The following is a 224,515-nucleotide window of genomic DNA, read 5'->3' as shown; positions in this document are numbered from 1 at the left end:
CCTGCCCGCCGACCACAACTACCTTTCGGGGGCGCCATGACGTCGCTGACCTCATGGCGGGTCGGTGTCGGCGTTCGGTGGCCAGGCTCCGACCCGATCCGTCCGCCCGCGGCAAGGGTTCGGCCCGACCAGCCCGCCCCCGATCCGGGCGGCCCGGTGCCGGCCGATCCGCGGCCGTTGACCGGAGTCGGGGTGCGGCGACGATGCCGTCGCCCGGCCGGCGTCACGCTTGCGGGTGGTGCGGTCGCCGGCACTGCTCCGCACTCGGAAATTAGGTTAGCCTTTCCAAATCAGCCTGTGCCGTCATGGGCCCGCGGTCCGATCCACTGTGGGCGGCCATGACTCCGGCCACCCGGCGCCCGCCCGACGTACGAACGCGGCGCCCCGCCGGCCGGGCACCCGCTCCGGTGGCGGTCGCGGACCGCCCGGGTGACGTGAGGAGAGTCCCGATGTTCCAGCGGATGCGCCGCATCAGCGCGGCGGCCGTGGCGGTCGGCGCCGTCATTGCCGGTACGGCGGTGGTCGCCGCCCCGGCGGAGGCCCGCGCGTGCCACCCCCGCCGCGGCATGACGCTCGCCGGCGGGCAGTTGGGGGCCTACCACTACCTGGTCTGCGGTACCCAGTCGACGCCGCAGCCGATCCAGATCCGGCGGTACGACGGGCCCCTGCCGGTGAACCCGACCGGCACCTGGACGACCGTCGCCACCGGCACCGGCGGGGCCAACTACCAGTGCACGAGCAGCGCGACCAAGTACTGGTCCATCGAGGGCGGGTACAACTCCCGCCAGTTCGCCTGCACCTGACCCACGTCGACCGGGCGCCGACCGGCCGGTGACCGGCGTGGGCGCGCCGGCCCCGATCGAAGGGGCCGGCGCGCCCACGCCTCGGCCTCCCACGAACGGGCCGATCGCGGGGTCCGGGACCTCAGAACCGCGTCCCCGGCTTGATGCCGGTCGTGTCGGCGATCCACTTCGCGGTGCCCTGGTGGGCCAGGGAGAGGTGGGCGCAGATCCCGTTCATGGTGCCGTTGCCGTTGCTCCACGACGTGACGCCGACGACGGCGCCGGTCCGGTCCAGCAGCGGGCCGCCGGAGTCGCCCAGCCAGCAGAGGCCGTCCACCGGCTTGAAGATGAGGTCGACGCCCTCGGTCAGGTCGATGGGGCTGGTGACCGGGCTCTGCGAGTAGCGCGCGACGGTACCCTCGGCGACCTTCAGCACCGGGCTCGGGTTGTCCGGGTCGACCCGGCCCCAGCCGTAGTTGAGGACCGACGAACCGATGGCCGGGCCCTTGTCGCTGTACGGCAGGATCTTGCCGGGGGCGTTCGCGTCGTCGATCTCGACCAGCGCCAGGTCGATCTTCTTCGGGTGCTTGATGACCCGGACGATGTTGGGCCGCGGGCCCTCGCTGCGCTTGATGGTGTTGGTGGACACCTGGGTGTAGGTGTACTTGTCCATGATGCAGTGTTTCGCGGTCAGCACCCAGGTCGGGCCGATGCGCATGGAGCCGCAGATGAAGCCGCCGTTGCCGGGGATGTCCGTCTTCACGTGCAGGCCGGTGGCGCCGGGGTTCTGCTCCAGCGACGTCAGCTCCTTGCCGCCGACGATGCGGGTGGACGGCGTCGGGTCGGCGGCGCGGTGCGCGGCGGCGACGCCGGTCGCCGGGAGCAGCGCGGTGATCGCGAGCGGGGCGCAGAGGGTCCAGAGGATTCGGTTCACGGCAAGTCCTTATCGGGTGGGGGTGGGTGTCGGCGGTTTCGGGAGCCGGCAGGTGGGGGTGGTCGGGTCGATCTCCCGGCGCTCGTTGAGGCACTCGGTGAACAGGTACGTCTGCGTGCCGTAGCCCGCCTTCGGGGTGACCGTGACCCGGCCGTCCTCGTCCACCTCGCACGGGTTGTTGAACTGGCAGTTGCCGCCGCCCATCGGCGTGGTGTTGTTGACGCCGACGACGAGGCCGGTGGCCGGGTCCACGATCGGGGAGCCGGAGGTGCCGGGGATCACGGGGCACTCCGGGTAGCGGATCGCGTCCCGCCAGACCCAGGTGCCCTCCTTGAGCCGGTGGACCTGCTTGTCGTACGTGCAGCGGTAGATCTTCTTCTTCGCGCCGGAGGTGACCACGATCCGGATGCCGGGCGCGGGCGGGCGGGCGGCGAGGGTCAGCGCGGAGATCCCGGTGCGCTCGCGGACCTCGGCGTACGTGGCGGCGAGGCGGTAGATCAGCGCGTCGGTGTCGCGCATGGTGCCGTACTCGATCCGGTCGGCCGGGAAGCCGGTGCCGGTGCCGTCGCCGTCCGGCGGGAGGACGAGCGCCGTGCGCTTGCTGGGCTCCCGGTAGATCACCTGGTCGGCCGTGGGGAAGCCCTTCTCCCAGCAGTGGCCGTTGGTCAGGACGAGCGCCCGGTCGGTGTCGGCGGACTGCGTGAACCGGACCAGCGAGCCCGAGCACGTCCAGAGGTTGACGATGCCGGCGTACTCCCCGGCGGGCGGCGGGCCCGCGGCGGCCGGCGCGGCGGTGCCGGCCAGGATCGCGGCCGCGGCGGCGGCGAGCAGACTCTTCGGACGCACGGCACACCCCTTCGTTCGGCGAGGTACGAGCGGTCACCGTAACGATCGACGCAGGGCGATGGGAGGGGTTCGTGCAAGTGTGGAACCGCGCCGGAAACGCGAGGTCAGAGCGGGTCGTCGCCGCGCAGGGCCGCGGCCAGCGCCGCCGGGTTCGGGTGGTCGAACAGCAGGGTGGCCGGCAGCTCCCGGCCCGTCCGGCGGGCCAGGTCGTCGCGCAGGGCGACCGCCATCCGCGAGTCCAGGCCGAGGTCGGTGAACGCCCGCTGCGGGTCGACCGGGGTGCCGTCCGGCCAGCCGAGGGCGACCCGGGTGCGGTCCAGAACCAGGGTGGCCGGGTCCGCGGCGGCCGGGCCGGCGGTGGTGGGGCCACCGGTGGTGGGGCCGCCGGCAGCGGGACCGCCGGTGGTCGGGCCGGCGGCGGGCGGGGCAGCGGCGATCGGGCCGTCCGTCCACGCGGTCGGGGTCGGCAGCGGGCGGGCGAAGGGGTAGCGCGGCAGGTCCACGAGCCGGGCCGGGCCGGCCGCCGCGCGCCAGTCGACCGGTACCCCGGCCAGGCTCGCGGCGGCCACCAGGCGGGCCACGCCGGCGGGCTCGTCGGGGTCGCCCAGCGGGGCGGCCCGGGTGGCGTCGGGGACGGTCTCCGCCGCCGCCGTGGTCAGCGCGTGCCCCGGGCCGGCCTCGACGAGGAGGCGGGCGCCGAGGTCGTGCGCCCGGCGGACCGCCGCCGCGAAGCGCACCGGCGCGCGCAGGTGCCGGGCCCAGTGGTCGGGGGTGACCGCGGCGAGCGCGTCGCCGGTCAGGGCGGAGACCAGGGTCGGGCCGGACGGGGTGCGCCAGTCGACCGCCGCGGCCGCGGCGCGCAGGTCCGCGGCGGCCGGGTCCATCAGCGCGGAGTGGTTGGCGCCGGACACCCGCAGGCGGCGGGTGCGGCGGCCCAGGCCGGCGAAGTGGTCGGCGGCGGCCCCGACGGCGGCGGCGGTACCGGAGAGGACGACCGAGCGGGGGCCGTTGACGGCGGCGATGCTCAGGTGGGTGCGCGCCGCGGCGGCCGCGCGGTGGGCCTCCTCCTCCGTCGCCTGGACGGCGACCATCGCGCCGCCGGGCGGCAGGGCGCCCATCAGGCGGCCGCGGGCGACGACGAGGCGGCAGGCGTCGGCCAGCGGGAGCGCGCCGGCCAGGTACGCGGCGGTCAGCTCGCCGAGGGAGTGGCCGACCAGCAGGTCCGGGACGATGCCGAGGGTGCGGAGCAGGTCGCAGGTCGCGACGGTCACCGCGAAGACGGCCGGCTGGGTGTGGGCGGTGTTGTCCAGCAGGTCGGGGCGGTGCCAGAGCAGGTCGGTCAGCGGTACGCCGAGCGGCTCGGACAGGTGCCCGGCGAGCCGGTCGAGGCTGCGGGCGAACGCCGGGTACGCCCCGTAGAGGAGCCGGCCCATGCCGGGGCGCTGTGCGCCCTGGCCGGGCAGGAGGAAGGCGATCCGGCCGTACGGGCGGGCGCCGGTCACGACGGCCGGGTCGGGGGCGTCGGCGGCGAGGGCGCGCAGGGCGCGGGCGGCGGCGGGGCGGTCGGCGGCGACGACGGCCGCGCGGGCGGGCAGGGCGGCGCGGGTGTCCGCGAGGGACAGCGCCACGTCGGCCAGCGAACCGGCCGGGGCGGGGGTGGCCAGGTGGTCGGCGAGGTCGGCGGCGCGGCGGCGCACGGCCGCCGCGTCGTGGCCGCCCAGCAGGAGCGCCACGGGCCGGGCGGCCGCCGCGGGGCGGGTCGCGGGCGCCGGGTCGGGCGGGGACGCCAGGATCACGTGGCAGTTGCTGCCGCCCATGCCGAACGACGACACCCCGGCGACGGCCGGGGTCCCGGCCGGCCAGTCCCGCAGCTCGGCGCAGACGCGCAGCCCCAGCGCCGCCAGGTCCACCGCCGGCCGGTGGAAGTGCAGGCTCGGCGGGATCCGGCGGTGCCGCACCGCGAGCGCGGCCTTCAGGAAGCCGGCGATCCCCGCCGCCCCCTCCAGGTGCCCGATGTTCGTCTTGATCGAGCCGACCAGCAGCGGCGCGTCCGGCGGGCGGTGGCGGCCCAGGGCCGCGCCGAGGGCGGCGGCCTCGACCGGGTCGCCGACGGGGGTGCCGGTGCCGTGCAGTTCGACGTAGCCGACGGCGGCGGGGGCGAGGCCGGCGCGGGCGTACGCCTCGGTGAGGAGGCGGTGCTGGGCCTCCGCGCTGGGCGTGGTCGGGCCGGCGGCGCGGCCGCCGTGGTTGGCGGCGGTGGCGAGGATGCGGCAGTGGATCCGGTCGCCGTCGGCCAGCGCGCGGCGCAGCGGCTTGAGGACGGCGACGGCGCCGCCCTCGCCGCGGACGTAGCCGTCGGCGGCCGCGTCGAACGTCCGGCAGCGGGCGTGCGGGGACAGGGCGCCGATGGCCTCGACCGTACGGTCGGCGCCGGCGCGCAGGTTGAGCTGGACGCCGCCGGCCAGGGCTAGGCCGCACTCGCCGTGCTGGATGCTGCGGACCGCCTGGTGCACCGCGGTCAGCGACGAGGACTGTCCGGTGTCGACGGTCAGGCTCGGGCCGCGCAGGTCGAGGGCGTACGAGACGCGGTTGGCCAGGAAGGCGCGGGCGGTGCCGGTCAGGGTGTACACGCCGGGCGGGGCGGCGGCGCTGCGCACCGCGTGGTCGTCGGCGCTGGCGCCGATGTAGACGGCGGTGTCGGTGCCGGCCAGGCGGTCGGCGGGGAGGCGGGCGTCCTCGATCGCGTGCCAGGCCAGTTCGAGCAGCAGGCGCTGCTGCGGGTCCAGCGCGGCGGCCTCGGCGGGCGGGATGCCGAAGAACGCCGCGTCGAAGCCGTCGGCGTCGGCCAGGTAGCCGCCGGGGCGGCGGTTGTCGCGGCCGGGCGGGGGCGGGCCGACCGCGTCGCCGCCGCGGGCGAGCAGGTCCCAGAGGGCGGCGGGGTCGTCGGCGCCGGGCAGCCGGCAGGCCAGCCCGACGACCGCGACCGGCTCGGCGGTCACCGCCCCGCCGCCGGCGCAGCCGGGCGGGCCGGGGGTGCCGCCGGGCCGGGTGGCGGCTCGGCGACCGGGCGCGCCGGGGTACGGACGGCCGCGCCGGGCCGCGCCGGGGTCGGCGGGGTCGGCGGGCGCAGGCGGGCCAGGGTGGTCGCGAACGTCGCGCGGTCCGCCGCGTCGCCGCGCGGGCCGTCGGGCAGCAGCGGCAGCGCCGGGCGGCCCGCCCGGCGGGCCAGGGCGCTGAGGCTGCCGCCCGGGCCGGCCTCGACGAACACCCCGTCGTACGCGGCCAGGACCGTCCGCAGGGCGGCGTCGAACCGGACCGTCCGCTCGGCCTGGCGGGCCCAGAACCCCGGGTCGGTGGCCTCGGCCGCGGTCAGCGGCGCGCCGGTGTATCCGGAGTAGACCGGCAGGGCCGGCGGGCGCAGGCGGACCCGCTCCCAGTCCGGCAGCGACGCGGTGACCGCTGCGGCCACCAGCGGGCTGTGGAACGCCTGCCGGGCCCGGGCCCGGCGGTGGGTGAGGCCGCGGGCGGCGCAGGCGGCGGCCACCCGGTCCAGGGCCGGGTCGGTGCCGGCGAGCAGCAGTTGCCGGGCGGCGTTGACCGCCGCCAGGTGGACGTCGGCGCCGAGCAGGTCGGCGACCTCGGCGACGGCGGCGGCGACCGCGAGCATCCCGCCGGGCGGGGTGTCGGCGAACTGCCGCATCCGGGCGCGCATGACCCGCATGCCGTCGGCGAGGTCGAGGACGCCGGCCAGGGTCGCGGCCGCCAGCTCGCCGACGCTGTGGCCGAGCAGGGCCGCGGGGCGGGCGCCGCGGGCGAGGACCGCGCGGCCGAGGGCGTGGTCGACGGCGTACAGCAGGGGTTGGGCGACGGTCACGTCGTCGTACGCCGGCGACGGGCGCGCGGCCAGCCATTCGGCGCGCAGGCCGGCGGCGGCGTCGCCGAGGTGGTCGAACGCCTCGTCCATCGCGCGGCTGAACGCCGGGTCGTGGCCGTACAGGCCGGCGGCCATCCGCGGGTACTGGGCGCCCTGGCCCGGCAGGAGCAGGGCGACCCGGTCGGGGTCGATCGTCGGTTCGCTCACCGGACCTGGATACGGGCCGCGGTTCGAGGCGCGCCGGAGGCGCGTTGGACCGGCGCTGCTCCGCCGCCGCTCCAGCCGCCCCCGAACAACGCCGCCGACGCTGCCGGGGCGAGGGACCCGCCCGGGGTACCCGGGAGGGGGTGCCGTGACCGCGCTGCACGTCGCCGGCGTCGGCCTGTACGTGCCGGAGCCGACGCCCGTGGCCGAGGTCGCGGCCAGCGGCGCGGCCGACTGGCGGACCATCCGGCGGACGGGGCTGCGGTCGGTGGCGGTGGCGGCGGAGTCCGGCCCGGACCTCGCGGTGCGCGCCGCCCGGGCGGCGCTGGCGGCGGCCGGGCGCGGCCCCGGCGACGTGGACCTGGTGCTGCACGCGAGCACGTACTTCCAGGGCCACGACCTGTGGGCGCCGGCCTCGTACGTGCAGCGGCGCGCCCTCGGCAACGCCTGCCCGTCGGTCGGCGTCGGGCAGCTCTCCAACGGCGGGATGGCCGCGCTGGAACTGGCCGCCTCGCACCTGCGCGCCGAGCCGGCGCGGCACAGCGTGCTGATCACCACGGGCGACCGGTTCTGCCCGCCCGGCTTCGACCGGTGGCACACCGACCCGGGCACGGTGTGCGGGGACGGCGGCACGGCGGCGGTGCTGTCCCGGCGGGGCGGGTTCGCGCGGCTGCTCGGGCTGGTCACGGTGTCCGATCCGGAGCTGGAGGAGCTGGGGCGGGGGGCGGACCCGTTCGCCGCCGCCGCGCTCGCCGCCCGGCGGCCGATCGACCTGGACGCGCACCGGCCGGGGCTGCTGCGCCGGTACGGGATGACCGCGCTGCTGGACCGGATCCGGGCCGGGCAGCGGCGGGCGTACGACGGGGCGCTCGCGGCGGCCGGGGTCGGGGCGCGGGAGATCGACCGGTTCGTGCTGCCCAACCTGGGGCTGCCCCGGGTCCGGCACCAGTTCCTCGAACCGCTGGACGTGCCGCTGGAACGCACCGCCTGGGAGTGGGGCCGGACGGTCGGCCACCTGGGCGCCGGCGACCAGTTCGGCGGGCTGGCCCACCTGCGCCGGGCGGGGGCGCTGCGGCCGGGGCAGCTCTGCGCGCTGGTCGGCGCCGGGGCGGGCTTCGCCTGGTCGACGGCGATCCTGCGGATCGAGGAGGCCGCCGCGGCCGGGGAGGACTGACCGGGCGGCCCGGCGGGCGGGTGGCCCGGGTAGGGTCGAGCTGTCATGGACGCCCTGCCGCCGGCCCTGCTGGGCCGGAGCCACCCGACCGCGGTCCTGCGCGCGCGCCTCGCCGCCGCGGTCGCCGGCCGCGGCGGCCTCGTCCTGGTGACCGGCGAGCCCGGCATCGGCAAGACCTCGCTCCTGACGCACGTGGCCGACGAGGCCCGGGCCGGCGGGGCGCTGGTGCTCACCGGCTGGTGCTCGAACGTCGACCGCGCCCCCGGCTACTGGCCGTGGGTGCAGGTCCTGCGCGGGCTGCGCCGCGGCGTCGGCGCCGGCGAGTGGGCCGGGCTGGCCGCCGCGGGCGGGCCGCGGCTGGCCGCGCTGCTCGGCGAGGCGCCGGCCGCCGACGCCGCCGCGGAGCCGTTCGCGCTGTCCGACGCGGTGACGTCCGTCCTGGTCGAGGCCGCGCAGCGGCGGCCGGTCGCGGTGATCCTGGACGACCTGCAGTGGGCCGACCCGGCGTCGCTGCGGCTGCTCCGGTTCGCCATGCGCGAGTCGTGGTTGCAGCCGCTGCTGCTGGTCGGCGCGTACCGGGACGTCGAGGTGGCCGAGCAGCACGCGCCGGGCGCGCTGTTCGCCCCGCTGACCGAGAAGGCCACCAGCGTCACGCTGACCGGCCTCGGCCGGGACGAGGTCGGCCGGCTCATCGCCCGGACCGCCGGCCGCGAGCCGGCGGCGGACCTGGTGGACACCGTCCTCGGCCGGACCGGCGGGAACCCGTTCCTGGTCGAGCAGGTCGCCCGGCTGTGGGCCTCGGTCGGCTCCGCGACCGCGATGGCGGCGCCGATCAGCGACGCCGTCCGGGCCCGGCTGGACCTGCTCGCCGCGCCGGTGGCCGAGCTGCTGACCGCGGCGGCCGTCCTGGGGCGGCGGTTCCACCACCGGGTGCTGGCCGCGGCCGCGGGGCAGCCGGTGGACGCGGTGGACGCGCTGCTCGAGGACGCCGTCGCCGCGCGGCTGGTGCTGGTCGAGGGCGACGGGCGGTTCGGCTTCACCCACGACCTCGTCCGGGAGGCGCTGTACGACGGGCTGCCCGCGGACCGGCGGCAGCGCGCCCACGCCGCGGCGGTCCGGGCGCTGGACCGGCCCGGCGCGGCCGACCGCAGCCGGGCCGCCGAGCTGGCCCACCACGCCCACCTGGCCGGCGCCGCGCTGGACCGGGACCGGCGGGTCGCGCTGCTGCTTGCCGCCGGCCGGGAGGCCGGCACCTGGCTGGCCGCCGAGGAGGCCGTCGGGCACTACCGCCGGGCGCTGGCGCTGCTGACCGGCCACGACCCCCGCCGGCACGCGATCGTCTCGCTGGACCTCGCCCGCGAGCTGCACCGGCTCGGCGAGCGGGACGCCGCCCGGCGGATCTTCCGCGAGGTGGCCGCCGCCGCGCGCCGGGCGCCGGACCCGGACGTGCTGGCCCGGGCGGCGCTGGTCCTGCACGGCCTCGGCGACGACGACGCGCTGACCGCGGCGCTGCTGGCCGAGGCGCACGGCCGGCCCGCGGGCGGCCCGGCGCCGGACTCGGTCGACGACCTGGCCGAGAGCCTGACCCGGCGGGTGGCGACGGCGGCCCGCCGGGGCGACGACGACGAGGCGCTGGCGTTCAGCCTGTGGGCCCGGCTGGACGCGCTGCGCGGCCCCGGCGCGGCCGGCGAGCGGCTGGCGCTGATCGACGAGCTGGCCGCGGTCGGGCACCGGCGGGGCGACCGGGAGCTGGAGTACTTCGCGGCGTCGCTGCGCTGGGTCGCGCACCTGGAGCGCGGGGACCCGGCCTACCTGGACCACTTCCGCGCGTTCGTGGCACTGGCCGACCGGGAGGCGCTGGCCCGGTACGCCAACGCCGCGTACATCGACCGGTGCGTGGTCAGCGCGCACACCGGCCGGTTCGCCGAGGCCGAGGCGCACCTGGGGCGGGCGCTGGCGCTGACCGAGGCGCGGGAGAACCTGGACGTCCAGTACGTCGACGAGCACCTGCGCTGGACCCTGTGGCTGCTCCAGGGCCGGTTCGACGCGCTGGACGGCCTGCACCGCAGCCTGGCCGGCACCGGCCACCCGCACCCGGACCTGCTCGCGGCGATCACCGCCGTGGAGCGCGGCGACCCGCGGCCGGGGCTGCGCTACCTCGCCGAGCCCGCCGCGCTCCCCCGGGCCGTGCAGCCGCTGCGGCTGCGGCTGCTCGCGCACACCGCCGCCGCGGCCGGGGACGCGGACCTGTGCCGGGCGGCGACGGAGGCGCTGACGCCGGTGCGGGGGCAGTGGCTGGTCTCGCTGTACGGCGCGGACATCAGCGGCCCGGTGGACCTGTGGCTGGGCCTCGTGCACGCGGCCGCGGGGCGGTGGCCGGTGGCGGCCGAGGCGCTGGCCGCCGCCCGCGAGTCGGCCGACCGGCTGCAGGCGGCGCCGTGGTCGGTGCTCGCCCGGGCCCACCTGGCCCGGCTGCTGGCCGACCGGGGCGACCCGGCCGCCGCCGGCGCGGCCGCCGAGGCCCGGGCGGCCGCGGCGGCGCTGGGCATGGCGCACGTGGTCGCGCTGCTGGCCGCCCCGGCCGCGGCGCCGGCCGGGGCGGAGTTCCGGCGCAGCGGGTCGACGTGGACGCTGGCCTTCGCCGGCCGGACCGTGCGCATCGGCGACGCCAAGGGCCTGCGCGACCTGCACGCGCTGCTCGGGCAGCCGGGCGTGGACGTGCCGGCCGTCCGGCTGCTCAGCCCCGAGGGCGGCGACACCGTGGTCGCGGCGCGCGGGCTGGGCGGCGACCCGGTCCTGGACGAGACCGCGAAGGCGCAGTACAAGCGCCGGCTCGGCGACCTGGACGAGCAGATCGAGCGGGCGCTGGGCCGCGGCGACGACGGCCGGGCGGCCCGGCTGGACGCCGAGCGGCAGGCGCTGCTGCGGCAGCTCCGCGACGCGGTCGGGCTGGGCGGGCGCAGCCGCCGGCTCGGCGACGAGGCCGAGCGGGCGCGCAAGGCGGTGACGGCCCGGATCCACGACGTCCTGCGGAAGCTGGACGAGCGGCACCCGGAGCTGGCGGCCCACCTGCGCGCGGCGGTCACCACCGGCGCGACCTGCCGGTACCTGCCGGAGTCCGAGGTGCGCTGGACCCGCTGACGCCGGGTATGCCGCCCTCGATGCGTCGAGGGGGGTGAGGGCGGATGACGCTGCCGGGGGCAATAGTGATGCTACTGCTGTTCGAGCCACATAAGGGAGATAATTGTTGCCGTTTTTCTGTAAAGCAGCTTTGCGGCTTGACGGTTTAGCGGTACAGGCGCACGCTGGGGGCATGAGTGCGATCCCGGTACCCCCGCACCGCGGCACCCCGGCCGCCGCAGAACTGTTCCACGACTTCGTCTCCGTACAGGGCCGCGGGACGGTGGCCCTCCCGGCGGTGCTGCGCAAGCGGTACGGACTCGACAAGCCCGGCGCCCAGGTCGAGATCACCGAGCGCGCCGACGGCGTCCTGGAGCTACGCCCCAACGTGGCCGTGCCCGCCCGCGAGGCGTGGTTCTGGGATGAGCGCTGGCAGGCCGGGGAGCGCGAGGTCGACGCACTGGTCGCCGCCGGCAGGACCGCCACCCACGACACGGTGGACGACTTCGCCGCGCACCTGCGCAAGCTCGACGCCGACGCGTCGTGAAGTTCCAGACCACCGACCGATTCGATCGCGACTACAAGAACCTCCCGGCCGAGCACCGTCGGAGGTTCGCTTCCCTGATGGCCGACTTCAGCGCCGCCTGCGACGACTACGCCGCGGCGCCGGGCACCTTCACCCGGCCGGCGCGGCTGCGGGTCTCCCCGATGCGCAGCGTGTCCGGCATCTGGGAGATGACCTGGTCGTTCACCGGCCCGGACGGCCGGGCGACGTTCGAGTTCTTCCCGCTCGACGGGCAGACCGCGGTCCGCTGGCGCCGCATCGGCCGCCACGATATCTACACCGACCCCTGACCCTGCCGCACCACCGTGACAGCGGCGCCCGTGCGAAACGCCACGGGCGCCGCTGTCGCGTCAACCACTCGTCGCGGTCGTGGTTCCATTCGCGGACGCCGCGGAACGGCTGGCGCGGGGCGCCGGGGGATCTAGCGGGGTTCTGGCGGGGTTCTGGCGCCTCATGGGTGTGGCCGGAGCGGCCGACCGCCGCCGGGTCACACCCGTTGAGAGCCGAATGGAGACGAGCATGGGCGACTCCACAGCCCACCCCGCGATCGAGACAGCCGGACTGGTCAAGGTCTTCGGCAAGGCCAGGGCCGTGGACGGCCTGGACCTGCGGGTGCCCGCGGGCACCGTGTACGGGGTCCTCGGCCCGAACGGCGCGGGCAAGACCACCACCGTCCGGATGCTGGCCACGCTGCTGCGCCCCGACGGCGGGCAGGCCCGGGTGTTCGGCCACGACGTCGTGCGCGAGGCGGCCGCGGTGCGCGGCCGGATCAGCCTGACCGGCCAGTACTCGTCGGTGGACGACGACCTGACCGGCCGGGAGAACCTGATCCTGCTGTCCCGGCTGCTCGGCCACCGGTCGGCCGCCGCGGGCGAGCGGGCCGCCGAGCTGCTCGACGCGTTCGGGCTGACCGCGGCCGCCGACCGGCAGGTGAAGAACTACTCGGGCGGGATGCGCCGCCGGCTGGACATCGCCGCCAGCATCCTGAACACCCCGGACCTGCTGTTCCTGGACGAGCCGACCACCGGCCTGGACCCGCGCAGCCGGAACCAGGTGTGGGACATCGTCCGCGCGGTCGTCGCGCACCGGACCACGGTCCTGCTGACCACGCAGTACCTGGACGAGGCCGACCGGCTCGCCGAGCGGATCGCGGTCATCGACACCGGCCGGGTCATCGCCGAGGGCACGCCCGGCGAGCTGAAGTCGTCGATCGGGGCGGGCACGGTGCACGTCCGGCTGCGCGACGCGCACCAGCGGGACGCGGCGAGCAAGCTGCTGACGCAGGCGCTCGGCAGCGCCGAGCCGGTCGAGGGCGACCCGGCGGCGCTGGCCGCGCGGGTGGACGCGCCCGGCGGCGAGGCGGCCGCGGAGCGGGCGGCGGCGGCGCTGCGCGACCTGGCGCACGCGGGGATCACGGTGGACGACTTCTCGCTGGGGCAGCCGAGCCTGGACGAGGTGTTCCTGGCGCTGACCGACCGGCGCGGCGACGTCCGGGAAGGGGTGCCGGCATGACCAGCGCGACGGCGGGTGCGGACACGTTCGACCCGGTACCGGAGACCATGGGGCGGCTGCTGAACCGGCGGCAGCGGCCGAAGCCGCCGAGTGCGTTCGCGGCGTCGGCGGCGTTCGGCTGGCGGGCCATGCTCAAGATCAAGCACGTGCCCGAGCAGCTCTTCGACGTGACGGTGTTCCCGATCATCATCACGCTGATGTTCACGTACCTGTTCGGCGGCGCGCTGGCCGGCTCCACGACCGAGTACCTCCAGTACCTGCTGCCCGGCATCGCGGTGACCAGCGTCCTGCTGATCACCATGTACAGCGGCATGGGCATCAACACCGACGTCGCCAAGGGCATCTTCGACCGGTTCCGCACGCTGCCGATCTGGCGGCCGGCGGCCCTGGTCGGCGCGCTGCTCGGGGACGTGCTGCGGTACGTGCTCGCCGCCACCGTCATCACCTGCGTCGGCCTGGTCCTCGGCTACCGGCCCGCCGGCGGGGTGCCGGGCGTGGCCGCGGCGATCGCGCTGATCGTGCTGTTCGCGTTCGCGTTCTCCTGGATCTGGATCATGTTCGGCCTGCTGCTGCGGTCGGAGAAGTCGGTGATGGGGATCAGCATGCCGGTGATCTTCCCGCTGACCTTCCTCAGCAACGTGTTCGTCGAGCCGCGGACGATGCCCGGCTGGCTCCAGGCGTTCGTCGAGCTGAACCCGATCACCCACCTCGTCACCACCGCCCGCGGCCTGATGGCCGGGACGGTGCACGCCGGCGGCCTGACGTACGTGCTGGTCTCCTGCGCCGTCCTGCTGGCCGTGTTCGGCACCCTCTCGATGCGCCTCTACAACCGCAAGTGATCCGGGGCCGGCGCGGCGTGCGCCGGCCCCGCCCCGCCCGGCGGCCGCCGGGCCCGATCGAAGGAGATCCCATGACGATCCTGGTGACCGGCGCGACCGGCAACGTGGGCCGCCCGCTGGTCGAGCTGCTGCTCGCCGCCGGGCAGCAGGTACGCGCGCTGACCAGGAACCCGGCCAGGGCCGGGCTGCCGGCCGGCGTCGAGGTGGCCGCGGGCGACCTGACCGACACCTCGACGCTCGCCGAGGCGTTCGCCGGCGTCCGGGCCGTACACCTGATCAGCTTCAACGGCGCCGACTTCTCGCCGCTGGCCAACGGCGCCGAGATCGCCGAGCTGGTGGCCAAGGCCGGCGTCGAGCGGGTGACGATCCTCAAGGGCGACGTGGACAAGAGCCCGCTGGAGCAGGCCGTCGAGGCCAGCGGCGTGCAGTGGACCCACCTCGCACCGGTCGAGTTCATGTCCAACGCGCTCGAGTGGGCCGCCTCGATCCGCGATGAGGGCGTGGTCCGGGAGGCGTTCCCCGAGGCCCGGAGCGCGATGGTGCACGAGGCGGACATCGCCGCCGTCGCCGCGACCGCGCTGACCGCCGACGGGCACGCCGGGCAGGAGTACTGGCTGACCGGGCCGCAGGCGCTGACCGCGCCGGGCAAGGTCGCGATCCTCGCCGAGGTGCTGGGCCGCCCGATCCGGTACGTCGAGCTGAGCCGGGACGAGATCGTCGCGCAGTGGCGGGGCGAGGGCTACTCGGACAGCGACATCGAGTTCTTCCTCACGATGCGGACCAACCCGCCGGAGGCGGGCTACACCGTCCTGCCCACCGTCGAGGAGGTGACCGGCAAGCCCGCACGGACCTTCACCCAATGGGTGCGCGAGCACGCCGACACCTTCGGGGGCTAGGCCCGGCCCCGGGCCGGGGGTCGCCGCGCGTCCCGGTGCGGCGGCCCCCGCGCTTCCAGTACCGCTCCGGCCACCGTCCACCCGCGACCGCGAGCATGCGGCGCGGGGGCGCGGCGGCGCGCCGGACTTCGAGGAGGCAGCGGATGGAGCAGCAGCGGGTGGCGTTCGTGACGGGGGCGAGCAGCGGGATCGGGGCGGCAGTGGCCGCGCTGCTCGCCGGGCGCGGCATCGCGGTGTTCGCCGCGGCCCGCACCGGCGCCGACGTGGACGCCCTGGTCGAGCGGCTGCGCGCGGCCGGCGGCGAGGTCGCCGGGACCGCCTGCGACGTGCGCTCCGGCGCCGCCGTGGCCGCGGCGGTCGGCGCGGCGGTGCAGCGGTACGGGGCGATCGACATCCTGGTCAACAGCGCCGGCCGCAGCGGCGGCGGGGAGACGGCGACGCTCGCCGACGAGCTGTGGCAGGACGTGATCGAGACGAACCTCAACGGGGTCTTCCGGGTGACCCGGGAGGTGCTGCGGTCCGGCGGCATCGGCCGGGGGAACTGGGGGCGGATCATCAACATCGCGTCGACCGCGGGCAAGCAGGGGATCATGTACGCGGCGCCGTACTGCGCGTCCAAGCACGGCGTGGTCGGCTTCACCAAGGCGGTCGGGTTCGAGCTGGCCGGGCGCGGGGTGACGGTCAACGCGGTCTGCCCCGGCTACGTGGAGACGCCGATGGCGGTCCGGGTGCGGCAGGGGTACGCCGCGCACTGGGGCGTCACCGAGCAGGAGGTGCTGAAGAAGTTCAACGCCAAGATCCCGCTCGGCCGGTACTCGACCGCGGACGAGGTGGCCGGGCTGGTCGGGTACCTGGTCACACCGGCCGCCGACGCCATCACCGCCCAGGCGCTCAACGTCTGCGGCGGGCTGGGGAACTTCTGACGGCGGTGGACACACACGCGCTGGTCGAGCGGGCCGAGGCCCGGCGGGGGCTGCACGCGGCCCTGAGCGGGTCGGCGCGCGGCGGCCGGGTCGCGGTGCTCACCGGCGGCGCGGGCGTCGGGAAGACGGCCCTGCTGGACCGGTTCGCGGCCGAGCTGCGCGCCCGCGGCTTCCGCCACCTGCGGGTGCGCACGTCGCCGCTGGGCGCGGCGGACCCGCTGAGCGGCGTCCGCCACCTCCTGCCACCCGGTCCGGCCGGGGCCGAGCCGGGGGTGCCGGGGCGGGCCGGCGCGGCGCTGGCCGCGCTGGTCGGCGGCGGGCCGGCGCTGGTCACCGTCGACGACGTGCACCTGGCCGACGCCGCGTCGCTGCGGCTGGTCGAGGAGCTGCTGTGCCGGCCGGGGGCCGCGCCGCTGCTGGTCGTGGCCACCGAGCCGGCCGGGTACGTGGGCGCGCTCGCCGGGGTGCGGGTGCCGCTGCGCCCGCTCGGCCCGGCCGGGGTGCGGGCGGTGCTGCGCGGGTACCCGGCCCCCCGACCCGCGGCGGCGCACCGGCTGACCGGCGGCAACCCGCGGCTCGTCCACGCGCTCGGCCGGGCCGGCGGGCCGGGCCCGGCGCTCGACCGGGCGGTCGGCCGCTGCCTGCCGGCGGGCCCGGCGCGGCGGGCGGCGCACGCCGCGGCGGCGCTGCGGGTGGGGCACCCCGTCGCCGTACCGGCGGCGGCGCTGGTCGGCGACGTCCTCGGCGTCGAGGCCGCGGTGCTGGCCGACCTGCTGCCGCCGCTGCTCGCCGCCGGGCTGGTCGACGCGGCCTGGCGGGTCGGCGACCCCGCGCTGGCGGCCGCGATGCTGGCCGGGCTGGCGGCCGGCGAGCGGGCCGGGCTGCACGCCCGGATCGCCCGGGCGCTGCACCTGCGCGGCCTGCCCGCGCCCGCGGTCGCCGCGCACCTGGTCCGCGTGGCGGACCCCGACGGCGCGGCGGCCGGCGACCCGCCGCGGGGGCACCGCCCGGCCGGCGCGGGTCCCGGCTGCCGGCGGACCGACGTGCTGCTCGCCGCCGCCGCCGCGGCGCTCGACGCCGCCGACCCCCGCACGGCCCCGCGGTACCCGGGCAACGTCGGCTCCGGGGGCGCGGGCTGCTGCGGCGAGCCGGCGCACCGCGACCGGGTGGCGGGGGCGGTGGCCCGGGCCGAGCGGCGGCTGCGGACGGCCGCCGCGGCCGGGCGGCCGCCCCCGGTCACCGCCGCGCCGGCGGCGCCGGAGCGCACGGGCACGGTGCCGGTCGCGGCCGCCGGGGCGCGGGTCGCCGGGCTCAGTCGGGCCGAGCGGCGGGTGGCCGACCTGGCCGCGGCCGGGTTCACCAACCGGCAGATCGCGCACCGGCTGGTGGTGACCGTGAGCACGGTCGAGCAGCACCTGACCCGGGTGTACCGGAAACTGGGCGTCGCGCGCCCCGGCCTGCGCGCGCTGCTGCCGGCGGAGCCGCGGCAGTGGGCGAGCTGACAGCCGCCCCGGCGGGGGCGCGCGGCGAGGCGGGGTCAGGCCGCCCACTCGGCGGCGACGTCCATCACGTACCGGCCGTACTCGGTGTGGGCGAGGGCGGCGCCGAGGTCGTGGCAGGCCCGGGCGTCGATGTACCCCATCCGCAGCGCGATCTCCTCCAGGCAGGCGATCCGGATGCCCTGCCGGTGCTCGAGCGTCTGGAGGTACTGGCTGGCCTGCAGCAGCGCGTCGTGGGTACCGGTGTCCAACCAGGCCAGCCCGCGGCCGAGGTCGACCAGCGTGGCCTTGCCGCGGGCCAGGTACACCTGGTTCACGGCGGTGATCTCGATCTCGTTGCGGGCGGACGGGCGGACGTTCTTGGCGATGTCGATGACCTGGTTGTCGTAGAAGTACAGGCCGGTGATCGCCCGGTTCGAGCGCGGGTTCCGGGGCTTCTCCTCGATCGAGACCAGCCGGCCGGCGGCGTCGGTCTCGCCCACGCCGTACCGGTGCGGGTCGGTGACCGGGTAGCCGAACAGGACGCACCCGTCGACGTTCCGGCTGTGCTGCTGGAGCAGCTCGGAGAAGGCGTACCCGTGGAAGATGTTGTCGCCGAGGATCAGCGCGACCGGGTCGCCGCCGATGTGCTCGGCCCCGATCAGGAACGCGTCCGCGAGCCCCCGCGGCACCGGCTGCTCGGCATAGGTCAGGCGCAGGCCGAGGGCGGCGCCGTCGCCCAGCAGCCGTTCGAACATGGGCACGTCGCGGGGGGTGGAGATGATCAGGATCTCCCGGATCCCGGCCAGCATGAGGACCGAGAGGGGATAGTAGATCATGGGCTTGTTGTACACCGGCAGAAGCTGCTTGGACAGCGACAGCGTGACCGGGTGCAGCCGCGTCCCGGAGCCGCCGGCCAGCACGATGCCCTTCATCGCTCGCCTCCCGTCGGGGGTGGGTCGGCCCGACCGTAGTCGCGCCCGGCGGCGGCGGGTACCCCAGAAAACCGGGCGGTCGAGCGGCCCGGCACCCCTACTCCGCGGCCGGCGGCGGCCCGTCCGAGGGCGGCGCGAGTCCGGTCCCTCCGGAATTCGAGCGGGGCGGGCCAGCCTGGCGGGCATGACGCGCATGCTGGTCACGGGGGGCGCCGGCTTCATCGGCGCGAACTTCGTCCATCGCACGCTGCGCCGGCACCCGCGGTACGAGATCACGGTGCTGGACGCGCTCACCTACGCCAGCAACGAGGCGAGCCTGGCGGCGGTGCGGCCGGACATCCGGTTCGTCCGCGGCGACGTCCGCGACGACGGGGTGGTCGACCGGCTGGTCCGCGAGGCGGACGTGGTGGTGCACTTCGCGGCGGAGTCGCACGTGGACAACTCGCTGCTCGACCCGGACCCGTTCGTCCGGACGAACGTGGTCGGCACGCACGTGCTGCTGGAGGCCGTGCGCCGGTACGACCGGCGGCTGCACCACATCTCGACCGACGAGGTGTTCGGCGAGCTGCCGCTGGCCGGCGGCGGGCGGTTCACCGAGCGGACGGCGTACAACCCGTCCAGCCCGTACTCGGCGACGAAGGCCGGGGCGGACCTGCTGGTCCGGGCGTGGGCCCGGTCGTTCGGGGTGGCGGCAACGATCTCGCACGGGGCGAACAACTACGGGCCGTACCAGCACGTGGAGAAGTTCATCCCGCGGCAGGTGACCAACGTGCTGACCGGCCGGCGGCCGCGGCTGTACGGGACCGGGGCGAACGTGCGGGAGTGGACGCACGTGGACGACCACAACGACGGCGTGCACCTGATCCTGGACCGGGGCCGGATCGGCGAGGCGTACCTGCTCGGCTCGGGGGTGCAGTCGAGCAACCTGGACCTGCTGCGCTGCCTGCTGGAGCTGATGCACCAGCCGGCGGACGCGTTCGACCACGTGCCGGACCGGCCGGGCCACGACCTGCGGTACGCGATGGACACCGGCAAGGTCCGCGCCGAGCTGGGCTGGCGCCCGCGGTACGCGGGGCTGCGCGCGGGCCTGGCAGCGACGGTCGACTGGTACCGGGACAACGACTGGTGGTGGCAGCCGCACAAGGCGACGGCCGAGGCGCGGTACCGGCTGAGCGGGCGGTGACGCCGGCGGTGGTCGGGCATCCAGTGGCCGTCAAGCTCTGTTCGAGCAAATGCCAATACCGTGACATTCATGACTACTTGCCGTATTTGCCGCGGCCCCGTACGGGAGTTCTTCGACTTCGGCTCGCAGCCGCTGTCCGACGCCTTCGTCGCGCCGCCGGCCACCGGCCCGGAGTACCGCTACCGGCTGGCCGTCGGCGCCTGCGGCGAGTGCGGCATGGTCCAGTTGCTGGAGGAGGTGCCGCGGGAGCGGATGTTCCACGCCGGGTACCCGTACCACTCGTCCGGCTCGGCGGTGATGCGCGCGCACTTCGCCGCGGCCGCCCGGCGGCTGCGCGAGGCGGAGTGCCGGCGGCCGGACCCGTTCGTCGTGGAGATCGGCTGCAACGACGGGATCATGCTCCGGACGCTGGCCGCCGACGGCGTCCGGCACCTGGGGATCGACCCGTCCCGCGGGGTGGCCGACCTGGCGGCGGCCGCGGGCGTGCGGGTGCGGGTGGACTTCTTCGAGCAGTCGACCGCGCTGGCCGTCCGGGCCGAGGAGGGCCCGGCCGACGTGATCTTCGCCGCGAACACGATCTGCCACATCCCGTACCTCGACTCGGTGCTGCGCGGGGTCGACGCGCTGCTGGCGCCGGACGGGGTCTTCGTCTTCGAGGACCCGTACCTCGGCGACGTCCTCGACCGGAGCAGCTTCGACCAGATCTACGACGAGCACTTCTACCTGTTCTCGGCGACGTCGGTGCGGGCCGTCGCGGAGCGCGCCGGCCTGGCGCTGGTCGACGTCGAGCGGCTCCCGGTGCACGGCGGCGAAGTGCGGTACACGCTCGCCCGGGCCGGGCGCCGGCAGCCGCGCCCGGCGGTCGCCGCGCTGATCGGCGATGAGCGCCGCCGGGAACTGACCGGACCGGCCGCGCTCGACCGGTTCGCCGCCAACGTGAAACACAACTGCGCCGAACTCACGACGCTGCTGCACAAGCTGCGCGACGACGGCGCGCACGTCGTCGGATACGGCGCGACGGCCAAGAGCGCCACGGTGACGAACTACTGCGGCATCGGGCCGGGGCTGCTCGACGCGGTATTCGATTCCACGCCGGCCAAACAGGGCCGGTTGACCCCGGGTGTTCACCTCCCGGTGCGGCCGCTGGCCGAATTCCGCGACCCATTCCCGGACTACGCGGTGCTGTTCGCGTGGAATCACGCCGACGAGATCATCGCCAATGAGCGCGAGTTCCGCGAGCGCGGCGGGCGCTGGATCATGTACGTGCCCGAGGTGCGGGTCATCTGACCGGACCCCGAATCCGGCGCCGCCCCGGGCCGGATTCGGGGCGGTGTGCCGGCCGGCGGGGCGGACTGTACCGCTCCCGCGGGTCGGAGTATGCTGCCCAGCGCGCATCCGCGCCGCCGCCGCGAACAGGGCCGCCGCACATTCCCGGCCGCCGGCGGGCGGTTTCCCGGTCCGGATCGGCGCCCGCCTTTCGCCACGTGCAGCTAGTCGCTTTTCCGACAATCCTGACTTGTCCGGGTGCAGGCCGCGGCGAGTCGCGCCGTGTTGACGCTGCGTCGCAGCCATTCGGTACCTCAGTACCTTGTTGGTGGCTGTCGGATACATGACAGCGACCTTGCGCGACCACCGTCCATTGACTATTCGCCGATTGCCGCGTCACCGGCCGCCCCGGTCCGCAGCCGCGGACCCGCCGCACCCCCGCCCACCACCGCGGCGTGCGCGGACTGATTCTCGCTCAAGCCGCGCCGGCGAGCCGGTAACCGCCGCATCACCTGTCGTATACGGACGGCTTTACCGCGAAGTGTTTCACGACGCAGATAATCGGCCTATGGAAGCGCCCGGGTATATGACGCTGAGTGCCGGGATTGGATCATTGCGTCAGGTCCCGCGTTCTGACATGCTCGTTACCCACGCGCCCGCAAACCGAACCGTAGTCCGCCTGCTCTGCCGCGGCGAAACTCGTCGGTCCGTGCGTGGCGGTTGCAGCAGCCGGTGCCCTTCGTCGCACGACGGGGCGAGCAATGATGAGGGACGATGCAGATCAAGATTCTGGGTGAGTTCGAGGCCACACTCAACAACAAGTCATTGACCCCCACCGCCGCCAAGCCGCGGCAAGTTCTCGCACTTCTCGCGCTACACGCACAACGAATTGTGTCCGTGCCGACATTGATCGAAGAGTTATGGAGCGATCGACCCCCACCGAGTGTGCGCACGACGTTGCAGACCTACATCCTGCAGGTCCGCCGGCTCATCGACTCGGCCCTGCCGCCCGGCGCCCGGGGCAAGGCCAAGGAGATCCTGGCGACCCGGTTCGACGGGTACGTCCTGGACATCCCGCCGGAGTCGGTGGACGTGCGCTGCTACGAGAAGCTGGTCCGGTCCGGCAACAAGGCGATGGAGGCGGGCGACTTCGCCGCCGCGTCCCGGCTGCTCGGGATGGCGCTCACCCAGTGGCGCGGGCAGGCGCTGGTCGACGTGCGGACGGGGATGCCGCTGAGCATCGAGGTGGCTCGCCTGGAGGAGGGGCGGCTCAACGCGCTGGAGAGCCGGATCGCCGCCGACATCCACCTGGGCCGGCACAACGCCGTCCTCAGTGAACTCACCGTGCTGACCGCGCAGCACCCGATGCACGAGAACCTCTGCGCGTACTACATGGTCGCGCTGTACCGGTCCGGGCGGCAGTGGCAGGCGTTGCAGGCGTTCAAGACGCTGCGCAACACGCTCAACAACGAGCTGGGCGTGGAGCCGTCGGCGCGGCTGCGCGAGCTGCAACAGGCGGTCCTGCGCTCGGACGACGAGCTGGACTCGCCGCAGCGGCTCAACCCCGCCCACGGCCGGGCGGCCCTGCGCCCGACCGGCTCCGGCATGTAGCCCGCCGCCCGGCCGCCGCGGAGGACGGCCGAGCGGGCCGGCCGCCGCGGGCGGCCGGCGCTGGCCGCCGGCGGCGTCGGGAGGGGCCTCCCGGCGCCGCCGGCCCGAACCGAGAGGATCGCCATGCGCGCACGCGCGCTCCCGGTCGCCGGGGCGTTCGCGTTCACCCCGGACGTCTTCCCCGACCGGCGCGGCCACTTCGCGTCGCCGTACCAGGAGCCCGGCTACGCCGCGGCCGTCGGGCACCCGCTGTTCCCGGTCGCGCAGGCCAGCGTCAGCCGGTCCCGGCGCGGCGTGGTCCGCGGGCTGCACTTCACCGCGGCGCCGCCGGGGCTGGCCCAGTACGCGTACTGCGTGCGCGGCCGCGCCCGGTACGTCGGCGTCGACCTGCGGGTGGGCTCGCCGACGTTCGGCCGGTGGGCCGCGGTCGCGCTGGACGGGGAGGGCCACGCGGCGGTGTACTTCCCGACCGGGTTCGGCCACGCGTTCGTCGCGCTGTCCGACGACACGGTGATGGCGTACCTGCTCTCCGGCTCGTACGACGCCCGGCACGAGCACGCGCTGTCCGCCTTCGACCCCGCGCTCGGGCTGCCGGTGCCCGCGGCCGCGGGCCCGGTGCTGTCCGACCGGGACCGGGTCGCCCCGACGCTCGCGCAGGCGCGGGAGCGCGGCCTGCTGCCGGCGTACGACGACTGCCTGGAACTGGACGCGGCCCGCCGCCGGGGCTGAGCCGCGGCCCGAGCGCGGGACCAGCCGGAGTCGAGTTGCGTTCCGGCCCCGGCCGGCAGGGTCGGCGCATGAGGATTCTGCTGACCACCGGGCCAGCCCATCCGTTGTACTTCCCGCTCGTCCCACTCGGCTGGGCGCTGCGCGCCGCCGGCCACGACGTGCTGGTCGGCGCGCCGGCCAGCTTCGACGAGCCGGTCCGGCAGTCCGGCCTGCCGCTGGCCGCGGTCAGCGGGCCGGTGGAGATGGCCGACGTGATGAGCCGGGACCGCGCCGGGCAGCCGGTCGCGGTACCGCGGACCGACGCCGAGATGACCGCCGGCGTCGGCACCGGGTTCGGCCGGCTCGCCGCCCGGACGCTCGCCGGCACCAGCGAGCTGGTCCGGGGCTGGGGGCCGGACGTCATCGTCACCGAGTCGTACTCCTTCGCCCCCGCCGCCGTCGCCGCCGCGCTGCACGGCGTCCCCTGGGTGCTGCACACCGTCGGGCCGGGCGACCTGCCGATCCGGGACGGGGTGGCCCGCGAGCTGGCGCCGGAGCTGGCCGAGCTGGGCCTGGCCGGCATCGGCGACCCCGACCTCGTCCTGGACAACTGCCCGCCGCTGCTCGGCGAGCCGGCCGCGCCGGCGGCGGAGCGGGTGCGGTACGTGCCGTACGGCGAGCCGGGGATCGTGCCCGACTGGTGCGCGCGGCGCGCGACCCGCCCGCGGATCCTCGTCACGCTCGGCTCGGTGCAGCCGGCGATCGGCGGGCTGCCGCTGCTCGCCGAGCTGGTCCGCGCGGTGGCGACGCTGCCGGTGGAGCTGGTGGTGGCCGTCGCCGACTACCTGGTGGACCGGCTCGGCCCGCTGCCGGCGAACGTGCTCGCCGCCGGCTGGCAGTCGCTGACCTCCGTCCTGCCCGGCTGCTCCGCGGTCGTCCACCACGGCGGGCCGGGGACGATGATGGCCTGCGTGCACGCCGGGCTGCCGCAGGTGATCATCCCCGGCCGGGGCAAGCCGCACGACGCGATCCGCCGGCTGGTGGAGTTCGGCGCGGCCCGGGCGCTGCCGCCGGAGCAGGTCACGCCCGGGGCCGTCCGCGACGCGTGCGCCGCGCTGCTGGACGCGCCGGCGTACGGGCAGCGGGCCCGGGCCGCGCGCGACCTGCTCGGGCAGCTCCGCTCCCCCGTCGACGCGGTGCCGCTGGTCACCGCCCTGGCCGACGGGCACCGCCGCCCGCCCCGGACCCGATGACCGACCGGGCGGCGGGCGGGGAGCCGCGGCCGGCGGACGGGGCAGGGCCGGCCGGGCGGGTGGCCGTGCTCGGCGGGACCGGCTGGCTCGGGCGGCACGTGTGCGCGGCGTTCACCGGGCGGGGGCGCGGGGTGCTCGCCGTCGCCCGGCACCCGCTGCCCGGCCTGGCCTGCGCGGAGTTCGCGGCGCTGGACCTCGGCACGGCGCCCGCGGACCGGCTGCGCGCGCTGCTCCGCCGGTCCGGCGTGGACACCGTGGTCAACGCCACCGACGCCGCCAACGCCACCGACGGCTGGTCCCGGTCGCCGGCCGAGTACGCCCGCGGCAACGTCGACCTCGTGCACCGGGTGATCGCCGCCGCCCGCGCGCTGCCCTGGCGGGTCCGGCTGATCCACCTCGGCACGGTGCTGGAGTACGGCGAGGTCCCCGCCGGCACGGTCCTGCACGAGTCCCGGCCGCCGGACCCGCGCACGGCGTACACCCGGACCAAGCTCGCCGGCACCGACGCGGTGCTGGCCGCGCTCGCCGCGGGCGACCTGGACGGCCTGGTCCTGCGCTCGACCAACATCTGCGGGCCGCACCCGTCGCCGGCGAGCTTCGCCGGCAAGCTGGTCGCGCTGCTCCGGGCGGCGCTGGCCGGGGGCCGGCGGATGCCGGTCCGGATCAGCCCGGCCGCGCGCGACTACCTGGACGTCCGGGACGTCGCCGGGGCGGTGGTGCGTGCCGCCGACGCGGCGGCCAGCGGGCGGATCCTGAACGTGGGCAGCGGGGCGGCGGTCGACATGCGCGCGTTCGTCCGGCTGTTCGTCACCGCCGCGGGGTACCCGGCGTCGCTGGTCGACGAGCGGCCCGGGCCGAACCTCGGGCTGGGCGGGCCGTGGACCAGGGTGGACATCGGGCTCGCCCGGCGGCTGCTGGGGTGGTCGCCGCGGGTGCCGCTGGCGGTGTCCCTGCGCGACATGTGGACCACGGCGAACCGCCCCTGACCGGCCGGGCGCGCGGCGGGCCCGGCCGGTCAGGGGCGTCAGTCGCGGACGCCGACGTACAGGCCGCAGGGGAAGCGGTCCGACGGGACGTACGCCACCGCGCAGCCCGCGCGGCCGAACGCCGCCCGGTACTCCGCGTCGGTGAACAGGGTCATCGGGTGCACGTCGGTGAAGTGGTGCACGCCGTGCGCCCGGTCGGCGACCAGGTAGTGGGCGATGATCGGCACGTGGACGCCGTCCCGGGTCGAGTGGGACAGCCGGACCACCGTGCGCTCGTCGGTCCGGACCAGGTCGCTGGCGACGTAGCCGGGCAGGAAGCGGTCGGGGGTGTACCAGGGCTCGATCACGATCACCCCGCCCGGCTCCAGGTGCCGGGCGAACGCGGCCAGCGCGCCGTCCAGGTCGGCGGCCGACGGCAGGTACCCGATCGAGCTGAACATGCAGGTCACCGCCGAGTAGGCGCGGCCGAGCGCGAAGTCCCGCATGTCCCCGTGGTGCACCCGCAGGTCCGGGGCCCGGTGCCGGGCCCGGTCGATCATGTACGCGGACAGCTCCAGCCCCTCGGCGGCGCCGAGCGCCGCGGCGAAGTGGCCGAGGTGGCCGCCGCTGCCGCAGGCGACGTCCAGCAGCGACCGGGCGGCCGGGCGGCGGGCCCGGATCAGCGCGACGACCTCGGCGGCCTCGGCGGCGTAGTCCTTGCCGCGGCCGGCGTAGACCAGGTCGTACACGTCGGCCAGGTCGGGCCCGTACCCGGCGGCCGACGCCGACGGGCCGGATGAACCGGCGGCCGGTGGGCCGGCGGTGCCGGGCGCGGGCGAGTGCGCCGGGGTCATGCCGCACCGCCCCACGTGACCGGCAGTTCCCACACGCCGTACACGATCGCGCCCTCCTTGCGCGGCACCCGGCTGAGCGGGGCCGCCAGGCGCAGGTCCGGGAACCGGCGCAGCAGCGCCGACCAGGCGATCTGCAACTCCAACCGGGCCAGCTCGGCGCCGATGCAGTGGTGCGGACCGTGGCCGAAGGCCAGGTGCCGGCGGCTGCCGCGGCTGATGTCGAGCCGGTCCGGCTCGGCGAACGCGCGCGGATCGCGGTTGGCGGCCAGCAGCAGGCAGAGCACGCCCTCGCCGGCCCGGATCACGCCGTCGCCCAGCGGGATGTCGGCCAGCGCGACCCGGGGTACCGCGGCGTCGCCGATGCTGACCACCCGCAGCAGCTCCTCCGTGGCCGGCTCGATCAGGCCGGCCGGGTCGGCCCGCAGCAGCGCGAGCTGGTCCGGGTTCTCCAGCAGGCAGGCCAGGCCGAGGGAGATCATGCTGGCGGTGGTCTCGTGGCCGCCGTTCATCAGCATCCGGATCATGTTGACCACGTCCCGGCGGGTGTGCTCCTCGCCGGCCCGGCGGTACTCGTCCAGCACCGAGCTGATCAGGTCGTCGCCGGGGTTGCGCTCGCGGGCGGCGACGAGGCGGTCCAGGTACCCGTTGACCGCGACGATCGCGTCCCGGCGCTCGGCCGGCGTGCTGTGCCCGCCGAACATGTGGGAGCTGTGCATGATGAGGAAGTCGTGGTCGTCCTGCGGCACGCCGAGCATCCCGCAGATGACCGTGGTCGGGATGGCCAGCGAGAACAGCCGGTGCAGGTCCACCGGCGGGGTCAGCGCGGCGAGCCGGTCCAGGTGCGCCGCCACGACCGCCTCGATCCGCGGGCGCAGCAGCCGGACCCGGTGCAGGGTGAACGCCGCCGCCACCTTGCGCCGGGAGGCGGTGTGCGCGGGCGGGTCGTAGCCGATGAACGACGTCTCGGTCCGGGCCTGCGGCGGCGCGACGAAGTAGAACGGGAAGTTCTCGTGCCGCCGGGACGCGCTCAGCCGCGGGTCGCTCAGCAGCCGCCGGACCGCGTCGTGGCCGGTCACCGCCCACACCCGCAGGCCGGTGTTCGCCAGGGTCACCCGGCCGCCGTCGCCGGCCGTCAGCGCGGCGTACTCGGCGGGCGGGGTGAACGGCGCCGGCCGGTGGTACGGGAACGCGGTCTCCACCTCCACGCCGGTCACCGCGCGGCCTCCGCGACCGGCCGGGCCGCCGCGTCGGCCGGCACGTCCGGCCGGGCGACGGTGCCGGGCAGGGCCGGGTCGCGCTCCGGCAGGACGCCGTCGAGCAGGTACCGCTCCACCACCGCATCCACCGCCGCGTTGCCGGCGAACCGGTAGATCTCGTGCTGCCCCGAGTCGGTGACGGTGACGAGCCGGTGGCCGAGCCGCTGCGCCATCACCGGGGCGCCGTCGTAGTGGTCGATCGGGTCGCCGTCGGCGTGCACGATCAGCCCGGCCGGGTACCGGCGGCGGACCAGCTCGGTCGGCGCCTCCGGCGCGGCGAAGCTGCGGAACGCGCCCACCCACGGCTGGGCCCGGTGCACGCCGTAGCCGTACGGGTAGTGCTCGCGGAAGTGCCGCATGTCGGCGAAGTACACCTCGGGGTCGCTCGGCCACTCCTTCTCCAGCGAGACCGCGTCCAGCACCCCGCAGCGGACGCTGCCGTCGGCGTCGGCCGGCGGCCACACCCGCTCGTCGGCCAGCCCCCTGCGGGCCGCCGGGTGGCCGTGCGCGCGGATGTCCAGCAGCAGCTCGGCCAGGTCCGCCCAGCGGGCCCGGTCGGCCGAGCGGGAGCCCAGCGCGCCGTCGAGCTTGCTGCGCAGGGTGCGCGAGTCCGGCTCGCCGACCAGCCCCTCCAGCACCGCGTCGGCCGCCGCCCGGACCAGCGGGGCCGCCCGGCCCAGCCCGTACCGGTCGTGCCGGTCCGCGACCCAGGCCGCCCAGCGGTCCACGTTGGCCCGGCTGGCCCGGGCCTGCGCCATGAACTGCTGCCGCCAGGTCCAGTCCGGGTGCACGCAGGAGTCGAGCACGCTGCGGTCGAGGCGGCGGGGGAACATGCTGCCGTACACCGCGCCCAGGTACGTGCCGTACGTGTAGCCGAGGAAGTTGATCCGCTCCTCGCCGAGGGCGCGGCGGACCACGTCCAGATCGCGGGCGACGTTGCGGGTGGAGAAGTGCGGGCGGCGGTCGCCGCCGGCCCGGCGGTTGCCCTCCTCCCGGCGGCGGAAGTCCTCGGCGATCGTGGCGAAGTCGCCGTCCGGCGGGCGGGAGTCGAACGGGGCGGCCGTCCCGGTCACCTCGCCCAGCAGCGGGGTGGAGTCGCCGGTGCCGCGCGGGTCGAAGCCGATGATGTCGTACCGGTCGGCCAGCGGCGAGCCGGACAGCGCCGAGGCGAACCGCCGGCCCAGTCCGAAGTACCCGCCCGGCCCGCCGTTGACGGCGAGCAGCACGCCGCGGCGGCGGCCCGGGTCGCGGGCGCGGAACCGGCTCAGGGCGAGGGTCAGCCGCTCGCCCCGCGGGTCGGCGTAGTCCAGCGGCACCGCCACGGTGCCGTGCTCGACCTCGCCGGGCCCGGCCGCGGACCAGGCGAGCTGCTGGGTGAGGAGTTCCCGCAGCACGTGGCGCGGGCGTGCGGTTGGTGTCATGGCGACCTGTCCCGCCCCTTCCGGTTCGACTGGCTCAGGCCGCCGAGGCTCCCGGCGCCGGGTCGAGTCCGCGTGGACGCCCGCTGGAAGCCCGGCGCTCGAACGATCCTCCGGCGGCGCTCGAAGCCGCGCCGGCAGCGTCGCCGCCGGGCCGCCCGCGCGGGCGGCCCGGCGCGACCGCGGGAGGTCCGGTGACGGGAAGCGACGAGTGGGAGCGCGACGACGCGGTCGCCGTCGTGGCGATGGACTGCCGGTACCCCGGCGGGGTGCGCTCGCCGGCGGACCTGTGGCGGCTGGTCGCGCAGGAACGGGACGCGACGTCGGCGTTCCCGGACAACCGCGGCTGGCCGGCCGGGGCCGCCGGGCGGGGCGGGTTCCTGCCGGACGCCGACCTGTTCGACGCCGCGTTCTTCGGCATCTCCCCGCGCGAGGCCGCCGGTATGGACCCGCAGCAGCGGCTCGTGCTGGAGGTGGCCTGGGGCGCGGTCGAGCGGGCCGGGCTGGACCGGGCGGCGCTGGCCGGCAGCAACACCGGCGTGTACCTGGGCGCGATGGCGCAGGAGTACGGCCCGCGGCTGGACGACCCGGACGACGGCGGCGCCGGGTACCGGCTCACCGGCTGCTCGCCGAGCGTCGCGTCCGGCCGGGTGGCGTACGTGCTCGGGCTGCGCGGGCCGGCGCTGACCGTCGACACGGCGTGCTCGGGGTCGCTGGTGGCGATCCACCTCGCGGCGGGCGCGCTGCGCCGGGGCGAGTGCGACCTGGCGCTGGCCGGCGGCGTCGCCGTACTGGCCGGTCCGGGGATGTTCCTGGACTTCGCCCGGCAGGGCGGGCTGGCCGCGGACGGCCGGTGCAAGGCGTTCGCCGACGCCGCCGACGGCACCGCCTGGGCCGAGGGCGTCGGGCTGCTGCTGCTCGAACGGGCCCGGGACGCGCGCGCCGCCGGGCGGCGGGTGCTGGCGCTGATCCGCGGTACGGCCACCAACCAGGACGGGGCCAGCAACGGCCTCACCGCGCCCAGCCGGGCCGCGCAGGAGGACGTGATCCGGCGCGCCCTGCGCGCGGCCGGCCTGCGCCCGGACGACGTGGACGCGGTGGAGGCGCACGGCACCGGGACCGCGCTCGGCGACCCGATCGAGGCCCGCGCGCTGGCCGCGGTGTACGGCCGGGGCCGGGCGGCGGACCGCCCGCTGTGGCTGGGCTCGCTCAAGTCCAACATCGGCCACGCCCAGGCCGCGGCCGGCGTCGGCGGGGTGATCAAGATGGTCCGGGCGATGGCGGCCGGGACGCTGCCCGCGACCCTGCACGCGGCCACCCCGACCCGGCACGTCGACTGGCCGCGCAGCGGCCTGGCGCTGCTCACCGCCGCCCGCCCCTGGCCGGCGCCGCCGGGGCGGCCGCGCCGGGCGGCGGTCTCGTCGTTCGGGATCAGCGGCACCAACGCCCACGTGATCCTGGAGGCCGGGCCGCCCACCCCGGCGGTTGGGCCGGCCAGCGGCGCGCCGGTCGCCTGGCTGCTGTCCGCGCCGACCGCCGACGGGCTGCGCCGGCAGGCCCGGGCGCTGCGCCCGGCCGTCGCGGGCCGGCGCCCCGAGGACGTCGCCCGGACGCTGCGCGAGCGCACCCGGTTCGCCCACCGGGCCGCGGTGGTCGCCGCCGACCCGGCGGACCTGGCCGCCGGCCTGGACCGGCTGGCCGGCGGCCCGGCGGTGCCCGCGGTGCCCGGCCCGTACCGGGCGCCGGTGCTGCTGCGCGCCGAGGCGCCGGCACCGCGCGGGGCGGTGCTGGTCTTCCCCGGCCAGGGGTCGCAGTGGCGCGGCATGGGCGTGGAGCTGAGCGCCGGGTCGGCCGTGTTCCGGGACAGCCTGCGGGACTGCGCCGACGCGCTCGCCCCGCACTGGGCGCACGACCTGGCCGCCGTCCTGCGCGGCGAGGACCTCGACCGGGTCGACGTGGTGCAGCCGGCGCTGTTCGCGGTGATGGTGTCGCTGGCGGCGCTGTGGCGGTCCGCCGGGGTGCGGCCCGCGGCGGTGGTCGGGCACTCGCAGGGCGAGATCGCCGCGGCGCACGTCGCGGGCGTGCTCGACCTGGCCGACGCCGCCCGGGTCGTCGCCGTGCGCAGCGCCGCGCTGCGCACGGTCGCCGGCACGGGCGGGATGGTCGCCGTACCGCTGGACGGGGACGCGACGCTCGCGCTGCTCGCCGACGTGCTCGGGGCGCGGGCCGACCTGGTCCGGCCCGCGGCGCTGAACGGGCCGACCGACACCGTCGTCGCCGGCCCGCCGGAGCCGCTGGCCGCGCTGCTGGCGGGCTGCGCCGCGCGGGGCGTCGACGCCCGGCGGATCGACGTCGACTACGCCTCGCACACCCCGGCGATGGCGGCGCTGCGGCCGGCGCTGCTGGACCGGCTGGCCGGCATCGCGCCGCGGGCGGGGGCGGTGCCGCTGTACTCGACGCTCACCGGGGACCGGATCGACCCGGCCACGATGGACGCCGGGTACTGGTGCGCGAACCTGGCCGAGCCGGTGCGGTTTGCCCCGGCGGTCCGGCAGCTCGTCGCCGCCGGGCAGCGGACGTTCGTCGAGGCCGGCCCGCACCCGGTACTGGCCCGGGCGATCCAGGGGACGCTGGACGCGCTGGACGTGCCGGGGACGGTGGTCGGGTCGCTGCGGCGGGACACCCCCGGCGCCGGGCAGTTCCTGGCCGCGGTGGCGGCGGTGCACGCGGCGGGCACGCCGGTGGACCTGGCGGCGGTCCAGCCGCCGGGCGAGCGGGTGGGGCTGCCGACGTACGCGTTCGACCGGCGGCGGTACTGGGCGGACCGGGGCGCGGCCCGCGACGCGGCGCCGGCCGGGCGGTTCGTGGCCGGGCGGCTCGACCTGCCGGGCGGGACGGCGTTCCCGGCGCGGCTCGACCCGGGGCGGGACCCGTGGCTGGCCGAGCACGTGATCGGCGGCGCGGCGATCGTGCCGGCGACGGCGCTGCTGACCCTGCTCGCCGAGGTCGGCGCCGCGGTCGGGGCGGGGTCCGTCGCGGAGCTGACGATCGGGGCGCCGATCCCGGTGGCGGCCGGCGCGGCGGACGTCCGGGTGATGTGCGAGCCGGCCGACGGGGGCGGGCGGGTGGCGTTCACGGTGCACGCCCGCGGGCCGGGCGGCGACCGCTGGCGCCGGCACGCCGAGGGGGCGCTCGCCGGTACTCCCGCCCCCGCCGGGCCGGCGGAGTGGGCGGTGGCGTGGCCGCCGGCGGCCGACGAAGTGGACCTCGCGGACGCGTACGGCGGGCTCGCCCGGCGCGGGTACGGCTACGGGCCCGGCTTCACCGGGCTGCGGCGGGCCTGGCGGCGCGGTACCGAGACGTTCGCCGAGGTCTCGCTGCCCGCGGCCGCGGGCGGCGGGCCGACCGTGCACCCCGCGCTGCTCGACGCGGCGCTGCACGCGGCGCTGCTCGGGGGCGGGGCGACCCGGGTGCCGTTCGCCTGGCGGGGGGTCGTGCTCGCGCCCGGTACGGCGGCGGCGCTGCGGGTGCGGCTGGCCGCCGACGGCGACCGCCTCACGGTGACCTGCGCCGACGAGCGCGGCCGGGTGCTGGCCGCGGTCGCCGCCCTGGACCTGCGCCCCCTCCCGACCGCGGCGACACCGGACGCGGCGGGGGCACCGGCCGACCTCGGCGTGCCGAGCGCAACCGCCGCGCCGGGCGCGGCGACCGCACCGACGGCGGCTGCGGTCAACCTGCGGCTGGACTGGGAGCCGGTGGGCGCGCGCGGCGGCGGTGTGCCGGATGTCGCCGTCGGCGACGGTGTGCCGGGTGTCGGTGGCGCCGTCGGCGGCGACGCGGCCGCGGCCGCCCAGACGTGGGTCCGGCTGGTTCCCGGTGCCCCGATCGACCTCCCGGACCCGCCGCCCGCGGCCGTCGTGGCGCAACTGGACACCCTCGTCCCCCCGACCCCGGACAGGGACCCGGTCGCCGGGACCGCGGCCGCCGTGGAGGCCGTGGCCGGGCTGCTGCGGGAGTGGCTCGGGGCGGCGCGGCCGGCCGGGACCCGGCTGATCCTGCTGACCCGGCACGGGGCCGTGCTGCCCGGCGACGGGCTGGCCACCGACCTGCCGGCCGCGGCGGCGATCGGCCTGGTGCGCGCGGCGCAGACCGAGCACCCGGGCGCGTTCGTGCTGCTGGACACCGACGACCCGGCCGCCGTACCGGCGCTGCTGCCCGCCGCGCTGGCCGCCGGGGAGCCGGAGCTGGCCGTCCGGTACGGCGTCCTGCACCGCCCCCGGCTGCGCGGCCGGGCCGACGCGCTCGCCGCGCCCGCCGGCGGCGCCTGGCGGCTGGACGTCGCCCGCCGCGGCGCGTTCGACAGCCTGGCCCTGCTGCCGCACCCGGCGGCGGAGCCGGGGCCGCGGGAGGTGCGGGTGGCGGTCCGGGCGGCCGGGCTGAACTTCCGGGACGTCGTCGTCGGGCTGGGCCTGGTGCCGACCGAGCGGACGATGGGCTGCGAGGGCGCCGGCGTGGTGACGGCGGTCGGGCCGGCGGTGACCCGGCACGCGGTCGGGGACCGGGTCTACGGGGTGTTCGGCCGGGCGCTCGGGCCGGCGGCGGTCGCGGACGAGCGGCTGCTGCGGCCGCCGCCGGCGGGCTGGTCGTTCGGGGCCGCGGCCGGCGTGCCGATCGCGTTCGTCACCGCGCGGCAGGCGCTGTACGACGTGGCGGGGCTGCGGCCGGGCGAGTCGGTGCTGGTCCACGCCGCCACCGGCGGGGTCGGCCGGGCCGCCCTCCAGCTCGCCCGGGCCCGCGGCGCCGAGGTGTACGCCACGGCGGGCCCGGCCAAGCACGACCTGCTGCGCGCGTGGGGCGTGCCGGACGAGCGGATCGCCTCGTCCCGGTCGGCGGCGTTCGCCGACCGGTTCCGGGCGGCCACCGGCGGCCGCGGCATGGACGTCGTGCTCAACTGCCTGACCGGCGCCGCGGTCGACGCGGGCCTGGGCCTGCTCGCCCCCGGCGGCCGCTTCGTCGAGCTGGGCAAGACCGACGTCCGGGACGCCGCGGCGGTCGCCGCCGCCCACCCCGGCACGCGGTACGCGGTGTACGACATCCTGCGCGCCGACCCCGACGGCGTCGGCGCCGCGCTGGACGCCCTGGGCGCGCAGTTCGCCGCCGGTGCGCTGGACCCGGTGCCCACCCGCGCCTGGGACGTCCGGCTGGCCCGGCAGCCGCTGGACCTGCTGCGCCGCGCCGTGCACCGCGGCAAGCTCGTCGTCACGATGCCCCGGTCGCTGGACCCGGACCGGCCGGTGCTGGTCACCGGCGGCACCGGCGGCCTCGGCGCGGTACTGGCCCGGCACCTGGTCGAGCGGCACGGCGTGCGCCGGCTGGTCCTGGCCAGCCGGCGCGGCGAGCGGGCGGCGGGCGCGGCCGCGCTGCGGTCCGCGCTGCGTGACCGCGGCGCCGACGCGGTCGTCGAGGCGTGCGACGTCGGCGACCGGGCGGCGCTCGCCGACCTGCTGGCCCGCCGCGAGCCGGGCGCCGTCGTGCACGCCGCGGGGGTGCTGCGCGACGGCGTGCTGACCCGGCTCACCCCGGCGGCGCTGGCGGCGGTCCTGCGGCCGAAGGCGTACGGCGCCTGGTACCTGCACGAGCTGACCGCCGACCTTGACCTCTCGGCGTTCGTCACCTTCTCCTCCGCCGTCGGCGTGCTCGGCGGCGCCGGGCAGGCCAACTACGCGGCGGCCAGCGCCTTCCTGGACGCCCTCGCCCACTACCGGCGCGGCCGCGGGCTGCCGGCGCTGTCGCTGGCCTGGGGGCTGTGGGAGCTGCCCACCGGGATGACCGGCGGCCTGACCCCGGCGGAGGTCCGGGCGCTGGGCGGGATCGGGCTGGCGCCGCTGCCGACGGCGGCGGGGCTGGCCCTGTTCGACGCGGCGCTGGACGCGCCGGAGCCGCTGCTCGTCCCGGTCCGGCCCGACCCCGCCCGGGTGCCGCCGGACAGCCGCGCCGGCCGCCTGTGGAGCGCGACCCCACCGCCGGCACCCGGCGGGCCGACGAACGGCACCCCGACGAACGGCGGGCCGGCGCACAGCACCCCGGCGGACGGCGGGCCCACGGACGGCGGGGCGGACGACGGCGGGGCGGACGACGAGGCCCGGGCGCACGCCGAACCGGCGGGCGGCGGGGGGCGGCGCGGGCTGCTCGCGCTCGTGCGGGCGCACGCCGCCGAGGTCCTCGGCCACGACGACCAGTCCGCCATCGCGCCCGGCGACTCGTTCCGCGACCTCGGCTTCGACTCGCTGCTCAGCGTCGACCTGCGCAACCGGCTGAACGCCGAGACCGGGCTGCGGCTGCCCGCCGAGGCCGTCCTGGACAACCCGACGCCGGCGGCGCTGGTGGCGTTCATCAGCGGCGAGCTGGCCGGGCGGGCCGATGCTGCACCGCCGCTGTAGGGGCGCTCGACGCCCCGCTGCCAGATTGGCGCCGCGGTGGCAGACCAGCGGCAGGAGGCCCGCATGACCAGTACCCGAGTGTCCCATCGGATCGACGTGGCGGCACCGGCCGACGCGGTGTACCGGATCGTCGGCGACGTGCGCCTGTGGCCGCTGTACTTCCCGCCCACCGTGCACGCCGAGCGGACCGGCGGCGACGACCGCGCCGAGGACGTCCGCATCTGGGCGATGGCCAACGGCGCCCTGCGCACCTGGGCGTCCCGCCGCGAGCTGGACCCGCGCCGCCGGACGGTCGCGTTCGCCCAGACCGAGCCGGCCGCGCCGGTCGCCGAGATGAGCGGGGAGTGGCGGATCGAGGAGCGCGGCCCGGCGGCCTGCCGGGTGGTGCTGGACCACCGGTACCGGGCGGCCGGCGACGACCCGGCCGCGCTGGACCTGATCGCCGCCGCGGTGGACCGCAACAGCGGCACCGAGCTGGCCCACCTGCGGCACGCCGCCGAGCACGCCGGCACCGAGGCCGACGTGCTGCTGGACTTCGCCGACAGCGAGCGGATCGCCGGGCCGGCCGGCGCGGTGTACGAGTTCATCAACGACGCCGCCCGCTGGCCCGAGCGGCTGCCGCACGTCGTCGGCGTGGACGTCCGCGAGGACCAGCCGGGCCTGCAGTACCTGCGGATGGACACCCGGTCGCCGGACGGCTCGGTGCACACCACCGTCTCCGGCCGGGTCTGCACCCGGCCGGACCGGATCGTGTTCAAGCAGGTCGAGCTGCCGACCGGGCTGCGCGCCCACCACGGCGACTGGACGCTGTCCCCGGCGGCGGACGGCACGGTCACCGCCACCGCCCGGCACCGGGTGATCCTCGACCCGGCCGGCCTGGCCGCCCTGCCCCGGCCGCCGGCCGACGCCGCCGCGGCCCGGGCGGCGGTCCGCCGGGCGCTGGGCGCCAACAGCCGGGCGACGCTGGCCCGGGCCCGGGCGTTCGCCGAGCGGTACCGCACCCCGTGACCGAGCACCGCACCCCGACCGAGCACCGCACCCCGCGGCCGGGCGGTACCGGCCCCCGCGGCGGGCGACACCGCAACCCGGAGGAGAGGACCAACCCCATGGCGACCCTGACGCTCGACGCGCTCCGCGACTTCCTGCTGCGCTCCGTCGGCGACGACGAATCCATCGACGTGTCCGGCGACATCCGCGACACCGGCCTGGCCGACCTGGGGTTCGACTCGCTGGCCGTGATCGACACGGTCAGCCGGGTGGAGCGGCACTTCGGGATCAAGCTGCCGGAGTCCGCGACCGCCGACGTGACCACCCCGGGCGACATCCTGGCCGTGGTCAACGCCCACCTCCCCGCCTGACCCGCCCCCGGTCGGGCCCGCGACACCATCGGGCCCGACCGGCAACCCCCGGCGGTCAGGGGGCGGTGACCACCGCCGCCGAGGCGAAGCCGCCGTGCCCGCGGGACAGCACCAGCGCCGCGCCGACCCCGCCGGCCCGCGGCTCGCCCACCACCAGGTCCACCCGCGGGTCCACCGCGGCCGGGTCCACCCCCGGCACGGCGGGGATCAGCCCGTCCCGGATGGCCAGCAGCGCGCACACCACGTCCAGCGCGGACCCGCCCGAGCCCAGCCGCCCGACCAGCGCCTTCGGCGCGCTGACCGGTACCCCGCGCGGGCCGAAGAGGTCCGCGAGCAGCCCGGCCTCGCTGCCGTCGGCGGCCGGGCTGCCCGCGGAGTCGGCGAAGACCACGTCCACGTCGGACGGGTCGAGTCCGGCGTCGGCGAGCGCGGCACGGGCGGCCCGGGCCAGCGCGTCGCCCGTACCGCCGGGCGGGTCGAAGGCGGCGGCGTGCCCGCGCAGCACGCCGTACACCGTCGGGGCGCCGCGCTCGGCGGCCCCCGCGCGGGATTCGAGGATCAGCACGGCGCCGCCCTCGCCGGGCACGAAGCCCGTCGACCCGGCGCAGAACGGCAGGTACGCCGTCGCCGGGTCGGTCGCCCGGCTGGCGCCGGCCGCGACCGCCATCGCGGCCATGCCGTACGGGCAGAGCAGGCTGTCGAACCCGCCCGCGGCCATCGCGCTGGCGCCCCGGCGCACCCGGCGACGGGCGAACGCCAGCGAGTCCAGCCCGCCGGCCTGCTCGGCGACGACCACGCCGCCGGGGCCGCGCAGGCCGTTGCCGATCGAGATCTGGCCGGTGTTCACGGCGTAGTACCAGGCGAACGACATGTACGGGCTGACCGCCTCCCAGCCCGTCCCCCACAGCAACTGGAGCTGCCGCTGGCCGAATTCGAGGCCGCCGGTGCTGCTGGACACGGCGACGCCCACGCCGTACTCGGGCAGCCGGGCGGCGTCCAGGCGGGCGTCGGCCAGCGCCTCCGCGGCGGCGACCAGGGCGAGCCGGGTGAGCCGGTCGGTCTGCGGCACGAGCCGGCCGGGCACGCCGACCCCGGTGTCGGGGACGGCGGCGGCGAGCCGGACCGGGTAGCGGTCGGCGGCGAACCGGTCCAGCGGCCGGATCGCGCCGACGCCCTTCAGCGTGGCCGCCCAGTACTCCTGCGCGCCGACGCCGGTGGGGGCGGCGACGCCGATGCCGGTGACGACGGTGTCCTGATTCATCGCGGGGACCGCTCCAAACTGGTCAGCACCATGGCGCTCTGGAATCCGCCGAACCCGCTGCCGACCGTCAGCACGGCGTCCAGCCGGCGCTCGCGCGGCGTGTGCGGTACGTAGTCGAGGTCGCACTCGGGATCGCGCTCGCGCAGGTTGGCCGTCGGCACGACCACGCCGTGCCGGATGGACAGCGCGCACGCCGCGATCTCGATCGCGCCGATCGCGCCGAGCGAGTGGCCGACGGCGGCCTTGATGCCGCTCATCGGCGTCCGGTGGGCGTGCGCGCCGAGGCTGCGCTTCACGGCGGCGGTCTCGTGCCGGTCGTTCTGCTTGGTACCCGAGCCGTGCGCGTTGACGTAGTCGATCGCGGTGGGGTCCAGCCGGGCCTCGGCGAGCGCGTCGCCGATCGCCGCGGCCATCTCCCGACCGTCCGGCTTGAGGCCGGTCATGTGGAAGGCGTTGCACCGGGTGGCGAAGCCGCTGACCTCGGCGTAGATGGCGGCGCCGCGGCGCCGGGCGCGCTCGTACTCCTCCAGCACCAGCACCGCCGCCCCCTCGCCGAGGATCAGGCCGGTGCGGGTGCGGTCGAACGGCCGGCAGGCCGTGGCCGGGTCGTCGTTGCGGGCGGACGTCGCCTTGATCACGTCGAAGCAGGTGAGCGTGATCGGCGAGATCGGCGCGTCGGTCGCCCCGGTGACCATCACGTCGGCGGTGCCGTCGCGGACCAGGTCGGCGGCGTACCCGACGGCGTCGATGCCGGACGTGCAGCCGGTGGAGATCACCGCCGCCGGCCCGCGGGCGCCGGTGACGCCGGCCACCTCGGCGGCGATCGAGCCGGGCAGGAAGCAGTCGTACAGGTGCGGGACGGCGTAGTCGGGGTCGAGCACCCAGTCCCGGCCGCCGTTGGACAGCACGGTGTACTCGCGCTCCATGGTCAGCGTGGCGCCGACCGCGCTGCCGATCGCCACCCCGGTCCGGGTGGCCAGCTCGCCGCCGAGGTCCAGGCCGCTGTCGGCCAGCGCCTCGCCGGCCGCGGACATCGCGAGCTGCGACACCCGGTCGGTCCGCCGGACCTGCTGCGGGTCCAGCCCGGCGCGTACCGGGTCGTAGTCGCACTCGGCCGCCACGCGGCAGCGGTGCGCGCTCGCGTCGAACCGGGTGATCGTGCGGGTCGCCGTCCGGCCGCTGAGCAGCAGCTCCCAGAACGGCTCGCGGCCGATGCCGCCCGGCGCGATCACGCCGATGCCGGTGATGACTGCCCTGCGGGCCATGGGGCTCCTCCGGGGGTCGCGGTCACGGGGTGCCCGCCGCGGCGGGTACGGCCCGAGGCTCGCCGCCGGTGCTCGACTCGCGGTCCAGGCCCGTTGGAATCGCCGCGCGCGCCGGTCGAGCGGTGCTCCGCGGCCGGTCGAGTCGGCCCGGCCACCGTGGGCCGGCGCGCGCCCGACCGCCGGGCGCGGCGAGAGGGGAGCCCGATGGGACCGGAGCCGTTCCCGGACGTACGCAAGACCGTCGAGGTGGCGGCGGACCCGCAGCGGTGCTTCGACGCCTTCACCCGGCGGCTGGCCGACTGGTGGCCGCCGTCGCACGTCCTGCTCGACCGGCCGCGGGTCGGGCTGGCGATGGAGCCGCGGGTCGGCGGCCGGTACTACGAGTGGGACGCCGACGGCCGGCAGGTCGACTGGGGGCGGGTGCTGGCCTGGGAGCCGCCGCACCGGCTGCGGCTCACCTGGCGGGTGGACGGCCGGTTCCGGTCCATCCCGGACGATGCCCGGGCGAGCGAGATCGAGGTGACGTTCCGGCCCGCCGGCACCGGTGGGACGCGGGTGGAGCTGGCGCACGTCCGGCTGGACAGGCACGGCCCGGACGCCGCCGCCATCCACCGGGCGATCGACGGGCCGAGCCCCGGCGAGACGCTCCAGCGCTTCGCCGCGGTGGTGTGACGGTGCTGCGCGAGCTGGCCGCCGGGGTGTACGCGTACGAGCAACTCCCCGGCGGCTGGTGCCTGAACAATGCCGGCCTGGTCCGGGCCGGCGACCGGACCGTGCTCATCGACACGGCGGCGACGGTGGCCCGGGCGCGGCGGCTGCGCGCGGCGGTCCGCGCGGTCGCCCCGGCCGGGCCGGACCTCGTGGTGAACACCCACTTCCACGGCGACCACACGTTCGGCAACGCCGTCTTCGCCCCGGCCCTGGTCGTCGCCCACGCGGGCACCCGCCGGGACATGGCCGAGGCCGGGCTGGGCCTGTGCGCGCTGTGGCCGGCGGTGGACTGGGGGGACGTGACGCTGCGCCTGCCCGACGTCACGTTCACCGACACGATGGCCGTCGGCGACGGGCCGGCGGCGGTGGAGCTGATCCACGTCGGCGCCGCGCACACCGCCGCGGACGTGGTCGCCTGGCTGCCCGGGCCGCGGGTGCTGTTCGCCGGGGACGTGGCCTGGTCCGGGGTGACGCCGTTCGTGCTGATGGGCTCGGTGTCCGGGTCGCTGCGGGTGCTGCGCCGGCTGGCCGCGCTGGACCCCGCCGTCGTCGTCTGCGGCCACGGCCCGGTCGCCGGACCGGAGGTGCTCGACGCCACCGCCGGGTACCTGCACTGGGTCGGCCGGGTCGCCGAGCGGGGCCTGGGGGCGGGCCGGACGCCGCTGGCCGCCGCGCGCGCGGCGGGCCCCGGGCCGTACCGGGGGCTGGTCGACCCCGAGCGGCTGGCCGGCAACCTGCACCGCGCGTACGCCGAGCTGGCCGGCCTGGCGCCCGGCGCGCGGCTCGACGTGGCCGCCGCGTTCGCCGACATGGTCGCGCTGCACGGCGGCCTGCCGCCCTGCGCCGCGTGACCGGCCCGACCCGGGCCGCGTGACCGGCCCGGCCCGGGCCGCGTGGCCGGCCCGACCCGGCGGGGGCCGCGGGCGCCGGCCGCCCCGCCCCCGCCGGGTCGGCGCCCTCAGCAGTTGGCGCTGTTGCTGGTCCGCTTCATGTCGCTGGCGACGTCGCCCGACCCCAGCTCGTGCCCGGACGCGTCGTAGAACGTCGCCGTACCGGTGCTGGTGAACTTGCTGCCCCGCTGGTTGGCGTTGTGCGTGGCCCGCAGCGAGCCGGTCAGCTTCTTGCCGGGCCCGTAGTACCGCTCGGTGAGCTGGAACCGGAACTTGTTCTTGCCGGTCGACTTCCAGGTGCCGCTGCCCTCGGTCCCGCCGTTCGGGCCGGGCGGCGGCGCGATCAGGCACAGCTTGCCGTTGCCGGTCAGCCCCATCTTCACGGCGATCTGCCCGTCGCCGGTGCTGACGGTGCCCGACCACGTGCCCACGGGCTTGTCGTCCGGCGCGGCGGCGCCGGCCGGCGCCGCCGACGGCACGAGCAGGGCGACCCCCATGATCCCGGCGGCCAGCCGGGCCCTCGTCCTCATGCTTCCCTCACCACTCCCCCCGGTCCGACCCGGACCGTGTCGTTGCCGGCGGCGGGCCGACTGCGGCCCCGGCGGGCCCGGACGACCGCGGCCGCCCCCGGTGCCGCCCACCGTGGCGATGCCCGCTAGCGGCGGTCTGGAGGCCGCCTCGACCGGCCGGTCCGGCGGCGTTCGACCGCGCGTCCAGCCGCGGCCCGCACGCTGGCCCGCGGCGGTCGCCCGTCCGCGGGCGCCCGCGCCCCGAGGGATGAGGAGAACGTCGTGCGATTCCTGTTCGTCGCCGGTGGCGGCGCCGCGACCATCCACGCCAGCGCCCCGCTCGCCTGGGCCGCCCGGGCGGCCGGGCACGAGGTGATCGTGGGCTGCCCGGCCGAGAACACCGCGCTCGTCGCCGGCCTCGGCCTGCCCGCGGCGGCGGTGGGCGAGCTGGGCATCTTCGACGCCATGACCAAGGACCGGCGCGGGCAGCCGCTGCCCCGCCCGGACACCGTGGACGGCGAGCTGGACTTCGTCGGCCGCGGCTTCGCCCGGCTGTCGGCCGGCAGCCTGCCCGGCCTGGTCCGGCTCGGCGAGAGCTGGCGGCCGGACGTGATCGTCGGCGGCGAGTACAACCACGCCGCCGCACTGCTGTCGCACCGGCTGTCGGTGCCGCACGTCCGGCACGTCTGGGGCCCGTACGACCGGTCCGAGGTGGACTGGCGGGGCGCGGTCGACGAGCTGGGCCCCGAGCTGGCCGCCGCCGGGCTGGCCGACCTGCCGCCCGCGGCGCTGTTCCTGGACATCACCCCGCCGTCGATCCGGCCGGCGGACGCCGAGCCGGCCGCGCCGATGCGCTGGGCGCCGGGCAACCAGCAGTTCCCGTTGGAGCCCTGGATGTACGCGCGCGGGAAACGCCCGCGGGTGGTGCTGACGTCCGGCTCGCGCAGCTCGGTCGTCGCCGGGCTCGGGGCCGACTTCTTCCGGCCGCTGCTGGCCACCCCCGCGCTGGCCGACAGCGAGGTGGAGGTCGTGGTGGCCACCGCCGAGCCGGTGGCCACCGAGGTGCGGGCGATCCGGCCGGGCGTGCGGGCCGGCTGGGTACCGCTGGACGTCCTCGCCCCCACCGCCGACCTGGTCCTGCACCACGGCGGCGGGGTGACCGCGATGACGCTGATCGCCGCCGGTACGCCGCAGCTCTGCGTGCCCGAGATGCTCGCCTCGGCGGCCTCCATGCAGCGGGTCGACGCCCAGGGCGCGTCGCTGACCCTGGCCCCGCACACCACCGACCCGGGCGAGATCGGCGCGGCCATCGGCCGGGTCCTGGCCGACGACCGGTACCGCAAGGCCGCCGCCGCCCTGGCCGCCGAGGTCGCGGCGATGCCGCCGGCCGGGCGGGTGGTCGAGGACATCGCGGCCCTGGTCCACGCCTGACGCCCCGCGGGTCCGGGGGCCGGCGTCCCCCGGACCCGCGGCCGGTCAGCCCTTCGCGACGGCCGTCCGCAGCGCCTCGATCACCCGCTCCTGCACCGGCACCGGCAGCGACGGGTACATCGGCAGCGAGAAGATCTCGCCGGCCAGCCGCTCGGTCACCGGCAGCGAGCCCGGCGCGTACCCGAGGTGGGCGAAGCCGGACATCGTGTGCACCGGCCACGGGTAGCTGATGTTCAGGGCGATGTCGTGCTCCTTCAGCGCCGCCATGATCCGGTCCCGGTCCGGGTGCCGGACCACGTACACGTAGTACACGTGGGTGTTGCCCGGGTTCGTCGCCGGCAGCAGCAGGCCGTCGGCGGCGAGGTCGCCGAGCCCCGCCCGGTACCGGTCGGCCACCGCCCGCCGCCCGGCCAGGTACCCGTCCAGCCGGCGCAGCTTGCGCCGCAGGATCTCCGCCTGCACCTCGTCCAGCCGGCTGTTGTGGCCCGGCGTGCGGACGACGTAGTACGTCTTCTCCATCCCGTAGTAGCGCAGCCGGCGCAGGTTCGCGTCGACGCCCGCGTCGGCGGTCAGCACCGCCCCGCCGTCGCCGTACGCGCCGAGCACCTTGGTCGGGTAGAAGGAGAACGCCGCGGCGTCGCCCATCGTCCCGGCGAGCCGCCCGTGCTGCCGGGCGCCGTGCGCCTGCGCGCAGTCCTCCAGCATCCGCAGCCCGTGCCGCTCGGCCAGCAGCCGCAGCGGCGCCATGTCGACGCACTGCCCGTACAGGTGGACGGGCAGCAGCGCCCGGGTCCGCGGGGTGATCGCCGCGGCGACCCGGTCGACGTCGATCAGGAAGTCCTCCTCCCGGACGTCCACGAAGACCGGGGTGGCCCCGGCGGCGTCGATGGCGACGACCGTCGGCGCCGCCGTGTTGGACACCGTGATCACCTCGTCGCCGGGCCCGATGCCGAGGGCGCGCAGCCCCAGCAGGACGGCGTTGGTCCCGTTGTCGACGCCGGCGCAGTGCGGCAGCCCGTGGTACGCCGCGAACTCGGCCTCGAAGCCGCTGACGCTGCGGCCGAGGATCAGCCGACCGGAGCGGAACACGGTGTCGACGGCGTCGAGCAGGTCGTCCCGCTCGGCGCGGTACTCGGGCAGGTAGTCCCAAACGTGGGTGGTCATCCGGTGGGCTCTCCGTTCTCGTGGCTGCGTACGTACTCGGTCCAGAAGTCCGCGACCGCGCCGGCCAGCGGCCGGGCCGGGCGCCAGCCCAGCAGCCGCGCGGCCGGCGCGATGTCCACCCGGAGCCGGTCCTCGGTGGAGTGCCGGATGCCGAGCCCGGTGCGCTCCACCACCACGACCGGCCGCCCGCTGCACGCGATCAGCCGGTCGACCAGGCTGCGCACCCGGACGGTCTCGCCCCGCCCGATGTTGATCAGCTCGCCGGAGACCGGGGCGCCGGCCGCGGCGACCACCGCGTCGGCCACGTCCCGGACGTCGACGTAGTCCCGGTACGCCAGCAGCGGGTCCAGCTCGACCACCGCCCGGCGGCCGCGCGCGGCGAGGATCCGGCTGGCCACCCGGCCGAGCAGGCTCACCTCCGGGCTGCCCGGCCCGGCCAGGTTGACGATGCGCAGGACCACGCCGGGCTGCTCCCCCGCCCGGGCCCGGGCCAGCACCGCCTCGGTGGCAGCCAGCTTCGCCCGCCCGTACGCGCTGGTGGGCCGGGCCGGGGTGGCCGCGTCGAGGAGCGCGCCGGGGCGGCCCTGGCCGTACTCCAGCACCGAGCCGATGTGCACCAGCCGCGGCCGGCGGGCGGCCAGCGCCAGCCCGTCCAGCAGCCGCAGGGTCGGCGCCGCCGCGGCGGCCCACATCTGCGCGTCGGTCCGGCCCCAGATGCTGCCGACGGCGTTGACGACGACGTCCGGGCCCAGCTCGTCGACCGCGGCGGCGAGCCCGGCCGGCGGCAGGGCGCCGAGGTCCAGGGTGCGGAACGGGTGGCCGAAGCCGGCGCCGGGCGGGTGCCGGGCGACGGCGAGGACGGCGTACCCGGCCGCGCGCAGCGCGGCGCACGCGTGCCGCCCCAGGAACCCGGTCCCGCCGAGCACGACGGCGGTCCCGCCTCCGGACGTGCGTCCCTTCCCGTTCCCCGACCGAGTCGTCATGGCTCCAGCGTGGACCGCCGTGATCGGGGTTCGCTCAAGCCCGCCGCCGGCTCCACCGCCGCTCGACGCGGGCGCGCGACGCTCGCGCCGAGCACGCCCGACCGAGGGGAGAGCGCATGTACGGGCAGGACTCCGCCCGGATCTACTCCGCCCAGCACACCGCCCGCGGCAAGGACTACCCCGGCGAGGCCGCCGCCGTGGCCGGGTGGATCCGCCGCCGGCGCCCGGACGCCGCGTCGCTGCTGGACGTCGCCTGCGGCACCGGCGGCCACCTGCGGCCGTTCGCCGGGATGTTCGCCCGGGTGGAGGGCCTGGACTCGGCCGAGGCCATGCTGGAGATCGCCCGGGCCGAGCTGCCCGGCGTACCGCTGCACCGCGGCGACATGCGCGACTTCCGGCTGGGCCGCACGTTCGACGCGGTCACCTGCCTGTTCGCCTCGATCGCGTACGTCGGCTCGCTGGCCGAGCTGCACGCGGCGGTGGCCAGCCTGGCCGCGCACGCCGCCCCCGGCGGGGTCGTCGCGGTCGAGCCGTGGTGGTTCCCGGACACGTACGTGGACCGCTGGGTCTCCGGCGACGTCGTCCGCACCGACGGCGTGACGATCGCCCGGGTGGCGCACACGGTCCGGGACGGCGGCGCCTCCCGGATGGCGGTGCACTACCTGCGGGCCACGCCCGAGCACGGGGTGGAGCACATCAGCGAGGTGCACCGGGCGATGCTGTTCGACCGGTCCGAGTACGAGGCGGCGTTCCGCGCCGCGGGCCTGGACCCCGAGTACGTGCCGGACGTGCAGTCCGGCCGCGGCCTGTTCGTCGGCGTCCGCACCCCCGACCCGGCCGGCCCCGCCGCGCCGCCGTCGGCGGCCGCCCCGGGCACCGGCCGCGGCAGCGGCGGCGGGGGCAGCGGCGGGGGCGGCCGAGTGGCGCTCTGACCGCGTTCGAGTGGCGGCCGCCAGCGTGGGGGCGCCGGCGGCCGGCGCGCGCCGCGCCCGCCGGCGGCCACCGTCCCCGGGAGAAGGGCACGCCGTGAACCGCCTGCTGCACATCGACTGCTCGCCGTCCCCACAATCGGTGTCCCGGAGCCTCGCCGGGATCTTCCGGACCGCGCTGGCGGACGAGCTGCCCGACCTCGCGGTGGCGCACCGCGACCTGGTCCGCACCCCGGTGCCGCACCCGGACCCGGCCGCGGTGCACACCCTGATCGCCGAGCCGGCCGACGCCGCCGGCCGGGCCGCCGCGGCCCTGCACGACGAGCTGGCCGCCGAGCTGCTCGCCGCGGACGCGCTGCTGATCAGCGCGCCGATGCACAACTGGACCATCCCGTCGAACCTCAAGGCGTGGCTGGACCAGGCGCTCGTCCCGAACCGGACCCTGCCGTACGCCCCCGGCACCAGCGCGCTGGCCGACCGCCCGGCGACGGTGCTGCTGGCGTACGGCGGCGACTACGGCGCCGGCTCCGCCGACGCCGACATGGACCACTGCGCGCCGTACCTGCGCACGGTCCTCGGCCGTGTCCTCGGCTACGACCTGGAGATCATCACCGCCGCGCACACGGTCGCCCCGTACCTCTCCCGCGACCCGGCGGAGCTGGCCCGGTCGGCTTCCGCGCGCGGCGCGGCGGAGGCCGCGGCGGCGCGCCGGGCCCGGGCCGTGGCCCGCGGAACGGTCGCGGCCCGATGACGGCGGGCGCGGCCCCGGACGGGGGCGTCACGTTCGTCAACACGTTCAGCCTGAACTGCCCGCCGGCGGAGTTCGAGCGGGTGTTCGCCGAGGTCGCCGTGTTCATGAGCGGGCGGCCGGGCTGCCTCGGCTACACGCTGAGCCGGGCCACCGACGCCGAGGACCGGTACGTCAACATCGCCCGCTGGACCGACGCCGCCGCGCTGCGCGCCGCCGTGGCGCACCCGGACTTCGCCGGCCACGTCGGCGCGCTGCGGGCCGTCGCGGTCAGCGAGTCCCGGCTGTACGCCGACCGGCTGCGCTTCCGCGGCCACGGCGCGGCCGAGGGGGGCGGGCCGGCATGACCGCCGTGGACGCCGCGCTGCACAGCGAGGTCCTCCAGTTCTACGCCCATCAGATGCGCCTGCTCGACGCCCTGGACCTGCCGGCGTACGCGGCGACGTTCACCGCCGACGGGGTGACCCGGCACGTGCACCGCGGGCAGGAGCTGCGCGGCCGGGAGGCGCTGCTGGCGCACGCCCGGCAGGCCCTCCCCCGGTACGCGACGGTGGCCGTCCGGCACTGGAACGACCACTACGCGATCGCGGCCCGGGCCGACGGGGTGCTCGACGTGCGGTACTGCTCGCTGGTCACGCTCACCGACGCCGAGGGGCGGGTGCGGATCGAGTCGACGTTCACCGTGGTCGACGAGCTGGTCCGGGTGGGCGGCCGCCTGCACACCCGGTCCCGGACGATCGACCGCGACCGCCCGGCGCCGCCGCCGGACTCCTGACCGCCGGATCCCGGCCGGGCGCCCGCGGGCCCCGGCCGGGCCCGTCGCCGCTCGGGCCGGTGATCAGGCCGTACCGGTGATCAGGCTGTGCAGGCAGGCGACCAGGCTGCGGGCCTGGATGTTGACGTAGTAGCTGTGCCGCAGCAGCGCGGAGAGCTGCCCCAGCGTCAGCCACCGGTACCGCGGGTGCCGCGGCTCGAACCCCTCGCCCACCTCGACCACCGCGTACCGGTTCCGGGCGTGGTGGAACCGCCCGCCCTCCTCCGACAGGATCACGTCGTACCGGATCCGCTCCGGCCCGGCCCCCAGCACATCGTCGAGGAACTCCGGCGCCGCCGCGTCCGGCAGCCCCGCGTAGTTGGACGGCGTGCACTGCACGGTCGGGCCCAGCTCCACCCCGTCCACGAAGCCGGGCTCGGCCCGGGCCTGGACGAGCAGGTGCAGCACTCCGTTGATCCGCTTGGCCAGGAACGCGATCAGCCCCTCGTCGCACGGCTCGATCATCGGCTGGGTCCACGACCGGACCTCCCGCCCGGCCGCGGTCACGCTCACCCCGACCACGTTGAAGAACCGGCCGCTCTCGTGCGTGATCCGCCCCCCGGCGCACTGCCAGCCGGCGACCTCGCGCAGCGCGATCCGCTCGGCCGTACCCCGGTGCTCCGCGCGCAGGTCGGTCAGCCAGCTCAGCACCTCGTCCAGCGCCCACAGCGCCTCGTCGTCGCCGCCGCACGAGCGGACCAGCGCCGCGGTGAACGGCCCCAGCTCCGCCCCGTACGCCCGCAGCAGCCCCGGCCCGGCGAACGGCAGGCAGGCCAGGACGGTCCGGGCGTCCATGTTCACCGCGTCGTCCAGCCCGAGGAGCTGGTGCACCTGGCCGAGCGTCAGCCAGCAGAAGCCGTCCAGCACGTCGACCTCGCCGTCGACCTCGACGACCATGTTCCGGTTCCGCTTCCGGAAGAACCAGGAGCCCTGCTCGGACTGCCGCGAGTCGGCGAGCACCCGGGCCGCCGCGCCGGCGCGGAAGTAGTCCAGGTACGGCACGGCCGCGCCGCGGTGCACCCGGCTGAAGTTGCTCCGGGTCGCCTGCACGGTCGGCGACACCTGCAGGCCGTTGCAGTTGCCGGGCTCGGCCTTGGCCTGCATGAGCAGGTGCAGCACCCCGTCGAACTCCCGGGCGACGATCCCGAGCAGCCCGGTCTCGGCCTGGTGGATGATCGGCTGCTGCCACCGGTCCACCACGCCGTCCGCGGCGTGCACGTCCACCCCCTCGACCGAGAAGTACCGGCCGGTCCGGTGCCGGATGTTGCCGGTGCCGCCCTCGGCGTACCAGTCCTGGAGGCTCTCCAGCGGGACCTGGCGGACGTCCATGTAGGCCCGCCGGCGGTACGCGCACAACCAGTGGTGGAAGTCCTCCAATCCCGCGATCGGCCCGGTCCGGGCGGCGACCGAGCGGGCGATGCGGAGCGCGGCCGGTCCGACGTCGGACCGGCGGGCGCGGGGCGGGGCGAAGGACTGGGGCGGCAAGGGGTGGCCTCCCGGTTCGGGACGAGCGGCGGCGATCTCGATACGCCATACGGTATTCCCGCGCGGTCAAACACCGCTCGAATCCGCGCCCCGCCCCGGCACCCCGCCGGGAGCTACGCCGCCCGGGCCGGGAGGCGGGAGTTCAGCGCCCGGACGGCCGGGTTGGCGTCCAGCCACTCGACCAGCTTGTCCACCGGTACCGCGCTGTCCCCGAAGTGGCTGACCACCATCGAGATCAGCGCCCAGTCCTCCATCGAGTCGATGGCCAGCCGCAGGTGCGACCGGTCCGGCGGCAGGGTCAGCCCCATCACCCGGAACTGGTCCAGGTGCGCCGCCACGTACGCCGTCACCGACGCCCGCTCCCCATCCAGCGCCAGCGCGTCGACCCGGGCCAGCGTGTCCGCGGCGACCACCTCGACGTCCAGCCCGATCGGCAGGGTCTGGGTGAAGGCGGTGCTGACGTAGTCCAGGTTCGGCACCGTCCGGAACACGCGCGCCGCCAGCGCGATCAGCTCCGGGTCGAGCAGCGGGCAGTCCGCGTCCAGCGGGACGACGGCGTCCGCCGGGTACGCCGCCAGGGCGTCGAGGTGCCCGCGGAGGAGGTCGCCGTCGGGGTTGCGGTGGGCGGCGATGCCGAGGCGGTGGCACTCGTCGACGATCGCGTCGTCGGCCTCGTCCGCGCCGGTGAGGACGAGCAGCTCGTCGAGCGCGCCGCTGTCGTGCGCGGCGTGGACCATGCGGTCCAGGACGGTGCGGCCGCTGAGGGTCTGGAGGACCTGGCCGGGCAGCCCGTTGGCGGCCATCCGGGCCTGAATGATGCCGACGACGCGCACCATCGCTCCTTACTGTCGTGGTGGAGGGGATCGGCGCGCCGCAGGCGGTACCGTCGATTGTGGACTGTGGGTCGACACTGCGGTTACCGCTTGTGGTTGCCGGGGCGGGTACGCGGGGGTGCGACCCGCGGCGCGGCGCTGCCGAGCCGTTACCGTAGCGAACGCGACTTTCGGGCGATCGGGCACGGGACGTGCAGGTTTTTCCCCAATCTAGGGACATTGTCTGATTTACGCGCAATCGAGCAACCAGCCCGCGGCACGGGGTGGTTGCTGAAAGGTGCGCGGCGGCCCATGGCAGGCTGGGGGGCGTGACTATCGACGGCACCCGCCCGGACACCCCCGCCGCCGCCCTCGCCGAGCTGCTCGCCGGCAACGCGCGCTTCGTCGCCGGCGGGCGCGAGCACCCGAACCAGGACGCCGAGCACCGCACCGCCATCGCCGCCGAGCAGCAGCCGTTCGCGGTGCTGTTCGGCTGCTCCGACTCGCGGCTGGCCGCCGAGATCATCTTCGATCGGGGGCTGGGCGACCTGTTCGTCGTCCGGACCGCCGGGCACGTCATCGGGCCCGAGGTGCGGGCCAGCATCGACTTCGGCGTCGCGGTGCTCGGGGCGCCGCTGGTCGTCGTCCTCGGGCACGACCACTGCGGCGCGGTCGGTGCCGCCGAGGCCGCGCTCGCCGGCACCGCGCCGCCGCCCGGCCTGCGGCCGATCGTCGACCGGGTCCTGCCCAGCGTCCAGCGGGCCCGGCAGGAGGGGATCACCGACGGCGCCGGCCTGTCCGCCGCGCACGTGCGCCGGACGGTCGAGCTGGTCGCCGGCGACGGCGCCGTCGCGGCCGCCCGGCGGGCCGGGCGTTGCGCGGTCGTCGGCATGTCGTACCGGCTCGCCGAGGGCCGGGTCACGCTGGTCACGCCGCCGCCGGACTGAGCGCGCGACGCGCCGGGGACGGACGGGGCGGCTGGTACCGTTGCGCCCCATGGAGGCGCTGGCCGGGCGGGCACCGACGCTGTCGGTGGTCGTGCCGATGTACAACGAGGAGGACGTCCTCGTCCCGCTGATCGCCCGCCTCCGGCCGCTGCTCGACTCCCTCGGCGAGCCGTACGAGGTGCTCGCGGTCGACGACGGCAGCCGGGACAGCACGCTCGCGATGCTGCACGGCGCCCGGGCGCTGTGGCCGCAGCTCCGGATCGTCCGGCTGCGCCGCAACGCCGGCCACCAGGCGGCCCTGACCGCCGGCCTGCACCGGGCCCGCGGCGCGTACGTCGTCAGCCTCGACGCCGACCTGCAGGACCCGCCGGAGAAGATCGGCGAGATGCTCGCGCTGGCCCGCCGCGACGGCCTCGACGTCGTGTACGGGGTGCGCACCGACCGGGCCACCGACACCGGCTTCAAGCGCGGTACCGCCGGCGCCTACTACTGGCTGATGCGCCGGCTCGCCGGCACCTGGGTACCCCGGCAGGCCGGCGACTTCCGCCTGCTCAGCCGGGCCGCGGTGGACGTGCTGCGGGCGCTGCCGGAGCAGCAGCCGGTGTACCGGCTGCTCGTGCCCTCGCTGGGCTTCCGCGGCGGCGAGGTGCCGTACGCGCGGGCCGCCCGGGCGGCGGGCGAGACGAAGTACCCGCTGCGCCGGATGGTCCGGCTGGCGCTGGACAGCGTCACCAACTTCTCCGCCGCGCCGCTGCGCCTGGCCACCTGGCTGGGGCTGGCCAGCTTCGTGTTCTGCCTGTTCATGATGGGCTTCGGCGTCGTCGCGTACCTGACCGACGTGACAGTGCCGGGCTGGGCCTCGCTGTTCGTGGCGGTGCTGCTGCTGGGCGGCGTACAGCTCATCTGCCTGGGCCTGCTCGGCGAGTACATCGGGCGGATCTACACCGCGGTCCAGGGGCGGCCGACGTACCTGGTCGCGGAGGACACCGCCGACGCCGCCCCGCCGGGGACGGCCGGCGGCGTACCGAACGCCGCGACGCCGGCCGACGAACCGGCCCCGGCCGCCTGATTCCGCCGCGCGTCGGTGCGGATGCCGGCGACACCGGCCCGGGTGCGGATGTCCCGCCACTGCCGATCGACCTCGGCCAGTTCGACGCCGCGGTTCCCGGCAAACCGGGCGAGCGGGTCGGCGGCCGCGCCCAGCGCCCGGTCGCGCAACCCGCCCCGACAGGTGGCATCGGCGGCTGCCGCGCTCTTCTCCGCCTCGACCGCGCTGGTCCAAGCGGGGTCGGCGGCGACCCGGGCCCACGACCGGTCGGCGTCCGGGAACCGATCCTCGACCGCCCGGTTCGGCTCCTCCCACGTACCGACCGGCCACCCGGCGTCGTTCAGGCACGCCCGGTACCTGTCCAGGGCCGCCTCGATGTCGTCGCGGCGCTCGACGCGGGCTAGGACATCCTCCAGCGCCGCTGCCAGCGCGCCCTGCCCGGCCGGGTTGGCCGAGCCGGGGTCGCTGCTGTCGGCTTTCAGGCACGCGGCCAGGTTCGCGTCGTACGCCGCCCGCTGCGCCGTGGTACGGAGCCGGGTCCAGCCCGGGTTGGTGCGGGCGTCGCGCGCCCTGGCGACGTTCGCCTTCTGCTCAGCGATCCAGAATGTGCCGGCGACCGGCGCGAACGCGCTGAGCCCGCCCGGGGCCGGGTCGGCGACAGCCTGGCGCTCGGACCCGGCCAGGGTGTAGTCGCTGCCCTTGGCGTGCATGCACTCGGCGATCGGAGCCTGGACCCTGCGGGCGAGTAGCGCCTCGGCGGCGAGCCGGTCGCCGCGGCTGCCGTAGATCTGGCCGACGACCTGCTCGTACGTCGCGCGGCCGCGGTTGACGTCCGCCGCGGTTGGGGGCCGGGACTCGGCGGAGGCCGCTCGCCAGCCACCCGCCGCCGCTACCCCGGCGCCGACCAGCACCGCCGCGATCGTGGTCCTACGGTTCATCTGCGGCATTCGGTACTCACTCCCCCAGCGTGATAGATCGGCATGCGGGCAGCGGCGTCGACCCGCCACGACCGCGTGCACTGGTTGGGCAGCGCGGCGTTCGTCCGCCCGTTGGTGATCGTGATTGTGTGGCCGCGGGCGTTGTTGCAGTTGCCCTCCCGCGCCGTGGTCCGGCCCTTCGGCCCGTAGCAGGTGCCGGCCTTCTGCATCCCGCGCAGATCACGGCCGCCGGTGTGGTCGACGAAGGATTTACCGTAGCCGAGGTGAGAGTTGCAGGTCCGGACGACGCGGCCATCGAAGTGGTAGCGGCCGCCCTCCGGGCCGGGGCGTTCCTGCGTGGTCCAATCGAACCACGGATCCAGACACCAGCCGGACCGAAAGTTGCGGTCCGGATCCACCTTCAGCAGCCGCAACCGATCGTTGCCCTGGTCCCATGCCTGAAAGCCGATCCCGGCGACCTGGCGCTGATTCCGACTGCCCGACGGCACGTTGGCTGCCGCTGGCGCCCCGGTTACCGCACCCATCACTGCCCCGGCACAGACGACCACGACCACTCGAACGGATGTTGTCAGACGCATGGGTTCGTCCCCCGACCATGTGCGGTTGATGCGGCGCCCGAGTCGGGGTCATGCAAAGGGGGATCGTCCAGGGAGGCCGACCGCCACCGAGCCGCCGACAGGTGGGCCGTCATGCGCGCGCCCGGCCGGGGATCGACTGACCCATACAGAACGTGCAGGTCAAACCGTGCCCACAGTGGGGACACCACCAGGTGGCCCGGCGGACGTACCAACCGACGGTAAGCCCCAGAGCCACCAGCAGCGCGGCCGCAGCCAGGGCATACGGCCAGTACAGAGTGACGTTCACAGTGCTCTCCCGCCAGCGTTCCATAAGTGATCTCATTTCAAGATCATGAAATGTGAATAACTGGAGGTCGTGACAGCTTCCCACTGTGGAACGTCGATGGCAAGGCAGAACGTGACCGCGCCACTACAGCGCGATCAACAGGACGCGGCGGCCGCCCCGATCGGGGTGGCCGCCGCGTGAACGTGCGCGAGCAGCGTCTACATGAACGCGTGACTAGGGCGCAGAAGGCGCGTCGAACTCGTTGTCCTTCACGCCGCCGACGAACGCTCCCCACTCCGCCGCCGTGAAGTCGAGAACGGCCCCGTCGCGATTCTTGCTGTCCCGGACGCCCACACTGCCGTCGGGCGCGAACGCCACCTCGACGCAGTTGTCGTTGGCGCCGCCAGAGCGTGAGGACTTTCGCCAAGCGGTGTACTTTTCCACGGGCCTCAATCTCCTCGCTGGCTGGTGGCCGCGGCACGCAGCAGCGCCGCGCTGTCGGTGACGGACAATGCCGCCTCATCCACCCGGTCCCACAGCTCGACGTATGGCTTGACCTCATCGGCGGTGGTGTAGACCAGATCGACGGTCTCATTGTCCACCGCGACGGCTGTGGGGTCGCCGTTGCGGTACCGGTAGACACTGAACGGCGACCGCGGCAACCAGTAGTCCCGCAACTCGGCGTCTTGTCGAAGGACCCGCACCCCCGTGCGGCCGTCGCCCTCGGCCAGGTCAGCCAGGTGGAGCAACTGCTCCCGCATCACCGGAGCGGCGGCGGCCGGACGTCGCACGGCGACCTCATCGACCACGGCCAGGTACGAAGGGCCGCCGGGGCGCGACAGCATCCGCTGGCGCATCTGCCGAGCATCGACGGACCTGGCCGCCTCGGCCTCGGACACGCCCCCTTGTATCCGCGTCAGCTCCGCGCGGGCGCGCGTGTACGCGGCGGTCTGGAGAAGTCCGGGAATGACGAATAGCTGGTACTCCTGCACGGTGGCGGCGCCGTACTCCAGGTCTGCGTAAACTGCTGTCGCGCGCCCATCCCCGGACCGAACGACTCCCACCACCCGCGCTCCCCGGCATCGCTGGCCATCTGCACCAGCTCGTGCCAACGGGCGTCGTCCACCGCCACGCCGGCGGTACCGAGTGCTCTGAGCAGATCGCTGACGTCCGCCACGGTCGGCACCCGATCCGCCGTCTCGAAGCGCGACAGCATGGATCGGCTCTTGCCGGCCTCCCTGGCGAGCTGCTCCGCGGTTAAGCCGGCCCGCTCGCGCAACGACCGCAGCTCCCCCGCGAGACGCCGCCTGCGGATCATCGGACTCACCGCTGTCGGGTGGGCCGCCTTCGTCGCTCGCGCCACCACACCTCCCGGGTCAGCACCAGCAATGTGCTGGCCGATGAACGCGAAGCCAGGCTACCCGCACGAACGAACGCCGGAAACGTCCCTTGTAGCAGGGCCTCGCCGCCCACGTGGAGTGGCGCGTCAGTGGGCGCGTCGGCTGCGCACCACGTCGACCCCGAGCAGGACCACCGAGTCCGCCGTCAGCAGCCCGAACACCACCGCCGCCAGCGGCGGCGCCACCGCGCTGACCGCCACCGCCACCACCCGGGTCGGCCAGGGCAGCTCCCACCGCGCCCGCGGCGCCGCCGGCGCCTGCTTCTCCATCCGGGTCTGCTGGTCGTAGTGCCGCAGTGCCAGCGCCAGCAGCGCGGCGAAGACCAGCGGCCACGGCACCCCGCCGGCCCGGCCCGCGGCGATGAGCAGCAGGTACTCGGTCCCGCGCAGCGCCGCCGGCACCAGCCAGTCCAGCGGGCCGTCGTGCGGGCGGGCGCGCGAGCACACGGCCAGGCCGATCGCCGCCGACACCAGGAGCAGCAGCACCCAGATCGGGACGCGAGGCACCTCGTACACCGCCGCCGCCGCGACCAGCAGCGCCGCCGCCGTCGCCGGCAGCGGGGGCGGGCGCCAGCCGCGGGCCGCCCGCCGGGTCGGCGGGTCCTCGTCCCGGACCGCCGGCAGGTCCACCCCGGCCAGCACCGGCACCCGCATCACCCGGGCGCGCAGCGAGCGCAGCGTCAGCGTGTACGCCGCCGCGAACGCCCCGCAGGTCAGCACCGCCAGCAGCGCCACCCGCCCGTCGAACAGCGCCGCCGCCAGCGCGATCAGCGCCCACCGCTCGCCGATCGGGAAGACCAGGATGCGCTTGAGCCAGTACCCGGCCGACCCGGCGTCCGCCTGCACCCGCTCGGACATCCGCCCGAGCGCCCCGCCGGGGCCGCCGCGCGGCCGGCGGACCGCGGCGTCGTGCAGCGCGCCGTACCAGAAGTCGGTCTGGTGCCGGACGGTCTGGAGCACCATCGCCGCGATCGCCAGGGGCCACACGTCGCCGAGCCCGGACCGCTGCGCGCCCCAGGCCAGGGCGCCGTAGACGACGTACTCCTTGAACCGGTCGGCCATCGTGTCCAGCCAGCCGCCGAACCGGCTGAACCGGCGGGTGTACCGGGCGACCTGGCCGTCGACGCAGTCCAGCACGAAGCTGAGGTACAGCAGCACCCCGCCCGCGACCAGGTCCAGCCGGGTGGCCCGGACGAAGGCGGCGGCGGCGAGCAGCGCGAGCAGCACGGAGACGGCGGTGACCGCGCTCGGCCCGAGGCCGACCCGGGCGGCGAGCCGGGTGACGTGCGGCGACCAGGTGGAGATCGCGAACGTGGTGAAGAAGTCGTCCCGCTCCTTGACCGACAGCCGCAGCGCGGCCGCGTCCTCGTCGATCCCGGCGCGCTGCCGGGCCAGCCCGGCCGCGGCGGCGTCGTCCCGGGCCCGGCCCGCGACCAGCAGCCGGACGCCATGGGCGGCGACCGGGAGGTCGGCGGCGAGCAGGTCGCCGAGCAGCGTCTCCGGGGTGGCGGCCGGCTGCGCCGGGGCGACGGCGCGGGCCGCGGCGGGGTTCAGCCGCAGCGCGCCGAGGAAGCTGGCCGGGCCGTCGAGGCCGACGACCTGCCCGCGCTCGACCCGCAGCCCCGGCCCGGCGCCCGGGCCGCCGGTGAGGGCGACGGCGCCGCCGCCGGGTGCGGTGAGCAGGTGCCGCAGTACCGTACGGCTGGCGACCAGCTCGCCGCTGACCACCAGGGCGCCGTCGAACCCGACCGTGTCGACCAGTGCCCGCGGCAGCTCGGCCGGCGCCAGCACCGCGACGTCCACGGCGCCGGCGGCGCGCAGGTTGCCGACGAGGTCGGGGTCGCGCGGCTCGCCGACCACCAGTGCCCGTATCAAGCCGCCACCCCACTCGCGTCGCTTTCGTCCGTCCGGGGTCATTCTTCCCGGTCGGCCCGCGGTCCGGTGGCGGCGCCCCTCAGCACTCGATGACGTTGACGGCCAGGCCGCCGCGCGCGGTCTCCTTGTACTTGACCTTCATGTCCGCGCCGGTCTCCCGCATCGTCTTGATCACCTTGTCCAGCGAGACGTGGTGCTGGCCGTCGCCGCGCAGCGCCATCCGGGCGGCGGTGATCGCCTTGATCGCGGCGACGGCGTTGCGCTCGATGCACGGGATCTGCACCAGCCCGCCGACCGGGTCGCAGGTCAGGCCGAGGTTGTGCTCCATGGCGATCTCGGCGGCGTTCTCCACCTGCAACGGGGTGCCGCCGAGCACCTCGGCCAGCCCGGCGGCGGCCATCGAGCAGGCCGAGCCGACCTCGCCCTGGCAGCCGACCTCGGCGCCGGAGATCGAGGCGTTCTCCTTGAACAGCACGCCGACGGCCGCGGCGGCGAGCAGGAAGCGGACGATGCCGTCCTCGCTCGCGGCCGGGACGAACCGGGAGTAGTAGTGCATGACAGCCGGAACGATGCCGGCGGCGCCGTTGGTGGGGGCGGTGACGACCCGGCCGCCGGCGGCGTTCTCCTCGTTGACCGCGAGCGCGAACAGCGTCACCCAGTCCATGACCCGCAGCGGGTCGGTGTCGAAGTGGGTCGACTCCAGGCCGCGCCGGACCTCGGCGGCGCGGCGGCGTACCTTGAGCCCGCCGGGCAGCACGCCCTCGGTGGCGCAGCCGGCGGTCACGCACTCCTGCATGACCCGCCAGATCTCCAGCAGCCCGGACCGCACGTCGGCCTCGGGCCGGCGGGCGACCTCGTTGGCCAGCATGATCTCGCTGATCGACTGCCCGGTGCGCGCGGCCAGCGCGAGCAGCTCGGTACCGGTGGTGAACGGGTACGGCACGACCGTCGGGTCGGTGACGATCCGGTCGGCGCCCGCGGCGGCCTCGTCGACCACGAACCCGCCGCCGACGCTGTAGTACGTGCGCGCCCGCAGCGGCTCGCCGGCCGCGTCGTACGCGACGAAGGTCATCCCGTTCGGGTGGTACGGCAGCGCCTTGCGCCGGTGCATGATCAGGTGCTTGTCCGCGTCGAAGTCGATCTCCTGGGTGCCCAGCAGCGCGATCCGCTTGCGCTCCCTGATCTCCGCCACCCGCCCCGGCACCGACCGGGTGTCGACCCGCTCCGGCTCCTCGCCGGCCAGCCCGAGCAGCACGGCGACGTCGCTGCCGTGGCCGTGGCCGGTCGCCCCGAGCGAGCCGAACAGCTCCGCCCGGATCGCCCGTACCGCACTGAGCTGGCCGTCGGCCTTGAGGCCGCCGACGAACGTCCGCGCGGCCCGCATCGGCCCCACGGTGTGCGAGCTGGATGGCCCGATCCCGACGCTGAAGAGATCAAAGACGCTGATCATCCGATCCTCCCTGGATCCGGCCACGCGGCGGGGCGCCCGCGCCCGTGGGCCGTCTGGCGAGCGTACGGCACTCGCCGGCGGACCGCCCGGTCCCGGCGGGGCCGGGGGTCCGCTCCGATCATCACCCCGGCCGGCGCATCCGGTCCAGTACGTTGCGGGTGGCCCGCTGGATCCGCGCGTCCCGGAGGCCGGACCGGGCCAGGGCCGCCGGCCAGCTCAGCGTCGCGGCGACGAAGACGATGCCGCCGTGGGACAGCTCGCGCAGCGAGGTGTTCTGTACCCGGATCGACCGGTCCGCCCGGGACCGGTACCGGGAGTGGGACAGCAGCGTGTGCTCGCCGTCCAGCGGCCGGGCGGCGGCCCGGTGCAGGCCGTCGGCCTCGCCGCCGACCACGTGCGGGACGGCGTCGCCGTCGCGCACGCCGGTGTCCGCCCAGAACCAGTGGTCGCTGTTGCGGACGATCAGCGGCCGCGGGGCCAGCACGATCCCGTTGTACATGACGCCCAGCAGCTCCTGCTCGGGCCGCTTGGGCCCGCGGAACCGGCCGAGCCGCCACTGGTTCGTGCCGATGCCGCCGGCGGCCGCGTGCGGGTCGGGGGAGTTCTTGTAGCAGGTCAGGGTGCGGTCCGGGATGCCGTCGGGGGACGCCTCGAAGCGGACGTTCCAGTACACGTTGTTCGCCGTCAGGTACGCCAGGCTCACGCCCTCGTCGAGCGCCTTGGTCGCCCGCCGGCGCATCTCCGCCGACCAGTACTCGTCGTGGCCGAGGAAGACCAGGCCCCGGTACTGCCGCGGGTCGACGGTGCCGTTGTGCAGGTCGTGGCTGGCCGCGTACGTGACGTCGTAGCCGCTGCGCTCCAGGAAGGCGATCGCGTGCCGGTCGTTGTCGAACCGGCTGGGCAGGCCCTGCTCGTGGTACGGCCGGTCGAACGAGACCTTCCGGGCGCGCAGGTCGACGGCGAGCCTCCCGTGCTTGTCGTACCCGTGGTACAGGCTCTTGCCGCGGTGCAGGTCGCGCGGCCACTGGTTGTACGCCTGCCACGTCGTCGTCGGCAGGACCACGCAGAACTCGGCCCGCCGCTGGTCGTCGCGGACGATGAACGGGTGGTAGGAGTGCCAGCCGCTGCGGGTCCGGAACCGGGCCAGGTAGGTGCCCGAGGTCCAGGAGCGCGGCACGTCCAGCACCCAGGAGACGGGCCAGTCGCAGCGCAGCGTGCCGGTCGGCGTGGCCACCGGGATCGGCCGGCGGAAGCCGGGCAGCTCCTCGGAGCGGCGCAGCCGGCGGCCGCCCTTGCCGCCGTAGTCGCCGAGCCGGATGACCTCGACGACGTACCGCTCGCGGGACGGCACGCTGACGTGGAAGGCGATGCTCTCGCCGACGTTCACGCTGGTCCGGGACGCGTAGCCCTGGATCTGCCGGTGCCGGTCGGTCACCCGCAGCGCGCCCTGCCGGGGTACCCAGCCGTCGGTGCCGGGCAGGGCGTTCTCGCTGGCGGTACGGTTGACCACCAGCCTGTCGCCGACCCCGGCGCCGGTGCCGGACTGCGGACCGCCCGGCCCGATCGGCTCGGCGGGCTCCGGGCGCTGGCGCGGCACCGCCCGGGCGACGGCGCGGGTGCGGACCGCCGGCGCGGACTCGGCGACCCCGGCGGTGATTCCGGCCGCGGCCCCCAGTCCGATCAGCCCGAGGGCGGACCGGCGCGCGATTCCACTCAAGCGCCCCTCCAAGATCACAGGACTCCGTCGCCGGACGGATCCTACCGATCGAGTGACGACAATGGCCGCCCGCTCCGATAACGATCACCGCATTGCGCGATGGCATTTCCGGAATAAGTGGCAGAACCGTTATTACGGAATTAAACCTATTAGTCGGTGTCCTCCTCAGGACGCACCGAACGACACCGTCACCGAGGTATAGCCCAGCGACCGCAGCAGGCTCTCGACCGTGCGCTGCGCGCTCGTCCGGGCCCGCTCGACCAGCCCGCTCGCCCCGGCCGCCTCGGTGATCCGCCGCTCGCCGAGCGCGAACACCTCGCGCTGCCGGTCCGGATTGCCGCCGAACACCTCGTTGAGCCGGTTCAGCACGCCCCGCTGCTCGGCGAAGACGTAGCTGCGGGACAGGTCCAGCCGGGCCGGCGCGAGCTGCGGCTCGGGCAGCCGGACCGTGGCGCTGCGCCGGTCCGCGCCGACCGCCACCGCGCCGCCGGACAGGGCGCCCAGCTCGACGTACGCGTCGACCGTGCCCGCGCCGACGAACAGCGTGCGCTCGCGGAGCAGGAAGTCCGGCACGTACTTGCGGTTGCGCTGGAGGTCGACGACCACCTGGAAGCTGCCCTCGGCGGCGACCAGCCGGCTCAGGTCGCGGACGCTGCGCAGCAGCACCGGCTGGCTGCGGTCCACGGTCTGCACGCCCAGCCAGTCGCCGAGCCGCGGGAAGCGGCTCAGCGCCAGCGCCCCCAGGCCGGCGCCGACCGCGATCAGGACGACGATCAGCGCCGCCGGGAGGAAACCGCGCCAATGGGCGATTCGCGGCCGGGCGCTGTCGGCCGCCGGGGGGAGAGGGTCGGGCCGCGAGTCGGGAAGCGCATCGTGACCAGTCATGTCCGCACTGTACGTTCCGGGTCCGACAGAACCGAGCGGCTGATCGAATTCAATACATTGGCTGGTCAATTCGGGTTAACACATCGGTAACCTGTAGTGTCCGACCGACCTCCCCTCACCCCGAACGAGGTCCGACATGAACCACCGGCCGGCCATCACCGAGGTCCGCGCCCGGACGTACAAGCCGCGCGACGCGTGGTGGACCGTCCTCCTCGTGGACCCGCTGGCGTCCCGCCTCGTCCAGTGGGCCGCCCCCTACCGCTGGTTCACCCCGAACAGGCTCACCCTCGTCGCGTTCCTGCTCGGCCTCGGCGCCGCCGGCTGCTTCCTCGACGGCGCGTACCCGGCCCTGCTCGCCGGCGCGCTGCTGTTCCACCTCAGCTTCGTCGTCGACTGCATGGACGGGAAGGTCGCGCGGCTCAACGGCACCGGCTCGGAGTTCGGCGCCTGGCTCGACTACATCCTCGACCGGCTGCGGGTCCTGGTCTGCGCCGCGGCGCTGATGGGCGGCCAGTACGCCCGCACCGGCGACCTGACCTACCTGGCACTGGGCGGGCTGGTCGTCTTCCTGGACATGTTCCGGTACCTCAACGCGCTGATGATGCAGCGGATCAACGGCAAGCTGCGCCGGGAGGCCCGCCGGCTCGGCCCCGGCGGCGACGGCGCCGACGAGGACGCGTACGCCGCCGCCGGCACCGAGGACGCCACCGCGAGCGCCGTCGACATCTACCGCCCGTTCCGGGACCGGCTGTCGATGCTGCTCTGGGGCCGGGACCTGCTGCTGCGCAACCGCATCCGGACGCACCTGGTGAGCGGCATCGAGTTCCAGATGGCGGTGTTCATCATCGGGCCGGCGATCGGCGCGATCATCGCCACCACGGTGGCGGCGTCGGTGCTGCTGGTGGCGTTCGAGGTGTTCCTGATCGTCAAGCTGTACGCGGCGACCCGGGTGCTGGACGCCCAGCGGGCGGCGAACCCGCCGGACTACACGATCCCCCAGCAGCGCGCCGCCGCGGACCCGCTGTCCCACCGCGCCTCCCCGGCCTGACGCCGGCGGCAGCGCCGGCCGGCGCGGTTTCCGCGGGCGGGCGCGGCGGGTGCGACTGTCAGGCGAAGGCGGCGTGGCCGGTCAGGGCCTGGCCGATGATGAGCTGGTGGATCTCCGAGGTGCCCTCGTAGGTCAGCACGCTCTCCAGGTTGTTCGCGTGCCGCAGCGGCGGGTACTCCCCCGCCACCCCGTTCGCCCCCAGGATCGTCCGGCACTGCCGGGCGATGGCCAGCGCCGCCCGGACGTTGTTCAGCTTGCCCACGCTGACCTGCTCCGGCCGCAGCGTCCCCGCGTCCGCCAACCGGCCCAGGTGCAGCGCGAGCAGGAAGCCCTTCTGCAGCTCGACCGCCATGTCGGCGAGCTTCGCCTGGGTGAGCTGGAAGGCCGCGATCGGCTTGCCGAACTGCTCCCGGTCGCCCGCGTACCGCAGCGTCGTGGTGAGACAGTCGTACGCCGCGCCCAGCGCCCCCCACACGATCCCGTACCGCGCCTCGGTCAGGCAGGACAGCGGCGCCTTCAGCCCGCGCGCCCCCGGCAGCAGCGCGTCCGCGCCGAGGCGCACCTCGTCGAACGTCAGCTCGCCGGTCGCGCTGGCCCGCAGCGACAGCTTGCCGGTGATCTCCCGGACGCCGACGCCGGGCCGGTCCAGCGGCACGACGAAGCCGTTGACGCCCGCGGGCGTGCGGGCCCAGACCACGGCCAGGTCGGCGACCGGCGCGTTGGTGATCCACATCTTGCCGCCGGTGAGCACCCAGCCGTCGGCGCCGTCCGGGGTGGCCCGGGTGCGCATGGACGCCGGGTCGGAGCCGTGGTCGGCCTCGGTCAGGCCGAAGCAGCCGATCCACTCGCCGGCGGCCATGCCCGGCAGCCAGCGCTGCTTCTGCTCCTCGCTGCCGTACCGGGCGATGGCGAACATCGCCAGCGACCCCTGCACGCTGACCAGCGACCGCACGCCCGAGTCGCCGGACTCCAGCTCGAAGCAGGCCAGCCCGTACGCCACCGCCGAGCCGCCGGGGCAGCCGTACCCGGACAGGTGCATGCCCAGCAGCCCCAGCCCGCCGAAGCCCAGGGCCAGCTCGCGGACCGGCGCGGAGCCGGCCTCGTACCAGCCGGCGACGTGCGGCCGGACCCGGTCGGCGACGACCCGGCGGACCAGGTCGCGGGTGGCGCGCTCCTCGGTGGAGAGCAGCGAGTCGAGGTCGAGCAGGGCGAGCGGATCGGTGCGCATCGGCCCAGCGTAGTCAGATGGCGTGCACCCGGGCGTGGATGGAGTTGCGCTGCTGGAGGGCGGCGCGCAGGGCGCGGTGCAGGCCGTCCTCCAGGTACAGCACGCCGTTCCACTGGACGACGTGCGGGAACAGGTCGCCGTAGAAGGTCGAGTCCTCGGCGAGCAGCTTGTCGAGCGCCAGCTCGCGCTTGGTGGTGACGAGCTGGTCCAGCCGGACCGGCCGCGGGGGGATGGTCGCCCACTCCTTGAGGGTCAGTTCGTGCTTCGGGTACGGCCGGTCGTCCCGCACGCCCTTGAAGATCACGGCAGCATCGCCCCTCCCCCACCCTGCCCGAGCGGCTTCCCTGCCCCGAGCGGTTGCCCTGCCCGAGCGGATGCCGCCCCAGCCTATCGGGCCGCCGGGAAAAGGCGATCCATCACCGGTGTCTGTTCTTTCCGTACAGTGTCTGATTCCTACCCCGGAGTCCCGGAAGTCGGGGTGTCGGATTCCCGACACCACCGCCCGTGGTGCACGACCTCGTCCCGCGGCCGGTGCCCGCGGCGCAGCGACGGCGACCGCCGGTCGGCCGCCGGGTAGCCGACGGTGATCGCGCCGACCGGGTCGAACCGGTCCGGCACGCCGAACGCCGCGCGCAGCGCCGGCCACCGCTCCCGCGGCACGCCGAAGAAGCAGGCGCCCAGCCCCTCGTCCACGGCCCCGAGCAGGACCAGCAGCGCGCCGAAGCCGGCGTCCACGTACCAGTACGGCACCGGCCAGCGGTCCGGGTCGCGGTCGGTCCAGCCCTTGTCGGCCTCGGCGTACCGGTCCAGGTAGGCCGACTCGTTGGCGAACGCCACCACGACCAGCGGCGCCCGGCCCATGCCGTCCCGCCACGGGTCCTTGCGGGTGGCGGGGTCGGTCGGGCTGGCCGCGTCCCAGAACGCCGCCCGGTCGGGCGCCGCGGCCAGCGCGAGGAAGCCCCACCCCTGGGTGAACCCGGCCGACGGCGCGCGGACGGCGAGGTCCAGCAGCCTGTCGACCGTCGCCGGCGGGACCGGGCGGTCGGGGTCGTAGTTGCGGACCATCCGCCGACGCCGGACGACTTGCGCGAATTCCATGACACTAGCCCCCAAATACATGAGATGTCCGTATTAGACCTAGAATGCTCCGGTGTGGACGTGATCGCGTCCCGTCATCCGTACCCTGCCCTCAGGAGCCCCACGATGCGCCGCATCCTCACCGGCGTCCTCACGGCGCTGGTCGCCGCCACCATCGCCGCGGTGGTCGCCGCCGCGATCACCCCGTCGGCGGCCGCGCCGCAGTTCCGCCCGCCGCTCGCCCCGTCGCCGTCGACCGGCCGCTCGCTGCCCGCCGGCACCGCCGCGCCGCTGCCCGACCCGCGGGCCACCCCGGCCCGGCTCGCCGCCCAGCTCGACCGGGTGCGGGCCGCCACCGCCCGGTACGCCAACCCCAAGACCGCGGTCCGGGACGGGTACCTGCCCGCGCCGACCTGCGTGGAGCTGCCGGGCAGCGGCGGGGTCGGGTACCAGTACGTCAAGCCCGCGCACATCGCCGACGGCAAGGTCGACCCGCTGCGGCCGGAGTCGCTGGTGTACGTGCCGACGGCGGAGGGGCGCCGGCTGGGCGCGGTGGCGTACCTCAAGACCGACCGCGACCAGGACCTCGCCACGGACGGGGACCGGCCGGCGCTGTTCGGTCGCGCCTTCGACGGGCCGACGCCGGGGCGGGACGCGTCGATGCCGGTCCACTACCACCTCCACGTCTGGGCGTACACGCAGAACCCGGTGGGGATCTTCGCCCCGTTCAACCCCCGGGTGAGCTGCACCATCCACTTCTGACCCGACATCCGCAACCGCCGCCACCTGTCCGACCCGGCCGCGCGGGGGCGGGGCGGGCGGGTGGCACTTGCACATTGTTGTCATTGACGCCGTCCGTGGCCGCCGGTCACCATTGTGGGCAGCGAGACAGCCAACGGGAGGGCATCATGCGGCTCGAGTTCGTGGGTTTCGTGGGTAAGGATCCGGCATCCAACTACGACAACTCACCGACGGTGTATCGCTGCCCGGAGCGGCAGAGCTGGGTGATCCAGGGGTTCAAGCTCGACCCGGCAACGCGCGCGACGCTCGCGCTGCCCGCACACGAGGATGCCATCGAGGTGCCATACCGCATGCTTCCCTTCCTGACCACCGGCGAGTGACGTGCGGCCGATCGACGCCGACGAGTTCCGGGCCCGCTACCGCGGCATCGCCCGGTCGTGGGACCACCTCGAGCTGCGTGACATGTACGGCACCGAACGGGAGATCGCACCGTTCGCGCAGTGGGCCGCGGGCGAGCCCGTCGACCCCGCCGGCCTGGACTGGTGGTGCGGGATCGTACGTGAGCTGGCCGGCGCGGGCCGGGCCCTCCGGCGGGTGAAGGTGGTCTCCGAGCCCGTCAGCCGCTACCACCGCTGGGTACACAGCACCCAGCAGCACATTGTGGCTGCCGGCGAGCCGACCCGCTGGTGTCCCCGGCGGCTGCTCTCCGGCCTACCGCTGCCGGGCAACGACTTCTACCTGCTCGACGACGCGACCCGCGATGTTCCTGCACTTCAGCGGCGACGGGGCGGCAACCGGCTATGCCGTGTCGGAGGACCGCGCGGTGGTCGACCTTTGCCGTACCGCGTTCGCCGCCTGCTGGCGCCTCGCGACCCCGCATGACGCGTTTCGACTCACCGGCGGCTGAGGCCCGCCGCGCCCTCGGCGCCCGGCTCCGGCGACTCCGCCGCCGCGCGGCCGGGCTCACCGGGCGCGCCCTCGGTGAACTGATCGACATCCACTTCACCCGCGTGTCGAAGTTCGAGAACGGCGCACTCCTGCCGAACGACCGCCGGGTCCGGGCGTGGTGCGCCGCTTGCGACGCCGAGGGCGAGGCCGACCTGCTCGCCACGCTGCACGCGGTGGACTCGGCCTACGTCGAGTGGCACACGCGGGTTGTCGGCGGCATGAAGGGGATCGGCGGCCCGGCCGCCGCGACCGCCTACGACGGCTTCACACGGTTCCTACTCACGAGCTGAATATCATTCCCGGCCTGTTCCAGACCCGCGCCTACGCCAGCGCCGTCACCGCGTTCTGGCGGCAGTTCCTGAATGCCCCGGACGACGTGGCGGACGCTGTCGAGCTCAAGCTCGCCAGGGCCGCGCGGACGCTCGTACCGACCAACCGAATCGCCGTCGTCCTCGGCGCGGAGGCGCTGCAATACCGGTACACCGGCTCCCCGGCGGACCACGCCGAGCAGCTCGCGCACCTGCTTCGGGTGTCCCGCCTGCCCTTCGTCTCGCTGGGCATCGTGCCGCTGTCGTCCGCGGTACGGACCGGGTCGGCGACCACCGGGTTCTGGATTTTCGACGAGGCCGTGGTACGGATCGAGACGCCGACCGCAGCGATCAAGGTCACTCGCCCCACCGAGATCCAGCTCCATCTCCGCCTGTTCGCTCATCAGCAGGGTCGCGCCGTCCACGGCGCCGCGGCCCGCCGCATGATCGCCGCGGCCCTGGCGGACGCCTGACGGGGGAACGGCACCGGCCGGCCGCCGGGTGACGAAACTCAGCGGCGGCGGGTCAGGGGGCCAGGCGGGTGAGGTGGAAGTCGGGGGTGTCCGGGGTGCGGTCGTAGCGGAGGCGGTCGTGCAGGCGGTCGCGCTGGCCCTGCCAGAACTCGACCGAGTCCGGGACCAGGCGGAAGCCGCCCCAGTGCTCCGGCCGCGGCACCTCCGCGCCCGCAAAGCGGTCCGCCGCCGCCGCGTACGCCGCCGTCAGCGCCCCCCGGTCCGGCAGCGCCGTCGACTGCGGGCTCGCCCACGCGCCGAGTTGGGAGCCGCGCGGGCGGCTGACGAAGTACGCCGTGCTCTCCGCCGCCGGCAGCCGCTCCACCGCGCCGCACGCGATGACCTGCCGGTGCAGCCGCAGCCAGGGGAACAGCAGGCTGGCGAAGGGGTTCGCGGCCAGCTCGGCGCCCTTGCGCGAGCGGTAGTTGGTGAAGAAGACGAAGCCGGCCCGGTCGTACGACTTCAGGAGTACGGTACGGGTACTCGGCCGCCCCCGCTCGTCCGCTGTGGCCAGCACCATCGCGTTGGGCTCGGGGAGGCCGGCGGCCAGCGCCTCGGTCAGCCAGGCGGCGAACTGGTCCGGCCACTCGGCGGCCAGGTCGGCCTCGACCAGCGGCGCGGCCGGCTCGTACTCGGCCCGCAGCGTGGCCACCTCCGGTGTGTTCACCGTCACGCCACTCCCTCTCCACACCACGTTTTGCCTGCTGAGAACGGGTTCAGGTTCGGACATGCGACGCAGCTCACGCCGCTGATCAGGCCCGTGAGCAGCAATGATGGTCCAATCGTGCCCCGCTTCCGCCGCCGGGGCACCCGGTGCACGGCGCAGGAGGCCTGCATGTCGGATTTCAAGCCCGGTCTGGAGGGCGTGGTCGCGTTCGAGACGCAGATCGCCGAGCCGGACAAGGAGGGCGGCAGCCTGCGGTACCGCGGCGTCGACATCGAGGATCTGATCGGCCGGGTGTCGTTCGGGCAGGTGTGGGCGCTGCTGGTGGACGGGGCGTTCGGGCCGGGCCTGCCGCCGGCCGAGCCGTTCCCCGTACCGGTGCACACCGGTGACATCCGGGTCGACGTGCAGTCCGCGGTCGCCATGCTCGCCCCGCACTGGGGGCTGCGCCAGCTCCTCGACATCAGCGACGAGCAGGCCCGCGCCGACCTCGCCCGCACCTCGGTGACCGCGCTGAGCTTCATCGCGCAGGCCGCCCGCGGCCCGGGCGTGCCGCCGGTACCGCAGAAGGAGATCGACAAGGCCGCCACGGTGACCGAGCGGTTCATGCGCCGGTGGCGCGGCGAGCCGGACCCGCGGCACGTGCGGGCCGTGGACGCGTACTTCATCTCCGCCGCGGAGCACGGCCTCAACGCCTCGACGTTCACCGCGCGGATCGTCGCCTCCACCGGCGCCGACGTCGCGGCCTGCCTGTCGTCCGGGATCGGCGCCCTGTCCGGGCCGCTGCACGGCGGCGCGCCCACCCGGGTGCTGCACATGATCGAGGCGGTCGAGCAGAGCGGGGACGCCGAGGGGTACGTCCGGCAGGCGCTGGACCGCGGCGAGCGGCTGATGGGCTTCGGCCACCGGGTGTACCGGGCCGAGGACCCGCGGGCCAGGGTGCTGCGGACGGCCGCCCGCGAGCTGGGCGCGCCCCGGTACGAGGTGGCCGAGGCGCTGGAGCGGGCCGCGCTGGCCGAGCTGCGCGCCCGCAAGCCGGACCGGGTGCTGGAGACCAACGTGGAGTTCTGGTCCGCGGTGGTGCTGGACTTCGCGCAGGTGCCGGCGGAGATGTTCACCGCGATGTTCACCTGTGCCCGGGTGGCCGGGTGGAGCGCGCACGTGCTGGAGCAGAAGCAGCTCGGCCGGATCGTCCGGCCGGCCGCCCGGTACGTCGGGCCCGCCGCCCGCCACCCCGAGGACGTCCCCGGCTGGCCGACGATCGCCCCGAGCGCCGCCGCCGCGTAACCGACCGACTCTCCGCGTCGCCGGCCGACTCTCCGCGGCCGGCCTCCGGGTCACCGCCGGTGCTCCGGTCGCCGGTCGGAGCCGGCTAGTACTCCAGGTCGCCGGCGAGGCGTTGCGCCTCGTCGGCGGTCTCGTACAGCGTGCCCATCAGGTCGCGCAGCGCCGCCACCGCCGCGTACCGCGGGTCCGCCGCCGGGTCGATCCCGCGCCGCCCGGCGTCGTCCCAGATCCGCTCGACGAACATCCACAGGTCCCACCGGGCGGCGAGCTGGCCCGCGCGCAGGTGCGGGTTCACGCCGGCGAGGGTGGCCCGGTCGAGCGCCGCGAACGCGTCCGCGATGTCGAGCATGTGGAGCTGGTGGTTGACGGTGACCGCCGGCTCGGCGGCGGGCGCCGGGGCGGCCGGGCGGGGGCGGAACAGCGACGCGAGCATGGGTGCTCCCTCCAGGCGGAGAGTCGACCGTACGCAGCCGGGTTGCGCGAACGGCGTTCGTGATCCCCGCGCGCCGGCCGACCCGGGGCCGCCCGACCGCCGCGGGTTACGCCCCGACCGGCCCTACCCACCCGGCTGCCGGGGTAACCGGTCACCCACCCGCGCCGGGGCCGGCCGGCCGTGCGATGTGAGCAACATCATGCGCCGGCCCCGGCCGGGGCATTGTCGACGGACCGTGCCGGGACGCTCGACCGTCCGTACCCGCCCGCGCGGGCGGCGAACGCGGTGATCGCCTGCGCGGTCACCGGGGGCGCCCGAATCCGCCCGCGCGGGATCGGCCGTCCGGGCCGGGGACACGCGCCGGTGACAGGGGTGCGGTGTCGGCGGGGCGGTGCGAGGATGGCGCCGTGGGCGAGGACAGGGTGATCGAGATCCCGGCCGCGCTGCGGCCGTCCGACGGGCGGTTCGGCTGCGGGCCGGCCCGGGTGCGCCCCGAGGCCGTCGCCCGGCTGGCCGAACTCGGTACGGCGTACCTCGGCACCTCGCACCGGCAGGCACCGGTCCGGGCGCAGGTGGCCCGGCTGCGCCGCGGCCTGGCCGCGCTCTTCGACCTGCCGGACGGGTACGAGGTCGTGCTCGGCAACGGCGGCGCCACCGCCTTCTGGGAGGTGGCCGCGTTCGGGCTGATCCGGCAGCGGGCGCAGCTCGCGGCGTTCGGCGAGTTCGGCGGGAGGTTCGCCCGGGCCGTCGACGACGCGCCGTTCCTCGACGCGCCGCGCGTGCGCACCGCCGAGCCCGGCTCGGCGCCGACGCTGGTCGCGGAGCCGGGCGCGGACACGTACGGCATCCCGCACAACGAGACCTCCACCGGCGTGGCCGTGCCGGTCCGCCGGGTGGCCGGCGCCGACCCGACCGCGCTGATGCTGCACGACGGCACGTCGGCGGCCGGCGCGCTCGAGGTCGACCTGCGGGAGACCGACGCCTACTACTTCGCCCCGCAGAAGGCGCTCGGCGCCGACGGCGGGCTGTGGCTGGCGCTGCTCTCCCCGGCGGCGCTGGAGCGGGCGGCGCGGATCAAGGGGTCCGGCCGGTACATCCCCGCGTTCCTCGACCTGACCACCGCGATCGAGAACTCGCGGCGGGACCAGACGTACAACACGCCCGCGCTCGCGACGATCCTGCTCGCGGCCGAGCAGGTGGACTGGCTCAACGCGCAGGGCGGCCTCGCCTGGGCCGCGAAGCGCAGCGCGGAGAGCGCCGCGGCGCTGTACGGCTGGGCGGAGCGGTCGGGCGTGGCAACACCCTTCGTGACGGACCCCGGCCTGCGCTCGCCGGTGGTCGCGACGATCGACTTCGCCGCCGGGGTGGACGCGGCGGCGCTCGCCGCGGCGCTGCGGGCCAACGGCATCGTCGACGTCGAGCCGTACCGCAAGCTGGGGCGCAACCAGATCCGGGTGGGCCTGTTCCCCGCCGTCGATCCCGCCGATGTGGAGGCGCTGACCCGGTGCCTGGACTACCTCATCGCCAGGATGTGACGGAGGACCTCGGCGTGTGCTCACCCCAATGAGTGACGTATGTCGTACGGTGGGGGCGCGGGGGGCATGCTCAACCGCGGCCGTTGCCGGCGCAGCGGCGGACACGCTACAGCGGGAGGGGAGGCGGCACGATGCGACCCGTACGCTTCGTTGCCCTCTCTGAGGACGGTCAGGCCCTGGTGCTCGCCGACGAGGTGGGGCGCCTGCTGGCGCTGCCCCTCGACGACCGCGTCAGCACCGTGATGCACGGCGGCAGCGGCGCCGCGGCGGTCCCACCGCCCGCGCCCGACCCGTCGCGCACCCTCGCGCCGCGGGACATCCAGGCCCGCATCCGGGCCGGCGAGACCGCCGACGACGTCGCCCGGGTGGCCGGCGTGCCGGTCGACCGGGTGCTCCGGTACGCGGGCCCGGTGCTCCAGGAGCGGGCCATGCTCGCCCAGCACGCGCGCCGCACCCGGCTGCGCGGCTCGGACAAGGGCGCCACGCTCGCCGAGGTGGTCGACGGCAAGCTCACCCAGCACGGCGTGGACTCCGACAAGATCTCCTGGGACGCGTACCGGCGCGACGACGGCACCTGGCGCATCGTCGCCACCTGGCCGTCCGGCAAGGCCACCGCGCAGGCGGTGTGGGAGCTGGACAAGGCCCGGCAGCACGTCAGCGCGTACGACGACATGGCCCAGTACCTGTGCACCGAGCGCCCCGCGCCGCTGCTCGGCCAGGAGCCGGCGCCGGGGCTGCCCGGCCGCGGCGAGCCGGCCCGCGGGCACGGCCTGCCGGTCGCCAGCGAGCCGCGGCCGGAGTCGGCGCGCGACCCGCGGACGGCCGAGTCGGGGCGCGGGCGGGGGCTGCCGGCCGCGCTGGCCGAGCCGGTGCGGCGGCCGGACCCGATCCGCTCGGGCCGCGACGCGCTGCTGGCCAGCCTCGACCGGCCGCTGGACTCGCCCGCCGGCGGCGGGCTGGCCGCGCGGCCGGCCAGGCCGGTGAGCGGCGGGGCGGCGGCGCTGCTGGGCGGCGGGCCGGGGTCGGCGTTCGAGGAGGACGCGGACGCGCCGAAGGAGGTGCCGGCCGTACCGTCGCTCGCGGTGCTGCGGCCGCGCCGGACGGCGGCCGAGTCCGAGACGCCGACGAAGTCGCGGAAGCGGCTGCCGAGCTGGGACGACGTGCTGTTCGGCGGGGCGCCGGGGGCGGCCCGCGAGTCGAGCTGATCCGTTTCTTCGCACCATCTGTTTCTTCGGCGCTATCCGTTCCGCCGCTGCTTGAGGTGGTCGCTGCCGCATGGGTGGTCGCTGCCGCATGACGTGGTCGGCGCCGCGTGGGGTGGTCGGTGCCGTTGGTGTGGTCGTGGGTTGCGCGGGAGGGGGCGGGTGCCCCGGCAGGGGCGGTCAGGCTTGATCCCTGCCGGGGCACCCGCCCCCTCCGGCTCCGCGTTGCTGCCCTGCCTTGCGGGGGTGGGCCGTGGTCGATCGTTGCCTGCCGAGCCGGGTTGTGCGGTTGCCCGACCTGTGCGCGCGGGCTGGGCTGCGTTGCCGGGGCTCGTGCCGCTCATCGAGCCGCTCTTGCCGCGCGAGCCGCGCTCGTGCCGTTCAAGCCGCTCGTGCTGCCCAAGCCTCGCTCGTGATGTTCGAGCCGCTCGTGGGGTTCGAGCCGCTCGTGGGGTTCGAGCCGTCCGTCCCGTTCGGGCCGCGCTCTTGGCGTTCAGGGCGGGGGGTGCAGGTCGGTGGTGGACAGGCGGGTGTAGTGGGGGTCGGGGCCCGGGGTGCTGCGGTACAGGTGGACCGCCGCGGGCGTCCACGGTGGGCCCGCGTAGGCGGCCAGGGCGGCGACGTCGGGGGCGGGGTCCAGGCGGGTGCCGGGGCGGGCCAGGGTGAGGTGGGGGCGGAACGGCTTGCCGTCGAACGGCAGCCGGCGCCGGCGCAGGGCCACCCGGAGCTGCCGGGCCAGGTGGGCGAGTTCGCCGGCCGCGCCGCCGACGCCCGCCCACAGGATCGTCGACGGGCCGCGGCCGAAGGTGCCGCCGCCGGCCAGGTGCAGGACCAGCGGGTCGCGGGCGCGGGAGCGCCAGGCCGCCGCGCCGACCCAGAGCGCCTCCTCGACGGCGGGGCGGTCGGCGGGCGGTACGTCGCCGAGGAAGGCCAGGGTGAGGTGCCAGCGCTCCGGCGGCACCGGGCGGGCGTTGACGCCGCGGGCGGCGGCGCGGCCGACGTCCAGGTCGGCGACCGCGGCGGCGAGGTGGGCGGCGGCGGGCGGCGTGGGGTCCACCGCGACGAACAGCCGCTCGACCCCGCCGGATGCCTCGCGGCCGGGACCGCTACCGACCGCGTCGGCGTGCTCGGCCGCCCCGGGCTGCGCCATCGGCCGCCTCCGCTCCGCTGTGCCCCGGCGGGCGCCGGGTCGGGTGGCTACTGGGTGGCCGTGCCGAGGAGGGCCTCCAGCCGGTCGGTCAGCGCCGCGTCGCCGCCGCGCTCCGGGGCGCCGCCGCGCCGCCACAGCCAGCGCAGCACATCGTACGGCTCGCCGCTGAGCGTGGCGCCGGCCGCGGTGTCCGCGTCGGCCTCGGTGACGGCGACGCCGGTCGGCGTGAGCCGGACGGCCCAGCCGCGGCCGGCGGTCTGCACGAGGACGGTCCGGCCGTCGGCCTCGGTGAGTTCGGGGCCGAACATGCGGCCGTACTCCTGGGTGCCGAACTGGAGGAACACCCGCAGCACCTCGTCGATGCCGTCCACGGCGAGCGGCGTCGGTACCGGCGGCAGCGGCGCCCCGGCGGCCAGCGCGGCGTCGAGCCGGTGGATGACGGTCTCGTGGGCCATCCGGCGGATCCAGAAGCCGACGGTGGGGTCCCGCGGGTACCAGCTCGCGGCCGGGTCGTGCAGGCCGCGGGCGTCGAACTCGGCGCACAGCTCGGCGTACGCCCGGTCGAGCAGCTCGACGGCCGGCGCCGGCTCGGGGCCGGGCCCGGGCGGGTCGGGCTCGGGTCCGGCGCCGGCGCGGATGCAGGCGGCCTTGTGCAGGTACACCTCGGCGACGTGGCTCACCAGGTCGGCCAGGCTCCACTGCGGACAGGTCGGTACGGGCGTGTCCGGCGGCGCCGCCTCGGCGGCGGCGCGCAGGCGCGCGTACTCCATGCCCAGTCCGCCCCGCAGCGCCCCGGCCCCAATCAGTGCCTCCATGCCCCTACCTCAGCACAACCCGCCGACACCCACCGACCTTTACGGGCCTCCACTGGTCGGAATGGGACGAAATGCCGAGCTGGGCCGGTCAGATGTGTGGCGAGGGGACTACCGAGAGCCGCGGGATGGGTGCCCACCGAAAGGCCAGCCGCTCCCCGGTCCGGTGCAGCTTCCAGGTCAGGGCGACGACCGCGACGGCCAGCGAGCACACCCCGCCGACCCAGATCGCCGTACCGGGGCCGGCGTGCTCGGCGACCCAGCCGGCCAGCGGGGCGCCGATCGGGGTGGTGCCGAGGAACACGAGGACGTACAGGGCCATGACCCGCCCCCGGTACGCGGGGTCGGTGCCCATCTGCACCCGCTGGTTGGCCGCCTGGGCGAACAGCACCATGAAGAACCCGGTCGGCACGAGCAGCGCGGCGGCGGTGCCGAAGCTCGGGGCGAGCCCGACGGTGATCTCCGCCAGGCCGAAGGCGGCGGCCGCGCCGGCCACCACGTACACCGACGGGCGGGCCCGGCGGCTGCCGCTGACCAGCGCGCCGAGCAGCGCGCCGCCGGCCAGGGCGGTGGTGAGCAGGCCGAACGCGGCGGGGCCGGTGTGGAAGGTGGTCTTGGCGAGGGCGGCGAGGGTGACGGGGAAGTTGAGGCCGAGCAGCCCCACCACGCTCATCAGCGCGATCGGGACCAGCAGGTCGGGGCGGCGCACGACGTACCGCAGGCCGTCCCGGATCCGCGCGTCGGCGGCCGCCCGGGGGGCGTCGCGGTGCAGGTCGGCGGTCCGCATCCGGAGGAAGGTGAGCACCGGCGCGACCGCGAACACCGTACTCAGCAGGAACGTCGGACCGATGTCGATGGTGGCCAGCGCCACGCCGGCCAGGGCCGGGCCGAGGATGCGGGCGGAGTTGAAGGTGGCGGCGGACAGCGACAGCGCGTTCGGCAGCAGGGTCGGGCCGACCAGCTCGGAGACGAACGACTGCCGCACCGGGGTCTCGATGGCGGCGCTGACGCCCATCGCGGCGGCGAAGACGTACACGTGCCAGAGGGTCACGACGCCGCTGGCGGCCAGCACGGCGAAGGCGACGGCGAGGGCGGCCCAGGCGGCGTTCGCGGCGATCAGCAGCCGCCGCTTGTCGTACCGGTCGGCGAGCCGGCCGCCGTACAGCGTGAGCAGCAGGACCGGGATGAACTGGAGCGCGGTCACCATCCCCAGCGCGGTGGCCGAGTCCCCGGAGAGTTGCAGGACGAGCCAGTCCTGCGCCGTGAACATGGACCACACGCCGAGCAGCTTGATCAATTGTCCGGTGGCGAAGAGTCGGTAGTTCCTGACCGTGAGTGATTGGACCGCGCTGGCCAGCTTCGTGCGCACTCGTATGCGCCCCCTCGGTGACGTCCGTTGCGGCGGATGCGGTCCGCCGGCCGGACGGGGCGCGGGGTGCGGCTAGTCGCGGGCCAGCCGGCGCAGGATCGCGGCGGCGGCCACCAGGGTCGTCCGCTCGGCGTCGGTCAGCTCGCGCAGGCGGCGGGTCAGCCACTCGTCCCGGACCCGGGCGAACCGCGCGTACACCGCGCGGCCCTCGGCGGTCGCGGCGATGATCGCCTGCCGGCCGTCGGTCGGGTGCGGCCGGCGCTCGACCAGGCCGCGCTCCGCCAACTTGGCGATGATCCTCGTCATCGTCGGCGGGCGGACCCGTTCGGCGTCGGCCAGCTCGCCCGGGGTCAGGTCGCCGGCCAGTTCGAGGCTGGTCAGCGCGGACAACTGCGCGACGGTGAGGTCGCCGACCGGGCGGGCCTGGCGGACCCGCCGGTTGAGCCGGGTGATCGCGTCGCGCAGCGTGATCGCCAGATCGCGCGGCTCGACGGTACTCGGTGCCATTCCCTGAACGCTCCGTCTCTCTCCACCATCGTAGTAGTTCGCTTGGCTAACGACCAGCCGGTTATGACACCGGTCACTATGCAGTCGATCACCCCGGGGGCGTGCCGGGGACCGCCGCGATGGTCGTACGCTGGGCGAATGGCCGCACACGACGACGAGCCGCGCCGACTCCGGGCGCTCGATCCGCCGATGGTCCCGGTCGTCGTCGCGGGGCTCGCCGCGTTCGCGGTCGCCGGGCTCACGCTACTGGCCGCCCGCGGCTGGCTGGAAGCCCGCGGCCACACCGACTGGCTGTGGATCTGCCTCGCCGGCTTCCTGCTGGGGCTGCCGGGGCTCGCCACGATGCTCCGGCACGACGCGCACCGCCGGCGCCGGCGCGCCGCGGACCCCGCCGACCACTGAGGTCGGACGCGGTCAGCCGTGGCCGTACGGCTCGGGCTGCTCCCCGTCGGCGACCGAGCCGGCCGCGCGGCTCACCTCGACCGACTCCAGTTCGGTGTCGTCGTACACCGTCGGCAGCTCCTCCACCGGCGCCGGCTGCTCCACCAGCACCTCGGAGTGCGCGCCGCAGCCGTGGTCCACGCTGACCACCCGGCCGTCGTCCGGCGCGTACAGGTTGCCGCACGCCCCGAACGTCGCCCGCAGCGCGCCGGCCAGCGGCAGGTAGAAGCCGCAGCCGCCGCAGCGCGCGGTCTTCGGCGCCGCCGCCGCGATCGGGGCGCTCGGGCCGTGGTCGCCGTCGTACCAGCGCTGCGCCGCCTCGCCGCGCCCGAGCCGGGACATCACCCGGACCCGGCCGAGGCCCAGCTCCCACTTGATGTCCTCGACCGCCGGGTCCTCGGAGAGCTGGTACGCGGGCGCGAGCCGATCGTCCTCGGCGGACGTCGGCAGCAGGTCGCCCACGCCCAGGTCGCCCGGCTGGAGCCGCTCCCGCCACGGCACCCAGGCCGGCGCGCGCAGCGCCGCGTCGCCCGGCAGCAGGACCGTCTCGCAGACCGTCACCGTCCGGCTGCGCGGGGCCCGGGCGATGGTGACCGCCCAGCGCCAGCCGACGTACCCCGGCAGCTCGCACGCGAAGTAGTGGGTGACCACCCGCTCGGCCTCGGCCACCACGCCGAGATGGGCACCGATATCTCCCTCGCCGACCTCCGTGATCCCGGCGCGGGCCGGCTCGACGGCGCTCGCGCAGGCGGAGTCGAGACGGGGTCGGGCGGCGGTAGTCCTGGTCACGTCGGCCATTCTTCCGCATCCCACCCGGTTCCCGCTGGCGGACTCCCCGTGCGGCGGCGTGGCCGGTACGGCGGGGCGGGTCCCGGTGCGCCAGGATGGGCCCATGCCGGTCATCCGCGCGGTCTCGTACCTGCTCGGCGGGATCGTCCGCCTCCTGTTCGGCGCCGCCGCGCGCACCGGCCGCGCCGCCGGCCGCGCCATGCCGCCGCCGGCCACCGACGCGCTGCGGCACGTCCGGCGTGTGCACGCCGCGTCCTGCGCCGCGGACACCCTCGTCGTGCTGGGCGTCCTGCGCGCGCTGCTCGCGCCGCCGGTGCCGGGGCTGCGGCCGTACGCGTCGCTCACCGCGCTCGCCGCCGCGGCGCTGCTCGCCGGCGCGGCCGTCGGGGTGCTGCGGGCCGGCCCGCGGCTGGCCCCCGCCGCCCGGTACGTGCCGCTGCTGACGCTGGCCGGCCGGGCCGTGCTGGCCTGGTGGCTCGCCGGCGCCGCGGTGACCGGGGCGTGGTGGGCCGCGGCCGGGGGGCTGCTCGCGCTGGCCCTGCTGTACCGGGTGGGGCTGGCGGCGCTGCTGTCCACGGTGGCCGGAGCCGCCCGGGACCGCGCCCGGGCCCGGGTGCGGGTGCACGGGGTGGTGGCGGGGATCTTCGCCGCGCCGCTCGGGCTGGTCGCGCTCGCGATGGGGCCGAGCCGGCCGGCGCAGCTCGCGTTCGTCCTGCTGATCCTCGGCCTCGTACCGGCCCTGCGGCTGCCGGCCCCGGACGACGCCGCGGCCGCGGCGTGGGCGGTGGGCGGCGGCCGGGCGGCCGGTGCCGCGAGGACCGGCGGCGGCGCGCCGGGTGCCGGCGAGCACCGTCCGGGATGGTGGTGGGCCCGGGGCGGCGGGTCGCCGTGGCCGGTATGGGCCGCGGCCGGCGGGTGGCTGGCGCTGACCGTGACGCTGCTCGTACCGCTGCTGCTGCGCGGGTTCCGCGGCAGCGGCGGGCTCGGCAACGGGCCGCTGATCGCCGGCGGCGCCGCCGTCGCCGCGGGCGTCCTCGTCGGGGCGGTGACCGGGCGATGGGTACGGGTGCCGCGCTGGGCCGGACCGGCGGCGCTGCTCGGCACGGGCGCGCTCGCCGCGGGGGCGCTGCTGGAGCCGGCGCTGCTCGCGCTGGTCTGCCTCGCGGCGGCCGGTACCGCGGGCGTGCTCACCACCGCGGCCGACCGGGCCGGCGGCGCGGCCGCGGCGGTGGGGACCGCGCTGCGCGCGGCGGCCGTGCCGGCGGGGCTGGCCGCGGGCGTGTGGGCGGTACCGGCGGCGGCGATCGCGGCGGCGGCGGTCGGGGCGCTCGCCGGCGCGGTCCTGCTCTGGCCGCACCGCGCGCCGCGCGACCGGCCGACCGGCGACCCCGCCGACCGATCCGGGCCGGACGCGACCGCGGGCCCCGACGCCGCCGACCGGTCCGGGCCGGACGCACGCGGTGCCGCCGCGGGCCCGGCCGGCCCCACAGTGGCCGAACCCGGCGCGGGCGAACCCGGCGCGGGTGGCCGCGGCGCGGGCCGCCGGCCGGGCGCCGAACCGGGCCGCGCCGGGACCGAACGCCGACCGGTCCGACGCGACGACCGCAGCACCGAGCGCGGGGACGACCGGCGCGGGTCCGCCGACCGGGCGGCCGGCGGCGGCGCGGCGGGGGGCGGCGACACCGACTGGTGGCGGGAGGCCGACGACGTCCCCGAGCGGCGGCCCGGGCCGCCGCGCGCCCGCCCCGCGCCCGGGACCCCGCCCGGCGCGCCCGCCCCGCCCGGCTTCCACGTCTACCGGCCGTCGGCCGGCCCGCCCCCCGGAGGAGACGAGTGACCGTACTGATCATCACCGCCGTCGAGCCGGAGGCCGACGCCGTCCGGGCGGGGCTGCCGGCCGGCGCCGACGTCGCCGTGCACGCCGTGGGCATCGGGCCCGCCGCCGCGGCCGCCGGCACCGCGCGGCTGCTCGCGCTCGCCGAGGGGCGGGGCACGCCGTACGCCGCGGTGGTCAACGCCGGCATCGCCGGCGGCGTCGTCGGGGTCGCGCCGCTCGGCGCGACCGTGCTCGGTACGCGCGCGGTGGCCGCGTGGCTCGGCGCGGAGACGCCGGACGGGTTCCAGCCGATCGAGGAGATCGGGTTCGGCGCGACCACGGTGGTCGAGGCGGCCGGCGCGCTGCTGCGCCCGCTCGCCGCGGCGCTGCCCGCGGCGCTGGTCGGCGAGATCGTCACCGTGACCACGGTGACCGGCACGGCGGCGTCGACCGGCGTGCTGCGGGCGGCGTACCCGGCGATGGTCGCCGAGGCGATGGAGGGCTTCGGCGTGGCGGTGGCCGCCGCCGGGGCCGGGCTGCCGTTCGCGGAGCTGCGGACGGTGTCCAACGGGATCGGCCCGCTGGACCGGTCCGCGTGGCGGCTGCCGGCGGCGTTCGCCGCGCTCACCGCCGCCGCCCCGGCCGTGGCGGCGCTCGCCGGGGCGGCGCCGCGCGGGTGAACCGTGGCGGCGGCTTGGTACCGTCCGGTCGATCGCCGACCGGAAACCATCGACCGGGGAGGGAACGTGCTGGTCAGCCTCGACACCGCCTACGCGGACACCGCGGCCGGGGACCTGAGCTTCACGCTGTCCCTGCCGCGGCTGCCGGCGCTGTACTCGCTCGCGCTGCCCGACCCCGGCGTCAGCCTGCACCTGCTCGGGGCGTCCCACCAGGTCGTCCTGGACGACCGGATCGAGACCGTCGCCTGCCTGCCGGACGGCCCGGCGCACCTGCCGGAGCGGGCCGAGGTGGACGGGCTGCGGTTCGCCGCCGAGGTACGCCGGCCGGGCGCCGCGGCGCTGAGCGCGGAGGTGGCGATCGTCCGGCGGATGGTGGCCGCGGACCCGTACGGGCTGGTCGGCGCCTTCCCCGGCCACCCCGACGCGATCACCGCGCTCCAGGTGACCCGCCGGGCCGGGCGGGTGGGCTGGCGGACGTGGCACGCGTACCCGCAGACCGGCGAGCTGGTGCTGACCCGCACCGAGATCGGCTGACGCCGGGCCCGCGGACCGGGGCCCGTACGGTGGGGCGGTGAGTCTGTCGCTGGCGATCTCCCCCTGCCCGAACGACACGTTCGTCTTCCACGCGCTCGTGCACGGCGCGGTGCCCGGCGCCCCGCCGGTCGACGTCACGTACGCCGACGTGGACGTCACCAACACCGCCGCGGCCGGCGGCGCGTTCGACCTGGTGAAGGTCAGCTTCGCGGCGCTGCCCTGGCTGCTCGGCGACTACCACCTGCTGCCCTGCGGCGGGGCGCTCGGCCGCGGCTGCGGCCCGCTGCTGCTCGCCCGCACCCCCGACCTCGACGTCGCCGGGGCGACCGTGGCGGTGCCGGGCGACCGGACGACGGCGTACCTGCTGATGCGGCTGTGGGCCGCCGGCCGGCCGCCGGGCCGGATCGAGGTGGCGCCGTTCCACGAGATCATGCCGGGGGTGGCCGCCGGCCGGTACGACGCCGGGCTGGTGATCCACGAGGCCCGGTTCACCTACCCCCGGTACGGGCTGACGGCGCTGGTCGACCTCGGGCAGTGGTGGGAGGCGGACACCGGGCTGCCGATCCCGCTCGGCGCGATCCTCGCCCGCCGCGGCGCGGTGGACCCGGCCGCGGCGGCGGCGTGGGTGGGCGACTCGGTACGGCGGGCATGGGCCGACCCGGCGGCGTCCCGCGACTACGTGCTGGCGCACGCGCAGGAGCTGGAGCCGGACGTGGTGGACGCGCACATCGCCCTGTACGTCAACAACTTCACCGCGGCCCTCGGCGACGAGGGGTACGCCGCCGCCGGGGCGCTGCTGGGCCGCGCCGCGGCGGCCGGCCTGACCCCGGCCGCCCCGCCCCTGCGCTGAACCACGCCGCCCCTGCGCTGAACCACGCCCGGCCCCTGCGCTGCACGGCGGCGCTATTGCGTCGTCCGCGCCCCGCCCGGCGCGCGCCGCCGTCCCCCGACCGGCGACGCCCGCGCGGCGGCGCGGCTCAGGTCTCCAGTTCGCGGGCGACGTGGTGCACGACCTCGGCGATCTTCTGCGACGTCTTGCGGTCCGGGAAGCGGCCCCGGCGCAGGTCCGGCTGGATCTTCGCCTCCAGCACCTTGATCATGTCCTCGATGACCCCGTGCAGCTCCTCCGCCGGCCGGCGGCGCAGCTCGGTCACCGACGGCGGCGCGTCCAGCAGCGTCACGCCGAGCGCCTGGTTGCCGCGGCGGCTCTCCACCACGCCGAACTCCACCTTCTGCCCGCTCTTGAGCTCGGTCACCCCGCTGGGCAGCGAACCCTTGGGCAGGAACACGTCCCCGCCCTCGTCGCTGGTGACGAACCCGTAGCCCTTCTCCGCGTCGTACCACTTGACTCGACCCGTCGGCACCGCTGACCTCGACTTCGGCTTGGGGGAATTGCTGGCACGTGCAGGTCCGGCGGGCGGCCCGGTCGCCGTCCGCGCCCCCGCTGGGCCGCGGCGCGCCGGCGTCGGTACGCGACACGCCAACCGGACATCAAGGCTAGCTCTGCCGCAACCACCCCGGCAGCCCGCCCAGCCCATCGAGGACGGCGACCGCGCCGGCCGCGGTCAGCGCCGCCGCGTCGTGCGGGCCGGTGGTCACGCCGACGCCCGGCACCCCGGCCGCGACGGCGCTGGCCATGTCGGCGGTGTGGTCGCCGACGAAGACGGTCACGCCGTGCGCGCGCATCGCCGCGGTCTTGCCGGGGCCGAAGCAGTCGCCGGCCACCGCGTCGACGGCCAGCCCGAGGTGGTCCAGGTGCAGCGCGGCGAGCCGGCCGAGCTTGGCGGTGATGACGACGGCCCGGCCGCCGGCCGCGCGGATCGCGGCGAGCGCGTCGGCCGCGCCGGGCAGCGCGGGGCTGGGGTCGATGGCGTACGCCGGGTACAGCTCCCGGTACCGGGCCACCGCGGCCGGCACCCGGTCGGCGGGCACCCAGTTGGCCATCTCGGCGGCCAGCGGCGGGCCGAGCCGGGCGCAGACCAGGTCGACGTCGACCGGCGTACCGGTCTCGGCGGCGAACCGGCGCCACACCGCCGCGATGCCGGGCCGGGAGTCCACCAGGGTCAGGTCCAGGTCGAAGCCCACCACCGCGCGCATGTACCCACCGTAGTCACGGGCGGGGCGCGGCGAGCGGGCCGGGTCGGGTCGGGCCTCGCGGCGGGTAGCGTTGGTGGGCGATGTCTCTGAGTGACGTACTGCGCGGGCTCGACGACGGGGAGCTGGCGGCACTGCTGCGCCGGCGCCCCGACCTCGTCGTGCCCGTGCCCAGCGACCTGACCGCCCTGGCCGCCCGGGCCCAGACCCGGCACAGCGCCGCCCGGGTGCTGGACGGGCTGGACGAGTTCACGCTGCGCGTCCTGGACGGCGTGCGGCTGGCCCGCGACGAGGAGGGCCGGGCCACCGCGGCGGCCATCGCCGGGTACACCGGCGGCACGCCCGCGGCGGCCACGGCGCTGGCGGCGCTGCGGGCGGCGTACCTGGTCGTCGGCCCGGACGACGCGGTCGAGGTGGCCGGCGGCGTGGACGAGGTGTGCGGGCCGTACCCGGCCGGGCTGGGGCGGCCGGCGATCCAGCTCGGGGCGGCCGTGGCCGCGCTCGCCGCGGACCCGGCCCGGCTGCGCCGGGCGGTGCTGGCGGCGCCGCCGGCCGCCCGCGCGGTGCTGGACCGGCTCGCCGCCGGCCCGCCGGTCGGCACGGTGGCCGCCGAGTCGGTCGAGCGCCGCTCGGGCGCCCGCCGCGGCCGGGAGAGCGCCGCCGAGCCGGACAGCCCGGTGGTGTGGCTGGTCGGCGAGCGGCTGCTCGCCCCCACCGGCGTGCCGGGCGGGGCGGTCGAGCCGGACCGGTACGAGACGGTCGAGCTGCCCCGCGAGGTCGGCCTGCTGCTGCGCCGCGACACCGGCCCGCTCGGGCCGCTGCGCCCGGAGCCGCCGGCGGTGGCCGCCGTGCGCGAGCCGGCCGCGGCCGACGCGGCCGGGGCCGGGCAGGCGATGGAGGCGGTCCGGCAGGCGGAGGCGCTGCTGGCGGTCCTGGCCGCCGAGCCGGTGCCGCTGCTGCGGGCCGGCGGGGTGGGCGTGCAGCAGCTCCGCCGGCTGGCCCGCGACGCCGGGGTGGACGAGGCGACGGCGGCGCTGCTGCTGGAGGTGTGCGCCGCCGCCGCGCTGGTGGCCGGGTCCGAGGGCGCGCCGAACCCGGGCCTGCTGCCGACCCCGCGGTACGACACGTGGCGGGTGCTGCCGCTGGCCGCGCGCTGGGCGGCGCTGGCCGACGCCTGGTGGACGATGCCCCGCCAGCCCGGCCTGGTCGGCAGCCGGGACGACCGGGACAAGCCGGTGACCGCGCTGGCCGGCGAGGTCGAGCGGTCCGGCACGCCGCTGCTGCGCCGGTCGGTGCTCGGGGCGCTGGCCGCGCTGCCGCCGGGCGCCGCGCCGCCGGCGGAGGAGCTGCTGGGGCTGGTCGCGTGGCGCTGGCCGCGGCGGGTCACCGGCCGCGAGGAGGCCACCCGCCAGGCCGCGGCCGAGGCCGCCCGGCTGGGGGTGACCGGCCGGGACGCGCTGACCTCGTACGGCCGGCTGCTGCTCGACGACGGCGAGGGGGCGGCCGACGACGACCCGCTGGGCGTCCGCGACCCCGGCCCGGCGCTCGGCCCGCTGGCGGCGGCGCTGGACCCGCTGCTGCCGGCGCCGGTGGACCACTTCCTCGTCCAGGCGGACCTGACCGTCGTCGTACCGGGGCCGCCGGAGCCGGCGCTGGCCGCCGAGCTGGAACTGGCCGCCGAGCACGAGTCCGGCGGCGGGGCGAACGTGTACCGGGTGACCGAGGCGAGCGTCCGCCGCGCGCTGGACGCCGGGAACACCACCGACGACCTGCACGGGCTGTTCCGCCGCCGGTCCCGCACGCCGGTGCCGCAGGCGCTGACGTACCTGGTCGACGACCTGGGCCGGCGGCACGGCGGGCTGCGCGCGGGCGCCGCCGGCGGGTACCTGCGCAGCGACGACCAGGCGCTGCTGGCCCAGGTGCTCACCGACCGCAAGCTGGCGCCGCTGGGGCTGCGCCGGCTGGCGCCGACGGTGCTGGTCTCGCCGTACCAGAGCGCCCGGCTGGTGGCGGCGCTGCGCGACGCCGGCTACGCGCCGGTGCCGGAGGACGCGGCCGGGTCCGCGCTGCTGGCCACCCCGCGCACCCAGCGGGCGGCCGGCGCCGCGGCGCCGCGCCGGCCGGTGCTGCCGGCCGCGCCGGCGCTGACCGACGTGCGGCTGGCCGGGATCATCGAGGCGCTGCGCCGGGGCGAGGCGCGGGCGTCGGCCGCCCGCCGGGCGCCGGCGGCGCTGCGCGCGGCGCAGGGGCACCCGGACGCCGGGCCGGCGCCGGTCCAGTCGCACACCGAGGCGCTGGCGGTGCTCCAGCAGGCGGTCCGGGACCGGCAGCCGGTCTGGGTCGGGTACGTGGACGCGCACGGCTCGACCCTGTCCCGGCTGGTGCTGCCGGTGTCGCTGGCGGCCGGCTACCTGCGGGCGGAGGACGAGCGGACGGAGACCCTGCACACGTTCGCCCTGCACCGGATCACGGCGGCGGTCCCGGACTGACCCGGCCGCGGGGTGCCGCCGCGGGGCGGCGCGCGCGACCCCTGGCGGTTCCGGGACGGCGTGGGACACTGGAGCATTGGGATCTTCGCGGCAGGGTGCGGCGTCGGGTTCCTCGCGGGGAGGTGCGGTGACCGGCGGACCGCTGATCGTGCAGTCGGACAAGACGCTGCTGCTGGAGGTCGACCACCCGGACGCGGCGGCGTGCCGGGGCGCCATCGCGCCCTTCGCCGAGCTGGAGCGGTCGCCGGAGCACGTGCACACGTACCGGCTGACCCCGCTCGGCCTGTGGAACGCCCGGGCCGCCGGGCACGACGCCGAGGCGGTGGTGGACGCGCTGCTGCGCTGGTCCCGGTACCCGGTGCCGCACGGCCTGCTGGTCGACGTGGCCGAGACGATGGACCGGTACGGCCGGCTGACCCTGCGCAACGACCCCGCGCACGGCCTGGTCCTGCACGGCACCGACCTGGCCGTGCTGACCGAGGTGGCGCGGGCGAAGAAGCTGGCCGGGATGCTCGGCGCCCGGCTCGCCGACGACACGTACGCGGTGCACCCGAGCGAGCGCGGCCGGCTCAAGCAGGCGCTGCTGAAGCTGGGCTGGCCGGCGGAGGACGAGGCCGGGTACGTCGACGGCGAGGCGCACGCGATCGCGCTGGACCCGCACGGCTGGGAGCTGCGCCGGTACCAGGACGAGGCGGTCGAGCACTTCCTGGCCGGCGGCTCGGGCGTGGTGGTGCTGCCGTGCGGGGCGGGCAAGACGCTGGTCGGCGCGGCGGCGATGGCCCGGGTGGGGGCGACGACGCTGATCCTGGTGACGAACACCGTCGCCGGCCGGCAGTGGAAGCGGGAGCTGGTCGCCCGGACCACGCTGACCGAGGAGGAGGTCGGCGAGTACAGCGGCGAGCGCAAGGAGATCCGGCCGGTCACGATCGCCACGTACCAGGTACTCACCGCCCGGCGCGGCGGCGTCTTCACCCACCTGGACCTGTTCGGCGCGCGCGACTGGGGCCTGGTCATCTACGACGAGGTGCACCTGCTGCCGGCGCCGATCTTCCGGTTCACTGCCGACCTGCAGGCCCGCCGCCGGCTCGGCCTGACCGCGACGCTGGTGCGCGAGGACGGGCGGGAGGGCGACGTGTTCTCGCTGATCGGCCCGAAGCGGTACGACGCGCCGTGGAAGGACGTGGAGGCGCAGGGCTGGATCGCCCCGGCCGACTGCACCGAGGTGCGGGTGACGCTGACCGACGCGGAGCGGATGGCGTACGCGACGGCGGAGACCGAGGACAAGTACCGGCTGGCCGCCACGGCCCGGACGAAGCTGCCGGTGGTGGAGGCGCTGATCCGCCGGCACCCGACCGAGCAGGTGCTGGTGATCGGCGCGTACCTGGAGCAGCTCGGCCAGCTCGGCGAGTTCCTGGACGCGCCGGTGGTGCAGGGCTCGACGACGAACCGGGAGCGGGAGCGGCTGTTCGACGCGTTCCGCGCGGGCGAGCTGCGGACGCTGGTGATCTCCCGGGTGGGCAACTTCTCGATCGACCTGCCGGAGGCGGCGGTGGCGGTCCAGGTGTCCGGGACGTTCGGCTCCCGGCAGGAGGAGGCGCAGCGGCTGGGCCGGGTGCTGCGGCCGAAGGCCGACGGCCGGCAGGCCCACTTCTACAGCGTGGTGGCCCGGGACACGATCGACGTGGAGTACGCCGCGCACCGGCAGCGGTTCCTGGCCGAGCAGGGGTACGCGTACACGATCATCGACGGCGACGACGTGCTCGGCCCACCCCTGCCGACCAGCGACCAGTAGCGCTCAGCGGGTGTTGCTGCTCAGCAGTCGTTGAGCTGGTACTTCAGGGCCAGGTCCTCGACCTTCACGCTGTCGGCGCCCCTGGCCGGGTCCAGCTTCAGCGCGAGGTCGAGGGTGTAGCGGCCGGCCTTGCCGCAGCCGGCGCCCTTCTGCCCGGCGGTGTCGATGCCCTTGAACCAGGCGCCCTCGCCCTTGATCATCGGCTCGGTGACGTCCTTGGCGTCCTTGCCGTGGCCGACGATCGCGCGCACGCTGCCGGTCGACCCGGCCTCGATGGTCCGCTGGCCGGCGACGGTCGCGTCGGTGATCGCGTACGTCTGCTTGGCCGGCGCGGTGAGGTCCAGGGTCAGCACGCAGGTGGCGCCGGGCTTGGCGGCGTCCACCCGCAGGTCCCTGACCGCGAACCGGACCTGCTGGTAGTCGTGCGTGACGGTGATGCCGTCCTTGACACAGCCGGTCCCGGTCACGCTGACGATGTCGACCTTCAACGCGGCGTCCGCCGCCCGTGCCGGTACGGCCACCGCGCCGGCGGCCAGCACCGCGGCCGCCGGGACGGCGAGGCGCGCCGCCGTCGCTGCACTCACTCGCATCAGTGGGTACCCTCCCAATGTCGTGAACGGAAAGTCACGCCATCCTTCACGAAACGCGAGGGCATTGTCGATCACCGATGCGCCTTTGCGCGCGATGCGCATCGCCGCCGGCGCCGTTCGCCGGATAAATCCGCCCTATCCCAGACCTATTAGTCGGCCGAATACGTACATCCGTGATATCCGGTTTTCCGGCCGGCCGGCGGTTATCGGCAGTGGCGCCAGCGCAGCCCGAACGTCGTCGCCGCCGCGTCGGCGTCCGTGGTGTCGATGGCGAGGAACGACGTGGCCGCGTCCGAGCCCCGCCCCCACAGCTCGATCGACGAGTCGAGGTGCAGCGGCCGGTCCTCGCCGCACCGCGAGTACCGCAGGTCGGACGCGGTGTCCTGCCAGATGTCGGTGACCGGCGGGGCGAAGTTCCTGGCGGTCCGGTACACGGTCCGGCCGCGGGCGTAGTGGTAGTCGGCGGTGAACCGGCCGCGGACCGGCCCGGCCAGGTCGGCGAAGCCGCGCTGGTCGACCGAGGAGATCGCGTACTGGGTGCCGCGCGGCGAACGGACCCGCAGCGAGATGTGGCAGTCCTTGCGCGCCCGGCGCTGCCCGGCGGCCAGCTCGACGGAGTAGTCGCCGTAGACCACGGTCAGCGCCAGGTTGTCGTTGGACAGCGACACCGTCGCGGTGTCGTCGGCGCAGCCCGAGCCGCGCAGGTCGAGGACCTCGATGCCGTACGGGCGCGGGGTCCGGTCCGGTCCCCGGCGGTCCGGGCCGGCGGCGGCGGGCGCGGCGACGGCGACGACCGCGGCCGTCGCGGCGCAGACCGCGGCGGCGCGGGTGGCGAGCTGCATGTGTTCTCCCTCGGTAATCGCGGAAGAACACTTCGTAACATGATCGCGGGCGGGCGCGGATCAGCCCCGGCTGCCCCGCCCGGGCGACAGCGGGCCGACCCCGGCTGTGGCGTATCGGACGAAGGGGCCCGGCCGGTGACCGATCGACCACCCGATCAGCGGCACTTCTCCCAGCGCAGGCTGAACCGGGTGGCCACGTCGGCGTCGCTGGAGTCCAGCGTCAGCGAGCTGTCCTTGGCCTCGGCGCCCTTGCCCTTGAGGTCCAGGTCGGTGTCGATGAGGAACACCTTTTTCTCCTCGCACGGCGACCAGTCCAGGTCGGCCGGCGTGTTGTCCTGCCAGACGGCGGCCGGCTGCGGGGTGAACCGGCGGGTGTTGGCGTAGACGGGCTTGCTGTTCGGGTGCCCGTACGCGGCGGTGAACGTCCCCGCGGCGCCGGTCGCGATGTCGGCGAAGCCGCGCTGGTACACCCCGGTGACCGAGTACCGGCTGCCCTTGGGCGCCCGCAGCTTCAGCTTGATCCGGCACTCCTTGTGCGCGGCCTTGGCCTTCTTGCCGAGCTGGGTGGCGTACCCGGAGTACATGACCGTCATCGCCATGTTGTCGTTCGACAGCACGATCACGGTGTCCTTCTGCCGGCAGCCGGTGCCGCCGACCTTCTGCACGTCGATCCCGTACGTCGGGTCGTCCCGGCGGGGCGCGGCGGCCGCGGGGCCGGCGAGCCCGGCGAGGAGGGCGGCGGTGATGGTGGTGGCCAGCAGGATGCGCATGCGGGTGCTCGTCTCTCCGGTGCGGGTGCCGCCGACATGATCATCGGGACGCCACATTCAAGCACGGGCATCGAGGCTGCTGAATGGCCCATCGGCCCGCTGACCGGCCCGAACGGCTGGTCAGATCGGCACCGGCGGCCCTGGTTCCAGCAGCGCCGCCCACAGGTCGCCGCCCGCCGCCCGGTCCAGCGCCTCCCCCGGCCCGACCGGCCGCGGCGGCGCGCTGCCGTCGGCCAGCGCGGCCAGCTCGGCCGCGGTCAGCGGCGCCGAGACCGCCGGCGCCGGCCCGGCCCGCAGCGAGTACGGCGCCACTGTCGTCTTGGCGGCGTTGTTCTGGCTCCAGTCCAGGAACACCCGCCCGCCGCGCACCCGCTTGGCCATCGCGGCGGTCACCTCACCCGGCCGCCGCCGGGCCAGCTCCTCGGCGACACCCCTCACGTACGCCGAGACCACGTCCGCCGGCTGCGTGCCGGAGACGGCGGCGGCGAGCTGCATGCCCTTGCGGCCGGACAGCTTCGGCAGCGCGGCCAGCCCGTCCGCGGCCAGCCGCTCGGTGACCGCCAGCGCGACCCGGGCGCACTCGGGCAGCCCGGCCGGCGCGCCGGGGTCCAGGTCGATGACCAGCAGGTCCGGGTCGCCGCCGACCCGCCACTGCGGGGTGTGCAGCTCGATCGCGGCGAGGTTGGCCAGCCAGACCAGCGTCGGCAGGTCGTCGGCGACCACGTAGTCCACGGTGGCCCGGCCCAGCGTCGAGCCGGGCGCGGGCAGGGTCTCGGTGCGGACCCAGTCCGGGGTGGCGGCCGGGGCGTTCTTCTCGAAGAACGAGTTCGCGTCCACGCCGTCGGGGTAGCGGATGCGGGTGAGCGCGCGGTCGCGCAGGTGCGGCAGCAGGACGGGGGCCACCGCGGTGTAGTAGTGGATCACCTCGCCCTTGGTGAAGCCGGTCGCCGGGTACAGCACCTTGTCGAGGTTGGACAGCTCCAGCTCCCGGTCCTCGACCCGCACCCGGACCCGCGCCGGCTCGGCCGCGGGACTCACGACCCCGCGCCCGACTCGGCGGCGGGCGGGGTGAGGTCGGGGCGGCGGCGCAGGTAGCGGGGGAAGCGGAGGCGGCCGTCCGGGGTGCGGTGGGCGTACCGGACCTCGACCACGACCGCCGGCCGGGTCCAGACCGCGCCGCGGGCGTCCGGCGCCGGCACGTCCAGGAACGGGCTCGCCGCCTGGCGCAGCGGCTCCAGGACCGCGAGCAGGTCCCGCTCGGCCGCGGCGCTGATCCCGCCGCCGCACCGCCCCCGGTACCGCAGCCCGCCCGGCCCGGGATCGCCGAGCAGCAGGGCGCCGATGGCCCGGGCGCCGGGGCGCCAGCCGCCGACGACGAAGTCGTCGGTGGCCTCCCACTTGAGCTTCACCCAGTCGCCGGTGCGCAGGCCGGGCCGGTACGGGGCGGTCCGGCGCTTGGCCACGATGCCCTCCAGCCCGTGCTCGCGGGCGGCCGCCGCGGTGGCCTCCCCGTCGGCGAAGGACGGCGGCGCGACCCAGTGCGACCCGGCCGGGGCGAGCGCGTCCAGCAGGGCCCGCCGCTCGTCGTACGGCCGCCCGGTCGCGTCCGCGCCGCCGAGCCGCAGCACGTCGAAGATCATGTACGTCACGGGCCGGGTCGCCGCGAGCGCGGCGGCGCGGGCGGGGTCGCGGACGTGCATCCGCTCGGCCAGCGCCACGAAGCTCGGCGCGCCGGCGGCGTCCAGCGTGATGATCTCCCCGTCCAGCACGGTGTCGTCCGGCAGCGCGCCCGCCAGCGGCGCCAGCTCGGGGTACGCGACGCTGATCTCCGCCCCGCTGCGCGCCCACAGCCGCAGCCGCCCGCCGGCCGCGACGGCGACCGCGCGGACCCCGTCCCACTTGAACTCGTACGCCCACTGCGCCCCTACCGGCATCACACCGGTAGCGGCCAGCATCGGACGAATCGGACCGGCGGACACCCTGGTCATGCTAGACATCGGGGGCGGCCGTCGGTGATCGGCCGCGATCTTCGGGTAGGGAGTACGGCATGCGCGCGATCTGGAAGGGCGCGGTCTCGTTCGGGCTGGTCTCGATCGGGGTGAAGCTGTACTCGGCCACCGAGGAAAAGGACATCCGCTTCCACCAGGTGCACGCCGCCGACGGCGGCCGGATCCGGTACAAACGGACCTGCCAGACCTGCGGCGCCGAGGTCACGTACGACGAGATCGCCAAGGGCTACGACGCCGGCGGCGGCGAGATGGTCATCCTCACCGACGACGACTTCGCCGACCTGCCGCTGTCCACCTCGCGGGCGATCGACGTGCTCCGGTTCGTGCCGGCCGACCAGGTCGACCCGATCCTGTACGCCAAGGCGTACTACCTCGAACCCGAGGGCAGCGCCGCCAAGCCGTACGTGCTGCTGCGCGAGGCGCTCGCCGACGCCGAGCGGGTGGCGATCGTCAAGGTGGCGCTGCGCCAGCGCGAGCAGCTCGCCACGCTGCGGGTGCGCGACGGCGTCCTCGTCCTGAACACGATGCTCTGGCCGGACGAGGTCCGCGCGCCGTCGTTCGGCTTCCTCGACGACGACATCCGGGTCCGGCCGCAGGAGCTGGCGATGGCGTCCTCGCTGGTCGACTCGATGGACGGCGAGTTCCGCCCCGACGAGTACACCGACGACTACCGGGCCGCGCTCCAGGAGGTCATCGACGCCAAGCTCGCCGGCCGGGAGGTCGGCCGGGCCGAGGAGCCCGAGGCAGCGCCGGCGCCGGCGATCGACCTGATGGCCGCGCTCAAGGCGTCGGTGGAGCGGGCGAAGGCGGCCCGCGGCGAGGAGCCGGCGGAGCGGCCGGCGCGCAAGCGGGCGCCGGCGAAGAAGGCGGCGGGCGGCGACCGGTCGCACCTGCGGGTGGCCGACGAGCCCGCGGCGGAGAAGCCGGCGAAGGCGGCGAAGAAGGCGCCCGCCAAGAAGCCGGCGAAGAAGACCACCCGCCCCCGCAAGACCGCCTGACCGCTACCCGCGCCGGTCCGGCGTGGGTAGCGTCGCGTCGTGTCGGCTAGATCATCGTTTGGGTCTTCGCCTCCATGTCGGCGGCGGCGTCCTCCGGCCCCTCCGCCGCCGGCTCGGGTGCCGGCCCGCGCAGCTCGACGTCCGGCATCAGCAGGGTCAGCACGAACGCGGCGATCGTGATCACTGCTGTCACCGTGAACACCGTCTGGAGCGCCGAGACGAAGCTGGCCTGGATCAGCTCCCGGACCGGTACCGGCAGCGCCCGGATGCTGGCCGGGTCGTTGATCGAGATGTCCCGCAGCCCGCCCATCGCGCCCGCGGCCTGCGGCAGCTTCGCCAGCAGGGCGGCCTTGTTCGCGGCCATCTCCACGCCCAGCCGGGCGGCCAGGACCGCGCCGAGGATCGCCACGCCGAACGAGCCGCCCATCGTCCGGAAGAACGTGGCGGCCGAGGTGGCGGCGCCGAGGTCGCGCTTCTCCACCGCGTTCTGCACGGCCAGGATCAGCGCCTGCATGCACAGGCCCATCCCGACGCCGACGACGATCATGCCGATGGACGCCTCGACCAGCGTCGAGCCGACCTCCAGTCGGCTGAGGATCAGCATCCCGACGATCATGATCGCCGAGCCGGCCACCGGGAACCACTTGTACCGGCCCAGCTTGCTGATCAGCCGCCCGGACAGCACCGAGGTGGCGATGATGCCGGCCATCATCGGCAGCATCAGCAGGCCGCTGCGCGCGGGCGTGGCCCCCTTGACGATCTGGAGGTACAGCGGCACGAAGATGATCGACCCGAACATCGCCAGGCCGAACACGAACCCGGCCGCGTTGGCCAGCGCGAACGTCCGGTGCCGGAACAGCCGCAGCGGCAGGATCGGCTCGTCGACCCGCCGCTCCTGGCGCAGGAACAGCACGGTCAGCACCGCCCCGGCGGCGAGCAGGCCGAGGATCGTCGGCGAGCCCCAGGCGTACTCGTTGCCGCCCCAGGACAGCCCCAGCAGCACGCAGCTCACCCCGGCCACCAGCAGCCCGGCGCCCCACCAGTCGATCGTGTGCGGGCGCTTGGTGAACGGGATCAGCCGCATGACCTTGTAGCAGACGACGATCGCGAGCAGGCCCAGCGGGACGTTCAGGTAGAAGATCCAGCGCCAGTCGTGCTCGGCGAAGTACCCGCCGGCCAGCGGCCCGGCCACCGAGGCGATGCCGAACACCGCCCCGAACAGGCCCTGGTACCGGCCGCGCTCGCGCGGCGCCACCACGTCCGAGATGATCGTGAAGGCGAGCGTCATGAGCCCGCCCGCGCCGACCCCCTGGATGCCCCGAGTGATGATCAACTGGGTCATGTCCTGCGCCGCGCCGGCCAGCGCCGAGCCGACCAGGAACGTCACGATGGCGAACAGGAAGACCGGGCGGCGGCCGTACAGGTCGGAGATCTTGCCGTACAGCGGCGTCGACGCCGTCGAGGCCAGCAGGTACGCCGTCACCACCCACGAGTAGTGCTCGATGCCGCCGAGCTGGCCCACGATGGTCGGCAGGGCGGTGCCGACGATGGTCTGGTCCAGCGCGGCGAGCAGCATGCCCATCATCAGGCCGGACATCAGCAGCAGGATCTGCCGGTGGCTGAGCGAGCTGCGCTGCCCGTGCGCTGCGGCGACCGCGGTCATGGCACTCCGTTCGTCGGGCCGACCGGAGGCACGCGGATAAACGTCTCGACGGCGCGCGCTCCGTCCAGCAAACTCACCGTACGTGACCTCTTCCCGCTGGCGACGCCTGGCCCTGGACGTTCGTCCGCTGCGTCACATCCCGCAGTTCCGGTTCCTGTACGCCGCGTCGGCGATCTCGGGCGTGGGGTCGTTCATCACCTATGTGACGGTCCCGTACCAGGTGGCCACGATCACGAAGGATCCCCTGCTCGTCGGCCTGCTGGGCGTCTGCGAGCTGGTCCCCATCCTGATCATGGACCTGGTCGGCGGGGCGCTGGCCGACTACTTCGACCGGCGCCGGCTGGTGCTGGTCGGCGAGTTGGCGCTCACCCTGCTGACCGGCGTCCTGCTGGTCAACGCGCTGTCCGACCGGCCGAGCCTGTGGCTGCTGTACGTCGTGGCCGCGCTCGGCGCCGCGGTGGACGGCGTCCAGCGGCCGGCGCTGGAGGGCATGGTCCCCCGGATCGTCGGCCCCGATCTCATACCCGCGGCGAGCGCCCTCAACTCCCTCCGGATGCAGATCGCCTCGCTGGCCGGGCCCGGCCTGGCCGGCATCCTCATCGCCTCGCTGGACCTGGCCTGGGTGTTCGCCGTCGACCTGGGCACGTTCGCGGTGTCCCTGGTGCTGCTGGCGCTGATGCGCGGCGTCCCGCCGCCGCCGCACGCCGACCGCCCGTCGCTGCGCACGGTCGTGGAGGGCCTGCGGTACGCCCGCAGCCGCCCCGAGCTGCTCGGCTCGTACCTGGTGGACATCAACGCGATGTTCTTCGGGATGCCCTCGGCGCTGTACCCGTTCCTGGCCGACAAGATGGGCGGCCCCAAGGTGCTCGGCCTGCTGTACGCCGCGCCCGCGGTCGGCTCGCTGCTGGCCACGCTGACCTCGGGCTGGACCGGCCGGATCCGCCGGCACGGGCTGATGGTGCTGGTCGCCGCCGGCGCCTGGGGGCTGGGCATCGTCGGCGCCGGGCTGACCTCGCTGCTCTGGGTCACGGTCGGCTGCCTGGCGTTCGCCGGCGCCGCCGACATGGTCTCCGGCCTGTTCCGGATGAGCATCTGGAACCAGACCATCCCCGACCACCTGCGCGGCCGGCTGGCCGGGATCGAAATGATCTCGTACACGTCCGGCCCGCTGCTCGGCCACGTCCGCGCGGGCCTGATGGCGAAGTGGACGGGGATCAGCGGCTCGATCGTCTGGGGCGGCGTGCTCTGCGTCGCCGGTACGGCCGCGCTGGCCGCGGCGCTGCCGCGCTTCCTGCGGTACGACTCCCGGACGGGCCTGGCGCACAAGGCCGAGGCCGAGGCCGCGCGCGCGGCCGGACCCCCCTGACCCGCCGGTGGCCCGGGGGCGCCGGCCGCGGTGGGAGCGGTCGGCGCCCCCGGGCCATCGGGGCTTCGGCGTCAGGCGCTGACGCGCTGCTTGGCGTGCGGGCCCTCGGCGATCTCCTCGACCAGCTTCGCGCAGAACGCCGGGAGGTCGTCCGGCTTCCGGCTGGTCACCAGGCCCGAGTCGGTGTGCACCTCCTCGTCGACCCAGGTGGCGCCGGCGTTGCGCAGGTCCGTGCGCAGGCTCGGCCACGAGGTGACGGTCCGGCCGCGGACGGCGTCCGCCTCGATCAGCGTCCACGGGCCGTGGCAGATCGCCGCGACCGGCTTGCCGGCGGCGAAGAACGCCCGGACGAACGCGACCGCCTTCTCGTCGGTGCGCAGCCGGTCCGGGTTGGCCACGCCGCCGGGCAGCACCAGCGCGTCGTACGCCGCCGGGTCCGCGTCGGCGACGGCCAGGTCCGCCTGGAAGACCTCGCCCTTCTCGGTGTGCCGCATCCCCTGTACCGGGCCCTGCTTCAGCGAGATCAGCTCGGGCTTGCCGCCGGCCGCGGCGACGGCGTCGCGGGGGGCGACGTACTCGCTCTCCTCCACGCCGTCGGTGAACAGGAAGGCGACCCGCTTGCCGCCGATGTTCGGTGTCTGGCCTGTCATGCCGTTCTCCTCTCGTCCCTGTCTGCCGTACCCGACGGGGCGAATGGCAAACGACCGCCCGCCGCACGCTGCGGCGGGCGGTCGGCGCTCCCGGGAGTGGGTGGTCGGGGTGGTGTGGGCTGCGGCGGGTCAGCCGCCGGTCGGGGGGCCGGTGGGTGACGGCTGGGGGCGGGTGGTGGCGGTCGGGCGCGGCGTCGGCGGGCGGTCGGACGGCCGCGGCCGGGCCGTCGCGCGCGGCGGCCCGCCGGCCGGGTCCCCGCCGCCGTCGACGGCGGGCACGGTCCGCCGCGGCGGCTGCCCGGCCTCGCAGGCCAGCCCGTCGCCGTCGGTGTCCAGCCGCTCGCGGTAGCCCGGGTCGGCCCGGCCCAGCGGCGCGACCCCGGCCGCCCGGACCGCGGAGCACGCGGCGTAGTACGTGGCCGAGGCCCCGCGCACGGCCGGCGGCGCGGTGGTGACGGCGGCGCGGGCCACCGGGGACGCGGGCCGGATCGTGACCCGCTGCGCCGGGGTGGCGGTGGCGAGCGCGGCGGTGCTGGCGGCCTCGGTGGCCCGGGCCTGCCGCACCTGCTGCGTGATCACCCCGAGGAGGCCGAGCGCGCAGAGGCCGACGGCGGCGCCCACGAGGAAGATCGGACTGCCCTGCTCCTCGACTGAGTTCTTACCCATCCCACGAGCGTGCCGCGGGGGGCGGATCAACCGGTTCGGATGCGCGGGCGGGATCCCGCGCCGCCCGGGCCGTCCCGACCGTCGATCCGCCGGATTTGCGCCGGAGGCCGTAACCCCGCAACCGGCGGCGTCGGTCGGATGGACGATGGTGAACACGCAGAGTTCATGAACCACTCCACCGCGCGATATCCCCGAGGCTCCGCGCGGCTACCCGCACGCGGCGATTCGACGGCTGGGGCCGGGTTTGCGACCCCCGGACAAACAAGAGTGGCCGCCCATCGCCATGCGGATGAACGGCCACTCATATTGCCGGCGCGGGCTCCGGATCACCCCGAACCATCAGGTCAAATTGTCGCGAAGTGCCGTTGTCGTCAGCAGCCGCGCGAGTTCCTTCGGGTCGACATTGTGGCCCGTCTGCTTGCGCAGCTCCTTGCGCAGCGCGTCCACCACCGGATCGGACAGCAACGCCACGGCGAGCGAGCGCGGCGACGTCGCCGCCTTGGCGCGCCAGATCTCGTCGATGAGCCGCCGCTTGAACGCCGCCCTGGTGAGTGGGAACAGCAGGTCGACCTTGGCCGCGAGCCCGCCGTCGGCGAGCAGGTCCACCTCGATGGCGAGGTCCACCGTCACCGGCAGCCCGCCGGTCAGGTGATACACCTGCCAGAGCTGTCCGTTGGTGAGGATCATCCACTCGACACCCTCGTTGACGGCGTACATCTCCACCTGCCGGAGGTGGCGCGCGGTCAGCTTCGTGGCGCAGCGCTTGACCTCGATGAACGCCGTGAGCTGCCGGTCGATGCGGACGCCGTAGTCGGCGAACTCGCCCTTGACCTGGTACTCGGTCGTGAGGTCCTCGTACTTGTCGAAGCCCAGGCCGTCGCAGAGGAAGTCGGTCACGAGCAGCCGTGTATCGCCCTCGTTGGCATCGCGAGCGACCAGGTCGGCCAGCGGCCGGGCGTACCGCCGGATCGCGGACCGCAGGCGCTCCCGCGCGTCCGTCTCCCACTTGGGCACGCTGCGCCCGGCCGACTGCCGGGGTGCCGGGGCCATCGACCCGGTTGCCCCGACCGCCGCATCGTCCACCCTCGGTGCCACGCCGCCATCGCTCACGGAACCCCCATCGTCGATGCCCGAATTACGGAAGGCAACGATTTCCCGACAGGTCGCGGTACGGTCGCCGCCCGAATGCACCGCCCGATTCGAACGAATGCCCGAGGGTCCACTCACCGAATGGCCGGAGCACGGTCCGATACCGCGAACCGGCCCGTACGCACTACCGCGATCGGGTGAGGCGCACGGCGAGTTGCCGTCCGCGTAACCCCGCACACCGGCTCCATTCAGGACCGCCGGGCTCCATGGGGACAACCGTCCCGCACGCGAACGGAGTCCGCCGTGAACCGAGCCCGCACGCTCGCCACGATCACCGCCCTACTGACCGCCGCCGCCACCGCCACCGTCGCCACCCCGGCCGCCGCCGCGACCCACTCCGCCCCGCTGCACACCTCGATCGCCGGCCTGCCGGTCGCGGCCGAGGTGCGTACCGGGTACAGCCGCAGCCTCTTCCCGCACTGGACCGACGCCGACGCCGACGGCTGCAACACCCGGTACGAGGTGCTGATCGCCGAGGCGACGACGGCGCCGGGCGTCGGCGCGGGCTGCGCGCTGACCGGCGGCCGCTGGTACTCCTATTACGACAACGCGCTCTGGAACCAGCCCGCCGACCTGGACATCGACCACATGGTCGCGCTGGCCGAGGCGTGGGACTCCGGCGCGCGGACGTGGACGACCGCCCGCCGGCAGTCGTTCGCCAACGACCTCGGCGACAACCGGTCGCTGGCCGCCGTGACCGACAGCGTCAACCAGGCCAAGGGCGACCGGGACCCGACCACCTGGGTGCCGCCGTACGCGCCGGCGCGGTGCCGCTACATCGGCGAGTTCGTCGCGGTCAAGATCCGTTGGGGCCTCACGGTGGACAGTGCCGAGAAGAGCGCCCTGACCGCGTACGGCGACGCCTGCCCGAACATCACTCTCACGGTGACCACCGTCTGACCCCCGCATCGGCCGGCCGGCGGGCAGCCGGACGCCCGCCGGCCGGCCGGGGACAGCAAATGCCCCCGGGCAGCGAAGGCGTATCCCGGGGGCCAAAGGCGTCGTCCCCGATGGGGACGCTCCGACGCTAGCACGCACCGCACCTGTTGCCAAGGTATGAACCACTCGCTCCACACTCGACAACAATTCACCCACTATGCTGTGGTTTCAGTGGCCGATGCCACCGGAAGGACGACCATGCGCAAGCTGCTCGACATCCTGGTCTCCCGCCCCGTCGAGGTCATCGTGGGGCTGCTCCTGCTGGTGATGGGCGGCTACGCGGCCGCCAACGGCGCCGACGGCAACCTCCGCGCCTGGGGCGGCGTGCTCGCCGGGGTGGGCGGCGTGCTGCTGTCCTGGACCACCGGTACGGCGTACTCCCGCGACCGCGCGCTCGCCGAGGCGGACCACCGGCTGCTCGGCCTCAGCCGGCACCTCAGCACCGAGATCGGCAACCTGACGCTGACCATCGAGCAGAACCAGCTCGGCACGATCACCGCCGAGACGTGCTACGCGCTGCTGGTCCAGTCCCGACACTCGCTGACCGGGATCGTCGCCGGCATCCGGGCCCAGCTCGGCAGCGAGTACGACGTCATCACCTCCGGCCGCACCATCGCCGACGCGGCCCGCGCCCTGCACCGCACGATCGACGACGTGGCCCGCGCGCTCGACCGCCCGACCGTCGACGCCGCGGCGGTCGTCGACGCCCGCCGGCGGGTGGCCGAGATCGCCCGGCACGTCGCCGAGGCCGACCGCCGGACCGCCAGCGGCCGCGCCGCGGCCGCCGCCGAGGCGCCCGCCACGCTGGTCACCGAGACGGTCGCCTGCCCGGCCTGCGGCGAGGCGCAGCCGATCAGCATCGGCAACCTCCCCGGCTCCACCGCTACCACCCGCTGCCGCCGCTGCCACGAGAGCTTCCACGTGCACCGGGCCCGCAGCGGCGCCCCGTTCACCCGCCCGACCGGCACCCCGTCGCCGCAGCCGGCCGAGCGCGAGGTCACCCACCCGTGCACCGCGTGCGAGGCGTCGATCACCGTCCGGATCCGGGTCGAGGGCGGGACGGCCCGCCGGGTGATCTGCACCGGCTGCGGGATGTCGCACGAGCTCTCCGGCGACGGCAGCACGCTGCGCCCGCTGGGCAAGTACGCGATGTTCCGGGTGCCCGTCGTCGGCAAGCGCAACGCCCGCCCGCTCGTCACCTGCCCCGGCTGCGGGCGCACGCTGACCGCGATCATCCGCCGGTCCGGCTCGTACTTCGCCGCCTGCGACACCTGCCGCAACCTGCTCACGGTCCCGGAGGCCGACTACCGCGCCCACACCGACCGCGACGCGGCCCCCTGAACCCGGGGCCCCGGTGAACCCGCGACCCCGTGGCCCGCGGCGTCAGGGATGGGCGGCGTCAGGGGCGGGCGCCGACCCGCAGCCGCCCGGCCGCGGCCAGCGCGAGCCGCTGCGCCCGCCCGTACCGGCCGTTCCCGCGGCACAGCGACGCGACGTTGCGGGTGACGCTGGCCAGCACCAGCGGGTCGCCCAGCACCCCCGCCGCGGCCATCGCCCGCGCGGCCGCCACCCACGCGGGCCCGGCGACCCCGAGCTTGATCAGTACGTGCGCCGCGGTGTTGTACGCCTCGGCCCGGACGGCGTCGGCGGCGTCCCTGCGCCCGGCCCGGTCGGCGGCGGCGAGCAGGGCGGGCAGGGTTCGGGCGAGGGCGGCGTACCGGCTGGCCCGGAACTCCGCCTTGACGGCGGCGAGCGCCCGGCCCGGCGCGGCCGGCCCGGGCCCGGCCGCGGGTACCGGGTCGGGGTGGCGCAGCGCCGCGGCCAGGCGGCCCACGACGTCGGCGGGTGGCGGCGCGACGTCTCCCGGCGGCGGGGCGGCGGCGGGGCGCGGTCCGGCCAGCGGCGTGCCGGCCGGCCCGGCCAGCAGGTCACGGCGTCGCACCGGGTCGCCTCCGCCCGTCGGCTCCTCGTCCTCCCGCACCCTATCGGCCGATCCGGCGACCGTCCGGACGCGACACCGGCGCGGCCGGCCGGTCGAGCTGCCCGCGTCGCCGTCGCGAGTCCGGACCGGTCGGTTCGGTACGACCACCGCGCGGCCGATCGCCCGGGACCACCCTGGTGGGGCGGCGGGATGACCACCCCGCCGGCGGGCCGGTCAGTGAGGCGGGGTGGGGCGGTGCGGGTCGTTCGGGGCCGGGAGGGGGATGCGGCGCTGTTCGTGTTGGCGGATCTCCGCGTGGAGCAGGTGGGCGTGCGGCCGGTAGATCAGGTCGACCGGGCCCATCAGCTCGCTGCCGCCACCCCGGCGCCGCACCCGCCCGGCCAGCCACGCGAGCCCGTACAGCACCGCGCCGAGCACGGCGGCGCACACCAGCCACGGCACTACCCCACCCATCCGCCGAGCGTACGCCGGGCCGGGACCGCGCGACCCGGCCCACTCCCGGTGGTCGCCCGGGGACCGGGACGGCGCGGCCGGCTCGCGGGGCGCCACCCGGCCGCCCGCCCGGGTTACGCTCCGACCATGATCCGCTCCGTCGGGCAACCGCGCCGGTTCGGTGTCCGGCTGGTGCTGGCGGGGGCGACCGACCTGGCCGTGTTCGGCGGCGCCTACGCCGCGGCGACGCTCGGCGCGGCCGCCACGGGCGGCGCGGTCCCGGCGCTCGCCCTGGCCGGCGTCGTCCCTGCGCTGTTCATGCTGTGGGCGGCGCCGCTGGTCTCGTACCGCCGCCGCGACGCCCTGCTCTGCCTGTGCCTGATCGGGATCGCGCTGGTCCCGGTGGTCGCCTGGCGGCTGGTGTACCTGCCGCACCGCGACTGGCGCCCCCGCCCGGACGAGCAGCGACCGGTACGGCGGCCCGCGGAGCCGGGGCGCCCGGGCGGCCGGCGCCCGGCCGCGGCGCGGGCGCGCCAGCGCTGGGGCGGGTCCCCGGACTGACCCGGGTCAGCAGTTCTTCCAGGACAGCCGGCCCGCCTGCCGGTCGAGCGTCATCCCGCTGGTCGAGTCCCTCGGCGACTCGCCGGCCACGACCTGTACCCGCATGTTCAGGTTGATGGCGCGCGGCTTGCCGCACGTGCTCCAGTCCGGAGTGGCGATCTCGTCGTCGTAGGCGTACCCGTCGGTCTTCGGGCCCTTCAGCTCCCACGTACCCCGGCCGGTCTGCGGCGCGCCGGCGAAGTAGTGGGTGGTGGTCTGCTTGCCGACGGCTCCCGCCGGCAGGTCGGCGTAGCCGCGGACGCCGAGCGAGGTCAGCGCGAAGGTGTAGCCGGCGTGGTACGACAGCGTCAGGTTGATGACGCAGTTCTTGGTGGCCCGCGCCAGCCAGGTCGGGGCGCCGTCCTCGCCGGCGACCAGGCCGGCCCGGACGGTGAAGGTGGAGAAAAGCACCTCGATGGCCCGGTTGCCGTTGGACAGGACGATGCTGGTGTCGCCCTTGCGGCAGCCGGTGCCGTTCAGCGTCACGTCCCGGACCTGCACGTCCGGGTCGGTGCCGGCGGGCGCCGCGGCGGCGGGTGCCGGCAGGCCGGCGGCGCCGAGCACGGCGACGGCGGAGGCGGCCGCCCGGACGAGGTGCGTGCGGTTCATCGCGGACCATCCCATCGATAGGGAGCGGGAGCAGCACGGTAACGGGGTCCAGTGAGGATCGTCCATGTCTCTGTCACGTAGCCGACAGGCCGGAATATGCACGCGGTGAACCCGCGGGCGGCAGCCGATCCTCTGCGCTCCGATCATGATCAGCTCCGCCGCGGAACCGCGCGGATGCGGCGCCCGAGTGCTGGTGGCGGGCCTGATCCACTCGCCGTCTTCGCCTCGATGATCGCCGTGGGGATCTACGTCGAGGACGTCACCGGCGGGTTCGTCGCGGTACTGGTCGGCGGCTCGATCATTCCCGCGCTGTTCCTGTACCGGGCGGCGCCGCGGGTGTCGTACCGCCGCCGCGACGCGCTGCTCGGGCCGCTCGGCATCGGGCTCGTCCCGACGGTGGCCTGGCGGCTCGCGCTGCTGCCGCACCGCGACTGGCGCCCGCGCCCCGACGAGCTGCGGCGCGCCCGCTGGCTGACCGACCCGCGGCACGCGGGAACCTGGTGGCTGCCGGCGGACGGCGCCGCGCCCGACCGCCCCGGCACCCCACCGACCTGACCGGCGCGGCCGACAACCCACAACACCGAACCGGCCCCCGCCGGACCACGGCGCGCGAGCGAAGCGGCCGGACCGCGACGGCGACGGCCACGGCCAGAGCCACGAAACGACCGGACCACGGCGCGCGGGCGAGGCGGCCGGACCGCTCCCCGCCGCGGCTGACCGCCCGACCGCACGACCACGTGGTACGCCGGCACCGGCGCAGACCGGACCGAGCCGGACCGGCCCGCCGCGGGTGCCCGGGCTATCCGGCCGGCCAGGGCCAGCCGTCGGGGTCGCCGGTGCCGCCCGCGGCCCCGAACGCGGCGCCCACGGCCGCCCCGTCCAGGCCCGCCGCCAGGACGGCCCACAGCAGGACGCGCGCCTTGTACGGATCGAGGAACCCGGCGCCGACCAGCCCGCGCCCGCGCAGGTCGCGCTCGGACCCGGCGAAGCCGTAGGTGTCGGCCAGGACCGGCCCGGATCCGGTACGGGAGGCGAGCACCACCGGGATCCGACCGGCCAGGTCGGCCAGCCGGCCGACGAGGCGCTCGGGTACGTGGCCGGCGCCGAAGCCCGCCACCACCAGCCCGTCCAGGGCGCCGGCGCCGGCGAGCAGGGCGCCGTCGTCGTCCAGGGTCGCGGTGTACAGCCCGACCCGCGGGGCCCGGCGGAGCGCCGCCGGCGGCACGGTCGGCCCGGGTGCCGGGCGGGCCAGCAGCCGCACCGCGCCCTCGACGACGTGGCCGAGCGGCCCGGTGTCCGGCGACCGGAAGGTGCCCGGGCCGGTGGCGTGGGTCTTGCGGACGCGCCGGGCGTCGTGCACCTCGTCGCCGAACACCACCAGCACGCCGAGGCCGCGGGCCGCCGGCGCGGCGGCGACCCGGACGGCGGCGAGGAGGTTGGCCGGCCCGTCGGCGCCGGCCAGGCCCGGGTGGCGCATCGCCCCGGTGACGACGACCGGCGCCGGGCCGGCGTGCAGCAGGGCGAGCAGGTACGCGGTCTCCTCGATGGTGTCGGTCCCCTGGGTGACCACGACGCCGTCGACGTCGCCGCCCGCGGTGCGGTCGGCGACGAGCGCGGCCAGCGCCGTGAGGTCGGCGAAGCCGAGCGACGCGCCGGGGAGCCCGCGGAAGGTGTGGACCCGCAGGTCGACGCCGGTCCCGGCCAGTCCCGGTACGGCGGCGGCGAGGTCCCCGGCGGTCAGGGTCGGCACGACGCCGCCGGCGCCGCCGGGGGTCATGGCGATCGTCCCGCCGAGCGAGAGCAGCAGGACGGTTCGCGGCCGCTCGGTCACGGCGCCTCCCCCGGGGATCGGCCGGTGTGGCGCATTCGTACTTGCCAATTTTCGTCGAGGGGGTGGCGCGGGCGACCCGGGGCGTGACCCGTGGGGGATGCAGGGCTAGAGTGCCCAACATAGACAGACCTAGATGTACTGGATCGCTCAACGGGGGGCATTGTGTCCGCTCCACAGGTCATCGGATGGGCCGCGTGCGTGCTCTGCACGAGCGCCTTTCTCCTCGACTACTTCGCGCCCAAGCCGCCGGGCGGGTTCTCGTGGCTGTGGTTCGCGCTGTTCACGCCCGGTATCACGCTGTGGGCGGTGCAGGCGCTCATCCTGGACAATCATCCGTTGGTCGCCGCGAACTTTATCGTGGTCGTCGTCCTCCTCCACAACTGCTACCGCCGACTGCGGACGAACGTGCGCGCGACCGCCGCGCACGACGCCCGGCACGCCGAGGCCGCGAGCTGACCGGCGGGCGGGAGCCCACCCGCCCCCGATGCGTTCCGACCGGTACCGCGACGGCCGTCGCGGTACCGGTCACCAGCGACTTTCCCCGGTCCGCCGTGTCGGCGGCGCGGCCGCGGCCGGGCGGTGGTGCGGCCGGGGAGGGCCGTTCCATCGCCCGGGCCGCGGCCGCCGATCCCGGGCCGCGACCCGAGGTGTCGCCGCGCGGCCCGCACCCGGCACCGGCGGGTACGCCCTGATCGTCGCGCCGCCCGCCGCCGCTGACCCGACCCCCACCCCGCAGCGGCCGACCCGGCCGGGCCGGGTGTTCGTTCCGATCAGCGGGCCGCAGCAGCCCACCCCACGAGCCGATGCCGGCACCCGGTCCCGTCCGCGGCGGCCGCCGAACCCCCGGCGCCCCCGCGCCGCGAGAGGGTCGACCGCAGCCCCGGCCGCGCGCCGCCGCCATTTACCGGGGTCCCGGTCGACGGTGGGTAGCAGGAAATGCACAGAGCGCGAACGGATTCCGGGCGGCCCCGGCCGGCCCTGAATTCCTGTTCCCCGCGCCAAGCCCCCTCGAACAACCCAATTAATTGATCGAGGTCAATGCTTACTGTGCAACTGTCACCCCCCGCCGCCGCGCCCAACAAGATCAGAATTGTGCTCCCGCCGAGCTGACGAGGGCTTTCCGGCGCAGGCGAATCGGTGCCGGCGTCCGGGGTGCCGAGGTTATGCAGGAGGGGTATACCCCGCTGGCATTACCGGCCCGATGGACCGCCACCCACACTCCTTATCGAACAGTGATAACGAATGGAGGCTGTCATGGCGGTCTATGTGATGGAGCCGCTGTCCAGCGAATGCGCAACGGTGCTGCGGCAAAACGAGCATGTGTGCATCGGGGTCAGCCCCTTTAACAGTTACTTCAGTACCGAACGGCTGGCGAGCCTGGCCAGGTGGGCGCACGACGGGTTCGCGAGCTTCCACTTCTTCGTCCCGGACGAGATCACCACGTACACGTTCGAGGCCCTCGGGTACCCGGCCAGCCGGGCCCGGCAGAAGGCGCACCGGCAGGCCCGGTACACCCACAACAAGATCCGCGCCGCGCTGGCCACGCTGCCGCTGGCGGACCCGGAGAGCCGCGTGCTGGGCATGGCGGACCTGTACGCCAACGCGCGCTACGTCGAGCTGCACCGCCACGTCAACGAGCTGTACGACAAGAGCGAGCAGTTCCGCGAGGCGTGTATCGACGCCACCCGGTGGGTGCTCAGCGGCAAGCTGCCGGACGACCGTCCCGCGGCGCCCGAGCAGCTCAGCCTGGGTGTGCGCTACTTCCTCGCCGAGCTGCCGCTGTTCGCCGGCTCGGGCTACATCGTCGGCGCGGACAGCTCCCTGTTCGCCTACCACCAGCGGGTGCGCTTCCTGGAGCGGTTCTTCGACCGCGAGCTGGAGTGGGCGCCGCGCCCCCGCCAGGGCTTCCTGATCGTCCAGGACCCCGCGCCGGCGGAGCGCCTCGACCGCGAGCTGTCCCTGCTCGGAAGTGCGAGCTAGCGGCAGTCATGACCAACCACGCTGACACTCTCACCGCCAACGTCGGGCACGACGACTACTCGCTCGTCCCCGTACCGCAGTCCGCGCGCCGCTCGTGGATCTCCGTCGCCGTCCAGCGCTTCGGCCAGGTCTCCTCCTTCCAGCAGTTCATGGTCGGTGCCATCCTCGGGTACGGCATGACGTTCTGGGATGCCGTCCTCGCCATCACCATCGGCTCCGCGCTGCTGGAGATCATCACGATCCTGCTCGGCATCGCCGGCGTCCGGGAGGGGCTGTCCACCTCGGTGCTCGCCCGCTGGGCCGGGTTCGGCCGGCGCGGCTCCGCGCTCGTCGGGATGCTCGTCGCGATCAGTCTGGCCGGCTGGTTCGGCGTGCAGAACGGCGTGTTCGCGCAGGGCATGCACGACCTGACCGGCTGGTCCTCGGAGTGGCTCTGGGCCGTGATCGGCGGCGTCGCCATCACCGCGATCACCACGTACGGCTTCCGCACGATGGCCTGGGTCGGCTACCTGACCGTCCCCGCGTTCCTGGCGCTGGCGCTGGTCTCCATCGTGGACGCGCTGCGCAGCCACTCGCTCGGCGACCTGATCGCCTCGCCGCCGCCCGGCCCGACCCTGTCGCTCGGCGCCGGCATCACGCTGGTCTCCGGCGCGTTCATCCTCGGCGCGATCATGACGCCCGACATGACCCGGTTCAACCGCCGGCCGGCCGACGTCGTCAAGCAGACGGTCATCTCGGTGACGCTCGGCGAGTTCGTGATCGGACTGATCGGCGTGCTGCTCGCCCACGCCGCCCGCACCAACGACGTGGTCGGCATCGTCACCTCGTCGTCCGGGCTGCTCGGCACGCTGGTGCTGGCCACCGCGATCCTGAAGATCAACGACTGGAACCTGTACTCGTCCTCGCTCGGCCTGGTCAACTCGATCAACGTGCTCACCGGGCGGCGGGTCGGCCGCGTCCCGGTCACGATCGCGCTCGGCGTGCTCGGCACGCTGCTCTCCGCGATCGGCATCGTGCACGCCTTCGCCGGCTTCCTCACCGCGGTCAGCATGCTCGCGCCGCCGGTCGCCGGGATCATCATCGCCGAGTACTTCATCGTCCGGACGTACCGGCCCGCGCTCGACGTGGCCCGCCGCGCCGGCACGCTCCCGCACGACCCGCCGGACTGGGCGCCCCGCGCCCTCGTGAGCTGGTTCGCCGGCACCGCCGCCGCCGTCGCCGGGCTGGGCAGCGCCGCCATCACCTCGGTCGTGGTCGCGTTCGTCGTGCACATCGTCCTCGGCCGGATCGGCGCGGCGCGTGCCGGCCGCGCCGCACCGCCGGCCACCCCCGTCCCCGCCACCCCCACGAAAGGACCCTGACGTGCTGCCCCTGATCACGCGAGACGAACTCGCCGCCGAGATCGACGCCGGCACGGTCGTCGTGGTCGACACGATGCCCGTCTCCTACTACGAGCAGGAGCACATCCCCGGCGCCCGCAACATCCCCGGATTCCCGTACGAGCGGGCCGCCGAGTTCACCGACGAGTACGCACCCACCGTGCTCCCGGACAAGACCGTCCCGGTCGTCGTGTACTGCGCGAACATCCCCTGCCGCAACAGCGGCCTGGTGGGCGAGCGGCTGCTCAAGCTCGGCTACCTCCACGTTCGCAAGTACCGCGAGGGCATCGAGGACTGGGCGGCCGCCGGCCTGCCCACCGAATCGTCCGTGGCGGTCACGCCCGGATAACCCGCCCCACCCCCGATAACCCGCCCAACGGAAGGAAGTAACACGATGAAGCGCACGATCGCACTGCTCGCGGGCACGCTGTCCCTGGCCGGCGCGTTCGCGGTGGCGACCCCCGCCGCCGCCATGGCCGCCACCGGTACCGTCGCGTCCGCCCCGGTTGCCGAAGAGACGATCATCGAGATCTCGGCGGCGAACTACGAGCAGGTCATGGCCATGTCCAACACCAAGCCCGTCGTGCTGGACTTCACCGCCACCTGGTGCCACTGGTGTCAGGTGCAGAAGCCGCACCTGAAGAAGTTCAACGAGCAGGACAAGGGCGCCTGGATCCTGGGCGTGGTCGATGTCGACAAGAACAAGGACATCAGCCGCAAGTACAGCGTCCGCGGCATCCCGGCGCTGGTCAGCGTCGGCAAGGGCAAGGAGTACGGCAGCCGCTCCGTCGGCTTCGACTCGGCCGAGACCCTGCGCACCTGGCTGACCAACGTCGTCAACAAGTACCCCGCGACGCGCTGATCACCCCCGCACCACCGAGAGGACCGGAACGGGTCACCCGGCGACTGCGCCGGCGTCGGGTGACCCGTTCCGCACGTCCCCCGATCCGCGTGCCGGGGTTCGACCGCTCGACGGGCCCCGGCACCTCCCCCCGCTCCGGAAGGAAGTCATGCACACGAAGCACTGGAGAACGGCCGCGCTCCTCGCCGTCTCGGTTGCCCTCCCGCTCGCCCCGGCCGGCATCGCGGCCGCGTCGGCGGAACGCCCCGCCGCCCAGCAGGCGGACACCAAGGTCTACCGGGCGGACACCAAGGTCTACATCGTCGGGCTGCGCGACATCCCGGCCGACCCCGGCCGGGTCACCGCCACCGCCAAGGAGATGATCGCGGCGTACGGCGGCGAGCTGCGGCGCATCTACCACTCCTCCATGCAGGGGTTCTCCGCCTCCCTCACGACCGAGCAGTACGTCGAGTACCTCTCCGACAGCCGGATCGAGTCCGTCACCCCGGACAAGACGTTCCGGGTCGCCGGGGCGCAGCGCCTCCCGGCGTGGGGCCTCGACCGCATCGACCAGCCCGCGCTGCCGCTGGACCGCGTGTACCGGTACCCGAACAAGGGCGCGAACGTGCGCGTCTACGTCCTGGACACCGGCATCCGGACCAGCCACCTGGAGTTCGGCGGGCGGGCGCGCGCCGCGTTCGACGCGCTCGACCCGGCCGGCGGGCCCGGCCGCAGCGGCGAGGACTGCAACGGGCACGGCACCCGGGTGGCCGGGACGATCGGCGGCCGGTTCACCGGCGCCGCCAAAAATGTGCACATCGAATCGGTCCGCGCGCTCGGCTGCGATGGCACCGGCACCGGCGAGCAGATCCTCGCCGCCGTGGACTGGGTGAGCGCGCACGCGCAGCGCCCCGCGCTGCTCAACCTCAGCTTCTCCGGCCCGGCCCAGTCCGTGATCGACCTGGCCCTGTACGACATGACGACGAAGGGCCTGGCCTACACGGCGGCGGCCGGCAACGACACTGTGGACAGCTGCTACACCACGCCGGGTCGGCAGACCACGGCGATGACCGTGTCCGCGATCGACCGGTCCGACCGGCGTCTGACCAGCGCGAACTTCGGTACCTGCGTCCACCTGTTCGCGCCCGGCGACGACATCCCGACCGCCAGCGCGACCAGCGACGTGGCCTACACCAAGGCGGGCGGCACGTCGATGGCGGCCGCGCACGCCGCGGGCGTGGCCGCGATGCACCTCTCCGCCCACCCGGCGATGACCCCCGAGGAGCTGGACAAGGTCATGCGCGGTACGGCCGCGAAGGACAGGGTGCAGGACCCGGGCCCGGACTCGCCCAACCTGCTGCTGCAGACCGGCTGACCGGGCTTGCCGGTCCGCCGCCGGCACCGTTACCGAGCGGTAATCTGTGGCACACTATTCGCGCCCGAGCGGCGGCCCGGGGCTGGAGCGAGCCCCGGGCCGGGCCCGCAGCGCGTCCCCAACGCGCAGCGGGCCCCACATCACCCATCGCGCCGCTCTCCTGCCCCCGTCCCACCCCTCGGAGGCATCATGCAGCTCGAACTGCATCACCTCAGAACCCTGCGGGCCGTCGCCGCGGCCGGCAGTCTCAACCGGGCCGCCGAACAGCTCAATCTGCCCCAGCCCGCGCTGAGCCGGCAGCTGCGGCGCCTGGAGGACCTGTTCGGCGGCCCGCTGTTCGACCGGCACCACTGTGGCGTCCGGCCGACCGCGCTCGGCCGCGTCGTCCTCCAGCACGCCGCCGAGATCCTGGACGACTGCGCCGCCATCCACGACGACATCGCCCGGCACCGCGACCGGCAGGCCGGCACGATCCGGCTCGGCTGGACGGCGAGCTGCCTCGCCGACCTGCTGCTGGACGAGCTGCGCCGCCGCTTCCCCGACACCGCCATCGAGGTGACGGTCGGCGACTCGCTGCGGCAGGTGACCAACCAGCTCGTCACCGGCGAGATCGACGTGGCCCTGGTGCACGAGCTGACCGGCATGCCCTGCCCCCGGCCGAGCGGCCTGTCCGTCCAGCATGTCCTCGACGAGTGCCCGCACATCATGCTCAGCGGCGACCACCCGCTCGCCCGGCGGTCCGCCGTCACCGTGCCGGAGCTGCGCGACGAGCGGTGGATCGCGATCTCCGGATCGGACAGCTGCATCGCGTTCCTGCACCGGGTCTGCCGCCCGTTCGGCTTCACCCCGGAGATCGTCCACCACCTGCCGGCGTACGGGCCGCACGAGGAGGTCGTCCGGCTCGACGGCAGCGTGGCGCTCACCCAGGGGTGGGGGCCGTCCACCGCGGGCACCACCCGCCGCCCGATCGCCGGGCTGCCCTGGGTGTCCCGGCACTCCCTGATGTACCGCCCGGACGGCTTCTGGGCCCAGCAGGTCCCGCACTTCGCCCGCGCGGTCGCCGACGCCCACCGGGCGCGGATCGACGCGGGCCTGCGGGTGTAGCGATGGACATCGAACCGCAGCAGCTCCGCATCCTGCAGATGGTCGCCGAGACGGGCACCATCAACAGCGCGGCCGAGAAGCTCGGCATGAGCCAGAGCGGCGTCAGCCGGGCCGTACAGCGCCTGGAGCGCGCCGTCGGCCTGCCGGTGCTGCACCGCCAGCCGTCCGGCATCACGCTGACCACCGCGGGCGCGATCCTGCTCGAACACGCCGACACGGTGCTGCCCGCGGTGAACCGCATGTTCACCGACGTCCGCCGCTGCCTGGCCACCGACAACGGCAAGCTGTCGGTCCGGCTGGGCGCGGCGCCGGCGCCGACGCTGACGCCGTTCGTCCGCTGCGCGGAGGACCTCGGCATCGCGCCCATGTCCCTGCTGGTGGACGAGTCCGGGCCGCGGCTCGTCCAGCTTCTCGGCAACGGCGAGATCGACGTCGCGATGTTCCGCCACTTCCCGGAGCTGGACCCGGAGCCGCCGGAGCCGGTCCGGCACGAGCGGATCGCCGTCCAGGACCCGTACCTGTGCCTGCCGGACACCCACCCGCTCGCCGAGCGCCCCGCCGTCGAACTCACCGACCTCAACGACGAGCACGTCGTCCTCGCCTTCCCCGAGTCGCAGCCGCTGACCGGCCACTTCCACACGGCGTGCACGGCGGCCGGGATCCGGCCGCGGGTCAGCTCCGCGAACAGCGGGCCGGCGGTGGTGGCGCTCGGCCACGCGCTCGGCGCGATCACCTTCACGTACTGGCCGAACGTCCGGAAGGAGGCCAGGATGGCGCACGTGGCGCTGCGGGACACCCCGCTGAACGCCGTGCTGGTGCTCGCCTGGCGGCCGGACGGGCCGCTCGGCGACGAGCTGGGCGAGCAGTTGCTGGCGTCGGTCCGGGCCATGCACTCCGAGTTCGTCGTCGCGGAGCACGGCATCCGGCCGGCCGCGGGCTAGGGCGTCGTCGGCGCGCCGGGTGTGACCGGGGCGGATTCCCGGGTACCCGTAGCGGAGCCGACCGAAGGAGATGATGACCATGGCCCTGCCGCCCGTTGTCGACGAGTCCGCCTGGCGCGAGGCGCTCGACGAGCTGCGCGCCCGGGAGAAGGCGGCCACCCGGGAACTCGACGCGATCGCCGCCCAGCGCCGAAAGCTCCCGATGGTGCGGATGCCCGATTACACCCTGGTCGGCGCCGAGGGGCCGGTCCGGCTCGTCGACATCTTCGCCGGCCGGTCCCAGTTGATCGTCTACAACCACATGTGGCACCCGGGCGCCGAGTGGCAGTGCGGCGGCTGCACCAGCCTCACCTCGTCGTACACCCGGCTGGACTTCCTCGACAACTACGACGCCCGGTTCGTGATCGTCACGCCGGGCCCGATCGACGAGGCCCTCGCCTACGCCGCACGCGTCGGCAACACGATGACCTGGTACTCCACCGCCGACAGCCCGTTCGGGGCCGACGTCGACGCGCCGCCCGGCGGCGGGTTCGGGATGAACGTCTTCCTGCGCGACGGCGGGACCGTCTACCGCACCTGGCACACGAGCGGGCGCGGCGTCGAGCAGCTCACCTTCACGTTCCCGCTGGTCGACGTGCTGCCGTACGGGCGGCGGGAGGAGTGGCAGGACTCCCCGGCGGGCTGGCCGCAGGGGCCGACGTACAGCGGCTGGCTCGACTCGCCCGACGTCGCCCGCCTGTACGGCCGCGCGACCTGACCGCAAGCGCCACCCGACCGCACGGCGCGAACCCGACCCGCAAGGGCAGTTCGTGATCACGCGAGGAGCAGCGGGGCGCGGACCCGGTATTCAATGGGGGCGTGAACCGCAACGCTCCCCCGGCGGCGCCGCCCCGCCGCGCGCGCCGGGTCGTCCTGCTCGGCTCGGCGCTCCTCGGCCCGGCGGCCGCCGCGTACGTCGTGCGGCGGCCGCTCCTGATGGCCGCCCCGGCGTGCGCGGCCGGGCGGTGGCACGGCTGCGGCGACACGTTCAACGGCGTCCTGCTGCTCGCGCTGGTCACGCTGCCGCTGTCCGCGCTGGTGGCGTGGGCCCTGGCCCGCCGGCGGCGGGCCGCCGGGAGCACCTCGGCGTGGCGGACGTCGGTGGCCGAGGTGGGCCTGGTCCACGGGACGCTGCCGTTCGTCTGGATGACCCTGATGCCGGGCCCCGGCGCCGGCGTCGTCACCGGCCGGGTGAGCCTCGTGCCGCTGCGGGACCTGCCCACGATGGGGCCGATCGGGATCGGCGGCAACCTGCTGGTCCTCGCGGCGCTGGGCTTCTTCGCGCCGATGCGGTTCGCGGCGCTGGCGTCGGTACCGCGGGTCCTGGCGCTCGGGGCGGGCTGCTCGGTGCTGATCGAGGCCGCCCAGTACGTCCTCCGGCTCGACCGGGTGTCGTCGGTCGACGACGTCCTGGTCAACGCGGCGGGGGCCGGGCTGGCCGCGCTGGCGTCGCGCCCGTGGTGGCGGACCCGGGCGGATGCGCCGCCGGACCGGCCCCACCCGGCACCGGCGGCGTGAGTCGCCACCGAATTTCTCGCCACCGCCCGGGCTCTGCTCCGCGGGCGACCCGGGTCGCCGCGGTGCGGCGTGGTGTCCGGCGGCGGGCGGGGTCGGTGTCCGCGGGCGGCGGCCGTCCGGCGCATCGGGCTTCCCCGATGACCGGGTGGCGGGGACTTGGTACCTTGCCCTGCAATCGCGTCGCCGGAAGGAGCGCTCCGCCGTGGCAGAGTTCTACATCGACAACGCAGCACGGGCATTTCGTGGTGATCCGGACGAAGGCTGGCAGGCCACCGCCGGCTTCGCTCCGGCCGGCGTGGACGTGGCCTCGCTGAACGAGTCCGCGGACTGGTTCGACGGCGTGAAGAACTCCCGCAGCCTCATCGTGGTGCGCGGCGGCCGCCTCGTGTACGAACGCTACTTCCACGGCAGCAGCCCGCAGCAGAGCAACAACGTGCACTCGGCGTCCAAGAGCATCCTGCAGGCGGTGTACGGCATCGCGCTCGGCCGCGGCCACATCCCGAGCTACGACGTCCCGATCGGCCACTACCTGCCGGCCGCGATCGCCGCCGGCGGGAAGAAGGCCGGCATCACCATCCGGCACCTGCTGACGATGCGCTCCGGCCTGGCCTGGTCCGAGGACGAGACCGAGTACGAGATCGAGGGCGAGGACGACTGGATCGAGGCGATCCTCGACCAGCCGCTGGCCGCCACGCCGGGCACCCGCTTCCACTACAGCACCGGCGACACCCACCTGCTCTCGGCGGTACTCCAGGCCGCCACCGGCGCCACGCTCGAGCGGTACGCGACCGACTACCTGTTCACGCCGCTGGGCATCGGCCACCAGGCGTGGGGGTGCGACCCGCAGGGCATCGCGTCCGGCGGCTGCAACGTCTTCCTGCCCGCCCGGGCGCTGGCCCGCTTCGGCGAGCTGTACCTGCGCAACGGCGTCTGGAACGGGTGGCAGGTGGTGCCGCCGGAGGCTATCGCGTTCTCCCGGACGTACTCCGGGCACAAGGAGAAGGATCCGCGGTACCAGTACGGCGCGCTGTGGTGGCTGTCCACCGTGCAGGGGCACGCGGTGCAGTTCGCCTGGGGCTGGGGTGGGCAGTACGTCGCCGTCATTCCGAGCCTGGACCTGGTGTTCAGCTCGACCCAGGACACCACCGGGAAGCCGAAGAAGGTGGAGGAGCGCGAACTCGACATCCTCGCCTTCCTGGACGAGGACATCCTCCCCGCCGTGAGCTGACCCGAGAGAGCGGCGGCGCCGCGGCGCTCGAATGCCCGGCACGCTTGCGTCGAGGAGGCTGGCGGCAGCGGATCCGGTTCGGACCCCACATCGAAAAACATGAGGCCCTGACCGGCGTTTCGGCTGGTCAGGGCCTTGTGTTGGAGCCGCCTGTCGGAATCGAACCGACGACCTACGCATTACGAGTGCGTCGCTCTGGCCGACTGAGCTAAGGCGGCAACGTAGCGCAGTGTACGCGACCACCCCCACCCCCGGTGCGCAGGGTGGCCCAACCGATCGCCCGCTCCCCCACCCGGCCGGCCCGCCGCTACGCTGCGACCATGACCGGCGACCGCTCCGCAGCCCCCGCCGACGACACGCCGACGACCCCGAAGCGCCCGACCGCGCTGCACCCCCGCGAGCTGGGTTTCACCCCCCGCGAGCCGGTCCCGTGGCTGGCCCCCCTGCTGCTGCTCAGCACCGGCCTGCGCACGCTGCTGGCGACCCTGTTCGGGGCGTACCTGGACAAGCGGGAGTTGCAGAGCGGCCTCCCCGCCGACCTGTACGTCGAGCCGGCCGGCACGTCCATCCGCCTCCCGGCCGCCACCGCCGACCCCGCCGCTACCGACCACGCGGTCCCCACGGACCCGGCCGCCCTCGGCCCGCCCAACCCGACCCGACCCGATCCGGGCGGCGGGAGCCCGATCGGCAGCGGCACGTGCGACGGGGGACCGGCCGGCGGCGGACCGCAGGACGAGGTGTGGCTCGACTACATCGCCGATATCGGGGACGGCTTCGACGCCACGTACAGCATGGCCCACCTGCTCGCCCGGCCGAGCCTCGCCGTCGACGGCCACGAGCTGCCCCGCGCCCGGGTGCTCGTGCTCGGCGGCGACCAGGTGTACCCGACGGCGTCGGCGGACGAGTACGAGGACCGGTTCCGCGGGCCCTACCGGGCCGCCCTGCCCACCGCCCCGGGGGTCGGGCCGCAGCCCAGCATGTACGCCGTGCCCGGCAATCATGACTGGTACGACGGGCTGACCGCGTTCCTGCGGGTGTTCGCCCGGCAGCCGGCCGGCAACATCGGCGGGTGGCGGACGCGGCAGTCGCGGTCGTACTTCGCCGTGGCGCTGCCGCACGACTGGTGGCTGTTCGGGATCGACGAGCAGTTCGGGGCGTACCTGGACGACCCGCAGCTCCGGTACTTCACCGACGCCGCCGCGCGGCTCGGGCCGAGCGCCCGGGTGATTCTCGCGGTGCCGGCGCCGGGCTGGGTGAAGACCGTGGACCAGCCCAAGGCGTACGAGACGGTCGACTATTTCATCCGGACCGTGCTGGAGCCGACCGGCGCGTGCGTACGGGTCGTGCTCGCCGGGGACCTGCACCACTATGCCCGCTACTCGGCGCCCGGCCGGGAGCTGATCACGTGCGGCGGCGGGGGCGCGTACCTGGCGGCCACGCATCAGTTGCCCGCGGCCGTGGACGTGCCGCCGCTGGACGCCACCGCGGCCAAGCACAGCGCGCCGCGGCGGTTCACGCTGGCGGCGCGGTACCCGTCGGCGGTGCGGTCGGCGGGGTACGCCGTCGGGGTGTTCGCCCGGCTGCCGTGGCGCAACCCGGGCTTCCTGACGATGCTGGGGATCGCGCACACGCTGCTCATGCTCAGCATCGCCGAACTGGTCGGGCACCGGCCGGACGGCAGTGAGCTGCGGCTGTTCAGCATCCCGCTGGGGATCATGCTGACGCTGTTCGTCTGGGGTGCGGTGCTGTTCGCGGCGCCGCCGGGCGACGACGGGGTGCGGCGGGTGGTGCACACCGTGCTCGGGGTCGGGCACGGGGTGGCGCACACGCTGGTCGGGCTGGGCGGGGCGCTGGTCTGGGTGGACCTGCCGTTCGTCGACTGGGTGTGGCCGCTGCCGGCGCTGGTGGCCGGCGCGCTGTACGGGCCGGTGTCGGGGCTGCTCGGCGGGCTGACGGTGGCCGGGTACCTGCTGGTGGCGGGCCGGTTCCGGGTGAACCTGAACGAGCTGTTCGCCGGCCAGGGCATCGAGGACGCGAAGTCGTTCCTGCGGCTGCACCTGGGCCGGGACGGGACGCTGACGATCTACCCGATCGCCGTGGACCGGGTCTGCCACCGGTGGCGCGCGGCGCCCGCGGGGCCGCCGGACGCGTCGTGGATCGAGCCGACGCAGCCGCTCGACGTCCGCCTGGCCGAGCCCCCGATCGTCATCCGCCCGTAGCCGGATACCGACGCCCGCGGCCGGGCACCGACAGCCGGGCGGCCCAGCGGAGGACGAAACCCCTCGCCGGCTAGCCGCGCCAGCGGAAGGGGATGCCGCCCGGCGACGGCCATCCCCGGCCCGGCCACCAGCCGCTGCGGTCCCGGTCGGTCCGCGCCGGGACGCTCCGGCCGGTACCCCCGCTGCGGGTACCGGGGCGGGCCACTGCCGCCCGCTGCCGCCGTGCCTCTCCCTCGCGCTGCTTGCGCGCCGTCGCGGCCCTGGCCGTCCGGGCGGCGGCCAGGCGGGCGGACGCCAGCCGGCAGGTGGTCCGGGTGTCGCCGGGCAGGCAGCGGTCGGCGCCGAGCGTGCCGGCGCCCGCGGCCGGGGTGGGGGCGGGCGCGGCGGCGGGGCCGGGCGCGGGTGCCGCGCGGAGCCGGTCGACGGCGACGCCGGCGAGGTGGGCGAGGGCGCCGCAGTACGCCAGGGCCGCGGCGGTCGCCGCGGTCAGCAGGACGGGTCTGGACACGCGCACGGTGGCTCCGGAACTCTCGTGCAGGCCGAGGGGTCTCCTGCCGGGCGCGGGTGGTACCGGGGTCAACGAGCCCCGCGGCCGGCCGGCAGTCGCCCGTCCGGCCGACCACGACCGGGCACACCGCCCGTCCACGGCCCGGCCGAGCACCCCCGCGGGTCAGGTGTCCGCGGCCGGCACCGCCTCGCCCCGGCTGTCGTACGCGCGCCGGGGGGCGCACACCGACGCGCGCGGGCAGGCGCAGCGCGAGCCGTCCGCGTCCAGCCGGACCGTGACGCTGTCCGCCGGTACGTGGTGCGCCACCACCCGCCCGTCCCCCTCCGGCGTGCCCACCCGGCTGCCCACCGGCGGGGTGGTCTCGGCGAACGCCCGGTACAGCGGGTGCTCGTACTTCAGGCAGCACATCAGCCGCCCGCACGCGCCGGAGATGCGCATCGGGTTGAGCGGCAGGTCCTGGTCCCGGGCCATCCGGACGGTGACCGGCTCGAAGTCGGTGAGGAACGTGGCGCAGCACAGGTCCCGCCCGCACGAGCCGATGCCGCCCTGGATCCGGGCGGAGTCGCGGGCGTTGAGCTGGCGCAGTTCGACCCGGCAGCGCAGGGTGGCGCCGAGGTCGCGGACCAGCGAGCGGAAGTCGACCCGGTGCGGGGCGGTGAAGTACAGCGTGACCCGCTCGGGCTCGGTCGCGGTGGGTTCGAGGCAGTCGACGGCGACCACGCGCATCGGCAGGTCGTGCGCGCGGATCAGCTTCTTCGCCGCCACCTTGGCCTCGGCCCGGCGCTTGCGCAGCCGGGCGTCGCGGTCCAGCTCGGACGGTCCGGCCGGGCCGACCAGCCGGGGGAAGCCGGACGTGTCGTCGCTGACCCACTGGGCCGCCCAGACGCACTCGGCGACCTCGGGACCCTCGTCGGTCGGGACGAGGACGGCGTCGCCGACCGCCGGGGCGAGGTCGCCGGGGTCGAAGTAGTACAGGCGCCCGTACCGGTGGAAGCTGACCGCGCAGAGCATGCCCATCCGACCAGCCTATGCAGACAGCGGCGAAGCGCCTACCCCCCGTGCCGGACCGTGACCGCCCCGCCCACCAGCCCGCCGGCGTCGATGGGGCGGAAGAACGGCGCGTACGCGACCCGCTCGCCCCAGGTGGCGCCGAGCCGCTGGGCGTCGTCGGTGGCCGCGGCGATCGCGCCCAGCACCTCGGCGCCGACGGCGGCGGCCGCGAGCGGCAGCTCGGGGTCGGCCCGGTCGGGCGCGCCGAGCAGGCGGACGGCCTCGGCGGAGGTGAGCACGCGGCCGAGGGCCCGGGCCAGCTCGGTCCGGGCGGTGACCATCCAGGTGGCCATGGCCTCGGCGTACCGGATGGTGTCGGCGAGCCGGCGGGCGCCGCCGTCGCCGTGCAGGCGGGCGCTGAGCGCGCCCGCGCGGTGGGCGTAGGACTGGGCGGCGGCGCCGGTCCACGGCGCCGGGGCGGCGGCGGCGCGGGCGGCCTGGTCGTACGCGTCGACCAGCGGCGCGAGCTGGCGCTGGGCCAGTACCAGTGGGCCGGGGCGCAGCGCGGCCACGGCGGCGACGGCGGCGCCCGGCAGCGCCGCCAGGTCGCGCAGCAGCGGGCGGACGGGGTGCTCGGCGGGCACGCCGTACTCGCGCAGCACGTCGTCGACGCGGCCCAGGAGGGGCCGCGCCGGGTCCAGCACGATGTCGAGCGCGTCCATCAGCGCTCCTCGTTCCCCCAGCCGGCGGCGACCGAAACGTCGGTGGCGGCGTACCCGGCCGCGGCGTCGACCACCGCGGCCCGCAGCGCGGTGAGTTCGTCGCGGGCCTCGTCCACCTCCCGGCGCCGTGCGTCCAGCGCGGAAATCCACTGGGCGTGCAGGGTGCGGCCGAGTTCGCCGGCGTGGCCGGCGGCGTCGGCGCCGAAGCTGGCGGCGTCGCTGACCGCCTCGTGCAGCAGGCCGGCGCTGGCGGCGAGCTTCTCGGCCGCGTCGTCGAGGGCACGGGCCACGGTTATCAGATCATCCACCTGGGGTCCCTTGGGGTCTCGCGGTTGGGGAAAGACTCTCGTACTCGGCGAAGAGATCGCGTTCGAGCTTGTGCCTGGCCCACTGCGCACCGTCGAGGGCGGACGTCACCGCCGCCTTGATCGAATGAGCCAGCTCTGCGGCCGGACGGGCGCACGCGCCGGCGGCCAGACGTACATCCACTATGGACCCCGCGGCGGTGACCCGCACCTCCACCAGTTCGTCCGGTGATCGCACGCTGACCTCGATCTCGTGCGACGCCCCGGCCAACCGCTCGCGCAGTCGGCCGATCCGACGGAAACGCGCCGCGGCCTCCTCCAGCCACGCCTCGTCCACGTACCCGTCGGGGTCTGATCCCAGGACACCGGTCACCCTCACGGCTCGCACGGTACGCCGATCATTGTGCCCTGCCGAGACAAGTGTCGGGTATCTGATCAACCCTGCCAGATATCGAGGGTCATCGCTTCCACGGCGATCCTGGGCTTGACGTTCGCCTCGATCGCGGTCCGGCAGGCGAGCACGGCGGTCAGCCGGCGCAGGGTGCTCTCCGGGGGCCAGGCGCCCGCGGCGTCGGCGACGGTGTCCGATACGTCCGCGTGTACGGCCGGCACCGGGGCGCCGAGCTGGCGGACGAGGACGTCCCGGTAGAAGCCGGCGAGGTCGACCAGCGCGCGGTCCAGCGCGTCCCGCTGGGCCCGGGTGGCCCGCGACTTCTGCCGCCGCTCCAACTCCTTGAGCTGGCCGGCGGCGCCGCGCCCGGCGCCCGCGGTACCCCGGCCGGTGCCGCCGGCGCCGAGCGCCGTGGCCAGCGCGGACCGCTCCCGCTCGTCGGACTCGGCGACGATGGCCGCGGCCTCCGCCTCGGCGGCGGCGATCAGCGCGCCCGCGGCGGTGAAGCAGGCGCCGACCGAGCCGAGCTGCCGCGGTACGGCCAGCACCGCGTCCCGGCGGGCGCGCGCCTGTTCGTCCCGGGCCAGCCGGCGGGCCCGGCCGACGTGGCCCTGGGCCGCCGCGGCGGCCCGGGCGGCGCGGTCGGGTTCGACACCGTCGCGCCGGGTGAGCAGCTCGGCGACGGCCGCCGTCGCCGGCTGGCGCAGCGGGACGAGGCGGCACCGGGACCGGATGGTCACCGAGATGTCGTCCGGGTGGGTGCTCGGCGCGCAGAGCAGGAACACCGTCCGCGGCGGCGGCTCCTCGACGGCCTTGAGCAGCGCGTTGCCGGCGGCCTCGGTGAGCCGGTCGGCGTCCTCGATCAGCACCACCTGCCAGCGCCCGTCCGACGGCGCGCTGGCGGCGCGCAGCACCAGCGCGCGCATCTCCTGCACGCCGATCGACAGGCCCTCGGGCGCGACCGTACGGACGTCGGCGTGCGTCCCGGCGAGCGTGGTGTGGCAGCCGGGGCACGCGCCGCAGCCGGCGCCGGTGCGGCACTGGAGCGCGGCGGCGAACGCCCGCGCGGCGACCGACCGGCCGCTGCCCGGCGGGCCGGTGAAGATCCAGGCGTGGGTCATCGCGCCGGGGTCGGCCGGCTCCCCGCGCAGCGCGGCCGCGGCCGCGGCGGCCGCCGCGGCGAGCATGCCGACGGCCTCGGGCTGGCCGACGACGTCGACGAAGACCGGCGGGGCGGTCACCGCGGCGCCCCGGCGAGCGCGAGCGCCGTACCGGCGGTGTCGACCAGGTCGGCGACCCGCTCGTGGATCGCCGCGGCGACCTCGGCCACCGGCATGGCGGCGTCGACCACGAGGTACCGGGCCCGGTCGGCCGCGGCCAGGTCCAGGAACGCCTCCCGGACCCGGCCGTGGAAGGCCAGCGACTCGCGCTCCAGCCGGTCCGGCGCGCCCCGGTCGGCGGCCCGGCGCAGGCCGACGGCCGGGTCGAGGTCGAGCAGGATGACCAGGTCGGGTTTCAGGCCGCCGGTGGCCCAGTCGGACACCCAGGCCACGTCGTCGGCGGACAGCGTGCGCCCGGCCCCCTGGTAGGCCAGGGAGGAGTCGATGTACCGGTCGCTGATCACTATCTCGCCCCGGTCCAGGGCGGGGCGGACGACGGTGGCGACGTGGTGCGCCCGGTCCGCGGCGTACAGCAGCGCCTCGGCCCGCGGGGTGACCGGCGCGTCGCTGCGCTCCAGCAGCAGCTCGCGGATCCGCCGGCCGACCGGCGTGGCGCCCGGCTCGCGGGTGACGGTGGTCCGGTGCCCGGCCTCGCGCAGCGCCTCGGCCAGCGCGCTGACCTGGGTGGACTTGCCGACGCCCTCGCCGCCCTCGAACACCACGAACAGGCCCGGCCCGGCGACCGGCTGGGCCGGCGAGAGCGGGCGGCCGCGGACCGACCACCACAGGTCGCGCAGCACCGGTACGCCCGGCTTGTCGTCCATCTGGCGGAACGCGCTGATCCCGGCGAAGATGCCGAGCAGCCCGGCGACGAACAGCAGGGCGCGGGTGGCGGAGACGGAGAACGTGGCGTCGCCGAGGTGGAACTCGTGCGAGCCGCCGATGCCGACGAACGCGCCGGACAGCCCGATCGCCAGGATCAGCACGACCCGGGTGGCGGTCTGGACGAACGCGAACACCCGCCCGCGCACGTCGTCGCCGACCTCGCCGCCGAGCAGCGTGGTGCCGGACAGGAAGGCCATGCCGGCGCCGGTGCCGACCAGCACCGCCCCGGCCAGCGCGACGGCCAGGTGCACCGACATCGCCAGGATGAACACCGACGCCCCGGCCAGCACGATGCTCATGCCGAACCAGCGCCGCCGGGACAGCGCGCGGACCAGCGCCGGACCGGCCCCGATGCCGGCGGCCAGGCCGACGAACAGCGCCCCGAACAGCATGTAGAACGCGGCGTCGCCGGCGCCGAGCGAGACGGCGAAGAACTTCGCCACGCCGATCACCGCGCCGCCGCAGGCGAACGCGCCGAGGATGCCCAGCACCAGGCCGCGGACCATCCGGGTGCGGCCGATGTACGTCCAGCCGTCGACGAACTGGCGCAGCATGCTGGTCCGGCCGTCGCCGGGCTCGGGGTACGTCCGGCCGCTGATCTCCCGGATGCCGAAGAAGACGACCAGGGCGAGGGCGAGCCGGGACACCGCGTTGAAGTACAGCGCGAGGTTGGCCGGCTCGGCCCAGTCCGGCGGCGTCTGCACCGCGCTGCGCAGCGCCCGGTCGAGCACCGACAGGCCGGCCGCGGCCAGCACCGGGGTGATGCCGTACGTGGTGATCAGCGTGAGCTGGTTGGAGACCTCCAGCCGGCTGCGCGGGATCAGGTTCGGTACCGCGGCCTCCTTGGCCGGCAGCCAGACCAGCGTGACGCTCTCGATCAGGAAGGTGGCGAACGCCGCCCAGCCGACGATCGAGGCGCCGTCGTCGAGCACCACCGCGCCGAGCGGGATCGAGGCGAACAGCACGAACCGCAGCAGGTCGCAGACGACCATCGTGTACCGGCGGTCCCACCGGTCGGCGAGCACGCCGGCGACCGGGCCGAGGACGAGCGCGGGCAGCAGCCGGACGGCGATCACCGAGCTGAACGCGAGCCCCTGCGCCACGCTGCCGCTGACCTGCGCGGACGCGAACGCGGCGGTGGCCAGCAGGCCCAGCCAGTCGCCGAGCGAGGCGACCCCGAGGACGAGCCAGAGCCGGCGGAACGGGCGGATGCGCAGCACGGAGCGCAGCGCGGCGATGCCGCCGAGGTCGACGGGGGCGGTCGCGGCCGGCCCCGCGCTGCTGTCGCCGGCCGGTCCGGCGCTCGTGGTGGTGATGGCGGCCCCCTCGGCTGCGCGCGCGGACCCGGCTGCCGGCGCGCGTGACGCCCTCACTGTAGCGGCGGCCGGCGATCGGCCGCATTCCGACATCTCGGGCGTACGGCCGCCCCGGGGCCGATCCCGGGCCCGCGCGGCGGCCGGCGGCGCGCCGGGCGGCGAATACTCGGCGGAGGGGCGCCGGGGTGCGGCGATACGATTCGACGGCGAATACCCGCCGTACCAGCGAGGAGCAACCCGGTGTCCGAGTCGCCGTTCTCCGCCCTGCCGCCGCGCGTCGACCTGCCGGCGGTGGACCACTCCATCCTGGGGTACTGGCGCGAGAAGGACATTTTCGGCCGGTCGCTCGCGCAGACCGCGGGCGGCCCGCACTGGGTGTTCTACGAGGGCCCGCCGACCGCCAACGGCCGCCCCGGCACCCACCACGTCGAGTCCCGGGTGTTCAAGGACGTGTTCCCCCGGTACAAGACGATGAAGGGGTACCACGTCCCGCGGATCGCCGGCTGGGACTGCCACGGCCTCCCGGTGGAGATCGCCGTGGAGAAGGAGCTGGGGATCTCCGGCAAGCAGGACATCGAGCGGGTCGGCGTGGCCGAGTTCAACGCCCGCTGCCGGGAGTCCGTCCAGCGGTACGTGGCCGAGTTCGAGGAGATGACCACCCGGTGCGGCTACTGGGTGGACCTGGAGCACCCGTACCGGACGATGGACCCGCAGTACGTCGAGAGCGTCTGGTGGGGCCTCAAGCAGATCTTCGACAAGGGCCTGCTGGTCGAGGACCACCGGGTCGCGCCGTACTGCCCGCGCTGCGGCACCGGGCTGTCCGACCACGAGGTCGCCCAGGGGTACGAGACGATCACCGACCCCTCGGTGTACGTGCGGCTGCCGGTCGTCGGGGAGCTGGCCGGGCACGCCGGCGCCGAGCTGCTGATCTGGACGACGACCCCGTGGACGCTGGTCTCCAACACCGCCGTCGCCGTGCACCCCGACGTCGCGTACGTGCTGGCCCGCACCGGCGACGGCCTGTTCGTCGTCGCCGAGCCGCTGGCCAAGGCCGTGCTCGGCGAGGACGCCGAGGTCGTCGCCAGCCTGCCCGGCCGGGAGCTGGAGCGGGTCCGGTACCGGCGCCCGTTCGACCTGGTCGACATCCCGGACGCGCACTACGTGATCCTCGCCGACTACGTCACCACCAGCGACGGCACCGGGCTGGTCCACCAGGCGCCGGCGTTCGGCGCCGACGACCTCGCGTCCTGCCGGGCGTACGGGCTGCCGGTGGTCAACCCGATCGGCCCGGACGGCCGGTTCGCCGCCGACGTGCCGACGGTCGGCGGGGTGTTCTTCAAGGACGCCGACGCCGGGCTGACCGACGCGCTGCGCGAGCGCGGGGCGCTGTTCCGGGCCACGATGTACGAGCACAGCTACCCGCACTGCTGGCGCTGCCACACGCCGCTGATGTACTACGCCCAGCTCTCCTGGTACATCCGCACCACGCACGTCCGGGACGCGCTGCTGCGGGAGAACGCCGCGACGAACTGGTACCCCGAGCACATCAAGGACGGCCGGTACGGCGACTGGCTGAAGAACAACGTCGACTGGGCGCTGTCCCGCAACCGGTACTGGGGCACCCCCCTGCCGCTGTGGCGCTGCGCCGACGGGCACCTCACCTGCGTGGAGTCGCGGGCGGAGCTGGGCCGGCTCACCCACGGCGACCTGTCCGACCTGGACCCGCACCGCCCGTACATCGACGACGTCAGCTTCGACTGCCCGCAGTGCGGCGCCCGCGCGCACCGGGTGCCCGAGGTCATCGACGCGTGGTTCGACTCGGGCGCGATGCCGTTCGCCCAGCTCGGCTACCCGCACGTGCCGGGCAGCCGGGAGAAGTTCGCCGAGGCGTACCCGGCGCAGTTCATCGCCGAGGCGATCGACCAGACCCGCGGCTGGTTCTACACGCTGATGGCGATCGGCACGCTGGTCTTCGAGAAGTCCTCGTACGACAACGTGCTCTGCCTCGGGCACATCATGGCCGAGGACGGCCGGAAGATGTCCAAGCACCTGGGCAACATCATCCTGCCGGTCCCGCTGATGGACCAGCACGGCGCCGACGCGCTGCGCTGGTTCATGCTCTGCGCCGGCTCGCCGTGGGGCGCCCGGCGGATCGGCGACGCGCCGCTGGAGGAGATCGTCCGGCGGACGCTGCTCACGTACTGGAACACGGTCTCGTTCTTCACCCTGTACGCCTCGGTCGCCGGCTGGCGCCCGGCCGACGAGCCGGCGGCGCTGCCGCTGACGCCGCTGGACCGCTGGCTGCGCGCCGAGCTGCACCATGTGGTGCGGGTCGTGGACGAGGCGATGGAGGGCTTCGACACCGCCGGGGCCGGGCGGGCGCTGGCGGACTTCGTCGACGACGTGTCCAACTGGTACGTCCGGCTGTCCCGGGCCCGGTTCTGGGCCGGCGAGCCGGCGGCGCTGGCCACGCTGTACGAGACGCTGGACGTGCTGACCCGGCTGCTGGCGCCGCTGATCCCGTTCCTGACCGAGCACGTGTGGCAGACCGCGATCCGCCCCGGCACGCCCGCGGCGGCGGAGTCGGTGCACCTGTCCACCTGGCCGGTCGCGGACGCCGCCGCCCTGCACCCCGAGCTGCGGGCCGAGATGGCCACCGTACGCGCGCTGGTCGACGCCGGCCGGGCCGCCCGCAAGGCGCACAGCCTGCGGGTCCGGCAGCCGCTCGGCCGGGCGCTGCTCGGCGTGCCGGCCGGGGCGATGCCGTCCGACGAGCTGCTGGCGTACGTGGCCGAGGAGCTGAACGTCCGCGAGCTGGCCCCGCTGCACGGCGCGGGCGAGGTCCTGGACATCACGGTGAAGCCGAACTTCCGGGCGCTGGGCAAGCGGTTCGGCGGCCGTACGCAGGTGGTGGCCAGGGCCGTCGCCGCGGCGGACCCGGCGGCGCTGGCCGCGGCGGTCGCGGACGGCGGCACGGCGACGGTGTCGGTCGAGGGCGAGGACGTACCGCTGACCGCCGACGACCTCCAGGTCACCCGGGCGCCGCGGACCGGCTGGGCGGTGACCACCCAGCGGGAGGTGACGATCGCGCTGGACACGGAGATCACGCCGGAGCTGCGCCGGGCCGGGCTGGCCCGGGAGGTGATCCGGACGGTGCAGGAGGCGCGCAAGCAGGCGGGGCTGGCGGTCACCGACCGGATCGCGCTGACCTGGGACTCCGCGGACGCGGAGCTGGCGGGGGCGGTCGAGGCGCACGCGGCGGAGATCGCGGAGGCGGTACTGGCGACGGGGATGAGCCGGGCGGCCGGCGGGGAGGCGGCGGCGGAGCTGCCCCTGACCTACACCCTCACCCGCGCCTGAGGCCCTCGCGCCCGGCGGGCGTCGGCTGGCCCGCCGGCGCCCCGGTCACGGGCGCGGCCGGGGCGGTGTGACGCAGTCGCGGGTGCGGCGGACCGCGCCGCCCCGCCGCCGGGCCGTTGGCTACCGTGGGGACCCTGAGCGGGCGGACACGGAGGTGCGGAGTGCAGGCACGACGGGTGTTCCGGTGGGCGGCGCTGGCCGAGGCGGTGTCCTGGGCCGGGCTGCTGGTCGGGATGTACCTCAAGTACGTCAGCGAGACGACCACCGCCGGGGTGTGGCTGTTCGGCCGGCTGCACGGCGGGCTGTTCGTGGCGTACCTGGTCGCGACGGTGTGGGCGGCCCGGGCCGAGCGGTGGTCGCTGTGGCGGACCGCGGTGGCCCTGCTGGCGTCGGTCCCGCCGCTGGCGACCGTCGCGTTCGAACGCTGGCTGACCCTCCGCCACCCCGCCCCGGAGCCCCGGCGCGCCTGACCGGCCGCAGCCCGGGGACGGGCGAGCGGGTGCCGGCACCCCGCCGCCGCGAAACGCCGCCGGCGGCGCCCGGTGGCGCGCGCCGACATGCGACGGCCGCACCCCGCGAGCGGTGGTGCGGCCGGATCCGCCGGTACGGCTACGGGGTGTGGCGCTGGAGGTAGTCGCGGATGAGCGTGCGCGCCTCGGTCAGCACCGCCGGGTCCCCCTCCGGGTCCCGCCGGAACGCCATCTTGATCAGCGCGTCCGCCGACTGGATGGCGATCTCCAGCGCGAACCGCAGCCGGTCGCCGTCCGGCAGCGGGAACTTGGCCGCCAGCGCGCCCGCGAGCTGGTCGGCGATCACCCCGTTGTTGTCCCGCTCGGCGTCGAGTAGGTGGACGTCGACCACGTCGCCGAAGTGCAGCGTGCGGAAGCCCGGCACGCTGCGGTGCATCGCCACGTACTCGTCGATGGCGGCGTCGACGCCGTCGCGCCAGTCGGCGAACTCCTCGGCGGCGAGCCGGGCGGCGAGCCGCTCCAGGTACGCCTCCATGCTGCGGACGGTCAGGGCCTGGACGATGGCCCGCTTGTCGGGGAAGAACTGGTACACCGATCCGATGGCGACGCTGGCCCGCTCGGCGAGCAGCGTGGTGGTGAGCGCCTCGTACCCCACCTCGTCGACCAGTTCGGCACACGCGTCGAGCATCCGCTTCACCCGGGCCACGCTGCGGCCCTGGACCGGAACCCGGCGCAACGGTCCGCTCACGACCGAAGTCGTCACGCGCCGCCACCCCCTCTCGTACAGCTCGACGCGCGCCCCCCGCGCGCCGAAGCGACATATCGCAGCTCCACCCTCCCTAACGATCGGGGTGCGGAGTTCGCTCGCAGAACGGGGCGAATCGATCTACTGACGCTCCGCACCCGGACGGGCGCCCGGAGCCGGTCGGCGGCGGGTGCGCGCAGCGGGGGTTCACGTATAGGCGAGCGTCATTGTTTCACAGAGATATCGACCGTAGCCGAAGTCCGCCCACTTTTCGAGAGGGTACGGCGACCGATGTCAATCGGTCTGGTGGGCGGCACCCGCCGTCGAAGGTGCGACCTTCGGCGGCGCGGCCTTCTTGGTGGCCTTCTTCGCGGCGGCCTTCTTCGTCGCGGTGGCCTTCGCGGCCGCCTTCTTCGGCGCCTTCGCCGTACCGTCGGCGGCCTTCTTCGCGGCCGTCTTCCGGGTCGCCTTCTTCGCCGGAGCGGCCTCGCCGTCGGCGGACGCCGCCTTCTTGGCGGCCTTCTTCCGCGGCTTGGCCGGGCCCTTGGCCCGCTTCTCCGCGAGCATCTCCGACGCCTGCGCCAGCGTCAGCTCCTCGGTCGTCTGCCCGCGCCGCAGCGAGGCGTTGTACTCGCCGTCGGTGACGTACGGGCCGAACCGCCCGTCCTTGATCACCAGCGGCTTCTCGGTGAGCGGGTCGTTGCCCATCTCGCGCAGCGGCGGCTTGGCCTCGCGGCGCTGCCGGGCCTTCGGGGCGGCCAGCAGGGTCAGCGCCTCGTCGAGCGTGACCGTGAAGATCCGCTCGTCGGTCTCCAGCGAGCGGTACTCCTCGCCCTTCTTCACGTACGGTCCGTAGCGGCCCGCGGCCGAGAAGACCTCGGCGCCGTCCGGGGCGTTGCCCAGCAGCCGGGGCAGCGCCAGGAGCTGCAACGCCTGCTCCAGCGTCAGCTCCTCCGGCGACTGGCCGCGCAGCAGCGAGGCGTTTTTGTCGCCGGTCGACACGTACGGCCCGAACCGGCCCGACTTCAGCATCACCGGCTCGTTGGTCTCCGGGTGCGCGCCCAGCTCCCGCTCGCCGTTGCCGCCGATGAACAGCTCGGCGACCTTGTCCGGGTGCAGCTCGTCCGGCGCCAGTCCCTCGGGCAGCGCGGCGCGCTCGCCCTCGGGCGCCTCGCCGTCGGCCGCGGGGGTCTCGGGGGTGCGCTGGAGGTACGGGCCGTAGCGGCCGACCCGGACGACGACCTTGCGGTGCTCCTCGTCGACGAACAGCGGGATCGAGTTCACCGAGCGGGCGTCGATCTCGGCCAGGTTCTCCGTGACCATCTTCTTCAGGCCGCCGGCGCGCGCCACCGAGCCGTCGGCGCCCAGCTCGGAGCCGAAGTAGAAGGCGGTGAGGAAGTCGATCGCGGCGGCGTTGCCGCCGGCGATGTCGTCCAGCTCGTTCTCCATCGCGGCGGTGAAGTCGTAGTCGACCAGCCGCGGGTAGTAACCCTCCAGCAGCCCGATCACCGCGAACGCCGTGAAGGACGGGATGAGGGCCTGGCCGCGCTTGACGACGTAGCCGCGGTCCTGGATCGTCCGCATGATCGACTCGTACGTCGACGGCCGGCCGATCCCCCGCTCCTCCAGCGCCTTGACCAGCGACGCCTCGGTGTACCGGGCCGGCGCGCTCGTGGTGTGCCCGACGGCGGCCAGCGCGTCCGCGGTCAGCGGCTGGTCCTTCGCCAGCGCCGGCAGGCGCCGCTCGGCGTCCTCGGCCTCGGCGTTCTCGTCGTCGGAGGACTCGACGTACGCGCGCAGGAAGCCCGGCTCGGTGATCGTCTTGCCGGTCGCGCCGAAGTCGGCCTCCTCGCCGGAGGCCGTGGTCGCCCGGACCCGGACCGACACCGACGAGCCGACCGCGTCGATCATCTGCGAAGCGATCGTCCGGCGCCAGATCAGCTCGTACAGCCGCAGCTCCTCCGGCGACAGCTCGCCGGCCACGTTGCCCGGCGTGCGGAACGAGTCGCCCGCGGGGCGGATCGCCTCGTGCGCCTCCTGCGCGTTCTTCGCCTTCGACTGGTACCGGCGCGGCTCGGTCGGCACGCACCGGTCGCCGTACAGCTCGCCGATCTGCCGGCGGGCCGCGGCCAGGGCCGTCTCGGAGAGGTTTACCGAGTCGGTACGCATATAGGTGATGTAGCCGTTCTCGTACAGCCGCTGCGCCGTGCGCATCGTCTGCTGCGCCGAGAAGCGCAGCTTGCGCGACGCCTCCTGCTGGAGCGTCGAGGTGATGAACGGGGCGTACGGCCGGCGCCGGTACGGCTTCTCCTCCACCCGGGTGACCGCGAACGGCCGGCCGTCGAGCCGGGCGGCGAGCCCGCGCGCGCCGTCGCCGTCGAGGTGGACGGCGCCCGCGCTGCCCTTGAGCCGCCCGGTCGTCGCCTCGAAGTCCTTGCCGGTGGCGATCCGGTCGCCGTCGAGCGCGACCAGCGTCGCGCTGAACGTGCGCGGCCCCTCGCCGGGGTCGGCCACGGCCAGCGTGGCGGTGATGTCCCAGTACTCGGCGGCGCGGAACGCCATCCGCTGCCGCTCCCGCTCGACCACGATCCGGGTGGCCACGGACTGCACCCGGCCCGCCGAGAGCTTCGGCATGACCTTCTTCCACAGGACCGGGCTGACCTCGTACCCGTACAGCCGGTCCAGGATCCGCCGGGCCTCCTGCGCGTCGACCAGGCTGCGGTCGATCTCCCGCGGGTTGGCGACGGCGGCCTGGATGGCCGGCTTGGTGATCTCGTGGAAGACCATCCGGCGGACCGGGACCTTGGGCTTGAGCGTCTCCACCAGGTGCCAGGCGATCGCCTCGCCCTCGCGGTCCTCATCGGTGGCGAGCAGGATCTCGTCGGCCTCGGCGGCCAGGCTCTTCAGCTTGCTGATGTGCTGCTTGCGGTCGGTGGAGACGACGTACAGCGCGGCGAAGCCGTTGTCCACGTCCACGCCGAGCCGGGCCCAGGGCTCGCTCTTGTACTTCGCTGGCACGTCGGCGGCGTTGCGTGGGAGGTCGCGGATGTGCCCCAGGCTGGCCTCGACCACGTATCCGGGGCCGAGGTAGCTGGAGATCGTCTTTGCCTTCGCCGGTGACTCGACGATCACCAGGCGGGTGCTGCTACTCGGCACGACACTCCCTGACCTCAACCGTTGACGCCGCCATGGGCGCCCGTACGGGCGGCGACGGAAACCCACGGTAGCGCGCGCCGCCACCCGGCAGCCGCCGAGGCGGCGCGAGGCGCGCCGCCGGACCGGCCGGCCCGTGGCCGCAGTACCCGTGGACCGGGTGATCCCGTGGACGGGGTCACCCCGTGGATCGCGCTACCCCGTGATCCGCCCTGCCCCTGACCACGGACGGTACACGGTCACCCGGCCCAGTGACAGCAACGCCGCCGCTGGTCCGGCCGGCTTCCCGGGCGGGCGGGGCGGGCGGCGGCACCGGACGTCCCTCGATGGGTCGACCCCGCCGGGAAAGATCGGATGTTCCGCGGGCGGCCGGGTCAGCGGCACTGCGGGGCGGTGTCGAACGCCCGCTTCAGCTCCGGGGACTCCACCCGGGCGGTCAGCATGGCGCCGGCGTCGTACTCGCGACGCAGCGTGGCCACGGCCGTGGCCACGCCCTCGTAGAACGGGTCGGGGGCGGCGGTGCTCAGGCCCTCGACGGTCTGCCGGGCGTGGTCGTACGCGTCCCGCATCCGGCTCAGCGTGCGCTCGAACCGCAGCGCGACCGCCCGGCCCTCGGCGACGTCCGGGACCCCGGCCCGCTTGACCGCCGCCCGGGCCCGCTCGCTGGCGGCGCTGGCGTCGGCGAACATGCGCAGCAGGTTCTCCCTGGCCTGGGTGGGGGTGGTGGCCGCCTTCATCTGCTCCTGCGCCCGCTGGGTGAACGCGCCGATCTCGGTCCGCCACGGGGCGAGCGCCCCGCACACCGACGCCGCCCAGGCGGTCGCGGAGGGGTCGCCGGCGCAGCCGGTGAGCAGTACGGGGGTGGCGAGCAGCGCCGCGGCGAGGCGGCGGGGGGAACGCATGCACCGAGCGTACGGGTCGGGCCGGCCGCCGCCGTTCGCGGAGGTCATCCGATGTGGACGCGCAGCGACCCCGGACCGGCCGGGCCCGGGGTCGCTGCGGCGCGGGTCAGACCTGCGCCGGCGCCTTCCGCTGGCCCGGCGTCTCCGAGCCGGGGGTGCCGCCGCCGTCGGCCGGGTCGTCGCCCATGGCGATGCCCTTGCGCTTGCTGAACGCGACCGCGGCGACCACGATCAGCGTCGCGGCGACGGCGATCGAGATCCGGACCGCGGTGTTCTCCTCGGCGCCGACGCTGTACGCGACGACGGCCGGGGCGATCAGCAGCGAGACCAGGTTCATCACCTTGAGCAGCGGGTTGATGGCCGGGCCGGCGGTGTCCTTGAACGGGTCGCCGACCGTGTCGCCGATGACCGTCGCGGCGTGCGACTCGGAGCCCTTGCCGCCGTACGCGCCGTCCTCGACCAGCTTCTTGGCGTTGTCCCAGGCGCCACCGGAGTTGGCCAGGAAGACCGCCATCAGCGTGCCGGTGCCGATGGCGCCGGCCAGGTACGACGCCAGCGCGCCCGCGCCGAGGCCGAAGCCGACGGCGATCGGCGCCAGGATGGCCAGCAGGCCCGGGGTCAGCAGCTCGCGCTGGGCGTCCCGGGTGCAGATGTCGACCACGCGGCCGTACTCGGGCCGCTGGGTGCGGTCCATGATGCCCGGGAACTCGCGGAACTGCCGCCGGACCTCCATGACCACCGCGCCCGCGGAGCGGGAGACGGCGTTGATGGCCAGGCCGGAGAACAGGAACACCACCGCCGCGCCGACCAGCAGGCCGACCAGGTTGCGCGGGTTGGAGACGTTGAGCAGGTTCAGCACCTCGGTGCCGACGTCCTGCACGCCCGCCTCGGTGAGCGAGCTGACCAGCGTCTTGGTGTACGAGCCGAACAGCGCCGTCGCCGCCAGCACCGCGGTGGCGATCGCGATGCCCTTGGTGATCGCCTTGGTGGTGTTGCCGACCGCGTCCAGCTCGGTGAGCGTGCGGGCGCCCTGCTCGTCGATGTCGCCGGACATCTCGGCGATGCCCTGCGCGTTGTCCGAGATCGGGCCGAACGTGTCCATCGCCACGATGACGCCGACCGTGGTCAGCAGGCCGATGCCGGCCAGCGCGACCGCGAACAGCGACAGCGTGATCGAGCCGCCGCCGAGCAGGAACGCGCCGAACACGCCGGCGCCGATCAGCAGCGCCGAGTACACGGCCGACTCCAGGCCGACGCTGATGCCGGCGAGGATGACGGTCGCCGGGCCGGTCAGCGAGCTGCGGCCGATGTCCTGGACGGGGCGCTTGTCGGTCTCGGTGAAGTACCCGGTCAGCGCCTGGATCGCCGCGGCGATGACGATGCCGATGACGACCGCGCTGATCGCGACGGCGCGCGGGCCGAGCGGCAGGTCGCCGTCGACGTCCAGCTTCTCCCGCCACTCGACGCCGAGCAGGCCCTCCCAGGTCGGCTTCAGGTACGCGACGGCGACGACGGCCACCGCGACCGCGCTGATCAGCGCGGACAGGTAGAACGCGCGGTTGATCGCGGTCAGGCCGCTACGGTCGGACTTGCGCAGCCGGGTGAGGAACACGCCGATGATCGCGATGACCGCGCCGATCGCGCTGACGATCAGCGGGAACACCAGGCCGGACTCGCCGAACGCCGCGCGGCCGAGGATCAGGCTGGCGACCAGGGTGACGGCGTACGACTCGAACAGGTCGGCGGCCATGCCGGCGCAGTCGCCCACGTTGTCGCCGACGTTGTCGGCGATGGTGGCGGGGTTGCGGGCGTCGTCCTCGGGGATGCCCTTCTCGACCTTGCCGACCAGGTCGGCGCCGACGTCGGCGGCCTTGGTGAAGATGCCGCCGCCGACCCGCATGAACATCGCCAGCAGCGCGGCGCCGAAGCCGAAGCCCTCCAGCACGGTCGGGGCGTCGCCCCGGTACAGCAGCACGACGACCGAGGCGCCCAGCAGGCCCAGGCCGACGGTGAGGAAGCCGACCACGCCGCCGGTCCGGAACGCGATCTTCATCGCGCCCTCGCGGCCGCCGGTCGCGGCCCGCGCCGCGGCGGCGACGCGCAGGTTCGCCCGGGTGGCCAGGGCCATGCCCGCGCCGCCGATGAACGCGCTGAACAGCGCGCCGATGACGAAGAAGCCGGACCGGCCGAGCTTCACGCCCAGCTCGCTGCCCTCGACGTCGTGCACCGGCAGCAGGAACAGCAGGACGACGGCCAGCACCACGAAGATGCCGAGCGTCTTGAACTGGCGGAACAGGTAGGCGCTCGCGCCCTCCTGGACCGCGCCCGCGATCTCCTGCATGGAGTCGGTGCCGCGGTCGGCCGCCAGCACCGCCCGGGTGAGGGCGGCGGCGAAGGCCAGCGCCACGAGGGAGATGACCACCGCGACCACGATGTATGTGACGTTGCCGCCGGTGAGGGATGTAGTGCCGCCGTCAGCGGCCATGACCATGCCGGACAATCGAGTCCTCCTGTAGAACGCGCACCGCGCCGGTGATCGCACCGACATCGAGCGTTCACATCCGGCGCCCGTTGCGGTGGACACGCCGGCCGTGGATGCGGCGGAATCGCGTTCCGGGGGAAGCGCCCGATGTGGTGGGGCGTCGATGCCGCCATTGCCCCGGCTCGTCGGGTGACCCAGCTCACGATCACCGTACGGCCGTCGCGGATGCGTGGATATGACCCGCGTACCTTAACCGGGCTAATGCCCGAAATAAGAGAATTAGCACTCTGTGTCGGGGTGACGCGTATGGCGCTATATCAGTATGTTACGGACCGGTGTGCGGCCTTCATGATCATCGTACCCATTCGGGTGCGAACAGGATTTCGCGCCCCCGCCCGCGCGGGTACCGCGCGCATTCGGTACGCGGTCACCCACCCCCGCGGACGGTGACCCTCCGGGGTCGGACAAACAGTCCGACGCGGTTGCCAAAAGTCACCGAAAGATAGCCACCTGTGAGGGCGCCGACGGAGGGCCGGGGCGGATCCGGACACCCCGCCGGGCGCGCCGCGGACGGGACCGCTGCGCGAACCGCCCCGCCGGCTGAGGAGTACACGTGTCCGTTGAGGCGTACCTGAACCACGCCATGACGATCCCCGGCGCGCGGGGCGCCAGCATCGTCGACTACGGCGCCGGCACCTGCCTGGGCACGACCGGCGCCGCCCCGGACGACCACGCCGCCGCCGCGGCCGGCGCCAGCGAGGTGATGGCCGCGGTGACCAGGACGGCGCCGTTCACCTCCGCGACCCGCGAGGACGCCATGGAGGACCTGATCATCACCAGCCGGTCGGGGTACCACCTGCTCCGCCGCCTGAGTACCGGCTTCGACGCGCGGCTCGTGCTGTACCTCTGGCTCGACCGCGACCGCGGCAACCTCGCCGTCGCCCGCCGCCGCCTGCGCGAACTCGGCGCCCACCCGGCCAGGGCCTGAACCGCCATGGCCATCGGACCAGCCCGCGCCGAGGAGGGTCGGTGAAGCTCACGAGTCCCGCCGAACCGCACCGGGTTCTGGCGGACCTCGCCGCCGCGCGCGCGACCGGCGCCCTGCACATCGGCAGCGACCCGCCGGGCCTGCTGCAACTGGTCGACGGCCGGGTCACCCACGCGGCGTCGCCGCTGGCCCCCGGCGTCGGCGACCTGCTCACCATCGGCGGGCGGCTGCCGGTCGAGGTGTGGCAGTCGGCCGTGGACGCCGGCATCGGCGAGCACCGGGTCGGCGGCGTCCTGCTCGAACAGGGGCACCTCACCCGCGGCGAGCTGGAACTCTGCGTACTCAGCGTGATCTACGACGCCGCCTACTTCGTCCTGGTGCCGCACGCGGTACCGGTCCGGTTCGAACCCGACCGGCCGCACTGGCTGGGTCCGGTCGCGGCCGTACCGGCGGCCAAGCTCAGCGCCGAGGTGGACCGCCGCCGCCGGCTGCTCGACGAGATCCTCGACCGCCCCGCGGTCGACGCGGCGCCGGTCGTCCCGGTACCGCGGATCCGCCGGGACCGGGTCCGGCTCACCTCCCTGCAATGGGAGCTGATCGTCCACTCGGACGGCCAGCGCAGCGCCACCGACCTGGCCCGGCACCTCGGCCGGGCGGCGTACGCCTGCCTCCAGGAGGTCCGCCGCCTGGTCGCCGACGGCCTGCTGCAACCGCCCGTCCTCCCGCCGCCCGGCCCGGCCGCGCCGGCGGGCGGCGGGGACCCGCGGGGCTCGGCGCTGGATCCGCGCGCCCCGGCGGCCGTACCGCGGCAGTGGGGGGCGCCGGGCGAGCGCGGGGCGGCGCGGGTGGCGCTGCGCGGGGAGGCCCGCGGGGCGATCGACGCGCTGACCGGGGTGGGGCCCGGCGCGCGCGGGGAGTCACCGCGGGCGCTGGTGGGGACGGCGCTGGACGCGGTGGCGGTGACGTCGCGCGGGGCGCCGGCCTCGGCGCCGGCGGGGTCGCTGCTGGAGACGATCCGGTCCACGGGCGGGCGGGCGGGGGGCGTCGCGCCCTCCGGGGCCGGGGCTGGGGCTGCCGGGTCGAGTGGTGGCGCTGGTGCGGGTGCTGGTGGATCGGGTGTTGGCGAGTTTGGCGGTGCTGCGGGGTCCGGTGTGGGTGGCGCCGGTGCGACGGCGCTGGCCGGCGTGGTGCCGCTCGTGCCGGGGCGGACGCGGTCGCGGGACGGCGAGGGCGCAGTGGGCCGGGGGCGCGGTGCCGCGGGCACAGCCAGCGGCACCGCCGCGGCGGGCCCTGGCGGAGCCGGGGTTGGCGGCGCGGTCAGGTCGAGCGCCGGCCCGGGTGGCGAGCCCAGTGGCGACCCGGGTGACGGGAGCGCGGTGGGCGGCGCCGGGTCGGTGGTCGCCGGTGCGGGCGATGGGTCCGCGGACGACCCGCGGGTCCGGGATTCGGCGGCGGGCGGTGTGGTCGGGCGCCTGATCCGGGGTGCCGTCGGTTCGCGCGGCGCGTTGCTCGGCGGCGGCGGAGCCGCCGGCGGTTCCGCGCCGGGTGCGGTTGCCGGCGGCACTGCGGGCGGCTCGGCCGCCGGTGCCACGAGCGGCTCCGCTGCCGGCGTAGCGGGCGGATCGGCTTTCGCCGGTGGATCCCCGGCCGGAGCCATGGGCGGTGCCGGCGTGGGCGACGGGGGCTCGGGCACGTCTGGCGGCACGGGCACGGGCGACGATGCGTCCGGCGGCGCCGGCGGCGCGGCCGGCGGTGGGGGCGGTCGCGGTACCGGCGCGGGCCCCCTAGCCGAACCCGCCGCGCCCGGACGCGGCAGCCGGGCCGGGGCCGCCGTGGCGAGCGAACCGCGCGCCCCCGACACCAACCCCGGCCGCGGCTTCCGACTCCCCCGCCGCAAGCCGAGCCAGCGACCGCGCCAGGCCGAGGCCGAGCTGGCTCCCGCGGCGGACGAGGCGCTGCTGCTGCGCCTCCGCAGTGCACTGAGGGGGATGGCATGACGCGCGCGCCGCCGGAACCCACCGCCATCGGAGAAAACCTGACCAGAAGGAGGCCGGACGTGACAGTGGACCCCGCCGTGTTGACGGAGCTGTCCCGGCTGCGCAGTCGCCTGCCCGAGCTGTCCGGCAGCGTGCTCGCCACGACCGACGGGATGGTCGTCGCGCACGACGCGCACGACCTGGAGCCGGAGACGCTGGCGGCGATGTCGGCCGCCCACCTCGGGCTGGCCCGCCGGTTCGCCGTGGCCGTCGAGCACGGCGACCTCCGGGAGACCGTGGTGACCTGCGCCGGCGGCTACATCACGACGTACGCCGCCGGGGTCGATGCCCTGCTCACCGTCGTGACCACCCGCCAGGCCAACCTCGCCAGGGTGAACCTGGAGGCCCGCCGGTCGCTGGAGCGCCTGGCCGGCAAGCTCCCCACGGCCGTCACGCCCTCACCCCCGCGGCAGACGCGCCGGTCGGAGAAGGACGGCTCCGGCGGGCTCACCCGACGCAAGCCGATGGCATCGCTACCCCGCAAGGCCCGGCAGCAGGACGCCGGCTGACAGACGCGGTCGCCCCGCAACAGCACCACGGCGACCCGGAACGATCCCTCTCAAGACACGGAGTTGAACGCATGGCCGACATGGACACCGGTATCAAGGAAATGATGCAGATCGACGGCGCCGTCGGCGTTGCGCTGGTCGACCACACCAGCGGCATGGCGCTGGCCACCGCCGGCGGCGGCAAGGAGCTCGACCTGACCGTCGCCTCCGCCGGCAACACGGACGTCATCCGCGCGAAGATGCGCACCATCGAGATGCTGAACCTCGGCGAGGGGATCGAGGACATCCTCATCACCCTCGACACCCAGTACCACCTCATCCGGCCGCTGACCGGCCGGTCGGGGAAGGGCCTGTTCCTGTACCTCGCGCTGCGCAAGGACCGCGCGAACCTCGCGCTGGCCCGCCACCAGCTCCGGCGCATCGAGGCGACGCTGGAGGTCTGACCCTCCCGCCGCGGCGGCCCCACCCCGCCGTACCGCGCCGCATTCCGCCGGCCGGGCCGGGCATCTGTCCCGGCCCGGCCGGCGGCGTCCGGGTCGGTTCGGGGTCGGTTCCGGGGTCGTTCGGGTCGGTTCGGGGTTGTTTCCGGCTGGTCGGTTCGGGATTGTTCCGGTCGGTCAGCGGCGGTGCAGGGGCCAGGACATGCGGACCTCGGTGCCGATCCCCTCGGCCACCGGCCGGACCTGCAGGTCCTCGACCAGCCCGGCGAGCAGCGCGAAGCCCACGCCGACGGTCAGCGCCTCGTCGGTCAGCGACTCGTCCGCCAGCTCGTCCGGCGGCAGGGCGCTGAGCCCGAGCCCGGCCTCGACCGGCGCCCGGTCGATCACCCGAACCGTGTACGGCTCGGTGTCCGAGATCTCCACCTGTACCTGGTCACGAAGCCCGTACTGACGGTGCAGGGCCACCGCGCGGGCGCACGCCTCGCCGACGGCGAGGCGCACCTCGTCGAGCAGCTCCTCGCGCAGCCCGGCGCGCCGGGCCACCGCCACGCCGACCAGCCGGGCGGTCCGGACATGCACCGGCGCGGGCGAGAAGCGCAGCCGTACGTCAGCCATCGCGATCAACCGGTCAGGCGCCCGCGGACGTCGCCGCGTCCACCGAGTCGTACAGCGGGAACACCTGGTCCAGCGCGGTGATCCGGAAGATCTTGAGTAGGGGCTCCTTCGCGCAGACCAGGCCGAACGTGCCGTCGGCGGCGCGCAGCTTCTTCATCGCACCGACCAGCACGCCGAGCCCGGTGGAGTCGAGGAAGTCGACCCGGCCGAGGTCGACCACGATCCGGCGGGTGCCGCTGTCGATCAGTCGGACCAGCTCCTCGCGCAGCCGCGGTGCGGTGTAGACGTCGACCTCGCCGCCGACCTCCAGCACCGTGTGATCCCCAACGGTGCGGGTCGTCAGCGCCAGCTCCATCCGGTGCACCCCCTCGCCTGCGGCATCCCACGAATCTAACCATCGACCCCCGGGGCCACGCATCCCGATGGGCACTTTCCGCCCACCCGTGGCTGGCCGATCGGCGCCGGGGATGCCACAGTGCAGGGCGTGACCAGGATGGCGACCGGCCGCAACCTTCCCACCGTACGTACGACCGAGTCGGCCCATTGTGACGACATGCTGGCACGTTTCACCGACCGGGCTGACATCGTGGCGCACGTCGAACGCCTTCCGGCCCGCACCGCCGAACCGGTCGACTGGCCGCAGTGGGTCCCCGCGGCACTGCGCACCGCACTCGGCGTACCGGCGCCGTGGCGGCACCAGGCGGCCGCGGCGGAACTGGCCCACGCCGGTACGCACACGGTCATCGCCACCGGTACGGCGTCCGGCAAGTCGCTGGCCTACCGCCTCCCGGTACTCAGCGACCTGCTCGCCGACGGGCGCGCGACGGCGCTGTACCTGGCCCCCACCAAGGCCCTCGCCGCCGACCAGGTGCAGGCGCTGACGGCGCTCGACCTGCCGGACGTCCGACCTGCCGCGTACGACGGTGACACTCCGCGCACCGAACGTGACTGGGTGCGCGCCCACGCCCGACTGGTGCTGACCAACCCGGACATGCTGCACCGCGGCATCCTGCCCCGGCACGGCGCGTGGGCCCGACTGCTGCGCCACCTGCGGTACGTGGTGGTCGACGAGTGCCACACGTACCGCGGGGTGTTCGGCTCGCACGTCGCGCACGTCCTGCGCCGGCTCCGCCGGCTGGCGCGCCGCTCCCCCACGTTCATCCTGGCGTCCGCGACGACCGGCGATCCCGCGGCTACCGCGGAGCGGCTGATCGGCGCACCTGTGACCGCCGTCACGGACGACGCGTCGCCGCGGGGCGCGACGACGTTCGCACTCTGCGAACCTCCGCTGCTGCCGGGCGACGCGATCCCCCGCCAACTGCCACCCACCGCAACCGCCACTGCCGACAACCGCGCCGAACCCGCCGAACCCGAACCCGCCGAACCCGCCGAACCCGCCGAACCCGCCGAACCCGCCGAACCCGCCGGTGATGGTCGGCGCGGTGCGGATGGCCGGCGCGGTGCGGACGGTCGGGGCGGTGCGGACGGTCGGGGCGGTGCGGACGGTCGGGGCGGTGCGGACGGTCAGCCCGGTGCGGGCGGTCAGCGCGGTGGGCGGCGCGACTCGCTCCGCGGACCGGTGGAACGGGTGGTAGTGGGTGGTGGCGACGCCCTTGCCGATCCGGAAGGGGGCCTGCGGTCGCAGCGGCGGTCCGCGCTGGCCGAGACGGCGGACCTGCTCACCGACGCCGTGATCGCCGGGGTCCGGACGCTGGCGTTCGTCCGCTCGCGGCGCGGCGCCGAGGTCGTCGCCAGCATGGCGCGCCGTGCCGCGGACGAGGCCGTACCCGGTCTCGGCGCACGGGTGGCGGCGTATCGGTCCGGCTATCTGCCGGAGGAGCGCCGCCGGTTGGAGGGCCGACTCCGGGATGGCACACTGACCGGCCTGGCCACCACGAACGCGCTGGAGCTGGGCATCGACATCAGCGGCCTCGACGCCGTCCTGATCTGCGGCTACCCGGGTACCCGCTCGTCGCTGTGGCAGCAGGCCGGGCGGGCCGGGCGCAGCGGCCGGGACGCGCTGGCGGTACTGGTCGCCCGCGACGATCCGCTGGACACCTACCTCGTCCACCACCCCGACGCGCTCTTCGGCGCGCCGGTCGAGGCGACCGTGCTGGACCCGACCAACCCGTACGTCCTCGGCCCGCAACTGTGCTGCGCCGCCGCCGAGGCGCCGCTGACCCCCGCGGATCTCGACCTGTTCGGCGGCGCGGCGGCGCGGGCCGCCGCGGACGGGCTCGTGGCCTCGGGTGCCCTGCGCCGCCGGCCCACGGGTCTGTACTGGACCCACGACGGCCGCCCGGACGTCGACCTGCGCGGCTCGGGCGGACCCCCGGTGGCGATCGTGGAGGCCAGCACCGGCCGGCTGCTGGGCTCGGTCGACGCGGGCGCGGCCCACCACCAGGTGCACCCCGGCGCGGTCCACCTGCACCAAGGGGCGACGTACGTGGTCGAGTCGCTGGACCTCGACGACGGCGTGGCCCTGGTCCGCGCCGAGGAGCCGGACTGGACCACGCACGCCCGGGAGACCACCGCCCTGACCGTGTCCGGCGTGCGCTCCCGGGTGGACGCCGGGCCGGTCGGCCTGTTCCTCGGCGATGTCGAGGTGACGCACCGGGTGGTGTCGTACCAGCGCCGCCGGCTCGGCTCCGGCGAGGTACTGGACACCCGCCCGCTGGACCTCCCGCCGCGGCACCTGCGCACCGTGGCCGTCTGGTACACGGTCGCGCCGGGGGCGCTGGCGGAGGCGGGCGTCGACCCGGCCGACGTACCGGGGGCGCTGCACGCCGCCGAGCATGCCGCGATCGGCCTGCTGCCGCTGGTGGCGACGTGCGACCGGTGGGACATCGGCGGCCTGTCCACGGCCTGCCATCCGGACACCGACACGCCGACCGTGTTCGTGTACGACGGCCACCCGGGCGGGGCGGGGTTCGCCGAGCGCGCATACGAGGCGGCGGCGACCTGGCTCGGCGCGACCCGCGCGGCCGTCGCCGAGTGCGGCTGCGCGGGCGGCTGCCCCTCCTGCGTGCAGTCGCCGAAGTGCGGCAACGGGAACCAGCCGCTCGCCAAGCGCGCCGCCGTCCGGGTACTGGACGTGGTGCTCGAACAGCTCGGAGCCGGCTCTGTCGGTGCCGGTCCGGCGGACGGCGGCGAGCGCCCCGCGGACGGCGACCGCCCCGCGAGCGGCGGTCGACTCCCCGGACCCGGCCGGGTCGGTGCCGCCGCCGGGCGCGATCAGCGGGCCGGCGCGGGCGGTGGCCCGGACCACGCGGTGCAGCCCGGGTAGCGGTCGCACCGGGACGGCCACGCGGACCTCGACGTGCGCCGCGGCGGGTCGGCACCACTCGACCGTCGCCGCATTGGCGGCGGCGATGGATGCCGCCGCGGCGCAGCCGCGCGGCGGGTCGGCGATCGTCCAGCGGGCCGCCGCCAGGGCGGCGAGGTCAGCCGCGGCGGCAGCCCGGGCACCGGCCAGCCGTACCGTGCCGATGGAGACGGCCACGCCGGCGCCGGCGACCACCACCAGTCCGACCAGCAACAGCCACAGCGACGCCGAACCGCGGTCGCCGGTCACCCGACCGCTGACGCGTTCTGCCCGACGGCCGCTCACGGCGGACCCGGCTCACTCGTTGGTCGGGCAGGACTGCGGTCGTCCGGTCGGCCGGCGGCGCGCGGTGTCGGTACGCCCGGTTCCAGCGCCGCCACGGCCGACGCGGAGACGCGCATCGGCCGCGCGTGTGCCCACAGCAGGCGAATCGGGGCGGTGACGTGCACCCGGACCGTGGCGGCCGACTCCGCGGAGACCTCGACGCTGGTGCCCGGCGGGGCGTCGGCCGGGGTTGGTGGGGCGGCCCCGCGGGCGTGGGCGAGCGCCGCCTCCCGCGCGGCGTCCAGGCACCACAGCCGGGTGTGGACGGCACCGACAGCGGTGACGCCGACCCCGACGAGCAGGACCAGGGCCGGCAGTCCCGCGGCGAACTCCGCGGTGAACATCCCGGAATCACGCGACAACCTGGCCCGGAGCCGCTTCAGAACCCCGACCGCGACCGTACGCAGGGAGCGGGCCCGGACCACCAACACTGCACGGCCGATACGACCGACACCAGCCCCAACCTCGGCCCCCGCCACGGCCCCGCCCCCAGCTTCGGCCACAGCGCCGGCCACAACATTGGTGTTGGCGCGAACGCCGGAGCCGTTGGCGTTGGCGTTGGCGTTGGCGTTGGCGTTGGCGTTGGCGTTGGCGTTGGCGTTGGCGTTGGCGTTGGCGTTGGCGTTGGCGTTGGCGTTGGCGTTGGCGTTGGGATCGTTACCGGCACCGGACGCGACCGCCGCCCGTGGTCGTTCCCGGAAGGTGCAACCACGTACGGCCGCTCGGACAGGTCGGAAGGGACCGACTCGGCTGTCGCGTCCCGGCGGCGGTGCCGCGCCGGTGGCGGTTCCCGGGCGGCCGCGCGGCGGGCGGCGGTGGCGGCCGCCCCGCCCGGCCGGACCCGCCGGGCCAGCGGCGGATCCGGTACCGGTCGGGTCGGTCACGCCAGCGCTCGGTCGATCAGGGCCGTCAGGGCCGCCTGGACCTTCTGGCTGGTCAGTACCTTGAGCAGCAGGCCGGCGAAGGCCACCGCCGCCATGATGCCGACGGCGTACTCCGCGGTGGACATTCCCCGGTCCTCGCGGAGCCGGGACAGGATTCTCCTCATCAGTTCCCCTTTCAGGACAGCAGTGCCGACGTCGAGAGGACGGCGACGATCACCGGCACCAAGCCGGCGAGAATGAAGGCCGGCAGGAAGCACAGGCCGAGTGGGAGCACGATCAGTACGCCGGCGCGCTGGCCGGCCGCCTCGGCGGCGACGCGGCGGTCGGCGCGCAGGTCGTCGGCGACCCGCCCGAGCGCGCCGGCGAGCGCGAGACCGTTGGCGCTGGCCCGTACCGCGGCGTCGGCCAGGCGATAGGCGCCCGGCGCTTCCGCGAGGTGACCCCATGCCTCGGCGGGCGGCGCACCCCAGGTCAGCGCCCTGGCGACGCGGCCGAGCAGTTCGGCCATCGGGCCGTCCAGCGCGTCGGCGACGGCGCTCGCGGCATGCGGTACCGGGGCACCGGCGCGCAAGGCGGCCGCCAGGAGGTCGGCGGTGCGCGGCAGGTCGGCGGTCAGCGCCGCGCGACGCGCCCGGTCGGCCGCGGACGGCAGCCCGGCCAGGTAGCGCGCCAACAGCGGGACGGCGATCGCCCCGAGTACGGCGCCCCACCAACCACCCGCCAGTACCGCCACCGCCGCGCCCGCGAGGACGGACACCGACCATCGCACGGCCGACGATCCGGCGAACGATCCCCGTCCGACCGCCGCAGGGCCGGGCTCGATGGCACTCGGGGACATCCCACGCCTCGGCTCGGGATGTGCCCGCGGGAGCCGGGTCATGCCGGTGCCGCCGCGTCGGCGATCCGTTGGGACCACATCAGGCCGAGGAGTTGCAGGACCATCGACAGGACCGCGCAGACCGCACCCAACGGCGTGTGCAGCAGGATCGCGGCGGGGTCGACGCCGACGCCGTACCCGAGGGCGATGCCGCCGAGCGGCAGGGCCGCCAGCAGCAGCGCGGTCGCACGGGCACCCGCGGCCTGGGCCGCCGTTGATGCGCGGAGGCGCTCGGTCGCGCGGAGGTCGGCTTCGACGCGCTCGACCAGTTCCACCAGCGGGGCGCCGGTGCGCTCGGCCAGCCGTACCGCCACGCGCAACTGGTCCGTGCCGGGGAGGTCCGTCGGCGTACCGAGCAGCGCGGCCGGGGGCTGGCCGGCGCGCAGTGCGGCGGCGACGGCGCACAGTCGGTCCAGCGCCGCCCGCCGGTCCACGCGGGTGGTGGCTGCGCGACGACGGCGGTCCAAAGCGGTCAGGGCCGCACTGCCGTAGCCGGCCGCTGCCAGCGCCGCCACCGGTCCGCCGGCTGCCAGGGCGCCGGCCGCGACAGCGGCGACCACGCACCATCGCCGCGGCCCGGCGAGCCAGGCGGCCGCCGAATCGCGCAGTCGACGCCGGTCGTCGTGCGACGGCTGTGCCCCGGTGGCCCGGGGCCGTTCCCCGCTCGGCGGGTGCGCTGTGGCGGTACCGAATGGCGGGTCGTCGCCCGACGGCCGCGGGACGGCCGCTCGGGTCATCCCGACGAGGCGGCGGCGTACCCGCCAGCGGACCGCGCGGGCGACGCCGAACAGCACCGAGCCCGCCGCGCACAACGCCGCCGCGGCCGCGGCGACCACCTGGTGCCCGCTCATCGCGGCTCCCGGAGCAGCGCCGGCGGGGTGACGTCGCGCTGGCGCAGCAGTGCCGCGAGGTCGCCCGCGGCCGGTCCGACCCCGCGGTGGGCGTCCCACGCCGGCCGGACCACCGCGCCGGCCGCGGCGTCCGCGGTCAACAGCCCCACGGACCGCACGTGCCGGCGCTGCTCCCGGCGGTGGACGTGGATCACCACGTGCAGCGCCGCGGTGGCCTGGGCGAACAGCGCCGCCCGGTCGAGGCCGCCGAGCAGGCCGAGGGCGGCCAGTCGGGCGGGTACGTCGCCGATGGCGTTCGCGTGGAGGGTGCCCGCACCGCCGTCGTGGCCGGTGTTGAGCGCGGCGAGCATCTCGACCACCTCGGCGCCGCGGCACTCGCCGACCACGAGGCGGTCCGGCCGCATCCGCAGCGCCTGGCGGACCAGCTCGCGCAGGCCGACGGCGCCGACGCCCTCCACGTTGGCGGTCCGGGCCTGCAGGGCGAGGACGTGCCTGTGGTCGGGGCGCAGCTCCGCGGCGTCCTCGACAATGACGATGCGCTCGTGCGCCGGCACGAGTCCGAGCAAGGTACCGAGAAGCGTGGTCTTGCCGGAGCCGGTACCGCCCACGATCAGGAACGCCAGCCGGGCGGCGACCACGGCGCGCAGCAGCGCGGCGACCGGTGGGGTGAGCGTGCCGCAGGCGACCAGTTCCGGCAGGGTCAGCGGACGCTGGCGGAACGTCCGCAGGGACAGGTACGGCCCCGAGACCGCCAGGGGCGGCAGGACGGCGTGCACGCGGGTGCCGTCCGGCAGTCGCGCGTCCGCGTACGGGCAGCCGTCGTCCAGTCGCCGCCCGCACGCCGCGGCGAGGCGTTGGGCCAGCGCGCGCACCTCCTCGGGACTGCCGAACCGCACGGGTGCCGGCTGCGGTCCGGCGCCCCGGTCGACCCACACCTCGACGCCGTTCACGAGGACGTCGGTGACCGCCGGATCGGCGAGCAGCGGGGCGAGTGGACCGGCACCGACCAGGTCGCTGTGCACCCGGTCCGCGAGGTGCAGGACCCGGGTGTCGCCGAGTACACCGGCGTGCGGATCCGCTCGGACCGCGCTGACAACGGCGGCACGGGAGTTGGACGTCGGGCTGTCCGTGAGCCGGCGGCGGACGCGGGCGGTCAGGTCGCCGGTGGTGGGGGCGCTCACGCGGCCACCGCCCTGGACGGGCCGAGCAGGTCGACGAGTAGCTGCCGGCAGAGCGTCGCCAGCGGGCCGCGCGGATTGGCCGCGGGCGCGCGGCCGCGTTCGAGGGCGGCGGCCAGCCCCGGCTCGGGCCGCAGCGTGCCGATCAGCGGTACGCCCAGCGCCTCGGCGACCTCGATCGCTCGGAGACGGCCGGGTGCCGGGCCGCGCACCACCGCCTCGATGCGCTGCTGATGTGCGGCGGCTGCGGCGACCACCCTGGCGGCCGCCGCGGTGGCGCGCAGTTCGGCCGGTACGACGACCAGTGCTCGGTCCGCGGCGGACAGGGCCCGGATCGCGGCCGCGGACAGGTAGCGCGGGACGTCCACGACGACCAGGTCGCGGCCGCGGCGCCCGGCGTCCAGCGCGGCGGCCATCGCCGCGGCGGGGAGGTCGCCGGCCGTACCGCGGTCCCAGGACAGCAGGGAGAGGCCGCCGCGGCCCGGCAGCGCGCGAACGAGCGCCGGGGCGTCGACCCGGCCGCGGGCGGCGGTCAGCTCCGGCCAGCGCAGGCCGTCGAGTTCCTCCCAGCCCAGCAGCAGGTCCAGGCCGCCGCCCAGGGGGTCGGCGTCGACGAGCAGCGTGCCCAGGGACGAATGCGCCGCGGTCCGGGCGAGGGCCGTGGCCAGTACGCTGCCGCCGGCGCCGCCCCGGCCGCTGAGTACGGCGATGGTGCGGGCGCGGCGGCCCGGCGGCGGATCGCCGAGCCGGGCGACGAGCCAGTGCTCGGCCTCCGGCAACTGCGCGACGTAGGCGGCGCCGACCCGTTCGGCCAGCTCGGCCGGCGGCTGGGTACCGCGGGCGACGAGTACGACGCGATCGTGTCGGGGCAGGTCAGCGCGGGACCAGGCGCCCGCTTGGTCCACGCCGAGCAGGACCAGGGGTGCGCCCGCGTGGTTGGGCCGGGCCGCGGTCGGGTCGAGGGCGACGCGCAGCTCCACGCCCGCCGCCGCGGCCAGCCGCAGGATGTCGTCGAGCAGGTCGCGGTCGGCGGTGACCAGCAGTGGGTGGACGGGCCCCGGCGGGGTGGCGGGGACGGGTGAGCGGCGCGGCATCGCGGCCTCCTGCGGTGAACGGCTCCGGCGCGCTCACCCTGCGCGCTGCCGCCACCGCCGGCCACCGCCGCAGCGGCCGGCCTGTGGATAACCACCGTCCTGTGGATAACCGCGGACGACGGTCGCGGACGCTCCACAATGAGCCGGCTCGAGCCGGCGCGGCTGCTGCGGCCGGGCACCGCGTGTCCCGGCTGCGCCGAGCACCGCGAACTCCCGATCGGCAGTCACGACCGAAGCGCCGGGGAGAGCCGAGCCGCCAGCCACACAATGACTGAACCGAATCATGACGAACCGGACGGCAGCACGCGTCTACCTGGCGATGGACTGCTGCCCCGACGGCCCCACCTTGACGAGACGAAAGGACCCGGCGAGTAAGCGGTGGTGCCGCACGCACGATGCCGCGGGCTGCCGCCGGGGCCGGCCGACGCGATGTGGATGCCATGAAAGGGGGACCGATGCCGCGGAGCAAAGAGAACGTCGCGGCCACAATCCATCGACGAGCCGGATCGGGCAGCACGGTGAAGCCCCGGGCGGGGGCCGTGGCTCGATACCGCCCGGTATGTACTGGATGCGGTGCTGTTCGTTGTCACCCGTTTCGCGTCCGGTGGTCACGCAGGCGGCTGCTGCCGCCCGCATGGTCCCCGACCGCATGGTTCCGTCGGCTCAGGGACCGGCTGCGGGCGGGGTCAGCCGGCGGCGCCGCGGGCGACTGTGCTGACCTGGGCGGACGACCGGACCAGTACCTCGCGGCTCGGACCGTCGTCGCCCGTCCAGTGGATCTGCACGCCGCTGACCCGGACCCACCCCGGGTCGTCGTGCGGGGCGAGGTCGGTCACGCGGAGGGTCAGCGCGCCGACGCCGTAGGCGTAGTCGTCCTCATCGATCCGGATCACCTGACCTGGCTGTACCATGCGCATCGACTTCCTCGGCACCGCGAACGGGGAGCGGGTGGCGCGCGGGTTACCGGCAATCTGCTGTGGACTTGCCGCGCGGTGACACGGTGGCACACCACCCCGCCGCCGGCAATGTGCGCATTGCGACACCCCGCTGTCCGGCGGCACGATCACCCGACCGGGGTCGTCCACTGTGCCGGCCGGCTGCCACATCCCGGTCACGGTGGCGCGCGGGTAGGGTGCATTGATGCGCGATCGGTGGAGTGGACCCCTGGCTGCGGCGATCCGGCTGGCCCGGCGCCTGCTCACCGCCCGGCCGACTCATCCCGAGCCGACCCGCCGCGGTCCGACCGGCATCGTGCCCGGAGCCGGCACCGGGGCGGGGGCCAGCGCCCGGACGAGTACCGGCGCCGCGACGAACAGCCATCGGCCGAGACCGGGCAACACGCCACGAACCGACACCGAGTCGCGGCGCGGCCGGGTATCGGGGCCGAGCGGCGCAACCGGCCGGACGTCGGAGCGCAGCGGCGGGATCACGGACCGCAGCGAGTCGGACGGTCGCGACGCTGCGCGGTCCGTACCGACCGCGCAGCTCGCGCGCCATGTCGACTACCAGCCGCAACTCGACGGCGCGGCCGACCCGGGCGAGGTGGTCTGGACGCTGGTCGCGTACGAGGAGGACCCGACCCGGGCCAAGGACCGCCCGGTGCTCGTCGTCGGCCGGGACGGGCGCAGCCTGCTCGGGCTCATGCTCAGCAGCAACGGCGAGCGCGACGGGCAGCGGGACTGGCTGGGGATCGGCAGCGGGCCGTGGGACGGGGCCGGACGGCCGAGTTGGGTCCGGCTCGACCGGGTGCTGGTCGTACCGGAGCACGGGATCCGACGCGAGGGTGCCGTGCTGGACCGGGAGCGCTTCGACACGGTCGCGGCCGCCCTGCGCCGCGACCACGGCTGGCGATAGCCCGACCGGCTACCGCGCGCGGCCCGCCGCACCGCGACAGCGGACCGCGCGGAGCGGCGCCGTCGACAAGTACCGGTGGCGCGACCTCGACGATCGGCGCGGCGGCGGCCAGGGCGCGGGCGGCGAGCAGGCCGGCGCGGCTGCACGAAGTGTGCAGCGCCGGCGGCGCGGAACGTCCGGAGTGCGCCGCGCGCCGGGAGGCGAGGAACGTCCGTCCGGGTGGTCGCCGAACGACGGGCACGGGTGGGCTGGCCCGTGCCGCGCCGGATGCAGAAGCAGCCGGCCGGCGAGGTCGGTGGCCCGGAAACGCGTCAGTTGCCACGCGGGCTCACGCAGGTGCGCCGCCTCACGGTGTCCGGGACGGCCGGCGCGCGGGTCACGGTCGCCGAGCCGGCGAGGGGCGAGAGGGCCGGGGCACGCCGTACCCGTCCCGGACAAGCGACGACCCCCGCCGGGGGTGGCGGGGGCCGTCGAGGGGGACGGCTCAGGGGGAATCGAGCCGCACCCGGTCGGCGATCTCCGGGGGGTTGGGGACCGCCGACGGCCGGTGACCGCGGCCACCGGTCGTACCGGCGCCGCCTCGGCGTACGCCGGCGTGCCGACGACGCGGGTCGCCGGCGTGCCCACCGGCAGCGGGGGTCGTGCCGGCGGGCCTTGCATCCCGGACGGGCACCGGGGGCGGTGTCGCCGGGATCCTCGGGCAGCGGAGGCCGGTCGGGGGAGAGGTTTGTCCGCTGCAATTGCGTCCTGCATCTAGCATGCCCGAGAGTCGCGTTTACGTCGAGTGCCGACTCCCACACACAGCGTGCGACATTCTTCACGCCAGCGCCCCTGGCGGACGATCGTCCGGTTCGCCCTCCCCACCGTGGCGGGCGCGGCCTACTAGACTCTGCGGCCGTGGGCCGAAGCGCCGCCTTTTTCGATCTCGACAAGACCGTCATAGCGAAGTCCAGCGCACTGGCCTTCGGACGGCCGTTCTTTCGCGATGGGCTGATCAGCCGGCGGGACGTCGTGCAGGCCGCGTACAGCCAGTTCATGTTCCGGCTCGGCGGCGCCGACGAGCACACGATGGCGCGCACCCGGGACTACCTGGCCCGGCTGTGCGCCGGCTGGCAGGTGGACCAGGTCCGCGCCATCGTCACCGAGACGCTGCACGAGCTGATCAAGCCGTACGTGTACGCCGAGGCCGCCGCGCTGATCGAGGAGCACCAGCTCGCCGGCCGGGACGTCGTCCTGGTCTCGGCGTCCGGCGAGGAGATGGTCCGGCCGATCGGCGCCCAGCTCGGCGTCACCGACGTGATCGCCACCCGGATGGCGGTGGCCGACGGCCGGTACACCGGCGAGGTCGAGTTCTACGCGGCCGGCGAGGGCAAGGTCAGCGCCGTGCGCGAGCTGGCCGCCGCCCGGGGGTACGACCTGGCCTGCTGCTACGCCTACTCCGACTCGATCAGCGACCTGCCGCTGCTGGAGTGCGTCGGCCAGCCCACCGCCGTCAACCCCGACCGGGGGTTGCGCCGGGCGGCGGCCGAGCGGGCCTGGCCGATCCTGGAGTTCCGGCACCCGGTACCGCTGGGGCGCCGGCTGCGCGAGCGGCCGGCCGTGCCGGTGGCGGCGGCCGCGGTCGGCGTCGGCGTGGGGGTGGCGCTGGGCATCGCCTGGTACGGCCGGCACCGCCGCACCCGCGTCGCCTGACCAGCGCCGGACGTCCGGCGTCCGCCCCGGCGGCTCCCTGAATCCGCCCACCCCGCCACAACCCCCGTTCCACCATGACGGGCCGACACCGAGCGACCGCCCCCCTGTACCCGCGGGTCGGGCGTGTTCATCGCCGACCGACGGTTCCGGCGCGAGCCGGCGGCACCGTGCACCTCATTCGGCCCGGCCGTCACAACTTGGCCCGAACCCCGGGCGGTCGCACCCCACAGCGGCGAGACTTCAAGTACGGATCACCGGGCGCTCGCAGTAAGTGAGAGAACGGGGAGCGTGAGTTCCGGTTCACGAGGCCCGGCGATCCGCGTACGGCCACTGGGTACCCACGCGCGAGCAGCCAGGATCATGGCGCGTTGCGGCGGAATCCCGAGCGGACCGCCGACAACGACGGATGCACGCTTGGTAGCCCGGATGGACGTGCGGAGACGGCGCTCCCGATACGGGAGCGCCGTCCGTATGTGCGCTAGGCGCCGGCCAGGACCGCGTCGGCCAGCGTCGTCAGCTCCCCCGCCGCCGCCGTGGTCGCCGCCGCGTAGTGCCGCAGCCAGGACCGCAGGCCGTCCGCCGTACCGGTGGCGAACGCGTTGGCGGCGCCGACGTACTCCGGCCCGCGGGCGACATGCCCGCACTCCACCGGGACGAGCCCGCGGACGTCGAACCCGCCGCTGACCAGCGTCAACCGGGCCGCCGCGCGGGCGATCACGCCGTACGGCCCGGGGAAGGGCCGCAGCGCGAGCAGCTCGCCGTGCACGACGGCCGCGCGCAGCAGCGGCGGGCCGGCGGCGCCGGCGACGATCCCGGCGAGCGTGTCGAGCCGGGGCGCCACCGCCGGGTCGGCCGGGCGGCCCAGCGCGGCGTCGGCGACCACCCCGCGGGCGGCCAGGACGTGCAGCCGGGCGAGGACCTGGCGCGGGGCGCGCGGCCAGGCGTCCAGCAGGCCGTCGAGGCCGCGCGCCACCCGCAGGGCGCCCTGGAGCACCGGGTCGGCCACGGCGCCGCCGCGCACCTCCTCGACGTCGTACTCGGCCCCCTCCAGCGCGGCGCTCGCCACGGCCGCCCGTAGCGACACCTCGGCCGCGACCGGGCCGCCGGACCGGCGCAGCGCGCGGTGCCGCAGGGCGGCGTCGACGGCCGTACGGGCGCCGGCCAGGTCGTCGGCGACGCCCGCGAGGTCCAGCAGCGGTGCCAGGGGATCAGCCACGCCGCCACGCTAGCCGACCGGCGAACCCGACGTGGCGGACGCCGACACACCGCCACGGGCGCAAATAGCTCCATGATCGAAAGGAATTACTAGGCTCCGCAGTGGAACGGCGGTAAGAATCGGGCAGCACCCGGATTTCGGAGAGTGGCGAATGAGTGGGACCCTGGCCAACCTGCTGCACGAGGACCGACGGTTCGCGCCGCCGTCGGCGCTGGCGGCGCGGGCCAACGTGACGGCCGCGGCGTACGCGGAGGCGGGGAGTGACCGGATCGCGTTCTGGGCCGCGCAGGCGCGGCGGCTGCACTGGGCGACCGAGTGGAGCCGGGAGCTGGACTGGACCAACCCGCCGTTCGCGAAGTGGTTCGTGGGCGGGCGGCTGAACGTGGCGTACAACTGCGTCGACCGGCACGTCGAGGCCGGCCACGGCGACCGGGTGGCGATCCACTGGGAGGGCGAGCCGGGCGACGAGCGGACGATCACCTACGCCGACCTGTACCGCAGCGTCTGCCGCGCGGCCAACGCGCTGACCGCGCTCGGGGTCGGCGCCGGCGACCGGGTGGCGATCTACCTGCCGATGATCCCCGAGGCGACGGTGGCGATGCTCGCCTGCGCCCGGATCGGCGCGACCCACTCGGTCGTCTTCGGCGGCTTCTCCGCCGAGTCGCTGCGCGGGCGGATCAACGACGCCGGCGCCACGCTGGTGATCACGGCCGACGGCGGATACCGGCGGGGCAAGCCGAGCGGGCTGAAGGCGATCGTCGACGAGGCGCTGCCGGACTGCCCGACCGTCCGGCACACGCTGGTGGTCCGCCGGACGGAGCAGGCCGTGGACTGGGTCGAGGGCCGCGACCGCTGGTGGCACGAGACCGTCGACACCGCCGACGACGCCCACGAGCCGGCGGACTTCGACGCCGAGCACCCGCTGTTCATCCTGTACACCAGCGGCACGACGGCCAAACCCAAGGGCATCCTGCACACCACCGGCGGCTACCTGACCCAGGCGGCGTACACCCACCACGCCGTGTTCGACCTCGAGCCGGAGACGGACGTGTACTGGTGCACGGCCGACATCGGCTGGGTCACCGGGCACAGCTACATCGTGTACGGGCCGCTGGCCAACGGCGCCACCCAGGTGATGTACGAGGGCACCCCGGACACCCCGCACCGCGGCCGCTTCTGGGAGCTGGTGGAGAAGTACCGGGTCACGCTGCTGTACACGGCACCGACGGCGATCCGGACGTTCGCCAAGTGGGGCGACGACATCCCGGCGCAGTTCGACCTGTCGTCGCTGCGGCTGCTGGGCAGCGTCGGCGAGCCGATCAACCCCGAGGCGTGGATGTGGTACCGGGAGCACATCGGCGGCAACCGCTGCCCGATCGTGGACACCTGGTGGCAGACGGAGACCGGCGCGATGATGATCTCGCCGCTGCCGGGCGTGACGGCGACCAAGCCGGGCTCGGCCATGCGGCCGCTGCCGGGCATCGACGCGGACGTGGTCGACGACACCGGCGCCTCCGTCGGCCCCGGCGGGGGCGGCTTCCTGGTCCTGCGCGAGCCCTGGCCGTCGATGCTGCGCACGATCTGGGGCGACGACCAGCGGTTCCTCGACACGTACTGGTCGCGGTTCGGGGCCGGCGCCGACCAGGGCGAGGAGTGGATCTACTTCGCGGGTGACGGCGCCAAGCGGGACGACGACGGCGACCTGTGGCTGCTCGGCCGGGTGGACGACGTCATGCTCGTCTCCGGCCACAACATCTCCACCACCGAGGTGGAGTCGGCCCTGGTGGCCCACCCGGCGGTCGCCGAGGCCGCGGTCGTGGGCGCGTCGGATCCGGTCACCGGGCAGGGCATCGTGGCGTTCGCGATCCCGCGCGGCGACGTGCCGACCGACGGCGAGGACGGGGCGGCGCTGCTCGGGCAGTTGCGCGAGCACGTGGCGCGGACGCTGGGGCCGATCGCGAAGCCCCGGCAGATCATGCTGGTTCCGGAGCTGCCGAAGACGCGGTCGGGGAAGATCATGCGGCGGCTGCTGCGGGACGTGGCGGAGCACCGGACGCTGGGCGACGTGACCACGCTGCAGGACTCGGCGGTCATGGAACTGATCGCCGCCGGAATGTCGGGGCCGGCCACCGACGACGCCTGACCGCACGGGGCTGCCGGCCGCTCGACGAGCCGGCAGCCCGCCGTACGCAGCCCGCACCGCACCGCACCCGCCCGCCGCGCGCCACCGCACCGCGCCCGCCGCGCCGCGCGCCACCGCACCGCGCCCGCCGCGCCGCGTGCCACCGCACCGCACCGCCGCGCCGCGTGCCACCGCACCGCACCGCCGCTGCCGCGCCACATCGACGCACGGCACCCGCATTCGGCTGCCCGCTTCCAGCGCCCGTTGTGGCGACACCGGGCAGCGGCACCGCCCGCGGACTACGGCCGATCAGACCGGGAAGCGGATCAACATTCATCGAACATGGGGAATGTCCGCTTCACCACCGGTCAATGGGGGCCGATCTCTTGCACCCGAATAATCCCCCGCACCGCCACATTCCTCATACCGGACACAGTGGGCATACGCCGCCGTCGAGTGCCGCCGCGGTGCCGTACCGGCAGCCCAGCGGGTATTGATGAGAATCCTTCCGCACCCTTCACAGATCGTGATCGCCGGTCTACCTTGCAGAGCGGAACTCACCGAGGTTCGTCGATCCGGCCTGCCCGCCGTTAGGTGGACATGATCGGCGGATCCCCCTCACTCCGGAGGTTGTCCGTGCGCAAGGCCCTGATCGGGTTGCTCGGAGTGGCCCTCGCCACCGGGATGGGCACCACGCTCACTCCCGCGGCGGCGGTCGCCGCACCGTCTGGTGCGCCCGTGGCCCACCCCGACGCGACCGACGCTCATCACGATGAGCTGAAGAATCCATACGAGGAGAAGCGCCGCGCACTGCGCGAATCCGCCGTCGCCGATGTCCTGAGCGGGCGGCTCAAGCCGAAGACGGTCAACGGCAGCGTGGTGGCGAAGGTCGGCTCGACGGACGCGCCGGCCAACGGGATCGCCCGCGGCAAGGCCAAGGTCGACCAGTACGTCGAGTTGCAGCGCGAGAAGACCGACAAGATCTTCGTGATCCTGGCGGAGTTCGGCAACGAGCGGCACCCCGACTTCCCGGACCGGGACGAGGTGCCGGCGGTACCCGGCCCGGCGACGTTCGAGGGCCCGCTGGTCAACAAGATCCCGCAGCCGGACCGGTCCAAGGACAACACGACGATCTGGCAGAAGGACTACTCGCCGGAGCACTACCGGCAGTTGTACTTCGGCAAGGGCAAGGACGTCGAGTCGGTCCGGACGTACTACGAGTCGCAGTCGTCCGGCCGGTACAGCGTCGACGGGACCGTCACCGACTGGGTCAGGGTCAAGTACAACGAGGCCCGGTACGGCCGCTCCTCGGACGACCCGAACGACGCCAACGGCGACAACGAGAAGGTCTGCAACGACCACATCTGCCCCACCACGTGGGAGCTGATCAAGGACGCGGCGAACCAGTGGGTCGCCGACCAGAAGGCCAAGGGCCGGACCACCGAGGAGATCCGCAAGGACCTCGCCGACTTCGACACGTGGGACCGGTACGACTACGACCACGACGGCAACTTCAACGAGTCCGACGGGTACCTGGACCACTTCCAGATCGTCCACGCCGGCGGCGACGAGGCCGACGCCGACCCGCAGCAGGGTGAGGACGCCATCTGGAGCCACCGCTGGTACGCGTTCAACGACCAGGGCGGCGTGACCGGGCCGGACTTCAACCTGCGCGGCGGCTCCCAGATCGGCGACACCGGCCTCTGGGTCGGCGACTACACGATGCAGCCGGAGAACGGCGGCCTCAGCGTCTTCGCCCACGAGTACGGCCACGACCTCGGCCTGCCGGACGACTACGACACCACCGGGCGCGGCGACAACAGCAGCGAGCACTGGACGCTGATGGCGCAGAGCCGGCTGAACGAGGAGAACGGCGTCGTCGGCACCAAGCCGGGCGACCTGGGCTCCTGGCAGAAGCTGCAGCTCGGCTGGCTGGACTACGAGATCGTCAAGGCCGGGCAGAGCCGCACGCTGGAGCTGGGCCCGCAGGAGTACCAGTCGGACAAGCCGCAGGCCGCGATCGTGGTGCTGCCGAAGAAGGCGGTCACCCGCGAGTACGGGGCGCCGGCCGCCGGGGCGAAGCAGTACTGGTCCGGCAATGCCGACAACCTGGACACGAAGCTGACCCGCGCGTTCGACCTGACCGGCAAGCGGTCGGCGACGCTGAACGCGAAGGTCCGGTTCGCGATCGAGGAGTGCTGCGACTACGCGTACGTCGAGGCGTCCACGGACGGCAAGAACTGGGCGCCGCTGGACGGCACCGTCGGCGGCAAGCCGTTCACCAAGGACAGCCTGGGCCGGCCGCGGTTCACCGGTACCAGCGCGACGTGGGCCGACCTGGCCGTGCCGCTCGCCGGGTACGCCGGCCAGAAGGTCGAGGTGCGGCTGCACACGGTCAGCGACGGCGGCCTGAACCTGGGCGGCCTGTTCGTGGACGAGATCTCCGTCGCGGCCGACGGCCAGGTGGTGCACACCGACGGCGCCGAGGGCGGCGACAGCACGTGGACGCTCGGCGGCTTCAAGATCGTCGGATCGAACATCACCGAGTACTACGACAACTTCTACATCGCCGGGAACCGGACCTACCTGAAGTACGACAAGTACCTCAAGTGGGGCCCGTACTTCTACGGCTACCCGGACCGGCCCGACTTCGTGGACCACTACTCGTACCAGACGGGTCTGCTCATCGGGTACATGGACACGTCCCAGGCGGACAACAACGTGTCCGACCACCCGGGTGAGGTGCGCTTCGGCTACATCGACGCGCACCCGGAGCCGATGCTGAACCTCACCGGCGCGCCGTGGCGGGCCCGGGTCCAGCTCTACGACGCGCCGTTCGGCCTGCGGGCGACGCAGTCGTTCACGGTCCACGTCAACGGCCAGCCCAGCCTGCTGCGTCGGAAGCCGGCCCAGCCGCTGTTCGACGACACCCAGCAGTACTGGTTCGCGGAGCTGCCGAACCACGGCATCAAGCTCCCGAAGGCCGGCGTGAAGATCAAGGTGCTGGAGGAGACCGGCAGCAGCGTCAAGGTGCAGTTCTCCTAGTACCCGCGGCACCCCTCCGCGCCACCCCGGCGGACCCGGTCACCCCTCACCGAGACCGGGCCGCCGGGGTGGCGCGTTGCTGTGTTCAACGTGGGATCAGACGCGCCGGTTCAGTCCCCGGTTCCCGCCCCGGTCACCCTGCGTGATCACGCGGCGGGGCCGGGCGGCGGTGCGTAGGGTGGGTGGCGGTGTGCCGGGAAGTCTGGTCGGCGCCCGCCGGCGCCGCCGGCGGGGACGAGGAGCCGGCGCGCCCGGCCCGCCCACCGGAGGCCCCGTTGCCGCAGCCGCACCGCCGCCCGCCGGGCCCCCGCGCCACCGACCGCCACCGGCGCCCCGACCCCGACCCCGACGTCGCACCGGCCCCCGGTCCGGGAACCGCTCCCGACGCCACCCGCGGCGCCGATGACGGGCCGGCGGTCGGCGGGGCCGGCCGGCGGGGGCCGCTGCGGCGCCGGGCCGGGCGGGCCGCCGGCGGGGTCGCCCGCATCCTGCGGACCGAGCAGGTCGGCGGCCTGGTCCTGCTGGGCGCGACCGCCGCCGCCCTCGCCGTCGCCAACTCGCCCCTGGCCCCCGCGTACCGGGACCTCGCCGCCACCCGGATCGGCCCGGCGGCGCTGCACCTCGACCTCACCGTGCACGGCTGGGCGACCGACGGGCTGCTCACGCTGTTCTTCCTCGTCGCCGGGCTGGAGCTGAAGAAGGAGCTGGTCACCGGCGAGCTGCGCCGGCCGCGCACCGCGGCGCTGCCGATCGTCGCGGCGGTCGGCGGGATGGTCGTGCCCGCGCTGGTGTTCCTCGCCGTCGCCGCCGGGGCGCCGGGCGCCGGGGCCGGCTGGGCCATCCCCACCGCGACGGACATCGCGTTCGCGCTGGCCGTCCTCGCGCTGGCTGCCCGGGACCTGCCGGCGAACCTGCGGCTGTTCCTGCTCACCCTCGCCATCGTCGACGACCTGGGCGCGATCGTGCTGATCGCCGTCCTGTTCACCGGGCAGCTCGCGCTCGCGCCGCTGGCCGCCGGGCTCGCCGCCGTCGCCGCCTGGGCGGGGTTGCAGCGGGCCGGGGTACGGGCGTGGTGGATATACCTGCCGGTGGGGGTCGCGGCGTGGGCGTGCGTGCACGCGTCCGGGGTGCACGCGACCGTCGCCGGCGTGCTGCTCGGGCTGGCCAGCCGGGCCACCGCCCGGCACGGCGAGCGGGCGGCGCCGGTGGACGCCCTGATCCGCCGGTTGCAGCCGGTGTCGGCGGGGGTGGCCGTACCGGTGTTCGCGTTCTTCGCCGCGGGGGTGGCCGTCGGCGGGGGCGCGCTCGCCGGGCTGGCCGGCGACCGGCTGGCCCTCGCGGTGGTCGCGGGGCTGGTCGTGGGCAAGGCGGTCGGGGTACTGGGGGCGGCGGCGCTGGCCGTCCGGGCGGGGGTGGCGGCGCTGCCGGCGCGGGTCGGCTGGCGGGACCTCGCGGCGGTGAGCGTGCTGACCGGGTGCGGGTTCACGGTGAGCCTGCTGGTCACGGAGCTGGCGTTCGGCGGGGACGGGCGGGCCGAGCGGCTCAAGCTGGCGGTCCTGGTCGGGTCGGTGCTGGCGGCGGGCGCGGGCGCGCTGCTGCTGCGCCGCCGCGCCCGCACCCGCGCCACCTGAGCACCCCCGCCGAACTGCCGCGCCCGCGGGCGGCCGCGCGCGGTCGTCGGCACCCCGTGCCGGTACCCCGTACCCTGTTGCCATGCGCGTGCCGGCCGACGACTCGTGCGTCCTGGTCGACGGGCCGTGGGCGCACCGGTTCGTGTCGGCCAACGGCAGCCGGTTCCACGTCGTCGAGGCCGGCAGCGGGCCGCTGGTGCTGCTGCTGCACGGGTTCCCCGAGTTCTGGTACGCCTGGCACCGGCTGCTGCCCGCCCTCGCCGACGCCGGGTACCGGGCCGTGGCGGTGGACATGCGCGGGTACGGCGGCACCGACAAGCCGCCGCGCGGGTACGACGGCTACACCCTCGCCGCGGACGTCACCGGCCTGATCCGCGCCCTCGGCGAGCGCACCGCGGCCCTGGTCGGGGCCGGCTTCGGCGGCATGGTCGGCTGGACGGCCGCCTCCTTCCACCCGGCGATGGTCCGCCGGCTCGTGGTGCTCGGGGCGGCCCACCCGCTGCGCCTGCGCACCGCGCTCGTGGTCGACCCGCGCGGGCAGGGCGCCGCGGCGGCCCTCACCCTGCGGTTCCAGATCCCGCGGTACGAGCACGCGCTCACCCGCGACGACGCCGCGCTGGTCGGCGAGCTGCTCGCCCGGTGGGGCGGCGCGGACTGGGTGGCCGGGCCGGACTTCGCGGACTACGCCGCGCGGTGCCGGGAGGCGATGCGGATCCCGCAGGCGGCGTTCTGCGCGCTCGAGGGGTACCGGTGGTCGTTCCGGTCGGTGCTGCGGCTGCACGGGTACCGGTTCGTGAAGCTCATGCAGCGCCCCACCGCCGTCCCGACGCTGCAACTGCACGGCGGTGCCGACACCGCGATCCTGCCGCGGACCGCGCAGGGCTCCGGGCGGTACGTGAGCGGGCCGTACGAGTGGCGCTCGCTCGACGGCGTCGGCCACTTCCCGCACCTGGAACGCCCGGACCACGTGCTCGGCGAAATCCTCAGATGGATCAAGTGATCGACCACTAAGGACTGTTCTTCCGTCCCCCACCCGGGCGACGTTCCACCCGAAGCCTGGCGTAACCGGGCAGATCACTCCGTACGCTGCACCTGCGGAACATCGGAGGATCATGGCTGCACTCACACGACGACACATGCTGCGCTACGGCGTCGCCGGGGCGCTGACGGTGGGCACCGGGACCTTCGGGTTGGAGCGGGCCACCCGCGGCGAGGCCGCGACGATCCGCCTGCCGGACCTGCGGGCGGCCGGGCTGCGCGCGGTGACCGGCGAGGTGTCCCGGCTGCTGGGCCGGGTGCTCGTCGTCGCCCGGTACGCCGACGCGGTCGGCCGGACGCTGGAGAAGGCGTTCATCGACGGCGTCGAGCTGCACCTCATGCCGTACGTCAAGGGCGGGTGGGTGAGCAGCGTCTGCCACTACGATCCACGCCCGACCGTCACCGCCGCCGCCCGGCTGGCCGTCGAGCGGCTGGACGGCCTGCCGCTGCTGCCGCTGCCGGCGCACGAGCACTGAGGACACGATGACCGTCATCCGGTACGACCAGGCCGACCTGTCCAGCCGCGACCGGGCCGCGTTCGTGGACGCGGTGCTGACGCTGAAGCGGGTCCGCCGGGCGGGCAACAGCATCAGCATCTACGACGAGTTCGTCCGCACGCACGACCGGTACTTCCGCGGGGTGGACGGCGCGGTCGCCACGCACGCGCACGGGTCGTGGTCGTTCCTGCCGTGGCACCGGCAGTTCCTGCTGGACTTCGAGAAGGCGTTGCAGACCATCGACCCGGACGTCAGCGTCCCCTGGTGGAACTGGCTGCGCGACGGCGACGCCGGCGCGGACGTCTTCGACGACGCGTTCCTCGGCCCGGCCGACGACCGGACGCCCAACGACAGCGTGTTCTTCTCGACGGCGACGTGGCCGATGGTGGTCCGGGGGCAGCTCGGCAGCGCGACGCTGCGGCGGCGGCTGCGGCCGGGGCTGATCCCGCGGTCGATCCAGCGGCCGGCGTCGTTCGCGGACTTCACCGACCGGCTCGAGGACGGGCCGCACAACCGGGTGCACGACGCGCTGGCCGGGCACATGGGGTCGGGGGTCTCGCCGAACGACCCGCTGTTCTGGCTGCACCACTGCTTCCTGGACCGGGTGTGGTCGCAGTGGCAGGAGCGGTACGGGGTCCGGACGTACCCCGAGCGGACGCAGGGGCGGCACACCGGGCGGAACGGGCGGATCGGGCCGTGGCCGATCCGCCCCAACGACGTGCTCGACCACCGCCGCTGGTACCGGTACGCCGACTGACCCGGGCCCTACGTGCGGGTCTCGTGGAGGTCGGCCACCTCGTGGGCGGGGGCCCAGCCCTGGTAGACGCCGAAGTCGAACTCCTCCAGGTTCAACTCCTGCGCGACCGGGCGGCGGCCGCCGGTGTACTCCAGGCGGAGCCAGCCCTCGTGCGCGCCGAGGACCAGGAACGGGGCGTCGCGCCAGGTGCAGACCGTCCGGACGTACGACAGGTCGGTCACCTCCACCGCCGGCACCACCCGCCGGTACCGGCCCGGGCCCACCTCGGCGAAGCCGTCCGCCGCGTCGCCGCGGTAGATGCGGACCTCGCTGCCGTCCGGGCTCGCCTCGTACTCGTCGCCGCGCCACCGGGCCACGTAGCCGTCGCGCATCACACCTCCTCGACCCGGCGCCAGCGCGCCCGGTCGGCGTCCAGGACCGCGACGAGCTGCTGCGCCCCGTCGGCGCCCACCCGCCACAACTGCGCGCCGTGCGGCAGGCGCACGCTGTCCACCTTCAGCTCGGCGATGCTCTCCCGGCTGGCGCCGGGGGCGAAGCCGTTGCCGCGGAACGGCTCCCGCTCGATCACCCAGCCGTGCACCTCCCGCATGTCCTCCTCGTCGCGGCCGCCGTACGGGACCCGGTACAGGTCCGGGCAGTGCGCCACCCAGCGGAGGACGTGCAGGTAGGGGGTCTCGTTCGTGAAGGGGCTGCCGGCGTACCCGAGGCCGAGGGCGAAGATCAGCGAGCCCGGCGTGTGCAGGTGGGCGACGTCGTCGGCGCGCTGGACGAAGCCCGAGACGCGGTCGTAGCCGCGGTCCAGGTAGTAGGCGAGCTGGTCGGGGCGGATGACCTTCTGCAGTACGGGGCTGCGGGTGACCGGCCGCTCCACCTCGGGATCCGGATCCGGCTCGACGTCCGGGCGGGCGGTGTCGCCGGCCGGGCGGGACGGGTGGGTGGTGCCGGTGGACGGGAGCGCGGTGTCGTCGGTGGCCGCCGCCTCGCTCTCGGGTGCCGGTGCGGTGGTGTCGTCGGCGGCGGGTGCCTCGGTGGTGCCCGCGGCGCCGATGGGGTGCTCGGTGGGGGTGGCCGCCGGGTCGGCGGGGTCGATGGTGGTCGGTGCGGCCGCGGGTTCGCCGACGGCGAGGTGGTGAACGTCCGGCGCGGGTGCCGTCGGGTCGGGGGCCGGGTCGGGGGCGGACGATCCGGATGCGGCCGGGTCGAAGGATGCCGGATCGGACGGTGCCGGATCGAACGCTGCCGGGTCGGACGGTGCCGGGTCGGACGGTGCCGGGTCGGACGGTGCCGGGTCGGCGTGCGGCGGGCTGGCCGCCGGGTCGGCGTTCCCGGACGAGGGGGCGTCGTGCTCCCGGCCGGTGGGCTCCGCCGACCCGCTCGACGGAGCGTGAGGGGGCTCGTCGGACGGGGCATGAGCGGGCTCGTCGAGCGGGGCGGCCTGACCGGGCATCCCACTCGCGGGCGTGACGTCCGAGCCGTGAATCGGCTGCTCGGCGGCCGCGTCGGGGGCGTGGCCGGGCTCGGTGGTACCGATGCCGGTCGCGACCCGGGGGTCCGGCGCATCGCCGGTTGCCGGGTCAGCCGGGGCGGGGGCCGAATCGACTGCGTCGGCGTGGTCGAGCGGCGCGGACGCGGGCAGCTCGGGGATGTCCGGCGTGGGTGTGGCCAACTCGGGTACGTCCGGCGCGGGTGTCTCCGGGGCGTCCGGCGCGGGTGCGTCCAGTGTGGCCGGGATGTCCGGTGTCGCCGGGGTGTCCGGTGTGGCGGGGCCGTCCGCGGCCGGGTGGGGCCCGGTCGAGGACAGGTCGGGGGCGGGTGGATCGTCGGCGAGCGGGTCGATGTCCAGCGAGCCGGGTTCGGCCGCGGTTGCCGTAAGTTGCTCGCCGACTGCCTCGTCCGCATCGACGCCGACCGAGTCGCCGCGGACCGCACTGTCGCCGGGGGCCGCCGCGGGCGCTGGCAGTGCGGCCGCTGACGGTACGGCTGATGGCGGTGCCGCCGATGGCGACGCGCCCGGGTGGGGTGCACCCGGCTGGGGGGTGGCCGGGTGGTGTTCGTCCCCCTGCTCGGCGGCGGGGGTCGGCGGGGGCGCGCTCTTGCGGGGGCGGCGGAACGCGCGGTCGATCTCGGCCGTCAGCTCCTCGCGCAGCGCGGCGAACGCGCTGCTGATGTCCGACCCGGTGTCGGCGACGACCTGCCCGTCCGCGGCGTCAGCGTCCCCGTCGGCGGCGACATTCCGCCCAGCCGTATCCGCCTTCTGCGCAGCCGTATCCGCGGTTGCGGAGGCTGCGGGGTCCGTGGGAGTCCGGTCAGCCCGGTCGCCCTCGAACCGGGCCTCGCCCTCCGGTTCCGGGCGGGCGAGGGTGTCCCTGGCTGTGGGGTTGGCTGCTGCGGCGTCGGCCGGGCGGGGCGCATCGCCGTCGGGGGTGGTCGCCGGGTCGGCCGGCGGCAGGTCGGCGGTCCCGCTCCGCGGAGTGCTGGTCGCGGCTGCCGGCGGTGCGGTGGTGGCGTCGACGTCCACCGGGTCGAACGCGGGGAGGGCCGGATCGCCGGTCGCCGGGGTCGGGCCCCCCACCGACGGCTCCGGTGGTGCGACCGACGCTGCCGACTCCGGCACCGCTGAAACCGACACCGCCGAGTCCGGCAGAGCCGAATGCGCCGCGGTCGGATCGAGCGCGCCCGGACGGGCTACAGATGCCGGCGCTGCCAGGTCCGGCGCGCTCAGGTCCGGTGCGCTCAAATCCGGTGCACTCAGATGCGGTGCACTCAGATGCGGTGCGTTCGAGTCCGGCGGGTTCGGGGCCGGTGTACTCGGGTCCGGTGCGGTCGGGGCGGGTGTGCCGGGGGTCGGCCTGGTCGTGCCGGCGGGCGGGGTGTGCTCTGGCCTCGTCGGGCTGGCGAAGGGCGGGGGGTCGGGCCGTCGGGCGGCGAGGTGGTCGGGGTCCGCGGGCGGCGGGGTGGGCTCGGGGCGCTGGGTCGGTACCGGGGTGGTGTTCGGGGGTTCCAGGCCGGCCTTGCGGGCCCAGGTGGCGAGCGCGATGAGCTGGCTGCCGGGGATGGTCCAGCCGAGGCTGGTACCGGGGTTCACCGCGCAGGCGCGGTCCGGGCTCGGCCAGGCCGTGAGCAGGTTGAGGAAGCGCAGGGCCACCGGCGGGGGGTCCCCGCCCGCGCGGTGGGCGGCCGTGTACACGGCGATGGCCTCGCGGCCGTCCACCCGTACCGTCGGCCACCGGAACCCCTCCCCGCCGGGCAGGGCGCCCCCGGCGGTCGCCGGGGAGCCGGGCAGCCAGACGGTCGCGAGCAGCAGGGTGGAGACGTACCGGTCGGTCTCGCCCGTGGCCAGCGCGGCGGCCAGCGAGCGCTCGACCAGGTTGCCGGGCGGGGCGTCCGGGTCCGCGGCGGGAGGTGGCGGGGTCGCGCGGTCCGACGCCCCGACGCCAGGGGAGTCCGGGGCGGGGCGCCCGCGCGGCACGTCGCCCGCCGCGTAGCCGGCCAACGGATGCGGCTCGCCCCGGTGCTCGGACGCCGTCCGGGCCGGCGCTCGACCGGGTCCGGCCTCCGGGCCGGCGGCTCGGCCGGTCGGGGCGTCGGGGTCGGGCCGGCGGCCCCCGGCGTCCGGTCGGGCCGGCGGGGTCGAGGGCGACAGGTACCCGGGTCGCGCGGGCGGCCGGTGGCCCGGCCGGGCGCTGTCCTCGGCCGCGGGAGCGTCCCCGGTGGCCGGGTATCCGGCGCGCGCGGAGCCGCCGGACGCCGAACCACCCGGCCCGGGAGCGGCCGGCGTACCGCTGGCCGCGACGCCGCCGGCCGCCGCACCACTGGCTGCCGCACCACTGGCCGTTGCACCGCTGATCGCTGCACTGCTGGTCGCCGCACTGCTGGTCGCCGCACCGCCCGCGGCGTATCCGCTCGGTGGCTCCGCCGCGCCGCGCCGCGGCAGGTTCGCGCTCCCGGAGCGGCCGGATCCGCGCTGCTCCGCACCCCCGGTCAGGAACCCGCCGGACGGGGCCCCCTCGGACCGGGGTGCGGTTCCCGGTGCGGTGCCGGGGGACAGGGGATCTTCCGGCGAGGGCCGGTCCGCTGCTTGTCCGGTGCCGTCGGGGTCGGCCGGGCGGCGGGCACGGCGGTCGGCGCCGCCGCGGGCGGGGTCGGCCGGACCGCCGGCGCCGGCCAGGCGCTGCTGCCTGGCCAGCCAGCCCGGCTGGTCGCCGCGGCCGGCGAGCCCGGGGCCGCCGGTCCCGCTCGTCGACACCGGCCGGACCAGCCGCGCCTTCTCGCCACCCAGCAGCGCCTGGCGCCGCGACAGCGGCGTACCCGAGGCGGGCCGCCCCGCCGCCGCATCCGACCGACTCTGCCCCGCTGTGTCCGGCCGATTCTGCCCGGCGTCCGCCCGGCTCTGCCCCGCGTCCTGCCTGCTCTGCCCCGCATCCGCCCGGCTCTGCCCCGGGTCCGGCCAATTCTGGCCCGCGCTCCGGCCGCCCGGAGCCGCGCCGCCGGAGCGCCCGGCGGGGGCGCTGCCGGGGAATCCGCCACCCGCCGCCGCCCGCCCGGACGCGCCGCTGCCCGAGGTACCGCCGCTGCCCGTCGCGCCACCCGCATCGCGGGAGCGCGCCCCGCCCGGACCGGCGTCGCCCGCACCGGCGGTGGCAGAACCCTCCCCGGTACCGACGGGCGCGGCGCCACCCGAGCCCCCTCGCCGCGGGAAGGGACCGTGCGCGGAAGTGTCCGCACCGGAGCCGCGGTAGGCCGCGGCACCCGCCGCCGACCCGCGCCCGCCGGCGCCGCCCGCAGCCCCTTCACCTGCGCCAACGCCGCCGGCACCACCAGCGCCCGCGGCCTGATCGCCGATACCGCCACCACCCGCGGCACCGCCCCCACCCGCGGTACCGCCGCCCGCAGCACGACCGCCGGCCGGCCGGCCATCCGGGAACGATCGGCCATCGGGGAACGATCGGCTGTCCGGGAAAGACCGGCCGTCCGAGAAGGACCGGCCGTCCGCGTCGACGGCCCCGGGCCGGGCCGCCGCGGTCCCGCCGTGCTCCCCCGCGCCGGCCGGCCGACCCCGGTCCGGGCCGGCCGGGTTCACCCCGGCGTCGTACCCGCCGCCCGCCCGCGCGTCGTGGGAGTAGCTCGGCGAGCCACCGCCCGTCGCGTACGTACCGCCCCGACCGCCGGTACCCGCGCCGCCGTCGCCCGGGCGGTCCAGCCCGGACGGATCACTCGCCGACCCGTACTCAGCGGCGGCGCCCCCGAAGCCGGAGTGCGGCCGCGGGCTCGGGGTACGCGACGGAAGCGGCCGCCGCGCCGCCGACCCGCCGGCCCGTCCCTGGTCATGGGCACCCGCGGCGGGGTCGGCATCCGACGCGCGCCCGCCGGTAGCGGATCCACCCGGCCCGGCGCCGCCGGACGCAACAGCGCCTGCCCCGCCGCCCGGCGCAGCCGCGCCGCCCGCCGCCCCCGAACCACCCGACTCCGGGCCGCCGACACCCGCCGTGCCGCGCGAGCGCATCCCCCGCGCCCCCGCCAGCAGGTCCCCCACGTTCCGCCCGCCCGCGCGCCCGGACGCCCCGGACCCGCGCACCGCCCCGCCGGACCCGCCCGACGACGCATCGGCCCCGGCGCCGCGAGCCGTACCGGAGCCGCTCGCCGCCGGCCGGTTCGCCGGCCCGTCCGTGCGGTGGTCCCCGGCCGGGAGGGCCGGCGGCGTCGGCTCGCCGGGCAGCGGGGTCGGCTGCCGCGCGGCGTCGACCGCCCGGCGCGGCGGCGAGCCCGGCACCCGGGCGCTCGCGCGCGCCGGCCGGGCCGCCTGGCCGGCGGCCTGCTCGGCGTCGCCCGGCAGCCGGACGTCGCCGCGGGCGACCTGGGCCACGAACCACGCCGGCAGGTACCCCTCGATCGGCAGGCCGGGGTTGACGGCCAGCCACCATTCGACGTCGGGCCAGTCGCGGGCCAGCTCCCGGTACGCGAGGCGGCGCACCGCGACCGTGTGGTCGCCGAGGCATTCGCGCAGGGCGCGGTCCGAGGTGAAGGCCAGGATGTGGGTCCGGCCGCCGGTGGTCCACGTACCCCAGCCGACGGTCGAGCCGTCGCCGTTGACGTCCGCGTCGGACACCGGCAGCAGGAGTTCGGCGTCGGCGAGGACGCGAAAATATCGCTCCTGGTCGGTGGCCCGCAGCGCATCGCGCATGGCGATCTCCGGCTCGGTGGCCGGCTCCCACACCGTCACGGCCACCCTCCTTCCACCCACAAGGAACGTGCGACGCGTACAACTTACAAGGCGATCGGGGTCCCCATCCGATTCGTCCACATGCAATCCTGACGGAACCCGGCCGGGCGCGCATCGCCGCCGGGGCGCGAATTCGCCGGTCCGCAGCGACGGCGGTACTGCTAGCACAACGCCGCGGGGAGGTAGACGATGCGGGCTGCGGCCGGGTTCGCGGCTGTCCTCTGCGTGCTCGTCCCGCCGCCCGCGCCGGCCGCCGCGGCCTGCCGCCCCGACCCCGCGCCGCTGACCGGCGCGAATGCGCCGTCGTGGGCGCAGCGGGCGCTGGCGCCGGAGCGGGTCGCGCCGTTCGCGGACGGCACCGGCGTGGTCGTCGCCGTCCTCGACTCCGGGGTGGACCGCCGGCACCCGCAGTTGCGTGACGCGCTGCTCACCGGCGGCGACTTTCTCGGCGGCGGCGCGGGGGCCGGCGACTGCGCCGGGCACGGCACCGGCGTGGCCGGGCTGATCGCGGCCGCGCCGGGCCGCCGGTCGGCGCTGCGCGGGCTGGCGCCCGGCGCCCGGATCCTTCCCGTACGGGTCAGCGAGCGCCGGACCGTCGACGGGCGGCCGACCGGGCGGGCCGCGGCGCCGGCGCGGGTGGCCGCGGCGATCCGGTGGGCGGTCCGCCGGGGCGCGGACGTGCTGAACCTGTCCCTGGCCCTGCCGGTCGACGAGCCGGCCGTACGGTCGGCGATCGCCGCGGCCCGGCGGGCGGACGTGGTCGTGGTCGCCGCCGCCGGCGGGCCGGGCGGGAACTACCCGGCGGCGTACCCGGGCGTGCTCGGGGTCGGCGCGACCGGCCCGACCGGCGAGCGGGACGGCACCGGCCCGGGCGTCGACCTCGTGGCGCCCGGCCGGGACGTGCTGTCGACCTGGCCGGGCGGGTACGCGCGGCTGACCGGGCCGAGCTTCGCCGCGCCGTACGCGGCGGCGACCGCGGCGCTGGTCCGGCAGCGGTGGCCGCGGCTGACCGCGGACGCGGTGGTCGACCGGCTCCTCGCGACGGCCGACCCGGCGCCGGGCGACCCGGCGGCGTACGGGCGCGGCGCGCTGAACCCGTACCGCGCCGTCACCGAGGCCGACCCCGGTCCCGCCGCGCCCGGCGGGCCGGCGACGCTGCCGCCGCACCGGGTCGATCCGGCCGAGGCGGCCCGGGGCCGGTACCGCGGCGGCCGGGCCGACCTGGCCCTCCGCCTCGGCGCGGCCGGCGGCGTGGTCCTGGTGCTGGCCGTGCTGGCGGCCCTCGTCCGCAGCCACTCCCGCGACCGCCGCCGCCCTCCCCGCCGCCGCCCCGGGTACGGCCACCGACCCGAGCCGGGCCATGAACCCGAACAGGGCCAATGAACCGAGCGGGGCAGTGACCCCGAGAACGGCCGCTGACCCCGGGTAGGGCCGGAGGTCCGGGTGGTCAGCGACCCGAGTAGGGCCAGAGGTCCGGGTGGGTCAGCGACCCGGGCAGGGCCGGCGACCGGAAGGGGTCACTCGAAGAGGGCGCGGTTGCGCTGCTCCGTCGCCAGGTAGTCGGCCGCCGACTCGTCCACCGCCAGCCGGATGTCGCGCAGCGTCGCGGCCAGGTCCTCGCTCGCCGTGCGCCAGGCCCGCTGCCGCTCGTCGTACGCCGCCCGGGCCGCGCCCGACCACGTCGCCACCAGCGGCGCCGCGTCGCCCTCCAACTGGCCGAGCAGCGAATCGAGCGTGTTCAGCGCCGCCTGGATGTGCGCCGACGCCTCCTGCAACGCCCCGAACCGGACCTCCAGCACCCCGGACACCCCGCCCCCTACAGCGGCAGCCGGATGCCGCGGTGGCTGCCGGCCACCCGCTCCGCCACCGCGTCGTCGGCCGCCACGTAGCGGGCCCCGGCCGACCGGATCCCCTCCGCGGTCTCGGTCAGGGCCCGGCCCAGCGCGGCCTGGTCGGCCGCCCACGCCTGCTGGACCTGCTGGAACGAGCGCCCGCCGGCCCCGCGCCAGGCGGTCTCCAGGGTCTCCAGCTCGGACATGAGCCGGCGCAGCATGGTCTGCAACGCCTCGTTGACGGACTCGAACCGGTCGGCGGTCGCCGCGAGGACGGCGGCCTCGGCACGGGTGTCGGGCACGGTGGTCACCTCGCTCAGCCAACGGCGGGCGCCCACACCGCCCGCCGGGAGACCCCGACGCTAGCCCGCCGCCCCCGCCGCCGCGGCCCCGTCACCCCGGACTGTCGCCTTCCCGTCACTCCTCTTGCGACCCGCCGCCAACCGCGCTACCGCACCCACGCCACCCCGACCACGCACGAGGCGCAGTGCGGTGCAACCCACCGACCGACCGCGCGCACGCGGCGCGGTCAACTACCCGGCGCCAGGGTCCGGGCCGCCGCGGCCGGGTCCAGCGCCGGACCCGCCGGCAGCAGCGCGACCAGCGCCGCCGGCAGCCGCACCGGGGCCACCCCGCCGTACCCCAGGGCCCGCTGCGCCCGGTCGTCCACCACGGCGTACCGCCGGCCGAGGTCCGTCACCAGCAGCAGCGCGCCGTCCACCCCGGGCGCCGGCGCCGACCGCGCCAGCACCCCGCCGCCCGGCGGCAGCACGACCCGGGACACCCCGCCCGGCCCGGCCGAGACGCCCGCTGCGGGATCGACACCGGGTACCGCCAGCCGTACCTCCGCCGCCCCCCGCTCGTCCGGCACGAGCGCGCACAGCGTCCCCGCGGCGGCAAGCCGCGGCGCGCTGGCCGGCCCCGTACCGGGCGGGCTCAGCGGCGGGCGGCGCGGGGCGGCGGCGTACGCGGCCGGGGTGAGCGGCCGGGGCGCCCCGTCGCCGCGGTCGGCGGCGGCCAGCAGCAGGCTGGCCTGCACCGGCGTCAGCGGCGCGAGGCCGCCGGGCACGGCGACGGCGTACTGGTCGACGCCGCCGGCCCGCCCCGGCACCAGGTACACGTCGCCGACCCGGGCGCCCCGCAGCGCGCGGACCGGGCGCCCGGTGCCCGGCAGCGGCCGGCCGTCGAGGTCCGGGCCGGCGCCGAGCGCGTTGACGAACGCCGCCGGCACCGCCGCCGCCGGGGCGCCGGTCCAGCCGAGCGCGGCCCGGACGGTGTCCGGCCGGAGCAGCCGGTGCCGGCGCTGCTGCCAGACCAGGTACTCGGCGCCGCCCGCGCTGACCAGCACCCCGCCGTCGCCCGCGGGGGTGCCGCCGGCGGGCGGGCGGCCGGCGTACAGCAGGGCCCGCGGGCGGTCGCCGGGCAGCGCGCACACCGCCCACGGGCCGGTGAGCAGTGCCCGCCGGGCGGGCAGCGCGTCGGGCGCGCCGGGAATGCCGACCGGCAGGCCGCGCGGCACGCCGGTCAGGGTCGCCGCGGCGACCCGGCGCGGCGCGGCGCCGTCGCCGAGCAGCAGCGCCGAGCCGAGGTTGGCGACCGGGTACAGCCGGCCGTCGCGGTGCACGTACCGCGCGCCGGTCTCCTTCACCAGCAGGACGGCGTTCGGCGCCCGCCAGTCCCGCTGCCCGCCCCCGGCGACGACGCCGGCGACCGCGGCGACGGCCACGCCGAGCGCGGCGACGAGCAGGCCGGCGAGGACGGCGCCGGCGGCCCGGCGCAGCGGCGAGCGGGCCGGGTCGGGCTCGCGCAGCAGCAGCGCGGCGACGACCCGCCCGACGGCGAACCGGTACGCGTCGAGCTGCTCCTGCCGCGTCGCCATCGCATCCCTCCCCGCCGACAACCTAGCCCCTGCGCCGCCCCCGCCGCGGCCCCGCGGCCCGGCCCGGCCCGCCCGCGCGGCGCCGGCCCGCCCGCCGTCCACATCGGCCCGCCTACGATGACGGCCGTGAGTACGCCGACGGCCGTCCGCCCGGCGCCCGGCCGCCGCCGCGGCATCCGGGTCGGCCAGGTCGTCGCCGCGCAGGCGGCCGTGGTGCTGCCGATCGCGCTGGCGCCGTACGGCATCGGGGCGATCGGCGCCGGGACCGCCGCCGCGGCCGTCGTGATCGGACTGGCCTGGCTGCGGCTGCGGCACCGCTGGCTGTACGAGTGGCTGGCCGTGTGGGCGGAGTACGCGGGCCGCCGGCGCACCGTCCCGCCCGGCCCGGACGTCCCGCTGGCGCTGGCCGCGCCGGGCAGCCGCGTCCTCCCCGCCGAGCTGGACGGCGAGACCGCGGCGGTGCTCGCCGACGGGTACGGCCTGACCGCCGTGCTGGCCGTCGGCGACCCCGGCCGGGTCCTCGGCGCGACCGCGCTGCGGCTGCCGGCCCCGGCGGAGCTGGCCGCGCTGGGCGGCCCGGACGGCCCGGCGCTGCGCGGGCAGGTCGTGCTGGGCTGCGTCCCGGCCGCGGGCGGCGGGCCGGGCGCGGCGGCGTACCGGGAGCTGACCGGCGGCCGGCTGCCCGCCGCGGCCCGGGCGCTGGTCGCGCTGCGCGCGCCGGCCGGCGGCTGGTCCGACGGCGAGCTGCGCCGCGCGCTCTCCTCCGCCGTGCGCAAGCTGCGCCGCCGGCACCCCGAGCTGGCCGCCCGGCCGCTGGGCCCGGAGGCGCTGCGGCAGGCCCTGGCCGAGCTGGCCGGGCACGACCCGCACCGGCCCGGCCGCGAGGGCTGGCGCGAGCTGCGGCTCGGCGGGCTGGTCCAGGCCGGGTACCGGCTGCGCGTCCCGGCCGACCCGGCGCTCGCCGCCCGGCTGCTCGACCGGCTGCCGGCGCTGCCGGCCGCGGCGGTGACCGTCGCGGTGAGCGACGGGGCGCACCTCGCGGTCCGGCTGGCCGCCGCCGACCGGACCGGCCTGGCCGCCGCCGGGCGGGCGCTGGCCGCGCTGGCCACCGCGCACCGGACGTACGCCGTCCGCCGGGACGGCCGGCAGCGGGCGGCGCTCGCGGCGACCCTGCCGCTGGGCGGGGCGCGGCTGCCCGGCGCCGCGCCGGCCCCGGCGGCACTGGCCCCGGCCGTGCCGGCCGCGGGCCTGCTGCTCGGCGCGGACCGCGCCGGCGCGCCCGTGCCGGTCCGGCTGTTCCGGCCGGAGCCGACCCGGCTGCTGCTGGTCGGCGGGGTCGGCGCGGCGCGGCTGCTCGCGCTGCGGGCGCTGGCGGTCGGCGCCCGGGTGGTCGTCCGGACCACCCGGGCCGCCGCGTGGGCGCCGCTGGCCGGGGCGGCCGGGTCGGCGGCGGTGACGGTCGCGCTGCCCGGCGCCCCGCTGCCGGCGCTGCCGCCGGACCCGCTGCACCCGCTGCTGACCGTGATCGACGCCGGCCCGGCCGCGCACGACCTGCCGGCGGACGCCGCCTGGCACGCCCAGGCGATCGTCCGGGACGAGGTCGCGGCCGTGGACAGCGCCACCCTGGCGCTGGCCGACCTGGTCGTGCTCCAGCCGCTGCCGCCGGCCGCCGCGGCGCTCGTCGGGGGCGTCCTCGGCCTGGGTACGGCGGCCGACTGGCTCACCCGCATCCGCCCCGACATGGTCGGCGCGGTCAGCCGGCGCACGCTGCGCTGGGCGGCGCTGGTGCCGACGCCGGCCGAGCGCCGCTTGCTGGATTGACCGCCCGTCGGGTGTGCCGCGACGCGGCCGCGCGCCCCGACCCGCCCCGGGTGCGGGCGCCGCTGGCCCGGCTGTGCCACGATCACGGGCATGGGCCTCGTCATCCGCCTCGGCATCAGCGCCGTCGCGCTGTGGATCGCCACGCTGCTCGTCGGCGGCATCAGCATCACCACGGACTCCGTACCGCAGCAGGTCGGCACCCTGGTCGTCGTCGCGGCGATCTTCGGTGTGGTCAACGCGGTGCTCCGACCGATCATCAAGACGGTCGGCTGCGCGTTCTACCTGCTGACCCTCGGCCTGGTCGCGCTGCTGGTCAACGGCGCGCTGTTCCTGTTCTCCGGCTGGATCGCCGACCGGATCGGGCTGCCGTTCGAGGTGTCCGGCTTCTGGGCCGCCGTACTCGGCGCGCTGATCGTCGGCGTGGTGAGCTGGCTGCTCAACCTGTTCGTGCCGGACGGCGGGGACAGCGACTGACAGGTACGACCCGCAGGCCAGTCCTTACCGATTGGCCGGCGACGGGCGGGCCCGGCCGCGGCTAGCGTCGGCGGCATGGATCCCGACGACACGCGTGGCGGGTACGCCCGGGCCGTCGGCGCGTACGCGGCCTGGGGCGGCTTCCCGCTCTACTTCCACCTGCTCAAGCCCGCCGGCCCGGTCGAGATCCTGGCGCACCGGGTGGTCTGGGCGCTACCGGTCCTGGCCGCCGTCGTCGCGCTCGGCCGGGACCGGCGGGCGCTCGGCGACCTGCTCCGGGCGCCGCGGGCGCTCGGCGGGGTGGCGCTGGCCGCCGCGCTGATCGCCGCCAACTGGGTCCTGTTCGCGTACGGCACGACGACCGGGCAGGTCGTCGAGGTCGCCCTGGGCTACTTCGTCAACCCGCTGGTCACCGTGTTGTTCGGGGTGGTGGCGCTGCGCGAGCGGCTGCGCCGCGCCCAGTGGCTCGCCGTCGGCGTCGCCGCCGCCGCGGTGGCCGTGCTGACCGCCGACTACGGCCGGGTGCCGCTGCTGGCGCTCGGGCTGGCGGTGACGTTCGCCGCGTACGGGCTGGTGAAGAAGCGGCTGATGCTGCCCGCCGCGCCCGGCCTGCTGGTCGAGACGCTGGTGCTGGTCCTGCCCTGCGCCGCGTACCTCGGCTGGCTGCTGTGGCACGGCACCGCCGAGTTCGGCGCCGACCCCGGCCGGACCGCGCTGCTGGCCGCGTCGGGGGCGGCGACCGCGGTACCGCTGCTGCTGTTCGCGGGCGCGGCGAACCGGCTGCCGCTCGTGGTGCTCGGCCCGTTGCAGTACATCGTCCCGGTGCTCCAGCTCGCCGGCGGCGTGCTGATCCTCGGCGAGCCGATGCCGCCGGCCCGGCTGGCCGGGTTCGCGCTGGTCTGGGCGGCGCTGGTGATCCTCACGGTCGACGCCGTCCGGCACGCCCGCCGCCCGGCCCCCGCGACCCGCGCCGCGGTGCCCGCCGGCCGGTGAGCGGCCGGCACCCCCCGCCGCGGGTGCCCCGTAGGGAGCGAACGGGGCACCCGCGGACCGGGGTGGTCTAGCGCGGCACGGCGTACCAGATCAGCTTCTCGCCGGTGTCCGACCGGACGACCTCCAGCCGCTCCAACTGGTCGCCGGAGAACCGGGTCACCCCGTCGAACGCCACCTGCCCGCCCGGCTCGGCGACCCAGGAGCCGACCTGCTCGCGCTGGTCGTTGGGCCCGTACGCGATCAGGCTCACCGTCCACGTCGGCGCGCCGGCGCCGGCGTCGGCGTACCGGCAGTGCATCCGGACGGCCGTGCCGTACCCGTGCCGGGACAGGCCGATCTCCGCCTTCATCGGGATGCTCCGCGACACCGGCACCATCGGCACCAGCCGCGGCGCCGCCCCGGTGGGGATGCCGTTGCGCTGGCCGTTGCCGGTCGCGGCCGGCGTCGGCCCGGCCACCGGCGCGGGCGCGCCGAGCGGCAACAGGGTGGCGAAGCCGACGACCGCCGCGATACCGCTGGCCGCGAGGCCGCCGACGACGTACCGCATCCTCGGGCGGCGCGGCGGTCGCCGGACCGCGGTCGCGGCGGGCCGGGCCAGCGGCCGCGGCGACACCGGCCGGGCCGCGACCGGGGGCAGCGGGTCGACGCTCGCCCGCGGGGCGGGGATCGTCGGCAGGCCCGCGCCGAGCAGCTCCTCGGCCGTCAGCGGGTCCAGCCGGGACAGCAGCCCCGGCAGGACGGCGATCTCGGCGACCGCCTCCCGGCACTCGGGGCAGCCCTCCAGGTGGTGCTCGTACTCGTCCCGCTCGGCCGGCGAAAGGGCCCCGAGGACGTAGGACGCGTCGCTGTGCTCGAACTCGCACCTCATCGCGTCACCCCCATTTCGTCCAATGCCACCTTCAGCGAGCGCAGCGCGTAGTGCGTGCGCGACTTGATCGTGCCGGACGGCACGCCCAGCCGGACGGCGGTCTCAGCCACCGAACGTCCGTGGTAGAAGCATTCCAACAGCACCTCCCGGTGTACCGGGGATAGTCGGCGCAGCGCCTCGGCGATCGTCCACGCCTCGACCGCGCGCTCGGTCTCGTCCACGCCCGCCGGGGGCTCGGGCATCGTGTCGGGGAACACCTCGCCGACCCTGGCGGACTTGCGCCGCCAGCCGTCGATGGCGAGGTTGCGCGCGGTGGTGAACAGCCACGCGCGCACCGACCCGCGCTCGGGGTCCAGCGACTCGGGGTGCCGCCAGGCGCGCAGGTACGTCTCCTGGACCAGGTCCTCGGCGCCCTGCCGGTCGCCGCGGGTGAGCCGGAGCGCGTGCGCGTACAGCGCGTCGCCGTGCTCCACTTGCACCGCCCGCAGGCGTTCGTCGCTGTCGCCGGTCACCGGCGCAGTCCCCTCGCGCTTGGTAGCCACACCCCGGTCCTCCATCGCATCCGCCAGGGAGTACGTGGAGGGTGCCCGTACGGTTCATCAGCCGGACGGCCCACCGCAAGAGATCAACGTTTGCCGATCTTTCCCGGCCGGGGTGGCCGGGAAACCCGGGGCGGGGGCGCGGTCGCCGGCCCGCGGGTGCCGGCGGTCGGCGCCCGCCGGCCGGGTCAGGCGGCGTCGGCGACGATCGCCTCGGTCACCGCGCGCGCGACCGCCTGGAGCCGGGACCGGACGATCCGCGCCGAGGCCATCATGTCGGCGGCCGGCAGCGCGCAGCCGACGGCCAGCCGGCGCTCCAGGTCCCGCTCGGCGGTGACCACCACCGCCGCGGTGGCGACGCCGCCCCGGAACTGCCCGATCTCCATCTGGAGGCCGCGCCGCTCGCCCGCGGACACGTCGGCTTCGAACGCTTCCGGCGTCACGAGCGTGGAGGGGGTGTACGGACGCATCCCCCAGTCCTTCAGGTACCGCAGGCGTTGATCGGAGGTGAGCGTGGCGAGCAGGGCCTTGCCCAGCGCGGTGGCGTGAGCGCCGTCGTCGAAGCCCGGCACGAACTCCTCCAGCCGGGGCGAGCGCACGCCCTCGGCGACGGCGGTGAGCGCGACCCGGCCGCCGACGAAGCGGCCGAGGTAATGGCTGTGGCCGGTGTCGGCGGCGGCGCGGTGCAGCACCTCGCCGACCGCGGACGGGCCGCGGAACGCGACCACCAGTTCGCGGAACCGGTCGGCGATCTCCAGGCCGACCACGTACGTGCCGTCCTCCCGCCGGGAGACGTACCCCTCGTACGCGAGCGTGCGGACGAGGTGGTAGGTGGTGGCGACGGTCAGTTCGCATCGCCGGGCGATCTGCTTGACCGTCAGCCCTCTGGGCGCACGACCGACCGCCTCAAGGACCCGCAGCGCACGGGAGACGCTGCGGATGAGGTCGGAAGGTTCCGCTAGGGGGTCGCGCACAGACCACCTCCGCCGCCGGGGAGCTACACCATATGAAATTGGCTCGCACCATGAAATGCCCGTTCGGATCAATCGAACGGGTGAGTTAGACCACAGGCGAGTGTGGCTAGCGCCACCGGCGGTGTCCAGTGCTCGTTAGGTCATATTTCCCGGTAATGAGTACCGGTCCGATAACAGCGAAGGTCCGGCTACGCCGTAGGTCGCACATGTACTACCGCGAAGGAGACATGTCGGTCACACGCGGTAGCCGACCGGAAAGCGCCTCGTGTCCCGCCCGGGGCCGCCGTGGACGGCCCGACCAGCCGCCACGACCCCCCGTGGCGCCCGCCGCCGGCCCCTGATGCGCCGCGGGAACGCCACTCTGCGTACCGATCAGGCTGACGCTGAGTCGACTCGATCATGGACCGCCACCACCCTCCACTTCGGACTCGTTCGCGATCCACGTATGCACGAAAATCGATGCGCACGCTGCCCCGGGAGGCACCGCCGACACAGCGGCCCCACCGGCCGCCGGGGCCCGCCGACCCCCGGGCGCCCCGTCGGCCCGCGGCGTTTCCGCCGCGTCGCGGACCCGCTCCCGGACCGCGACGGCGCGTAACGATCGGCCCGTACCCGATCGAACCGGACGCCGCATGAATCCGCCGCGAAACCTGTCCCGACATGCCGATTCGCCCGGTTCGCCGGATGTATAACCGGGTGATCGCGCTTCACAATCACCCGAATTCTGCCGATAAGAAAGCGTCAGAGGCGGATACCTCGGAGGTCGGATGACCCACGGTGGCACCCCGCCCGTGGACGGGCACGGGCGGGCGATGATGCCCAGCCGGCGGACAGCGGTCCGCCGGCTGTTCGTGCTGCTCGCCGCCCTGGCCCTGGTCACCTTCGCCGCCGACCCGGTGACCGCCGCGTTCTCCGCCACCACCCGTAACCTTGCCAATTCGCTGGCGATGGGTACCGATTTCAGCTATTACGGCGCCGTCCGGGCCGACTCCCCCACGCTGTACTACCGCGGCGAGGACGCGCAGTCGTCGTCGGCGACGTCCACGATGGCCGACTCCAGCGGCGGCGGCCGCAGCGGCACGTACAACGGGCGCACCGACGGCGCCGCGCCCTGGCTGAAGTTCGACGAGGGCTCCGGCAGCACCGCCGCCGACGCCAGCGGCGCGGCCGCGCCGGCCACCCTGACCGGCGCGAACGCCGGCTGGAACGCCACCGGCCAGTACGGCTCGGCGTTCGCCGTCACCAGCGGCACCGGGTACGCGCTCGGCGCCGCCCGGGTGGCCACCGACACCGACTGGACCGCGATGGCCTGGGTCTACGCGACGGCCGACAACGCGACCATGGCCGCCGTCGCCCAGGTCGGCACCGACAGCAGCGCCTTCATGATCAAGCGGGACGGCGGTGTGGACCGGTTCATGGTCGTCACCACCCGCACCGACGCCGACTCGCCGACCGTCGACCAGGTGGTCGGGACGACCGCGGCGAACCTGAACACCTGGTACCACGTCGCCGCCACGTACGTGGACTCCACCAACACCGTCACCCTGTACGTCGACGCGAGCGGCAACGGCAGCGTCAACACCAAGTCCGCCGACTGGGACGCCACCACCAACGTGGTCGTCGGCCGGTCCAAGTGGGCGTCGGCGCTGGCGGACCAGTGGATCGGCCGGATCGACGACGTCCGGGTCTACCCGCGGGCGCTCAGCGCCGGCGAGATCACCAGCGCCCGGGCCGGCGGCACGACCGTCTCCCCGTCGACCTCCCGGCTGGACGGGGCGCTGTCCGGCAGCGACCAGGCGAGCACGTACGGCGTGGGCTTCACGGCCGCCAACGGCGCGTACTACGGCACGTCGAGCAGCAACCCGAACCCGTTCACGCTGGAGTGCTTCGTCCGGCTCACCGGCACCGCCGGCGGCACCCTGATCGGCTTCTCCGGCTCGACCACGGGCGCCTCGGACGCCAACCACGACCGGGTCCTGTACGTCGACAGCGGCGGCCGGGTCACCTTCGGGGTCAACAACGGCTCGATCAAAACGGTCAGGTCGGCCGGAACCGTCAACGACGGGGCCTGGCACCACGTCGCCGCGAGCCTGGGCGCGTCGGGGATGAAACTGTACGTGGACGGCACGCTGACCGCGACCGACGCGGCCACGACCACGGCGGCCAACTTCACCGGCTACTGGCGGTTCGCCGGCATGAGCCTGACCGGCTTCACGAACCTGCCGACCAGCAACTACCTGATCGGCACGCTGGACGAGGCGGCGGTGTACCCGACGCAGCTCCCCGATGCCGACATCGGCCTGCACTACGTCGCGCGCAACTAGCCCGCGGGACGGTCAGCCCGTGCGGTCGGCGACCAGGTCGCAGAGGGTGGTCAGCGCCGCCCTGGCCGGCCCGTCCGGCAGCGCGGCCAGCGCGGCCCGGGCCCGGTCGGCGTACCCGCGGACGGTCTCCCGGGCCCGCTTCAGCGCCGCCGACTCGCGCAGCAGCTCCAGCGCCTCGGCCAGCAGCGCGTCGTCGGTGATCGGGCCGTCGGCGAGCAGTTCGCGCAGCCGGACCGCGCCCGCGTCGCTGTCGGCCGAGGCCAGCGCGTACAGCACCGGCAGCGTCGGCACACCCTCGCGCAGGTCGGTGCCGGGGGTCTTGCCGGACTCGCCGGCGTCGCTGGCGATGTCCAGCAGGTCGTCGGAGAGCTGGAAGGCCACCCCGATCGTCTCGCCGTACCCGGCCAGCGCCGCCACCTGCGCGGCCGGCAGCCCGCCGAACATCGCCCCGAACCGGGCCGAGGTGGCGATCAGCGAGCCGGTCTTCTCGGCGACCACGTGCAGGTAGTGGGCGACCGGGTCGGCGGCGCGCGGGCCGACCGTCTCGGCGATCTGCCCGTGCACGAGCCGGGAGAACGTCTCGGCCTGGATCCGCACCGCGTCCGGCCCGAGGTCGGCGGCGACCCGGGCGGCCCGGGCGAAGAGGAAGTCGCCGACGAGGATGGCCAGCGAGTTGGACCAGCGGGCGTTGGCGCTGGGGGCGCCGCGGCGCACGGGCGCCTCGTCCATCACGTCGTCGTGGTACAGCGTCGCCAGGTGGGTCAGCTCGACCACCAGCGCCGCGTCGACCACGCCCGGCGCGGCCGGGTCGCCGAAGCTCGCGGCGAGCGCGACCAGCAGCGGCCGGAACCGCTTGCCGCCGGCCGACAGCAGGTGGGCGGCGGCCTCGGCGACGAGCGGGTCGCCGCTGCCGACCTTCTCCCGCAGGGCCACCTCGACGTCGGCGAGCACGGCGGCCACCCGCCGCTCCAGCGCCTCGTCGCCGACGTGCACGCCGATCGCGCCGAGCCGGTTGCGCGCGGCGGCCCCGCGGTCGTCACCGGTGCCGTGGTCGCCGGCGCTGTTGCTACCGCGGTGGGCGTACGTCTGAGGGGTCCTCACCACATCCCCACCCTTGCACACCGCCGCATCCCCCACCCGGCCACCCCGGCCATTCACCGGGGCCGACAAGGGTATTTCAGCGGCAAATCAGACATGATCGCCGGGAAATCGGGCGGCCCACGCCGGCGCTCAGCGCAGGAACTGCGCCGCGGTGTCCGTGAGGTCCAACACAGGCTGCGGGGCGACGCCCAGCAGCGCCGTCGCCAGCACGCCGAAGGCCAGCGCCATCGACGTCGCCAGGCCGGGCACCGACACCGTCGGGGTCTGCTCGCCCGGCTCGGACAGCCACATCAGCACGACCACCCGCAGGTACGGGAAGGCCAGCACCATGCTGGTGATCACGCCGGCCACCACCAGCCACGCCTGGTCGCCCTCGATGGCCGCGCCGAAGACGGCGAACTTCGCGGTGAAGCCGCTGGTCAGCGGGAGGCCGGCGAAGGCGAGCAGGAGGAAGGTGAAGATCCCGGCGTACCCCGGTGAGCGCTTGCCCAGCCCGGCCCAGCGGGACAGGTGGGTGGCCTCGCCGTCGGCGTCGCGGACCATCGTCACGATGGCGAACGCGGCCAGCACGGAGAAGCCGTACGCGACGACGTAGAACATCGTCGAGGACAGGCCGGTCCGGTTGAAGGCGAGCACGCCGACGAGCAGGTACCCGGCGTTGGCGATCGACGAGTACGCGAGCAGCCGCTTGATGTCGGTCTGGGTGACCGCGAGCACCGCGCCGACGACCATGGTCAGCACGGCGATCACGCCGAGGATCGGCCGGTAGTCCCACGAGTTCGCCGGGAAGCCGGCGGTGAACACGCGCAGCAGCGCGCCGAACGCGGCGACCTTGGTGCAGGCGGCCATGAACGCCGTCACCGGGGTCGGGGCGCCCTGGTACACGTCCGGCGTCCACACGTGGAACGGCGCCGCCGCGGCCTTGAACAGCAGGCCCACGGCGATCAGCGCGAGCCCGGCGAACAGCAGGCCGGTGCCCCGGCTGGCGCTGGTCGCGGCCTCGTTGATCTGCGCGAACGTCAGGCTGACCGTGCTCTCCACCCCGCCGGTGCCGACGAAGCCGTACACCAGGGCCATGCCGAACAGGAAGAACGCCGAGGCGTACGCGCCCAGCAGGAAGTACTTGACCGCCGCCTCCTGGGACAGCAGCCGGCGGCGCCGGGCGAGCGCGCACAGCAGGTACAGCGGCAGCGAGAAGACCTCCAGCGCGATGAACATCGTCAGCAGGTCGTTGGCCGCGACGAACATGCCCATGCCGAAGATCGCGAAGACGACCAGCGGGTACACCTCGGTGCCGCCCGCCGCGCGGGCGGCCTGCCGCCGGTCGATCTCGGACCCGGCGGTGATCGCCGCCTGGGCGACGAACGGGCCGCCGACCTCCAGCGAGCGCTCGGAGATCAGCAGCAGCGCGACCAGGCCGAGGACGATGATGCCGCCCCAGAGGAACAGCGTCGGCCCGTCCACGGCGAGCGCGTGCCCGGCGGTGACGACCGCGAAGTTGTCCGCCCGGGACCGGACGATCACCAGCACCAGCGCGGCGAGCAGGCCGGCCAGGGCGAGGGTGAGCTGTACCGGATAGCGCAGCCGGCGCGGTACGAACGCCTCGACCAGCACCCCGACGCAGGCCGTGCCGAACAGCACGAGCAGCGGCACGATCGCGCCGTACGCGATCGGCGGGAGCTCCAACTCCGTCATCGGTTCTCCTCCGCCCGCACGGCGGTGGGCGCCGGGTCCTTGGCCCCCACGTCCGCCATGGTGGCCTCCACGGCCGGGTTGATCACGTCGGTGAGCGGCTTCGGGTAGAAGCCGAACAGCAGCAGCAGCGCCACCAGCGGGGCCACGACGACCTTCTCCCGGACGCTGAGGTCCTTGCGCATCGGGGCGAGGTCGGCCAGCGCCGGGTTGGGCGTGCCCTGGACGGTCCGCTGGACCATCCACAGCACGTACGCGGCGGCCAGGATGATGCCGAGGGTGGCGATGATCGCGACCGGCTTGTTGACCGTGTACGTGCCGATCAGCACCAGGAACTCGGAGACGAACGGCGCCGTGCCGGGCAGCGCCAGCGAGGCCAGGCCGGCGAAGAACAGGATGCCCGCGAGCAGCGGGAGCTGCTTGCCGGCGCCGCCGAAGTCGCCGATCCGGGCCGACCCGCGCCGGGTGACCAGCATCCCGACGACGAGGAACAGCAGGCCGGTGGCGAGGCCGTGGTTGACCATGTACAGCACCGCGCCGCTGCCGGCCTGGGTGGTGAAGACGAAGATGCCGACGCCGATGAAGCCGAAGTGGGCGATCGACGTGTACGACACCAGCCGCTTCATGTCCGACTGGCCGATCGCCACCAGCGCGGCGTAGATGACGCCGATCAGCGCCAGCCCGAGCGCGTACGGGGCGAACCAGCGCGACGCCTCCGGGAACAGCGGCAGGCAGTAGCGCAGGATGCCGAACGTGCCGACCTTGTCCATCACGCCGACGAGCAGCGCGGCGGCCCCGGCGGGGGCGGCGCCGCCGGCGTCCGGCAGCCAGGTGTGGAACGGGAAGAACGGCGCCTTGACCGCGAACGCGATGAAGAAGCCGAGGAACAGCCAGCGCGCGGTGCCCTCGTTGATGTCGATCTGGGTCAGCGCCTGCCAGTCGAACGTGTGCCCGCCGGCCACCCACAGCCCGACGACCGCGGCCAGCATGAACAGCCCGCCGACGAGCGAGTACAGGAAGAACTTGACCGCGGCGTACTGCCGCTTGCCGTTCTCGGTCTGCCCGTACGACCCGATGAGGAAGTACATCGGGATGAGCATGGCCTCGAAGAAGACGTAGAACAGGAACACGTCGGCGGCGCTGAACACGCCGAGCATCATCGACTCCAGCGCCAGCAGCAGCGCGAAGTACGCCGGCACCGACCGCTTGGACCGCTCGGCGTCGTGCCAGCTCGCCAGGATCACCACCGGCACCAGGACGGCGATCAGCAGCAGCATGACCAGGCCGATGCCGTCGGTGGCGAAGGTGAACCGGACGCCCCAGGCGGGGATCCACTGGTACGACTCGCGGAGCTGCATCCGGGTCCCGTCGGCCCGGAACGCGCCCCACATGACCAGGCCGAGCAGCAGCACGACCAGCGACCAGGCCAGCGCGATGACCTTGGCGAGCTGCGCCCGGTCCCGCGGGACGAACGCCAACACCAGCGCGCCGAGCAGCGGCAGCGCGGTGAGCAACGACAGGTACGGGAAGTCCGCGGACGTCACGAGAGCCATCCCATCTGGATCGCGAGGAACGCGCCCGTGACGAGCAGCGCCCCGGTGAGCACGGAGGTGGCGTACGACCGGACGAAGCCGTTCTGCAGCCGGCGCAGCCGGCCCGACCCGCCGCCGACCGCCGCCGCCAGCCCGTTCACGACGCCGTCGACGCCGCGGTTGTCCAGCCAGACCAGCGCCCGGGTGAGGAACACGCCCGGCTTCTCGAAGACGGCCTCGTTGAACGCGTCGGTGTACAGGTTCTTGCGCGCGGCGGTGACCAGCGGCCCGGCGGGCTGCTCCTGCTCGGCCGTGCCGTTGCGGAACAGCGCCCAGGCCAGCCCGGCCCCGGCGAGCGTGACCAGCGTGGCGAGGATCGTCAGGGTCCAGTGGCCGATGACCGCGTGGCCCTCCTCGTGCTTGCCGAGGGTCGGCTCCAGCCACTCCGGCACGGTCGTCGCCATCAGGCCGCCGGCCGCCACCGAGCCGACCGCGAGCAGGATCAGCGGGATCGTCATGATCCGCGGCGACTCGTGCGGGTGGGCGTCGGCGCGCCAGCGCGGCGGGCCGTGGAAGGTGAGCACGAACAGCCGGGTCATGTAGAACGCGGTGAGGCCGGCGCCGATCAGCGTCGCCGTGCCGATCACCCAGGGCCGCCAGCCGTGGCCGGTGTACGCGGCGGCGATGATCGGCTCCTTGGAGAAGAAGCCGGAGAACGGGAACAGGCCGAGGATGGCCAGCCAGCCGGTCGCGAAGGTCAGCCAGGTGACCCGCATGTGCTTGGCCAGGCCGCCGTACCGGCGGATGTCCTCCTCGTCGTTCATCGCGTGCATGACCGAGCCGGCGCCGAGGAACATGTTGGCCTTGAAGAAGCCGTGCGCGAGCAGGTGCACGATCGCCAGCGCGTACGCGGCGCCGCCGAGGCCCACGCCGACGAACATGTAGCCGATCTGGGAGACCGTCGACCAGGCCAGGATCCGCTTGATGCCGTCCTTGGCCGTGCCGATGATGCAGCCCATCAGCAGGGTGACCGCGCCGACCAGGACGACGATGAGCTGGAGGTCGGCGTTCGCCGAGAAGATCGGGTTGGACCGGGCGACCAGGTACACGCCCGCGGTGACCATGGTGGCGGCGTGGATCAGGGCGGAGACCGGGGTCGGGCCCTCCATCGCGTCCGGCAGCCACGCCTGGAGCGGGAACTGGCCGGACTTGCCGCACGCCCCGAGCAGCAGGAGCAGGCCCATCGCCAGCACGGTCCCGCCGGCGAGCCCGCCGACGCCGTTGAACACCTCGTCGTACTGGGTGGTGCCCAGGGTGGCGAACATGATGAAGATCGCGATGGCGAAGCCCGCGTCGCCGACGCGGTTCATCAGGAACGCCTTCTTGCCGGCGGTCGCGGCGGCCGGCTTGGTGTACCAGAAGGAGATCAGCAGGTACGACGCCAGGCCGACGCCCTCCCAGCCGAAGTACAGCATCACGTAGTTGTTGCCGAGGACCAGCAGCAGCATGGCCGCGACGAACAGGTTGAAGTACGCGAAGAAGCGGCGGCGGCCGGGGTCGTGCGCCATGTACCCGACGGCGTAGAGGTGGATCAGCGAGCCGACGCCGGTGATCAGCAGCACGAACACGGCGGCCAGCGGGTCGTACAGCAGCCCGAAGTCGACCTTCAGCCCGCCGACGGCGATGAAGTCCCACAGGCTGCGCTCGACGGCCTTGTTCTCGAGCCCGGACAGCGACAGGAACATCGACAGGCCGAGCACGAACGCCGCGCCGACGGTGGCGCAGCCGAGCCAGTGGCCCCACTTGTCGGCCCGCTTGCCGAGCAGCAGCAGGACGGCCGCGCCGAACAGCGGCAGGCCGACGAGCATCCAGGTCTGCGAGAGCAGCCCGGTCGCCTCGGCGAAGGTTGTGGTTTCCACGCTGGGCACCTCAGTACTTCAGGAGGTTGGCGTCGTCGACGCTGGCGGAGCGCCGGGTCCGGAAGATCGACATGATGATCGCCAGGCCGACCACGACCTCGGCCGCGGCGACCACCATCACGAAGAACGCCATGATCTGGCCGTCCAGTGTGCCGTTGATCCGGCTGAACGTGACCAGCGCCAGGTTGGCCGCGTTCAGCATCAGCTCGATGCACATGAACAGCACGATGGCGTTGCGCCGCACCAGGACGCCGCAGGCGCCGATGGTGAACAGCACCGCCGAGAGCACGATGTATGCGGATGGGGTCATTTCTCGTCCGTCCCCTTCGGCGCCATCTCGGTCGCGGTCAGCTCGCGCAGCGGCATGATCGACGGCACGGTCTGCGGGGCCGGGCTGCCGTCGGGCAGCCGGCCCGGCGTGGCGTTGGAGTCCGTGGTGGCGTAGATGCCCGGGCCGGCCTTGGCGCCCGGGTGGCCGCCGCCGGGGCGGAACCGCGCCCGCATCAGCTCCGGCTGGGTGACCTTCTCGTCCCGGCCGCGCTCGATGTGGGCCAGGATCATCGCGCCGACCGCGGCGGTGATCAGCAGCGCGGAGGTGGCCTCGAAGGCGAAGACGTACTTGGTGAAGATGTCCCGGGCGACGGCCTGGACGTTGTTGTTGACCGCCTCCTGGCTGAAGTCCACCGGGGGCGGGGCGCCGTCGAGCGCCCGGTACGTGCCGGTGCCGACCAGGGCGGCGAAGCCGATGCCGAGCAGCAGCGCCGCGGTCCGCTGCCCGCGCAGCGTCTCGATCAGCGAGTCGGACGCGTCCCGGCCGATCAGCATCAGCACGAACAGGAACAGCATCATGATCGCGCCGGTGTACACGATCACCTGGGCGACGCCGATGAACGGCCCGGCCTGGATCACGTAGAACACGCCCAGGCAGAGCATCGTCAGCACCAGCCACAGCGCCGAGTGCACGGCGTTGCGGGCGGTGACCATGCCGATCGCCCCGAGCACCGCCAGCGGCGCCAGCACCCAGAACGCGGCCAGCTCGCCGCCGGACATCGTGCCGGCCGCCGCCAGCACCGCCTGGCCGGTCATCAGCGGCCCCTTCCGCTCGTCGCCGGTGCCGGCCCGTCGCCGCCCGCCGCACCGTCGGCGACACCCGCCTGCGGGCCGTGCGCCGCCGCCCGGTCGGCCTGCTGGGTCGCGCCGGGGAACGGCTCGCCCGGCCCGCCGACCAGGTAGTCGCGCGGCTCGGTCGTCGCGTGCTCCGCGCCCGCCGACGTGCCGGGGTTGGCCAGCGCGCCGATGTAGTAGTCCTTCTCCGAGTCGCCGAGCCGCATCGCGTGCGGCGGGTTCTCCATGCCCTCCAGCAGGGGCGCCAGGAGCTGCTCCTTGGTGAAGATCAGGTCCCGGCGGGAGTCGCGGGCCAGCTCGTACTCGTTGCTCATCGTCAGCGACCGGGTCGGGCACGCCTCGATGCACAGGCCGCAGAAGATGCACCGGGCGTAGTTGATCTGGTACACGCTCGCGTACCGCTCGCCCGGCGAGAAGCGCTGCTCCTCGGTGTTGTCCCCGCCCTCGACGTAGATCGCGTCGGCCGGGCAGGCCCAGGCGCACAGCTCGCAGCCGATGCACTTCTCCAGGCCGTCCGGGTGGCGGTTGAGGATGTGCCGGCCGTGGTACCGCGGCGCCGTCTTCGGGTGCTCGAACGGGTAGTCGGTCGTGACGACCTTGCGGAACATGTGCGCGAAGGTGACGCCGAAGCCCTTCACCGCATCGGTTACCGCGCCCACGTCACACCTCCTCGGAGTGGGTAGCGACGTTCGCGGGCTGGCGCTCCGCGACGGCCCGGCGCGCGCGCGGGCTCGGGGGGACCTGGAGGTCGAGCGGCGGGACCGGGTACGCGCCGTCCGGCCGGGCGGCGAGCCGCTCCTCGAGCGGCACCTCCCCGTCGGCCGGCTTGCGGCTGTTCGGCCAGAGCAGCGCGACCACGCCCAGCACGACCACGGCGCCGGCGATGACCAGCCACTTGGTCCGCGCCTCGGCGGCCTCGTTCTGCATGGTCTTGATGCCGGCCAGCACCACGATCCAGACCAGGTTGATCGGCAGCAGGACCTTCCAGCCGAACCGCATGAACTGGTCGTACCGCAGCCGGGGCAGCGTCGCCCGGACCCAGACGAACAGGAACAGCAGCAGCAGGACCTTGCCGAAGAACCAGAGCAGGCCGATCCAGCCGGAGTTCGCGCCGTCCCACAGCGTGATCGGCCAGGGCGCCCGCCAGCCGCCGAGGAACAGCGTCGTGATCATGGCGGACATGCCGACCATGGCGACGTACTCGCTCAGCATGTAGAGCAGGAACTTGATCGAGCTGTACTCGGTCATGTACCCGGCGACCAGCTCCGACTCCGCTTCCGGCAGGTCGAACGGCGCCCGGTTGGTCTCGCCGAACGCGGCCACCAGGAAGACCAGGAAGCTCGGGATCAGCAGCAGGACGTACCAGCTCGGCGCGTGCAGCGTCAGGCCGGCGACGGTGAACTCGGTGCCGTGCGCCTGCGCGGCCACGATGCCCGAGGTGGACATCGTCCCGGCGGTCATGAACACCGCGACCAGGGACAGGCCGAGCGCCACCTCGTACGAGATCATCTGCGCCGACGAGCGCAGCCCGCCCAGCAGGGGGTACGTCGAGCCGGACGCCCAGCCGCCGAGCACGATGCCGTACACCGCCATCGACGAGCAGGCCAGCGCGATCAGCGCGCCCACCGGCACGTCGGTGACCTGCATCGGCGTGACGTGCCCGAACAGGTTCACCTTGCCGGCGAACGGGATGATCGACAGCGAGGTCAGCGCGAACACCGCGCAGACCGCCGGGGCGAAGAAGAACACGACCTTGTCGGCCTTCTTCGGCAGCAGGTCTTCCTTCAGCATGCCCTTGACGCCGTCCATCAGCGTCTGGAGCAGGCCGAACGGGCCCACCTGGTTGAGCCCCGGCCGCTGCGCCATCCGCGCCACGACCCGCCGCTCGAACCAGACGCCCAGCACCGTCAGGCCCATGCCGACGGCGAACGTGAAGACGAGCTTGATCAGCACGATCCACCAGGGATCGGTGCCGAAGTCGGTGAGCGCCGGGTCGGGCGCCGCGGCGTACGACCTCACTGGCTACCTCCAGAGTCGGCGACCGAGATCGTGACGATCGATCCCGAGGTCGCGCCGAGCGTACGGTGCACCGTGCTGCCGGGTGAGTTGGTCGGCAGCCAGACCACCGTGTCGGGCATGTCGGTGACCACGCCCGGCAGGGTCAGGGCGCCCCGGTCGGTGCCGACGGTGACCGGGTCGCCGTCGGTCACGCCGAGCGCCGCCGCCCGGGCCGGGCTGATCCGGACCACCGGCGGGCGGGCGGTGCCGCCCAGGTGCTCGTCGCCGTCCAGCGCGCTGGCCAGGTCGATGAGCTGGTGCCAGGTGGCCAGGTACGCCTGCCCGCGGCCCAGCGGCTCGGCCGGCTCCGGCGCGACCAGCGGCGGCGCCGGCCGGGACCCGTTGGCCGCCGGCAGCCCGCTCAGCTCGCGCCGGATCAGGTCGACGTCGCCCGCGTGCAGCGCCACGCCGAGCTGCCCGGCGAGCGCGTCCAGCACCCGGGCGTCCGGCATCGCCGCCGACGTGAGCACCTGCGTGAACGGCCGCAGCCGCCCCTCCCAGTTCAGGAACGTGCCCGGCTTCTCGGCCACCGGGGCGATCGGCAGGACCACGTCGGCCCGCCGGCTCACCGCGGACAGCCGCAGCTCGATCGAGACGAGGAAGCCCACCCGGTCCAGCGCCGCCTCGGCGGCCTGCGGGTCGGCCAGGTCGCCGGGGTCGACGCCGGCCACGACCAGCGCGTCCAGCTCGCCGGCGGCCGCGGCGGCGAGGATGCCGTCGGTGTCCCGGCCGGGCGTACCGGGCAGCGCGTCGGCGGCGACACCCCAGGCGGCGGCCAGCTCGGCCCGGCCCGCGGCGTCGGTGACGGCCCGGCCGCCGGGCAGGACGTTGGGCAGGCAGCCGGTGTCGACCGCGCCCCGGTCGCCGGCCCGGCGCGGCAGCCAGGCCAGCTTCGCGCCGGTCTTGACCGCGAGCGTGACGGCGGCGGACAGCGCACCCGGCGTCGCGGCGATCCGCTCGCCGACGAACAGCAGCGCCCCCGGCCGGGACAGCGCCTCGACCAGCGCGGCGTCGGACGCCAGCGCCCGGGCCTCGTCGCCCGGCGCGGTCGGCAGCACGGTCGCGCCGATCTTCTCCAGCCCGCGGCTGACGAACGGGGCGAGCGCGTACACCGGCAGCTTGCGGGACAGCGCGTTCTTGCGGAGGCGCAGGAACAGCATCCCCGCCTCCTCCTCCGGCTCCAGGCCGGCGAGGACGACCGCGGGGGCGGCGTCCACGTCGGTGAACCGGACGTCGCCGCGGCCGGCGACGCAGGCGGCCAGGAACTCGGCCTCCTCGTCCCCGCCGAGCGGGCGGGCGCGGAAGTCGATGTCGTTGGTGCGCAGCGCCAGCCGGGCGAACTTCGCGTACGCGTACGCGTCCTCGATCGTCAGCCGGCCGCCGGTCAGCACCGCGGCGCCCCGGCCGTCCCGGGCGGCGGTGAGGCCCTCGGCGGCCCGGGCCAGCGCCTCGCTCCACGACGCCTTGCGCAGCTCGCCGGTGTTCGCGTCCCGGACCAGCGGGTCGGTGATCCGGTCGAACGCCTGCGCGTACTGGAAGCCCCAGCGGCCCTTGTCGCAGTTCCACTCCTCGTTCACCGAGGGGTCGTTGCCGGCCAGCCGCCGCAGCACCTTGTTGCGCCGGTGGTCGGTGCGCTGGGCGCAGCCGGACGAGCAGTGCTCGCATACGCTCGGCGTGGAGACCAGGTCGAACGGGCGGGCGCGGAACCGGTACTGGGTGCCGGTGAGCGCGCCGACCGGGCAGATCTGCACGGTGTTGCCGGAGAAGTACGACTGGAACGGCGCGTCGGCCTCGCCGGGCGTGGACCCGTCGCCGTCGCCGCCGAAGTAGTCGTCCCGGTAGATGTTGATCTGCTCGGCGGCGCCGCGGTCCATCAGGTCGATGAACTTGTCGCCGGCGATCTGCTCGGAGAACCGGGTGCAGCGCTGGCAGAGGACGCACCGCTCGCGGTCCAGCAGGACCTGCGAGGAGATCGGCATCGGCTTGACGTACTCGCGCTTGTGCTCGTGGAACCGCGACTCGGACCGGCCGGTCGACATCGCCTGGTTCTGCAGCGGGCACTCGCCGCCCTTGTCGCACATCGGGCAGTCGAGCGGGTGGTTGATGAGCAGGAACTCCATCTGCCCCCGCTGCGCCTTGTCGGCGACCGCCGAGGTGCGCTGGGTCTGCACGACCATCCCGTCGGCGACGGTCTGGGTGCAGGAGGCCACCGGCTTGCGCTGGCCCTCCACCTCGACCAGGCACTGCCGGCAGGCGCCGGCCGGGGCCAGCAGCGGGTGGTCGCAGAAGCGGGGGATCTCGATGCCCATCCGCTCGGCGGTCCGGATCACCAGCTCGCCCTTGGGCGCCTGCACCTCGACCCCGTCGATGGTGAGCGTGACCAGATCGGTCTGCTTGGCAAGATCAGTCATGTCAGTGCGCTCCCGCCAGGACCTTAGCGCTCAGCCGCGGGGCCGTGCGGCCCTCGATGTAGTCCAGGTAGTCCTGCTTGAAGAACTTGAGCGAGGACGTGACCGGGCTGGTCGCGCCGTCGCCGAGGCCGCAGAAGGAGCGGCCGAGGATGTTGTCGCAGGCGTCCAGCAGGGTGTCCAGGTCCTCGTACGCACCCTGGCCGGACAGGATCCGCCGGAAGATCCGGGTCATCCAGAAGTTGCCCTCGCGGCACGGGGTGCACTTGCCGCACGACTCGTGGTGGTAGAACTCGATCCACCGGTACGTGCAGTACACCGGACAGTCCTGGTCGGAGAAGATCTGCGTCGCCGTGGTGCCCAGGATGGACCCGGCGGCGGCCACCGACTCGAAGTCCAGCGGCACGTCCGCGTGCTCGGCGGTGAGCAGCGGGGTGGACGACCCGCCCGGCGTCCAGAACCGCAGCTCGTGCCCCGGCTTCATGCCGCCGGCCAGCTCGATCAGCTCGTTGAGCGTGATGCCCAGCCCGCACTCGTACTGGCCCGGCTCGGCGATCCGGCCGGACAGCGAGTAGATCATCGGGCCGGACGACTTCTCCGTGCCCATCGACTTCCACCAGGCCGCGCCGCCCAGCACGATGTACGGCACGCTGGCGATCGTGCCGACGTTGTTGACCACGGTCGGGCAGGAGTACAGGCCGTGCGTGGCCGGGAACGGCGGGCGCAGCCGCGGCTGGCCGCGCCGGCCCTCCAGCGAGTCCAGCAGCGCCGTCTCCTCGCCGCAGATGTACGCGCCCGCCCCGGAGTGGATCGCCAGGTCCAGGTCGAACCCGGTGCCGAGGATGTTCCGGCCCAGGTAGCCGGCCCGGTACGCGTCGTCGACGGCCCGGCGCAGCCGGCGGGCGGCGTGCACGGCCTCGCCGCGGATGTAGATGTACGCGCGGTTGGCCCGGATCGCGTACGAGGCGATGATCACGCCCTCGATCAGCGAGTGCGGGTCGCACGTCATCAGCGGCAGGTCCTTGCAGGTGCCCGGCTCGCCCTCGTCGGCGTTCACCACCAGGTAGTGCGGCTTGCCGTCGTTCTGCGGGATGAAGCCCCACTTCAGGCCGGTCGGGAAGCCGGCCCCGCCGCGGCCGCGCAGGCCGGAGTCCTTGACGAGCTGGATCAGGTCGTCCGGCTGGACCGCCAGCGCCTTCTTCAGCGCCAGGTACCCGTCCAGCCGCTCGTACACGTCGAGCTGCCAGGCGTCCGGCGACAGCCACCGCTTCGTCAGGACGGGGGTGAGCTTCTCGACGACCTCGCGCCTCGGCTCACTCATTTGCGCGCCTCCTTGGCGTCCTCGAGGTGCTCGCGCTGCGGCGCGGGGGCGTCGCCGGCGGGCTTGGCGTCGCTGGCCGGCTTGTTGGCGGCCAGCCCGGCGGCGGTCGCCGCGGCGTTGCCGTCGCCGGTCCGGATGGGCGTGTGCGGGTCGAAGTCCGGTACGGCGATCCCGTACCGGTCGGCCAGCAGGTTCCCGCGCAGCGTGGCCGGGCCGGCGCCGGCGCCGGCGACCGCGCCCTCGCGCTCGTCCGGGAAGCCGGCGAGCTGCACCGCCATCTCCCGCAGCGAGCACGGGCGGGCGCCGCGCGAGGGGGCCGGCGCGCCGGCGGCGCGCAGCTCGTTGACGATCTCCACCGCGCGGTCGGGGGTGACCTCGTCGTGGAAGTCGTAGTTCACGGTCAGCACCGGGCCGTAGTCGCACGCGGCGAGGCACTCGGCGTGCTCCAGCGTGATCCGGCCGTCGGCCGAGGTCTCGTCGTGGCCGACGCCGAGCAGCTCGCTGAGGGTGTCGTACACCTCCTGGCCGCCCAGCACGTTGCACATCGTGTTGGTGCAGACGCTGACCAGGTACTCGCCGGTGGGCTTGCGCTTGTACATCGTGTAGAAGGTGGCCACCGCGGCGACCTGGGCCTTCTGGATGCCGAGGACGGCGGCGCAGTACTCGACGCCGGCCGGGGTGACCTGCCCGTCCACCGACTGCACCAGGTGCAGCAGCGGCAGCAGCGCCGAGCGCGGGCCGTCGGGGTACCGGGCCAGGATCGCGTCGGTCCGCGCGCCCAGCTCGGCCCGCAGCGCCGCGGCGGCCGGCGAGAGGCGGTCCAGCTTCGGCGGCGCGCCGTCGATCGAGACGCCGACCACCTGCCGGGAGGTCGCGGAAACAGTCGTCATCGGTCACACCCACCCATCACCGGGTCCAGCGAGGCGCCGCCGGCGATCACGTCGGCGATCAGGCCGCCCTCGGAGAGCGCCGGGATCGCCTGGAGGTTGATGAAGCTCGGCTCCCGGTAGTGCACCCGGTACGGGCGGGTGCCGCCGTCGGAGACCGCGTGCACGCCCAGCTCGCCGCGCGGGTGCTCGATCGCCTGGTACACCTGGCCCGGCGGGACCCGGAAGCCCTCGGTGACGAGCTTGAAGTGGTGGATCAGCGACTCCATCGACTCGCCCATGATCTTGGCGACGTGGGCGAGGGAGTTGCCCATCCCGTCCGCGCCCATGGCGAGCTGCGCCGGCCAGGCGATCTTCTTGTCGGCGACCATCACCGGGCCGGGCTTGAGCCGGTCCAGGCACTGCTCGACGAGCTTCATCGACTCGCGCATCTCGGCCATCCGGACCAGGTACCGGCCCCACACGTCGGCGGTCTCCTCGACCGGGACGTCGAAGTCGTACGTCTCGTAGCCGCAGTACGGGGCGGTCTTGCGCAGGTCCCACGGCAGGCCGGCCGAGCGCAGCACCGGGCCGGTCACACCGAGGGCCAGGCAGCCGGGCACGTCCAGCACGGCGACGCCCTTGGTCCGCTCGGTCCAGATCGGCTGGCCGGAGAGCAGGTCCTCGTACTCCTTCATCCGCTTCGGCAGGATGGTGAGGAAGTCGCGGATCTTGGCGATGGCCGGCTCGGGGACGTCCTGGGCCACGCCGCCGGGGCGGACGTACGCCATGTTCATCCGCAGGCCGGTGACCATCTCGAAGATCTCCAGCACCAGCTCCCGCTCGCGGAAGCAGTACAGCATCACCGAGATCGCGCCCAGCTCCATGCCGGTCGTGCCGAGCCAGACCAGGTGGCTGGCGATCCGGTTCAGCTCCATCATCAGCACGCGGATGGTGGTGGCCCGCTCCGGGATCTCGTCGGTGATCCCGAGCAGCTTCTCGACCGCCAGGCAGTACGCGGTCTCGTTGAAGATCGGCGCCAGGTAGTCCATCCGGGTCACGAAGGTGGTGCCCTGGGTCCAGTTGCGGAACTCCAGGTTCTTCTCGATCCCGGTGTGCAGGTAGCCGACGATCGGGCGGACCTCGGTGACGGTCTCGCCCTCCAGCTCGCAGACGAGCCGGAGCACGCCGTGCGTGGACGGGTGCTGCGGTCCCATGTTGACGATGATCTTCTCGTCGTGCAGCGGGTCGATGCCCTTGACGATCTGGTCCCAGTCCCCACCGGTGACGGTGAAGACCTTGCCTTCCGTCGTCTCGCGTTCGGTCGCGTAGCTCACTGGTAGGACCTCCGGTGGTCCGGCGGCGGGATCTCGGCGCCCTTGTACTCGACCGGGACGCCGCCGAGGGGGTAGTCCTTGCGCTGGGGGTGGCCCTCCCAGTCGTCCGGCATGAGGATGCGGGTCAGGTGCGGGTGGCCCTCGAAGACCACGCCGAACATGTCGTACGCCTCCCGCTCCTGCCAGTCGGCCGTCGGGTAGACGCCGGTGACGCTGGGCACCCGCGGGTCGTCGTCGCCGACGGCGACCTCCAGCCGGAGGCGGCGCCGGTACGTCATCGAGGTCAGGTGGTACGCCACGTGGTACCGCCGCTCGTCGGCGCCGAGGTAGTCCACCCCGGACACCGAGTTGCACAGCTCGAACCGCAGCCCCTCGTCGTCGCGCAGGGTCCGGCAGACCTCGGCGATCCGGTCGGCCCGGATGTGCAGGGTCAGCTCCCCCCGGTCGACGACGACCGACTCGACGGCGTCGTCCAGGCCGGGGAACGCCTCGGCGAGGCTGTCGTACACCTCGTCGAACTGGCCGGGCGCCTCCGGCGGGCCGCCGTACGGGCGGGCCGTCGGCACCGGGCCGACCCGGCGCGGTTGCAGCCCGCCGAAGCCGGAGGTGTCGCCGCTGCCCTGCACGCCGAACATGCCGCGCCCGGCGGGCACCGCCGGCGGGTGCTCGGCCGGGGCGCCGGCGGTGGCGCCGGCCGGCGGGGCCCAGACGGGGACGCCGCCGCCGTCGGCCGTGGTCCGGTTCTCGCTCACCGCTGCCCCTCCCCCGCCGGCGCGGCCGTGGCGTCGGTCCACCGGCCGGCGTCGGTCAGGTGCCGCTCCTGCTCCATCCACTTGAGAATGCGGAGCTGCTCCTCGCGCCCCTCGCGGACGGCGGCCTCCCACTCCCGGGCGCGGCCCTTGTCGCTGCGGTACGACGACGGCATCGTGCCCGGCCGGACGACCGGCACCCGGCCCTCGGCCTCGCGCTTGGCGGCCATCTTGCGGCCGTTGGCGCCCATCGGCTCGTACAGGATCTTCTCCCGCAGCTTGAGGATCGCGTCGATGAGCATCTCCGGCCGCGGCGGGCAGCCGGGCAGGTACATGTCCACCGGCACCACGTGGTCGACGCCCTGGACGATCGCGTAGTTGTTGAACATGCCGCCCGACGAGGCGCACACGCCCATCGACAGCACCCACTTCGGCGCGGTCATCTGGTCGTAGATCTGCCGGAGCACGGGGGCCATCTTCTGGCTCACCCGGCCGGCGACGATCATCAGGTCGGCCTGCCGGGGCGAGGCCCGGAAGACCTCCATGCCCCACCGCCCGAGGTCGTAGTGGGGGGCGCCGGCGGCCATCATCTCGATCGCGCAGCAGGCCAGCCCGAAGGTCGCGCCCCAGGTGGACGACTTGCGCGCGTAGTTGATCACCCGCTCGACGCTCGTCAGCAGGATGCCGCTCGGCAGTTTCTCCTCGAGGCCCATGTGTCAGTCCCAGTCCAGACCGCCGCGGCGCCACACGTACGCGTAGGCCACGAACACGGTCGCGATGAAGAGAACCATCTCCACGAACCCGAACAGGCCCAGCGCGTTGAACGAGACGGCCCACGGATAGAGGAAGATGATCTCGATGTCGAAGACGATGAAGAGCATCGCGGTCAGGTAGAACTTGATCGGGAACCGGCCGCCGCCGACCGGCTCGGGGGACGGCTCGATCCCGCACTCGTACGCCTCGAGCTTCGCCCGGTTGTACCGCTTCGGGCCGACGACGAGCGAGGTACCGAGGGAGAACAGCGCGAAGCCCGCCGCGAGGGCGAACAGCCCCAGAATCGGTACGTACGCCGAGAGCGACATATCGTCCTTCCGCCTCAGACCGCCGGCGTGAGCCGGGTGAGCCCGTTGATGATCCGGTCCATCGCGTCCCCGCCGCGCGTGTCCGTCAGGTTGGCCAGGAGTTTCAGTACGAACCGCATCAGTGTCGGATGCGGCAGCCCGTGCTGGGTGCAGATCCGCATGATCTCCGGGTTGCCGATGAGGTCGACGAAGATCTTGCCCAATCGGTAGTACCCGCCGAATCGCACCTTCAACTCCGCCGGGTACGCCTGAAGTGCGCGCTCCCGGGCCGGGCCGGCCGGGCGGGCCAGCGCGGTGAACGCGATATCGGCGGCGATCTCGCCCGACTCCATGGCGTACGCGATGCCCTCGCCGTTGAACGGGTTGACCATTCCGCCGGAATCGCCGACGAGCAGCATCCCCCTGGTGTAGTGGGGGGTGCGGTTGAAGCCCATCGGCAGGGCGGCGCCGAGGACCTTGCCGTCCGCGTTGTCCGGATCGGCCAGGCCCCACTCCGGCGGCGTGGTGGCGAGCCAGTCGCGCAGCATGTGCCGGTAGTTGGTCTTGCCGAACGCCGCGCTGCTGTTCAGCACGCCCAGGCCGACGTTGACCCGGCCGTCGCCCAGGCCGAACAGCCAGCCGTAGCCGGGCAGCAGCACGCCCTCGCCGGCCTCGGCGCTGCGCAGCTCCAGCCACGACTCCAGGTAGTCGTCGTGGGTGCGGGCCGCGCTGCGGATGTACTGCCGGACGGCCACGCCGATCGGCCGGTCGTCCCGCTTCTCCAGGCCGAGCGCCAGGGCGAGCCGGCCGGACACGCCGTCGGCGGCGACGACCAGCGGCGCGCGGTACTCCAGCGGCTCCTTGCCCTCGCCCTCGGCCAGCACGCCGACCACGCGGTCGGCGCCGTCCAGGATCGGGGCGGTGACCGTGACGCCGGTGCGCAGGTCGGCGCCCGCGCCGACGGCCCGCTTGGCCAGGATGTCGTCGAAGTCCATCCTGGTCCGGCACAGGCCGTACGGCGGGAAGCTGGCCAGGTCCGGCCAGTCCAGCTCCAGCCGCAGCCCGCCGCCGATGACGCGCAGGCCGCGGTTGGGCACCCAGCCGTCGGCCGTCGTGTCGACGCCCATCCGGATGAGCTGCTGCACCGACCGCGGCGTGAGGCCGTCGCCGCAGACCTTCTCGCGCGGGAAGTGCGTCTTCTCCAGCAGCAGCACCCGGGCGCCGTGCGTGGCCAGGTGGTACGCGGCCGCGGAACCGCCGGGGCCGGCGCCCACCACGATCACGTCGGCGTCGTACGCCACACCGGAGCGCGGTGTCGGGACAGTCGGGGTCACCACTGCACCTCCGCCTCGTCTACTCCGGGCGGTCCCGGGGCCGGCGGTACCGGCCCGGGCCCGTTGTCCGGGGCTCGTGAAAGTATTCACAAGCACATTCGGAGGGCAGTCTAAAACCGGCCCCTACACCATGCAGGTGTTAGGTGAACCTAACTCGGCGAAATGCCCAACCCGGCCAGCGCGTCGGCGTCCAGCCGGTCGCTCAGCGCGCCGTCGGTGGTGTCGTCCACGGCCTGTACGAGATCCGCGAGCAGTTGCTGCGCCAGCTCCGGCCGTTCGGCGGAGAGCAGTCGGAGTTGATCGCCCAGCGTCGCCACTTGCTCCACAGCGGTGGTCATGTCGTCGCCCCCTTCGCGCCTGGTCTTCCCGGCTCTCCGTCACCCTAGAACCGGAAACTCCGTTATGTACCGGTTTCCCTGCAACCGTCCCGTAACAAGTCCATGGATACCCGGTGGCAGCAGCCGGGAACCCCGGGCAGATGCGTACCGATCAGGCTCTTTTCGAGCGAATCGGGCGGGAAATTTCGGCCGGCTGACACGGCAGCGGCATCCACGGCGGGCGGGTGCCGGCGGGCCGAACGCCGCCGCGGGACGGACGACGCCGGCGGGGCAGAGCGGCAGCGGGACGGAGCGGCGTCAGCGGGGCGGGCGTCAGCGGCGGGTGGCGGGTGGGCGCTGGGGGCGGGTGGCGCGGTGCAGGGCGGCGATGCCGCCGGTGAGGTTGCGCCAGCCGACCGCGCCCCAGCCGGCCGCCGCGATCCGGGCGGCCAGCGCGCGCTGGTCCGGCCAGGCGCGGATCGACTCGGCCAGGTACACGTACGCGTCCGGGTTGCTGGCCACCCGGCGGGCCGCCGCCGGCAGCGCGCGCATGAGGTACGACAGGTAGGCCGTGCGCCACGGCCCCCACACCGGGTGGCTGAACTCGCACACCACCAGCCGGCCGCCGGGCCGGGTGACCCGCAGCAGCTCGGCCAGCGCGGCGTCGGTGTCCACGACGTTGCGCAGGGCGAACGAGATCGTCACCGCGTCGAACGTGGCGTCCGCGAACGGCAGCCGCAGCGCGTCGCTGGCCAGCAGCGGCAGCGCCGGCCGGGTCCGCTTGCCGACCCGCAGCATGCCCAGCGACAGGTCGGCGCCGACGGCGTGCGCGCCCGCGGCGGCCAGCTCCGCGGTGGAGACGCCGGTGCCGGCGCCGACGTCCAGCACCAGGTCGCCGGGCGCGAGGCCGAGCGCGGCCCGGGTGGCCCGGCGCCAGCCGGCGTCCCGGCCGAACGAGAGCAGGGTGTTGGTCCGGTCGTACCGCTCGGCCACGCCGTCGAACATCGCGGCGACCTCGTGCGGCTGCTTGTCCAGTCGGGCCCGGCTCATGCCCCGTACTCTCGCACGGCAGCCGGTCAGAGCGGCCGGCGGTGCCGCGGCCGCGGGCGGATCGACAGCAGCAGGCCCAGCCCGATCAGCAGCAGCCCCAGCCCGGTCAGCGCGAACGGCGGCGCGTCGTCCCGGCCGGTCAGCGGCAGCTCGCGGACCAGCCCGCCGCCGGTCCCGCCGGCCGGCGCCGAGCCGACCTGGATGACCATCTCGTCCACGTTGTCGGTGCGGTCGGTGTCGGGCAGCCGGCGCAGCGAGCGCACCGCCGCGTCGTCGGTCGCCGCGGCCGGCGCGCCGAGCGGCGTCACCGAGACCCGGCCGCCGACCAGCCAGCGCGGCGCGGACAGCTTGCCCGAGACTGCCACGGCGTCCCGGAAGCGCAGCCGGGACGGGGCCTTGCCGCGCCGCCCCTCGGGCGCCAGGGCCAGGTCGGGGTACACGCAGAAGGCCGACCGGCGGCTCCCGTCGTAGGTGCACGCCTTGTACAGCTTGGCGAAGGTGGCGCCGCGGGGCAGCACGATCCGGACGATGAAGCCGGTCGCCGGCGCGCTGCCGGCGTTGCCGACGACGTAGTGCAGCTCGGCCTGCCGGCCCGGCCGGACGGCGCCGGTGCTGCCGCGCCTGCGGTCGTACGGCGCGTCGGGGGCGTACGCGTACAGGTCGGCGCCGTAGCCGCCCACCCGCACCGGCGTGCTGGCCACGTTGTTGCGCCGCCGGCCGTCCACGCCGTCGTGCACGACGCCGACGCGCAGCCGCCCGGCGGTGCCGCTGCCGGTCAGGTGGCGCAGCGTGACGGCGAGGTCGAGCGCGCCGCCGGGGCGCACGTCGTCGACCCGGCAGTACAGGTACGGGCCCTGCGTGCGGCACGCCCGCGGGTCCGGCACGCTGACCGCGACCTTGTGCTGGTCCAGCCGGCCGAGGTCGAAGGCGACGGTGACCCCGGTCGCCGTCCGGCGGCCGCGGTTGAGGACCGTGACGTCGGCGACCTTGCTGGCCACGCCCGCGGCCAGGGTGGTGCCGGCGACCGTGATCGCCAGGTCGGCGGGGTTCGCCGCGGCGGCCGGCGCGCCGGCGCCGACGGTCAGCGCCGCGGTGGCGGTCAGCGCCGCGGCGACGAATCGCGCCGTGCGGGTGGACGGTTTCATGACACTCCCGGTTGCTCGCCCTACGACGCGCGCCGCGGCAGCGGCAGCAGTGCGTCATAGGGCGTAACGAGGCAAAGCGCCCGTTCGCGCACCAAGCGATATGGAATGTCCGATCCGGACCCGGTCTACCAGCGCGTTGTCGCCCGTGGACGGACGGCGCGTCACTCGGACGGGGCAGCCTCCACCAGCGGCAGCGTCCGCGCCCCGGCGGGCGCGGCGGCGGGCGGGCCCGCGGCCGGCTCGCCGCGGCCGCCGCCGGGCAGGGCGATGGAGGAGAAGTGCGAGACGATCCGGGCGTCGTCCGGGTCGTCGGCGGGCGTGCGGTGCACGGCGAGCCGCCGGTACAGGGTGTCCCGCTGGGCCGGGATCCGGTCGGCGGAGCGGATCATCCAGATCAGCTCCCGCAGGTTCGACCGGTGCCGGGCGCCGGCGGAGGAGATCACGTTCTCCTCCAGCATGATCGAGCCGAGGTCGTCGACGCCCATGTGCAGGGCGAGCTGGCCGACGTCCTTGCCGGTGGTCAGCCAGGACGCCTGCAGGTGGGCGACGTTGTGGAAGAACAGCCGGGCGACGGCGATCAGCCGCAGGTACTCCAGCCGGGTCGCCTGGGTGCGGCCCTTGAGGTGGTTGTTCTCCGCCTGGTACGTCCACGGGATGAAGGCGCGGAAGCCGCCGGTGCGGTCCTGCACGTCCCGGATCATCCGCAGGTGCTCGATCCGCTCGGCGTTGGTCTCGCCGGTGCCCATCATCATCGTGGCCGTGGACTCGAGGCCGTGCCCGTGCGCGACCTCCATGACCTCGAGCCAGCGGGCGCCGGACTCCTTCAGCGGGGCGATCGCCCGCCGCGGCCGGTCCGGCAGCATCTCGGCGCCGGCGCCGGCGATCGAGTCCAGGCCGGCGGCCTTGATCCGGACGACCGCCTCCTCGATGGACACGCCGGACACCCTGGCCATGTGCAGGATCTCGCTCGGGCCGATCGAGTGGATGGCGAGCTGGGGGTACGCGGCCTTGACCGCCCCGAACAGCGCCTCGTAGTACTCGACCCCGTACTCCGGGTGGTGGCCGCCCTGCAGCATCACCTGGGTGGCGCCCAGCTCGACCGCCTCGCCGCACCGGCGCAGGATCTCCTCGGTCGGGTGCGACCAGCCCTCGCGGTGCTTCGGCGCCCGGTAGAACGCGCAGAACTTGCAGGCGGTAACGCAGACGTTCGTGTAGTTGATGTTGCGGTCGATCAGGTACGTGACGACCCCGTCCGGGTACCGCCGCCGGCGCACCGCGTCGGCCGCCTCGCCGAGCGGGTGCAGGGGCGCGTCGGTATAGAGCCGCAGGGCCTCGTCGGGCGTGATCCGCCCGCCGTCGGCCCCCCGCCGGAGGATCTCGTCGATGTCCCGTCCGCGACCCCGGTCGGACCCCACCACGACGCTCACTGACGCACTCACGCCCCCGAGCCTACGACCCGGCCGCCCGGCGGGCCCGCCGCCCGGGCGCCGGGCTGCGGCGGAAATCACGCCGGGCCGGGGTCCGGGCCGGTCGGAGCGGGCGGTATGCGGCCGTTGTCCCGCCCGGCCGCCTATGCTCGGACGGGTGACGAGCATCGACGAGCGGCTCACCCCCGACAGCCCGGCCGGCGCCGCCGCCCGGGCGCCGGGCCTGCGGTACCGGCGGCTCGGCCGGTCCGGCCTGGTGGTCTCGGTGGTCGGGGTCGGGTGCAACGCCTTCGGCGCCGGCCTCGACTCGCGGGAGGTCGACGCCGTCGTCGGCGCCGCCCTGGAGGCCGGGATCAACCTGTTCGACACCGCCGACCTGTACGGCGACCCGCCCGGCCGGTCCGAGGAGCTGCTCGGCGCGGCCCTGCGCGGCCGGCGCGACGACGCCGTCATCGCCACCAAGTTCGGGATGAGCGTCGGCGACCTCAACGGCGCCGACCGGGGCGCCCGGGGCGCCCGCCGGTACGTCGTCCGGGCCGTCGAGGGCTCGCTGCGCCGGCTGGGTACGGAGCACATCGACCTGTACCAGCTCCACGAGCCCGACCCCGCCACCCCGGTCGAGGAGACGCTCGCGGCGCTGGACGACCTGGTCCGGGCGGGCAAGGTCCGGTACGTCGGGCACTCCAACTTCGCCGCCTGGCAGCTCGCCGACGCCGCGTGGACCGCCCGCGAGCGCGGCAGCAGCCCGTTCATCAGCGCGCAGGACCACTACAACCTGCTGCACCGGGAGGTCGAGGCCGAGCTGATCCCGGCCTGCGCGCACTACGGGCTGGGCTTCCTGCCGTACTGGCCGCTGGCCAGCGGCCTGCTCACCGGCAAGTACCGCCGGCACGAGCCCGCCCCGACCGGCTCCCGGCTGGCCCGGCCGCGGTACGCGACCCGGTTCGCCGCCGCGCCCTGGGACACGATCGAGGCGCTGGAGAAGTACGCGACCGAGCGCGGCCTGACCCTGCTGGACGTGGCGCTGGGCTGGCTCGCGGCGCAGCCGGCGGTGACCTCGGTGATCGCGGGCGCGACGACGCCGGAGCAGGTGCGGGCGAACGTCACCGCCGGCGCATGGGAGCCGACGCCGGAGGACCTGCACACGCTGAACGAGCTGACCGAGCAGTAGCCGGGCGGCGCGCGGCGCCGGCCGGTTGTCGGTGCGCGTGGCTAGACTTGCCCGCCGGTAGCGGCGGGAGGCGGCGGGTTGCTCACAGTCCACGGGGCCTGGGTCGGGGCGCGGCTGACGCTGTGGGCCGAGGACGACCGCCCACCGGCCGCCGATCTCGACGCGCCCGCCGGTACGACGGCGGGCGAACAGGCCGACGCCGTCGTACCGACGGGGGACATGTCCGCTGCCGGGCCGGCGGCGAGTCGGCAGGACGGCGGTGCCGGGCCGGCTGGACGCGGCGGCAAGCGGCGGGGGCGGCGCGGACCGCGGGCGCATCCGCATGCCGCGCCCGCCGAGGTGCTGCGCGCGGCCCTCGGGGTCGGCGAGCCCGGCGCCCACGTCGCCCACCTGCCCGGCTTCCGGTCGGGTCCGGCGCCCTCGCCGGACAGCGCCCGGACCGACGCCGGCCGGACCCCGCGCCCGGCCGCCTGGCTGGTCCCCACGGTGAGCCTGCCGGCCGCCGACGCCCTGGCCCTGCTCGCCGACCTCGACCCCGACGACCCCGCCGACGCCGCCGAGCCGGGCCAACGCGGACCGGCGGACGCCCGGCGCCCGGCCGCGGACGATCCGGCCCGCGCGGGCGGGCCGCACGCCGGCGCCGCGGCTCACGGCGCGGTGGCGTGGCGGGCCGGGGGGTCGGTGCGGTACCTCGCGGTGCTCGCCGGGTACGCGTGCGCGCTGGTCCGGCGCGGCCGCCTGCTCCCCCAGCTCGTCGCCGAGGGCGACCGGTACGCCGCCCGCTGGCGGCCGGTGCGCACCGGCGCCGACACCGACGCGTACACCGAGCTGCTCGCCGCGATGCCCGGCGCCTGCGCCGCGCTCGCCCCGGCCGGCGAGCCGCCGCCCGGCGTCGGCGCGGCGCTGGCGGACGCGCTCGGCGCGCTCGTCGACGCCGCCGCCCGGACCGCCTGGCCGGACCGGCTGCTGCGCGGCGCCCGCCCCGGCCCCCGGGCCGAGGCCGCGGACCGGTGGCTGTGGGCGCTCACCGCCGACGACGCGGCCCTCGACCTGGACCGGGACGCGGCCGACGGGCTGGCCCGGCCGCTGCGCCGGTGGTACGACGCCGCGCACGCCGACGGTACCGGCAGCCGGCTCTGCTTCCGGCTCACCGAGCCCCCGGGGACAACCGCCCCGGAGCCTGTGGATAACTCTGTGGATAACCCCGCTGACCAGGACGTTTGGCGGGTCGAGTGGGCGTTGCAGTCGGTCGACGACCCGAGCCTGTGGGTACCCGCGGCCGACCTGTGGGCGGGCGCCCGGCCGCCGGGGCTGCCCGCGCACCCGGACGAGGTCCTGCTGGCCGGGCTCGGGCGGGCGGTCCGGCTGTTCCCGGCGCTGCACGCCGTCCTGCGCGAGCCGGCGCCCGCGGCGTGGACGACGGACACCGCGGGCGCGCACGAGTTCCTGCGGGACAGCGCGCCGCTGCTGCGGGCGGCCGGCTTCGGCGTACAGCTCCCGGCCTGGGCCGGGCGCACGGGCCTCGGCGTACGGCTGACCGCCCGCAGCCGGTCGGCGGCCGGGCCCGGCGCGGTCGCGGCCGGCGGGGTCGGCGGCGGCGAGCTGGTCGACTTCTCGCTGGAGCTGGCGCTCGGCGGGCAGGCGGTCAGCGAGGCGGAGCTGGCGGCGCTGGCCGCGCAGAAGGTGCCGCTGATCCGGGTCCGCGGGCAGTGGGTGGAGCTGGACGACCGGCAGCTCTCGGCCGCGCTCGCGCTGCTCCAGCGGCGGCGCAGCGGCACGATGTCCGTCGGCGAGGTGCTGCGCGAGGTGGCCGGCGGCGAGGACGTCCTGCCGATCACCGAGGTGGACGCCGACGGGATGCTCGGCGACCTGCTCTCCGGCACCCTCGACGCCCGGCTCGAACCCACGCCGACGCCGCGGGCGCTGGCCGGGGAGCTGCGGCCGTACCAGCAGCGCGGGCTGTCCTGGCTCGCCTTCCTCAGCCGGGTCGGCATCGGCGGCATCCTCGCCGACGACATGGGCCTCGGCAAGACGATCTCCACGCTGGCCCTGCTGCTGCACCGGCGGGAGGCCGGCGCCGTCGGCCCGACGCTGCTGGTCTGCCCGATGTCGCTGGTCAGCAACTGGGAGCGGGAGGCGGCCCGGTTCGCCCCGGACCTGCGGGTGTACGTGCACCACGGCGCCGGCCGGCAGCGCGGCGACGGGCTGGCCGCGGCGGTGGCGGCGCACGACCTGGTGCTGACCACGTACGGCACGGCGCTGCGCGACCTCGACGCGCTGCGCGCGCACGCCTGGGAGCGGGTCGTCTGCGACGAGGCGCAGGCGATCAAGAACAGCGCCGCGCGGCAGGCCCGCGCCGTCCGGGCGATCCCGGCGCGGACCCGGCTGGCCCTGACCGGTACGCCGGTCGAGAACCACCTGGCCGAGCTGTGGTCGATCATGGACTTCTGCAACCCCGGGCTGCTCGGGCCGGCGCGGGTGTTCCGGGACCGGTACCAGCGCCCCATCGAGACCGCCGCCGCCAACGCCGAGGACGCCGCCGCGGCGCTGCGCCGGGCCACCGGCCCGCTGATCCTGCGCCGGCTCAAGACCGACCGGAGCATCATCTCCGACCTGCCGGAGAAGGCGGAGATGAAGGAGTGGTGCCGGCTGACGCCGGAGCAGGCCAGCCTGTACCGGGCCGTGGTGGACGAGATGCTCGCGGTGATCTCCTCGACCACCGGGATCGACCGGCGGGGCAACGTGCTCGCCGCGATGACCAAGCTCAAGCAGGTCTGCAACCACCCCGCCCACCTGCTCGGCGACGGCTCCCGGCTGGCCGGCCGCTCGGGCAAGCTCGCCCGGTTGGAGGAGCTGGCCGCCGAGCTGCTGGCGGAGGGGGACAAGGCGCTGGTGTTCACCCAGTACGCGGCGTTCGGGTCGCTGCTGCGGCCGTACCTCGAAGCCCACCTCGGCCGCCCGGTCCTCTGGCTGCACGGCGGCCTGCCGAAGCCGCAGCGCGACGCCCTGGTCGCCCGCTTCCAGGCCGACGACGAACCGATGATTTTCCTGCTGTCGCTGAAGGCCGCCGGTACCGGCCTCAACCTGACGGCGGCCAACCACGTCATCCACGTGGACCGCTGGTGGAACCCGGCGGTCGAGGACCAGGCGACGGACCGGGCGTTCCGGATCGGGCAGCGGCGCAACGTCCAGGTCCGCAAGTTCGTCTGCGTGGGAACGCTGGAGGAGCGGATCGACGAGATGATCGAGAAGAAGAAGGCGCTGGCCCAGCAGGTCATCGGGGCGGGCGAGGACTGGCTGACCGAGCTGTCCACCGACGACCTGCGCGACCTGCTCCGGCTCGACCCGGCGGCGGTGGCGTGATGCCGGTGGGGCCGGACGGCTGGTTCGCGGCCGGGAAGCCGATCAAGGTCGAGGGCGGCATCCGGGCCCGCGGGCGGCGCGGGTCGCTGGGCGAGCACTGGTGGTCGCGGCGGTTCGTGGACCTGCTCGAATCCCTGTGCGACGGCGGGCGGCTGGCCCGCGGGCGGGCGTACGCGCGGCAGGGGCAGGTGCGCGACTACACCGTGGCGCCGGGGCTGGTCGAGGGGCTGGTGCAGGGCTCGCGGCCGCAGCCGTACCGGGTGGCGATCCGGATCGACGTCCTCGACGACGCGGTCTGGACGGCGGTCCGGGACGAGCTGGCCGGGCGGGCGGTGTACCGGGCGGCGCTGCTGGCCGGCGAAATGCCGCCGGAGATCGTCGAGGTGTTCGACGCGGTGGGGGCGCCGCTGTTCCCCGACACGCTGGCGATGGCCTGCTCCTGCCCCGACCCGGGCTGGCCGTGCAAGCACCTGTCGGCGGTGCTGTACCTGCTGGCGGAGGCGTTCGACGACGACCCGTTCCTGGTGCTGGCCTGGCGGGGACGCGACCGGGCGACGCTGCTGTCGGCGCTGCGCGCGGATGCGGGCGGCGGCTCGGCGGACCGGGCGATCGATGCCGCGGGTGGCGCGGGCGCGGCCGGCGGCGGTGTTGCCGGCGGGGAGCGGGCGGTGGGCGCGGCGGCGGAGCCGCCGGTGGACGTCGCGCGGTTCTACTCCGGCGACGTGTCGGTGGCCCGCCTGCGCGAGCGCCTCACGATCCCGTCCTCGGCCCCGCCGGAACTCCTGCTGCGCGCACTGGACCCGCCCCCGGTCCGGGTCCGCCACATCCCGCTGGTGGACATCCTCCGCACGGCCTACCGCCACCTCGCCGACGACCAGCCCTGACCCATCCCGGCACCGGCCGCGGCCGGGCGCGGTCAGCGCAGGTGGATGCGGGGCGGGCCCGCGATCAGTTCGCCGATGATCGGGGCGTTCGGGATCCCGCCCGCCAGGAGGAGGCCGCCCGAGGTCTGGGCGTCGGCCAGGAGGAGGACCGTCTCCTCGTCCGCGGTGCCGGGGTCCAGGTGGGGGGTGACCCAGTCGAGGTTGCGGCGGGTGCCGCCGGAGACGTGGCCGTCGCGGACCGCCCGCCGGGCGCCCGCCAGCAGCGGTACCGCCGCCGCGTCCAGCACCGCGCCCACGCCGCTGGCCCGGCACAGCTTGTACAGGTGGCCGAGCAGGCCGAAGCCCGTCACGTCCGTGGCGCTGCGCACCCCGGCCGCCACCGCCGCCCGGGCGGCGTCGCGGTTGAGCGCGGTCATCGACGCCACCGCCTCCGGGAAGACCTCGCCGGTGGCCTTGTGCCGGGAGTTGAGGACCCCGACGCCGAGCGGCTTGGTCAGCGACAGCGGCAGGCCGGGGCGGGCGGCGTCGAGGGTGAGGAGGCGGTCCGGGTCGACCGTGCCGGTCACCGCCAGCCCGTACTTCGGCTCGGGGTCGTCGATGCTGTGCCCACCGCCGATCGGGCAGCCGGCCTCGGCCGCGACCGCGGCGCCGCCGCGCAGGACCTCGCCCGCCAGGTCCAGCGGGAGGGTCTCGCGGGGCCAGCTCAGCAGGTTCAGGGCGACCAGCGGCTCGCCGCCGACGGCGTAGACGTCGGAGAGGGCGTTGGCGGCGGCGATCCGGCCGAAGTCGTACGGGTCGTCGACCACGGGGGCGAAGAAGTCCGCGGTGGCCACGGTGGCCCGGCTGCCGCCCGGGGTCCGGACGACGGCGGCGTCGTCGCCGTACGCGAGCCCCACCAGCACCCCGTCGGACCCGCCGCCGCCGAGCGGGGCGACCAGGCGCTCCAGCTCGCCGGCCGGCAGCTTGCAACTGCACCCGCCGCCGCGGGCGTACTGCGTCAACCGCACCATCGGCCCACCCTAGCCACCCGCCGGCGCCCCGGGCCGAGGTGGCGGGTCGGGGCCGCGCGGGCCGGGGCGGCGGGTCGGCGCCGCACGGATGGAGGCGGCGGCCGCACGGATCGGGGCGGCCGGTCGGCGCCCGCCGACGGACCCCGCCCGGCCGGGGGTCGTGGCTAGGATGGCGCCGGGGGTGTGTGGGTGCCTGGTGGCCCTCCCGGTCTTCAACACCGGTGGGCGGCGCGCGGCGTCGCCGGCGGGTTCGATTCCCGTCCACCTCCGCCACCGCGCCCGCCGCCCGCGCGCGAGCACCGACGGCCGCCGCGGTGGCCCGGTCGGACGCCCGGGCCGCGAGCACCGGCGGACGGGGAGGCAGGAGTGGGGCATGGACGCGCGGCGTGACATCCCGCGGACCGACGCGGTCCTCGCCGACCCGCGGCTCGCCGCCGCGCTGGCCGCGCTCGGCCGCCCGCTGGTCAGGGCCGCCGTCACCGCCGCCGCCGACCGCGCCCGGGCCGGGGCGCTGGCCCCGGCCGAGGTGGTCGGGGCCGCGCTGGCCGCCCTCCCCCGGTACGCCAGCGGCCTGCGGCCGACGATCAACGCGACCGGCGTCCTCGTGCACACCAACCTCGGGCGGGCGCCGCTGTCCGCGGCGGCGCGGGCGGCCGTGGACGCCGCCGCCGGTACCGTCGACATCGAACTCGACCTCGCCACCGGCCGCCGGGCGCCCCGCGCGCGGACCGCGGTCGCGGCGCTGCGGGCCGCCGTGCCGGACGCCGCGGACGCGCACGTCGTCAACAACAACGCCGCCGCCCTCGCGCTGACCGCCGCCGCGCTCGCGGCCGGCCGGGAGATCGTCGTCGGCCGCGGCGAGCTGGTGGAGATCGGCGACGGGTTCCGGCTGCCGGACCTGCTGACCGCGGCCGGTGCGCGGCTGCGCGAGGTCGGCACCACCAACCGCACCCGGGCCGCCGACTACGCCGCCGCGCTGGGCCCGGACACCGCGCTGATCCTCAAGGTGCACCCGTCGAACTTCCGGCAGACCGGGTTCGTCGCCGAGGCGTCGGTGGCCGAGCTGGCCGCGCTCGGGCCGCCGGTGGTGTACGACATCGGGTCCGGGCTGCTCGCGCCGGAGCCGCTGCTGCCCGACGAGCCGGACGCCGCCACCGCGCTGCGCGCCGGCGCCGCGCTGGTCACCGCCAGCGGGGACAAGCTGCTCGGCGGCCCCCAGTGCGGCCTGCTGCTGGGCCGGGCCGACCTGGTCGCCGCGCTGCGCCGGCACCCGCTGGCCCGGGCGCTGCGGGTGGACAAGCTCACCGCCGCCGCGCTGGAGGCCACCCTCACCGGCCCGCCGCCGCCGGTCGCGGCCGGACTGCGTACGGACACCGCCTCCCTCCGGCACCGCGCCGCGGCCCTGCTCGCGGGGCTGGGCCCGGCCGCGGCCGGGGTGGCCATCGTGGACACCGACGCCACGGTCGGCGGCGGCGGCGCGCCCGGCGTGGTCCTGGCCGGGGTGGCGCTGGCGCTGCCGGCCGGCGCGGCGGCGCCGCTGCGCGCGGGGGACCCGGCGGTCCTCGGCCGGGTCAGCGGCGGCCGGCTGCTGCTGGACCTGCGCAGCGTCCCGCCCGCCGACGACGCCGCGCTCGCCGCCGCGCTGGCGGAGCTGGGCGGCTAGTGCACATCGTCGCGACCGCGGGGCACGTCGACCACGGCAAGTCGGCGCTGGTCGAGGCGCTGACGGGGACCCACCCGGACCGGCTCGCCGAGGAGCGCCGCCGCGGCCTGACCCTGGACCTCGGGTTCGCCTGGACCGACCCGGCGGCGGGCGGGCCGATCGCGTTCGTGGACGTACCGGGGCACCAGCGGTTCGTCCCGACGATGCTGGCCGGGGTGGGGCCGGCGCCGGCGGCGCTGCTGGTGGTCGCGGCGGACGAGGGGATGCGCGCCCAGTCGTACGAGCACCTGCGCGCCCTGCACGCCCTCCGGGTGGCGCACGGGCTGCTGGTGGTCACCAAGACCGACCTGGCCGACGCCGGGCCGGCGCTGGCCGGGGCGCGGGCGGCGCTGGCCGGTACGTCGCTGGCGGGGGTGCCGGCCGTACCGGTGAGCGCCCGCACCGGCGCCGGCCTGCCGGAGCTGCGCGCGGCGCTGGACCGGCTGGCCGCCGGCCTGCCCGCGCCCGACCCGGCGGCCGACGTGCGGCTGTGGCTGGACCGGGCGTTCACGATCGCCGGCGCCGGTACGGTCGTCACCGGCACCCTGTCCGGCGGGACGCTGCGGGTCGGCGACGCCCTGCTGCTCGGCGACGTGCCGGTGCGGGTCCGCGGGTTGCAGGCGCTCGGGGCGGCCCGGGAGTCGGTCGCCGCGGCGGCGCGGGTGGCGGTGAACCTGCGCGGGGTACCGCGTGCCGCGGCCCGCCGCGGCCTGGCGCTGCTGACGCCGGGCGCCTGGCTGACCGCCGACACGGTCGACGTCCGCCTCGACCCCGCCCCGGACGACACCCGGCCCGGCCGCACCGCCCGCGGCGGCGGGCGGGAGCGGATCGGGCGGGACGGGATGCTGCACGTCGGGTCGGCCGCGGTCCCGGTGCACGCCCGCGCCCTCGCCCCCGACCTCGCCCGGCTGCGGCTCGCCCGGCCGCTGCCGCTGCGGGTCGGCGACCGGGCGCTCTGGCGGGACCCCGGCAGCCACGCGATCGTCGGGGTCGTGGTGCTGGACGTCCGCCCGCCGCCGCTGGACCGCCGGCACCGCCCGGCCGACCGCGCCGCCGCGCTGGCCGGCGGGGTCCCCGACGGCGCCGCGCTGCTGGCGGCGCACGGCCTGCGCCGCGGCGCCGAGCTGCGGGCGATGGGCGTGACCCCGCCCGGTACCCCGGCGGCGGGCGACTGGTACGCCGACCCGGCCCACTGGGCCGCCCTGCGCGGGCGGCTGGCCGCGGCGGTGGCGGCCTACGCGGCCGGGAACCCGCTGCACCCGGCGATGCCGGTGGAGGCCGCGGCGGCGGCGCTGGGCGTCGCCCCGGAGGTGGCCGGGGCGCTGGTGGCCCCGCCGCTGGTCCGCCGGGGCGGGCGGATCGCCGCGGGCGACGCCGGGCTGCCGGAGCCGGTCCGGGCGGCGGTGGCGGCGCTGCTGGCCGGGCTGGCGGACGCGCCGTTCGCCGCGCCGGCCGCCGACCGGCTGGCCGCGCTGGGCCTGGGCGGCCGGGAGCTGGCCGCCGCGGCCCGGGCCGGGCTGCTGCTGCGGCTGCCGGGCGGGGTGGTGCTGGGCCCGGCCGCCCCCGCGGCGGCGGCCGCCCGCCTGGCGGAGCTGCCGCAGCCGTTCACGGCCAGCGCCGCCCGCCTGGCCTGGGGGACCAGCCGCCGGGTGGCGATCCCCCTGCTGGAGCACCTGGACGCCACCGGCCGCACGATCCGGGTGGACGACGCCCACCGCCGCCTGTCGGACCGACCACCCGCCGACGGCGCCTGACCCCGGCCGACGTGCCGCCGCGCGGCCGGATCAGCGCGTCGCCGTCAGCCGCCGGCCGACCACCACGCCGCGGCCAGGCAGGCCAGGGCCGCGCCCCAGCCCAGCGCGTGCAGCAGCGGGCGGTACCGCTGGTACGCCGCGTCCCACGCCGACGGGTCGCCCGACCCGACCGAGGCCCGGACCATCACCGTCCGGCCGGCGCCGAACGCCGCCCCGACCGCCGGCGCCAGCCACCACGGCGCGACGAGCAGGGCCACCCCGAGCGCGACGTACGGCACGTGGCTCGGCATGAACGTGCGCAGCCCGGTACCCATCTCGAAGCCGAACCGCAGCGCCCCCGACCCGTCCGTCTCGACGATGATCGAGCTGGGTACCTGCCGTCCGTTCTGCGGCAGCCGCCAGGGCAGGACGGTGTCGCAGCCGAGGCAGACCAGCACCAGGGCGCCGAGCAGCGCCCAGCGCCAGCCCGCCGGCAGGGCGGCCTGCGCGACGGCCGCGGGCAGCAGCAGGAGCACGCCGGTGGCGGCCCCGCCGAGCACGAGCCCGCGGTTGAAGTACGTGACACTCCGGGCACCCCGCCAGACCGACGAGGCCAGCAATGCAGCCGAGTTGTGGCTTCAAACGGAGCCGGACACGGAGTGCCCGGCGACCACGGCCAGCCCGACGGCGGCCACGAGCAGCCCGACCGGCCCGCCCGGCCACGCGGCGGCGGCGAGCACCGCCGCGGCGACGGCCAGCGCGACCGCGACGCCGACCGGGACCGGCCGGCGGCTCACGGTACGGCCGGGGTCGCGCCGGGCTCGTTCCGGCAGGACGTGGTGGCGTAGTGGGCCCGGCCGCTGTGCGCGTCCCGGACCCGGACGTACCCGTCCCAGCAGTTGATCGTGTGGCCCTGGCTCTTCCAGTACCAGCCGGCGTACCCGCCGCAGGTCGGCTCCCACCCGTACGCGTACGTGCCGTCCGGCGTGCGGACGGTGTCGGTGCGGTGCTGCCCGTCCTCGGCGCAGTACGTGCTGGCGATCAGCTCCCGCCCCCAGCACGGGGTGTCGCCGGGGATGTCCAGCTCCATGCACGCCTTCGGGTGCAGCGAGCTGCGGCCGGGCGCGGTGCGGGCGTACGCGGGCAGCCGCTCGCCCAGCCAGGTCAGCCCGGACAGCGCCAGCGCGCCGGCGCCGGCGAACGCCGTACGCAGGAAGGTCCGCCGCCCGAACCCGCCGGCCCGGACGGGGCCCGCGGGGGCCGACCGGGGGGCGGGCACCGCCGGGAGCGCCCCGGCGGCCGGGACGGGCCCGGCGCCGCGGGCGAGCGCGCCCGGCGCGAAGCCGGGGATGTCGGCGAAGAAGTCGGCGCTCACCGGGGCGCCGCCGTCTCGTCCACGACGAGCGCCGCGCACAGCTCCTCCAGCCGCCGCACCGAGCCGACCGGCTCGGTCGACCGGACGACGCCGTGGTGGTCGACGGTGGCCAGCGCCGGCTGGTACGCCAGCAGCAGCGGCGCGGAGAGCTGGGACTGGAGCAGCAGCCGGTCCTCCGGGTCCAGCTCCCAGTGCGCGGAGCCGTCGGCGCTGAGCACGGCGGTGTGCAGGCCGCGGGCGCGCAGCAGCCGGGCGGCGCTGGCCCAGGCCGGGAAGACGGTCTTGCAGGTGGCGCAGCCCTGCGAGACGACGAGCACGGCCGTCAGCACCTCGGGGCGCGGCGCGGCCAGCTCGTGCACCCGGGCGGTGCCGGTCGGCCCGCCGGACGGTGGCGGCGCGGCGTTGCGCAGGGCGCGGACCTGGACGGTCAGCGCCGCGTAGCCGGCCGCGAGCAGGCCGATCGCGACCCAGGACAGCACCAGGGCCGCGGTCAGGATGGCGATCATGCGGGTACCTCCGCCCAGTCGAGCCGCAGCGAGCCGAGCAGGTCGGCGACGGCGGCGTCGGTGGCGTCGGGCTCGACGCCGCGCTCGTCCCGGACCATGGCCACGGCGTTCTCCCCGGCGTGCACGAAGTAGCCGCCGGTGCCGGGCGCGAAGCCGGCGGTGGTCGCCCAGACCTCGCCGTGCGCGACGGCCTTGCCGCGCTGCTCCGGAACCAGCCCCGCGGCCTCGGCGCGCGGGTAGACGGTGACGGTGCCGACCCCGGCGACGTACCGGCGGCCGCTCAGCCCCCACAGCCGGACGGCCGGGACCGGCCGCAGCACGAGGCCGTCGGGGTGGTCCGCCGGGCGCAGGTCGTCGAGCAGGGCGAGCACGTCGGCCAGCCGCGGGGTGGGGCCGGCGCCGGCGACCATGAGGTCGTGGTGCGGCCCGGCCAGGCCGGCGAGCCAGCGCGGTTCGGCGGCCGTACCGCCGGTGCTGAGCGCGACCTGCTGCCCGCGGAAGGTGACCGCCTCGGCCCGCTGCGGGAACTCCCCCGCGCGCCGGGCGAGGTATCCGGCGGCGCCGACGGTCAGCCCGACGGCGGCGTGCGGCGCGGTGACCCGCAGCGTCCAGAACCAGTCGTCCGGCAGCGCCCCGGCGACGGCGGACATGCGGAGTACCCGCCCGTCCGGCGCCCGGCTCGTCCGGGTGTGCCGACTCCGTGATACCTCGTCGCGCACCGCATCCACCCCCTCGGGACAGCCGAAATTCCATGCATCATATTCAATGAAACAAGCCTCGCGGTCCAGGGTTCAATCGGCCCCCCGGACCATGGCGGCCAGATCGACGAGCAGCAGGTCCGCCCTGGTGGGAGCGGTCCGCCGCAGCCCCTCGGCGAAGCCGTACATGCTGAACAGGACCAGTCGGGTCCGATCGGTCCGATGGCCCCGATCGGACAGTACCGCGCGAATGCGATCCAGTCGGTCGATGTCGGCATGCCCCCGCGGTACGACCGTCGCCTTGGCCTCGCCGATCACGGTCACCTCGGCCCGCCGCCCGCCCGACCGGAGCCCGAGAACGTCGATCTCGTGCTGCGCCCGCCCCCGGGTGTCCCGGACCACCGCCGCGGCGATCAGCCCGCTGCGCTCGCGCAGCTCGGCCGGGGCGTGCCGGCGCAGCCACTCCCGGGCCAGGTACTCGAAGTGCGGCCCGACGACCCGCGCGCTGTACGCCGGGCGGGCGTCCCGCCAGGCCGCGGCGGCGCCGCCGGTCTCCACCAGCTCGTACCGGGGCACGGTGACCGCATGATGGAACCGGACGATCGGGTCGGCGAGGGTCAGCACGGTCCGCCGCTCCCACAGCGGGTCGACGTCCCGGCGCAGGAAGCCGGCGGCGACGAGCGCGTCGATGGGCCGGGTGAGCGTGGTCCGGTCCCGCCCGAGCAGCCCGCCGATCTTGGCCGGGCTGCTCGCCCCGGCCGCGACGGCGCCCAGGATGCCGTAGTGCAGGGCGCTGCCGGTGAACTTCGGGTCCTCGCGCAGCAGGTACTCGGTCTCGCTGCGCGAGTACAGCGCCTGGCCGGGGTTGAGCACGGTCCCGGCCACCCAGCCGGCGACGTCGGTCTGCCGGCGCGGCGCGCGCGGCGCGAGGTCCCGGTAGCCGGGCGAGCCGCCGAGGATCGCGTGCAGGTGCAGCGCCGCGGCCGGCTCCTCGACCCCCCAGTACCCGGCGGTGGTGGGCAGGTCGAACGCGTCCAGCCGCAGGTCCAGCACCGCCCGCCCGCGCAGCGCCTTCGTCCCGGACAGCAGCTCCCGCATGACCGACATCGCCGACCCGCACAGCACCACCCGCCCGCCGCCGGGCCCGTCGCCGGCCCGCGACCGGTCGTACAGCAGTTGCAGCACCCCCACGACCTGCGGCGAGTGCGCCAGCCAGTACGGCAGCTCGTCGATCACCAGCAGCCCGCCCGGCCCGCCGTGCCGGACGACCAGCTCGACGGCGGTGCGCAGCAGCTCCTCCCAGCTCGCGTCCGGGCCGAGCAGGTCGACGCCGACGCCGGCGTACCGGGCGATGTCGCCGGCCAGCCGCAGCCGGGCGGCCCGCGAGTCCTCCTCGGCGACGCCGGTGACGAAGAGCCCGCCGGTACCGGCGGCGAGGGCGCGCAGGAGGTAGCTCTTGCCGACGCGGCGGCGGCCGGAGAGGACGGCGATCCGGACATGCGGGTCGGGATGGGACAGGAAGTCGTCGAGCGCTGACCACTCGCGGTCGCGGCCGATCAGGGTGGCAGGTGGCTGCATGCGGTACCCCCAATTTTGTATGCATGCAAGCATACAAAATTGGGCCCACTCATGCGGCCTACCTGAACGGTCGGTCCAGCGCGTCGAGCGCCCGCGTGATGATCCGCCGGGCGGCGGCGCCGTACACCGCGAGCGATTGCAGGTGCGCGAACAGCCGGACGGAGATGTCCACCTCCGCGGGCCTGGTGACCTTGATCTCCGCCGACGGCGACTCGAAGAACACGACCGACACGTACGGCTTCCCGAGGTGGGCGAGCAGTGCCACGAGCTGCTCGTCATGGGCCGCGCAGTAACGCGTGCGAATCGCGTTCTCGGCCAGCACGACGACGACCCGCTTGGCCGGATTCATCGCGTGCGCGGCTCGGCGCAGCCGAAAGGAGGCCGCTTCCGCAACGTCGTCCGGGATGTCGTGGAAGCCGCGCCAGAAGTCGAGAACCCCGCGCGCGTACTCCTCGGTTTGCAGAATGCCGGGGATGACGTTGATCTCGTGAATGCGGAAGAGTTTCGTCCGGGCATAGTGGTTCAGCGAGCCCGGCCGGGCCGCGCCCTTCATGCCCTGCCGCACCACGGTTCGCCACTCCACGTAGGCGTCCTCGACGCTCCGCATCGCGGCGACGGGGCCCGGCAACTCCTCCTCGGCGCCGCAGGCCCGGCACCAGCCCCTCAGGTTGTCCAGCGTCGGCGTGACCCGCCCGTGCTCGATCTTGCTCACGCGGGTGAAGTGCACCCCGGACAGGTCGGCGAGCGCACGCCCCGTCAGCCCGGCGTCCCCGCGCAGATGCCGCAGTCGTGCGCCCAGCGCCCGGCGGCCGCGGGCAAGCTCAGAGCCGGGGTCGGTAGGCACGGTGGTCCGTGGCCAGTTTCCAGACGTCCTCGAAGACCGCGGAGCAGAACCGCACGACCGCGGGATCCTCGGTCACGAACAGGCCGGTGACCACGCCGTCGCCGCTGTACCGCAGGAACATGACCTCCGCGCCGTCCAGGACGTAGAAGTCGCTGCCCGGCAACGGACCAGCGAGGATGTCGCCGCGGGAGCACCACCGGGTCTCCTCGCCCGCGGCCACGATGCGGTGCAGGATGGAGTGGATCCAGCGGTGGTACTCGCTGATCGGCTCGCTGACCACCTTGATCCGGCGCAGGGTGCATCCCCGCGCCCGCAGGGCGCCGAGCAGCGCACACCAGTCGTCGAGGTACCCGAGGTCGTCGGGCTCGCCCCGGCGCCACCGCTCGAACGGCTCGACATCGAGGTCGACGCCGTACGAGTCGCGCAGTTCCAGGTGCGCCCAACTCCGCTGGATGCCGCTGTACCGGGCGACGAACGCCTCGTCGCTGATCTCCCGTCGCGCAGCGGCCCGGTCATGCCACGAGGCTATCGCCGCCGAAACAGCGGACGGGGTCAGGCGTCGAAATCGATCTCCAGGGTGTCGGTGAGCGGGCTGGACTGGCAGGTCAGCACGTACCCCTCGGCGACCTCGTCCGGCTCCAGGGCGTAGTTGTGCGCCATCTCCACCTCCCCCTTCACCACCTTCGCCCGGCAGGTCGAGCACACCCCGCCCTTGCACGCGTACGGCAGCTCCGCCCGCACCCGCAGCGCCGCGTCCAGCACCCGCTCCCCGCGGGACATCGCGAACGTCGACGCCCGCCCGTCCAGCGTGATCGTCACCTCGGTGTCGCCGGCCGCCGCCTCCGGCGCCCCCGCCGGGGCCGCCGCCGCGGACGCCACGTAGAACAGCTCGCTGTGCACCGCCCCGGCCGGCACCCCGCGCGCCAGCAGCAGGGCGTGCGCGGTCTCCACCATCTCGTACGGGCCGCACAGGAACCACTCGTCCGCCGCCGCGGGCGGCACCAGCGACGCGAACAGCCGGGCCAGCCGGTCGGCGTCCAGCCGCCCGGAGAGCAGCTCGGCCTCCTGCGGCTCGCGGGAGAGCACGTGCACGACCTGGAGCCGGGTGGGGTACCGGTCCTTGAGGTCGGCCAGCTCCTCGGCGAACATGACGCTGCGGGCGTACCGGTTGCCGTACACCAGCGTCACCGTGCTCGCCGGCTCGGTCTCCAGCGCGGTCGCGGTCAGCGACAGCACCGGGGTGATGCCGGAGCCGGCGGCGATGCCGACGTACCGGCGGGCCCGGTCCGGGTCGAAGGCGGTGGTGAAGTGGCCGAGCGGGGGCAGCACGTCCACGGTCTGCCCGACCCGCAGGTGCGCCGCCGCCCAGGCCGAGAAGGAGCCGCCGGGGATGGCCTTGACGCCGATCCGGACCGTCCCGGCCGCGGCGAGCTGCGCCGGCGTGGAGCAGATCGAGTACGAGCGGCGCACCTCCTCGCCGCCGTCGTCCACCCGGCGCACGGTCAGGTGCTGCCCCGCACGGAACGCGAAGTCGCCGCGCAGCGCCGGCGGTACGGCGAAGGTGATCGCCAGCGCCTCCTCGGTGAGCTGGTCGATCGCGGTCACGGGCAGCGCGTGGAAGACCGGCCGGCGGCGGGCCGGCTGGCGGATCGTCACGCTGGCCAACGCCGGCCTCCTCGGGGGTTCACAGCGGCTTGAAGTGGTCGAACGGCTCCGCGCACGCGCGGCACCGGTACAGCGCCTTGCACGCCGTCGAACCGAACCGGCTCAGCTCCTCGGTGTCCATCGTGCCGCAGCGCGGGCAGCGTACCGAGAGGCGCACCGGCACCGGCCCGGCCGGTCCCCGCGCGGTGGGCGGGGCCACGCCGGCGGCGGCGAGCTTCGCCCGCCCCGCGGCGGTGATGTCCTCAGTGGACCACGCCGGGTCCAGCACCGTCACGACCGCGACCCGGCCGTACCCGGCGGCCCGGACCGCCCGGCGCACGTCGGCGCGGATCGCGTCCATCGCCGGGCAGCCGGTGTACGTGGGGGTGATCGTGACGGTGACCGCGCCGTCGGCGTCGACCGCGACGTCGCGCAGGATGCCCAGCTCGGCGATGCTGATCACGCGCAGCTCGGGGTCCGGGACGGCCGCCGCGGCCGCCCACGCCCCGTCCGGCGGCGCGAGCACGGCCGTCACCACCGGGCGCCCGGGTGGGCGCGGTGCAGCGACTGCATCTCGGCCAGCAGGTAGCTCAGGTACTCGGTGTGCAGGCCGTCCCGCCCGCCCGCGGGCGCCGGGGCGTCCGCGGGCGGGGTCAGCGTCGCCCCGGCGAGCAGCGGCGCGACCGTGGCCAGCCACGGCTCGCGCAGCGTCGCCGGGTCGACCGGGCCGCCGAGCAGCGGGGTGAACAGCTCGGTGGCGTACGGCCACAGCTCGTCCAGCGCGGCCTGCGCCCGCCGGTGCGACTCGGCCGTGCCGTCGCCGAGCCGGAGCAGCCAGGTGCCGGCGTGGTCGAGGTGGTACGCGACCTCCTTGCGCGCCTTGGCCGCGATGCCGGCCAGCCGCGCGTCCGACCCGGCGGCGAGCCGGTCGTACAGCGCGACCTGGTACGCCGACAGCAGCGTCAGCCGGACGATCGCGTGGGCGAAGTCGCCGTTGGGCAGCTCGACCAGCAGGGCGTTGCGGAACTGGCGGTCGTCCCGGCGGTACGCGAGCGCGTCCTCGTCCAGCGGCCGCTCGGTGACCGGCAGCGGGCCGCCGGGCCGGGTGGGCAGCGCGGTGTCGGGCACGTCGGCGGCGTAGGACAGCAGCAGGCGGGCGGCGCCGAGCTGGTCCAGCGCGATGTTGGCCAGCGCGATGTCCTCCTCCATCGCCGGGGAGGAGGCGTACCACTCGCCGAGGCGCTGCGCGGTGACCAGCGCGTCGTCGCCGAGGGCGAGCAGGTAGTCGAACAGGCCGGCCGTCACAGGTGCGACACCCCCTCGGGGACGTCGTAGAAGGTCGGGTGCCGGTACACCTTGTCGGCGGCCGGGTCGAAGAACGCGTCCTTCTCGTCCGGGCTGGACGCGGTGATCGCGCCGGCCGGGACGACCCAGATGGACACGCCCTCCTGCCGCCGGGTGTACAGGTCGCGGGCGTGCCGCAGGGCGATGGTGGCGTCGGCGGCGTGCAGGCTGCCGACATGCCCGTGCGCGAGCCCGCGCCGCGGCCGCACGAACACCTCCCACAGCGGCTCCCCGCCGGGGGCGGCGGGCGCGGCGGCCCCGGCCGGGCCGGTGGGGGCGGCGGCCGGGCCGGTGGGGGCCGGGTCGTGGTCGGTCATGCCGCTGCCGCCTCTCGCTGCCGCTGCTTCGCCGCGTACGCCGCGGCCGCCTCGCGGACCCACTGCCCGTCGGCGTGCGCCTTCTGCCGGAATGTCATCCGCTGCCGGTTGCACGGCCCGTGGCCCGAGATGACCCGCATCAGCTCGTCGTAGTCGGGCTGGGTGTAGTCGTGCGCCCGCCGCTGCTCGTTCCACTCCAGGTCGGGATCGGGCAACGTCAGGTTGAGATGCTCCGCCTGGTCGACGCACATGTCGACGAACCGCTGCCGCAGCTCGTCGTTGGAGAAGCGCTTGATCTTCCAGGCCATCGACTGCGCGGAGTGGGTGGAGTCGGCGTCCGGCGGGCCGAACATGGCCAGCGACGGGTACCACCAGCGGTCCACCGCGTCCTGGGCCATCGCCCGCTGCGCCGGGGTGCCGTGCCCGAGGACGTGCAGCACCTCGAAGCCCTGCCGCTGGTGGAACGACTCCTCCTTGCAGACCCGGATCATCGCCCGCGCGTACGGCCCGTACGAGCAGCGGCACAGCGGCACCTGGTTGACGATCGCGGCGCCGTCCACCAGCCAGCCGATCGCGCCCACGTCGGCCCAGGTCAGGGTGGGGTAGTTGAAGATCGAGCTGTACTTCTGCCGGCCGCTGACCAGCATCTCCACCAGCTCGTCCCGGCTGATCCCGAGGGTCTCGGCGGCGGCGTACAGGTACAGCCCGTGGCCGGCCTCGTCCTGCACCTTGGCCAGCAGGATGGCCTTGCGCTTCAGCGACGGCGCCCGGGAGATCCAGTTGCCCTCCGGCTGCATCCCGATGATCTCGGAGTGCGCGTGCTGGGCGATCTGCCGGATCAGCGTCTTCCGGTACTTGTCGGGCATCCAGTCACGCGGTTCGATCTTCTGGTCGGCGGCGATGACCGCGTCGAAGTACGCCTGCAGCGCGGCGGCGTCCCCGCCGGTCGCGCCGACGGCGCGGCGGGCGGCCGCGGTCAGCGCGGCCTCGGCGGCGGCCACCTCGCCCAGCAGGCCCTCGCCGAGCACCGCGGCTGCGGCGTCGGCGTGCGGGTCGGGCGTCTCGTCGGGCGCCCCGAAATCGTTCCCGTACACCCCACCAGTGTTACAGCTCGCGGCCAATATCGCCAAGTTGTGTTACATGACGTGCCGGCCAACCGGCGGCTGCCGGCGCCGGACGGTCCGAGCTGCCCGGCGGGGCCGGCCATTCGACCCCCCGCACCCAGCCAACGCCGAGGTTGCCCCCATACACTTCGGGCCACCCCGAGCAAACCCCCCGCACGGAGTACATCCCCATGACGCGCCTCCCCCCGGCGTCGCACCGGCCGTCCCGGAATTCCCGGGTGTTCCGTACCGGCGCCCTCCTCCTCGTCGCGGCGATCGCGATCGGCCTCGGCGTCCGGTACCTGCCGGACGCCGTCGGCTCCCCCCAGTGGGTCGGCATCGGCGCCGGCCTGGGCAACGCACTGCCCGGCCCGGACCCGACGGTCCCGCCGAAGCCGCGGCCCACGCTCGCCCCGCTGGCCATCCGCCCGGTCCGGCTGACGCTGCCCGACCGCGGCCTCGCCGAGTGGGCGATGCTGGACCGGCGCACCGGCCGGATCTACGGCTCCGCCGGCATGGCCGAGCCGAACAACACGGCGTCGCTGGTCAAGGCGTGGATCGCCGCCGACTACCTGCGCCGTCGCGCCGTCGCGGGCGAGGAGCCGACCCCGGCCCGGCTGGAGCAGCTCCGGGTGATGATCCGGGACAGCGACAACGAGGCGGCGATCGAGCTGTACGAGGTCCTCGGCGGGCTGGCCTCCGGTAAGCGGATGATGACCGTGTGCAAGCTGTCCGACGGCACGCCCAGCGGCAACTGGAGCGTCGTCCGGCTCTCCGCCCGGGACGTCGCCAAGCTCGGCGGGTGCATCGCCAGCGGCCGGGCGGCCGGGCCGCGGTGGACGAGCTGGCTGCTGGGTGAGATGCGGCAGGTCCGCGGCGTCGGCGACTTCGGGGTGCGGGACGCGTTCAGCGGCAACGAGCGCGACGGCATCGCCATCAAGAACGGGTGGATCGCGCGCGAGGAGACCGGGCTGTACGAGGTGAACTGCCTCGCCATCGGCGACCGGTGGGCGGTCGGCGTGGTCAACCGGTACCCGGCCGAACTGGACATCACGTACGGCGCGGAACTCTGCCGGAAGGTCGGCGCGGCCCTCCGCGTCTGACCGGGCACCCGTCGGCTACAGCTCGTCCAGTGCCCCGGTGATGAGCCGGCGGGCGTCCCGGCCGTAGCGGGCCATCACATGAAGCTGCCGCCAGGTCTTCGCGTACAGGGCGATATCCTGCGGCTGCGTGATCGTGATGGCGGCGGAGGGCGTTTCGATAGCGAGGACCCAGCCCGCGAGGGCACCGAAGCTGCTGTGGAAAATCTCCACCCCGCTCACGCGGCCGGACCAGGCGACGCCGGTGCTGCCGGGGCAGGTCTCCCCGCGGAAGGTGACGTCGGTGATCCGGACGTCCGGCGGGTCGGTCGCCGCCGCGGCGCCGGGCGCGGCGATCCCGATACCGGCCAGGGTTGCGGTGGCGATGAGCGCGGCAGTGCGCGGCAGTCGTCCGTGGACCATGTCGTAACCCCCGTTACGCTGACCGCCGGCTCCCCGCAGGATAAGCGCGGGCATCGATGGCCGACAGGCCCCGAACGGCCACGATGGACCGACCGGGGTGCCGCGCGCGACCCCACCGCTGAGTCCGATACGGACGGTGCGACGGAGACGCGCCGGCCGGGGTCAGCCGGGGAAGAAGGCCGGGCCGTTCGCGGGTAGTGCCGGGGCTTCGCCCATCGCCGCCGCCCGCCGGGCGAACTCCCGCAGCCCCGCCACCTGCCGCTCCCCCAGCGCGAAGTCGATCGCCCGGAAGTACCCCGCCAGCGTCGCCGGCGACAGGCTCTCCCAGCGGGCCGCCGCCGCGGCGACGGTGTCCAGCTCGGCCAGGCACAGGTCGCGCGAGCGCAGGAACGCGTCGTGCACGCCCTTGACCAGCCCGGGGTGGGCGGCCGCGAAGTCCCGGCGGACGGCCCAGACGGCGAAGACCATCGGCAGGCCGGTCCAGTCCCGCCACTGGGCGCCCAGGTCGACCACGGTCAGGCCGGGGGCGGGGTCGAGCCGGGCGCGCAGGGCCACGTCGCCGATCAGGACGCCCGCCTCGGCCTCCAGCAGCATCTGGGTGGGCTCGGGCGGGCAGCGGAAGTAGGTGGGCCGGACGCCGTACCGGCTGGCCAGGATCATCCGGGCCAGCAGCACCCCGGTGCGGGACGTGGAGCCCAGCGCGACCCGGGCGCCGTCCAGCTCGGCCAGCGGGCGGGTGGTGACGAGGTTCACCGACTGGACCTCGCCGTCGCTACCGACGGCCAGGTCGGGGAGGAGGAGCAGCTCGTCGGCGTGCCGCAGGTACTCGACCAGGGAGATCGGGCCGATGTCCAGGTCGCCGGCGACCAGGGCGGTGTTGAGCCGGTCCGGGGTGTCCTTGGCCAGCTCGACGTCGAGCAGGGCGCCGGAGCGCATCAGCCCCCAGTACAGCGGCAGACAGTTCAGGAACTGGATGTGCCCCACCCGCGGCCGCCGCACCTCGCTCATGACCTCACGGTAACGACCGCCCGCCCGCTCCGCCCCGTGACCCCGACCACCCCGCCCCGCCGGCGGCCGCCCCGGGCGGCCGCGGGCGGCGGGTGGCCGGGCGCGCCGGGCGGGGAGCGGCGGGCCACCCCCGCCGCTCCCCGGTTCCCGTACGGCGTCAGCCGGTGATGATGGTCGAGTTGTGCCGGACCAGCGCGTTCATCACGTCGGCGTACCACATCCGCCAGGCGCAGATCCGGTTCCCCTCGCCGGTGCAGGCCACCGCGGTGTTGCCGTCGATCGCGGTGTTCGTACCCAGCGCCCGGGCCCGGCCGCCCTCGTCGGCGAACGCGGGGCCGCCGCTGTCGCCCTGGCCGACGGCGTTCTGCCGGTACCACTGCTCGGCGCGGACCAGCGGGCCGACCACCCCGATGCCGGTGATGTTGACGTACTCGCCGGTCCGCTCGACCCGGATCGCGCACCGGGTGCCGGAGAACGAGCCGGAGGTGCAGATCCACTGGCCGGGGAAGCTGTACCCCGCGCCGACCACCGGGAACGACGTCGCCGCCGCCGGGTCGCCGACGTAGATCCGGCCGCCGGCGCTGGCCGGGATCACCATCGTGTCCTGGTACCGGTACTTGGCCACCGCGTTGCCGACCGTCCGGCCGGTGGGCGTGGTGAACCGGTCGCCGCTCTCGCCGCAGTGCGCCGCGAACAGCACGCCGGTGATGCCCAGCGACCGGTCCCGGACGCCGAACCCGCCGGTGCACCGGCCGCCGCGGGTGGCGTTGTGCACCCGCGAGCCGCCCCAGTAGGCGGGCGTGTCGTCCAGCCGGCTGTACGCCGGGTCCGCCGCCGTGCCGCCGGTGACCCGCAGCGCCACCCCGGCCACCGTCGCCGGCGCCGCGGACCGGGCCGCGGTCGCGCCGCCGGTGACCGACACCTCCAGGGCCGAGGCATCCGGGGCCGCGCCGACCCGGACCACCCGGGCGCCGCCGACCGTGCGGGTGCGCAGCACCTGCTTGGCCGCCGCCGCGAGCTGGGCCGCCGAGTACCGGGCCGCGCGGACCCGGGTCGCCGCGCCGACCCGCTGCCGGACGGCCGCCGGCACGCTGCCCTGCCAGTACAGGTCGATCCGCCGCTGGTCGACCGCCAGCGCGATGCCGGCGTAGCCGGGCCGGTGCGCGGTCGCCGCCCGCAGCGCGGTGGCCGCCGCCGTGAGCCGCGTCTGGACGGCGGCCAGTGCCGCCCAGGACGCGAAGCCGGGCGGCGGCGTGCCGGCGATGTCGGCCAGCGCGGCCGGGCGGGCCGCCTTGCGCGGCGCGGCGTCGGCCAGGCCCGCGCCGCCCAGGGTGGCCGCGGCGAGCGCGGCCAGGGCGGCGAGCACCCGCGGTGTGATGAACTCCATGTATTTCCTCCCGGTGAATGTGCCGCGGCCGGACGCCGCGGCGGTGAGTGGTCGTCCCCCGCGTCAGCCGCGGGTGCAGTGCGTCGGGTACAGGCGGTCGACCAGCCGGCGGGCCCAGGCCGACCGCGGTACCGCGGTCTCCGGGTGGTCGCCGTACTCGGTCGCCATTGCGGCCAGGCAGCCGCGGGTCCCGCCGTGGGCGCGCAGCGCCCGGCGGATCGCCGCGTCGGCGCGGCGTCGCCCCGCTCGGCAGCCGGTGGCCAGATCGCTGGCGAACAGTGCCTCCACGCGGGCCGCGGTCAGCTTCTCGGTGCTCCCCATCGGTCCCACCCCCTCGGTCGTGCTTCTCGCTTGTCCTCACCGTCGCGCCGGCGGCGTCCCCGGCGCCGGGGTCGCTTGTCCCGCCGGGTCGGGACAAGCGCCCGAGGTGCTGCGCCGGCCGGGCCCGCGGCGGCAAGCTGGGAGTCAGCCGGGACGCGGCGGCACGGGGGCCGTCGGGACCGGCGGGAACGGGGAGGCAGTCATGGGGCTGAAGTGGCCGGTGATCGCCATCAGCGGGAACCGCTGGGCGTGCACCTACAACAGCGAGCCGGACTTCGAGCTGGCCGTGCTCGACAAGGAGCTGCCCGACGGCGAGGTGGACTTCTTCGACGTCACCGGGCAGCGGGCGGCGCGGGACGCCGACGGCGGGGCGACCCTGGTCCCGGCGCTCGGCGAACCGGGCGGCGCCGATCTGCTCCGGGAGCGGGTGCTCGCGGTCGCGACCGCCGGCATCCGCGAGGGCGACCTGGTGGACGTGCTGGCGCTGTTCGGCCCGCTGCCGGCGGCGGCACCGGCGGGCCTCGGCGCGGCCGGCGGGCACCGGTGCGGGTTCTGGTGCAAGCTGCTGCGGCACCACTGAGGACGATGGGCAGCAGCGCGCGGACACTCCTCGGCGGCGGCCTGGCGGTGGGGCTGGCTCTGGCCGGCCTCGCGGCGGGCGGC

205 protein-coding genes, 2 tRNA genes and 2 pseudogenes (1 of these 209 cut by a window edge) are annotated in these 224,515 nt (G+C 75.6%); 92 read left to right on the top strand and 117 right to left on the bottom strand.

The annotated features are described in order from the left end of the window. Positions 1-449 precede the first annotated feature (449 nt). A complete protein-coding gene (locus IEY94_RS14055) occupies positions 450-803 on the top strand; it encodes a hypothetical protein (protein WP_189170590.1) in 354 nt (117 codons plus the stop codon). A 121-nt stretch (positions 804-924) separates the two neighbouring features. Here the strand turns inward: IEY94_RS14055 and IEY94_RS14050 are convergent, their stop codons facing one another. From IEY94_RS14050 to IEY94_RS23575, 4 genes are all read right to left on the bottom strand, one after another. After that, entirely contained in the window at positions 925-1,716 is a 792-nt protein-coding gene (locus tag IEY94_RS14050; protein WP_189170589.1) for a S1 family peptidase, read from the bottom strand. 9 nt (positions 1,717-1,725) lie between these two features. Continuing rightward, a complete protein-coding gene (locus tag IEY94_RS14045) occupies positions 1,726-2,562 on the bottom strand; it encodes a trypsin-like peptidase domain-containing protein (protein ID WP_189170588.1) in 837 nt (278 codons plus the stop codon). A gap of 104 nt (positions 2,563-2,666) precedes the next feature. Next, positions 2,667-5,561, bottom strand: a complete 2,895-nt coding sequence (locus tag IEY94_RS14040) for a type I polyketide synthase (protein ID WP_189170587.1) — start codon at positions 5,559-5,561, stop codon at positions 2,667-2,669. Then, positions 5,558-6,643, bottom strand: a complete 1,086-nt coding sequence (locus tag IEY94_RS23575; RefSeq protein ID WP_268244840.1) for an acyltransferase domain-containing protein — start codon at positions 6,641-6,643, stop codon at positions 5,558-5,560. The genes IEY94_RS14040 and IEY94_RS23575 overlap by 4 nt, the downstream gene beginning before the upstream one ends. A 145-nt stretch (positions 6,644-6,788) precedes the next feature. On the opposite strand from IEY94_RS23575, the gene IEY94_RS14030 reads away from it, so the two are divergent. The 9 genes from IEY94_RS14030 (at position 6,789) to IEY94_RS24325 (ending at position 17,171) form a co-directional block, all read left to right on the top strand. Next, a complete protein-coding gene (locus IEY94_RS14030; protein WP_189170664.1) occupies positions 6,789-7,814 on the top strand; it encodes a ketoacyl-ACP synthase III family protein in 1,026 nt (341 codons plus the stop codon). A gap of 45 nt (positions 7,815-7,859) precedes the next feature. Then, positions 7,860-10,955 carry an ATP-binding protein gene (locus tag IEY94_RS14025; protein WP_189170586.1) on the top strand — a complete coding sequence of 1,032 codons (3,096 nt, stop codon included), beginning with the start codon at positions 7,860-7,862 and terminating at the stop codon, positions 10,953-10,955. A 172-nt stretch (positions 10,956-11,127) separates the two neighbouring features. Further along, complete coding sequence (locus IEY94_RS14020; protein WP_189170585.1) at positions 11,128-11,481, top strand: AbrB/MazE/SpoVT family DNA-binding domain-containing protein; 354 nt, start codon at positions 11,128-11,130, stop codon at positions 11,479-11,481. 77 nt (positions 11,482-11,558) lie between these two features. Beyond that, complete coding sequence (locus tag IEY94_RS14015; RefSeq protein ID WP_229783841.1) at positions 11,559-11,789, top strand: hypothetical protein; 231 nt, start codon at positions 11,559-11,561, stop codon at positions 11,787-11,789. 229 nt (positions 11,790-12,018) lie between these two features. Then, a complete protein-coding gene (locus IEY94_RS14010) occupies positions 12,019-13,011 on the top strand; it encodes an ATP-binding cassette domain-containing protein (protein WP_189170583.1) in 993 nt (330 codons plus the stop codon). Continuing rightward, positions 13,008-13,850: an ABC transporter permease gene (locus IEY94_RS14005; protein ID WP_189170582.1), complete on the top strand. Its 843-nt coding sequence runs from the start codon at positions 13,008-13,010 to the stop codon at positions 13,848-13,850. Before IEY94_RS14010 ends, IEY94_RS14005 begins: the two co-directional genes overlap by 4 nt. Before the next feature lie 71 nt (positions 13,851-13,921). Then, positions 13,922-14,746 (top strand): NmrA family NAD(P)-binding protein, encoded by an 825-nt coding sequence (locus tag IEY94_RS14000; RefSeq protein WP_189170581.1) that lies wholly within the window; start codon positions 13,922-13,924, stop codon positions 14,744-14,746. Positions 14,747-14,889: 143 nt separating this feature from the next. After that, positions 14,890-15,669 (top strand): SDR family NAD(P)-dependent oxidoreductase, encoded by a 780-nt coding sequence (locus tag IEY94_RS13995; RefSeq protein ID WP_189170580.1) that lies wholly within the window; start codon positions 14,890-14,892, stop codon positions 15,667-15,669. A gap of 5 nt (positions 15,670-15,674) precedes the next feature. Continuing rightward, positions 15,675-17,171: a helix-turn-helix transcriptional regulator gene (locus tag IEY94_RS24325; protein WP_189170579.1), complete on the top strand. Its 1,497-nt coding sequence runs from the start codon at positions 15,675-15,677 to the stop codon at positions 17,169-17,171. Between the two features lie 35 nt (positions 17,172-17,206). Here the strand turns inward: IEY94_RS24325 and rfbA are convergent, their stop codons facing one another. Further along, positions 17,207-18,082 (bottom strand): glucose-1-phosphate thymidylyltransferase RfbA, encoded by an 876-nt coding sequence (gene rfbA / locus IEY94_RS13985; protein WP_189170578.1) that lies wholly within the window; start codon positions 18,080-18,082, stop codon positions 17,207-17,209. A gap of 193 nt (positions 18,083-18,275) precedes the next feature. Here rfbA and rfbB point away from each other — a divergent pair, with 193 nt between their 5' ends. The 6 genes from rfbB (at position 18,276) to IEY94_RS13955 (ending at position 25,089) form a co-directional block, all read left to right on the top strand. Beyond that, positions 18,276-19,265 (top strand): dTDP-glucose 4,6-dehydratase, encoded by a 990-nt coding sequence (gene rfbB, locus IEY94_RS13980; protein ID WP_189170660.1) that lies wholly within the window; start codon positions 18,276-18,278, stop codon positions 19,263-19,265. Between the two features lie 69 nt (positions 19,266-19,334). After that, positions 19,335-20,552, top strand: coding sequence for a class I SAM-dependent methyltransferase (locus tag IEY94_RS13975; RefSeq protein ID WP_189170577.1), 1,218 nt, complete (start codon positions 19,335-19,337; stop codon positions 20,550-20,552). A gap of 753 nt (positions 20,553-21,305) precedes the next feature. Beyond that, on the top strand, positions 21,306-22,142 hold the full coding sequence (locus tag IEY94_RS13970; protein ID WP_189170576.1) for an AfsR/SARP family transcriptional regulator: 837 nt from the start codon (positions 21,306-21,308) through the stop codon (positions 22,140-22,142). A gap of 123 nt (positions 22,143-22,265) precedes the next feature. Continuing rightward, complete coding sequence (locus IEY94_RS13965; protein WP_189170575.1) at positions 22,266-22,871, top strand: dTDP-4-dehydrorhamnose 3,5-epimerase family protein; 606 nt, start codon at positions 22,266-22,268, stop codon at positions 22,869-22,871. Between the two features lie 68 nt (positions 22,872-22,939). Beyond that, positions 22,940-24,103: a nucleotide disphospho-sugar-binding domain-containing protein gene (locus IEY94_RS13960; protein ID WP_189170574.1), complete on the top strand. Its 1,164-nt coding sequence runs from the start codon at positions 22,940-22,942 to the stop codon at positions 24,101-24,103. Beyond that, entirely contained in the window at positions 24,100-25,089 is a 990-nt protein-coding gene (locus IEY94_RS13955) for an NAD-dependent epimerase/dehydratase family protein (RefSeq protein WP_189170573.1), read from the top strand. Before IEY94_RS13960 ends, IEY94_RS13955 begins: the two co-directional genes overlap by 4 nt. 38 nt (positions 25,090-25,127) lie before the next feature. On the opposite strand, the gene IEY94_RS13950 is transcribed toward IEY94_RS13955, so the two are convergent. Genes IEY94_RS13950 through IEY94_RS13940 form a run of 3 tightly spaced genes read right to left on the bottom strand, consistent with a single transcriptional unit; the run spans position 25,128 to position 28,599 of the window. Further along, positions 25,128-25,922: a class I SAM-dependent methyltransferase gene (locus IEY94_RS13950; RefSeq protein ID WP_189170572.1), complete on the bottom strand. Its 795-nt coding sequence runs from the start codon at positions 25,920-25,922 to the stop codon at positions 25,128-25,130. Then, a complete protein-coding gene (locus IEY94_RS13945) occupies positions 25,919-27,136 on the bottom strand; it encodes a cytochrome P450 (RefSeq protein ID WP_189170571.1) in 1,218 nt (405 codons plus the stop codon). Before IEY94_RS13945 ends, IEY94_RS13950 begins: the two co-directional genes overlap by 4 nt. Beyond that, a complete protein-coding gene (locus IEY94_RS13940) occupies positions 27,133-28,599 on the bottom strand; it encodes an alpha/beta fold hydrolase (RefSeq protein ID WP_189170570.1) in 1,467 nt (488 codons plus the stop codon). The genes IEY94_RS13945 and IEY94_RS13940 overlap by 4 nt, the downstream gene beginning before the upstream one ends. Before the next feature lie 191 nt (positions 28,600-28,790). Between IEY94_RS13940 and IEY94_RS13935 the strand changes: the two genes are divergently transcribed. The 3 genes from IEY94_RS13935 to IEY94_RS13925 all read left to right on the top strand — a co-directional run bounded on the left by IEY94_RS13935 (position 28,791) and on the right by IEY94_RS13925 (position 36,394). After that, a complete protein-coding gene (locus IEY94_RS13935) occupies positions 28,791-35,036 on the top strand; it encodes a type I polyketide synthase (protein ID WP_189170569.1) in 6,246 nt (2,081 codons plus the stop codon). Positions 35,037-35,099: 63 nt separating this feature from the next. After that, on the top strand, positions 35,100-36,044 hold the full coding sequence (locus IEY94_RS13930; RefSeq protein WP_189170568.1) for an aromatase/cyclase: 945 nt from the start codon (positions 35,100-35,102) through the stop codon (positions 36,042-36,044). A gap of 98 nt (positions 36,045-36,142) precedes the next feature. Continuing rightward, positions 36,143-36,394, top strand: coding sequence for an acyl carrier protein (locus tag IEY94_RS13925; protein ID WP_189170567.1), 252 nt, complete (start codon positions 36,143-36,145; stop codon positions 36,392-36,394). Positions 36,395-36,449: 55 nt separating this feature from the next. On the opposite strand, the gene IEY94_RS13920 is transcribed toward IEY94_RS13925, so the two are convergent. Both IEY94_RS13920 and IEY94_RS13915 read right to left on the bottom strand, forming a co-directional pair. Further along, positions 36,450-37,655: a beta-ketoacyl synthase N-terminal-like domain-containing protein gene (locus IEY94_RS13920; RefSeq protein ID WP_189170566.1), complete on the bottom strand. Its 1,206-nt coding sequence runs from the start codon at positions 37,653-37,655 to the stop codon at positions 36,450-36,452. Continuing rightward, a complete protein-coding gene (locus tag IEY94_RS13915) occupies positions 37,652-38,920 on the bottom strand; it encodes a beta-ketoacyl-[acyl-carrier-protein] synthase family protein (RefSeq protein WP_189170565.1) in 1,269 nt (422 codons plus the stop codon). Before IEY94_RS13915 ends, IEY94_RS13920 begins: the two co-directional genes overlap by 4 nt. A 204-nt stretch (positions 38,921-39,124) precedes the next feature. On the opposite strand from IEY94_RS13915, the gene IEY94_RS13910 reads away from it, so the two are divergent. Both IEY94_RS13910 and IEY94_RS13905 read left to right on the top strand, forming a co-directional pair. After that, positions 39,125-39,592 carry an SRPBCC family protein gene (locus IEY94_RS13910; protein WP_189170564.1) on the top strand — a complete coding sequence of 156 codons (468 nt, stop codon included), beginning with the start codon at positions 39,125-39,127 and terminating at the stop codon, positions 39,590-39,592. A gap of 2 nt (positions 39,593-39,594) precedes the next feature. After that, complete coding sequence (locus IEY94_RS13905) at positions 39,595-40,482, top strand: MBL fold metallo-hydrolase (RefSeq protein ID WP_229783840.1); 888 nt, start codon at positions 39,595-39,597, stop codon at positions 40,480-40,482. A 107-nt stretch (positions 40,483-40,589) separates the two neighbouring features. On the opposite strand, the gene IEY94_RS13900 is transcribed toward IEY94_RS13905, so the two are convergent. Further along, positions 40,590-41,051 carry a hypothetical protein gene (locus IEY94_RS13900; protein ID WP_189170562.1) on the bottom strand — a complete coding sequence of 154 codons (462 nt, stop codon included), beginning with the start codon at positions 41,049-41,051 and terminating at the stop codon, positions 40,590-40,592. Positions 41,052-41,312: 261 nt separating this feature from the next. Here IEY94_RS13900 and IEY94_RS13895 point away from each other — a divergent pair, with 261 nt between their 5' ends. Then, on the top strand, positions 41,313-42,461 hold the full coding sequence (locus IEY94_RS13895; RefSeq protein WP_189170561.1) for a nucleotide disphospho-sugar-binding domain-containing protein: 1,149 nt from the start codon (positions 41,313-41,315) through the stop codon (positions 42,459-42,461). 45 nt (positions 42,462-42,506) lie between these two features. On the opposite strand, the gene IEY94_RS13890 is transcribed toward IEY94_RS13895, so the two are convergent. Further along, positions 42,507-43,625 carry a DegT/DnrJ/EryC1/StrS family aminotransferase gene (locus IEY94_RS13890; RefSeq protein ID WP_189170560.1) on the bottom strand — a complete coding sequence of 373 codons (1,119 nt, stop codon included), beginning with the start codon at positions 43,623-43,625 and terminating at the stop codon, positions 42,507-42,509. Next, positions 43,622-44,608: an NAD-dependent epimerase/dehydratase family protein gene (locus IEY94_RS13885; protein ID WP_189170559.1), complete on the bottom strand. Its 987-nt coding sequence runs from the start codon at positions 44,606-44,608 to the stop codon at positions 43,622-43,624. Before IEY94_RS13885 ends, IEY94_RS13890 begins: the two co-directional genes overlap by 4 nt. Positions 44,609-44,724: 116 nt before the next feature. Between IEY94_RS13885 and IEY94_RS13880 the strand changes: the two genes are divergently transcribed. From IEY94_RS13880 to IEY94_RS13865, 4 genes are all read left to right on the top strand, one after another. Next, the gene (locus tag IEY94_RS13880) at positions 44,725-45,540 is read left to right on the top strand and encodes a class I SAM-dependent methyltransferase (RefSeq protein ID WP_189170558.1); all 816 of its coding nucleotides are present in this window, start codon (positions 44,725-44,727) and stop codon (positions 45,538-45,540) included. A gap of 94 nt (positions 45,541-45,634) precedes the next feature. Further along, positions 45,635-46,288, top strand: coding sequence for an NAD(P)H-dependent oxidoreductase (locus IEY94_RS13875; protein ID WP_189170557.1), 654 nt, complete (start codon positions 45,635-45,637; stop codon positions 46,286-46,288). Then, positions 46,285-46,632, top strand: coding sequence for an antibiotic biosynthesis monooxygenase family protein (locus IEY94_RS13870; RefSeq protein ID WP_189170556.1), 348 nt, complete (start codon positions 46,285-46,287; stop codon positions 46,630-46,632). The genes IEY94_RS13875 and IEY94_RS13870 overlap by 4 nt, the downstream gene beginning before the upstream one ends. Further along, positions 46,629-47,060, top strand: coding sequence for a nuclear transport factor 2 family protein (locus IEY94_RS13865; RefSeq protein ID WP_189170555.1), 432 nt, complete (start codon positions 46,629-46,631; stop codon positions 47,058-47,060). Before IEY94_RS13870 ends, IEY94_RS13865 begins: the two co-directional genes overlap by 4 nt. A 63-nt stretch (positions 47,061-47,123) precedes the next feature. Here IEY94_RS13865 and IEY94_RS13860 read toward each other — a convergent pair whose 3' ends face one another. Both IEY94_RS13860 and IEY94_RS13855 read right to left on the bottom strand, forming a co-directional pair. Then, the gene (locus IEY94_RS13860; protein ID WP_189170554.1) at positions 47,124-48,584 is read right to left on the bottom strand and encodes an NDP-hexose 2,3-dehydratase family protein; all 1,461 of its coding nucleotides are present in this window, start codon (positions 48,582-48,584) and stop codon (positions 47,124-47,126) included. Between the two features lie 113 nt (positions 48,585-48,697). Then, a complete protein-coding gene (locus tag IEY94_RS13855; protein ID WP_189170553.1) occupies positions 48,698-49,420 on the bottom strand; it encodes a cytidylyltransferase domain-containing protein in 723 nt (240 codons plus the stop codon). Between the two features lie 296 nt (positions 49,421-49,716). Between IEY94_RS13855 and IEY94_RS13850 the strand changes: the two genes are divergently transcribed. Together IEY94_RS13850 and IEY94_RS13845 are read left to right on the top strand one after the other, a co-directional pair. Then, complete coding sequence (locus IEY94_RS13850) at positions 49,717-50,343, top strand: carbonic anhydrase (RefSeq protein WP_373291291.1); 627 nt, start codon at positions 49,717-49,719, stop codon at positions 50,341-50,343. Positions 50,344-50,392: 49 nt separating this feature from the next. Beyond that, complete coding sequence (locus tag IEY94_RS13845) at positions 50,393-51,412, top strand: glycosyltransferase family 2 protein (protein ID WP_189170552.1); 1,020 nt, start codon at positions 50,393-50,395, stop codon at positions 51,410-51,412. A 913-nt stretch (positions 51,413-52,325) separates the two neighbouring features. On the opposite strand, the gene IEY94_RS13840 is transcribed toward IEY94_RS13845, so the two are convergent. The 8 genes from IEY94_RS13840 to IEY94_RS13805 all read right to left on the bottom strand — a co-directional run bounded on the left by IEY94_RS13840 (position 52,326) and on the right by IEY94_RS13805 (position 60,498). Next, entirely contained in the window at positions 52,326-52,883 is a 558-nt protein-coding gene (locus tag IEY94_RS13840; RefSeq protein WP_189170551.1) for a hypothetical protein, read from the bottom strand. Positions 52,884-53,406: 523 nt separating this feature from the next. Then, a complete protein-coding gene (locus IEY94_RS13835) occupies positions 53,407-53,616 on the bottom strand; it encodes a DUF397 domain-containing protein (RefSeq protein WP_373291282.1) in 210 nt (69 codons plus the stop codon). Between the two features lie 5 nt (positions 53,617-53,621). Beyond that, positions 53,622-54,164, bottom strand: a complete 543-nt coding sequence (locus tag IEY94_RS13830; protein WP_229783835.1) for a DUF5753 domain-containing protein — start codon at positions 54,162-54,164, stop codon at positions 53,622-53,624. Continuing rightward, positions 54,089-54,490: a helix-turn-helix domain-containing protein gene (locus tag IEY94_RS13825; protein WP_189170548.1), complete on the bottom strand. Its 402-nt coding sequence runs from the start codon at positions 54,488-54,490 to the stop codon at positions 54,089-54,091. The genes IEY94_RS13830 and IEY94_RS13825 overlap by 76 nt, the downstream gene beginning before the upstream one ends. 168 nt (positions 54,491-54,658) lie before the next feature. Then, entirely contained in the window at positions 54,659-56,446 is a 1,788-nt protein-coding gene (locus IEY94_RS13820; RefSeq protein ID WP_189170547.1) for a CDP-alcohol phosphatidyltransferase family protein, read from the bottom strand. Positions 56,447-56,525: 79 nt separating this feature from the next. Then, the gene (locus IEY94_RS13815; RefSeq protein ID WP_189170546.1) at positions 56,526-57,896 is read right to left on the bottom strand and encodes an L-serine ammonia-lyase; all 1,371 of its coding nucleotides are present in this window, start codon (positions 57,894-57,896) and stop codon (positions 56,526-56,528) included. A gap of 121 nt (positions 57,897-58,017) precedes the next feature. Beyond that, positions 58,018-59,613, bottom strand: a complete 1,596-nt coding sequence (locus IEY94_RS13810) for a N,N-dimethylformamidase beta subunit family domain-containing protein (protein ID WP_189170545.1) — start codon at positions 59,611-59,613, stop codon at positions 58,018-58,020. A gap of 165 nt (positions 59,614-59,778) precedes the next feature. After that, positions 59,779-60,498: a DUF4230 domain-containing protein gene (locus IEY94_RS13805; protein WP_189170544.1), complete on the bottom strand. Its 720-nt coding sequence runs from the start codon at positions 60,496-60,498 to the stop codon at positions 59,779-59,781. Positions 60,499-60,634: 136 nt separating this feature from the next. On the opposite strand from IEY94_RS13805, the gene IEY94_RS13800 reads away from it, so the two are divergent. Then, positions 60,635-61,546 carry a CDP-alcohol phosphatidyltransferase family protein gene (locus tag IEY94_RS13800; RefSeq protein WP_189170543.1) on the top strand — a complete coding sequence of 304 codons (912 nt, stop codon included), beginning with the start codon at positions 60,635-60,637 and terminating at the stop codon, positions 61,544-61,546. Positions 61,547-61,604: 58 nt separating this feature from the next. On the opposite strand, the gene IEY94_RS13795 is transcribed toward IEY94_RS13800, so the two are convergent. The 3 genes from IEY94_RS13795 to IEY94_RS13785 all read right to left on the bottom strand — a co-directional run bounded on the left by IEY94_RS13795 (position 61,605) and on the right by IEY94_RS13785 (position 63,872). After that, positions 61,605-62,774: an acyl-CoA dehydrogenase family protein gene (locus IEY94_RS13795; protein WP_189170542.1), complete on the bottom strand. Its 1,170-nt coding sequence runs from the start codon at positions 62,772-62,774 to the stop codon at positions 61,605-61,607. 13 nt (positions 62,775-62,787) lie between these two features. After that, a complete protein-coding gene (locus IEY94_RS13790; RefSeq protein WP_189170541.1) occupies positions 62,788-63,078 on the bottom strand; it encodes a type II toxin-antitoxin system VapB family antitoxin in 291 nt (96 codons plus the stop codon). A 149-nt stretch (positions 63,079-63,227) separates the two neighbouring features. Beyond that, entirely contained in the window at positions 63,228-63,872 is a 645-nt protein-coding gene (locus tag IEY94_RS13785; protein ID WP_189170540.1) for a nitroreductase family protein, read from the bottom strand. Positions 63,873-63,977: 105 nt separating this feature from the next. Here IEY94_RS13785 and IEY94_RS13780 point away from each other — a divergent pair, with 105 nt between their 5' ends. The 6 genes and pseudogenes from IEY94_RS13780 (at position 63,978) to IEY94_RS13760 (ending at position 66,321) form a co-directional block, all read left to right on the top strand. Next, positions 63,978-64,613, top strand: coding sequence for a hypothetical protein (locus IEY94_RS13780; protein ID WP_189170539.1), 636 nt, complete (start codon positions 63,978-63,980; stop codon positions 64,611-64,613). 146 nt (positions 64,614-64,759) lie between these two features. Continuing rightward, positions 64,760-64,972 (top strand): hypothetical protein, encoded by a 213-nt coding sequence (locus IEY94_RS13775; protein ID WP_189170538.1) that lies wholly within the window; start codon positions 64,760-64,762, stop codon positions 64,970-64,972. Between the two features lies 1 nt (position 64,973). Continuing rightward, positions 64,974-65,336 (top strand): annotated as a pseudogene (locus IEY94_RS13770) (DUF6879 family protein); the annotation flags it as partial. 16 nt (positions 65,337-65,352) lie between these two features. Beyond that, positions 65,353-65,499, top strand: a complete 147-nt coding sequence (locus IEY94_RS24320) for a DUF6879 family protein (RefSeq protein ID WP_373291281.1) — start codon at positions 65,353-65,355, stop codon at positions 65,497-65,499. Then, the gene (locus IEY94_RS13765) at positions 65,471-65,830 is read left to right on the top strand and encodes a helix-turn-helix domain-containing protein (protein WP_189170537.1); all 360 of its coding nucleotides are present in this window, start codon (positions 65,471-65,473) and stop codon (positions 65,828-65,830) included. Before IEY94_RS24320 ends, IEY94_RS13765 begins: the two co-directional genes overlap by 29 nt. After that, the gene (locus IEY94_RS13760; protein WP_229783831.1) at positions 65,734-66,321 is read left to right on the top strand and encodes a Scr1 family TA system antitoxin-like transcriptional regulator; all 588 of its coding nucleotides are present in this window, start codon (positions 65,734-65,736) and stop codon (positions 66,319-66,321) included. The genes IEY94_RS13765 and IEY94_RS13760 overlap by 97 nt, the downstream gene beginning before the upstream one ends. A 52-nt stretch (positions 66,322-66,373) precedes the next feature. On the opposite strand, the gene pdxH is transcribed toward IEY94_RS13760, so the two are convergent. Then, on the bottom strand, positions 66,374-67,090 hold the full coding sequence (pdxH, locus tag IEY94_RS13755) for a pyridoxamine 5'-phosphate oxidase (RefSeq protein ID WP_189170535.1): 717 nt from the start codon (positions 67,088-67,090) through the stop codon (positions 66,374-66,376). Positions 67,091-67,195: 105 nt separating this feature from the next. Between pdxH and IEY94_RS13750 the strand changes: the two genes are divergently transcribed. Continuing rightward, positions 67,196-68,311, top strand: a complete 1,116-nt coding sequence (locus IEY94_RS13750; protein WP_189170534.1) for a citrate synthase 2 — start codon at positions 67,196-67,198, stop codon at positions 68,309-68,311. A gap of 85 nt (positions 68,312-68,396) precedes the next feature. Here IEY94_RS13750 and IEY94_RS13745 read toward each other — a convergent pair whose 3' ends face one another. Continuing rightward, positions 68,397-68,744: a hypothetical protein gene (locus IEY94_RS13745; RefSeq protein WP_189170533.1), complete on the bottom strand. Its 348-nt coding sequence runs from the start codon at positions 68,742-68,744 to the stop codon at positions 68,397-68,399. Between the two features lie 407 nt (positions 68,745-69,151). On the opposite strand from IEY94_RS13745, the gene serC reads away from it, so the two are divergent. Together serC and sepH are read left to right on the top strand one after the other, a co-directional pair. Then, complete coding sequence (serC, locus tag IEY94_RS13740; protein ID WP_229783829.1) at positions 69,152-70,279, top strand: phosphoserine transaminase; 1,128 nt, start codon at positions 69,152-69,154, stop codon at positions 70,277-70,279. 131 nt (positions 70,280-70,410) lie between these two features. Further along, positions 70,411-71,484, top strand: a complete 1,074-nt coding sequence (gene sepH / locus IEY94_RS13735; RefSeq protein WP_189170532.1) for a septation protein SepH — start codon at positions 70,411-70,413, stop codon at positions 71,482-71,484. 490 nt (positions 71,485-71,974) lie between these two features. On the opposite strand, the gene thpR is transcribed toward sepH, so the two are convergent. The 4 genes from thpR to IEY94_RS13715 all read right to left on the bottom strand — a co-directional run bounded on the left by thpR (position 71,975) and on the right by IEY94_RS13715 (position 75,319). Further along, entirely contained in the window at positions 71,975-72,631 is a 657-nt protein-coding gene (thpR, locus tag IEY94_RS13730) for an RNA 2',3'-cyclic phosphodiesterase (RefSeq protein ID WP_189170531.1), read from the bottom strand. A 47-nt stretch (positions 72,632-72,678) separates the two neighbouring features. Further along, positions 72,679-73,446, bottom strand: a complete 768-nt coding sequence (locus tag IEY94_RS13725) for a maleylpyruvate isomerase family mycothiol-dependent enzyme (protein WP_189170530.1) — start codon at positions 73,444-73,446, stop codon at positions 72,679-72,681. A gap of 88 nt (positions 73,447-73,534) precedes the next feature. Then, complete coding sequence (locus IEY94_RS13720; RefSeq protein ID WP_189170529.1) at positions 73,535-74,812, bottom strand: MFS transporter; 1,278 nt, start codon at positions 74,810-74,812, stop codon at positions 73,535-73,537. Between the two features lie 72 nt (positions 74,813-74,884). Next, a complete protein-coding gene (locus tag IEY94_RS13715) occupies positions 74,885-75,319 on the bottom strand; it encodes a MarR family winged helix-turn-helix transcriptional regulator (RefSeq protein WP_189170528.1) in 435 nt (144 codons plus the stop codon). A gap of 138 nt (positions 75,320-75,457) precedes the next feature. On the opposite strand from IEY94_RS13715, the gene IEY94_RS13710 reads away from it, so the two are divergent. After that, positions 75,458-75,721, top strand: a complete 264-nt coding sequence (locus IEY94_RS13710) for a DUF2530 domain-containing protein (RefSeq protein WP_189170527.1) — start codon at positions 75,458-75,460, stop codon at positions 75,719-75,721. Positions 75,722-75,733: 12 nt separating this feature from the next. On the opposite strand, the gene IEY94_RS13705 is transcribed toward IEY94_RS13710, so the two are convergent. Further along, positions 75,734-76,558, bottom strand: a complete 825-nt coding sequence (locus IEY94_RS13705; protein ID WP_373291279.1) for a DUF3027 domain-containing protein — start codon at positions 76,556-76,558, stop codon at positions 75,734-75,736. A 94-nt stretch (positions 76,559-76,652) separates the two neighbouring features. On the opposite strand from IEY94_RS13705, the gene IEY94_RS23570 reads away from it, so the two are divergent. From IEY94_RS23570 to IEY94_RS13690, 4 genes are all read left to right on the top strand, one after another. Next, entirely contained in the window at positions 76,653-78,386 is a 1,734-nt protein-coding gene (locus IEY94_RS23570) for a hypothetical protein (protein WP_229783822.1), read from the top strand. Beyond that, a complete protein-coding gene (locus tag IEY94_RS23565; RefSeq protein ID WP_229783819.1) occupies positions 78,383-79,045 on the top strand; it encodes a futalosine hydrolase in 663 nt (220 codons plus the stop codon). Before IEY94_RS23570 ends, IEY94_RS23565 begins: the two co-directional genes overlap by 4 nt. 66 nt (positions 79,046-79,111) lie before the next feature. Further along, positions 79,112-79,579, top strand: a complete 468-nt coding sequence (locus IEY94_RS13695; protein WP_189170525.1) for a DUF2617 family protein — start codon at positions 79,112-79,114, stop codon at positions 79,577-79,579. Between the two features lie 37 nt (positions 79,580-79,616). Further along, a complete protein-coding gene (locus tag IEY94_RS13690; RefSeq protein WP_189170524.1) occupies positions 79,617-80,429 on the top strand; it encodes a 1,4-dihydroxy-6-naphtoate synthase in 813 nt (270 codons plus the stop codon). A 127-nt stretch (positions 80,430-80,556) separates the two neighbouring features. On the opposite strand, the gene IEY94_RS13685 is transcribed toward IEY94_RS13690, so the two are convergent. Both IEY94_RS13685 and IEY94_RS13680 read right to left on the bottom strand, forming a co-directional pair. Next, positions 80,557-80,943 carry a cold-shock protein gene (locus tag IEY94_RS13685; RefSeq protein WP_189170523.1) on the bottom strand — a complete coding sequence of 129 codons (387 nt, stop codon included), beginning with the start codon at positions 80,941-80,943 and terminating at the stop codon, positions 80,557-80,559. Between the two features lie 133 nt (positions 80,944-81,076). After that, entirely contained in the window at positions 81,077-81,676 is a 600-nt protein-coding gene (locus tag IEY94_RS13680; protein ID WP_189170522.1) for an HAD family hydrolase, read from the bottom strand. Between the two features lie 80 nt (positions 81,677-81,756). On the opposite strand from IEY94_RS13680, the gene IEY94_RS13675 reads away from it, so the two are divergent. Together IEY94_RS13675 and IEY94_RS13670 are read left to right on the top strand one after the other, a co-directional pair. Then, positions 81,757-84,162: a helicase-associated domain-containing protein gene (locus IEY94_RS13675; protein ID WP_189170521.1), complete on the top strand. Its 2,406-nt coding sequence runs from the start codon at positions 81,757-81,759 to the stop codon at positions 84,160-84,162. A 127-nt stretch (positions 84,163-84,289) separates the two neighbouring features. Beyond that, a complete protein-coding gene (locus tag IEY94_RS13670; protein ID WP_189170520.1) occupies positions 84,290-85,954 on the top strand; it encodes a DNA repair helicase XPB in 1,665 nt (554 codons plus the stop codon). Between the two features lie 20 nt (positions 85,955-85,974). On the opposite strand, the gene IEY94_RS13665 is transcribed toward IEY94_RS13670, so the two are convergent. The 5 genes from IEY94_RS13665 to ligD (IEY94_RS13645) all read right to left on the bottom strand — a co-directional run bounded on the left by IEY94_RS13665 (position 85,975) and on the right by ligD (IEY94_RS13645) (position 90,144). After that, a complete protein-coding gene (locus IEY94_RS13665) occupies positions 85,975-86,538 on the bottom strand; it encodes a DUF4360 domain-containing protein (RefSeq protein WP_189170519.1) in 564 nt (187 codons plus the stop codon). Positions 86,539-86,747: 209 nt separating this feature from the next. Continuing rightward, the gene (locus tag IEY94_RS13660; protein ID WP_189170518.1) at positions 86,748-87,386 is read right to left on the bottom strand and encodes a DUF4360 domain-containing protein; all 639 of its coding nucleotides are present in this window, start codon (positions 87,384-87,386) and stop codon (positions 86,748-86,750) included. A 155-nt stretch (positions 87,387-87,541) separates the two neighbouring features. Next, positions 87,542-88,156, bottom strand: coding sequence for a DUF4360 domain-containing protein (locus IEY94_RS13655; protein ID WP_189170517.1), 615 nt, complete (start codon positions 88,154-88,156; stop codon positions 87,542-87,544). A 120-nt stretch (positions 88,157-88,276) separates the two neighbouring features. Then, positions 88,277-89,194 (bottom strand): non-homologous end-joining DNA ligase, encoded by a 918-nt coding sequence (gene ligD / locus IEY94_RS13650; protein ID WP_189170516.1) that lies wholly within the window; start codon positions 89,192-89,194, stop codon positions 88,277-88,279. Continuing rightward, entirely contained in the window at positions 89,191-90,144 is a 954-nt protein-coding gene (gene ligD, locus IEY94_RS13645) for a non-homologous end-joining DNA ligase (RefSeq protein ID WP_444544019.1), read from the bottom strand. Before ligD (IEY94_RS13645) ends, ligD (IEY94_RS13650) begins: the two co-directional genes overlap by 4 nt. Positions 90,145-90,203: 59 nt before the next feature. Here ligD (IEY94_RS13645) and ku point away from each other — a divergent pair, with 59 nt between their 5' ends. Beyond that, entirely contained in the window at positions 90,204-91,163 is a 960-nt protein-coding gene (gene ku / locus IEY94_RS13640; RefSeq protein ID WP_189170514.1) for a non-homologous end joining protein Ku, read from the top strand. Positions 91,164-91,209: 46 nt separating this feature from the next. Here the strand turns inward: ku and IEY94_RS13635 are convergent, their stop codons facing one another. Beyond that, a complete protein-coding gene (locus IEY94_RS13635; RefSeq protein ID WP_189170513.1) occupies positions 91,210-92,826 on the bottom strand; it encodes an MDR family MFS transporter in 1,617 nt (538 codons plus the stop codon). Positions 92,827-92,908: 82 nt separating this feature from the next. On the opposite strand from IEY94_RS13635, the gene IEY94_RS13630 reads away from it, so the two are divergent. Continuing rightward, a complete protein-coding gene (locus IEY94_RS13630; RefSeq protein WP_229783816.1) occupies positions 92,909-94,192 on the top strand; it encodes an MFS transporter in 1,284 nt (427 codons plus the stop codon). A 71-nt stretch (positions 94,193-94,263) separates the two neighbouring features. On the opposite strand, the gene IEY94_RS13625 is transcribed toward IEY94_RS13630, so the two are convergent. From IEY94_RS13625 to IEY94_RS13615, 3 genes are all read right to left on the bottom strand, one after another. Then, on the bottom strand, positions 94,264-94,842 hold the full coding sequence (locus IEY94_RS13625) for a type 1 glutamine amidotransferase domain-containing protein (RefSeq protein ID WP_189170512.1): 579 nt from the start codon (positions 94,840-94,842) through the stop codon (positions 94,264-94,266). Between the two features lie 129 nt (positions 94,843-94,971). Then, on the bottom strand, positions 94,972-95,508 hold the full coding sequence (locus IEY94_RS13620) for an excalibur calcium-binding domain-containing protein (RefSeq protein ID WP_189170511.1): 537 nt from the start codon (positions 95,506-95,508) through the stop codon (positions 94,972-94,974). Between the two features lie 339 nt (positions 95,509-95,847). Next, complete coding sequence (locus IEY94_RS13615) at positions 95,848-96,558, bottom strand: type I restriction enzyme HsdR N-terminal domain-containing protein (protein ID WP_189170510.1); 711 nt, start codon at positions 96,556-96,558, stop codon at positions 95,848-95,850. 342 nt (positions 96,559-96,900) lie between these two features. On the opposite strand from IEY94_RS13615, the gene IEY94_RS13610 reads away from it, so the two are divergent. Together IEY94_RS13610 and IEY94_RS13605 are read left to right on the top strand one after the other, a co-directional pair. Further along, positions 96,901-97,557 carry an HNH endonuclease family protein gene (locus tag IEY94_RS13610; RefSeq protein ID WP_189170509.1) on the top strand — a complete coding sequence of 219 codons (657 nt, stop codon included), beginning with the start codon at positions 96,901-96,903 and terminating at the stop codon, positions 97,555-97,557. Positions 97,558-97,794: 237 nt separating this feature from the next. After that, positions 97,795-98,937, top strand: a complete 1,143-nt coding sequence (locus tag IEY94_RS13605) for a hypothetical protein (protein WP_189170508.1) — start codon at positions 97,795-97,797, stop codon at positions 98,935-98,937. Between the two features lie 58 nt (positions 98,938-98,995). Here the strand turns inward: IEY94_RS13605 and IEY94_RS13600 are convergent, their stop codons facing one another. Together IEY94_RS13600 and IEY94_RS13595 are read right to left on the bottom strand one after the other, a co-directional pair. Then, the gene (locus IEY94_RS13600; protein WP_189170507.1) at positions 98,996-99,538 is read right to left on the bottom strand and encodes a hypothetical protein; all 543 of its coding nucleotides are present in this window, start codon (positions 99,536-99,538) and stop codon (positions 98,996-98,998) included. Between the two features lie 213 nt (positions 99,539-99,751). Continuing rightward, positions 99,752-99,991 carry a hypothetical protein gene (locus IEY94_RS13595; protein WP_189170506.1) on the bottom strand — a complete coding sequence of 80 codons (240 nt, stop codon included), beginning with the start codon at positions 99,989-99,991 and terminating at the stop codon, positions 99,752-99,754. 126 nt (positions 99,992-100,117) lie between these two features. On the opposite strand from IEY94_RS13595, the gene IEY94_RS13590 reads away from it, so the two are divergent. Further along, entirely contained in the window at positions 100,118-100,531 is a 414-nt protein-coding gene (locus tag IEY94_RS13590; protein ID WP_189170505.1) for a hypothetical protein, read from the top strand. A 6-nt stretch (positions 100,532-100,537) separates the two neighbouring features. Here IEY94_RS13590 and IEY94_RS13585 read toward each other — a convergent pair whose 3' ends face one another. Next, positions 100,538-101,179: a DUF4360 domain-containing protein gene (locus tag IEY94_RS13585; protein ID WP_189170504.1), complete on the bottom strand. Its 642-nt coding sequence runs from the start codon at positions 101,177-101,179 to the stop codon at positions 100,538-100,540. Positions 101,180-101,353: 174 nt separating this feature from the next. On the opposite strand from IEY94_RS13585, the gene IEY94_RS13580 reads away from it, so the two are divergent. Continuing rightward, positions 101,354-101,734: a hypothetical protein gene (locus IEY94_RS13580; RefSeq protein WP_189170503.1), complete on the top strand. Its 381-nt coding sequence runs from the start codon at positions 101,354-101,356 to the stop codon at positions 101,732-101,734. A gap of 244 nt (positions 101,735-101,978) precedes the next feature. Here IEY94_RS13580 and IEY94_RS13575 read toward each other — a convergent pair whose 3' ends face one another. Then, positions 101,979-103,010, bottom strand: coding sequence for an asparaginase (locus tag IEY94_RS13575; protein ID WP_189170502.1), 1,032 nt, complete (start codon positions 103,008-103,010; stop codon positions 101,979-101,981). Positions 103,011-103,172: 162 nt separating this feature from the next. Between IEY94_RS13575 and IEY94_RS13570 the strand changes: the two genes are divergently transcribed. The 11 genes from IEY94_RS13570 to IEY94_RS13520 all read left to right on the top strand — a co-directional run bounded on the left by IEY94_RS13570 (position 103,173) and on the right by IEY94_RS13520 (position 113,415). Further along, the gene (locus IEY94_RS13570; protein WP_189170501.1) at positions 103,173-103,466 is read left to right on the top strand and encodes a hypothetical protein; all 294 of its coding nucleotides are present in this window, start codon (positions 103,173-103,175) and stop codon (positions 103,464-103,466) included. 798 nt (positions 103,467-104,264) lie between these two features. Beyond that, positions 104,265-104,990, top strand: a complete 726-nt coding sequence (locus IEY94_RS13565) for a tRNA-dependent cyclodipeptide synthase (RefSeq protein ID WP_189170500.1) — start codon at positions 104,265-104,267, stop codon at positions 104,988-104,990. 8 nt (positions 104,991-104,998) lie between these two features. Next, positions 104,999-106,351, top strand: a complete 1,353-nt coding sequence (locus IEY94_RS13560) for a purine-cytosine permease family protein (protein WP_189170499.1) — start codon at positions 104,999-105,001, stop codon at positions 106,349-106,351. A gap of 1 nt (position 106,352) precedes the next feature. After that, entirely contained in the window at positions 106,353-106,718 is a 366-nt protein-coding gene (locus tag IEY94_RS13555; protein WP_189170498.1) for a rhodanese-like domain-containing protein, read from the top strand. 45 nt (positions 106,719-106,763) lie between these two features. Then, positions 106,764-107,231 (top strand): thioredoxin family protein, encoded by a 468-nt coding sequence (locus IEY94_RS13550; protein ID WP_189170497.1) that lies wholly within the window; start codon positions 106,764-106,766, stop codon positions 107,229-107,231. 148 nt (positions 107,232-107,379) lie between these two features. Then, a complete protein-coding gene (locus IEY94_RS13545; protein WP_189170496.1) occupies positions 107,380-108,585 on the top strand; it encodes a S8 family peptidase in 1,206 nt (401 codons plus the stop codon). Between the two features lie 189 nt (positions 108,586-108,774). Beyond that, entirely contained in the window at positions 108,775-109,689 is a 915-nt protein-coding gene (locus tag IEY94_RS13540) for a LysR family transcriptional regulator (RefSeq protein ID WP_189170495.1), read from the top strand. A 2-nt stretch (positions 109,690-109,691) separates the two neighbouring features. Next, positions 109,692-110,630, top strand: a complete 939-nt coding sequence (locus IEY94_RS13535) for a LysR family transcriptional regulator (RefSeq protein WP_189170494.1) — start codon at positions 109,692-109,694, stop codon at positions 110,628-110,630. 79 nt (positions 110,631-110,709) lie between these two features. After that, a complete protein-coding gene (locus IEY94_RS13530; RefSeq protein WP_229783814.1) occupies positions 110,710-111,387 on the top strand; it encodes a DUF899 domain-containing protein in 678 nt (225 codons plus the stop codon). 101 nt (positions 111,388-111,488) lie between these two features. Then, on the top strand, positions 111,489-112,187 hold the full coding sequence (locus IEY94_RS13525) for a VanZ family protein (protein ID WP_189170492.1): 699 nt from the start codon (positions 111,489-111,491) through the stop codon (positions 112,185-112,187). Between the two features lie 202 nt (positions 112,188-112,389). Then, positions 112,390-113,415 carry a serine hydrolase domain-containing protein gene (locus IEY94_RS13520; protein WP_189170491.1) on the top strand — a complete coding sequence of 342 codons (1,026 nt, stop codon included), beginning with the start codon at positions 112,390-112,392 and terminating at the stop codon, positions 113,413-113,415. 141 nt (positions 113,416-113,556) lie between these two features. On the opposite strand, the gene IEY94_RS13515 is transcribed toward IEY94_RS13520, so the two are convergent. Next, a tRNA-Thr gene (locus tag IEY94_RS13515) sits at positions 113,557-113,633 on the bottom strand. Positions 113,634-113,735: 102 nt separating this feature from the next. Between IEY94_RS13515 and IEY94_RS23560 the strand changes: the two genes are divergently transcribed. Then, complete coding sequence (locus IEY94_RS23560; RefSeq protein WP_229783811.1) at positions 113,736-115,634, top strand: metallophosphoesterase family protein; 1,899 nt, start codon at positions 113,736-113,738, stop codon at positions 115,632-115,634. Positions 115,635-115,704: 70 nt separating this feature from the next. Here IEY94_RS23560 and IEY94_RS13505 read toward each other — a convergent pair whose 3' ends face one another. The 7 genes from IEY94_RS13505 to tmk all read right to left on the bottom strand — a co-directional run bounded on the left by IEY94_RS13505 (position 115,705) and on the right by tmk (position 121,911). After that, positions 115,705-116,142, bottom strand: a complete 438-nt coding sequence (locus IEY94_RS13505; protein WP_189170490.1) for a hypothetical protein — start codon at positions 116,140-116,142, stop codon at positions 115,705-115,707. A 162-nt stretch (positions 116,143-116,304) separates the two neighbouring features. After that, on the bottom strand, positions 116,305-117,159 hold the full coding sequence (locus IEY94_RS13500) for a PSP1 domain-containing protein (protein ID WP_189170489.1): 855 nt from the start codon (positions 117,157-117,159) through the stop codon (positions 116,305-116,307). 32 nt (positions 117,160-117,191) lie between these two features. Further along, a complete protein-coding gene (locus IEY94_RS13495) occupies positions 117,192-117,854 on the bottom strand; it encodes a hypothetical protein (protein WP_189170488.1) in 663 nt (220 codons plus the stop codon). Continuing rightward, positions 117,854-118,162: a hypothetical protein gene (locus tag IEY94_RS13490; RefSeq protein ID WP_189170487.1), complete on the bottom strand. Its 309-nt coding sequence runs from the start codon at positions 118,160-118,162 to the stop codon at positions 117,854-117,856. Before IEY94_RS13490 ends, IEY94_RS13495 begins: the two co-directional genes overlap by 1 nt. Further along, positions 118,155-118,532 (bottom strand): YbaB/EbfC family nucleoid-associated protein, encoded by a 378-nt coding sequence (locus IEY94_RS13485; protein WP_229783808.1) that lies wholly within the window; start codon positions 118,530-118,532, stop codon positions 118,155-118,157. The genes IEY94_RS13490 and IEY94_RS13485 overlap by 8 nt, the downstream gene beginning before the upstream one ends. Before the next feature lie 62 nt (positions 118,533-118,594). Continuing rightward, on the bottom strand, positions 118,595-119,791 hold the full coding sequence (locus IEY94_RS23555; protein WP_268244839.1) for a DNA polymerase III subunit delta': 1,197 nt from the start codon (positions 119,789-119,791) through the stop codon (positions 118,595-118,597). Beyond that, the gene (gene tmk / locus IEY94_RS23550; RefSeq protein ID WP_373291288.1) at positions 119,788-121,911 is read right to left on the bottom strand and encodes a dTMP kinase; all 2,124 of its coding nucleotides are present in this window, start codon (positions 121,909-121,911) and stop codon (positions 119,788-119,790) included. The genes IEY94_RS23555 and tmk overlap by 4 nt, the downstream gene beginning before the upstream one ends. A gap of 240 nt (positions 121,912-122,151) precedes the next feature. On the opposite strand from tmk, the gene ileS reads away from it, so the two are divergent. Both ileS and IEY94_RS13470 read left to right on the top strand, forming a co-directional pair. Further along, entirely contained in the window at positions 122,152-125,271 is a 3,120-nt protein-coding gene (gene ileS / locus IEY94_RS13475) for an isoleucine--tRNA ligase (RefSeq protein ID WP_189170486.1), read from the top strand. 161 nt (positions 125,272-125,432) lie between these two features. After that, positions 125,433-125,741, top strand: coding sequence for a DUF3817 domain-containing protein (locus IEY94_RS13470; RefSeq protein ID WP_189170485.1), 309 nt, complete (start codon positions 125,433-125,435; stop codon positions 125,739-125,741). A 139-nt stretch (positions 125,742-125,880) separates the two neighbouring features. Here IEY94_RS13470 and IEY94_RS13465 read toward each other — a convergent pair whose 3' ends face one another. The 4 genes from IEY94_RS13465 to IEY94_RS13450 form a co-directional block, all read right to left on the bottom strand. Next, a complete protein-coding gene (locus IEY94_RS13465) occupies positions 125,881-126,429 on the bottom strand; it encodes a TetR/AcrR family transcriptional regulator (RefSeq protein WP_189170653.1) in 549 nt (182 codons plus the stop codon). A gap of 351 nt (positions 126,430-126,780) precedes the next feature. After that, a complete protein-coding gene (topA, locus tag IEY94_RS13460; protein ID WP_189170484.1) occupies positions 126,781-129,642 on the bottom strand; it encodes a type I DNA topoisomerase in 2,862 nt (953 codons plus the stop codon). A gap of 371 nt (positions 129,643-130,013) precedes the next feature. Further along, positions 130,014-130,541, bottom strand: a complete 528-nt coding sequence (locus tag IEY94_RS13455; RefSeq protein WP_189170483.1) for a hypothetical protein — start codon at positions 130,539-130,541, stop codon at positions 130,014-130,016. A 106-nt stretch (positions 130,542-130,647) separates the two neighbouring features. Then, the gene (locus IEY94_RS13450) at positions 130,648-133,032 is read right to left on the bottom strand and encodes a sodium-translocating pyrophosphatase (RefSeq protein ID WP_189170652.1); all 2,385 of its coding nucleotides are present in this window, start codon (positions 133,030-133,032) and stop codon (positions 130,648-130,650) included. A 604-nt stretch (positions 133,033-133,636) separates the two neighbouring features. On the opposite strand from IEY94_RS13450, the gene IEY94_RS13445 reads away from it, so the two are divergent. From IEY94_RS13445 to IEY94_RS13430, 4 genes are all read left to right on the top strand, one after another. Next, a complete protein-coding gene (locus tag IEY94_RS13445) occupies positions 133,637-134,011 on the top strand; it encodes a hypothetical protein (RefSeq protein ID WP_229783807.1) in 375 nt (124 codons plus the stop codon). 41 nt (positions 134,012-134,052) lie between these two features. Next, positions 134,053-136,008: a DUF4388 domain-containing protein gene (locus IEY94_RS24000; RefSeq protein WP_189170482.1), complete on the top strand. Its 1,956-nt coding sequence runs from the start codon at positions 134,053-134,055 to the stop codon at positions 136,006-136,008. A 59-nt stretch (positions 136,009-136,067) separates the two neighbouring features. After that, a complete protein-coding gene (locus IEY94_RS13435; RefSeq protein ID WP_189170481.1) occupies positions 136,068-136,556 on the top strand; it encodes a roadblock/LC7 domain-containing protein in 489 nt (162 codons plus the stop codon). Positions 136,557-136,627: 71 nt separating this feature from the next. Further along, positions 136,628-136,999, top strand: coding sequence for a hypothetical protein (locus IEY94_RS13430; protein ID WP_189170480.1), 372 nt, complete (start codon positions 136,628-136,630; stop codon positions 136,997-136,999). 174 nt (positions 137,000-137,173) lie between these two features. On the opposite strand, the gene IEY94_RS13425 is transcribed toward IEY94_RS13430, so the two are convergent. Beyond that, positions 137,174-137,611 carry an ATP-binding protein gene (locus IEY94_RS13425; RefSeq protein ID WP_189170479.1) on the bottom strand — a complete coding sequence of 146 codons (438 nt, stop codon included), beginning with the start codon at positions 137,609-137,611 and terminating at the stop codon, positions 137,174-137,176. A gap of 13 nt (positions 137,612-137,624) precedes the next feature. Further along, positions 137,625-137,966: an STAS domain-containing protein gene (locus IEY94_RS13420; protein ID WP_189170650.1), complete on the bottom strand. Its 342-nt coding sequence runs from the start codon at positions 137,964-137,966 to the stop codon at positions 137,625-137,627. Positions 137,967-138,164: 198 nt separating this feature from the next. On the opposite strand from IEY94_RS13420, the gene IEY94_RS13415 reads away from it, so the two are divergent. Beyond that, a complete protein-coding gene (locus IEY94_RS13415) occupies positions 138,165-140,897 on the top strand; it encodes a DEAD/DEAH box helicase (protein WP_189170478.1) in 2,733 nt (910 codons plus the stop codon). 12 nt (positions 140,898-140,909) lie between these two features. On the opposite strand, the pseudogene IEY94_RS24315 reads toward IEY94_RS13415, so the two are convergent. The 8 genes and pseudogenes from IEY94_RS24315 to IEY94_RS13375 all read right to left on the bottom strand — a co-directional run. After that, positions 140,910-141,131: pseudogene (locus IEY94_RS24315) on the bottom strand (hypothetical protein); the annotation flags it as partial. Between the two features lie 86 nt (positions 141,132-141,217). After that, on the bottom strand, positions 141,218-141,604 hold the full coding sequence (locus IEY94_RS13405) for a TadE family type IV pilus minor pilin (protein ID WP_189170477.1): 387 nt from the start codon (positions 141,602-141,604) through the stop codon (positions 141,218-141,220). 536 nt (positions 141,605-142,140) lie between these two features. After that, a complete protein-coding gene (locus IEY94_RS13400) occupies positions 142,141-142,308 on the bottom strand; it encodes a DUF4244 domain-containing protein (RefSeq protein ID WP_189170476.1) in 168 nt (55 codons plus the stop codon). Between the two features lie 11 nt (positions 142,309-142,319). Then, on the bottom strand, positions 142,320-142,982 hold the full coding sequence (locus IEY94_RS23540; protein WP_373291277.1) for a type II secretion system F family protein: 663 nt from the start codon (positions 142,980-142,982) through the stop codon (positions 142,320-142,322). A 38-nt stretch (positions 142,983-143,020) separates the two neighbouring features. Next, positions 143,021-143,872, bottom strand: a complete 852-nt coding sequence (locus tag IEY94_RS13390) for a type II secretion system F family protein (protein ID WP_229783806.1) — start codon at positions 143,870-143,872, stop codon at positions 143,021-143,023. Then, positions 143,869-145,053 carry a TadA family conjugal transfer-associated ATPase gene (locus tag IEY94_RS13385; protein ID WP_189170474.1) on the bottom strand — a complete coding sequence of 395 codons (1,185 nt, stop codon included), beginning with the start codon at positions 145,051-145,053 and terminating at the stop codon, positions 143,869-143,871. Before IEY94_RS13385 ends, IEY94_RS13390 begins: the two co-directional genes overlap by 4 nt. After that, on the bottom strand, positions 145,050-146,144 hold the full coding sequence (gene ssd, locus IEY94_RS13380) for a septum site-determining protein Ssd (protein ID WP_189170473.1): 1,095 nt from the start codon (positions 146,142-146,144) through the stop codon (positions 145,050-145,052). Before ssd ends, IEY94_RS13385 begins: the two co-directional genes overlap by 4 nt. 686 nt (positions 146,145-146,830) lie before the next feature. Next, positions 146,831-147,061, bottom strand: coding sequence for a hypothetical protein (locus IEY94_RS13375; RefSeq protein WP_189170472.1), 231 nt, complete (start codon positions 147,059-147,061; stop codon positions 146,831-146,833). Between the two features lie 223 nt (positions 147,062-147,284). On the opposite strand from IEY94_RS13375, the gene IEY94_RS24180 reads away from it, so the two are divergent. Together IEY94_RS24180 and IEY94_RS13365 are read left to right on the top strand one after the other, a co-directional pair. After that, on the top strand, positions 147,285-147,998 hold the full coding sequence (locus IEY94_RS24180; protein WP_189170471.1) for a type II toxin-antitoxin system PemK/MazF family toxin: 714 nt from the start codon (positions 147,285-147,287) through the stop codon (positions 147,996-147,998). A gap of 897 nt (positions 147,999-148,895) precedes the next feature. Then, positions 148,896-149,690: an HAD family hydrolase gene (locus IEY94_RS13365; protein WP_189170470.1), complete on the top strand. Its 795-nt coding sequence runs from the start codon at positions 148,896-148,898 to the stop codon at positions 149,688-149,690. Between the two features lie 478 nt (positions 149,691-150,168). Here the strand turns inward: IEY94_RS13365 and IEY94_RS13360 are convergent, their stop codons facing one another. After that, complete coding sequence (locus tag IEY94_RS13360; RefSeq protein WP_189170469.1) at positions 150,169-150,906, bottom strand: Fic family protein; 738 nt, start codon at positions 150,904-150,906, stop codon at positions 150,169-150,171. A 151-nt stretch (positions 150,907-151,057) separates the two neighbouring features. Here IEY94_RS13360 and acs point away from each other — a divergent pair, with 151 nt between their 5' ends. The 6 genes from acs to IEY94_RS13330 all read left to right on the top strand — a co-directional run bounded on the left by acs (position 151,058) and on the right by IEY94_RS13330 (position 159,996). After that, positions 151,058-153,049, top strand: a complete 1,992-nt coding sequence (gene acs, locus IEY94_RS13355; protein WP_189170468.1) for an acetate--CoA ligase — start codon at positions 151,058-151,060, stop codon at positions 153,047-153,049. 630 nt (positions 153,050-153,679) lie between these two features. Then, complete coding sequence (locus IEY94_RS13350) at positions 153,680-156,073, top strand: immune inhibitor A domain-containing protein (RefSeq protein WP_189170648.1); 2,394 nt, start codon at positions 153,680-153,682, stop codon at positions 156,071-156,073. A 275-nt stretch (positions 156,074-156,348) separates the two neighbouring features. Continuing rightward, entirely contained in the window at positions 156,349-157,704 is a 1,356-nt protein-coding gene (nhaA, locus tag IEY94_RS13345) for a Na+/H+ antiporter NhaA (RefSeq protein ID WP_229783805.1), read from the top strand. A gap of 82 nt (positions 157,705-157,786) precedes the next feature. Beyond that, a complete protein-coding gene (locus IEY94_RS13340; protein ID WP_189170467.1) occupies positions 157,787-158,704 on the top strand; it encodes an alpha/beta fold hydrolase in 918 nt (305 codons plus the stop codon). Between the two features lie 112 nt (positions 158,705-158,816). Continuing rightward, a complete protein-coding gene (locus tag IEY94_RS23530; RefSeq protein ID WP_229783804.1) occupies positions 158,817-159,218 on the top strand; it encodes a tyrosinase family oxidase copper chaperone in 402 nt (133 codons plus the stop codon). 7 nt (positions 159,219-159,225) lie between these two features. Then, positions 159,226-159,996 carry a tyrosinase family protein gene (locus IEY94_RS13330; RefSeq protein WP_189170466.1) on the top strand — a complete coding sequence of 257 codons (771 nt, stop codon included), beginning with the start codon at positions 159,226-159,228 and terminating at the stop codon, positions 159,994-159,996. An 8-nt stretch (positions 159,997-160,004) separates the two neighbouring features. Here IEY94_RS13330 and IEY94_RS13325 read toward each other — a convergent pair whose 3' ends face one another. Together IEY94_RS13325 and IEY94_RS24310 are read right to left on the bottom strand one after the other, a co-directional pair. After that, positions 160,005-160,370, bottom strand: coding sequence for a UCP033725 family protein (locus IEY94_RS13325; RefSeq protein ID WP_189170465.1), 366 nt, complete (start codon positions 160,368-160,370; stop codon positions 160,005-160,007). Beyond that, positions 160,367-166,216: an SseB family protein gene (locus IEY94_RS24310; RefSeq protein ID WP_189170464.1), complete on the bottom strand. Its 5,850-nt coding sequence runs from the start codon at positions 166,214-166,216 to the stop codon at positions 160,367-160,369. The genes IEY94_RS13325 and IEY94_RS24310 overlap by 4 nt, the downstream gene beginning before the upstream one ends. Positions 166,217-166,405: 189 nt before the next feature. Between IEY94_RS24310 and IEY94_RS13315 the strand changes: the two genes are divergently transcribed. Continuing rightward, positions 166,406-167,599 carry a S8 family serine peptidase gene (locus IEY94_RS13315; protein WP_189170463.1) on the top strand — a complete coding sequence of 398 codons (1,194 nt, stop codon included), beginning with the start codon at positions 166,406-166,408 and terminating at the stop codon, positions 167,597-167,599. A 134-nt stretch (positions 167,600-167,733) separates the two neighbouring features. Here the strand turns inward: IEY94_RS13315 and IEY94_RS13310 are convergent, their stop codons facing one another. The 3 genes from IEY94_RS13310 to eccB all read right to left on the bottom strand — a co-directional run bounded on the left by IEY94_RS13310 (position 167,734) and on the right by eccB (position 169,927). Further along, complete coding sequence (locus IEY94_RS13310) at positions 167,734-168,024, bottom strand: WXG100 family type VII secretion target (RefSeq protein WP_189170462.1); 291 nt, start codon at positions 168,022-168,024, stop codon at positions 167,734-167,736. An 8-nt stretch (positions 168,025-168,032) separates the two neighbouring features. Beyond that, positions 168,033-168,350: a WXG100 family type VII secretion target gene (locus IEY94_RS13305; protein WP_189170461.1), complete on the bottom strand. Its 318-nt coding sequence runs from the start codon at positions 168,348-168,350 to the stop codon at positions 168,033-168,035. Between the two features lie 227 nt (positions 168,351-168,577). Beyond that, positions 168,578-169,927, bottom strand: a complete 1,350-nt coding sequence (gene eccB, locus IEY94_RS13300) for a type VII secretion protein EccB (RefSeq protein WP_189170460.1) — start codon at positions 169,925-169,927, stop codon at positions 168,578-168,580. 126 nt (positions 169,928-170,053) lie between these two features. Between eccB and IEY94_RS13295 the strand changes: the two genes are divergently transcribed. The 3 genes from IEY94_RS13295 (at position 170,054) to rarD (ending at position 173,215) form a co-directional block, all read left to right on the top strand. Next, the gene (locus IEY94_RS13295; RefSeq protein ID WP_189170459.1) at positions 170,054-171,748 is read left to right on the top strand and encodes a type VII secretion protein EccE; all 1,695 of its coding nucleotides are present in this window, start codon (positions 170,054-170,056) and stop codon (positions 171,746-171,748) included. A gap of 90 nt (positions 171,749-171,838) precedes the next feature. Continuing rightward, positions 171,839-172,222 (top strand): phage holin family protein, encoded by a 384-nt coding sequence (locus IEY94_RS13290; RefSeq protein ID WP_189170458.1) that lies wholly within the window; start codon positions 171,839-171,841, stop codon positions 172,220-172,222. Between the two features lie 75 nt (positions 172,223-172,297). Then, on the top strand, positions 172,298-173,215 hold the full coding sequence (gene rarD, locus IEY94_RS13285; protein ID WP_189170457.1) for an EamA family transporter RarD: 918 nt from the start codon (positions 172,298-172,300) through the stop codon (positions 173,213-173,215). A 67-nt stretch (positions 173,216-173,282) separates the two neighbouring features. On the opposite strand, the gene IEY94_RS13280 is transcribed toward rarD, so the two are convergent. The 3 genes from IEY94_RS13280 to IEY94_RS13270 form a co-directional block, all read right to left on the bottom strand. After that, the gene (locus IEY94_RS13280) at positions 173,283-174,083 is read right to left on the bottom strand and encodes a zf-HC2 domain-containing protein (protein ID WP_189170456.1); all 801 of its coding nucleotides are present in this window, start codon (positions 174,081-174,083) and stop codon (positions 173,283-173,285) included. Next, on the bottom strand, positions 174,080-174,625 hold the full coding sequence (locus tag IEY94_RS13275; RefSeq protein WP_268244838.1) for a sigma-70 family RNA polymerase sigma factor: 546 nt from the start codon (positions 174,623-174,625) through the stop codon (positions 174,080-174,082). The genes IEY94_RS13280 and IEY94_RS13275 overlap by 4 nt, the downstream gene beginning before the upstream one ends. Positions 174,626-174,810: 185 nt before the next feature. Then, positions 174,811-175,596 carry an IclR family transcriptional regulator gene (locus IEY94_RS13270; protein ID WP_189170454.1) on the bottom strand — a complete coding sequence of 262 codons (786 nt, stop codon included), beginning with the start codon at positions 175,594-175,596 and terminating at the stop codon, positions 174,811-174,813. Between the two features lie 767 nt (positions 175,597-176,363). Here IEY94_RS13270 and IEY94_RS13265 point away from each other — a divergent pair. Continuing rightward, positions 176,364-177,920: a LamG domain-containing protein gene (locus tag IEY94_RS13265; protein ID WP_189170453.1), complete on the top strand. Its 1,557-nt coding sequence runs from the start codon at positions 176,364-176,366 to the stop codon at positions 177,918-177,920. A 12-nt stretch (positions 177,921-177,932) separates the two neighbouring features. Here IEY94_RS13265 and IEY94_RS13260 read toward each other — a convergent pair whose 3' ends face one another. The 20 genes from IEY94_RS13260 to mqnC all read right to left on the bottom strand — a co-directional run bounded on the left by IEY94_RS13260 (position 177,933) and on the right by mqnC (position 200,350). Further along, a complete protein-coding gene (locus IEY94_RS13260) occupies positions 177,933-178,919 on the bottom strand; it encodes a polyprenyl synthetase family protein (protein WP_229783866.1) in 987 nt (328 codons plus the stop codon). A 231-nt stretch (positions 178,920-179,150) separates the two neighbouring features. Beyond that, a complete protein-coding gene (nuoN, locus tag IEY94_RS13255) occupies positions 179,151-180,716 on the bottom strand; it encodes an NADH-quinone oxidoreductase subunit NuoN (RefSeq protein ID WP_189170451.1) in 1,566 nt (521 codons plus the stop codon). After that, complete coding sequence (locus tag IEY94_RS13250) at positions 180,713-182,257, bottom strand: NADH-quinone oxidoreductase subunit M (protein WP_229783802.1); 1,545 nt, start codon at positions 182,255-182,257, stop codon at positions 180,713-180,715. The genes nuoN and IEY94_RS13250 overlap by 4 nt, the downstream gene beginning before the upstream one ends. Then, complete coding sequence (gene nuoL / locus IEY94_RS13245; RefSeq protein WP_189170645.1) at positions 182,254-184,113, bottom strand: NADH-quinone oxidoreductase subunit L; 1,860 nt, start codon at positions 184,111-184,113, stop codon at positions 182,254-182,256. Before nuoL ends, IEY94_RS13250 begins: the two co-directional genes overlap by 4 nt. 61 nt (positions 184,114-184,174) lie before the next feature. Further along, positions 184,175-184,474, bottom strand: coding sequence for an NADH-quinone oxidoreductase subunit NuoK (gene nuoK / locus IEY94_RS13240; RefSeq protein WP_189170449.1), 300 nt, complete (start codon positions 184,472-184,474; stop codon positions 184,175-184,177). Continuing rightward, positions 184,471-185,250: an NADH-quinone oxidoreductase subunit J gene (locus IEY94_RS13235; protein ID WP_189170448.1), complete on the bottom strand. Its 780-nt coding sequence runs from the start codon at positions 185,248-185,250 to the stop codon at positions 184,471-184,473. Before IEY94_RS13235 ends, nuoK begins: the two co-directional genes overlap by 4 nt. Then, positions 185,250-185,948 (bottom strand): NADH-quinone oxidoreductase subunit NuoI, encoded by a 699-nt coding sequence (gene nuoI / locus IEY94_RS13230; RefSeq protein WP_189170447.1) that lies wholly within the window; start codon positions 185,946-185,948, stop codon positions 185,250-185,252. The genes IEY94_RS13235 and nuoI overlap by 1 nt, the downstream gene beginning before the upstream one ends. Position 185,949: 1 nt before the next feature. Then, positions 185,950-187,308 (bottom strand): NADH-quinone oxidoreductase subunit NuoH, encoded by a 1,359-nt coding sequence (nuoH, locus tag IEY94_RS13225; protein ID WP_189170446.1) that lies wholly within the window; start codon positions 187,306-187,308, stop codon positions 185,950-185,952. Beyond that, positions 187,305-189,758, bottom strand: coding sequence for an NADH-quinone oxidoreductase subunit G (locus IEY94_RS13220; protein WP_189170445.1), 2,454 nt, complete (start codon positions 189,756-189,758; stop codon positions 187,305-187,307). Before IEY94_RS13220 ends, nuoH begins: the two co-directional genes overlap by 4 nt. A 1-nt stretch (position 189,759) precedes the next feature. Continuing rightward, complete coding sequence (nuoF, locus tag IEY94_RS13215) at positions 189,760-191,076, bottom strand: NADH-quinone oxidoreductase subunit NuoF (protein ID WP_189170444.1); 1,317 nt, start codon at positions 191,074-191,076, stop codon at positions 189,760-189,762. Next, entirely contained in the window at positions 191,073-191,966 is an 894-nt protein-coding gene (gene nuoE, locus IEY94_RS13210) for an NADH-quinone oxidoreductase subunit NuoE (RefSeq protein WP_189170443.1), read from the bottom strand. Before nuoE ends, nuoF begins: the two co-directional genes overlap by 4 nt. Then, complete coding sequence (locus IEY94_RS13205) at positions 191,963-193,279, bottom strand: NADH-quinone oxidoreductase subunit D (protein ID WP_189170442.1); 1,317 nt, start codon at positions 193,277-193,279, stop codon at positions 191,963-191,965. The genes nuoE and IEY94_RS13205 overlap by 4 nt, the downstream gene beginning before the upstream one ends. Beyond that, a complete protein-coding gene (locus IEY94_RS13200) occupies positions 193,276-194,031 on the bottom strand; it encodes an NADH-quinone oxidoreductase subunit C (RefSeq protein WP_189170441.1) in 756 nt (251 codons plus the stop codon). The genes IEY94_RS13205 and IEY94_RS13200 overlap by 4 nt, the downstream gene beginning before the upstream one ends. Continuing rightward, a complete protein-coding gene (locus IEY94_RS13195) occupies positions 194,028-194,741 on the bottom strand; it encodes a NuoB/complex I 20 kDa subunit family protein (RefSeq protein WP_189170440.1) in 714 nt (237 codons plus the stop codon). The genes IEY94_RS13200 and IEY94_RS13195 overlap by 4 nt, the downstream gene beginning before the upstream one ends. Positions 194,742-194,744: 3 nt before the next feature. After that, positions 194,745-195,110: an NADH-quinone oxidoreductase subunit A gene (locus IEY94_RS13190; protein WP_189170439.1), complete on the bottom strand. Its 366-nt coding sequence runs from the start codon at positions 195,108-195,110 to the stop codon at positions 194,745-194,747. 14 nt (positions 195,111-195,124) lie between these two features. Then, on the bottom strand, positions 195,125-196,390 hold the full coding sequence (locus IEY94_RS13185) for a geranylgeranyl reductase family protein (protein WP_189170644.1): 1,266 nt from the start codon (positions 196,388-196,390) through the stop codon (positions 195,125-195,127). 182 nt (positions 196,391-196,572) lie between these two features. Further along, a complete protein-coding gene (locus IEY94_RS13180) occupies positions 196,573-196,761 on the bottom strand; it encodes a hypothetical protein (RefSeq protein ID WP_189170438.1) in 189 nt (62 codons plus the stop codon). Positions 196,762-197,073: 312 nt separating this feature from the next. Further along, complete coding sequence (locus tag IEY94_RS13175; protein ID WP_189170437.1) at positions 197,074-197,790, bottom strand: demethylmenaquinone methyltransferase; 717 nt, start codon at positions 197,788-197,790, stop codon at positions 197,074-197,076. Positions 197,791-197,816: 26 nt separating this feature from the next. Further along, a complete protein-coding gene (locus IEY94_RS13170) occupies positions 197,817-198,935 on the bottom strand; it encodes a hypothetical protein (protein ID WP_189170436.1) in 1,119 nt (372 codons plus the stop codon). A 161-nt stretch (positions 198,936-199,096) separates the two neighbouring features. Then, positions 199,097-200,350, bottom strand: coding sequence for a cyclic dehypoxanthinyl futalosine synthase (gene mqnC / locus IEY94_RS13165; protein WP_189170643.1), 1,254 nt, complete (start codon positions 200,348-200,350; stop codon positions 199,097-199,099). Between the two features lie 235 nt (positions 200,351-200,585). Between mqnC and IEY94_RS13160 the strand changes: the two genes are divergently transcribed. The 3 genes from IEY94_RS13160 to IEY94_RS13150 all read left to right on the top strand — a co-directional run bounded on the left by IEY94_RS13160 (position 200,586) and on the right by IEY94_RS13150 (position 205,780). Next, positions 200,586-201,533, top strand: coding sequence for an aldo/keto reductase (locus tag IEY94_RS13160; protein ID WP_229783864.1), 948 nt, complete (start codon positions 200,586-200,588; stop codon positions 201,531-201,533). Positions 201,534-201,752: 219 nt separating this feature from the next. Then, positions 201,753-204,896 carry a DEAD/DEAH box helicase gene (locus tag IEY94_RS13155; protein ID WP_189170642.1) on the top strand — a complete coding sequence of 1,048 codons (3,144 nt, stop codon included), beginning with the start codon at positions 201,753-201,755 and terminating at the stop codon, positions 204,894-204,896. Continuing rightward, positions 204,896-205,780 carry an SWIM zinc finger family protein gene (locus tag IEY94_RS13150; RefSeq protein WP_189170434.1) on the top strand — a complete coding sequence of 295 codons (885 nt, stop codon included), beginning with the start codon at positions 204,896-204,898 and terminating at the stop codon, positions 205,778-205,780. Before IEY94_RS13155 ends, IEY94_RS13150 begins: the two co-directional genes overlap by 1 nt. 32 nt (positions 205,781-205,812) lie before the next feature. Here the strand turns inward: IEY94_RS13150 and selD are convergent, their stop codons facing one another. Then, complete coding sequence (gene selD / locus IEY94_RS13145) at positions 205,813-206,790, bottom strand: selenide, water dikinase SelD (protein WP_189170433.1); 978 nt, start codon at positions 206,788-206,790, stop codon at positions 205,813-205,815. Positions 206,791-206,967: 177 nt separating this feature from the next. On the opposite strand from selD, the gene IEY94_RS13140 reads away from it, so the two are divergent. The 3 genes from IEY94_RS13140 (at position 206,968) to IEY94_RS13130 (ending at position 210,246) form a co-directional block, all read left to right on the top strand. Next, a tRNA-Sec gene (locus tag IEY94_RS13140) sits at positions 206,968-207,063 on the top strand. A gap of 100 nt (positions 207,064-207,163) precedes the next feature. After that, positions 207,164-208,453 carry an L-seryl-tRNA(Sec) selenium transferase gene (gene selA, locus IEY94_RS13135; protein ID WP_189170432.1) on the top strand — a complete coding sequence of 430 codons (1,290 nt, stop codon included), beginning with the start codon at positions 207,164-207,166 and terminating at the stop codon, positions 208,451-208,453. Further along, positions 208,453-210,246 carry a selenocysteine-specific translation elongation factor gene (locus IEY94_RS13130; protein WP_189170431.1) on the top strand — a complete coding sequence of 598 codons (1,794 nt, stop codon included), beginning with the start codon at positions 208,453-208,455 and terminating at the stop codon, positions 210,244-210,246. Before selA ends, IEY94_RS13130 begins: the two co-directional genes overlap by 1 nt. A 44-nt stretch (positions 210,247-210,290) precedes the next feature. Here IEY94_RS13130 and IEY94_RS13125 read toward each other — a convergent pair whose 3' ends face one another. The 13 genes from IEY94_RS13125 to paaA form a co-directional block, all read right to left on the bottom strand. Then, positions 210,291-210,845: a hypothetical protein gene (locus tag IEY94_RS13125; RefSeq protein ID WP_189170430.1), complete on the bottom strand. Its 555-nt coding sequence runs from the start codon at positions 210,843-210,845 to the stop codon at positions 210,291-210,293. An 18-nt stretch (positions 210,846-210,863) separates the two neighbouring features. Further along, on the bottom strand, positions 210,864-211,022 hold the full coding sequence (locus IEY94_RS13120; RefSeq protein WP_189170429.1) for a hypothetical protein: 159 nt from the start codon (positions 211,020-211,022) through the stop codon (positions 210,864-210,866). Next, entirely contained in the window at positions 211,019-211,600 is a 582-nt protein-coding gene (locus tag IEY94_RS13115; RefSeq protein ID WP_189170428.1) for a hypothetical protein, read from the bottom strand. The genes IEY94_RS13120 and IEY94_RS13115 overlap by 4 nt, the downstream gene beginning before the upstream one ends. Continuing rightward, positions 211,597-212,106 carry a hypothetical protein gene (locus IEY94_RS13110; RefSeq protein ID WP_189170427.1) on the bottom strand — a complete coding sequence of 170 codons (510 nt, stop codon included), beginning with the start codon at positions 212,104-212,106 and terminating at the stop codon, positions 211,597-211,599. The genes IEY94_RS13115 and IEY94_RS13110 overlap by 4 nt, the downstream gene beginning before the upstream one ends. After that, the gene (locus IEY94_RS13105; RefSeq protein WP_189170426.1) at positions 212,103-212,756 is read right to left on the bottom strand and encodes a hypothetical protein; all 654 of its coding nucleotides are present in this window, start codon (positions 212,754-212,756) and stop codon (positions 212,103-212,105) included. Before IEY94_RS13105 ends, IEY94_RS13110 begins: the two co-directional genes overlap by 4 nt. Positions 212,757-212,897: 141 nt before the next feature. Further along, positions 212,898-214,382 (bottom strand): ATP-binding protein, encoded by a 1,485-nt coding sequence (locus IEY94_RS13100; RefSeq protein ID WP_189170425.1) that lies wholly within the window; start codon positions 214,380-214,382, stop codon positions 212,898-212,900. A 58-nt stretch (positions 214,383-214,440) separates the two neighbouring features. Continuing rightward, the gene (locus IEY94_RS13095; RefSeq protein ID WP_189170424.1) at positions 214,441-215,226 is read right to left on the bottom strand and encodes a Scr1 family TA system antitoxin-like transcriptional regulator; all 786 of its coding nucleotides are present in this window, start codon (positions 215,224-215,226) and stop codon (positions 214,441-214,443) included. Then, a complete protein-coding gene (locus IEY94_RS13090; RefSeq protein ID WP_373291287.1) occupies positions 215,204-215,653 on the bottom strand; it encodes a DUF6879 family protein in 450 nt (149 codons plus the stop codon). The genes IEY94_RS13095 and IEY94_RS13090 overlap by 23 nt, the downstream gene beginning before the upstream one ends. A 125-nt stretch (positions 215,654-215,778) precedes the next feature. Continuing rightward, complete coding sequence (gene paaE / locus IEY94_RS13085; RefSeq protein ID WP_229783798.1) at positions 215,779-216,891, bottom strand: 1,2-phenylacetyl-CoA epoxidase subunit PaaE; 1,113 nt, start codon at positions 216,889-216,891, stop codon at positions 215,779-215,781. Between the two features lie 19 nt (positions 216,892-216,910). Further along, on the bottom strand, positions 216,911-217,396 hold the full coding sequence (gene paaD / locus IEY94_RS13080; RefSeq protein ID WP_189170422.1) for a 1,2-phenylacetyl-CoA epoxidase subunit PaaD: 486 nt from the start codon (positions 217,394-217,396) through the stop codon (positions 216,911-216,913). A 5-nt stretch (positions 217,397-217,401) separates the two neighbouring features. Next, positions 217,402-218,175 carry a 1,2-phenylacetyl-CoA epoxidase subunit PaaC gene (paaC, locus tag IEY94_RS13075; protein ID WP_189170421.1) on the bottom strand — a complete coding sequence of 258 codons (774 nt, stop codon included), beginning with the start codon at positions 218,173-218,175 and terminating at the stop codon, positions 217,402-217,404. After that, the gene (gene paaB, locus IEY94_RS13070) at positions 218,172-218,531 is read right to left on the bottom strand and encodes a 1,2-phenylacetyl-CoA epoxidase subunit PaaB (protein WP_189170420.1); all 360 of its coding nucleotides are present in this window, start codon (positions 218,529-218,531) and stop codon (positions 218,172-218,174) included. Before paaB ends, paaC begins: the two co-directional genes overlap by 4 nt. Further along, a complete protein-coding gene (paaA, locus tag IEY94_RS13065; RefSeq protein WP_189170419.1) occupies positions 218,528-219,625 on the bottom strand; it encodes a 1,2-phenylacetyl-CoA epoxidase subunit PaaA in 1,098 nt (365 codons plus the stop codon). Before paaA ends, paaB begins: the two co-directional genes overlap by 4 nt. Before the next feature lie 200 nt (positions 219,626-219,825). Here paaA and IEY94_RS13060 point away from each other — a divergent pair, with 200 nt between their 5' ends. Further along, positions 219,826-220,737, top strand: coding sequence for a hypothetical protein (locus IEY94_RS13060; RefSeq protein WP_189170418.1), 912 nt, complete (start codon positions 219,826-219,828; stop codon positions 220,735-220,737). A gap of 15 nt (positions 220,738-220,752) precedes the next feature. Here IEY94_RS13060 and IEY94_RS13055 read toward each other — a convergent pair whose 3' ends face one another. The 4 genes from IEY94_RS13055 to IEY94_RS13040 form a co-directional block, all read right to left on the bottom strand. Beyond that, positions 220,753-221,136, bottom strand: coding sequence for a hypothetical protein (locus tag IEY94_RS13055; protein ID WP_189170417.1), 384 nt, complete (start codon positions 221,134-221,136; stop codon positions 220,753-220,755). A gap of 162 nt (positions 221,137-221,298) precedes the next feature. After that, entirely contained in the window at positions 221,299-222,144 is an 846-nt protein-coding gene (locus IEY94_RS13050; protein ID WP_189170416.1) for a menaquinone biosynthetic enzyme MqnA/MqnD family protein, read from the bottom strand. Positions 222,145-222,301: 157 nt separating this feature from the next. Beyond that, positions 222,302-223,531: a chymotrypsin family serine protease gene (locus IEY94_RS13045; protein ID WP_189170415.1), complete on the bottom strand. Its 1,230-nt coding sequence runs from the start codon at positions 223,529-223,531 to the stop codon at positions 222,302-222,304. Between the two features lie 63 nt (positions 223,532-223,594). Beyond that, the gene (locus tag IEY94_RS13040) at positions 223,595-223,852 is read right to left on the bottom strand and encodes a hypothetical protein (RefSeq protein ID WP_189170414.1); all 258 of its coding nucleotides are present in this window, start codon (positions 223,850-223,852) and stop codon (positions 223,595-223,597) included. A gap of 202 nt (positions 223,853-224,054) precedes the next feature. On the opposite strand from IEY94_RS13040, the gene IEY94_RS13035 reads away from it, so the two are divergent. Further along, positions 224,055-224,432, top strand: coding sequence for a hypothetical protein (locus IEY94_RS13035; RefSeq protein ID WP_189170413.1), 378 nt, complete (start codon positions 224,055-224,057; stop codon positions 224,430-224,432). Between the two features lie 5 nt (positions 224,433-224,437). Continuing rightward, positions 224,438-224,515 carry the beginning of a sensor histidine kinase gene (locus IEY94_RS13030; protein WP_189170412.1) on the top strand. It continues 2,031 nt past the right edge of the window, so 78 of the gene's 2,109 nt are visible here — the first part of the coding sequence; its start codon is at positions 224,438-224,440; its stop codon lies beyond the right edge, outside the window.

The organism is Pilimelia anulata (assembly GCF_014647895.1).
Classification (GTDB): Bacteria; Actinomycetota; Actinomycetes; order Mycobacteriales; family Micromonosporaceae; genus Pilimelia; species Pilimelia anulata.
This window is presented reverse-complemented; position numbering and strand designations above follow the sequence as displayed.

Excerpts from the sequence above, each read along its gene's own strand:
- IEY94_RS13175 (WP_189170437.1), bottom strand. The coding sequence starts at position 197,790 with ATGAGCCGGGCCCGACTGGACAAGCAGCCGCACGAGGTCGCCGCGATG.
- IEY94_RS14025 (WP_189170586.1), top strand. The coding sequence starts at position 7,860 with ATGGACGCCCTGCCGCCGGCCCTGCTGGGCCGGAGCCACCCGACCGCG.
- IEY94_RS23530 (WP_229783804.1), top strand. The coding sequence starts at position 158,817 with ATGGCTGCACTCACACGACGACACATGCTGCGCTACGGCGTCGCCGGG.
- selD (WP_189170433.1), bottom strand. The coding sequence starts at position 206,790 with ATGGTGCGGTTGACGCAGTACGCCCGCGGCGGCGGGTGCAGTTGCAAG.
- IEY94_RS13605 (WP_189170508.1), top strand. The coding sequence starts at position 97,795 with ATGCGCAAGCTGCTCGACATCCTGGTCTCCCGCCCCGTCGAGGTCATC.
- IEY94_RS13425 (WP_189170479.1), bottom strand. The coding sequence starts at position 137,611 with ATGGCTGACGTACGGCTGCGCTTCTCGCCCGCGCCGGTGCATGTCCGG.
- IEY94_RS13265 (WP_189170453.1), top strand. The coding sequence starts at position 176,364 with ATGACCCACGGTGGCACCCCGCCCGTGGACGGGCACGGGCGGGCGATG.
- IEY94_RS13040 (WP_189170414.1), bottom strand. The coding sequence starts at position 223,852 with ATGGGGAGCACCGAGAAGCTGACCGCGGCCCGCGTGGAGGCACTGTTC.
- IEY94_RS13415 (WP_189170478.1), top strand. The coding sequence starts at position 138,165 with ATGCTGGCACGTTTCACCGACCGGGCTGACATCGTGGCGCACGTCGAA.
- IEY94_RS13960 (WP_189170574.1), top strand. The coding sequence starts at position 22,940 with ATGAGGATTCTGCTGACCACCGGGCCAGCCCATCCGTTGTACTTCCCG.
- thpR (WP_189170531.1), bottom strand. The coding sequence starts at position 72,631 with ATGGCGCAGCCCGGGGCGGCCGAGCACGCCGACGCGGTCGGTAGCGGT.
- nuoN (WP_189170451.1), bottom strand. The coding sequence starts at position 180,716 with ATGACGGAGTTGGAGCTCCCGCCGATCGCGTACGGCGCGATCGTGCCG.
- IEY94_RS13290 (WP_189170458.1), top strand. The coding sequence starts at position 171,839 with ATGGGCCTCGTCATCCGCCTCGGCATCAGCGCCGTCGCGCTGTGGATC.
- IEY94_RS13925 (WP_189170567.1), top strand. The coding sequence starts at position 36,143 with ATGGCGACCCTGACGCTCGACGCGCTCCGCGACTTCCTGCTGCGCTCC.
- IEY94_RS13800 (WP_189170543.1), top strand. The coding sequence starts at position 60,635 with ATGAACCACCGGCCGGCCATCACCGAGGTCCGCGCCCGGACGTACAAG.
- IEY94_RS13975 (WP_189170577.1), top strand. The coding sequence starts at position 19,335 with ATGACTACTTGCCGTATTTGCCGCGGCCCCGTACGGGAGTTCTTCGAC.
- IEY94_RS13235 (WP_189170448.1), bottom strand. The coding sequence starts at position 185,250 with ATGACCGGCCAGGCGGTGCTGGCGGCGGCCGGCACGATGTCCGGCGGC.
- IEY94_RS13535 (WP_189170494.1), top strand. The coding sequence starts at position 109,692 with ATGGACATCGAACCGCAGCAGCTCCGCATCCTGCAGATGGTCGCCGAG.
- IEY94_RS13050 (WP_189170416.1), bottom strand. The coding sequence starts at position 222,144 with ATGAGCGAGGTGCGGCGGCCGCGGGTGGGGCACATCCAGTTCCTGAAC.
- IEY94_RS13315 (WP_189170463.1), top strand. The coding sequence starts at position 166,406 with ATGCGGGCTGCGGCCGGGTTCGCGGCTGTCCTCTGCGTGCTCGTCCCG.
- IEY94_RS13430 (WP_189170480.1), top strand. The coding sequence starts at position 136,628 with ATGGCCGACATGGACACCGGTATCAAGGAAATGATGCAGATCGACGGC.
- IEY94_RS13110 (WP_189170427.1), bottom strand. The coding sequence starts at position 212,106 with ATGATCGCCATCCTGACCGCGGCCCTGGTGCTGTCCTGGGTCGCGATC.
- IEY94_RS13795 (WP_189170542.1), bottom strand. The coding sequence starts at position 62,774 with ATGCGCACCGATCCGCTCGCCCTGCTCGACCTCGACTCGCTGCTCTCC.
- IEY94_RS13390 (WP_229783806.1), bottom strand. The coding sequence starts at position 143,872 with ATGAGCGGGCACCAGGTGGTCGCCGCGGCCGCGGCGGCGTTGTGCGCG.
- IEY94_RS13450 (WP_189170652.1), bottom strand. The coding sequence starts at position 133,032 with ATGGTCATGGCCGCTGACGGCGGCACTACATCCCTCACCGGCGGCAAC.
- IEY94_RS13585 (WP_189170504.1), bottom strand. The coding sequence starts at position 101,179 with ATGAACCGCACGCACCTCGTCCGGGCGGCCGCCTCCGCCGTCGCCGTG.
- IEY94_RS13870 (WP_189170556.1), top strand. The coding sequence starts at position 46,285 with ATGACGGCGGGCGCGGCCCCGGACGGGGGCGTCACGTTCGTCAACACG.
- IEY94_RS13590 (WP_189170505.1), top strand. The coding sequence starts at position 100,118 with ATGATCCGCTCCGTCGGGCAACCGCGCCGGTTCGGTGTCCGGCTGGTG.
- IEY94_RS13420 (WP_189170650.1), bottom strand. The coding sequence starts at position 137,966 with ATGGAGCTGGCGCTGACGACCCGCACCGTTGGGGATCACACGGTGCTG.
- IEY94_RS13340 (WP_189170467.1), top strand. The coding sequence starts at position 157,787 with ATGCGCGTGCCGGCCGACGACTCGTGCGTCCTGGTCGACGGGCCGTGG.
- nuoF (WP_189170444.1), bottom strand. The coding sequence starts at position 191,076 with ATGAGTGAGCCGAGGCGCGAGGTCGTCGAGAAGCTCACCCCCGTCCTG.
- IEY94_RS13550 (WP_189170497.1), top strand. The coding sequence starts at position 106,764 with ATGAAGCGCACGATCGCACTGCTCGCGGGCACGCTGTCCCTGGCCGGC.
- IEY94_RS13655 (WP_189170517.1), bottom strand. The coding sequence starts at position 88,156 with ATGCGCATCCTGCTGGCCACCACCATCACCGCCGCCCTCCTCGCCGGG.
- IEY94_RS13330 (WP_189170466.1), top strand. The coding sequence starts at position 159,226 with ATGACCGTCATCCGGTACGACCAGGCCGACCTGTCCAGCCGCGACCGG.
- IEY94_RS13885 (WP_189170559.1), bottom strand. The coding sequence starts at position 44,608 with ATGACGACTCGGTCGGGGAACGGGAAGGGACGCACGTCCGGAGGCGGG.
- IEY94_RS13775 (WP_189170538.1), top strand. The coding sequence starts at position 64,760 with ATGCGGCTCGAGTTCGTGGGTTTCGTGGGTAAGGATCCGGCATCCAAC.
- IEY94_RS13625 (WP_189170512.1), bottom strand. The coding sequence starts at position 94,842 with ATGACAGGCCAGACACCGAACATCGGCGGCAAGCGGGTCGCCTTCCTG.
- pdxH (WP_189170535.1), bottom strand. The coding sequence starts at position 67,090 with ATGTCCGAACCTGAACCCGTTCTCAGCAGGCAAAACGTGGTGTGGAGA.
- IEY94_RS13930 (WP_189170568.1), top strand. The coding sequence starts at position 35,100 with ATGACCAGTACCCGAGTGTCCCATCGGATCGACGTGGCGGCACCGGCC.
- IEY94_RS13455 (WP_189170483.1), bottom strand. The coding sequence starts at position 130,541 with ATGCGTTCCCCCCGCCGCCTCGCCGCGGCGCTGCTCGCCACCCCCGTA.
- IEY94_RS13465 (WP_189170653.1), bottom strand. The coding sequence starts at position 126,429 with ATGCTCGACGCGTGTGCCGAACTGGTCGACGAGGTGGGGTACGAGGCG.
- IEY94_RS13995 (WP_189170580.1), top strand. The coding sequence starts at position 14,890 with ATGGAGCAGCAGCGGGTGGCGTTCGTGACGGGGGCGAGCAGCGGGATC.
- IEY94_RS13580 (WP_189170503.1), top strand. The coding sequence starts at position 101,354 with ATGCGGCGCCCGAGTGCTGGTGGCGGGCCTGATCCACTCGCCGTCTTC.
- nuoL (WP_189170645.1), bottom strand. The coding sequence starts at position 184,113 with ATGCTCGTCGGCCTGCCGCTGTTCGGCGCGGCCGTCCTGCTGCTGCTC.
- IEY94_RS13825 (WP_189170548.1), bottom strand. The coding sequence starts at position 54,490 with ATGATCCGCAGGCGGCGTCTCGCGGGGGAGCTGCGGTCGTTGCGCGAG.
- IEY94_RS13705 (WP_373291279.1), bottom strand. The coding sequence starts at position 76,558 with ATGGCCGACGTGACCAGGACTACCGCCGCCCGACCCCGTCTCGACTCC.
- IEY94_RS13725 (WP_189170530.1), bottom strand. The coding sequence starts at position 73,446 with ATGGAGGCACTGATTGGGGCCGGGGCGCTGCGGGGCGGACTGGGCATG.
- IEY94_RS13675 (WP_189170521.1), top strand. The coding sequence starts at position 81,757 with ATGTCTCTGAGTGACGTACTGCGCGGGCTCGACGACGGGGAGCTGGCG.
- IEY94_RS14005 (WP_189170582.1), top strand. The coding sequence starts at position 13,008 with ATGACCAGCGCGACGGCGGGTGCGGACACGTTCGACCCGGTACCGGAG.
- IEY94_RS13560 (WP_189170499.1), top strand. The coding sequence starts at position 104,999 with ATGACCAACCACGCTGACACTCTCACCGCCAACGTCGGGCACGACGAC.
- IEY94_RS13635 (WP_189170513.1), bottom strand. The coding sequence starts at position 92,826 with ATGACCGCGGTCGCCGCAGCGCACGGGCAGCGCAGCTCGCTCAGCCAC.
- IEY94_RS13745 (WP_189170533.1), bottom strand. The coding sequence starts at position 68,744 with ATGCTCGCGTCGCTGTTCCGCCCCCGCCCGGCCGCCCCGGCGCCCGCC.
- selA (WP_189170432.1), top strand. The coding sequence starts at position 207,164 with ATGGACGCGCGGCGTGACATCCCGCGGACCGACGCGGTCCTCGCCGAC.
- nuoE (WP_189170443.1), bottom strand. The coding sequence starts at position 191,966 with ATGACGACTGTTTCCGCGACCTCCCGGCAGGTGGTCGGCGTCTCGATC.
- IEY94_RS14020 (WP_189170585.1), top strand. The coding sequence starts at position 11,128 with ATGAGTGCGATCCCGGTACCCCCGCACCGCGGCACCCCGGCCGCCGCA.
- IEY94_RS13915 (WP_189170565.1), bottom strand. The coding sequence starts at position 38,920 with ATGGCCCGCAGGGCAGTCATCACCGGCATCGGCGTGATCGCGCCGGGC.
- IEY94_RS13500 (WP_189170489.1), bottom strand. The coding sequence starts at position 117,159 with ATGGGCATGCTCTGCGCGGTCAGCTTCCACCGGTACGGGCGCCTGTAC.
- eccB (WP_189170460.1), bottom strand. The coding sequence starts at position 169,927 with ATGGCGACGCGGCAGGAGCAGCTCGACGCGTACCGGTTCGCCGTCGGG.
- IEY94_RS13780 (WP_189170539.1), top strand. The coding sequence starts at position 63,978 with ATGCGCCGCATCCTCACCGGCGTCCTCACGGCGCTGGTCGCCGCCACC.
- IEY94_RS13105 (WP_189170426.1), bottom strand. The coding sequence starts at position 212,756 with ATGTCCGCCGTCGCCGGGGCGCTGCCGGACGACTGGTTCTGGACGCTG.
- IEY94_RS23570 (WP_229783822.1), top strand. The coding sequence starts at position 76,653 with ATGCCGGTCATCCGCGCGGTCTCGTACCTGCTCGGCGGGATCGTCCGC.
- IEY94_RS13865 (WP_189170555.1), top strand. The coding sequence starts at position 46,629 with ATGACCGCCGTGGACGCCGCGCTGCACAGCGAGGTCCTCCAGTTCTAC.
- IEY94_RS14000 (WP_189170581.1), top strand. The coding sequence starts at position 13,922 with ATGACGATCCTGGTGACCGGCGCGACCGGCAACGTGGGCCGCCCGCTG.
- IEY94_RS13880 (WP_189170558.1), top strand. The coding sequence starts at position 44,725 with ATGTACGGGCAGGACTCCGCCCGGATCTACTCCGCCCAGCACACCGCC.
- IEY94_RS13785 (WP_189170540.1), bottom strand. The coding sequence starts at position 63,872 with ATGGAATTCGCGCAAGTCGTCCGGCGTCGGCGGATGGTCCGCAACTAC.
- IEY94_RS13195 (WP_189170440.1), bottom strand. The coding sequence starts at position 194,741 with ATGGGCCTCGAGGAGAAACTGCCGAGCGGCATCCTGCTGACGAGCGTC.
- IEY94_RS13280 (WP_189170456.1), bottom strand. The coding sequence starts at position 174,083 with ATGAGGTGCGAGTTCGAGCACAGCGACGCGTCCTACGTCCTCGGGGCC.
- IEY94_RS13955 (WP_189170573.1), top strand. The coding sequence starts at position 24,100 with ATGACCGACCGGGCGGCGGGCGGGGAGCCGCGGCCGGCGGACGGGGCA.
- IEY94_RS13190 (WP_189170439.1), bottom strand. The coding sequence starts at position 195,110 with ATGTCGCTCTCGGCGTACGTACCGATTCTGGGGCTGTTCGCCCTCGCG.
- IEY94_RS13620 (WP_189170511.1), bottom strand. The coding sequence starts at position 95,508 with ATGGGTAAGAACTCAGTCGAGGAGCAGGGCAGTCCGATCTTCCTCGTG.
- IEY94_RS23540 (WP_373291277.1), bottom strand. The coding sequence starts at position 142,982 with ATGTCCCCGAGTGCCATCGAGCCCGGCCCTGCGGCGGTCGGACGGGGA.
- IEY94_RS14010 (WP_189170583.1), top strand. The coding sequence starts at position 12,019 with ATGGGCGACTCCACAGCCCACCCCGCGATCGAGACAGCCGGACTGGTC.
- IEY94_RS13055 (WP_189170417.1), bottom strand. The coding sequence starts at position 221,136 with ATGGTCCACGGACGACTGCCGCGCACTGCCGCGCTCATCGCCACCGCA.
- IEY94_RS13375 (WP_189170472.1), bottom strand. The coding sequence starts at position 147,061 with ATGCGCATGGTACAGCCAGGTCAGGTGATCCGGATCGATGAGGACGAC.
- paaB (WP_189170420.1), bottom strand. The coding sequence starts at position 218,531 with ATGACCGACCACGACCCGGCCCCCACCGGCCCGGCCGCCGCCCCCACC.
- IEY94_RS13565 (WP_189170500.1), top strand. The coding sequence starts at position 104,265 with ATGGCGGTCTATGTGATGGAGCCGCTGTCCAGCGAATGCGCAACGGTG.
- IEY94_RS13060 (WP_189170418.1), top strand. The coding sequence starts at position 219,826 with ATGACGCGCCTCCCCCCGGCGTCGCACCGGCCGTCCCGGAATTCCCGG.
- acs (WP_189170468.1), top strand. The coding sequence starts at position 151,058 with ATGAGTGGGACCCTGGCCAACCTGCTGCACGAGGACCGACGGTTCGCG.
- IEY94_RS13220 (WP_189170445.1), bottom strand. The coding sequence starts at position 189,758 with ATGACTGATCTTGCCAAGCAGACCGATCTGGTCACGCTCACCATCGAC.
- IEY94_RS13155 (WP_189170642.1), top strand. The coding sequence starts at position 201,753 with ATGTCCGCTGCCGGGCCGGCGGCGAGTCGGCAGGACGGCGGTGCCGGG.
- IEY94_RS13920 (WP_189170566.1), bottom strand. The coding sequence starts at position 37,655 with ATGAATCAGGACACCGTCGTCACCGGCATCGGCGTCGCCGCCCCCACC.
- IEY94_RS13545 (WP_189170496.1), top strand. The coding sequence starts at position 107,380 with ATGCACACGAAGCACTGGAGAACGGCCGCGCTCCTCGCCGTCTCGGTT.
- IEY94_RS13400 (WP_189170476.1), bottom strand. The coding sequence starts at position 142,308 with ATGAGGAGAATCCTGTCCCGGCTCCGCGAGGACCGGGGAATGTCCACC.
- IEY94_RS13715 (WP_189170528.1), bottom strand. The coding sequence starts at position 75,319 with ATGGCACCGAGTACCGTCGAGCCGCGCGATCTGGCGATCACGCTGCGC.
- IEY94_RS13845 (WP_189170552.1), top strand. The coding sequence starts at position 50,393 with ATGGAGGCGCTGGCCGGGCGGGCACCGACGCTGTCGGTGGTCGTGCCG.
- IEY94_RS13180 (WP_189170438.1), bottom strand. The coding sequence starts at position 196,761 with ATGACCACCGCTGTGGAGCAAGTGGCGACGCTGGGCGATCAACTCCGA.
- IEY94_RS24180 (WP_189170471.1), top strand. The coding sequence starts at position 147,285 with ATGCGCGATCGGTGGAGTGGACCCCTGGCTGCGGCGATCCGGCTGGCC.
- IEY94_RS13035 (WP_189170413.1), top strand. The coding sequence starts at position 224,055 with ATGGGGCTGAAGTGGCCGGTGATCGCCATCAGCGGGAACCGCTGGGCG.
- sepH (WP_189170532.1), top strand. The coding sequence starts at position 70,411 with ATGCGACCCGTACGCTTCGTTGCCCTCTCTGAGGACGGTCAGGCCCTG.
- IEY94_RS14015 (WP_229783841.1), top strand. The coding sequence starts at position 11,559 with ATGGCCGACTTCAGCGCCGCCTGCGACGACTACGCCGCGGCGCCGGGC.
- IEY94_RS13495 (WP_189170488.1), bottom strand. The coding sequence starts at position 117,854 with ATGGACGCGCTCGACATCGTGCTGGACCCGGCGCGGCCCCTCCTGGGC.
- IEY94_RS13890 (WP_189170560.1), bottom strand. The coding sequence starts at position 43,625 with ATGACCACCCACGTTTGGGACTACCTGCCCGAGTACCGCGCCGAGCGG.
- IEY94_RS13405 (WP_189170477.1), bottom strand. The coding sequence starts at position 141,604 with ATGTTCACCGCGGAGTTCGCCGCGGGACTGCCGGCCCTGGTCCTGCTC.
- rfbB (WP_189170660.1), top strand. The coding sequence starts at position 18,276 with ATGCTGGTCACGGGGGGCGCCGGCTTCATCGGCGCGAACTTCGTCCAT.
- IEY94_RS13045 (WP_189170415.1), bottom strand. The coding sequence starts at position 223,531 with ATGGAGTTCATCACACCGCGGGTGCTCGCCGCCCTGGCCGCGCTCGCC.
- IEY94_RS13710 (WP_189170527.1), top strand. The coding sequence starts at position 75,458 with ATGGCCGCACACGACGACGAGCCGCGCCGACTCCGGGCGCTCGATCCG.
- rarD (WP_189170457.1), top strand. The coding sequence starts at position 172,298 with ATGGATCCCGACGACACGCGTGGCGGGTACGCCCGGGCCGTCGGCGCG.
- IEY94_RS13910 (WP_189170564.1), top strand. The coding sequence starts at position 39,125 with ATGGGACCGGAGCCGTTCCCGGACGTACGCAAGACCGTCGAGGTGGCG.
- IEY94_RS24320 (WP_373291281.1), top strand. The coding sequence starts at position 65,353 with ATGTTCCTGCACTTCAGCGGCGACGGGGCGGCAACCGGCTATGCCGTG.
- IEY94_RS13965 (WP_189170575.1), top strand. The coding sequence starts at position 22,266 with ATGCGCGCACGCGCGCTCCCGGTCGCCGGGGCGTTCGCGTTCACCCCG.
- IEY94_RS13530 (WP_229783814.1), top strand. The coding sequence starts at position 110,710 with ATGGCCCTGCCGCCCGTTGTCGACGAGTCCGCCTGGCGCGAGGCGCTC.
- ligD (WP_444544019.1), bottom strand. The coding sequence starts at position 90,144 with ATGACCAGGGTGTCCGCCGGTCCGATTCGTCCGATGCTGGCCGCTACC.
- IEY94_RS13680 (WP_189170522.1), bottom strand. The coding sequence starts at position 81,676 with ATGCGCGCGGTGGTGGGCTTCGACCTGGACCTGACCCTGGTGGACTCC.
- IEY94_RS13540 (WP_189170495.1), top strand. The coding sequence starts at position 108,775 with ATGCAGCTCGAACTGCATCACCTCAGAACCCTGCGGGCCGTCGCCGCG.
- rfbA (WP_189170578.1), bottom strand. The coding sequence starts at position 18,082 with ATGAAGGGCATCGTGCTGGCCGGCGGCTCCGGGACGCGGCTGCACCCG.
- IEY94_RS13900 (WP_189170562.1), bottom strand. The coding sequence starts at position 41,051 with ATGAGGACGAGGGCCCGGCTGGCCGCCGGGATCATGGGGGTCGCCCTG.
- IEY94_RS13940 (WP_189170570.1), bottom strand. The coding sequence starts at position 28,599 with ATGACACCAACCGCACGCCCGCGCCACGTGCTGCGGGAACTCCTCACC.
- IEY94_RS13970 (WP_189170576.1), top strand. The coding sequence starts at position 21,306 with ATGCAGATCAAGATTCTGGGTGAGTTCGAGGCCACACTCAACAACAAG.
- IEY94_RS13595 (WP_189170506.1), bottom strand. The coding sequence starts at position 99,991 with ATGGGTGGGGTAGTGCCGTGGCTGGTGTGCGCCGCCGTGCTCGGCGCG.
- IEY94_RS13615 (WP_189170510.1), bottom strand. The coding sequence starts at position 96,558 with ATGGCCCCGGCACCCCGGCAGTCGGCCGGGCGCAGCGTGCCCAAGTGG.
- IEY94_RS13805 (WP_189170544.1), bottom strand. The coding sequence starts at position 60,498 with ATGACTGGTCACGATGCGCTTCCCGACTCGCGGCCCGACCCTCTCCCC.
- IEY94_RS14055 (WP_189170590.1), top strand. The coding sequence starts at position 450 with ATGTTCCAGCGGATGCGCCGCATCAGCGCGGCGGCCGTGGCGGTCGGC.
- IEY94_RS13765 (WP_189170537.1), top strand. The coding sequence starts at position 65,471 with ATGACGCGTTTCGACTCACCGGCGGCTGAGGCCCGCCGCGCCCTCGGC.
- IEY94_RS13660 (WP_189170518.1), bottom strand. The coding sequence starts at position 87,386 with ATGCAGCTCGCCACCCGCGCCGCCGCGGTCTGCGCCGCGACGGCCGCG.
- nuoK (WP_189170449.1), bottom strand. The coding sequence starts at position 184,474 with ATGACCCCATCCGCATACATCGTGCTCTCGGCGGTGCTGTTCACCATC.
- IEY94_RS13950 (WP_189170572.1), bottom strand. The coding sequence starts at position 25,922 with ATGACCCCGGCGCACTCGCCCGCGCCCGGCACCGCCGGCCCACCGGCC.
- IEY94_RS13750 (WP_189170534.1), top strand. The coding sequence starts at position 67,196 with ATGTCGGATTTCAAGCCCGGTCTGGAGGGCGTGGTCGCGTTCGAGACG.
- IEY94_RS13100 (WP_189170425.1), bottom strand. The coding sequence starts at position 214,382 with ATGCAGCCACCTGCCACCCTGATCGGCCGCGACCGCGAGTGGTCAGCG.
- IEY94_RS23560 (WP_229783811.1), top strand. The coding sequence starts at position 113,736 with ATGACCGGCGACCGCTCCGCAGCCCCCGCCGACGACACGCCGACGACC.
- IEY94_RS13170 (WP_189170436.1), bottom strand. The coding sequence starts at position 198,935 with ATGAAACCGTCCACCCGCACGGCGCGATTCGTCGCCGCGGCGCTGACC.
- IEY94_RS13815 (WP_189170546.1), bottom strand. The coding sequence starts at position 57,896 with ATGATCAGCGTCTTTGATCTCTTCAGCGTCGGGATCGGGCCATCCAGC.
- IEY94_RS13150 (WP_189170434.1), top strand. The coding sequence starts at position 204,896 with ATGCCGGTGGGGCCGGACGGCTGGTTCGCGGCCGGGAAGCCGATCAAG.
- ssd (WP_189170473.1), bottom strand. The coding sequence starts at position 146,144 with ATGCCGCGCCGCTCACCCGTCCCCGCCACCCCGCCGGGGCCCGTCCAC.
- ku (WP_189170514.1), top strand. The coding sequence starts at position 90,204 with ATGCGCGCGATCTGGAAGGGCGCGGTCTCGTTCGGGCTGGTCTCGATC.
- IEY94_RS13855 (WP_189170553.1), bottom strand. The coding sequence starts at position 49,420 with ATGGTGCGCGTCGTCGGCATCATTCAGGCCCGGATGGCCGCCAACGGG.